This is a genomic window from Burkholderia lata (assembly GCF_000012945.1).
Taxonomy (GTDB): domain Bacteria; phylum Pseudomonadota; class Gammaproteobacteria; order Burkholderiales; family Burkholderiaceae; genus Burkholderia; species Burkholderia lata.
The window spans coordinates 798,674-1,024,667 of the sequence record NC_007511.1 but is presented as its reverse complement, the minus strand read 5'-3'; the positions used below and the strand labels follow the sequence as shown (position 1 = coordinate 1,024,667).

The 225,994-nt window shown below is 67.1% G+C and carries 211 protein-coding genes and 1 pseudogene (1 of these 212 only partly in view); 108 read left to right on the top strand and 104 right to left on the bottom strand.

Annotation, left to right across the window (positions count from 1 at the left end; genetic code table 11):
- The 4 genes from creC to BCEP18194_RS27315 form a co-directional block, all read right to left on the bottom strand.
- Positions 1-309 carry the start of a two-component system sensor histidine kinase CreC gene (gene creC / locus BCEP18194_RS27330; RefSeq protein ID WP_011354520.1) on the bottom strand. 1,143 nt of this gene lie to the left of the window's left edge, so the window shows 309 of its 1,452 coding nt (coding positions 1-309); the start codon lies at positions 307-309; its stop codon lies beyond the left edge, outside the window.
- 15 nt (positions 310-324) lie between these two features.
- Complete coding sequence (gene creB, locus BCEP18194_RS27325) at positions 325-1,035, bottom strand: two-component system response regulator CreB (RefSeq protein ID WP_011354519.1); 711 nt, start codon at positions 1,033-1,035, stop codon at positions 325-327.
- A gap of 85 nt (positions 1,036-1,120) precedes the next feature.
- Positions 1,121-1,834, bottom strand: coding sequence for an SDR family NAD(P)-dependent oxidoreductase (locus BCEP18194_RS27320; RefSeq protein WP_011354518.1), 714 nt, complete (start codon positions 1,832-1,834; stop codon positions 1,121-1,123).
- Positions 1,835-1,940: 106 nt separating this feature from the next.
- Positions 1,941-2,849, bottom strand: a complete 909-nt coding sequence (locus BCEP18194_RS27315; RefSeq protein ID WP_011354517.1) for a sterol desaturase family protein — start codon at positions 2,847-2,849, stop codon at positions 1,941-1,943.
- Positions 2,850-4,167: 1,318 nt separating this feature from the next.
- On the opposite strand from BCEP18194_RS27315, the gene BCEP18194_RS27310 reads away from it, so the two are divergent.
- The 8 genes from BCEP18194_RS27310 (at position 4,168) to BCEP18194_RS27280 (ending at position 10,747) form a co-directional block, all read left to right on the top strand.
- Positions 4,168-5,247, top strand: a complete 1,080-nt coding sequence (locus BCEP18194_RS27310; protein ID WP_011354516.1) for a hypothetical protein — start codon at positions 4,168-4,170, stop codon at positions 5,245-5,247.
- A gap of 99 nt (positions 5,248-5,346) precedes the next feature.
- Positions 5,347-5,652 carry an EF-hand domain-containing protein gene (locus BCEP18194_RS27305; RefSeq protein WP_095211908.1) on the top strand — a complete coding sequence of 102 codons (306 nt, stop codon included), beginning with the start codon at positions 5,347-5,349 and terminating at the stop codon, positions 5,650-5,652.
- Positions 5,653-5,696: 44 nt separating this feature from the next.
- Complete coding sequence (locus tag BCEP18194_RS27300; RefSeq protein WP_041493228.1) at positions 5,697-6,410, top strand: response regulator; 714 nt, start codon at positions 5,697-5,699, stop codon at positions 6,408-6,410.
- Positions 6,410-7,756 (top strand): ATP-binding protein, encoded by a 1,347-nt coding sequence (locus tag BCEP18194_RS27295; protein WP_011354514.1) that lies wholly within the window; start codon positions 6,410-6,412, stop codon positions 7,754-7,756. The genes BCEP18194_RS27300 and BCEP18194_RS27295 overlap by 1 nt, the downstream gene beginning before the upstream one ends.
- Before the next feature lie 4 nt (positions 7,757-7,760).
- On the top strand, positions 7,761-8,027 hold the full coding sequence (locus tag BCEP18194_RS40255) for a hypothetical protein (RefSeq protein ID WP_081436661.1): 267 nt from the start codon (positions 7,761-7,763) through the stop codon (positions 8,025-8,027).
- 259 nt (positions 8,028-8,286) lie between these two features.
- The gene (locus BCEP18194_RS27290) at positions 8,287-9,054 is read left to right on the top strand and encodes a DUF4410 domain-containing protein (protein ID WP_011354513.1); all 768 of its coding nucleotides are present in this window, start codon (positions 8,287-8,289) and stop codon (positions 9,052-9,054) included.
- Positions 9,055-9,217: 163 nt separating this feature from the next.
- The gene (locus BCEP18194_RS27285) at positions 9,218-9,910 is read left to right on the top strand and encodes a dihydrodipicolinate reductase (RefSeq protein WP_041493227.1); all 693 of its coding nucleotides are present in this window, start codon (positions 9,218-9,220) and stop codon (positions 9,908-9,910) included.
- 354 nt (positions 9,911-10,264) lie between these two features.
- Positions 10,265-10,747, top strand: a complete 483-nt coding sequence (locus BCEP18194_RS27280; RefSeq protein ID WP_011354511.1) for a cupin domain-containing protein — start codon at positions 10,265-10,267, stop codon at positions 10,745-10,747.
- Between the two features lie 104 nt (positions 10,748-10,851).
- Here the strand turns inward: BCEP18194_RS27280 and BCEP18194_RS27275 are convergent, their stop codons facing one another.
- Positions 10,852-11,661, bottom strand: a complete 810-nt coding sequence (locus BCEP18194_RS27275; RefSeq protein WP_011354510.1) for an SDR family oxidoreductase — start codon at positions 11,659-11,661, stop codon at positions 10,852-10,854.
- A complete protein-coding gene (locus BCEP18194_RS27270) occupies positions 11,658-12,491 on the bottom strand; it encodes a molybdenum cofactor biosynthesis F family protein (RefSeq protein ID WP_041493498.1) in 834 nt (277 codons plus the stop codon). The genes BCEP18194_RS27275 and BCEP18194_RS27270 overlap by 4 nt, the downstream gene beginning before the upstream one ends.
- A 170-nt stretch (positions 12,492-12,661) precedes the next feature.
- On the opposite strand from BCEP18194_RS27270, the gene BCEP18194_RS27265 reads away from it, so the two are divergent.
- From BCEP18194_RS27265 to BCEP18194_RS27255, 3 genes are all read left to right on the top strand, one after another.
- Entirely contained in the window at positions 12,662-13,456 is a 795-nt protein-coding gene (locus tag BCEP18194_RS27265) for an AraC family transcriptional regulator (RefSeq protein ID WP_011354508.1), read from the top strand.
- Positions 13,457-13,654: 198 nt separating this feature from the next.
- Positions 13,655-14,623 carry a DMT family transporter gene (locus BCEP18194_RS27260; protein ID WP_041493497.1) on the top strand — a complete coding sequence of 323 codons (969 nt, stop codon included), beginning with the start codon at positions 13,655-13,657 and terminating at the stop codon, positions 14,621-14,623.
- 200 nt (positions 14,624-14,823) lie between these two features.
- Positions 14,824-15,372, top strand: a complete 549-nt coding sequence (locus BCEP18194_RS27255) for a hypothetical protein (RefSeq protein ID WP_041493226.1) — start codon at positions 14,824-14,826, stop codon at positions 15,370-15,372.
- A gap of 96 nt (positions 15,373-15,468) precedes the next feature.
- Here BCEP18194_RS27255 and BCEP18194_RS27250 read toward each other — a convergent pair whose 3' ends face one another.
- Positions 15,469-15,603, bottom strand: a complete 135-nt coding sequence (locus BCEP18194_RS27250; protein ID WP_009688930.1) for an entericidin A/B family lipoprotein — start codon at positions 15,601-15,603, stop codon at positions 15,469-15,471.
- Positions 15,604-15,836: 233 nt separating this feature from the next.
- On the opposite strand from BCEP18194_RS27250, the gene BCEP18194_RS27245 reads away from it, so the two are divergent.
- Positions 15,837-17,132, top strand: a complete 1,296-nt coding sequence (locus tag BCEP18194_RS27245; protein ID WP_011354504.1) for an aspartate carbamoyltransferase — start codon at positions 15,837-15,839, stop codon at positions 17,130-17,132.
- Between the two features lie 111 nt (positions 17,133-17,243).
- Here BCEP18194_RS27245 and BCEP18194_RS27240 read toward each other — a convergent pair whose 3' ends face one another.
- The gene (locus BCEP18194_RS27240) at positions 17,244-17,663 is read right to left on the bottom strand and encodes a type II toxin-antitoxin system VapC family toxin (protein ID WP_011354503.1); all 420 of its coding nucleotides are present in this window, start codon (positions 17,661-17,663) and stop codon (positions 17,244-17,246) included.
- Positions 17,660-17,899: a FitA-like ribbon-helix-helix domain-containing protein gene (locus BCEP18194_RS27235; protein WP_041493225.1), complete on the bottom strand. Its 240-nt coding sequence runs from the start codon at positions 17,897-17,899 to the stop codon at positions 17,660-17,662. The genes BCEP18194_RS27240 and BCEP18194_RS27235 overlap by 4 nt, the downstream gene beginning before the upstream one ends.
- Positions 17,900-18,220: 321 nt before the next feature.
- Here BCEP18194_RS27235 and BCEP18194_RS27230 point away from each other — a divergent pair, with 321 nt between their 5' ends.
- From BCEP18194_RS27230 to BCEP18194_RS41760, 6 genes are all read left to right on the top strand, one after another.
- Positions 18,221-20,464 (top strand): TonB-dependent receptor, encoded by a 2,244-nt coding sequence (locus BCEP18194_RS27230; RefSeq protein ID WP_011354501.1) that lies wholly within the window; start codon positions 18,221-18,223, stop codon positions 20,462-20,464.
- A 3-nt stretch (positions 20,465-20,467) separates the two neighbouring features.
- Positions 20,468-21,241 (top strand): tetratricopeptide repeat protein, encoded by a 774-nt coding sequence (locus BCEP18194_RS27225; protein WP_011354500.1) that lies wholly within the window; start codon positions 20,468-20,470, stop codon positions 21,239-21,241.
- Positions 21,238-21,921, top strand: coding sequence for a Fe2+-dependent dioxygenase (locus BCEP18194_RS27220; protein WP_011354499.1), 684 nt, complete (start codon positions 21,238-21,240; stop codon positions 21,919-21,921). Before BCEP18194_RS27225 ends, BCEP18194_RS27220 begins: the two co-directional genes overlap by 4 nt.
- A 304-nt stretch (positions 21,922-22,225) precedes the next feature.
- Positions 22,226-22,906, top strand: a complete 681-nt coding sequence (locus tag BCEP18194_RS27215) for a M15 family metallopeptidase (RefSeq protein ID WP_063712431.1) — start codon at positions 22,226-22,228, stop codon at positions 22,904-22,906.
- A 103-nt stretch (positions 22,907-23,009) separates the two neighbouring features.
- On the top strand, positions 23,010-23,594 hold the full coding sequence (locus BCEP18194_RS27210) for a nucleotidyltransferase family protein (protein WP_011354497.1): 585 nt from the start codon (positions 23,010-23,012) through the stop codon (positions 23,592-23,594).
- A gap of 194 nt (positions 23,595-23,788) precedes the next feature.
- Positions 23,789-23,935, top strand: coding sequence for a hypothetical protein (locus tag BCEP18194_RS41760; protein ID WP_166896045.1), 147 nt, complete (start codon positions 23,789-23,791; stop codon positions 23,933-23,935).
- A gap of 67 nt (positions 23,936-24,002) precedes the next feature.
- Here BCEP18194_RS41760 and BCEP18194_RS27205 read toward each other — a convergent pair whose 3' ends face one another.
- The 8 genes from BCEP18194_RS27205 to panE all read right to left on the bottom strand — a co-directional run bounded on the left by BCEP18194_RS27205 (position 24,003) and on the right by panE (position 33,269).
- Positions 24,003-24,761, bottom strand: coding sequence for an SDR family oxidoreductase (locus BCEP18194_RS27205; protein WP_011354496.1), 759 nt, complete (start codon positions 24,759-24,761; stop codon positions 24,003-24,005).
- The gene (locus BCEP18194_RS27200) at positions 24,758-26,305 is read right to left on the bottom strand and encodes an FGGY-family carbohydrate kinase (RefSeq protein WP_011354495.1); all 1,548 of its coding nucleotides are present in this window, start codon (positions 26,303-26,305) and stop codon (positions 24,758-24,760) included. The genes BCEP18194_RS27205 and BCEP18194_RS27200 overlap by 4 nt, the downstream gene beginning before the upstream one ends.
- Positions 26,306-26,336: 31 nt before the next feature.
- On the bottom strand, positions 26,337-27,425 hold the full coding sequence (locus BCEP18194_RS27195; RefSeq protein ID WP_011354494.1) for an erythritol/L-threitol dehydrogenase: 1,089 nt from the start codon (positions 27,423-27,425) through the stop codon (positions 26,337-26,339).
- 46 nt (positions 27,426-27,471) lie between these two features.
- Positions 27,472-28,485, bottom strand: a complete 1,014-nt coding sequence (locus tag BCEP18194_RS27190) for an ABC transporter permease (RefSeq protein WP_011354493.1) — start codon at positions 28,483-28,485, stop codon at positions 27,472-27,474.
- A complete protein-coding gene (locus BCEP18194_RS27185) occupies positions 28,472-29,992 on the bottom strand; it encodes a sugar ABC transporter ATP-binding protein (protein ID WP_011354492.1) in 1,521 nt (506 codons plus the stop codon). The genes BCEP18194_RS27190 and BCEP18194_RS27185 overlap by 14 nt, the downstream gene beginning before the upstream one ends.
- A gap of 62 nt (positions 29,993-30,054) precedes the next feature.
- The gene (locus tag BCEP18194_RS27180) at positions 30,055-30,999 is read right to left on the bottom strand and encodes a substrate-binding domain-containing protein (RefSeq protein WP_011354491.1); all 945 of its coding nucleotides are present in this window, start codon (positions 30,997-30,999) and stop codon (positions 30,055-30,057) included.
- Between the two features lie 120 nt (positions 31,000-31,119).
- A complete protein-coding gene (locus tag BCEP18194_RS27175) occupies positions 31,120-32,088 on the bottom strand; it encodes an AraC family transcriptional regulator (protein WP_011354490.1) in 969 nt (322 codons plus the stop codon).
- Between the two features lie 233 nt (positions 32,089-32,321).
- Positions 32,322-33,269, bottom strand: a complete 948-nt coding sequence (gene panE / locus BCEP18194_RS27170; RefSeq protein WP_011354489.1) for a 2-dehydropantoate 2-reductase — start codon at positions 33,267-33,269, stop codon at positions 32,322-32,324.
- Between the two features lie 251 nt (positions 33,270-33,520).
- Here panE and BCEP18194_RS27165 point away from each other — a divergent pair, with 251 nt between their 5' ends.
- Complete coding sequence (locus BCEP18194_RS27165) at positions 33,521-35,074, top strand: methyl-accepting chemotaxis protein (RefSeq protein WP_011354488.1); 1,554 nt, start codon at positions 33,521-33,523, stop codon at positions 35,072-35,074.
- 25 nt (positions 35,075-35,099) lie between these two features.
- On the opposite strand, the gene BCEP18194_RS27160 is transcribed toward BCEP18194_RS27165, so the two are convergent.
- Positions 35,100-35,777 (bottom strand): response regulator transcription factor, encoded by a 678-nt coding sequence (locus BCEP18194_RS27160; RefSeq protein WP_041493495.1) that lies wholly within the window; start codon positions 35,775-35,777, stop codon positions 35,100-35,102.
- 387 nt (positions 35,778-36,164) lie between these two features.
- Between BCEP18194_RS27160 and BCEP18194_RS27155 the strand changes: the two genes are divergently transcribed.
- Positions 36,165-36,659 (top strand): hypothetical protein, encoded by a 495-nt coding sequence (locus tag BCEP18194_RS27155; RefSeq protein WP_011354486.1) that lies wholly within the window; start codon positions 36,165-36,167, stop codon positions 36,657-36,659.
- Between the two features lie 30 nt (positions 36,660-36,689).
- Here the strand turns inward: BCEP18194_RS27155 and BCEP18194_RS27150 are convergent, their stop codons facing one another.
- The 7 genes from BCEP18194_RS27150 to BCEP18194_RS27120 form a co-directional block, all read right to left on the bottom strand.
- Positions 36,690-37,196: a hypothetical protein gene (locus tag BCEP18194_RS27150; protein ID WP_041493224.1), complete on the bottom strand. Its 507-nt coding sequence runs from the start codon at positions 37,194-37,196 to the stop codon at positions 36,690-36,692.
- A 132-nt stretch (positions 37,197-37,328) separates the two neighbouring features.
- Entirely contained in the window at positions 37,329-38,750 is a 1,422-nt protein-coding gene (locus BCEP18194_RS27145; protein ID WP_011354484.1) for a sigma-54 dependent transcriptional regulator, read from the bottom strand.
- Positions 38,751-38,861: 111 nt separating this feature from the next.
- Positions 38,862-39,446 (bottom strand): hypothetical protein, encoded by a 585-nt coding sequence (locus BCEP18194_RS27140; protein ID WP_011354483.1) that lies wholly within the window; start codon positions 39,444-39,446, stop codon positions 38,862-38,864.
- Between the two features lie 156 nt (positions 39,447-39,602).
- Positions 39,603-41,303, bottom strand: coding sequence for a hypothetical protein (locus tag BCEP18194_RS27135; protein ID WP_041493223.1), 1,701 nt, complete (start codon positions 41,301-41,303; stop codon positions 39,603-39,605).
- A 44-nt stretch (positions 41,304-41,347) separates the two neighbouring features.
- Positions 41,348-41,629, bottom strand: coding sequence for a hypothetical protein (locus BCEP18194_RS27130; protein WP_011354481.1), 282 nt, complete (start codon positions 41,627-41,629; stop codon positions 41,348-41,350).
- Positions 41,630-41,703: 74 nt separating this feature from the next.
- Positions 41,704-42,294, bottom strand: a complete 591-nt coding sequence (locus BCEP18194_RS40245; protein WP_081436660.1) for a hypothetical protein — start codon at positions 42,292-42,294, stop codon at positions 41,704-41,706.
- 111 nt (positions 42,295-42,405) lie between these two features.
- Positions 42,406-42,729, bottom strand: coding sequence for a hypothetical protein (locus BCEP18194_RS27120; protein ID WP_041493221.1), 324 nt, complete (start codon positions 42,727-42,729; stop codon positions 42,406-42,408).
- Positions 42,730-44,424: 1,695 nt separating this feature from the next.
- On the opposite strand from BCEP18194_RS27120, the gene BCEP18194_RS27115 reads away from it, so the two are divergent.
- The 5 genes from BCEP18194_RS27115 to BCEP18194_RS27095 are packed head-to-tail and all read left to right on the top strand — an operon-like array spanning position 44,425 to position 50,941.
- On the top strand, positions 44,425-44,829 hold the full coding sequence (locus BCEP18194_RS27115) for a hypothetical protein (RefSeq protein WP_041493220.1): 405 nt from the start codon (positions 44,425-44,427) through the stop codon (positions 44,827-44,829).
- The gene (locus BCEP18194_RS27110) at positions 44,822-45,829 is read left to right on the top strand and encodes a UDP-glucuronic acid decarboxylase family protein (protein ID WP_011354475.1); all 1,008 of its coding nucleotides are present in this window, start codon (positions 44,822-44,824) and stop codon (positions 45,827-45,829) included. The genes BCEP18194_RS27115 and BCEP18194_RS27110 overlap by 8 nt, the downstream gene beginning before the upstream one ends.
- The gene (gene galE, locus BCEP18194_RS27105) at positions 45,826-46,815 is read left to right on the top strand and encodes a UDP-glucose 4-epimerase GalE (RefSeq protein WP_011354474.1); all 990 of its coding nucleotides are present in this window, start codon (positions 45,826-45,828) and stop codon (positions 46,813-46,815) included. Before BCEP18194_RS27110 ends, galE begins: the two co-directional genes overlap by 4 nt.
- A 35-nt stretch (positions 46,816-46,850) precedes the next feature.
- Entirely contained in the window at positions 46,851-48,254 is a 1,404-nt protein-coding gene (locus BCEP18194_RS27100; protein ID WP_011354473.1) for a UDP-glucose dehydrogenase family protein, read from the top strand.
- A gap of 26 nt (positions 48,255-48,280) precedes the next feature.
- Positions 48,281-50,941 carry a glycosyltransferase gene (locus BCEP18194_RS27095; protein WP_011354472.1) on the top strand — a complete coding sequence of 887 codons (2,661 nt, stop codon included), beginning with the start codon at positions 48,281-48,283 and terminating at the stop codon, positions 50,939-50,941.
- A gap of 37 nt (positions 50,942-50,978) precedes the next feature.
- Here BCEP18194_RS27095 and BCEP18194_RS27090 read toward each other — a convergent pair whose 3' ends face one another.
- Positions 50,979-51,902, bottom strand: a complete 924-nt coding sequence (locus tag BCEP18194_RS27090) for an AraC family transcriptional regulator (RefSeq protein WP_041493219.1) — start codon at positions 51,900-51,902, stop codon at positions 50,979-50,981.
- A 181-nt stretch (positions 51,903-52,083) separates the two neighbouring features.
- On the opposite strand from BCEP18194_RS27090, the gene BCEP18194_RS27085 reads away from it, so the two are divergent.
- The gene (locus BCEP18194_RS27085) at positions 52,084-52,545 is read left to right on the top strand and encodes a (2Fe-2S)-binding protein (RefSeq protein ID WP_011354470.1); all 462 of its coding nucleotides are present in this window, start codon (positions 52,084-52,086) and stop codon (positions 52,543-52,545) included.
- A gap of 2 nt (positions 52,546-52,547) precedes the next feature.
- On the top strand, positions 52,548-54,758 hold the full coding sequence (locus tag BCEP18194_RS27080) for a xanthine dehydrogenase family protein molybdopterin-binding subunit (protein WP_011354469.1): 2,211 nt from the start codon (positions 52,548-52,550) through the stop codon (positions 54,756-54,758).
- A 121-nt stretch (positions 54,759-54,879) separates the two neighbouring features.
- Here BCEP18194_RS27080 and BCEP18194_RS27075 read toward each other — a convergent pair whose 3' ends face one another.
- A complete protein-coding gene (locus BCEP18194_RS27075; protein ID WP_011354468.1) occupies positions 54,880-56,082 on the bottom strand; it encodes a Fic family protein in 1,203 nt (400 codons plus the stop codon).
- Between the two features lie 427 nt (positions 56,083-56,509).
- Between BCEP18194_RS27075 and BCEP18194_RS27070 the strand changes: the two genes are divergently transcribed.
- Together BCEP18194_RS27070 and BCEP18194_RS42475 are read left to right on the top strand one after the other, a co-directional pair.
- Positions 56,510-56,908: a winged helix-turn-helix domain-containing protein gene (locus BCEP18194_RS27070; protein ID WP_011354467.1), complete on the top strand. Its 399-nt coding sequence runs from the start codon at positions 56,510-56,512 to the stop codon at positions 56,906-56,908.
- Between the two features lie 365 nt (positions 56,909-57,273).
- Positions 57,274-57,615, top strand: a complete 342-nt coding sequence (locus BCEP18194_RS42475) for a hypothetical protein (RefSeq protein WP_425266339.1) — start codon at positions 57,274-57,276, stop codon at positions 57,613-57,615.
- Between the two features lie 19 nt (positions 57,616-57,634).
- Here BCEP18194_RS42475 and asnB read toward each other — a convergent pair whose 3' ends face one another.
- Both asnB and BCEP18194_RS27055 read right to left on the bottom strand, forming a co-directional pair.
- Positions 57,635-59,602 carry an asparagine synthase (glutamine-hydrolyzing) gene (gene asnB / locus BCEP18194_RS27060; RefSeq protein WP_011354465.1) on the bottom strand — a complete coding sequence of 656 codons (1,968 nt, stop codon included), beginning with the start codon at positions 59,600-59,602 and terminating at the stop codon, positions 57,635-57,637.
- Positions 59,603-59,866: 264 nt separating this feature from the next.
- Positions 59,867-60,700: a helix-turn-helix transcriptional regulator gene (locus BCEP18194_RS27055; RefSeq protein WP_011354464.1), complete on the bottom strand. Its 834-nt coding sequence runs from the start codon at positions 60,698-60,700 to the stop codon at positions 59,867-59,869.
- A 284-nt stretch (positions 60,701-60,984) separates the two neighbouring features.
- On the opposite strand from BCEP18194_RS27055, the gene BCEP18194_RS27050 reads away from it, so the two are divergent.
- Complete coding sequence (locus BCEP18194_RS27050) at positions 60,985-61,890, top strand: helix-turn-helix transcriptional regulator (protein WP_011354463.1); 906 nt, start codon at positions 60,985-60,987, stop codon at positions 61,888-61,890.
- A gap of 122 nt (positions 61,891-62,012) precedes the next feature.
- On the opposite strand, the gene BCEP18194_RS27045 is transcribed toward BCEP18194_RS27050, so the two are convergent.
- Positions 62,013-63,659 carry an Nramp family divalent metal transporter gene (locus BCEP18194_RS27045; RefSeq protein WP_011354462.1) on the bottom strand — a complete coding sequence of 549 codons (1,647 nt, stop codon included), beginning with the start codon at positions 63,657-63,659 and terminating at the stop codon, positions 62,013-62,015.
- Between the two features lie 116 nt (positions 63,660-63,775).
- A complete protein-coding gene (locus BCEP18194_RS41755) occupies positions 63,776-63,913 on the bottom strand; it encodes a hypothetical protein (RefSeq protein WP_167316036.1) in 138 nt (45 codons plus the stop codon).
- A 1,066-nt stretch (positions 63,914-64,979) separates the two neighbouring features.
- Here BCEP18194_RS41755 and BCEP18194_RS27040 point away from each other — a divergent pair.
- On the top strand, positions 64,980-65,249 hold the full coding sequence (locus tag BCEP18194_RS27040; RefSeq protein WP_011354460.1) for a hypothetical protein: 270 nt from the start codon (positions 64,980-64,982) through the stop codon (positions 65,247-65,249).
- 124 nt (positions 65,250-65,373) lie between these two features.
- A complete protein-coding gene (locus BCEP18194_RS27035) occupies positions 65,374-66,861 on the top strand; it encodes a carbohydrate porin (protein ID WP_011354459.1) in 1,488 nt (495 codons plus the stop codon).
- Between the two features lie 104 nt (positions 66,862-66,965).
- Here BCEP18194_RS27035 and treA read toward each other — a convergent pair whose 3' ends face one another.
- Entirely contained in the window at positions 66,966-68,702 is a 1,737-nt protein-coding gene (gene treA / locus BCEP18194_RS27030) for an alpha,alpha-trehalase TreA (protein WP_011354458.1), read from the bottom strand.
- Between the two features lie 136 nt (positions 68,703-68,838).
- Positions 68,839-69,468 (bottom strand): TetR/AcrR family transcriptional regulator, encoded by a 630-nt coding sequence (locus tag BCEP18194_RS27025; protein ID WP_011354457.1) that lies wholly within the window; start codon positions 69,466-69,468, stop codon positions 68,839-68,841.
- 78 nt (positions 69,469-69,546) lie between these two features.
- On the opposite strand from BCEP18194_RS27025, the gene BCEP18194_RS41365 reads away from it, so the two are divergent.
- The 4 genes and pseudogenes from BCEP18194_RS41365 (at position 69,547) to BCEP18194_RS27015 (ending at position 73,044) form a co-directional block, all read left to right on the top strand.
- Positions 69,547-69,702 carry a hypothetical protein gene (locus tag BCEP18194_RS41365; protein WP_157687248.1) on the top strand — a complete coding sequence of 52 codons (156 nt, stop codon included), beginning with the start codon at positions 69,547-69,549 and terminating at the stop codon, positions 69,700-69,702.
- A gap of 15 nt (positions 69,703-69,717) precedes the next feature.
- Positions 69,718-70,044 (top strand): annotated as a pseudogene (locus BCEP18194_RS40235) (darcynin family protein); the annotation flags it as partial.
- A 26-nt stretch (positions 70,045-70,070) separates the two neighbouring features.
- Complete coding sequence (locus BCEP18194_RS27020; protein ID WP_050781615.1) at positions 70,071-71,459, top strand: MFS transporter; 1,389 nt, start codon at positions 70,071-70,073, stop codon at positions 71,457-71,459.
- 373 nt (positions 71,460-71,832) lie between these two features.
- On the top strand, positions 71,833-73,044 hold the full coding sequence (locus BCEP18194_RS27015; RefSeq protein ID WP_011354454.1) for a winged helix-turn-helix domain-containing protein: 1,212 nt from the start codon (positions 71,833-71,835) through the stop codon (positions 73,042-73,044).
- Between the two features lie 51 nt (positions 73,045-73,095).
- On the opposite strand, the gene BCEP18194_RS27010 is transcribed toward BCEP18194_RS27015, so the two are convergent.
- Both BCEP18194_RS27010 and BCEP18194_RS27005 read right to left on the bottom strand, forming a co-directional pair.
- Positions 73,096-73,314, bottom strand: a complete 219-nt coding sequence (locus BCEP18194_RS27010) for a DUF1653 domain-containing protein (protein ID WP_006480837.1) — start codon at positions 73,312-73,314, stop codon at positions 73,096-73,098.
- Between the two features lie 57 nt (positions 73,315-73,371).
- Positions 73,372-73,815: a GNAT family N-acetyltransferase gene (locus BCEP18194_RS27005; RefSeq protein WP_011354453.1), complete on the bottom strand. Its 444-nt coding sequence runs from the start codon at positions 73,813-73,815 to the stop codon at positions 73,372-73,374.
- Positions 73,816-74,040: 225 nt separating this feature from the next.
- On the opposite strand from BCEP18194_RS27005, the gene BCEP18194_RS27000 reads away from it, so the two are divergent.
- From BCEP18194_RS27000 to BCEP18194_RS26980, 5 genes are all read left to right on the top strand, one after another.
- Entirely contained in the window at positions 74,041-74,301 is a 261-nt protein-coding gene (locus BCEP18194_RS27000) for a type II toxin-antitoxin system Phd/YefM family antitoxin (RefSeq protein WP_011354452.1), read from the top strand.
- The gene (locus BCEP18194_RS26995; RefSeq protein ID WP_011354451.1) at positions 74,298-74,564 is read left to right on the top strand and encodes a Txe/YoeB family addiction module toxin; all 267 of its coding nucleotides are present in this window, start codon (positions 74,298-74,300) and stop codon (positions 74,562-74,564) included. The genes BCEP18194_RS27000 and BCEP18194_RS26995 overlap by 4 nt, the downstream gene beginning before the upstream one ends.
- A 101-nt stretch (positions 74,565-74,665) precedes the next feature.
- The gene (locus BCEP18194_RS26990) at positions 74,666-75,496 is read left to right on the top strand and encodes a substrate-binding domain-containing protein (protein WP_011354450.1); all 831 of its coding nucleotides are present in this window, start codon (positions 74,666-74,668) and stop codon (positions 75,494-75,496) included.
- 17 nt (positions 75,497-75,513) lie between these two features.
- Positions 75,514-76,137, top strand: a complete 624-nt coding sequence (locus BCEP18194_RS26985; protein WP_011354449.1) for an HAD hydrolase-like protein — start codon at positions 75,514-75,516, stop codon at positions 76,135-76,137.
- Positions 76,138-76,538: 401 nt separating this feature from the next.
- Positions 76,539-77,117 (top strand): DUF4142 domain-containing protein, encoded by a 579-nt coding sequence (locus BCEP18194_RS26980; RefSeq protein WP_011354448.1) that lies wholly within the window; start codon positions 76,539-76,541, stop codon positions 77,115-77,117.
- A 113-nt stretch (positions 77,118-77,230) separates the two neighbouring features.
- Here the strand turns inward: BCEP18194_RS26980 and BCEP18194_RS26975 are convergent, their stop codons facing one another.
- Complete coding sequence (locus BCEP18194_RS26975) at positions 77,231-77,830, bottom strand: GNAT family N-acetyltransferase (RefSeq protein WP_011354447.1); 600 nt, start codon at positions 77,828-77,830, stop codon at positions 77,231-77,233.
- Between the two features lie 54 nt (positions 77,831-77,884).
- On the bottom strand, positions 77,885-78,799 hold the full coding sequence (locus tag BCEP18194_RS26970; protein WP_011354446.1) for a LysR family transcriptional regulator: 915 nt from the start codon (positions 78,797-78,799) through the stop codon (positions 77,885-77,887).
- 109 nt (positions 78,800-78,908) lie between these two features.
- Between BCEP18194_RS26970 and lysA the strand changes: the two genes are divergently transcribed.
- The 6 genes from lysA (at position 78,909) to BCEP18194_RS26940 (ending at position 84,695) form a co-directional block, all read left to right on the top strand.
- On the top strand, positions 78,909-80,147 hold the full coding sequence (gene lysA / locus BCEP18194_RS26965; RefSeq protein ID WP_011354445.1) for a diaminopimelate decarboxylase: 1,239 nt from the start codon (positions 78,909-78,911) through the stop codon (positions 80,145-80,147).
- A 590-nt stretch (positions 80,148-80,737) separates the two neighbouring features.
- Positions 80,738-81,538 carry a transporter substrate-binding domain-containing protein gene (locus BCEP18194_RS26960; protein WP_011354444.1) on the top strand — a complete coding sequence of 267 codons (801 nt, stop codon included), beginning with the start codon at positions 80,738-80,740 and terminating at the stop codon, positions 81,536-81,538.
- 75 nt (positions 81,539-81,613) lie between these two features.
- Positions 81,614-82,273 carry an amino acid ABC transporter permease gene (locus BCEP18194_RS26955; RefSeq protein ID WP_011354443.1) on the top strand — a complete coding sequence of 220 codons (660 nt, stop codon included), beginning with the start codon at positions 81,614-81,616 and terminating at the stop codon, positions 82,271-82,273.
- A gap of 43 nt (positions 82,274-82,316) precedes the next feature.
- A complete protein-coding gene (locus tag BCEP18194_RS26950; RefSeq protein ID WP_041493492.1) occupies positions 82,317-83,042 on the top strand; it encodes an amino acid ABC transporter ATP-binding protein in 726 nt (241 codons plus the stop codon).
- 50 nt (positions 83,043-83,092) lie between these two features.
- A complete protein-coding gene (gene metC / locus BCEP18194_RS26945; RefSeq protein WP_011354441.1) occupies positions 83,093-84,274 on the top strand; it encodes a cystathionine beta-lyase in 1,182 nt (393 codons plus the stop codon).
- 76 nt (positions 84,275-84,350) lie between these two features.
- Complete coding sequence (locus tag BCEP18194_RS26940; protein WP_011354440.1) at positions 84,351-84,695, top strand: DUF3088 domain-containing protein; 345 nt, start codon at positions 84,351-84,353, stop codon at positions 84,693-84,695.
- Positions 84,696-84,767: 72 nt separating this feature from the next.
- On the opposite strand, the gene BCEP18194_RS26935 is transcribed toward BCEP18194_RS26940, so the two are convergent.
- Positions 84,768-85,469, bottom strand: coding sequence for a helix-turn-helix transcriptional regulator (locus BCEP18194_RS26935; RefSeq protein ID WP_041493218.1), 702 nt, complete (start codon positions 85,467-85,469; stop codon positions 84,768-84,770).
- A 77-nt stretch (positions 85,470-85,546) separates the two neighbouring features.
- On the opposite strand from BCEP18194_RS26935, the gene BCEP18194_RS26930 reads away from it, so the two are divergent.
- Entirely contained in the window at positions 85,547-85,915 is a 369-nt protein-coding gene (locus BCEP18194_RS26930) for a VOC family protein (RefSeq protein ID WP_011354438.1), read from the top strand.
- 57 nt (positions 85,916-85,972) lie between these two features.
- On the opposite strand, the gene BCEP18194_RS26925 is transcribed toward BCEP18194_RS26930, so the two are convergent.
- Positions 85,973-86,860 (bottom strand): DMT family transporter, encoded by an 888-nt coding sequence (locus tag BCEP18194_RS26925; protein ID WP_011354437.1) that lies wholly within the window; start codon positions 86,858-86,860, stop codon positions 85,973-85,975.
- A gap of 127 nt (positions 86,861-86,987) precedes the next feature.
- On the opposite strand from BCEP18194_RS26925, the gene BCEP18194_RS26920 reads away from it, so the two are divergent.
- Together BCEP18194_RS26920 and BCEP18194_RS40230 are read left to right on the top strand one after the other, a co-directional pair.
- Positions 86,988-88,454 (top strand): PLP-dependent aminotransferase family protein, encoded by a 1,467-nt coding sequence (locus tag BCEP18194_RS26920; protein ID WP_011354436.1) that lies wholly within the window; start codon positions 86,988-86,990, stop codon positions 88,452-88,454.
- A 237-nt stretch (positions 88,455-88,691) separates the two neighbouring features.
- Complete coding sequence (locus BCEP18194_RS40230; protein WP_011354435.1) at positions 88,692-89,249, top strand: GNAT family N-acetyltransferase; 558 nt, start codon at positions 88,692-88,694, stop codon at positions 89,247-89,249.
- A gap of 72 nt (positions 89,250-89,321) precedes the next feature.
- Here BCEP18194_RS40230 and BCEP18194_RS26915 read toward each other — a convergent pair whose 3' ends face one another.
- Together BCEP18194_RS26915 and BCEP18194_RS26910 are read right to left on the bottom strand one after the other, a co-directional pair.
- Entirely contained in the window at positions 89,322-90,755 is a 1,434-nt protein-coding gene (locus BCEP18194_RS26915; protein ID WP_011354434.1) for a nicotinate phosphoribosyltransferase, read from the bottom strand.
- A gap of 73 nt (positions 90,756-90,828) precedes the next feature.
- Complete coding sequence (locus BCEP18194_RS26910; RefSeq protein WP_011354433.1) at positions 90,829-91,869, bottom strand: bifunctional nicotinamide-nucleotide adenylyltransferase/Nudix hydroxylase; 1,041 nt, start codon at positions 91,867-91,869, stop codon at positions 90,829-90,831.
- Positions 91,870-92,060: 191 nt separating this feature from the next.
- On the opposite strand from BCEP18194_RS26910, the gene BCEP18194_RS26905 reads away from it, so the two are divergent.
- From BCEP18194_RS26905 to BCEP18194_RS38835, 3 genes are all read left to right on the top strand, one after another.
- Positions 92,061-92,513 (top strand): type II toxin-antitoxin system RatA family toxin, encoded by a 453-nt coding sequence (locus BCEP18194_RS26905; RefSeq protein ID WP_011354432.1) that lies wholly within the window; start codon positions 92,061-92,063, stop codon positions 92,511-92,513.
- 224 nt (positions 92,514-92,737) lie between these two features.
- A complete protein-coding gene (locus tag BCEP18194_RS26900) occupies positions 92,738-93,625 on the top strand; it encodes a DUF4261 domain-containing protein (RefSeq protein ID WP_011354431.1) in 888 nt (295 codons plus the stop codon).
- 121 nt (positions 93,626-93,746) lie between these two features.
- Positions 93,747-94,535, top strand: a complete 789-nt coding sequence (locus BCEP18194_RS38835; RefSeq protein WP_011354430.1) for a lysozyme inhibitor LprI family protein — start codon at positions 93,747-93,749, stop codon at positions 94,533-94,535.
- A gap of 158 nt (positions 94,536-94,693) precedes the next feature.
- Here BCEP18194_RS38835 and BCEP18194_RS41920 read toward each other — a convergent pair whose 3' ends face one another.
- From BCEP18194_RS41920 to BCEP18194_RS26870, 6 genes are read right to left on the bottom strand one after another with little or no spacing between them, the layout of a single operon-like run.
- A complete protein-coding gene (locus BCEP18194_RS41920; RefSeq protein WP_208860726.1) occupies positions 94,694-95,110 on the bottom strand; it encodes a hypothetical protein in 417 nt (138 codons plus the stop codon).
- Positions 95,107-95,490, bottom strand: a complete 384-nt coding sequence (speD, locus tag BCEP18194_RS26885; protein WP_011354428.1) for an adenosylmethionine decarboxylase — start codon at positions 95,488-95,490, stop codon at positions 95,107-95,109. Before speD ends, BCEP18194_RS41920 begins: the two co-directional genes overlap by 4 nt.
- Positions 95,487-95,636, bottom strand: a complete 150-nt coding sequence (locus BCEP18194_RS41355) for a hypothetical protein (protein ID WP_157687246.1) — start codon at positions 95,634-95,636, stop codon at positions 95,487-95,489. The genes speD and BCEP18194_RS41355 overlap by 4 nt, the downstream gene beginning before the upstream one ends.
- Positions 95,633-97,150: a DUF4178 domain-containing protein gene (locus BCEP18194_RS26880; RefSeq protein WP_011354427.1), complete on the bottom strand. Its 1,518-nt coding sequence runs from the start codon at positions 97,148-97,150 to the stop codon at positions 95,633-95,635. The genes BCEP18194_RS41355 and BCEP18194_RS26880 overlap by 4 nt, the downstream gene beginning before the upstream one ends.
- A 9-nt stretch (positions 97,151-97,159) precedes the next feature.
- The gene (locus BCEP18194_RS26875) at positions 97,160-98,212 is read right to left on the bottom strand and encodes an SPFH domain-containing protein (protein ID WP_011354426.1); all 1,053 of its coding nucleotides are present in this window, start codon (positions 98,210-98,212) and stop codon (positions 97,160-97,162) included.
- A 27-nt stretch (positions 98,213-98,239) separates the two neighbouring features.
- A complete protein-coding gene (locus BCEP18194_RS26870; RefSeq protein ID WP_011354425.1) occupies positions 98,240-98,626 on the bottom strand; it encodes a DUF350 domain-containing protein in 387 nt (128 codons plus the stop codon).
- A gap of 121 nt (positions 98,627-98,747) precedes the next feature.
- Here BCEP18194_RS26870 and BCEP18194_RS26865 point away from each other — a divergent pair, with 121 nt between their 5' ends.
- From BCEP18194_RS26865 to BCEP18194_RS26840, 6 genes are all read left to right on the top strand, one after another.
- Entirely contained in the window at positions 98,748-100,262 is a 1,515-nt protein-coding gene (locus BCEP18194_RS26865) for a polyamine aminopropyltransferase (protein ID WP_011354424.1), read from the top strand.
- Positions 100,262-101,881, top strand: coding sequence for an NAD(P)-binding protein (locus tag BCEP18194_RS26860; RefSeq protein ID WP_011354423.1), 1,620 nt, complete (start codon positions 100,262-100,264; stop codon positions 101,879-101,881). The genes BCEP18194_RS26865 and BCEP18194_RS26860 overlap by 1 nt, the downstream gene beginning before the upstream one ends.
- Positions 101,882-102,005: 124 nt before the next feature.
- Positions 102,006-102,752 carry an N-acetylmuramoyl-L-alanine amidase family protein gene (locus BCEP18194_RS26855; RefSeq protein ID WP_041493217.1) on the top strand — a complete coding sequence of 249 codons (747 nt, stop codon included), beginning with the start codon at positions 102,006-102,008 and terminating at the stop codon, positions 102,750-102,752.
- Between the two features lie 54 nt (positions 102,753-102,806).
- Positions 102,807-103,196, top strand: a complete 390-nt coding sequence (locus BCEP18194_RS26850) for a lysozyme inhibitor LprI family protein (RefSeq protein ID WP_011354421.1) — start codon at positions 102,807-102,809, stop codon at positions 103,194-103,196.
- A 93-nt stretch (positions 103,197-103,289) separates the two neighbouring features.
- Complete coding sequence (locus BCEP18194_RS26845; RefSeq protein WP_011354420.1) at positions 103,290-103,868, top strand: hypothetical protein; 579 nt, start codon at positions 103,290-103,292, stop codon at positions 103,866-103,868.
- Positions 103,869-103,918: 50 nt separating this feature from the next.
- Positions 103,919-104,458, top strand: coding sequence for a GNAT family N-acetyltransferase (locus BCEP18194_RS26840; RefSeq protein ID WP_011354419.1), 540 nt, complete (start codon positions 103,919-103,921; stop codon positions 104,456-104,458).
- On the opposite strand, the gene BCEP18194_RS26835 is transcribed toward BCEP18194_RS26840, so the two are convergent.
- On the bottom strand, positions 104,453-105,373 hold the full coding sequence (locus BCEP18194_RS26835) for a LysR family transcriptional regulator (protein ID WP_011354418.1): 921 nt from the start codon (positions 105,371-105,373) through the stop codon (positions 104,453-104,455). The two genes, BCEP18194_RS26840 and BCEP18194_RS26835, sit on opposite strands and share 6 nt — an antisense overlap.
- A gap of 153 nt (positions 105,374-105,526) precedes the next feature.
- On the opposite strand from BCEP18194_RS26835, the gene BCEP18194_RS26830 reads away from it, so the two are divergent.
- Positions 105,527-106,717, top strand: coding sequence for an FAD-dependent oxidoreductase (locus BCEP18194_RS26830; protein ID WP_011354417.1), 1,191 nt, complete (start codon positions 105,527-105,529; stop codon positions 106,715-106,717).
- 128 nt (positions 106,718-106,845) lie between these two features.
- On the opposite strand, the gene BCEP18194_RS26825 is transcribed toward BCEP18194_RS26830, so the two are convergent.
- The 6 genes from BCEP18194_RS26825 to BCEP18194_RS26800 form a co-directional block, all read right to left on the bottom strand.
- A complete protein-coding gene (locus BCEP18194_RS26825) occupies positions 106,846-108,159 on the bottom strand; it encodes a c-type cytochrome (RefSeq protein ID WP_011354416.1) in 1,314 nt (437 codons plus the stop codon).
- A 39-nt stretch (positions 108,160-108,198) separates the two neighbouring features.
- A complete protein-coding gene (locus tag BCEP18194_RS26820; RefSeq protein WP_011354415.1) occupies positions 108,199-110,451 on the bottom strand; it encodes a xanthine dehydrogenase family protein molybdopterin-binding subunit in 2,253 nt (750 codons plus the stop codon).
- Entirely contained in the window at positions 110,448-110,909 is a 462-nt protein-coding gene (locus BCEP18194_RS26815; RefSeq protein WP_011354414.1) for a (2Fe-2S)-binding protein, read from the bottom strand. The genes BCEP18194_RS26820 and BCEP18194_RS26815 overlap by 4 nt, the downstream gene beginning before the upstream one ends.
- 500 nt (positions 110,910-111,409) lie before the next feature.
- Entirely contained in the window at positions 111,410-112,756 is a 1,347-nt protein-coding gene (locus BCEP18194_RS26810) for a glutamine synthetase family protein (RefSeq protein ID WP_011354412.1), read from the bottom strand.
- A gap of 152 nt (positions 112,757-112,908) precedes the next feature.
- Positions 112,909-113,466 carry a helix-turn-helix domain-containing protein gene (locus tag BCEP18194_RS26805; protein ID WP_011354411.1) on the bottom strand — a complete coding sequence of 186 codons (558 nt, stop codon included), beginning with the start codon at positions 113,464-113,466 and terminating at the stop codon, positions 112,909-112,911.
- A 17-nt stretch (positions 113,467-113,483) separates the two neighbouring features.
- On the bottom strand, positions 113,484-114,773 hold the full coding sequence (locus BCEP18194_RS26800; protein ID WP_011354410.1) for an NAD(P)/FAD-dependent oxidoreductase: 1,290 nt from the start codon (positions 114,771-114,773) through the stop codon (positions 113,484-113,486).
- Positions 114,774-115,055: 282 nt separating this feature from the next.
- On the opposite strand from BCEP18194_RS26800, the gene codB reads away from it, so the two are divergent.
- The 3 genes from codB to BCEP18194_RS26785 are packed head-to-tail and all read left to right on the top strand — an operon-like array spanning position 115,056 to position 118,366.
- On the top strand, positions 115,056-116,351 hold the full coding sequence (gene codB / locus BCEP18194_RS26795) for a cytosine permease (RefSeq protein ID WP_011354409.1): 1,296 nt from the start codon (positions 115,056-115,058) through the stop codon (positions 116,349-116,351).
- Between the two features lie 43 nt (positions 116,352-116,394).
- Positions 116,395-117,648, top strand: coding sequence for a cytosine deaminase (gene codA / locus BCEP18194_RS26790; RefSeq protein ID WP_011354408.1), 1,254 nt, complete (start codon positions 116,395-116,397; stop codon positions 117,646-117,648).
- Positions 117,649-117,688: 40 nt separating this feature from the next.
- Positions 117,689-118,366, top strand: coding sequence for a TetR/AcrR family transcriptional regulator (locus BCEP18194_RS26785; protein WP_011354407.1), 678 nt, complete (start codon positions 117,689-117,691; stop codon positions 118,364-118,366).
- A 71-nt stretch (positions 118,367-118,437) separates the two neighbouring features.
- Here the strand turns inward: BCEP18194_RS26785 and BCEP18194_RS26780 are convergent, their stop codons facing one another.
- Positions 118,438-118,866: a hypothetical protein gene (locus BCEP18194_RS26780; protein ID WP_011354406.1), complete on the bottom strand. Its 429-nt coding sequence runs from the start codon at positions 118,864-118,866 to the stop codon at positions 118,438-118,440.
- Positions 118,867-118,985: 119 nt separating this feature from the next.
- Positions 118,986-119,912 carry a LysR family transcriptional regulator gene (locus BCEP18194_RS26775; RefSeq protein WP_011354405.1) on the bottom strand — a complete coding sequence of 309 codons (927 nt, stop codon included), beginning with the start codon at positions 119,910-119,912 and terminating at the stop codon, positions 118,986-118,988.
- Positions 119,913-120,025: 113 nt separating this feature from the next.
- Here BCEP18194_RS26775 and BCEP18194_RS26770 point away from each other — a divergent pair, with 113 nt between their 5' ends.
- From BCEP18194_RS26770 to BCEP18194_RS26755, 4 genes are all read left to right on the top strand, one after another.
- The gene (locus BCEP18194_RS26770) at positions 120,026-120,691 is read left to right on the top strand and encodes a DsbA family oxidoreductase (protein ID WP_011354404.1); all 666 of its coding nucleotides are present in this window, start codon (positions 120,026-120,028) and stop codon (positions 120,689-120,691) included.
- 45 nt (positions 120,692-120,736) lie between these two features.
- On the top strand, positions 120,737-121,909 hold the full coding sequence (locus BCEP18194_RS26765; protein WP_011354403.1) for an FAD binding domain-containing protein: 1,173 nt from the start codon (positions 120,737-120,739) through the stop codon (positions 121,907-121,909).
- 286 nt (positions 121,910-122,195) lie between these two features.
- Complete coding sequence (locus tag BCEP18194_RS26760) at positions 122,196-122,423, top strand: DUF2945 domain-containing protein (RefSeq protein WP_011354402.1); 228 nt, start codon at positions 122,196-122,198, stop codon at positions 122,421-122,423.
- Entirely contained in the window at positions 122,420-123,016 is a 597-nt protein-coding gene (locus BCEP18194_RS26755; protein WP_011354401.1) for a DUF488 domain-containing protein, read from the top strand. Before BCEP18194_RS26760 ends, BCEP18194_RS26755 begins: the two co-directional genes overlap by 4 nt.
- A 48-nt stretch (positions 123,017-123,064) precedes the next feature.
- On the opposite strand, the gene BCEP18194_RS26750 is transcribed toward BCEP18194_RS26755, so the two are convergent.
- A complete protein-coding gene (locus BCEP18194_RS26750; protein WP_011354400.1) occupies positions 123,065-124,360 on the bottom strand; it encodes a right-handed parallel beta-helix repeat-containing protein in 1,296 nt (431 codons plus the stop codon).
- Between the two features lie 624 nt (positions 124,361-124,984).
- Here BCEP18194_RS26750 and BCEP18194_RS26745 point away from each other — a divergent pair.
- Positions 124,985-125,722 (top strand): sulfite exporter TauE/SafE family protein, encoded by a 738-nt coding sequence (locus BCEP18194_RS26745; protein ID WP_011354399.1) that lies wholly within the window; start codon positions 124,985-124,987, stop codon positions 125,720-125,722.
- A gap of 227 nt (positions 125,723-125,949) precedes the next feature.
- Positions 125,950-126,891: a LysR substrate-binding domain-containing protein gene (locus BCEP18194_RS26740; RefSeq protein ID WP_011354398.1), complete on the top strand. Its 942-nt coding sequence runs from the start codon at positions 125,950-125,952 to the stop codon at positions 126,889-126,891.
- A gap of 158 nt (positions 126,892-127,049) precedes the next feature.
- Here BCEP18194_RS26740 and BCEP18194_RS26735 read toward each other — a convergent pair whose 3' ends face one another.
- Genes BCEP18194_RS26735 through BCEP18194_RS26725 form a run of 3 tightly spaced genes read right to left on the bottom strand, consistent with a single transcriptional unit; the run spans position 127,050 to position 129,482 of the window.
- The gene (locus BCEP18194_RS26735) at positions 127,050-128,240 is read right to left on the bottom strand and encodes an NAD(P)/FAD-dependent oxidoreductase (protein WP_011354397.1); all 1,191 of its coding nucleotides are present in this window, start codon (positions 128,238-128,240) and stop codon (positions 127,050-127,052) included.
- The gene (locus BCEP18194_RS26730; protein WP_011354396.1) at positions 128,237-128,407 is read right to left on the bottom strand and encodes a rubredoxin; all 171 of its coding nucleotides are present in this window, start codon (positions 128,405-128,407) and stop codon (positions 128,237-128,239) included. The genes BCEP18194_RS26735 and BCEP18194_RS26730 overlap by 4 nt, the downstream gene beginning before the upstream one ends.
- Before the next feature lie 19 nt (positions 128,408-128,426).
- Positions 128,427-129,482 (bottom strand): aromatic ring-hydroxylating oxygenase subunit alpha, encoded by a 1,056-nt coding sequence (locus BCEP18194_RS26725; RefSeq protein WP_011354395.1) that lies wholly within the window; start codon positions 129,480-129,482, stop codon positions 128,427-128,429.
- A 420-nt stretch (positions 129,483-129,902) separates the two neighbouring features.
- Here BCEP18194_RS26725 and BCEP18194_RS26720 point away from each other — a divergent pair, with 420 nt between their 5' ends.
- Positions 129,903-131,282: an amino acid permease gene (locus tag BCEP18194_RS26720; protein WP_011354394.1), complete on the top strand. Its 1,380-nt coding sequence runs from the start codon at positions 129,903-129,905 to the stop codon at positions 131,280-131,282.
- Between the two features lie 131 nt (positions 131,283-131,413).
- Here the strand turns inward: BCEP18194_RS26720 and BCEP18194_RS26715 are convergent, their stop codons facing one another.
- From BCEP18194_RS26715 to BCEP18194_RS26690, 5 genes are all read right to left on the bottom strand, one after another.
- Positions 131,414-131,992, bottom strand: a complete 579-nt coding sequence (locus tag BCEP18194_RS26715) for an NnrU family protein (protein WP_011354393.1) — start codon at positions 131,990-131,992, stop codon at positions 131,414-131,416.
- A gap of 307 nt (positions 131,993-132,299) precedes the next feature.
- Positions 132,300-133,349: a TfoX/Sxy family protein gene (locus tag BCEP18194_RS42160; RefSeq protein ID WP_011354392.1), complete on the bottom strand. Its 1,050-nt coding sequence runs from the start codon at positions 133,347-133,349 to the stop codon at positions 132,300-132,302.
- Positions 133,346-134,455 carry a malate/lactate/ureidoglycolate dehydrogenase gene (locus tag BCEP18194_RS26700; RefSeq protein WP_011354391.1) on the bottom strand — a complete coding sequence of 370 codons (1,110 nt, stop codon included), beginning with the start codon at positions 134,453-134,455 and terminating at the stop codon, positions 133,346-133,348. Before BCEP18194_RS26700 ends, BCEP18194_RS42160 begins: the two co-directional genes overlap by 4 nt.
- Before the next feature lie 62 nt (positions 134,456-134,517).
- Positions 134,518-135,972: a M20 family metallopeptidase gene (locus tag BCEP18194_RS26695; RefSeq protein WP_011354390.1), complete on the bottom strand. Its 1,455-nt coding sequence runs from the start codon at positions 135,970-135,972 to the stop codon at positions 134,518-134,520.
- 80 nt (positions 135,973-136,052) lie between these two features.
- Entirely contained in the window at positions 136,053-137,123 is a 1,071-nt protein-coding gene (locus BCEP18194_RS26690) for an NAD(P)H-dependent flavin oxidoreductase (RefSeq protein ID WP_041493216.1), read from the bottom strand.
- Positions 137,124-137,561: 438 nt separating this feature from the next.
- On the opposite strand from BCEP18194_RS26690, the gene adiC reads away from it, so the two are divergent.
- On the top strand, positions 137,562-139,094 hold the full coding sequence (gene adiC, locus BCEP18194_RS26685; protein WP_011354388.1) for an arginine/agmatine antiporter: 1,533 nt from the start codon (positions 137,562-137,564) through the stop codon (positions 139,092-139,094).
- Between the two features lie 3 nt (positions 139,095-139,097).
- A complete protein-coding gene (locus BCEP18194_RS26680) occupies positions 139,098-141,437 on the top strand; it encodes an Orn/Lys/Arg decarboxylase N-terminal domain-containing protein (RefSeq protein WP_011354387.1) in 2,340 nt (779 codons plus the stop codon).
- A gap of 160 nt (positions 141,438-141,597) precedes the next feature.
- On the opposite strand, the gene ftrA is transcribed toward BCEP18194_RS26680, so the two are convergent.
- Complete coding sequence (gene ftrA / locus BCEP18194_RS26675) at positions 141,598-142,572, bottom strand: transcriptional regulator FtrA (protein WP_011354386.1); 975 nt, start codon at positions 142,570-142,572, stop codon at positions 141,598-141,600.
- 111 nt (positions 142,573-142,683) lie between these two features.
- Here ftrA and BCEP18194_RS26670 point away from each other — a divergent pair, with 111 nt between their 5' ends.
- Complete coding sequence (locus tag BCEP18194_RS26670) at positions 142,684-143,103, top strand: rhodanese-like domain-containing protein (protein ID WP_011354385.1); 420 nt, start codon at positions 142,684-142,686, stop codon at positions 143,101-143,103.
- Positions 143,104-143,204: 101 nt separating this feature from the next.
- On the top strand, positions 143,205-143,531 hold the full coding sequence (locus tag BCEP18194_RS26665; RefSeq protein ID WP_011354384.1) for a superinfection immunity protein: 327 nt from the start codon (positions 143,205-143,207) through the stop codon (positions 143,529-143,531).
- Positions 143,532-143,546: 15 nt separating this feature from the next.
- Here the strand turns inward: BCEP18194_RS26665 and BCEP18194_RS26660 are convergent, their stop codons facing one another.
- The 7 genes from BCEP18194_RS26660 to BCEP18194_RS26630 form a co-directional block, all read right to left on the bottom strand.
- Entirely contained in the window at positions 143,547-144,722 is a 1,176-nt protein-coding gene (locus BCEP18194_RS26660) for a cytochrome P450 (protein WP_011354383.1), read from the bottom strand.
- 101 nt (positions 144,723-144,823) lie between these two features.
- Positions 144,824-145,090, bottom strand: coding sequence for a YodC family protein (locus BCEP18194_RS26655; RefSeq protein ID WP_011354382.1), 267 nt, complete (start codon positions 145,088-145,090; stop codon positions 144,824-144,826).
- Between the two features lie 337 nt (positions 145,091-145,427).
- Entirely contained in the window at positions 145,428-146,288 is an 861-nt protein-coding gene (locus BCEP18194_RS26650) for an isocitrate lyase/PEP mutase family protein (RefSeq protein ID WP_011354381.1), read from the bottom strand.
- Between the two features lie 174 nt (positions 146,289-146,462).
- On the bottom strand, positions 146,463-148,130 hold the full coding sequence (locus tag BCEP18194_RS26645) for an ankyrin repeat domain-containing protein (protein WP_011354380.1): 1,668 nt from the start codon (positions 148,128-148,130) through the stop codon (positions 146,463-146,465).
- Positions 148,131-148,323: 193 nt separating this feature from the next.
- Positions 148,324-148,749, bottom strand: a complete 426-nt coding sequence (locus tag BCEP18194_RS26640) for a GNAT family N-acetyltransferase (protein ID WP_011354379.1) — start codon at positions 148,747-148,749, stop codon at positions 148,324-148,326.
- Positions 148,750-148,804: 55 nt separating this feature from the next.
- Positions 148,805-149,665 carry a MurR/RpiR family transcriptional regulator gene (locus BCEP18194_RS26635; protein WP_011354378.1) on the bottom strand — a complete coding sequence of 287 codons (861 nt, stop codon included), beginning with the start codon at positions 149,663-149,665 and terminating at the stop codon, positions 148,805-148,807.
- A gap of 55 nt (positions 149,666-149,720) precedes the next feature.
- The gene (locus BCEP18194_RS26630) at positions 149,721-150,074 is read right to left on the bottom strand and encodes a YgiW/YdeI family stress tolerance OB fold protein (protein WP_011354377.1); all 354 of its coding nucleotides are present in this window, start codon (positions 150,072-150,074) and stop codon (positions 149,721-149,723) included.
- Positions 150,075-150,306: 232 nt separating this feature from the next.
- On the opposite strand from BCEP18194_RS26630, the gene BCEP18194_RS26625 reads away from it, so the two are divergent.
- Positions 150,307-150,969 (top strand): response regulator, encoded by a 663-nt coding sequence (locus BCEP18194_RS26625; protein ID WP_011354376.1) that lies wholly within the window; start codon positions 150,307-150,309, stop codon positions 150,967-150,969.
- A 5-nt stretch (positions 150,970-150,974) separates the two neighbouring features.
- On the top strand, positions 150,975-152,351 hold the full coding sequence (locus BCEP18194_RS26620; RefSeq protein WP_041493482.1) for an ATP-binding protein: 1,377 nt from the start codon (positions 150,975-150,977) through the stop codon (positions 152,349-152,351).
- 149 nt (positions 152,352-152,500) lie between these two features.
- Here BCEP18194_RS26620 and BCEP18194_RS26615 read toward each other — a convergent pair whose 3' ends face one another.
- Positions 152,501-153,007, bottom strand: coding sequence for a hypothetical protein (locus BCEP18194_RS26615; protein WP_041493215.1), 507 nt, complete (start codon positions 153,005-153,007; stop codon positions 152,501-152,503).
- 176 nt (positions 153,008-153,183) lie between these two features.
- On the opposite strand from BCEP18194_RS26615, the gene BCEP18194_RS26610 reads away from it, so the two are divergent.
- The 3 genes from BCEP18194_RS26610 to BCEP18194_RS26595 all read left to right on the top strand — a co-directional run bounded on the left by BCEP18194_RS26610 (position 153,184) and on the right by BCEP18194_RS26595 (position 154,812).
- Positions 153,184-153,630, top strand: a complete 447-nt coding sequence (locus tag BCEP18194_RS26610) for a MarR family winged helix-turn-helix transcriptional regulator (RefSeq protein ID WP_041493214.1) — start codon at positions 153,184-153,186, stop codon at positions 153,628-153,630.
- A gap of 40 nt (positions 153,631-153,670) precedes the next feature.
- A complete protein-coding gene (locus BCEP18194_RS26605) occupies positions 153,671-154,039 on the top strand; it encodes an antibiotic biosynthesis monooxygenase family protein (RefSeq protein ID WP_011354372.1) in 369 nt (122 codons plus the stop codon).
- Positions 154,040-154,611: 572 nt separating this feature from the next.
- Positions 154,612-154,812: a membrane protein gene (locus BCEP18194_RS26595; RefSeq protein ID WP_041493212.1), complete on the top strand. Its 201-nt coding sequence runs from the start codon at positions 154,612-154,614 to the stop codon at positions 154,810-154,812.
- 480 nt (positions 154,813-155,292) lie between these two features.
- On the opposite strand, the gene blaPEN-bcc is transcribed toward BCEP18194_RS26595, so the two are convergent.
- Positions 155,293-156,240: a PEN family class A beta-lactamase, Bcc-type gene (blaPEN-bcc, locus tag BCEP18194_RS26590; protein WP_011354370.1), complete on the bottom strand. Its 948-nt coding sequence runs from the start codon at positions 156,238-156,240 to the stop codon at positions 155,293-155,295.
- Positions 156,241-156,368: 128 nt separating this feature from the next.
- Between blaPEN-bcc and penR the strand changes: the two genes are divergently transcribed.
- On the top strand, positions 156,369-157,259 hold the full coding sequence (penR, locus tag BCEP18194_RS26585; RefSeq protein ID WP_011354369.1) for a beta-lactamase transcriptional regulator PenR: 891 nt from the start codon (positions 156,369-156,371) through the stop codon (positions 157,257-157,259).
- Positions 157,260-157,755: 496 nt separating this feature from the next.
- Here penR and BCEP18194_RS26580 read toward each other — a convergent pair whose 3' ends face one another.
- The 5 genes from BCEP18194_RS26580 to BCEP18194_RS26560 form a co-directional block, all read right to left on the bottom strand.
- Complete coding sequence (locus BCEP18194_RS26580; protein WP_011354368.1) at positions 157,756-158,007, bottom strand: hypothetical protein; 252 nt, start codon at positions 158,005-158,007, stop codon at positions 157,756-157,758.
- A gap of 96 nt (positions 158,008-158,103) precedes the next feature.
- Positions 158,104-160,326 carry an amylo-alpha-1,6-glucosidase gene (locus BCEP18194_RS26575; protein WP_011354367.1) on the bottom strand — a complete coding sequence of 741 codons (2,223 nt, stop codon included), beginning with the start codon at positions 160,324-160,326 and terminating at the stop codon, positions 158,104-158,106.
- Between the two features lie 152 nt (positions 160,327-160,478).
- The gene (locus BCEP18194_RS26570; RefSeq protein ID WP_041493211.1) at positions 160,479-167,588 is read right to left on the bottom strand and encodes an autotransporter-associated beta strand repeat-containing protein; all 7,110 of its coding nucleotides are present in this window, start codon (positions 167,586-167,588) and stop codon (positions 160,479-160,481) included.
- A 593-nt stretch (positions 167,589-168,181) separates the two neighbouring features.
- The gene (locus tag BCEP18194_RS26565) at positions 168,182-168,841 is read right to left on the bottom strand and encodes a YdcF family protein (protein ID WP_041493210.1); all 660 of its coding nucleotides are present in this window, start codon (positions 168,839-168,841) and stop codon (positions 168,182-168,184) included.
- Positions 168,842-169,061: 220 nt separating this feature from the next.
- Complete coding sequence (locus BCEP18194_RS26560) at positions 169,062-170,102, bottom strand: rod shape-determining protein (protein ID WP_011354364.1); 1,041 nt, start codon at positions 170,100-170,102, stop codon at positions 169,062-169,064.
- 270 nt (positions 170,103-170,372) lie between these two features.
- Between BCEP18194_RS26560 and BCEP18194_RS26555 the strand changes: the two genes are divergently transcribed.
- The gene (locus BCEP18194_RS26555; RefSeq protein WP_011354363.1) at positions 170,373-172,787 is read left to right on the top strand and encodes a patatin-like phospholipase family protein; all 2,415 of its coding nucleotides are present in this window, start codon (positions 170,373-170,375) and stop codon (positions 172,785-172,787) included.
- A 57-nt stretch (positions 172,788-172,844) separates the two neighbouring features.
- On the opposite strand, the gene BCEP18194_RS26550 is transcribed toward BCEP18194_RS26555, so the two are convergent.
- The 3 genes from BCEP18194_RS26550 to BCEP18194_RS26540 all read right to left on the bottom strand — a co-directional run bounded on the left by BCEP18194_RS26550 (position 172,845) and on the right by BCEP18194_RS26540 (position 175,672).
- Entirely contained in the window at positions 172,845-173,468 is a 624-nt protein-coding gene (locus tag BCEP18194_RS26550; protein ID WP_011354362.1) for an FMN-dependent NADH-azoreductase, read from the bottom strand.
- Positions 173,469-173,766: 298 nt separating this feature from the next.
- Positions 173,767-174,897 carry an ATP-binding protein gene (locus tag BCEP18194_RS26545; RefSeq protein ID WP_011354361.1) on the bottom strand — a complete coding sequence of 377 codons (1,131 nt, stop codon included), beginning with the start codon at positions 174,895-174,897 and terminating at the stop codon, positions 173,767-173,769.
- A gap of 64 nt (positions 174,898-174,961) precedes the next feature.
- Positions 174,962-175,672 (bottom strand): response regulator, encoded by a 711-nt coding sequence (locus BCEP18194_RS26540; RefSeq protein WP_011354360.1) that lies wholly within the window; start codon positions 175,670-175,672, stop codon positions 174,962-174,964.
- A 219-nt stretch (positions 175,673-175,891) separates the two neighbouring features.
- Between BCEP18194_RS26540 and BCEP18194_RS26535 the strand changes: the two genes are divergently transcribed.
- Positions 175,892-176,806, top strand: coding sequence for a glutaminase (locus BCEP18194_RS26535; protein ID WP_011354359.1), 915 nt, complete (start codon positions 175,892-175,894; stop codon positions 176,804-176,806).
- 119 nt (positions 176,807-176,925) lie between these two features.
- On the opposite strand, the gene BCEP18194_RS40220 is transcribed toward BCEP18194_RS26535, so the two are convergent.
- Entirely contained in the window at positions 176,926-177,372 is a 447-nt protein-coding gene (locus BCEP18194_RS40220) for a GNAT family N-acetyltransferase (protein WP_157687242.1), read from the bottom strand.
- Between the two features lie 355 nt (positions 177,373-177,727).
- On the opposite strand from BCEP18194_RS40220, the gene BCEP18194_RS40215 reads away from it, so the two are divergent.
- The 3 genes from BCEP18194_RS40215 (at position 177,728) to BCEP18194_RS26520 (ending at position 179,958) form a co-directional block, all read left to right on the top strand.
- The gene (locus BCEP18194_RS40215) at positions 177,728-178,102 is read left to right on the top strand and encodes a cytochrome c (protein ID WP_081436658.1); all 375 of its coding nucleotides are present in this window, start codon (positions 177,728-177,730) and stop codon (positions 178,100-178,102) included.
- A gap of 323 nt (positions 178,103-178,425) precedes the next feature.
- Positions 178,426-179,265 carry a hypothetical protein gene (locus BCEP18194_RS26525; protein WP_011354356.1) on the top strand — a complete coding sequence of 280 codons (840 nt, stop codon included), beginning with the start codon at positions 178,426-178,428 and terminating at the stop codon, positions 179,263-179,265.
- Positions 179,266-179,442: 177 nt separating this feature from the next.
- Positions 179,443-179,958, top strand: coding sequence for a hypothetical protein (locus tag BCEP18194_RS26520; protein ID WP_208860725.1), 516 nt, complete (start codon positions 179,443-179,445; stop codon positions 179,956-179,958).
- 70 nt (positions 179,959-180,028) lie between these two features.
- On the opposite strand, the gene BCEP18194_RS42155 is transcribed toward BCEP18194_RS26520, so the two are convergent.
- The gene (locus tag BCEP18194_RS42155) at positions 180,029-180,130 is read right to left on the bottom strand and encodes an ATP-binding protein (protein ID WP_167316035.1); all 102 of its coding nucleotides are present in this window, start codon (positions 180,128-180,130) and stop codon (positions 180,029-180,031) included.
- Between the two features lie 66 nt (positions 180,131-180,196).
- Positions 180,197-180,583, bottom strand: coding sequence for a VOC family protein (locus tag BCEP18194_RS26515; protein WP_011354354.1), 387 nt, complete (start codon positions 180,581-180,583; stop codon positions 180,197-180,199).
- Positions 180,584-180,927: 344 nt separating this feature from the next.
- On the opposite strand from BCEP18194_RS26515, the gene BCEP18194_RS26510 reads away from it, so the two are divergent.
- The gene (locus tag BCEP18194_RS26510; protein WP_011354353.1) at positions 180,928-181,563 is read left to right on the top strand and encodes an isochorismatase family cysteine hydrolase; all 636 of its coding nucleotides are present in this window, start codon (positions 180,928-180,930) and stop codon (positions 181,561-181,563) included.
- Between the two features lie 63 nt (positions 181,564-181,626).
- Here the strand turns inward: BCEP18194_RS26510 and BCEP18194_RS26505 are convergent, their stop codons facing one another.
- Complete coding sequence (locus BCEP18194_RS26505) at positions 181,627-182,301, bottom strand: TetR/AcrR family transcriptional regulator (protein WP_011354352.1); 675 nt, start codon at positions 182,299-182,301, stop codon at positions 181,627-181,629.
- A 149-nt stretch (positions 182,302-182,450) separates the two neighbouring features.
- Between BCEP18194_RS26505 and BCEP18194_RS26500 the strand changes: the two genes are divergently transcribed.
- Positions 182,451-183,980 carry an FAD-dependent monooxygenase gene (locus BCEP18194_RS26500; RefSeq protein WP_011354351.1) on the top strand — a complete coding sequence of 510 codons (1,530 nt, stop codon included), beginning with the start codon at positions 182,451-182,453 and terminating at the stop codon, positions 183,978-183,980.
- Between the two features lie 91 nt (positions 183,981-184,071).
- Positions 184,072-185,025, top strand: a complete 954-nt coding sequence (locus tag BCEP18194_RS26495; RefSeq protein WP_011354350.1) for a fatty acid desaturase family protein — start codon at positions 184,072-184,074, stop codon at positions 185,023-185,025.
- Between the two features lie 21 nt (positions 185,026-185,046).
- Here BCEP18194_RS26495 and BCEP18194_RS26490 read toward each other — a convergent pair whose 3' ends face one another.
- The 3 genes from BCEP18194_RS26490 to BCEP18194_RS26480 are packed head-to-tail and all read right to left on the bottom strand — an operon-like array spanning position 185,047 to position 188,724.
- Positions 185,047-186,183, bottom strand: a complete 1,137-nt coding sequence (locus BCEP18194_RS26490; RefSeq protein ID WP_244273078.1) for an aromatic ring-hydroxylating oxygenase subunit alpha — start codon at positions 186,181-186,183, stop codon at positions 185,047-185,049.
- A gap of 4 nt (positions 186,184-186,187) precedes the next feature.
- Positions 186,188-187,786, bottom strand: coding sequence for a GH3 family domain-containing protein (locus tag BCEP18194_RS26485; protein ID WP_011354348.1), 1,599 nt, complete (start codon positions 187,784-187,786; stop codon positions 186,188-186,190).
- Positions 187,786-188,724, bottom strand: a complete 939-nt coding sequence (locus BCEP18194_RS26480) for a fatty acid desaturase (protein ID WP_011354347.1) — start codon at positions 188,722-188,724, stop codon at positions 187,786-187,788. Before BCEP18194_RS26480 ends, BCEP18194_RS26485 begins: the two co-directional genes overlap by 1 nt.
- A gap of 95 nt (positions 188,725-188,819) precedes the next feature.
- Between BCEP18194_RS26480 and BCEP18194_RS26475 the strand changes: the two genes are divergently transcribed.
- Together BCEP18194_RS26475 and BCEP18194_RS26470 are read left to right on the top strand one after the other, a co-directional pair.
- Positions 188,820-189,713 carry a metal-dependent hydrolase gene (locus BCEP18194_RS26475; protein ID WP_011354346.1) on the top strand — a complete coding sequence of 298 codons (894 nt, stop codon included), beginning with the start codon at positions 188,820-188,822 and terminating at the stop codon, positions 189,711-189,713.
- Positions 189,710-190,609: a hypothetical protein gene (locus BCEP18194_RS26470; protein ID WP_011354345.1), complete on the top strand. Its 900-nt coding sequence runs from the start codon at positions 189,710-189,712 to the stop codon at positions 190,607-190,609. Before BCEP18194_RS26475 ends, BCEP18194_RS26470 begins: the two co-directional genes overlap by 4 nt.
- Here the strand turns inward: BCEP18194_RS26470 and BCEP18194_RS26465 are convergent.
- Together BCEP18194_RS26465 and BCEP18194_RS26460 are read right to left on the bottom strand one after the other, a co-directional pair.
- A complete protein-coding gene (locus tag BCEP18194_RS26465) occupies positions 190,597-191,712 on the bottom strand; it encodes a hypothetical protein (protein WP_011354344.1) in 1,116 nt (371 codons plus the stop codon). The two genes, BCEP18194_RS26470 and BCEP18194_RS26465, sit on opposite strands and share 13 nt — an antisense overlap.
- Positions 191,713-191,721: 9 nt before the next feature.
- Positions 191,722-192,432, bottom strand: coding sequence for a hypothetical protein (locus tag BCEP18194_RS26460; RefSeq protein WP_011354343.1), 711 nt, complete (start codon positions 192,430-192,432; stop codon positions 191,722-191,724).
- Between the two features lie 61 nt (positions 192,433-192,493).
- On the opposite strand from BCEP18194_RS26460, the gene BCEP18194_RS26455 reads away from it, so the two are divergent.
- A complete protein-coding gene (locus BCEP18194_RS26455) occupies positions 192,494-193,954 on the top strand; it encodes a fatty acid desaturase family protein (protein ID WP_011354342.1) in 1,461 nt (486 codons plus the stop codon).
- 45 nt (positions 193,955-193,999) lie between these two features.
- Here BCEP18194_RS26455 and BCEP18194_RS26450 read toward each other — a convergent pair whose 3' ends face one another.
- From BCEP18194_RS26450 to BCEP18194_RS26440, 3 genes are all read right to left on the bottom strand, one after another.
- Entirely contained in the window at positions 194,000-194,731 is a 732-nt protein-coding gene (locus BCEP18194_RS26450; protein WP_041493208.1) for a ribonuclease T2, read from the bottom strand.
- A 202-nt stretch (positions 194,732-194,933) separates the two neighbouring features.
- A complete protein-coding gene (locus BCEP18194_RS26445; protein WP_011354340.1) occupies positions 194,934-195,512 on the bottom strand; it encodes a hypothetical protein in 579 nt (192 codons plus the stop codon).
- Between the two features lie 96 nt (positions 195,513-195,608).
- Complete coding sequence (locus BCEP18194_RS26440; protein WP_011354339.1) at positions 195,609-197,012, bottom strand: HdeD family acid-resistance protein; 1,404 nt, start codon at positions 197,010-197,012, stop codon at positions 195,609-195,611.
- Between the two features lie 343 nt (positions 197,013-197,355).
- On the opposite strand from BCEP18194_RS26440, the gene BCEP18194_RS26435 reads away from it, so the two are divergent.
- The 8 genes from BCEP18194_RS26435 (at position 197,356) to BCEP18194_RS26400 (ending at position 205,360) form a co-directional block, all read left to right on the top strand.
- Entirely contained in the window at positions 197,356-197,997 is a 642-nt protein-coding gene (locus BCEP18194_RS26435; RefSeq protein WP_011354338.1) for a hypothetical protein, read from the top strand.
- 53 nt (positions 197,998-198,050) lie between these two features.
- Positions 198,051-198,617, top strand: coding sequence for a helix-turn-helix domain-containing protein (locus BCEP18194_RS26430; protein WP_011354337.1), 567 nt, complete (start codon positions 198,051-198,053; stop codon positions 198,615-198,617).
- Between the two features lie 116 nt (positions 198,618-198,733).
- A complete protein-coding gene (locus BCEP18194_RS26425) occupies positions 198,734-198,943 on the top strand; it encodes a hypothetical protein (protein ID WP_041493207.1) in 210 nt (69 codons plus the stop codon).
- Between the two features lie 108 nt (positions 198,944-199,051).
- The gene (locus BCEP18194_RS26420; protein ID WP_011354335.1) at positions 199,052-199,633 is read left to right on the top strand and encodes an HD domain-containing protein; all 582 of its coding nucleotides are present in this window, start codon (positions 199,052-199,054) and stop codon (positions 199,631-199,633) included.
- A gap of 55 nt (positions 199,634-199,688) precedes the next feature.
- Entirely contained in the window at positions 199,689-200,417 is a 729-nt protein-coding gene (locus BCEP18194_RS26415; RefSeq protein ID WP_011354334.1) for a class I SAM-dependent methyltransferase, read from the top strand.
- 296 nt (positions 200,418-200,713) lie between these two features.
- Entirely contained in the window at positions 200,714-201,907 is a 1,194-nt protein-coding gene (locus tag BCEP18194_RS26410) for an efflux RND transporter periplasmic adaptor subunit (protein ID WP_011354333.1), read from the top strand.
- 2 nt (positions 201,908-201,909) lie between these two features.
- Positions 201,910-203,973 carry a MacB family efflux pump subunit gene (locus tag BCEP18194_RS26405; protein WP_011354332.1) on the top strand — a complete coding sequence of 688 codons (2,064 nt, stop codon included), beginning with the start codon at positions 201,910-201,912 and terminating at the stop codon, positions 203,971-203,973.
- Between the two features lie 13 nt (positions 203,974-203,986).
- Positions 203,987-205,360 (top strand): efflux transporter outer membrane subunit, encoded by a 1,374-nt coding sequence (locus BCEP18194_RS26400; RefSeq protein ID WP_041493206.1) that lies wholly within the window; start codon positions 203,987-203,989, stop codon positions 205,358-205,360.
- Positions 205,361-205,402: 42 nt separating this feature from the next.
- On the opposite strand, the gene BCEP18194_RS26395 is transcribed toward BCEP18194_RS26400, so the two are convergent.
- Entirely contained in the window at positions 205,403-206,941 is a 1,539-nt protein-coding gene (locus BCEP18194_RS26395) for an MFS transporter (RefSeq protein WP_011354330.1), read from the bottom strand.
- A 176-nt stretch (positions 206,942-207,117) separates the two neighbouring features.
- On the opposite strand from BCEP18194_RS26395, the gene BCEP18194_RS26390 reads away from it, so the two are divergent.
- Positions 207,118-208,023, top strand: a complete 906-nt coding sequence (locus BCEP18194_RS26390; protein ID WP_041493205.1) for a LysR family transcriptional regulator — start codon at positions 207,118-207,120, stop codon at positions 208,021-208,023.
- Between the two features lie 55 nt (positions 208,024-208,078).
- On the opposite strand, the gene BCEP18194_RS26385 is transcribed toward BCEP18194_RS26390, so the two are convergent.
- The 7 genes from BCEP18194_RS26385 to BCEP18194_RS26355 form a co-directional block, all read right to left on the bottom strand.
- Complete coding sequence (locus tag BCEP18194_RS26385) at positions 208,079-209,122, bottom strand: AbrB family transcriptional regulator (protein WP_011354328.1); 1,044 nt, start codon at positions 209,120-209,122, stop codon at positions 208,079-208,081.
- Positions 209,123-209,261: 139 nt separating this feature from the next.
- Entirely contained in the window at positions 209,262-210,401 is a 1,140-nt protein-coding gene (locus tag BCEP18194_RS26380; protein WP_011354327.1) for an enoyl-CoA hydratase/isomerase family protein, read from the bottom strand.
- Positions 210,398-211,189 (bottom strand): enoyl-CoA hydratase, encoded by a 792-nt coding sequence (locus BCEP18194_RS26375; protein ID WP_011354326.1) that lies wholly within the window; start codon positions 211,187-211,189, stop codon positions 210,398-210,400. Before BCEP18194_RS26375 ends, BCEP18194_RS26380 begins: the two co-directional genes overlap by 4 nt.
- The gene (mmsB, locus tag BCEP18194_RS26370; protein ID WP_011354325.1) at positions 211,189-212,088 is read right to left on the bottom strand and encodes a 3-hydroxyisobutyrate dehydrogenase; all 900 of its coding nucleotides are present in this window, start codon (positions 212,086-212,088) and stop codon (positions 211,189-211,191) included. The genes BCEP18194_RS26375 and mmsB overlap by 1 nt, the downstream gene beginning before the upstream one ends.
- 18 nt (positions 212,089-212,106) lie before the next feature.
- The gene (locus BCEP18194_RS26365) at positions 212,107-213,621 is read right to left on the bottom strand and encodes a CoA-acylating methylmalonate-semialdehyde dehydrogenase (protein ID WP_011354324.1); all 1,515 of its coding nucleotides are present in this window, start codon (positions 213,619-213,621) and stop codon (positions 212,107-212,109) included.
- A 110-nt stretch (positions 213,622-213,731) separates the two neighbouring features.
- The gene (locus BCEP18194_RS26360) at positions 213,732-215,438 is read right to left on the bottom strand and encodes an AMP-binding protein (RefSeq protein WP_041493204.1); all 1,707 of its coding nucleotides are present in this window, start codon (positions 215,436-215,438) and stop codon (positions 213,732-213,734) included.
- A gap of 227 nt (positions 215,439-215,665) precedes the next feature.
- A complete protein-coding gene (locus BCEP18194_RS26355) occupies positions 215,666-216,799 on the bottom strand; it encodes an acyl-CoA dehydrogenase family protein (RefSeq protein WP_011354322.1) in 1,134 nt (377 codons plus the stop codon).
- 137 nt (positions 216,800-216,936) lie between these two features.
- Between BCEP18194_RS26355 and BCEP18194_RS26350 the strand changes: the two genes are divergently transcribed.
- The 3 genes from BCEP18194_RS26350 (at position 216,937) to BCEP18194_RS26340 (ending at position 220,440) form a co-directional block, all read left to right on the top strand.
- The gene (locus BCEP18194_RS26350) at positions 216,937-217,971 is read left to right on the top strand and encodes an AraC family transcriptional regulator (protein WP_011354321.1); all 1,035 of its coding nucleotides are present in this window, start codon (positions 216,937-216,939) and stop codon (positions 217,969-217,971) included.
- Between the two features lie 121 nt (positions 217,972-218,092).
- Positions 218,093-219,670, top strand: coding sequence for an NfeD family protein (locus BCEP18194_RS26345; RefSeq protein ID WP_011354320.1), 1,578 nt, complete (start codon positions 218,093-218,095; stop codon positions 219,668-219,670).
- Entirely contained in the window at positions 219,667-220,440 is a 774-nt protein-coding gene (locus BCEP18194_RS26340; protein ID WP_011354319.1) for a slipin family protein, read from the top strand. Before BCEP18194_RS26345 ends, BCEP18194_RS26340 begins: the two co-directional genes overlap by 4 nt.
- A 30-nt stretch (positions 220,441-220,470) precedes the next feature.
- Here the strand turns inward: BCEP18194_RS26340 and BCEP18194_RS26335 are convergent, their stop codons facing one another.
- Positions 220,471-220,701, bottom strand: coding sequence for a hypothetical protein (locus tag BCEP18194_RS26335; protein WP_041493203.1), 231 nt, complete (start codon positions 220,699-220,701; stop codon positions 220,471-220,473).
- Positions 220,702-221,053: 352 nt separating this feature from the next.
- Between BCEP18194_RS26335 and BCEP18194_RS26330 the strand changes: the two genes are divergently transcribed.
- From BCEP18194_RS26330 to BCEP18194_RS26310, 5 genes are all read left to right on the top strand, one after another.
- Positions 221,054-221,953, top strand: coding sequence for a M24 family metallopeptidase (locus BCEP18194_RS26330; protein ID WP_011354318.1), 900 nt, complete (start codon positions 221,054-221,056; stop codon positions 221,951-221,953).
- A 45-nt stretch (positions 221,954-221,998) separates the two neighbouring features.
- Complete coding sequence (locus BCEP18194_RS26325; RefSeq protein WP_011354317.1) at positions 221,999-223,786, top strand: SDR family oxidoreductase; 1,788 nt, start codon at positions 221,999-222,001, stop codon at positions 223,784-223,786.
- 30 nt (positions 223,787-223,816) lie between these two features.
- Positions 223,817-224,722 (top strand): metal-dependent hydrolase, encoded by a 906-nt coding sequence (locus BCEP18194_RS26320; RefSeq protein WP_011354316.1) that lies wholly within the window; start codon positions 223,817-223,819, stop codon positions 224,720-224,722.
- A gap of 78 nt (positions 224,723-224,800) precedes the next feature.
- Positions 224,801-225,088: a hypothetical protein gene (locus tag BCEP18194_RS26315; protein WP_011354315.1), complete on the top strand. Its 288-nt coding sequence runs from the start codon at positions 224,801-224,803 to the stop codon at positions 225,086-225,088.
- Positions 225,089-225,339: 251 nt separating this feature from the next.
- The gene (locus BCEP18194_RS26310; RefSeq protein WP_011354314.1) at positions 225,340-225,729 is read left to right on the top strand and encodes a DUF2917 domain-containing protein; all 390 of its coding nucleotides are present in this window, start codon (positions 225,340-225,342) and stop codon (positions 225,727-225,729) included.
- Positions 225,730-225,994: the final 265 nt, after the last annotated feature.

The window sequence follows — 225,994 nt, the reverse complement described above, 5'->3', positions numbered from 1 at the left end:
GATGCCATGCGCGTCGGTGATGTAGAGACGGTAGCCGATCGTGTTCTTTTGCACACCCCACACGTTCGCGCTGATCGGGCGTTCGTGCAGATTCGAGAGCTGCCGCGCGAACACGCCGTCGGCGATATGGCCGTTCGCCATGTCGGCGGCGGCCAGCGTCGCGAGCACTTGCGCGGTATCGACGAGCGTGTCCTCCATCGCCTCGCGCACGCCCGGCTTCACCTCCTGCACGAACACGCGCAGCGTGATCAGCGCGGCCAGGCCGACGATCAGGAAAAAACCGAAGAAGATGCGCAGGCCGATATGCATGGACGGTGCCGGTCGTTACGGTTGCAGCGAATAACCCATCCCGCGATGCGTGCGGATCGGGTCGCGTTCGGGGTCGATCGCGCGCAGCTTCGCACGCAACGTCTTGATGTGCGTGTCGACCGTGCGGTCGGCCGAATCGAATGCCTCGTGCCACACGAGGTCCATCAACTGTTCGCGCGAATAGATGCGCCCCGGATGGCGCACCAACAGCGCCAGCAGTCCGAATTCGTAGCGCGTGAGGTCGAGTGCGTGGCCGAGCCACGACACGCGCGCGCCGTCGGTGTCGAGTGTGAAGCCCGGTGCGATGGTCGCGGCCGGGGCGGGTGCAGGCGCGAGGGGCGATTCGGGGGCGGCCGTCCGGTAGAAACGCCGCAGGATCACGCGCACCCGCGCCGCCAGCTCGCGCGGCGAAAACGGCTTGATCACGTAATCGTCGGCGCCGATTTCGAGCCCGACGATCCGGTCGATTTCATCGTGCCGCGCAGTGAGGAAGATCACCGGCACGTCGGAGAACGTGCGCAGCCGCCGGCACACTTCGAAGCCGCTGAGATCCGGCAGGCCGACGTCGAGCGCCACGAGATCGAAGCGCGTGTCGCGCAGATGATCGAGCGCCGCCTGCCCGAGCGTGCAGTGGACGGTCTGCATGCCGTCGGTGCCGAGGGCGTAGATGATCGTGTCCGCGATCGCCACTTCATCTTCGACGATCAGGATATTGGGTTGATGCATGGTCTCAGGCTGGGCTCGCGCAATCCGGTGCGACATTGTACGCACGGCCGGCCGCGGCGCGAGCCCCTGCCCTTGCCCCGCCGCGCTATGCCACGCGGCCGGTTACCGGAATCGACGCGCCGGTGATCGCCTGCGCGTCGGCCGACAGCAGGAAGGCGATCGTCGCCGCGATCTGCTCCGGCTTCACCCAGCGCGTGAAATCCGCGTCCGGCATGTCCGCGCGGTTCGGCGGCGTATCGATGATGCTCGGCAGGATCGCGTTCACCGTCACGCCACGGTCGAGCAGTTCGGCCGCCAGCGCCTCGGTGAGCCGCGCGACGCCGGCCTTCGCGGCCGCGTACGCGCCCATCCCCGTGCCGGCCTTGAACGCCGCGCCCGCGCCGATGTTGACGATGCGCCCGACCGGGTTCGCCAGCAGGTGCGGCAGCGCGGCCTTCGACGCGTTCAGCGCGGTCTTCACGTTCAGTTCGTACATGCGGTCCCACGTGGCGGCGTCGCCGTCGGCGATCGTCTGCCACACGAACGCACCCGCGATGTTCAGCAGCGCATCGACCCGGCCGAATTCGCGCTGCACGGTATCGAGCGCCTGCGCGGCGGCCTGCGGATCGACGAGATCGATGCCGCCGATGCGCAGCGCGTCGGCCGGCACGCCGGGCAGCGCCTGCGCCGCCGGGGCCGCGCCGCGGCCGATCAGCGCGACGCGTGCGCCCCGCTCGCCGAGCCACGCGGCCGTCGCGACGCCCAGATGGCCGAATCCGCCGGTGATCGCGACTGCCTTGCCTTTGAGATCGTGTTCCATCGATGTTTTCTCCTGGATCGAGGGTTGCTTGTTGATGCGTGTTGCATGAGTCATGCCGGCCGCGGCATGCGTGCGCGGCCGGCAATGCGCCACAGCGTAGCGCCGTTCACGCATCCGTGCGCACGGCGACGAGGCTGCGACGGCGCAATTCCTCCGTCGTTTCGCCCTGGTTGTCCGGGCGCCAGCCCGGCGGCAGCATCACGAAACGGATCGCGGTCCACACGTCGCGGGCCGTGGCGACGTCGCGGGCCAGGCTCGCCCAGTGCTCGAGCTCGACGACGAACGGATTGCGCGAGCGGGTCGGCGTGACGAGGCCGAAACGGCACGGCTCGTCGGCGCGTTCGGCGACATAGGTGCCGAACAGGCGATCGAACACGACCAGCACGCCGCCGTAGTTCGCATCGAGATAGTCGAGGTTCGATGCGTGGTGCACCCGGTGCGCAGACGGCGTGTTGAACACGTATTCGAACCAGCCGAGCTTCGGGATCCACGTGTTGTGCAGCCAGAACTGGTACATCAGGTTGAACGACAGGATCGCGAGCACGGCTTCCGGACGCACGCCGAGCCATACCAGCGGCGTGAAGAACATCGCGGCGCCGGCGATCTTGCCGGTCCAGCCGAGGCGAAACGCGGACGACAGCGTCAACTGGTTCGGCGAATGATGCACCGCATGGGTCGACCAGAAGAAGCGCACGCGGTGCGACGCGCGGTGATACCAGTAGTAGCAGAACTCCTGGCCGACGAACACGAGCAGCCCGAGCGCGACGCTGTGGAGCGGGATCGTGAAGAGCCGGTGCGCCCACGCGAGGTCGAACAGCGGCGTGGCGAGCGACAGCGGCACCAGCGCGAGCAGCTTGCGGCCCGCGAGATCGGCGAGCGACAGCCATACCTCGTTCCAGTCGAACGGTTCGGGACCGCGGGCGCGGCGCCAGGTGAGCACGACCGCCTCGACGAGCGAGACGGCGACGACGAAGAGCGTGACGTAGTACGCGAGCTTTCCTGTAGTGGTGAGCATGATGGGCCTTTCCTCCGGTTGAGTCGGACGCGTCATCGGCTGCACGGGCTGCCATCGCGTCGAATGGAACGCACTGTAGTGGGCGCGGAATGGAAAGACCACGCGGGAAATGTGTCGCGGTATGTCGCGGAGCGTGGCGGTCAGGTGGTGCGTGACAGGCGCAGGTGCTTGTGGGCTGGAGCTTGGGCGGTTTGTTGACGCGCGGATGTGTGTCCGGCGGTAAATGTGTCGCCGCATGTCGCGGGGGAAGGCGTTCAAGCGGTGCCTGCCGTGCGCGGGCGCTTGTGGACAGGAGCGTGGCCGGTTTGTTGACGCGCGGATGCGTGTCCGGCGGGAAATGTGTCGCCGCAAGTCGCGGGCAAAAGTGTTCAAGCGGTACCTGCCGTGCGCGGGCGCTTGTGGACCGGAGCGTGGCCGGTTTGTTGACGCGCGGATGTGTGTCCGGCGGGAAATGTGTCGCCGCATGTCGCGGGCGAACGCGTTCAAGCGGTGCCTGCCGTGCGCGGGCGCTGGTGGACTTGAGCGTGGCCGGTTTGTTGACGCGCGGATGTGAGTCCGGCGGGAAATGTGTCGCCGCAAGTCGCGGGCAAAGGTGTTCAAGCGGTGCCTGCCGTGCGCGGGCGCTGGTGGACTTGAGCGTGGCCGGTTTGGGGCTGTTCCTACGTGTGTCCGGCCGGAGATTTGTTTCAGCATGCCGAGGCGGAAGGCGTTCCGGTGGTGCATGGCGGGCACGGACACTTGCAGACAGGAGCGTGGCCGGTTCGTGGCTGCAGGTACGCAAGTCCGGCGGTAAATGTGTCGCCCGTGACGAATCCGGTCGACGGTGCACACAACATGACACGGGCCGACAGATAAGCCCTGCGCGACAGGTGAACACTGTCGTTACCAATCGGAAGGAAATCGATTCTTCGGATGGTTGGCGACGGCGGCTCACTGTTACGGAGTAGGCTGTTCCAATCGCATGTGGCGTACCGCATGCGTTCAATTCGCATGACGCGGCTCGACACAAAACACGCATGAATCGGCCGGCAAATATGTCGCCGCATGTCGCCGCGACACACATTCGCGCTGCGCACGACATGCTCCGCACTCGTGCCACGGCACCCCGCCGTCCCGCGACCGCATCGCCAACAGCCTTCCCTGGCGCGGCATGCCCGCGATCGGCGCGGCCGACGCACGCATTCGTCGTACCTCGAAACGGCAGGCCACGTGTAACACCGCGACATCTTTTATGACGCGACGGGCGCGTGTCATCGCCCTAAAGTTCGTCCCGTCGCCACGCCACTGCGTGCACCGAAACGAACCGCAAGGACACCCGATGAAAACCCGCTTCCTCGTCACCGCCGCCGCCCTCACCTTCGCCTGCGCACCGGCCTTCGCCGGCTGGGCCGGCCACGGCACCGCCTACACGCCGCGCGGCACCTACAACGGCGCGCATGCCGGCTCGTGCGGCGGCGGCAGCTGCTCGCATGCGGGTGGCGTGATCGGCCCCGCCGGCGGTATCGCGACCAACACGGGCACCGTCACGCGCACCGCGCCCGGCCAGTTCTCGAACAGCGGCACGGCCGTCGGCCCGAATGGGCGCTCGGTCGAACACAGCGGCGACACGAGCTGCGCGGGCGGCACCTGCTCGCACACCGGGTCGCTGACGGGCTCCGACGGCCACAGCGCAACGACGTCGGGCAGCGTGACGCGCAACGGCCCGGGCCAGTATTCGTCGAGCGGCACGATCACGGGCGCGAACGGCAACACGGCCAGCCACACGGCATCGACGAATTGTGCAGGCTCGACCTGCTCGCGCTCGGGCACCGTGACGGGCACCGACGGCGGAACCGTCACGCATTCCGGCAGCGCGACGCGCGTGGCGCCGGGTGTCGTGACGACGTCGGGCGGCTCGACGGTCGTCCACGGCGGCACGGTCTCGACCGGCGGCACGACCGTGATCCACGGCAGCACGACGGCAGGCGGCGCGGTCGTCGTGGCCGGCGGGACGGTGCCGGTTCCTGTCCCGGTGCCCGTCGTGGCGACCCCGCCTGCCGCAGTGTTCGTGACGGCCCCGCCGCCCGTCGCCACCGTCGCTGTCGCGGCACCGGCGCCCGCACCGGCCGCCGTCGTGGTCACGCCCCCGCCGCCTCCGCCCGCCGCAATCGTCGTCACGCCGCCGCCCCCGCCGAAGGTCGTGCGTGTTGCGCCGCCGAAGGCTGTCGTGGTCACGCCCGCACCGCGCGTCGTCTACGTTGCGCCCCCGCCGCCGAAGGTCCTGTACCTCGCGCCGCCGCTGCCGCGCTCGGTGTACGTCGCCCCGCGCGCCGTGTATGTCGCTCACCCGCCGCGCGCCGTCATCTGGGTGCCCGCCCACTGGGCCGGCCGCGTGTGGGTGCCGGCGCACTGGGCGTAACCCGGCGCCGCGGCGTTCCGCTTCGTTTCGTTTCGTTTTCCATCCGTTTCATCAACCACCCGGCCGGCGCAGACCGTCGGCCACGCAAGGAGAAACCCCATGAAGTCCATCAAGAAGATGATTGCCGTCGTCGTTTTGTGTATCGTCTCAGCAGCAGCGTCGGCCCAGCAGGTGCCGCCCGGCACGGCGAACGGCGGTGCACGCGTCGAACGCGCGCTGATGCAATTGCAGACCCGCTTCGCCAGCGCGAACACGACGCACGACGGCAAGCTCACCCGCGAGCAGGCCGCCGCGGGCATGCCGATGGTCGCGCAGCATTTCGACGAAATCGACACGCAGCACAACGGCTACGTCACGCTCGAGCAGCTCGCCGGTTTCATGCGCCAGCGCATGGCGGCCCGTTGAACCCGCACGACAATCCGGCCGCGCACGGCACCGGGAGGCAAGCGATGGAACAGTCCTGCAGGATCGTCGTGCTCGACGATGAAGCCGAGTTGCGCAACATGCTGCAGCGCTTCCTGACCGGCCATGGCTTCCAGGTGCGCGCGGTCGCCGACGGCAAGCGGCTCGACCGCCTGCTGCAGCGCGAACCGTACGATCTGCTGGTGCTCGACCTGATGATGGAGCCCGAGGACGGCCTGAGCGTGTGCCGGCGCCTGCGCGCCGAAGGCCAGACGCTGCCGATCCTGATGCTCACCGCGAAAGGCGACGCCGCGGACAAGGTCGTCGGCCTCGAGACGGGCGCCGACGATTACCTGGCGAAGCCGTTTCTCCCCGACGAACTCGTGGCCCGCGTGCGTGCGCTGCTGCGGCGGCAGAAGATGGCGGCCGGCGAGCCGACGGTCACGTCGCAGCGGTTGCGTTTCGGCGCATTCACGTTCGACGTTGGCCAGCAGACGCTGATGCGCGACGGCACGCCCGTAGAAATCCACTCAGCACAGATGCTGCTGTTGCATGCACTCGGCTCGTCGCCGAACCGCGCGGTGAGCCGCGAGAACCTGCTCGCCCGCGCGCGCGGCCGCGACCATGCCGCACTCGACCGCAGTGTCGACGTGCAGATCCTGCGGCTGCGCCAGATCGTCGAGGACGATCCCGGCAAGCCGCGCTTCATCAAGACCGTCTGGGGCATCGGCTACATGCTGGTGGCCGGCGTCGATTCGTGATGCGCATCCCGCTGCCGCGCTCGCTGCTTGCGCGCAACATCGCGCTGCTGGTGGCGCTCGTCGCGCTGTCGCTCGCCTGTTCGCTCACCGTGCTGCTGCACTACGTGCAGCGCCCGCGCATCGAGCGGGCCTCGATCGTCTTTTCCGACTATGTGAAGCTGCTCGACCGCACGCTCGCCAGCCTGCCGCCGGATGCTGGCGGCACGGTCATCGCGCAGTTCGGCGGCCAGGCCGCGCTGCCGCCCGCCACACCGCCGCAAGCGCCGAACCTGGCGGCCTTCTTCCGCACCTGGCAGCGCGACGTGTTCATGCAGGCGCTCGAACGCCACCTGCCGCCTGACCTTCCGGCGCGCTGGCAATCGGGCGACGACGAACGCCTGTGGATCCGGCTGCATGTGGCCGGCTCGCCGGTGTGGGTGCCGCTGCCGATGGCCGCCGACGCGCAGGCGAGCGGCATCACGACAGCGCTCGTGCTGTCGGTCGGGCTGGCGCTGCTCGCGGCGCTGACCGGCTACCTGATCCAGCTCCACCTGAACCGGCCGCTCGACGCGCTGGCGCGCGCGGCGCAGCGCGTCAGCGCGGGCGAACGCCCGCCGCCGCTGCCCACCGACGGCCCGACCGAAATCGCCGACGTGAGCCGCGCGTTCAACCAGATGGCCGACGCGCTGCAACAGGCGGAAGCGACCCGCTCGCTGATGCTGGCCGGCGTGTCGCACGACATCCGCACGCCGCTCACCAAGCTGCGCCTGGCGATCGCGATGGCGCTGCCGCGCGGCACGCACGACGCGCTCACCACGTCGACCGAACATTACCTGGACCAGATCGATACGATCCTGCAGCAATTCATGGACTACGCGGGCAGCGGTGAGCGAGAAACGCCGCAAACCGGCGACCTGAATGCGCTGATCGGCCAGCTCGTCGCGGATTTCGCGGGGCTCGGCCACGAATTCGACTTCGACGAAGGCGAGGTGCCCGCGTTCGCATTCCGTCCGATCAGCCTGATGCGGCTGCTGATGAACCTGATGCAGAACGCGGTCGTCTACGGCCGGACGGGCCTCGGCGTGCGCACTTGGACCGAACGCGGCATCGCGTATGCGGTGGTCAGCGATCGCGGCAACGGTATCGGCGCGGCTGAACTCGAACGGCTCAAGGCGCCGTTCAGCCGCGGGGCGAACGCGCGCAGCCATGCGGGCGGCACGGGCCTCGGACTCGCGATCGTCGAGCGGATCGCCCGCCTGCACGGCGGCTCGCTGACGTTCCGCGACCGCGATGGCGGCGGGCTGGAGGCCGTCGTCGCGTTGCCGCTCGATGCGTCGGGAGCGGTGCGGCGGTCGCTGTCGGCGTGATGGGTTGTTTGCCTTCGGGTTTCTGGTTTCTGGTTTCTGGTTTCTGGTTTCTGGTTTCTGGTTTCTGGTTTCTGGTTTCTGGCTTCTGGTTTCTGGCTTCTGGCTTCTGGCTTCTGGCTTCTGGCTTCTGGCTTCTGCCGCCTGCCGCCTGCCGCCTGCCGCCTGCCGCCTGCCGCCTGCCGCCTGCCGCCTGCCGCCTGTAGTGTGCCGTTTGGCCTTCTGGCCTTCTGGCCTTCTGGCCTTCTGGCCTTCTGACCGTCTGACCGTCTGACCGTCTGACCGTCTGACCGTCGATCGATTATCTGCCTCGCAGCCCCACGGCCGCACGTATCCGCGCGCAGCGGCATGTGACATGCGCCGACATAATTCCTGCGTGGCGTATCACGCCTGACCTCCGCATACTTGCGCCTGCGTGTTGCGCAACGGCATGAAACCTCTCCCCAGCCAGCGATCACGCCCCGCTTCCGATCGTTCGCGTTCCTGAATGCCGCGACAGTATCGGCAACTTCACCCAGGCCACGGAGATCGACATGTTTTCTTCCCTTCACGCACTTGCTGCCCACACCAAACGTCTGACCAGTGTCGCGCTGATCGCCGGCACCCTCGCGATGACCGGCTGCGCATCGACCGCGACCACGTCCATGACCGCCGCGCCGACCGCCCACACGCAGCCGCAGGTTCGTGCGGACGTCGTCTATGTGTCCCCGTTCGATGTGGACACGACTGACGTCAAGGTCGACGGCGGGATGATCAGCAAGATTGCGACCCTCGCGAAAGGCTCGTCCGCTGACGTACAGCGCCAGCAGAGCGCGCTGAAGACCCGCGAGCAGCTCGCCGACGCCCTCGTGCGCGAACTCCGGTCGCAAGGCATCCCCGCGCTACGCGGCCCGGTGCCCGACGGACGCGACGCGCTGGTCGTCGAAGGCCGGTTCGAGTCGATCGACGCCGGCAACCGCCGCCGCCGCACGCTGATCGGGCTCGGCGCGGGCAAGAGCGAAGTGAAGGCATCGGTCACCGTGCTGTTCCAGCCGGCGCATGGCGCGCCGCAGCCGCTTGGCACGTTCTCGTCCAGCGCGAACAGCGGCCATCTGCCCGGCATGGTGGAAACCGCCGGGGTCGGCGCGGCGGCCGGCCGCCTCGCGACGTCGGCGGCGGTTGGCGCCGGCCTGCATGGCGTGTCGGAAGTGAAGCACGACACGGTGGCATCCGATACGGACCGCCTCGCGCGCTCGATCGCGAAACAACTCGCGACGCAAAACGCGGCAAATGCGTGGCTGCCGACTGTGTCGGCAAGCTGACGCACCGGGCCGCCCGCCTGCGAGGCCCGGCGGGCACGCAGGCGGCCAGCCGGGCATAATGCGCGAGGCCGCTCCGGCGCCACGCGCCGCGACCGTGCCGAGGCACCCGACGACGGCCCGCGCCGCGCCCGTCCCGATTCCTGAACTTCAACCCGTCAATTCCATGCAAGTACTCGTCGTAGGAACCGGCAAGCTGGCCAGCGAGCTGCTCGACGCACACCGGCTCGACCCGGCCACCTGCCGCGTGATCCCCTGGTCGGACAGCGCGCGCAACGATGCGCAGCGTAGCGAGGCCCGAACGATCGTCGTGCACGCCGGTTCCGGCCGCGAACTCGCTGACGTCATCGCGTTCTGCGAGGCCACCGGATCGCCACTCGTCGAGCTGTCGACCGGCTCCGAGCTCGAAACCGGCTCGCACGCGTTCCCGGTCGTGCTGTGTCCGAACACGAACATCCTGATGCTCAAGTTCATGAGCATGCTGGAAACCAGCGGCCACCTGTTTCATGACTGCCGGATCAGCCTGACCGAGTCGCACCAGACCGGCAAGACGTCTGTCCCCGGCACGGCCGTCGGGATCGGCCAATCGCTCGGCGTGCGGCCGGAAGACATCCGCTCCGTGCGCGACCCGGACGTACAGCGCAGCGAATTCGCGGTCGCCGACGACCAGCTCGGCCGCCACGCGATTCACCGGATCCGCATCGACGACGGTGCGTGCAGCCTGCAGTTCGAATCGCGCGTGGCGGGCGCGACGCCTTACGCGGACGGTGTGTCGCGCATCGTCGACGCCGTTCGGCAGCATGATCTCGAGCACCGCCGCTATTCGATCGTCGAGTTCATCCGCAACGGCTGGCTGTAGTCGCGGCGATACGCGGCGGGCGGCACTTGTGCGCAGCGACGCCGACGTTTTTCGCGCAACGCAAGAAGAGGTGCGGTGCTGATCTCCGTAGATGTCGTCTACCGCCCGATCCGCAAGATCCGGGCAGCCATGAATCTCGCCGCCCGGCACCTGACTTCCCGCACGGCCGGCGGCCAAGATCACGCCTGCCGGCTTCGCTGCCACGATCGCTCGAGATATTCGGCGAGCAATCGTCCTGCCGCATTCGCTGGTAAGTTATCGGCCGAGGTCCATTCGCCGAGATGGGGCGCAAGTCACCGCTAACGTCGGCGCCTGAACCGCTACCCTCGACATCCCCCGAAAGGAGTGCAACCGATGACCCGCCCCGACTTCATCAAGCACTGGACCGAGCTCGAAGAACCGGAAGCGCATTGCTATCGCGGCGACACCGAGCCGATGGCGCTGGACGCACCGCTTTCCGCCGAACTCGGCATCACGCGTATCGGCATCCATCACGTGAGGCTTCTGCCGGGCCGGCGGACGTCCTATCCGCATGCCGAAAGCACCGAGCAGGAATTTGTGTACGTGCTCGAAGGCAAGCCCGACGTCTGGATCGACGGCGTGCTTTACCCCGTTGCCGAAGGCGATTCCGTCGCGTTTCCGGCGGGCACCGGCATCTGCCACACCTTCATCAACAACACGAAGGACGACGTCCGGCTGATGGTGATCGGTGAACGCCCGCGTGACGACAACCGCATCCGCTACCCGATGAACGAGGCGTACGAGCTGACCCGCGCGGACCGCTGGGTGGACTGGCCCGACAGGCCGCTCGGGGACCATGACGGGAAGCCGGACTGACACACGCGAAGAGGCGCTCCAACGGAACACGCTGAGCCCGCTGCGCGAACTCGCAGCGGACCGCCGGGACCACCTTGTTCCTCCGTTCATTACCCGCTCGACGGTCACTCACCGCCAAGCACCGCCCCGCTCTCGGGCAACGTCGCACCGCCGTCGACGACGATCGTCTGCCCCGTGATGTACGCGGCATCGGCCGACGCGAGGAACAGCATCGCGTTCGCGATATCTTCCGGCTCGCCCATCCGCGCGAGCGGAATGTCGCGCGCGATTTGCGCCGCGACCGACGCGCCGCCGAGATTGCCAGCCGCCGGCGTGCGGATCATGCCCGGCTCGACGCCGTTGACCGTCACGTTGCGGCGCGCGAGCTCCAGCGCCGCCGCACGAATGAAGCCGTTCACGCCCGCCTTCGACGCCGCGTAATGCGCCAGCCCCGGATACACGACGCGCGGCCCCGTCACCGACGACGTGACGAGCAGCCGCCCCGCTCCCGCGCGCTCGAACGCCGGCAGCGCGGCCTGCGCGAGCCAGAACAACGCCGACAGGTTGACCGACAGCGTCCGGTCGAGTGTCGGCTCGTCGATCTGCGTGAACGGCGTCAGCGGAAAATACGCGGCATTGTGGACGACGACATCGAGCCGGCCACCGTCACGCTCGACCGCCGCGACCAGCGCGCCCAGTTCGTCACGGCTGGCGGCATCCACCCGATAGGCGCGCGCCTCGCCCCCCGTGCTCGCGAGCGCATCGGCCTGCGCGGCGGCCGCCTCGCCGTTCAGGTCGGCAAGCGCGACGAACGCGTCGGATTCCGCGAAACGGCGTGCGATCGCCGCGCCGATCCCCTGCGCGGCGCCCGTGACGAGCACGACGCGCCCGCTGAAATCCGCACGCAAGCGGCCGCTGCCCGGCACGGCATTCATCGCTGCGCCTCGCCGCCGAGCGGATGCACGGTGTCGTTCAGCACCTGCGCGTGGGCACCGATCGGGAAGTTCGACAGCGTGCCGAAATCGCCGCCCTGGTAGCCGAAGATCTTGCCGTCGGTCTTGCGCTGCGCGAGGTCGATCAGCACGACGCCGAGCGTGGGCACTACCTTTTCGCGCCACACGAACAGATACAGCTCGTCTGCAATCCTGAAGTAATGGCAGCGATCGACATCGGCCAGGCCGCCTTCGACACCCTGCAGGCACTGCCAAGCGTAGAAGTTCTCGTTCAGGTAGATGTGCTCGTAGCATTCGGTCGGACTGTAGCGATACATCGTCCGCTTGCCGATCAGCTCACGCGTGGGCCCGTGCAGCCGTCCCGGCTGCGTGTGGCCGCCGAGCGTGCCGTGCCGGAACTCGGCCTCGACGCCGGTTAGCGGCAACCCGCGGGCAACTCGCGTAAATGCATCGATACGCGTGTCGGCTTCGGTCGGCAGCACACCGACCACCGACGTCCATACGCCGTTGTCGAGATCGATCACGAGACTGGCCGACGTCGCGCGCGCGGCCGAATCGATGTAGTCGACGAAGTACAGCCCGTCGCGCAGCCGCGTGACGCGGCACGGCTCGCGGCCGCCCGTGTCGGTCGCCGCGTCACGCCACTGCAGCGCGCCGGGCTCGAACGTATAGACGCGCCACGCACCCGCTGCGTCGCCGAGCGCAAGCGTCCGCCCGGCGAGCGCGTCGACGGATGCGAGGATGTTCGCTTCCGGCGCGAAGCCGTCCGCGAGCGCGCCAACCTGAATGAATACCGGATCCTGTCGTTCCACCTGCCGTCTCCCGCGCAGCTTCAGGCCCGGCGGGCCATGTACGCTGCTCATGTGCACATGGTGCGGGCTGCGCGCGCCGCGCGGTATCGGCCAAAAGGATGAAGGGCGCACGGCGCCGGAACGCGCTAAAGTGCACGAAATCCGCGCCGCGACCGGCGCGAGGAGCGCACATGCATCGCGTCACCCATTACCGACGGACCGGCGAAGGCATCGAGGCGATCAGCCTCGAATCCGACCGTGCATTTCCGCGCCATGCGCACGACGAATTCGGGGTCGGCGTGATCGTCAGCGGCGCGCACCGGTCGTGGAGCGGCCGCGGGCAGGTCGACGCACTGGCAGGCGACGCGATCATGGTCAACCCGGGCGAGATGCACGACGGCTCGCCGATCGAGGCCGGCACCGGCCGACGCTGGCGAATGCTGTACCTCGCGCCCGCGCTGGTCGCGGGCGTCGCGGCGGAAGAAGGCCTCGGCGGCGTCGAACTGGCGCATCCGGCGGTGCGCGATACGCGACTCGCCGCCTCGGTCGGCCGGCTGCATGCGCGCATCGTCGCCGGGGAATCCCAGCCGCTCGCCCGCGACGAGGCGCTCGTGATGCTCGTCGCCGGGCTGCTGGCCCGGCACGCGAACCGTACACTGCCGCCGGCGGGCGTCGCACCGGCGATCCGCATCGCCCGGGAGCGGCTCGACGCGGCGCCCGCCGCCCCCGTTTCGCTCGCCGAGCTGGCCGACCTGGGCGGCGTCAGCCGCTTCCAGCTGCTGCGCGGGTTTGCCCGCGAGCTCGGCATCACACCGCACGCGTACCTGATCCAGTCGCGCGCGCGGCTGGCGCGCGCGCTGCTCGCCAGCGGCCTGCCGATCGCCGATGCCGCGGCCGAAGCCGGCTTTGCCGATCAGAGCCACCTGACGCGTGCGTTCGCGCGCCAGTTCGGGATCACGCCGGGGCGGTTCACGCAGGCCGATTGACACTGCCGTCATCCCTCGCGACGGCTACCGGACACACAGCCCCGTCGCAAGCCGCGGCGACACCGCAGTGACCGCAGCCGCAGCCGCCAACGCCCGCGGCACAAGCACGCCGAGTCCCGCACGCCGCGCTCGACACGCCCGCACACGCTGCAATTTCGTTCAAGACGCGCACTGTCGCCGTACGCGACGATGCGGCGCATGAAGACACGACTGCTTGGCTATCTCTACCTCGCCGCCGCGATGGCGGGCGTCGGCAGCACCGTCATCGCGAGCCGTCTCGCGGCGGGCGGCCTGCCGCCGTTCGCGGCCACGGCGCTGCGCTTCCTGATCGCGACGCCGCTGCTGTTCGCGCTGATGCGCGCGCAGCGAATGCGCTGGCCGCGCATCTCCACGCGCGACGCCGTGCTGCTCGTCATCCAGGCGGCGGCGGGCGGTGTCGGTTATACGGTGCTGCTGATCTGCGGCACGAAGCTGTCGTCGCCGCTCGACGCGGGCGTGATGCTCGGCACGCTGCCCGCGATGTCGACGCTGATCGCGGCCGTCGTACTGCGCGAGCGTCAGACGTCGCGTGACTGGGTGGCTGCTGCACTCGCAACGGCCGGTGTGCTGTTCGTCACGTTCGCGCCCGGCCACGCGTTGCCGTCGCTTCGCACGCTGGCCGGCGATGCGCTGGTGCTGGCCGCTGTCGCGTGCGAAGCCGTGTTCATCCTGCTCAACCGGCGGCTTGCCGCACCGTGGCCGCCGCTGGCGCTGTCCACCGCGATGTCCGGCCTCGGCTTCGTGCTCGCACTCGTACCGGCCGCATTCGAATGGCACGCGGTGGCGACCGGCTGGACCGTGGGCGCCGTGTCGGCGATCGTCTACTACGCGCTCGTGCCGACCGTGCTCGGCTACCTGTGCTGGTATGCGGGTTCGGCCCGCACGAGCGGCACCGAGGCCGCCCTGTTCACGGCAGTCGCGCCGGTTTCGGCGGTGCTGTTCGCCGTCGCGCTGTTCGGCGAAACGCTCAACGGCACGCGTATCGCGGGCATCGCGCTCGTCGTCGCCGGCATGGTCGTCGGCGCGACGCGTCGGCGCGAACCACCTGCCGAAGCACGCGATACGCACCCGGCGAGTTCGGGTCGGCCAGCCAGCCCCGCGCCCGCCGCGCAGGCCGCCACCGACTGACTCGCGCTCATCGCGTCGTTGCGGAAGCGGCGGCGTCTCCGTGCCACCGCCCAGGTTGTCGATCCCCGCATTCCCGCCTTGCAGCCGGCGACTGTAGGAATGTGTCCGCGCACCGCAAAACCGTTGCGCACCACCCCGCAAGATGCAATATTCGCGTGGCCGGGACCTTTGACAACCATCGAACAACAATCCACCACGCAATGAACAGGAAGGAAGCCAAAACAAGAATCGCGGTGCTGCTGTCCGCGGGAACGAGGAAGGCCGACGCACTGGCCGAACTGTCCGGACAGGGGCTCAAGGATCGCGTGCTCGCACGCCTGATCGCGTCGCGCCCCGATCCCGAACGCTGCCGCAAGAACAAACTGCACATCCGGATCCTGATCGCGCTCGGCATCGCCCAGCTCGCGATCAGCCTCATGCTCGCGTACTACTTCTTCGCCACCGGTGCCGGCAACGGCCTCGTGCTGGTGTTCCTCGCGCTGACCGTACCGCTGTCGCTGCTGTTCATCTGGGGCTTTGCGACTAATCGTGTCGGCGCGTACCACGCGTTCATCCTGCTGTCGCTGCTGCAGCTGCCGAAGACCATCGCCGAACTCGGACGCGATCCGTCGACCGCGCTGCCGAGCCTCGCGATCACGGTCCTGCTGGTGGGCTATGTCTGGTTCGTCCGCAACCGCCTGTTCCCCGACTACGGCTGGCTTACGCCGCGCAAGGTCGAAGGCCGTTACGCGTTCGTCGAGCACGCCTGACACCACCGGCATCGAGCGTCGGCCACAAAAAAAGCGCCGGGCCGCCCCGCCATCGCGGAGCGGCCCGGCGCTTTCTGCATTCCGGAACCGGTCGGCTTACTTGGCCTTTTCAGCCGTATCGCTGATCGCCTGGCCACCCTTCGAAATGTCCTGTCCCATGCCGGCGACCGTGTTGCAACCCGCGAGCGCGGCGGTCACCACCAGCAGCATTGCAGCAATCGTACGCGTCATTCTCATTCTCCTTGGAATCAACAAGCCCGACGGGCGAATCGTATGCGGCGTGGCGCCCGGCGAGATCCTGGGCACGGGGCCTGACCTGATTATACGGAGACGGCCGCCGCGCGCCAGTACGAACCCGTCGCATGTCAGGCGGGCCACACAGGCGGTTCGCGCAGATTTTCCTTGACTTCGATGCGCCAGGAACTAATATACGCACCGCGTATATTTTTCGTCAGGAGCCGCCGATGACCGTTCCCCAGCAAGCCTTCCTCCGCGACGCCATGCGCCGCCTCAACATGACGCGCGAAGCGTTCGCCAGCCGCATCGGCGTGAGCCGGCGTGCGCTTGACACCTGGCTGCTGCCCGACGATTCGCAGGAATCGCGCGGGATGCCCGAGATCGTCGAGCGCTTCGTGTCGGAAATCGTCGAGCGTTCGGTACCGGAAGGCGGCGGATATACGCAAAGCGTAGATAATCAGGGGCTCGCCAAGCAGTTCTTTTTCGAAGGCAAGCCGCAACTGCTGTCGGTCGACCAGTTCTCGCGGGAATCGGTCGAGGCGCTGTTTCGCGTGGCCGACGTGATGCAACCGATCGCGCGCCGCCACAAGATTTCGCGCGTGCTGGAAGGCGCGGTGCTCGGCAACCTGTTCTTCGAGGCCAGCACGCGTACGCGCGTGTCGTTCGGCGCCGCCTTCTGCCGGCTCGGCGGCTCGGTGTGCGACACGACGGGCTTCACGTTCTCGTCGATGGCCAAGGGCGAATCGATCTACGACACGAGCCGTGTGATGGCCGGCTACGTCGACGCACTCGTGATCCGCCATCCGGAGAAAGGCTCGGTGGCCGAGTTCGCGCGTGCGACCAACCTGCCCGTGATCAACGGCGGCGACGGCCCCGGCGAGCACCCGAGCCAGGCGCTGCTCGATCTCTATACGATCCAGCGTGAATTCTCGCGGCTCGGCAAGATCGTCGACGGCGCGCACATCGCGCTGGTCGGCGACCTCAAGTACGGCCGCACCGTGCACTCGCTCGTCAAGCTGCTTGCGCTCTACCGCGGGCTCAAGTTCACGCTCGTGTCGCCGCCGACGCTCGAGATGCCGGCCTATATCGTCGACCAGATCGCGACGAACGGCCATGTCATCGAGCAGACGACCGACCTCGCGGCCGGGCTGCGCGGCGCGGACGTCGTCTATGCGACGCGGATCCAGAAGGAGCGCTTCACCGACGAGTCGTTCGAAGGCTACACGCCGGATTTCCAGATCAACCAGGCGCTCGTCGATACGGTGTGCAAACCGGACACGCTGATCATGCACCCGCTGCCGCGCGACAGCCGGCCCGGTGCGAACGACCTGTCGGTCGACCTGAACCGCGACCCGCGCCTCGCGATCTTCCGCCAGACCGACAACGGCATTCCGGTGCGGATGGCGATCTTCGCGGTGCTGCTTGGCGTGGAGAACCTCGTCCAGCATTCGATGCGCGACGCGACGTGGCGCCCGCCGGCGTATCTCGGGCCGGAGGACGCGGTGTTTCACGGGGTCGATTGAGAAGGAGCAGCGGGGCGCGGCCAGTCAGGCGCCCCTACGTTCAGCGGAAAGCGCGCCCGGCAGCCCGGCGCGCTTTTTTTTACGCGCGGTGGAAAGATGGGCAATCGGCGCCTAGGACGCCCATGGATCAATCACCCGCAGGCCGACCGCCTCGAATGGCGCGACGTCGCGCGTCGCAATGATCAATCCGTTCGCCTCGGCCGTCGCGGCGATAAAAACATCGGCAGGCGCGATCGCACTGCCTGAGGCACGCGCCCGCGCTCGAATGCTCGAATACGCTTTGCTCGCCGCATCGTCGAACGGCAGAATCCTGCCGCGAAACAGCGGCACGACGCGCTGCTCGATGCTTTGGTGAAGCCAGTCACGCCTGCGCCCTTCCGGCATTGCCGCCACGCCGAAGCGCATTTCGCCGAGACTGATCGCGGCAAGAAACAACGTTTCGACGTTCTGGGCATCGAGCCACTCGATCACGGCTGCGCTCGGCTCGCGCCTCAGCGGCTCGGACATCACGTTCGTATCAACAAGGATCATTCGAAGCTCATCGGGTCGGTTAGCGTCTTGTCGCGCTGAACGTCGAAATCGACGCCTCCCGCTTCCCGTCCGATTTCCGCCAGCAGTGTCCCAAGCTTCAGCCTGCCACCCGGCAGAACGGCCTGCTCGAGGATGTTACGCACCTCGGCTTCTGTGCTGCGCCCATGCTGGGCCGCGCGGATTCGGAGCGCACGGTGCACTTCGTCGGGCAGATTTCGAACGGTAATCACGGGCATGATGCACCTCACCACATTTGCTTTCAATGCTGTCATATTAGCACCTTGATGTCATGGCGGGTGATCCGCGACAGAACCACTCTACCCCGCCCGACAAGCCCGCCACACCTGGCCTTTCGGCCATCAACCACCACCCCGCACGCCCCGCAACCTCCCCGCCACATTCCTCAACAATTTCCCAACAAACGCGAACAAGAACGCTTCTCATTTAACTTGAAATTACATAGAATGCCGCCTGAAAACAAATCGTAATAATTCCCGGCGGCATGCACATTTCCGCAGCGCACCGCCCCGGGGCCACACCGCGAGGTCGAAGGCACCATGAAGTCACGTCCCGACGAGCTGAAGCTCGGCAAATTCACCACCCTGTGCAGCGTGCTCGCCGCAAGCCCGGCATTCGCGGCAGACGGCACGCCGCCGCCCGCCCCGGCCGGCACCGAAGGCCATCTCGCGCCGATCGAGGTCCAGGGCAAGGCCGAGCACAGCTACAAGGCCGACTTCTCCGCTTCCGCGAAATTCACCGCGCCGCTCGTCGACACGCCGAAATCCGTCACCGTGATCCCGCAGGAACTGATCCAGAACAGCGGCGCGTCAACGCTGACCGAAGCGCTGCGCACCGTGCCCGGCATCACGTTCGGCGCCGGCGAAGGCGGTAACCCGCTCGGCGATCGTCCGTTCATCCGCGGCTACGACACGCAGGGCAGCATGTTCGTCGACGGCATGCGCGACACCGGCGCGACGACGCGCGAGATCTTCAACACCGAGCGCATCGAGATCACCAAGGGTTCCGACGGCGCGTACGGCGGCCGCGGCGGCGCAGGCGGCAGCATCAACCTGATCACCAAGGCCCCGCACCTCGGCACCACCGCCGCCGCCAGCGCGGGCCTCGGCACCGACCGCTATCGCCGCTTCACGGCCGACGGCAACTGGCAGTTCGCCGATCACGCCGCGTTCCGGCTGAACCTGATGAGCCACAACAACGACGTCGCCGGCCGCGACGCGGTGAACAACGAACGCTGGGGCGTCGCGCCGTCGATCGCGTTCGGCCTCGGCACGTCGACGCGCGTCGTCGCGAGCTACTACCACCTGTCCACCGACGACTTGCCCGACGGCGGCATCCCGTACTACTACGGCTTCAATCTCCCGAAGGGCGTCGCCACCGACGGCCCGGCGCCCGTCGACCGCCACAACTTCTACGGCCTGACCAACCGCGATTTCCGCAAGACCACGTCGGACATCAGCACGCTCAAGATCGAGCACGACATCACGTCGTCGCTGACGATCCGCAACACCACGCGCTACACGGAATCGACGCAGGACTACATCTGGACGCAGCCCGACGACAGCCAGGGCAACGTGGTCAACGGCAAGGTCTGGCGACGCGCGAACACCCGCAACAGCTCGATCAACAGCATCGCGAACCAGACCGAGCTGTTCGGCGAATTCCGCACCGGCCCGTTCAAGCACAGCTTCACGACCGGCATCGAGCTGTCGCGCGAATGGGGCAAGCGCGACACGTACAACGTCGCCACCGCGAACGGCAAGATCTGCCAGAACGGCATCGGCGCGGCATCGGGCTACAACTGCACGAGCCTGTGGTCGCCGAATCCGAACGACCCGTGGGCCGGCTCGATCACGCGCAACAACGACTACTCGCATGCCCGCACCGTGACGAAATCGATCTACGGCTTCGACACGATCGAGATCACGCCGCGCTGGCAGGTGAACGGCGGCGTGCGCATCGACGACTACTCGACCCGCTTCACCGACACCAAAGCCAACGGCGGCAAGACCACCACGCGTGACGACACGCTCGTGAACTGGCAGGCCGGCCTCGTGTTCAAGCCCGCGCAGAACGGCAGCATCTACGCGTCGTACGCGACGTCGTCGACGCCGGCCGGCATGCTGCTCGGCGAAGGCAGCGAATCGCAGTCGCTCACGCCGGGCCGCGGCGGCGTCGGATCGAACGCCGATCAGCTGTCGCCGGAGAAGAACCGCAGCATCGAGCTCGGCACGAAGTGGAACGTGCTGAACGACAAGCTCGCGCTGACCGCCGCACTGTTCCAGATCGACACGACGAACGCGCGCGTGACGCTGCCGAACAACCAGTACGCGATGGTCGGCAACAAGCGCGTGCAGGGCCTCGAACTCGGCGTCGCAGGCCAGATCACGAAGCAGTGGCAACTGTTCGGCGGCTATACGTACATGAAGAGCGAACTGCGCGACAACGGCAAGGACACGGCGAGCAACGGCAACCAGTTCCCGAACACGCCGAAGCACAGCTTCACGATGTGGTCGAACTACGACGTGACGCCGAAGTTCACCGTCGGCGGCGGCGCGTTCTACATGTCGCAGGTGTTCGGCGATACCGCGAACCAGCACGCGGTGCCGTCGTACTGGCGCTTCGATGCCATGGCGCAGTACCGGATCAACAAGAAGCTCGACCTGCAGCTGAACGTGAACAACCTGTTCAACCGCACCTACTTCGACCAGGCGTATCCGGCGCACTACGCGTCGATCGCACCGGGCCGCTCGGCGTTCGTCACGCTGAACGCGCGCTACTGATCGATGGAGGCCGTGTCGCTGAAGGCGCTCGCGTCGGTGTCGCCGCGCGAGTTCGCCGACATCCTGGCCGGGCCGCCCGAGCGCGCCGCCGCGTGGGTCGCGGCGGCGGCCGACAACGGCATCGTCGACGCGCAGGCCGTCTACGGGCAGTACCTGCTCGACGGGCATGGCGTCGCGCGCGATCCGGCGGCCGCGTTCAACTGGTTCCGGCACGCGGCGCGCGCCGGCCACGCGATGGCGATGAACATGCTCGGCCGTTGCTACGAATTCGGCTGGGGCACGGCCGCGTGCGCGCCGGTCGCCGTGTACTGGTACCGGCTCGCCGCGCAGGCGGGGCTCGACTGGGGCATGTACAACTACGCGACGGCGCTCGCGCTCGGCAACGGCATCGACGAGAATCGCGCCGATGCGCTCGACTGGTTCCAGCGCGCGGCCGCACTCGGCCATGCGAAATCGATCAACCTGATCGGCGGCTTCCACGAGGACGGCTGGGTCGTACCGGTCGACCCCGACGCCGCGTTCGATCACTATCGCCGCGCCGCCGCTGCCGGCGATTTCCGCGGCCAGTTCAACCTTGCGCGGCTGCTCGCCGAGCGCGGGCGCATCGACGAAGCACTCGCGTGGCTCGCGCGCGTGCCGGCCACCGCTACCCCCGCGTTCGTCGCGAAGATGCGCGCGTATCTCGCGTCGTCGCCGATCGACGCGTTTCGTGCGGCAGCGCTGCAGTTGCCACCACAACCGCAGCCTCAGCCGCACTGCATGGAATCCGCATCATGATGCTTCACATCCCCGGTGTACTGACGAAAGCGCAGGTCGCGCAATGCCGCGAGCTGCTCGACGCAGCTGAATGGATCGACGGCAATGCGACGTCCGGCACGCAGTCGGCGCAGGCGAAACGCAACCGGCAATTGCCTGAAGGCGCGCCGGCCGCACGCGCAGTGGGCGACGCGATCCAGGACGCGCTCGCACGCCATCCGCTGTTCTTCTCGGCGGCGCTGCCGCTCAAGGTGTTTCCGCCGCTGTTCAATCGCTATGAAGGCGGCGAGACGTTCGGCACGCACGTCGACAATGCGATCCGGCTGCTGCGCGGTACGGATTTCCGCGTGCGCAGCGACCTGTCGGCAACGCTGTTTCTCGAAGAACCCGATGCGTACGACGGCGGCGAGCTGTGTGTCGAGGATACATACGGCACGCATCGGGCGAAGCTGCCGGCGGGCGACCTCGTGCTGTATCCGGCATCGAGCCTGCATCACGTCACGCCCGTGACGCGCGGCGAGCGCGTCGCGTCGTTCTTCTGGATCCAGAGCATGGTGCGCGACGACGGCGACCGCACGCTGCTGTTCCAGCTCGATACGCAGATTCAGGCGCTGTCCGCCGAGAAAGGCGCGAAGGATCCAATGGTCATTTCATTGACGGGGATTTATCACAACCTGTTGAGGAAGTGGGCGGATGCGTAGTCAACGGAACGCCATCCGGCCGCTGGATGTATTGCGCGGCTCGGTCGTGCGCTACGACGATGCCGTCGATCCAATCGCGGAAAGCGCCTGGGAAGCGCCGCAACGCGACACCCTAAACGAACGCGTCCACGCAGACACGTCCATCGAGACGCTCGGATAAGCACGCACGCCCCGCAGCGAAAGCCGCGACACATCCTCCGCCGGACTCTGGCATATTGGCGATTCGTCTGACAAAAACCACATCGGCCTGTCGCTCCGCCGGCTCGTGGCCCACAACCGTCATCGCGCCATTTCGTCCACTATCGTGATTTCGCTTTCCGATCCCGTTGTCCGGTCGATTGCCCTGCTGGAGTCGCCCGAGGAATTTGTCGATCTCGCAGGTTTCCATGACCGCATCGCGGTCGATCTCGGCCGCCGCGACATCGAGAGCAGGAGCCCGCATTTCCTGAAAGTACGTCGTGGCGTGGCGGACCGGCTGATTGCCGCTGCGCACGCGCTCCCCGCCGGCCTGCGCCTGTACGTCAAGGAGGGCTATCGCCCGCTGGCCCTGCAGCGGCACTACTTCACCGGACATCTCGCGCACCTGCGCCGCACGCTGAATCCGCTGCCGGACGAAGACGCGCTGATCGCACTCACGAGCCACTATGTCGCCCCGCCGGAAGTCGCCGCCCATCCGACGGGTGCAGCCGTCGACCTGACGCTGATCTCGGCGGAAGGCATCGAGCTCGACATGGGCTGCGTCATGAACGCCACCGACCAGGAGTCATCCGGCGCGTGCTACACGCACAACCCGTTCATCAGCCGCGCAGCCGCCCGCAACCGTCAGGTGCTGATCACCGCGCTGACGGGCGCCGGCTTCACCAATTACCCGTCGGAATGGTGGCATTGGTCGTTCGGCGACCGCTATTGGGCCGTGATGCACGATCAATCGCACGCGATCTACGGCCCCGTCGAGGAAAACATGCTCGACGAAGCCGCGCGCTGACATTCTTTCCGACGAAACGCGCCCGCCTCGGTAACATCCTCACTTGTCGATCCCAGCCCGCTCCCGCACAATCGCAGCACCTGCGTCACTCTCCCCCGCGCCGATGTCCTATGCGTCACTCGCCACCGGCGTCCTCCTCGCCGGCGGCCTCGGTCAACGCTTCGACCCGAGCGGCCTGCAAAGCAAGCTGCTCGCGCTGCTTCCCGACGGCACGCCGGTTGCGGTTGCGGCTGCCCGCCATCTCGCGGCGGCCACGGCCGACGTGATCGCCGTCGTGCGTCCCGGCGCCGAAAAACTCGCGATGCTGCTGAACGAAGCCGGCTGCCACGTCGTCTATGCGCCCGACGCCATGCGCGGCATGGGCGCGAGCCTCGCGGCCGGCGTGCGCGCAACGCCCGACGCGAACGGCTGGCTCGTCGCGCTCGGCGACATGCCGTGGATCGCCGCTTCCACCTACGAAACCGTCACGCGCGCGCTCGACGCCGACGACGCGTCGATCGTCGCGCCCGCGCATCGCGGCGTGCGCGGCCATCCGGTCGGGTTCGCCGCGCACCACTTCGATGCACTCGCCGCCCTCGACGGCGACACGGGCGCCCGCGCGCTGTTCGCCAGCGCACCGGTCAGGCTGCTCGACGTCGACGATTCCGGCATCGTGCGCGACGTCGATACACCGGCGGATTTGCGCTGACCGCAATCGCGCGGTGCAACGCATCGCCCGCTCCGCGTGCAGCAGGTGCCTGCACGAAAACCGCCCGGACACGGATGGCACCGACGACACACCACCCGCCGCCACAATCGCACTGCAAACGCACGCCCGATTGGCTATAACGGAGACGAGGCGCCCCGCCGCGCCACCGCCGTCACGCACTGCGCGAGTTCTCCATGACCGATCACACGACCCCGACGCCCGAGCCACCGGCCGACCCGAACCGCGACCCGGAAGACGATCCGTTATCGCCACCGTCGCCGGGCCATCATCACGACAATCCGCAGCAACCGGACGGCCCGCCGAGCAAGGATCCGGTTTAGCCGCAGGGCTGCCGCGCCGCACATTCACCGCGGGTTCCCGTCATGCGCCGTCGCCGCATGACGCTGCCTAGCGAGCCGTATACCCGCCGTCGATCGGCAGCGACACACCGCTGACCATCGACGCCGCATCGCTCAGCAGGAACAGGATCGGTTCGACGACCTCATCCGGCTCCGCAAATCGCCCGAGCGGAATCGCGGCGAGCATCGGCGCACGCTTTTCCGGTTCGCTCCACGCGAACTGCGCCATCGGCGTGAGCGTGACGGTCGGGTTCACACTGTTCACACGAATGCCGTGCGGCCCGAGTTCGATGCACAGCACGCGCGTGATCGCGTCCATCGCCGCCTTCGACGCGCAGTAGCTCAGATGCGCGGGCAAGCCGACGAGCGCGGCCTGGCTCGACACGTTGACGATGCTGCCTCGCGCCTGCGCAGCGCCGCGTCCGTCGCGCGCGATCATCTTCCGTGCAACGGCCCGTGCGACGAGCGCCGCGCCGCGCGCATTGACGGCCATCACGCGATCGAAATGCGCGGCACTCACCTCGAGCGCCGATTCGAGCGATGCGATCCCCGCGCAATTCACGAGGCCGTCGAACGCATCGTGCGTGGCGAGCGCCGCGTCGATCGAATGCTCGTCTCCACCGACATCGAGTCGCATCGTCTCGCACGCGGTCTCGCCGGCGAGCGCATCGAGCGCGGCCATGTCGCGCCCGGCCGCGACGACCTGCGCGCCCGCCTGCGCCAGCGCGACCGCGCACACGCGCCCGATCCCGCTCGACGCCCCTGTGACGAGCACCCGCGAACCGCCGAAATCGAATCGTGTCTTCATGATGGCGTGTGCAACCCGTGCATGATCGGTTTGAGCGCCGGATACAGCGCCGTGTAGAGCGTAAAGCGCGCCGCATATGTTTTCGCGCGTTCGGCATCGGGCCGCGCGCGCTCGACGAGCGTGACCCAGCCGCCTTGCGCATCGTCGTGCGACACGAGCCCTGCCCCGACGCCCGCGAGCAAGGCCGCCCCCATCGCGGCTTCGACGTCCTGCTCGATCGTCCACACCGGGAAGCCCGTCACGTCCGCGATGATCTGCATCCATAGCGCCGAATGCGCGGCCCCGCCCACGACGATCAGCCGGTCGTCGAGCGCAGCCGCGCCGCGCCGGCCGGCCTCGATGTTGTGCCGCAACGCGAACGCGACGCCTTCGAGCACCGCGCGATAGAGGTGCGCGCGCGTATGCGCGAGACTCAGCCCGACGAATGCACCGCTCGCCTTCGCGTCCCACACGGGGCTGCGCTCGCCCATCAGGTACGGCAGGAACAGCACGCCGTCGGCGCCCGGCGGCACGCTTTCGGCCGCTTCCTCGAGCAACACGTGCGGATCGCCGTGCGGCAGCAGGCGTGCCGCATCGATTTCCGCGTGACAGAACTGGTCGCGAAACCACGCGACCGACGCGCCGGCCGTGATCGCGCCGCCGAACACGTACAAGTCGCGCTGCCCGTTGAACACGTGCGGCATGCTGACGAGCCCGTGACGCGCATCGACGTGCCGGCTCACGTAACCCCAGCACATGCTGGTGCCGATCATCGCGACATGCTGGCCCGTGCGCGTCGCGCCGGCCGCGAAGGTCGCGACGGCCGCATCGACGCCGCCCGCGATAACGGGCATGCCGGCCGGCAGCCCGAGCTGTTCGGTCCATTGCGACAGCAGCCCGCCGACGATGTCCGTCGATTCGACGAGCCGCTCGGGCATCATCGTCGCGGGAATGCCGAGCATGTCGAGCGCATCGTCGGACCACTCGCGGCGCGCGACGTCGTACACGCCGCCGATATTGCCGGCCGAACTGTGATCGACCGCGACCTCGCCGGTCAGCAGGTAGATCACGTACGCATTCGGCGGCAGGAAATAGCGCACGTTCGCCCACACGTCCGGCCGCTGGTCGCGCAGCCACAGCATCTTCGTGAAGCCGTAATAGCTGTCGACGCCGTTGCCCGTGATCACGCGCAACCGCTCAACGTTCACGTTCTCGTTGACCCAGTCGACTTCCGCGGTCGCGCGTCGGTCCATCCAGATCAGGCACGGATGGAGCGGCCGCATGTCGATGTCCACCGGAATGCCCGAGCCGCCGTACAGGCTGCCCACGCACACCGCGCGGATCGCATCGGCCGGCACGCCCTGCGCGCGCGCATCGCTCACGCAGCCCGCGATGCACGTGAGCACGGCATCGAACCACACCTGCGGCCATTGCTCGGCCCACAGCGGGCGCGGCGTATCGGGCTGGTAGCCGGCCGAGCGCCGCGCGACGATCGTGCCGTGCCGGTCGACGAGCAGCGCCTTGGTGCTCTGCGTGCCGATATCGACGCCTATGACGTATTCCATGATGTCTCCGGAGAGGCGCACGCCTGCCGCGTCAGCGGGCCGGCTTCAGCAGCACCTTGATCGATTCGGGCGATTTCGCGACGCGGATCGCGTCGTCCCAGTCTTCGAGCGCGAAATCGTGCGTGACGATGCCTTTCGACGTAACGAGCCCGCGCGCGAGCAGGTCGATCGCGATCGGATAGCAGTATGGCCCCAGGTGCGCGCCGCGCACGTCGAGTTCCTTGCGATCGCCGATGATCGACCAGTCGACGGTCGCATCCTCGCCGAACACGCTGAATTCGACGAAGCGGCCGAGCTTGCGGATCAGGTCGAGCCCCTGGCTCACGCCGACCGGCGCGCCGGTCGTCTCGATGTAGACGTCGCAGCCGTAGCCGTCGGTGAGCGACCTGACGATCTCGCGCGCGTCGTCGCGCTTCGGGTTGATCGTGACGTCCGCACCGTACTCGCGCGCGAGTTCGAGCCGCTCGTCGATCAGGTCGATCACGACGAGCTTCTTCGGCGTCTTCAGATGCGCGACCTGCGTCATCATCAGCCCGAGCGGGCCCGCACCCGCGATCACGACCACATCGTCGAGCTGGACATCACCGCGGTTCACCGTATGGATCGCGCACGACAGCGGCTCGATGATCGCGGCGTCCTCGAGCGACACGCCGAGCGGAATCCTGTGGACGATCGCGGTCGGCGGAATGCGCATGTACTCGGCCATCCCGCCGTCGGCCACCTCGCGCTGGAAGCCGAAGATGTTGTGCACTTCGCACATCCAGTACTGGCCCGACTTGCAATAGCGGCACTTGCCGCACGGCACGATCTGCTCGGCGATCACGCGGTCGCCCACCGCCACGCCGAAGTGCTCGGCCGCGCCGTCGCCGAGCGCTTCGACGTAGCCGAAGAATTCGTGGCCGGGAATCACGGGCGCCTTCACCCACGGGCTCGGGCCGCCCCAGAACATCTTCGCGCCCGTGTAGCACTTGCAGTCGCTCGCGCAGATCCCGCATGCAGCGATGCGGATCACGAGCTCGTTCGCGCCGGGGCGCGGCTTCGCGACCTGTTCGACGCGGTAGTCCTCGGGGCCGTGGCAAACGACCGCGGTCATCCGCGGCGGGGCTTCGGGTGTCGTCATGGATTGTCTCTTTCGTTGATGATCTGGATGACTGATGAATCGATCGTTACCGCGACCGTTCGCGGCTGATGTAGATCGCGAGCAGGATGATTCCGCCCTTGATCACGTTCTGCACATACGGGTTCACGCCGATCATGTTCAGCCCGTTGTTGAGCACGCCGAGCAGCAGCGCGCCGACCAGCGTGCCGAGGATCGCGCCGCGCCCGCCGGAGATCGACGTGCCGCCCATCACGACGGCCGCGATCGCGTCGAGTTCGAAGCCCACGCCCGCGTTCGGCTGACCGCTCATCAGGCGCCCGGTCAGCACGATCGCGGCGAGCGCCGACGTGAGCCCGGCCAGCGTGTAGACGATCAGCTTCACGCGCGCGACGCGCACGCCGGTGAGCCGCGTCGCCTGCTCGTTGCCGCCGATCGCATACACGTAGCGGCCGAACGGCATCCGGTCGAGCAGCAGCCATGCGATCGCATAGACCACGAGCATGATCAGCACCGGCGCCTGGATGCCGAGCACCTTGCCGCTGCCGAAGAACGCGACCCAGTCGGGCAGGCCGTCGATCGGATAGCCGCCCGTGTAGATCAGTGCGAGGCCGCGCGCGATGCCCATCGTCGCAAGCGTGACGATGATCGGCGGCATCCCCGCGAACGCGACGAACACGCCGTTCAGGAAGCCGAAACCGAGACCGACCGCGATGCCGATCGCGAGCGCGGCAACCGCGTTCACGCCCGCGACCATCAGCCCGGCCGCGAGCGTGCCCGACAGCGCCATCACCGAGCCGACCGACAGGTCGATCCCGCCGGTCAGGATCACGCAGGTCATGCCGACCGCGATGATCGCGTTGATCGACACCTGGCGCAGCACGTTCTCGAGGTTCGCGGCGGACAGGAAGCTCGGGCTCGCGATCATCATCGCGATGCACACGACGATCAGGCCGACGAGCGGATAGAACAGCGTCGAGCGCCGCAGTTGCGCCCACATCGCGCGCGGCGGCGGTGCGTCGCCGTTTCCGGCGGTAGCCGCGAGCGTCGTGGAAGGCGTGGAAGAAGAATCAGGCAGGTTCATGGGTCGCTCCTCGCGTGCCGGCCGTGGCATAGGTCATGACCGTGTCGGGATCGATCTCGTCGCCTTCGAGCGTCGCCTCGATGCGGCCCTGCCGGAACACGGCGACGCGATCGCACATGCCGACGATTTCCGGCAATTCGGACGAGATCATGATGATGGCGTAGCCGCGCGCGGTGAGTTCGCGCATCAGCCCGTAGATTTCGGCTTTCGCGCCGACGTCGATGCCGCGCGTCGGCTCGTCGAAGATCAGCACCGACGTGTGATGGTTGAGCCAGCGCGCGATCACGACCTTCTGCTGGTTGCCGCCGGACAGCGTCGCGACCTCGGTGTGGATCGACGGCGCCTTCACGCCGACGCGCCGCATCACGTCGTGCGTCGTGCGCGCCTCGCCGCGGCGGTCGATCAGCCAGCGCATCGACCGGTACTTGCCGAGGTTGTTCAGCGAGATGTTGTCGCGGATCGAGAACGACGTGACGAGCCCTTCCGTCTTGCGGCTCTCCGGCAGGATGCCGATGCCCGCACGCAGCGCGTCGGCCGGATCGGCGAGCTTCACCGCCGCGCCACGAACCCGCACGTCCTTGCGATGCGCACGCGTCGCGCCGATCACCGCGAGCGCGGTTTCCGTGCGGCCCGAGCCGACCAGCCCGGCGAAGCCGAGGATCTCACCGGCATGCAGCGTGAAGCGGTTCACCGGGCCGCCGCGTTCGATCTGCAGTTCATTAACCTCCAGCACCCGCGGTGCATCGACCGCGCGCACCGGCTTCGGCGGGAAGCTGCTTTCGATCCGGCGGCCGACCATCATCCGCACGAGCTGCTCGACGTCCGTGCGCGCGACGTCGGTCGTCGCCACGTACTGGCCGTCGCGCAGCACCGTGATGCGGTCGCACACCGCGAAAATCTCGTCGAGGTGATGTGAGATGAAGATCATCGCGACGCCCTGCCGCTTCAGCTCGCGCATGATCGCGAACAGGTGCTCGGCCTCGGCCGGCGTGAGCGTGGCGGTCGGTTCGTCGAGGATCAGGATACGCGCGTCAAGCGACAGCGCCTTGCCGATCTCGACGAACTGCTGCTGCGCGACCGACAGCGCGCGGATCGGCGCATCGAGATCGATCGCCACGCCGAGCCGCGCGAAGATCGCGGCCGCCGCGTGACGCATCCGTTTGCGGTCGCGCGCCCCCCAGCGGTTGCGCAGCTCGCGGCCGAGGAACAGGTTGTCGACGGCGTCGAGGTGCGGGATCAGACTGAATTCCTGGAACACGATGCCGACACCTGCCGCGACCGCGTCGTGATAGTCCGAGAAATGGCGTGCAGTGCCGTCGATCTCGATCGTGCCGGTATCCGGCTGATGAATGCCGCACAGGATCTTCATCAGCGTCGACTTGCCCGCGCCGTTCTCGCCGAGCAGCGCGTGGATCTCGCCGCGCGCAATCTCCAGATCAATGTCGGCGAGCGCCTTCACGCCCGGAAAGCTTTTCGTGATGTGGCTGAGCCTGAGTATCGTGTCCATCGGCTTCTCAGTGCGAAGGGCGCCGGCCGCGCCGCCGCCCTTCGCGTCGTTTCGCACGTCGTTCACCAGCTGAAGCCCTTCGCGTTGCCGCGATCGACCACCTTCACGTCGACCGGGATCGCCTTCGGCACCGTCGCGCCCCACTTGCGGGCGATCGCAATGCCGAGCGCGATGCGCACCTGATCGGCCGGGAACTGCGCGGTCGTCTCGATGAACTTCGAATTCGGCTTCTGGATCGCGGCGATTGCCTCGGGCGCGCCGTCGACGCTCGTCAGCTTGATGTCCTTGCCCGAGCTCTCGATCGCGGCGAGCGAGCCCATCGCGCCGCCGTCGTTCACGCTGAAGATGCCCTTCAGGTTCGGATGCGCGGAGATCATGTTTTCGGTGACCGACAGCGCGGTCGCACGCTCCTGCTTGCCGTTCTGCGTATCGACCAGCTTCACGTTCGGGTATTTCGCGAGCCCGGCCTTGCAGCCGCGCACGCGTTCGAGAATCGGCACGACCGGGATGCCGTCGAGGATCGCGACTTCGCCGCTGCCACCGATCACCTTCGCGAGGTAGTCGCACGACATCACGCCCGCGTCGTAGTTCTTCGAGCCGACGAACGAATCGACCGGGCCGTTCGCGTTCGCATCGACGGCCACCACCACCGCGCCGGCCTTCTTCGCCTGCGTGATCGCCGACTGGATGCCGGTCGAATCGGTCGGGTTGACGAGCAGGATGTCGATCTTCTTCTGCAGCATGTCCTCGACGTCGCTCACCTGCTTGCTGACGTCGTGATGCGCGTCGGTGACGACGACCTGCGCGCCGATCGACGCAGCCGCGTCGTTCAACGCTTTCTGCATCGTCACGAAATACGGGTTGTTCAGCTCCTGGAACGTCATGCCGATGCGCAGCGGTGCGGCCTGCACGGCGGCAGCGGGCAGCCAGGCTGCAGCGGCGAGCGCGGCAACCACCGCCATGCGGGCGGCGCGACGGGGGGATGAAGCGGGCGATACATGCGTCATGACGGTGTCTCCGGTTAGTTGTGCTGCTTTTTCGTGGGTGAGCGCGCCCCTCGCGCCGGGGGTGACGCGATTGCGCTGGGTGAAACGGTGTGGAAAGTCAGGCGGGCAACGGCCCGGCGATCATCCGGCCTGCGGCGCGAGTTCGGGCACGCCGGGCACGCCGGGCGTGACGACGCGCGGCGGCAGCGGATTGCCGGTGGGCGCTGCATGCAGCGCAAGCTCGCGGCTACGCGCATTCAGGCGCTGCAGCGCGCGGAATTCGGACGGCGCCATCCCCTTCACCGCGCGGAACTGGCGGTTGAAGTTCGACACGTTGTTGAAGCCGGCCTGGAAGCAGATATCGGTGATGTTCGCGTCGTCGGCAAGCAGCATCTGGCACGCCGACTCAATCCGCAGACGATTCACGTACTGGACGAACGGCATGCCCGTCTGGCGGTGGAACGCCCGCGAGAACGCGCTGACGCTCTGCCCGGTCAGTTGCGCGAGATCGGATTCGCGCAGCTCGGACGCGAGGTTCTTGCCGATGTACGACAGCGCATGGCTGAGCCGCGTCGGCGTGACGTCGGCCTGGTCGTATGCGGGGCTCGCGAGCAGCGTGCGTTCGGCCGCCCCGCAAAGCCGTTCGAGGATCGTCATGAACAGCGCGATGCGGCGCATGCCGCGCGCGGCCAGCAGCTCGTCGAACAGCGGCGCGATCGCAGCGCTGGTTGCCGCGTCGAAGCCGACCCCGCGCCGCGCATCGTCGAGCAGCGCCTGCGCGTCGCGGCATTCGGGAAACGCGTCCATGCAACGGCGCACGAACGCCGGATCGAACTGGATCACGAGGTTGCGGCGCTCGACGGTTTCGCCTTCGGCCATGTCGCTGACCCAGTTGTGCGGCAGGTTCGGGCCGAGCAGCACGAGATGGCCGGGGCCGAACGAGCCGATGTGGTCGCCGACGAAATACTTGCCGCGCGTCGCGACGATCAGGTGCAGTTCGAATTCGGGATGGAAGTGCCAGCGGATCGTGCGATACGGATAGCCGTGCGACCAGACCTTGAACGACTCGTCGCGTCGCACTTCGACCACTTCCAGATCGGGGTGCATCATTGTTGGCGTCTCCATTCCCATGTCTCGCTGGCCGGTTCGTTGCGCGCGTGCGCCGCGTATCTCACGCGGCGACGCGACCGGTCGCATGGGAAGCAATGTAGGTCGATCGAGCGCGCGGCTCCACCAACTTTACGCCTGATTTCCGATACTTTTTTGCGCATTCCGGCCGCAAACGGCGCCGGACGGCAAATTTGTGCAGCGCGGAACGGCCGGACGGCCGCCCGCTCCGGTGCTTACGCGGCCGCGTGCTCGCGCGCCGTCCGCACTTCGTAGGCCTTCAAGTTGTTGTACGCGATCCGCAGCAGCGACAGCGCATCGGCCGCCTGCGGGTCGCGGCGCGCGAGCAGGTCGCCGATCACGTGATCGGCTTCGACGCGCGCATGGTTCTCGACATCGCGCAGCATCGACGCGGTCAGCGGCGACGGCGTCAGCACCATCCGCTGCATCCGCTCGATCGCGGCCGGGTCGGGCCGGTGGCCGTTGTGCTCGGCGATCGCACTGCATTCGGCGAGCATCGTCTCGAGCAGGCGGCGGCCGTCCGGCGCGGCGAGAATGTCGCCCACCGAGCCGCGGAACAGCGACGTGCTTGCGGCGAGCGTCGCGAGGAACACCCACTTTTCCCACATCCGCGCGGCCACGTTGTCGCTGAGCGTCGCATCGAAACCCGCGCCGCCGAGCACCTCGGCCACCGCGCGCACGCGCGGCGATTCGCCGCCCGCAAGTTCGCCGAAGGTGACGCCATGCGTATCGTTGAGGTGCACGATGCGCTGCTCGCGATCGAGCGTCGCCGCGATCACGCACAGCCCGCCGAGCACCTGCGCGGCGCCGAACCGGTCGCGCAGCACGTCGAGATGACGCATCCCGTTGAGCATCGGCAGGATCAGCGTCTGCGGGCCGACGAACGGCGCGAACGAAAGAATCGCGTCATCGAGGCTGTACGCCTTGCAGCTCAGCAGCACGAGGTCGAACGGCGCGACGCCGGCACCCGCATCGCCCGCGCGCACGGTCTGCACGTTCGCGAGCGTCAGGTCGCCATGCGGGCTGCGGATCAGCAACCCGTCGCGCGCCAGCGCGGCCGCACGGCCGTCACGCACCAGGAACGTCACGTCCCGCCCCGCCGCGGCCAGCCGGCCGCCGAAATATCCGCCGACCGCGCCGGCCCCTACCACCAGAATTCGCATCGTTGCCTCCTTTCGGTTTCATTCGCCGCCGCGCCGCCGAGCCGGGCCCGCGGCGCACACGCAATCGCCCCGTGAGTATAGCGATACCCGTTATGCATATGCATAGATACCCTTGTCGTCATTAGAGGCTTGCATCCACGGTACCGGTTCCTAGGGATAACCCGTCTACGGTGACGCCCGCCAGGCGCCGTCAAAACACTTATCCCGTCACGCCGTCACGGCGAGCTTCCACGACCGACCGACCACACACCATGCGCAACCTTTCCCTGAATCAGAAACTCGCCTCGATGATCGTCATCCTGTGGCTCGGCCTGCTCGTGATCGCCGGGCTCGGCGCCTGGCAGACACGTGCATCGATGATCACGGACCGCCGCGAGCAACTCGCGTCGCTGGTCGCACAAGCCGCGAGCGTGACCGACCACTTCTACAAGCTGTCGCAGCAGAACGCGTTGCCGGAAGCCGATGCGAAGCAGAAGGCGCTCGAGGCGATCGCCGCGATGCGCTACGGCGCCGACGGCTACATCTCGATCAACGACTCGAAGCCCGTGATCGTGATGCATCCGATCAAGTCCGATCTCAACGGCAAGGACGTGTCGAATTTCACCGATCCGAACGGCAAGCACCTGTTCGTCGAGATCGTGAAGGCCGGCAACCTGGAAGGCGGCAAGGGCTTCGTCGAGTATCTGTGGCCGAAGCCGGGCGCCGACAAGCCGCAGGAGAAAACCAGCGCGGTGCAGCGCTTCGCGCCGTGGGACTGGTATCTCGTGACCGGCATGTACATGAACGACGTGCGCTCGGCCGTGCTCGAAAGCGTCGGCCGCTGGCTCGCGATGACGGCCGTGCTCGGCGGGATCGCGACCGCCGTAATGGTGCTGGTGCTGAAAAGCGTGCGCGCGAACCTCGGCGGCGAACTGGAAGTGGCGCTCGACGCCGCGCAGCGCATCGCGCAGGGCGACCTGACCGCGCGCGTCACCGTGAAGCACGACGATCGCGGCAGCCTGCTGCACGCGCTGCATACCATGCAGGGCGGGCTGATCGACATGGTCTCGCGCGTGCGGATGGGCACCGAGAACATCAACGTCGGCGCGAGCGAGATCGCGTCCGGCAACACGGACCTGTCGCAGCGCACCGAGGAACAGGCCGCCGCGCTCGTGCAGACCGCGTCGAGCATGGATCAGATGACCGCGAACGTGAAGCAGAACGCGGACAGCGCCGCGCAGGCCGCGTCGCTCGCCGGCCAGGCCGCGCAGGTCGCGACGCGCGGCAGCGCGGTGGTCGACGACGTCGTGCGCACGATGAACGAGATCACCGACCGCTCGCACAAGATCGGCGACATCATCGGCGTGATCGACGGGATCGCGTTCCAGACCAACATCCTCGCGCTGAATGCGGCGGTTGAAGCCGCGCGTGCCGGCGAACAGGGCCGCGGCTTCGCGGTGGTCGCGGCCGAGGTGCGCTCGCTCGCGCAACGCTCGGCGACGGCCGCGAAGGAGATCAAGTCGCTGATCGTGTCGTCGAACGAGACCGTCGAGCAAGGCGCGGCGCTCGTCACGCACGCGGGCGAGACGATGGCCGAGATCGTGCAGTCGGTGCGGCGCGTGAACGAGATCCTCGACGAGATCAGCCATGCCTCGCGCGAACAGAGCGCCGGGATCGAACAGGTGAATCGCGCGGTGGGTGAGATGGACCAGGTGACGCAACAGAACGCGGCGCTCGTCGAAGAAGCCGCGGCGGCCGCGCATTCGCTGCGCGATCAGGCCGAGGCGCTGCGGGATGCGGTGACGCGGTTTGCGTTGCCGGCCTGACAGCGGCCGCACGGCGCACACATGCTCACGCGGCTCGGCCTGGTCGTGACACCGCCAGGCCGGTGCCGAGCCCCAGCCCCGCCGCCCGCTGGATCAACTCGACGTCATTACTCACGCCGAGCTTCTTCATCGCACTGATCTTCTGCGCGCTGACCGTCTGCTTGCCCTTGCTCAGACGCTGCGCGATCGTCTTGATCGGCACCCCCGACAGATACAGGCGAATGACCTCGATCTCGCGCGCCGACAGCTTCACGGGCGCCTCGCCGCGCTCGCCGAATGCGTCGACCGCGCGCCTGACGAGCGGCGACAGGTAGCGCCCGCCGCTGTAGCTCGAATGAATGGCCGTGACGATATGGCCGACCTCGTCGAACTTGCTGACGATGCTCACGCCGCCGATCGCGAGGATCGACCCGAAGATCAGCGGGTTCTCGTTCGCGACCAGCGCGACGATCCCGACGTTCGGACGCGTGCGGCGCAGCCAGTCGAACAGCGCAAGGCCGTCCATCTGCTCGTCTCCGCGGATCGCATAGTCGACCAGCACGACATCGCAGTCGACACCGCCGAGCGACGCGACCAGTTCGGCCACGCTCCGGTAGACCGCGACGATCTCGATCGCACAGCCGCTGCCCGCGACCTGCTCGATGCCGGCCAGCGTCAACGGCCAGTCGTACGCGAAAGCGACGCGAACATTGAATTTCCTCATGCGCAGTTCCAGGTGGTTCATCGGCCGCGCGACACGGATCGCGCACGGCCGGTTTGGCGTTGAAAGGACGTTCAGGCTACTTTTAGCCTGAACGTCGATTCTATGAAGCCGCGCGCAAGCGGGATATCGGACGGCATCGGGATCGGCCGCCGGAGACGTAATACGAGTTTGATATTTGCGCCAGTTCGAGCGCCCGACACATGGCGGCCGGTATCCGTAGACATCGGCCGGATGGCCAGCGTGGCGGGTCATCCGGGCCAAGCGACCGGCCAGCAGGTAAAATCGACGCCTTTGCATACCGCGCCGGGCCACCGGCGGCGAGCGACGCGCCGAAGCCGGCCGCGCGCCACCGCCCGTTTGCCGGCTGCCCGTACCCCCGCTTTCCTCATGACCGAATCCGACCTGCAACCCGACGACACCTCCATCCACGAAGACGGCCTCTGGCGCGACAACGGCTGGACGGCGCGCATCATCAAGAACGAAGACGACGACGGCTGGGCCGTCGAGATGATCAAGGACGGCGAGTCCGAGCCCGCGCTCGTCGGGCCGTGGACCATGGGCCGCGACAAGAAGAACCCGAAGCCGATGGACGCAAACGCGTTCCGCACGCTCGTGAAAACCGCGACCGAAGTGCTGATGCGGCACGAGCAGCAGCGGCGCGCGATGCTGCACAAGGAAGTGACGGTTCAGGGCGAGGACGACCAGGATGTGTCGGTGACGCTCGACATCGTGCCGGACGAGTTCGAGCCGTACGCGCAGCTCAAGGCATTCGATCCGTATGGCGAACTGCTGGCCGAAGCGAAGGTATCGGCCGGGTTCAAGCTCAACAAGGCCAGCGCCGAGCGCTGGGTCGCATCGGGCTTCGAGCGGCCGGCCTCCTGACAGCGCGCCGCGCGCCGCCGGGCCGCGCGCTCAGGCGCCGGCCCCCTGCCGTGCGCGCCGCAGCCGGCGTGCCGCGAGCTTGCGCCGCACGAGCTGCTCGAACTGCTGCGTCGCGACCGCCGGATCGCGCGCGGCCAGCCCGAGCGCGTTGCGCACCAACTGGATCGGCGTCAGCACGAGGCCCCACGGCAACCCCCACCAGCCGAACGCGGCCGACGCAAGCAGCGCGACCGCCTGCTTCCTGCGGCCGCAACGCCGGCAGCACACATGGCGCCGCGTCGCCCAGCGCGTGACGAACAGCAGCGACACGACGCGATGCGACGCATGGACGTCGACCGGCTGGTCGTCGCGACGGCAGATCGGGCACGGCCCGTAACGCCAGTCGTGCACGTACTCCCAGACTTTCGCGTCGGGCACCTGCTCTGCCTCGACGACGATCGGATGCGCTTGCGCGCACGCCTCACGGCAATAGCGGCGGCCGTCGATCGACTGCCCGCCGACCAGGAACGTCCTGCCGCAGTGACTGCACTCTGCCACGGTAACCTCGGATAAGCGTGATGCGCCACGTGCCGGCCGCGCGCGCATGGCTGCGCCGGCGGTCCGGACGGGCCGTTTCCTGTCTTAACGGCCGACGTCGCGCGGTCTTGAGCGGCGGTGTGCCGCGGCGCGTCAGCCGTGCAGCCCGTGCGCGGTCATCAGCCGATACAGCGTCGCGCGCGAGATGCCCAGCTCGGCCGCCACGTCCGCATGCTGGTGGCGGTGGCGCATCAGCGTTTCCTCGATCGCGTGCCGCTCGGCCTGCCGGCGCGCTTCCGCGAGCGTCGGCGGCCGCCGCGACGTGTACGGGTGCAGTTCGAGATCGGCGGCCGAGATCATCGGGCCGTTCGTCATCACCACCGCGAACCGGATCCGGTTGATCAGCTCGCGCACGTTGCCGGGCCACGGATAGTTGTGGATCGCCTCGATCGCGCACGGCATGAAGCCGCGAATCCGGTGCGAACTGTCACCGCGATAGCGCCGCAGCACGTAGTCGGCGAGCAGCATGATGTCGCGGCCGCGCACGCGCAGCGGCGGCTCGTCGATGCGCAGCACGCACAGGCGGTAGTACAGGTCGGCACGGAACCGCCCCGCCTGCATCGCGGCCTCGAGATCGACGTGGGTCGCCGACACGATCCGGACGTCCACCGGAATCGACGCGTGCCCGCCGAGCCGCTCGATCGTGCCTTCCTGCAGGAAGCGCAGCAGGCTCGCCTGGCTCTCGAACGGCATGTCGCCGATTTCATCGAGAAACAGCGTGCCGCCGTGCGCGGCCTCGATCCGGCCGATCTTGCGCTGGTGCGCGCCCGTGAATGCGCCGCGCTCGTGGCCGAACAGTTCGGCCTGCAGCAGCGTCGACGGAATGGCCGCGCAGTTCACGGCGACGAATGGCGCGTCGGCGCGCAACGACTGCTGGTGGATCGCCGCTGCCGTCAGCTCCTTGCCGGTGCCGGATTCACCGGCGATGAATACGGTGGCGTCCGTGTTGGCGACCTTGCGGATCGTCGCGAACAGGCGGCGCATTGCGTCGCATGAGCCGATCATCGTGCCGCCGGGGGGCGCCGCATCGGCGTCCGGGCTGCCGTCCGCGAGCTTCAGCATCCCGTAGGCGTGGCCGACCAGATAGCCGATCGTCGTATAGGCGGTCACATTGCGCACGTAGTCGAAGCAGCAGTGGCGAATCAGGCGCGCGATGGTGAGATCCCGCAGCCGCTCATTGTCGGCGAGCGCGACCCAGCCGACCCGCGGATCGCGCAGCAGCGTCTCGAACGACGTGACGTCGGGCGACGCGAAGCTGCCGAAATCGACGATGCCCGCATGCGGACGGTTCACCTTGACGAGATTCAGTGCGTCCGCAACGGTTTTCGCACGCCACACGTCCCAGCCGCGCGATTCGAGACAATCGACGAGCGCGGCATCGTGCTGCTGCGACAGGTAGACGAGTGGCCGCGACGGTACGACATGATTGCGCCGGACGGCAACGAACGGCGCCGTACCCGCATCGCGTTCGAGATCCTGCGGGCCCGACACCCTGATCTGGCAGCAATAGTTCACGATGGCCTCGTCGCTTGATTTGGTTGTCGAAACGGCCGTCGCCGGATCGCGCAGCGCGGGGCATCGTGGTCCCGCGGCGCAGCGCCGGGCCGTCCTCGGATTGACGTTTCGTTATCGGCAGAAAACGACGCGCTGCGTGTAGATCTGCGGCTCGACGACCGGTTTCGTGGAACGGTTGAGGTCGTCACGATAGGCGCGGTAGGTCTTGCCGTTCACCGTGACTTCCGTCGCAGGGGCCGTCTCGATCGAGTTGAGCCCGTTGCGCTGCCACCCGCTCACCCGGTCCGCCGCCGTCACGCTCGACTCGCCCGCGATCTTCTGCGTGATCGCGCTGCCGTCGCTCCACGGCTGCGTCTGCATGTCCTCGGCATGCTGCATCGCGCCGATCGTCTTGCCGGTCGGCGCCGGCCCGTTCTGCGCTTCGAACGGCGCGCCACGGCCGTACACCGGCGATTGCCACGACGGTGCGTGACCTTCCTCCGGCATCATGTAGATCATCTGCGGATCGCCGATCATCATCATCGGCGCGCATGCCGTGTTGTCGGCGCGACCGAGCGTCGTCAACGCCTGCTCGACGCTCACGGCGTTCGCGGCGGTCTGCTCGCCCAGGATCACGAAGACCGCCGGGTTCTGAAATACCGCTTGCGCTGCGGCTTGCGCGCTGTACAACAACAGAGCGACCAAAAAGATCCTCATGATTGAGGCCTCCTTGCATCCTCGTCGGGCAAAAAGAGGTGTTGACCTCGGGGATGGGATCAACACCCGTCAAACAGGAAACGACCGTCGGGCATCGGGTTCGAAAGGCTCCCGTGCGACCTGCGTTCCGGCCGCACGGGAGTCCGACCCGCGTGCTTACGACGACGTGCTCGTCGAGATCACGGCCGGAGCCGGCACGACCGGGGCAGCCGGGGCAGCCTGCTGGTCGACCGAAGCCGGCGGCAATCCTTGCGCCGGATCGGACAACACCGGCATGTCGGCGGCCTGCGCGGCGGCTTCCGGCACCTTCGCGTCGGCGGTCGGCATGTCGGCAGGCGCTGCGGCTACGGCAGGCTGCGCGGCTTCCGGCGCGGGCGCTTCGGCGGCGACCGGCGCCGGCTCGACGGCCTTCGCATCGGCTGCCGGTGCAGGCATCGCGGTCTCCACGGCTGGCACCGCGACGACGGCAGCGGCCGGCGTCGTGTCCGCAGCCGGCGCGGCAGCGGCTTGCGCTGCGTTGTCGGTCGCGGCCGGGATCGGCTCCGGCGCCTTGTCGGCGACTGCCGGTGCAGGCTCCGGCGCCTTGTCGGCAACCGCCGGTGCGGGCTCCGGTGCCTTGTCGGCGACTGCCGGTGCGGGCTCCGGTGCCTTGTCGGCCACGGCCGGTACGGGCTCAGGCGCCTTGTCGGCCACGGGCTGCACGGGCTCCGGTGCCTTCGTGTCGGCAACCGGCTCGGCAGGTGCGGGCGATGCCTTGTCCGCAACTGCCGGTGCGGCGATCACGGCGGCAGCCGGTACGGCTGCAATCGCAGCCGCCGGGACGACCGATGCTGCGGGTGCGGCGGCGACAGCAGGTACGGCAGCCGCTGCGGGCGCTGCTGCTGCGGCCGGTACCGCGGCGGCAACGGCGGGGGCTGCGACGGCCGGGGCGGCTGCGACAGCCGGCGCCGCCACTGCCGGTGCGGCAGCGGCAACAGCCGGTGCGGCGACGGCCGGTGCAGCGGCAATCGGCGCCATCGACGGCACGGGCACAGGTACCGGCACCGACACGGGTGCCGCCTGCACCGAGGTCGTCGCCACCGGGCGGGGTTGCGCCGGTGCCGGCGCGGCAGCGCCCAGCGGCGGCAAGCCCATGCGGTCGCGCACGATCGGATCGCGATACTTCACGTCGTCGGCAACCGTCGCTTCTACGCTCGGCGCCACGTTCGAACGGGCGAGCGGCGCGGTCGTGCCCGGGCACAGGTGCCCGGTCGCTTCAACTGCACGCCGGTTCGCGTCGCTCTGGCAGAGCAGCGCGAGCGCCACGTCGGTCAGGCCCATCGCGCGGAATTCACGTGCATCGAGACGTCGGACGCAGGCCTGGTCGACGAGTGTCGTACCACCCGTCGCGCCGAACCCCGGGAACGACACGCCGACGCTCACCGACCCCATACAGGTATCGGACAGCGTGGTCGTGAGGCCCGGCGCCTGGATCGCGGGGTTGGTCTTGATCGTCTGCGTACCCGAGTAATTGACGTTTTCCGCTGACTGGGTGTTGTACGGGTTGGTGCCTGGCGCGCCGGATGACTGCAGCGACTGCGGCGTCACGTTCGTGCCGCCGCTCGTGCTGGACGGCATCGTCACGTTCACGTTCACGCTCGAATTGCCGCTGCTGCGAACCCCGCTGGAGCTGGTAGCGTTACCGCCGCGCGAGCTCGTGGTGTTCGTGTTCATGCTCGAGCCGCCGCCCTGGCTGATCGACGAAGACGACGTCGAGGACTGTGCGCTCGAAGTCGAATCGGCGGTTTGCGCTTGGGCGCCGATCGTGGTCATCGCGAACATCGCTGCGCATGCCACCTTGATCCTGTTGCTGTTCATTTCACTCTCCGGACGAGGTTTGACCTCCCACCCAGGCAACCGTACTAATTCCCCTGATTCCCTTCAGCTTTGCCTGCTTCCCCGAACTGTTTCCAGCCGTTACCCAGCTGGGACCATGAGCCGGCCGACATGCCCTGCCACTGCTGGGCGTCTGGTCCGCCGATGGCACTGCCCGAAGAAAGCGTTTGTTGTTCTGACGGTTTGGTTGTCTGGTCAGGGTTGTTTGACGTCTGCAAATTCGATTGCACGTCGTTGGCAATACGGTCAGCGCCATACGCCGTCAGAGACGCGAGCATCAGAGCGGCGGCAATCAGTTTCTGCTTCATGCCAACTCCTTACGTGACAACAATGTGGGGAAAAGAGACCAGCGTCGCTGGGAAACTGGCCCCCCCACACCTGACTAATGACTGCTTCCGGTCGCACTTGCACTGCCCTGGCTCCCGCCCGATGCGGACGGCGACCCGGCCGGACCGGTACTCCAAACGGTCGACGAGTTGTAGTGATTCGAACCCGTGATCGCGCCTGACCCACCACTGCCGGTCAGCCCAGCGGCACCCGCGTTGGCAACGCCCTGGTCGTTCGCACTCGAAGCCGTGTAGTGATTGGCACCAAGGACGATCGTGGCGCTCACCCCGCCCGACAGCGCATTCGCGTTCTCGTTCGTGCTGCTGTTTCCACCGTACGAGCCTGCGGCACCGATACCGCCACCTGCCGCAAACGCGCCTCCGTTCGTGCCCGAACCGCTGGCCGTCGAAGTCGTGTTGTGGAAGGCGGATGCCGTGCCGGCGGAACCAGCGGGTGTCACCGTACTGCCCGCGTTCGCGCCCGCCGTCGAAGTCGAATTGCTGGTATAGCTGCCGGATCCGACCAGGACCGAACCGGAAACACCCGCCGCAACGGATTGTGTCTGGTTGGTCGTGGAGGAACCCGCTGCCAATGCAGCCGACGCTAAGACGGTGAGCGCTGTCGCGAAAATGACTTTGGCTTTCATAGCAATTCCTTGCTGTGAGTAAGTTCGGCGGTGGCGGAGCCGGGTCAACCCCCATCGAGCGGAACCCGGCATCCGTACCGCCAGCCAATGACGAACGCTACGCGTCGCGGCTTAGTGGTGATACGTCCAGCCGATCGAACCGGCATTTGCACCGCTGTTGCCACCGGCTTGCGAGCCGCCGAAGCCGAAGCCACCGACGGTCGACGTTTGGGTATGGTTCGTGTACGAGATCGAACCGCTGCCCGGGCCGCCTGCAACTGCGCCGGCTGCACCGAGTGCCGAGCCGGAATCGGTTGCGGAGAAATGGCCGAAGCCAGCAACCCCTGCCATCGTTTGGCCGCCGCTCGACGAGCTGCTGCTCGACACCGTGCCGCTGCCAGCGAACGCTGCACCCGAAACCGCCAGAACTGCTGCTGCAATCAGAAGCTTCTTCATGGTCGACTCCAAAACGGCGTGGACGGAGTGAGTCAGGAAGATCGCACGCCATCAACCTTCCCGACTTGAGCAATCCTCGAAATTAAGGATCACTATCTAATTAAAAAAATCCCGATGCCTTTTCAATTCAATTTTTTGTGATTTTGGCCAGACGAAGCTTAGCTTCGCGATTTTTAGTTATCCAAACTTTTTTTGTAGGTGTTTTCTATTATTTTTATGAACATTGGACTTACACCGAAAACACCATTGCCTGATAAACCGGAACGATGCGCACACCTTTCCGGCTTGCGATATTCGACACCCCGCCGGACGGCATGCCATTAATAGACATCCCATTTCCGGAATCGAAAATTCGCGAATACATTAACCACCGCAAAATGCAGCGCCGTTGAAAATACACCCTTTATCCGGGCGACAACGGGCCTGCATTGCAGCCAGGTGGCCTGTCTTCTCCCTGAGCTATCGAAGAAAGTCTTCCGGATAATCCGGCCGACGGGCGTTCGATCTAATCCGGCCGGCGCCGGCATGGGCCAGGCGCGATCGAAGCGACCCTGCACGTCCGAAGACGAATCGGCATCACGCTGTCCGGCACGAACAGCCTGATCCATCCGGGTGAACTGTATGAAAGCGAGTACCGCTGTCGCCCGACTGCCGTACGGCGCGACAACCGCGCCAGCACGCGAAGCGCGCGGCGGGCAAGAAACCGGGACAGAGCAACCCGCGAAGCTGGCACAGCGTCGCGAGCGTCACCCCGGTCTTTCCGACTACCCCATTGGTGCGTAATAAAGTACGCGCCGATCAAGCTACTGCTTATGGTCTTCATCGCCGTTTCCCCGACTGCTTATTGACGAGTTGGCCGCCCCACCTCTTCGTTACTTCGTGTCGACCGCCCGCCGGTGCGTCCAATACCGCAAGCAGCGTGCCACGTGATATTCCACCGCATATTGCGCTCGGCAAACGGCCGCCGCGACGGCACGCAGCGCCCGAAACGACATTTTTTGTTTCAGGAATGTATCGCAACAACAGTTTGACACCCCCGGCGATCGTTGAGCGCCGCGACGCAATTGCCGGATTAGACGGACGAATCCGGCCTGCAGGCCCGTGCCGGACGGCCAGATGAACGAGTGTTTCAAACTTGAGAAGCGCACGGCCGTGCAAGGCAGGCGGCGCGGGCATTTCCGCCTGGAAACCGGAGATCGCACCGTGTGCGGCCCCCTCCCGCGCCATCACAAACGAGAATCGATACGCGCGACGCCGGGCACCGGGAGCCCGATCCCGTAGCCTTCGGCGAGGCTTCGACACACGTTTCCTCCGACGACCCGGACGAATTTGATTCATCCGTGAAAATACCGACAGGATCACACCCCGCTCGAGCGTCGAAATGGGCCGTAAAAATGAAAACTTCCGTTCCAACGTAATAATTAAAACAAATGAAAACTCGCGCCCTCCGGACGGCACACATCATTTTTTCACTTTCATTCGCCCCGCCTTTCACGCACCGAATTGCCGGATTCGCAGTACACGAGGGAAACGTTTTTAACCCGTTATCTGCGCATTTCTCATCGATGAAACATTCCCGCTCAACACCTGTTTGACGAAGCCACTCCCGCAAAAGCCTGATTTATCGTGCATTTCGTCGTATCGAATCGTATCGACCCGGCAATTGGCCCTCGCGCTTTTCTGTCCCCACGATACATGCATGAAACAGAAGCGCGCATATCGCGCGGCAATTTCGGCGCCACGCCCGTGCGCATCGTGACGGCATCGTTCATGGCATGCCGATTGCCTGATCTCCGGCTCTCACCGAGCGGCACGCCGAGGCACAAGATCACGAACGGCGGCCTGCTCGTCAATCAGCGTCTCGGGGAAAAGGCGATGAAGATCACCACCGATCGATCGACGCGTGCGTCGTTCAAGCATCAACGGGGTAGTCAGCGAAACCGGAGCGCCTGTCGCGGCGCTTCGTCGACATCAGCACGAGCGAACCGGCGCTTGCCGAAACGCTACCCATGCAGCGGGATGGAACGCGTGCGCGCCGCCGTCGAACTGCTCGACGTGTGGTTCCCGGAGCTGAACGACGAAGGAGAAAGCCATGAATGACAGGGTCGCGCTCGAGACGCGCGCTGGGCAGCGCGTCCTGGTGACGGGCGGCGCCGGCTTTCTCGGCAGCTACGTGTGCGAACGCCTCGTCATGGAAGGCGCGTCCGTCACGTGCATCGACAGCCTGCTGACGGGGCGCAAGCTCAACGTCGCCGACCTGAAAGCGTCCGGCCGCTTCGAGTTCGTGAAGGGCGACGTATCGCTCGGCCTGCCGCAACTGCAGGTGGACGAGATCTGGAATCTCGCGTGCGCGGCATCGCCGCCCACCTACCAGATCGATCCCGTCCATACGATGATGACCAACGTGCTCGGCATGAACCATTGCCTCGCACTCGCGCGCAAGACGGGCGCACGCGTGTTCCAGGCGTCGACCAGCGAGATCTACGGCGACCCGGACGTGCACCCGCAGACGGAAACCTATCGCGGCAACGTGAACACGATCGGCCCGCGCGCGTGCTACGACGAAGGCAAGCGCGCGGCCGAGGCGCTGTGCTACGACTACTACCGCACGCACGGCATCGACGTGCGTGTCGCGCGCATCTTCAACACCTATGGCCCGCGGATGTCGCCGCGCGACGGCCGCGTCGTGTCGAACTTCATCGTCGGCGCACTCAACGGCGCGCCGCTCGAGATCTACGGCGACGGCAAGCAGACGCGCTCGTTCTGCTTCGCCAGCGACCTGATCGACGGCTTCTTCTGCCTGATGAGCGCCGAGCGCAACGTCGGCACGCCGGTCAACATCGGCAACCCCGGCGAATTCACGATGATCGAGCTCGCGGAGAAAGTGCTCGCGATGACGGGCTCGAAATCGGAGATCGTGTTCCGGCCGCTGCCGATCGACGATCCGCACCAGCGCAAGCCCGACATCTCGGTCGCGTCGACCGAGTTCGGTTGGCGGCCGGGCATCGATCTCGACGAAGGGCTGCGCCGGACCGTCGACTATTTCAGTCGTGAACTGTGGCTCGCGCCGGTGCTGCGCCTGACCGGGGCCACGGCATGAAAGTGCTCGTGACAGGCGGAGCGGGCTATATCGGCAGCCATACCTGCAAGGCGCTCGCGGCAGCGGGACACGAACCGGTCGCCTACGACAATCTGTCGACCGGCCATCGCGATGCGGTGCGATGGGGACCGCTCGTCACCGCCGACATTCTCGACCGCGACGCGCTGTCGAAGGCGTTCGCCGCGCACCGGCCCGACGTCGTGATCCATTTCGCCGCGCTCGCGTACGTCGGCGATTCGGTGCTCGCGCCCGACCGCTATTACACGGTCAACGTCACGGGCACCTGCATGCTGCTGAGCGCGATGCACGCGGCGGGCGTCGGCCGGATCGTGATGTCGTCGTCGTGCGCGACGTACGGCATTCCGGACGGCCTGCCGATCTCGGAGCGCACGCCGCAGCGGCCGATCAATCCGTACGGCTTCACGAAGTACGCGATGGAACGGATGGCGGCCGATTTCGAGCGTGCATACGGATTGAAGTGGGTCGCGCTGCGCTACTTCAACGCGGCCGGTGCGGACCCTGACGGCGAGATCGGCGAATGCCACGAACCGGAAACGCACGCGCTGCCGCTCGCGATTCGCGCGGCATTCGGCACCGGCCATGCGTTCCAGGTAATGGGCGCCGACTACCCGACGCCCGACGGCTCGGCGATTCGCGATTACGTGCATGTCAGCGACCTCGCCGACGCGCACCTGAAAGCGACCGCCTATCTGTGCGGCGGCGGCCACAGCGTCGCACTGAATCTCGGCACCGGCAAAGGAACGTCGGTACTCGACGCACTGCGCGCCGTCGAAGCCGTGACGGGCCGCCGCGTGCCGACGGTAACGGCCGCGCGCCGCCCGGGCGACCCGCCCGAGCTGTACGCCGACGCCACGAAAGCCGCGCTCGTGCTCGGCTGGCGGCCGAGTTTCACCGCGATCGAACCGATGGTCGAACACGCCGCGGCGTGGTTTCAGAAAGCACTGCAATTCGAATCCGGCAAGTAAGCAAGTTTCCTTGAACGCCACGCAGGGGAATCACCATGAAGGTACGGATCGCCATCGTCGGCACGGGCTACGTCGGGCTGGTCAGCGGCGCGTGCTTTGCGGATCTCGGGCATGACGTCGTCTGCATCGACAACAATCGCGGCAAGATCGACGCGCTGAACGAAGGACGCATGCCGATCTACGAACCGGGCCTCGACGCCGTCGTCGCACGCAACGTCGAACGCGGCACGCTGCGCTTCAGCAGCGACCTCGCGGCGAGCGTGTGCGATCGCGACGCGGTATTCATCGCGGTCGGCACGCCGACGCTGCCGGGCACCGACCAGGCAGACCTGCAGTACGTCGAGGCGGCCGCGCGCGAGATCGCGTCGAACCTGACCGGTTTCGCGGTCGTCGTCACGAAGTCGACCGTGCCGGTCGGCACCAACCGGATCGTCAAGCAGATCGTCGAACGCTGCGCGCCGGACGGCATCGACACGGCGATCGCATCGAATCCGGAGTTCCTGCGCGAAGGGTCGGCGATCGACGATTTCATGCACCCGGACCGCGTCGTGTTCGGCGCCGAGCATCCGCGTGCGATCGAGATCATGAAGGCCATCTATGCGCCGCTGGAAGCGATGGGCCATCTCGTGCTTGCAACCGAGATCGAAACGGCCGAACTCGTGAAATACGCGGCGAATGCATTCCTCGCGGTGAAGATCAGCTACATCAACGAGATCTCGGACCTGTGCGAAGCCGTCGGCGCCGATGTCGAACTGGTCGCGAACGGCATGGGCCTCGACCGCCGCATCGGCGCATCGTTCCTGAAGGCCGGCCCCGGCTGGGGCGGCTCGTGCTTTCCGAAGGACACGCGCGCACTGAAGGCGACGGCTTCCGAACATGCGGTGCCGCTGCGCATCGTCAGCGCGGCGATCGAATCGAATGCGCTGCGCAAGGAGCAGATCCTGCGCCGCATCGAGAAGGCCTGCGGCGGCTCGATCAAGGACAAGCGCATCGCGGTGCTCGGCCTCACGTTCAAAGGCCAGACCGACGACGTGCGCGAAAGCCCGAGCATCGACGTGATCCAGCTGCTCGTCGGCGCGGGCGCGCATATCCGCGCATACGACCCGGCGCGTCCGCACGAAGCGTCGCGGCTGCTGCCGCAGGTATTCATGGAGGGCTCCGCGATCGATGCGGTGCGCAGCGCGGACGCCGTCGTCGTGATGACCGAATGGAAGGCGTTCGAGGCACTCGATCTCGCCGACCTCGCGGATCACATGGCCGATCCCGTGATGCTCGACATGCGCAACCTGTTCAGCGAACGGCTCGCTGTCGACAGCGGCTTTCGCCGCTACGAACGCGTGGGCCGCTCGTGCGGCGAACGCACGCCGGCCGACCCGGCACCGGAACAACAGCACGCGAACGAGGACACCCGGCCGCAGCGCGGCCTGCTTCAAGACTGATGATCTGACCTTGACGGGAGAACACCATGAAGAAGCTGGTTGCGTCGCTTGCCGGCGGCCCTGCGCCGGATACCGCCGACACCACCGAGACCACCGACGCTGAAGCGGATCGCACCGCCTCGATGAACGCGGACGTCCCGCTCCTCGTCCCGTTGATGGACAGCGGGAGCAAGATCGTCTTCCACATCCTCGCGCTGTGCTGGTTCGTCGCGCTGGGCATCTTCTGGCGCTGGTGGTTGCGCGACGAGCACTACGTCGACGCGTTCCGCTTCGGCGTCAACTGCTTCGTGCTGTTCTGGACCACCTTCATTCCCGGCTACTTCATCTTCATCATCCGCTCGGCGGTCGTGCCGAATCCCGCGCTGCCGGTGCCGCGCGACTGGCGCGTCGCGATGGTCGTCACCAAGGCGCCGTCCGAGCCGTTCGACATCGTGCGCACGACGCTGCTCGCGATGCTCGACCAGACCTACCCGCACGATACGTGGCTCGCCGATGAAGACCCGTCGCCCGAGACGCTCGACTGGTGCCGCGAGCACGGCGTGTTCGTGTCGACGCGGCGCGGCATTGCCGCGTACCACCGGACGAGCTGGCCGCGCCGCACCAAGTGCAAGGAAGGCAATCTCGCGTACTTCTACGACATGTACGGGTACGACAACTACGATTTCGTGTCGCAGCTCGATGCCGACCACGTGCCGACCCGCACCTATCTCGAGGAGATGCTGCGGCCGTTCGTCGATCCGGCAGTCGGCTACGTGTCGGCGCCGAGCATCTGCGACAGCAACGCGGCCGGGAGCTGGAGCGCACGCGGGCGCGTGAACGTCGAGGGGCCGCTGCACGGCACGATGCAGGCCGGCTACGCGAGCGGCCTCGCGCCGCTGTGCATCGGCTCGCACTATGCGGTGCGCTGCCGCGCGCTGCGCGAGATCGGCGGGCTCGGGCCCGAGCTCGCCGAGGATCACTCGACCACGATGATCTTCAATTCGAAGGGCTGGCGCGGCATGCATGCGCTGAACGCGATCGCGAACGGCGAAGGGCCGCGCACGTTCGGCGACCTGGCCACGCAGGAATTCCAGTGGTCCAAGAGCGTGATGATCATCATGCTGCGCTACACGCGCCACTATTTCATGGGGCTGCCGCTGAGGCTGAAGGCGCAGTTCCTGTTCTGCCAGCTGTGGTACCCGCTATGCGCGCTCGCGATGGCCGGCAGCGTCGTGATTCCGGTCGTCGCGCTGCTTACCGGCCGCGTGTGGGCACACGTCGACTACCTCACGTATCTCACCTACGCGCTGCCGCTGACCGTGCTGATCCTGTGCGTCGTGACCTGGGCCACGCATTCGACCCAGTCGTGCCGGCCGCTGAATACGAAACTGCTGTCGTGGGAAGGGCTGTCGTTCGTGTTCGCGCGCTGGCCGTGGGTCGTGCTCGGCTGCGCATCGGCGGTGTTCGACTGCGTGCGCGGGAAGGAATTTCCGTTCAAGGTCACGCCGAAAGGCGGCACGATCGAACAGGACGCGCCGCTGCGCGTGGTTGCCCCGTATCTGCTGATCTCGCTGTTCTGCAGCCTGCCCGTGGTCACGGTCGAGAATCCGCGCAACGCGGCCGGCTTCTATCTGTTCTCGACGCTGACGAGCATCCTGTATCTCGTGATCGCGGCCGTCGTCACCGTGAATCACGGCAGGGAGCAAGGGCTCGAGTGGTCGGCATTCAGGCAGATGTTCTTCAGCCGCCTGCCCGTGCGCAACGCGCTGTTCGTGTTCGCGCTCGCGATACTGTTGTCGGGTATCGGGCTGCGCGCGCCGAAAGGCTGGCAGGCGATGATGTGGCGCTCGGGTTTGCCGGCCGTGGTCGCGCCCGTGCCGGGCGAACCGGTGAAGCAGCCCGAACTCGGCGCCTACGATCCCGAGCAGACGCTCGCGGCCGATCGGGATCTCGCGTTCGACCATGTGTTCGTGTCGTGGAACGCGCCCGACGTCCGCGCGGAAATCGACGATGCGTACCGGAGCGCGCAGGCGCGCAACCGCTCACTGATGCTGACCATCGAGCCCTGGGCGGCCGGCGACACGCGGCAAGGCGCACTGCTCGAGGATATCGCGCACGGGCGCTACGACGCGCGGATCGCGGCCGCCTGCTCGGCGCTCGCCGCGTTGAAGGGCCCCGTGTTCGTGCGCTGGGGCCACGAGATGGAGGCCGACACCGGACGCTACCCGTGGGCCATCGGCGATGCGTCGGCCTACGTGGATGCGTACCGGCGGGTCGTGACCACCTGCCGCACGATGACCAACCAGATCCGCTTCGTGTGGTCGCCGGCCGGCAACCGGAACCTCGACGACTATTTCCCGGGCCGCAGCTATGTGGACGATGTCGGCCTGTCCGTGTTCGACTGCCCGCGCTGCGCGATCTGGCCGGCCGGCGGCCACGCGTCCGCCGCGAGCATCCTGCGGACCAAGTACGAGCGGGTGACCGACTACGGGCTGCCGGTGATGGTCACCGAGTTGGGCATCGACGGATCGAATTCGCGCAAGCGCGAGGAACTCGACGAATTCCAGCGGTCGCTGTGGCGCTATCCGCTGCTGAAGGCCGTGGTGTATTTCAACGCGGTCGATACGCCCGGCGCGTGGCCGGCGCATTACGTGCCAGACTGGCGGATCGCGCCGGCGTTCCTGCAGACGACGGTGGTCGCCAGGTGAAATGCGCGGTGAACGACGGCGCGTCGGCGGTGCGCCGTCAGCCGAGCAGTTCCTTCTTCCGCAACTGCACGACGTCGCGCATCGGCGGCGCGCCGAACAGCCGGCTGTATTCGCGGCTGAACTGCGACGCGCTTTCATAGCCGACGACGGCGGCCACCGACCCGACATCGCCGCCCTGCCGCAGCAGCAACCGCCGCGCCTCGTGCAGCCGCAGCTGCTTCTGGTACTGCAGCGGGCTCAGCGTCGTCACGTGCTTGAAATGATGGTGCAGCGACGACACGCTCATGTTGACCGCCTGCGCGAGCGACTCGACGCGCATCGGCTCCGCGAAGTGGTCGCGAATCCATTCGATCGCGCGTGCGATCCGGTGCGTCTGGCTGCCCGCGATCGCCATGTGCCGCAGCCGCGTGCCCTGCCCGCTCGTCATCAGCCGGTACAGCAGTTCCTTTTCGATCAGCGGCGCGACGACCGCAATGTCGGCCGGCGTATCGAGCAGCCGCATCAGCCGCAGCGCAGCATCGAGCAGCGGCGGCGTCAGTTCGGCGAGCGCGATCCCCTCGCCTTCGGGGCCCGCATCGGGTTCGGGCAACCGCATCTCGGCCGCGAGCTCGACGATGCGCTGCGGATCGAGCGTCAGCGACAGGCACAGGTACGGCGCGTCCGGCGACGCGCGCGTCACGCGCGACAGGATTGGCAAGTCGATCGATGTAATCAGGCAATTCTGCGCGTCGTACTCGTAAGCCTGGCCGGCCACGATCACGCGCTTCGCGCCCTGTGCGGCAATCACGAGTGCGGCCCGCGACACGCCGCAGCCCATATCGACCGGGCGCGTGTGCCGGTGCAGCATCAAACCCGGCACGGCCGTCGAATGCGAGCCGTCCGCCGGTGCGAAGCGGCTGATCAGCATCGCCAGCTCGCGCCGCCCGGATTCGCGCGACGTCACGATATCGGTCATGTCCATGACGCGTCCTCGATAGATTTCCTCATGTCGCGGGAGCATAGCGAAACCACCCGCGACCTGCCGGGGATTTGCAGGATTGTTCAATAAATTTGCAGGATTGGGTAGACGCAAAAATCGGCTGCTCGCGCACACTGCCCGCTAACCGGGCGCATGCCGGGTTTTCCCCACGGAGACAATCAAAATGCCTACCTCGTTTGTCCTGAACGGCAAGAACGTCACGCTCGATGCCGATCCGTCGATGCCCGTCCTCTGGGCGATTCGCGAACACGCGGGACTGACCGGCACGAAGTTCGGCTGCGGCATGGCGCAGTGCGGCGCGTGCACCGTGCATCTCGAAGGCCAGGCCGTCCGCTCGTGCGTGCTGCCGCTCGCCGGCATCGCGGGCAAGCACATCACGACGATCGAAGGCCTGCAGAGCAAGCCCGCGCACGCCGTGCAGGCCGCCTGGGTCAAGCTGCAGGTGCCGCAGTGCGGCTACTGCCAGTCCGGCCAGATCATGTCGGCCACCGCGCTGCTCGAACAGAACCCGAAGCCGACCGACGCGGACATCGACGCCGCGATGAACGGCAACCTGTGCCGCTGTGCGACCTACGCCCGCATTCGGGCGGCGATCCACGACGCGGCCGCGACGCTGGGAGCCTGACCATGACGATCGAACTCGACAACACCGGTTCGGTGCGTCCATCGCGCCGCACGTTCCTGAAAGCCGCCGGCGCCGCGGCCGCCGTCAGCCTGACCATCGGCTTCGAATGGGCCGGCCTCGGCCGTCGCGCGCTGGCGGCGACCCCACCCGCCGCCGACTTCGCGCCGAACGCATTCCTGCGCATCACGCCCGACGGCGCCGTCACGGTCATCGCGAAGCACGTCGAGCTGGGCCAGGGCGCGTATACAGGCATCGCGACGATCGTCGCCGAGGAGCTCGACGCCGACTGGTCGCACGTACGCGTCGAAAGCGCGCCCGCCGATGCGAAACGCTACGCGAACCTCGCGTTCGGCACGATGCAGGGTACGGGCGGCAGCTCGGCCATGTCGAACTCGTGGCAGCAACTGCGCGAGGCGGGCGGCAAGGCTCGCGCGATGCTGGTCTCGGCCGCGGCGGCCCGCTGGAAAGTGCCGGCGAGCGAGCTGACGACGGCCAATGGCGTCGTCACGCATGCGAAGAGCGGCAAGACGGCCGCGTACGGCACGCTCGTCGCCGATGCATCGAAGCTGCCGGTGCCCGACAAGGTCGCGTTGAAGCAGCCGGCCGATTTCAAGCTGATCGGTCACCGGATTCCGCGCGTCGACGCGTCGGCCAAATCGAACGGTACCGCGCATTTCACGCTCGACACGACCTTCCCCGGCATGCGCGTCGCGCTGCTGCAGCGCCCGCCGCGCTTCGGCGCGAAGGTGAAGTCGTTCGACGCGACGGACGCCAAGGCCGTGCCGGGTGTCGTGTCGGTCGTGCAGGTGCCCGGTGGCGTCGCGGTCGTCGGGACCGGCTTCTGGGCCGCAAAACAGGGCCGTGACGCGTTGAAGGTCGAATGGGACGAAACGAACGCCGAAAAGCGCGGCTCGGACGAGATCATGCACGAATACCGGCAGCTCGCCGACAAGCCGGGCACGTCGGCACGCAAGGACGGCGATGCCGATGCGGCGATCACGGGCGCCGCACGCAAGATCAGCGCGACGTACGAATTCCCGTATCTGGCGCACGCGCCGATGGAACCGCTCGACGCGGTCGTCAAGCTGACGGCGAACAGCTGCGAGATCTGGGCCGGCGACCAGTTCCAGACGGTCGACCAGGCCAACGCGGCCAGGACGGCCGGCCTGAAGCCCGAGCAGGTGCAGATCCACACGCTATACGCGGGCGGCAGCTTCGGCCGGCGCGCGAACGCGTGGTCGGACTACGTGGTCGAGGCCGTGTCGATCGCGAAGGCGCTCGGCGCGGACGGCAAGCCCGTCAAGCTGCAGTGGACGCGCGAGGACGACATCCAGGGCGGCTTCTACCGGCCGATGTACTTCCACAAGCTCGACGCGGGGCTGACGGCGGACGGCAAGCTGGTCGGCTGGCGCCACCGGATCGTCGGCCAGTCGATCCTCGCCGGCACGCCGTTCGAGGCGTTCATGGTAAAGAACGGCGTGGACGCCACCTCGGTCGAGGGGGCGGCGAACCTGCCGTACGCGGTGCCGAACGTGTCGGTCGAGCTCACCACCACCAAGGTCGGCCTGCCCGTGCTGTGGTGGCGCGTGGTCGGCAGCTCGCACACGGCGTACGCGGTCGAGGCGTTCATCGACGAAGCCGCGCACACCGCCGGCAAGGATCCGTACGCGTTCCGCCGCGACCTGCTCGCGAAGGAGCCGCGCATGCGCGCGGTGCTGGACCTGGCCGCGCAGAAGGCCGGCTGGGATCCGGCCAAGCCGCTGCCGAAAGGCCGCGGGCGCGGGATCGCGGTCGCCGAGGCGTTCAAGAGCTATGTCGCGCAAGTGGCCGAGGTGTCGGTCGACGCGGACGGCAAGGTGAAGGTCGAGCGCGTGGTGTGCGCGGTCGATTGCGGGATCGCGATCAATCCCGACATCGTCGCCGCGCAGATGGAGGGCGGCATCGGCTTCGGGCTCGGCGCGGTGATGCACAGCGCGATCACGCTGAAGGACGGCCAGGTCGAGCAGCGCAACTTCGACGGCTACCACGTGCTGCGGATGGCCGAGATGCCGAAGGTCGAGGTGCATATCGTGCCGTCGGCCGAAGCCCCGACCGGGGTCGGCGAGCCGGGCGTCGCGCCGGTCGGGCCGGCGGTCGCGAACGCGATCTTCGCGGCGACGGGCAAGCGGCATTACGTGCTGCCGTTCGATTCGGCGGACAGCGCGAAGGCTTGACGAAGGTGCGGAACGCCGGCCGCGGCGCGGAGACGTCTTGCGGCCGGCGATTGTCGGCCCCTCGCAGAAAGCGCAACGCTGACGAAAACCAACGCCCAATGGCGCGCTCGACCGGCAACGCTCACTCCAGGTCGACTTCGGGCCAGAGCCTCGGAAAAAGAAAACGGAGGCCGCTCAGCGGCAATCCAAAGGACAGTTCACCGCGATGCGACGGCGAAGTCAGCAGTCCACAATCCAGCAGCGAACGGACGATCCGGCGCGCCAGTACGTCGCTCACACCGAGCATCTGGGAAAATTCCGCTCGCGTGACCGTTCGGCGTAGCGCCACGAACTCCATGGCCAGCGCCGCAGCTTCCGGTTTGATGACCGATTTTTCCGAACTGATGGTCCACGGATTGGCCTCCAGGTATCGCAGCAGATCCAGTAATCGCCCGGTCACCCCCTCGAACTCCGTCATACTCACCATGAAACCGACCTGGTCCAGACAGCAGTCGAGAAAGAAGCGGGCAAATTTGACCAGCCCTTCCTGGGACAGATTGCCCCGGCCGTCCAGATCGTTGCGTCTCGTCTGGTCGGCCTCGCTCAGCCTCGCGTAATACTGTTCGTGTTCCCGCGCCAGCCCCCGGAGCGGCGACCAAAGACCATGGGTCAGGTCCGCTGCGCGTAGTGCGAGATGCGAATGCAGACGCGCCACCCGGCCGTTGCCATCCATGAACGGGTGCACCCAGGTCAGGCGATGATGCGAACAGGCAATGCCGATCAGTTGATACTCTTTGGCTCGAATGCGGGCATAACGTGTCGCCCAGGCCTGAAGCAATGGCTCGACCATCTCGGGCTCCGGGGCGAGATGACGCCCCACTGTCACATCCAAGCGGCGAAATTCGCCAGGGGCGATGGCTTTTCCTTCACCGGTCAGTCGTTCATCGACCGGCAAACCGGAGAAGAAGCGATCGTGAATGGCCGAAATTCGTGTCGGCTCGAAGAGCGCGGCAACGGGAAGCGTTTGCCATTCCTCCTCGAGCGCCGCTTCCGTCGCGATATGCGCGACCGCGAAGCGTTGTTTCTTACGCTCGACAATATCGGTCGAATAATCCCGATGCAGCGCAGCCTCGATCTTGGCGGGCGTCGTATGCTGCCCTTCGATCTTGTTCGTGTAGTACGAATTCATGGCGCGCAACTGCGGCACGAGCGCGGTGGCCAGCGGAGTATCGCGTACGGCAAGCAGCCGATGCGATGAATCGACGAGTTCCGCAGCCTGCTCAAGGAGCGGATCGAGTACGCGATCCTCGGGAAATAGCGGTTCGAAGGTAGCGACGGTGGTCATACTTCGCTGTCGGGTTCAATGTAGGGTTCGTTGTCGGCAATTATATTCACTTATGTTGATGATTTATATAAACTTTCCCATTGAATGAGTAGGGTTGAATGTAGGGTTCCATGTAGGGTTTCATTTACCCGACTTCCTACTCGCGCTGCGAGTGTGTAACCCATGCAGTTCCCGCCTACCCCCGCACGTTACGTCGGACGTAACGCCCGTAACGTCGCCCGCCGATGCTACGTAACAATCCTTCACCGTTGCCCCGGCCCCTTTTTTGTCCGCCGCGCGCCTCCCGTTAAAAATTCTTTTAAATTCAAGGCTGCCGCGCCGCCTGCGGCGGTGCCGTCGGCTTTCGATTACTGACGATCCTGTCCCTGGCCCGGAAGTTGCAACATAGGTCCCGCAAACACTCCTTTATGGACATGCGAGGGCCACCATGGATTGCAAATACCTGTACATCGACAACATAAAAATCAACTTCGTGCGCCGCACGATCGAAATCGACAACAAGATCATTGATGTCACGCCGCGTGAATTCGACGTCGTCGAATTCCTGCTCGACAACATGAACAAGATCGTGCCGCGGCAGGCAATCCAGGAAGCCGTGTGGGGCCGTGAACTCGGCGTGTCGTCGCGCACGCTCGACACCCATATCTCGCGTATCCGTTCGAAGCTGCAGCTCGATCACGACAAGAACCTGCGCATCATCCCGATCTACGCGGTCGGCTATCGCCTGGTGCTGTTCGGTGCGGCGATGACGCACGTCGAGCGCCACGACGCGGCGCCGATCCTGCGCGTGGCACCGCAGGCCGTGATGGCCGCCGACTACGCCTGACGATTCGCCCGCGCGCCGCTCGCTCGCGGCGCACCGGCTACGCTCCCCCCACCGCGCTGCGCCAATCCGCAGCGCGTCGCGGCCCGCCCGTCGGGCGCGGCCTGCACGCCGCCCGGCCCGCCAGCCAGTCGCGACCCGACCGCCGCCTCCGGGCGGCGGTCGCTTTTGGGCTTTTGAGCTTTTGAGCGTCGGCGGCCGCGCATCCTCGTACACCACGCTTCGTCGCTTCCGCTCCGGCCACCGCCGCCGATGTTCGAGACTACGGATTGCGGCGTGACACACGGCCATTGCCGTCCCTACAATCGACGCAGCAGCCGCGCGCGCTCCGCGCCGCCGGCACCGAAACGTATGGAACGGATATGAACATGCGCGCTTCGCGAACCGTCGCCGCCTGCCTGACCGCGCTGGCCGCGCTCGCGTGTGCGGCGTCGCCCGTTGCTCGTGCAACGAATGACAACACGCTGCACGTCGCGTCGATGACGTCGGGCAATCCTGACGAAGGCAGCGCCGGGCGCGACGCGCCGCCTGCACGCCAGCGACGCATGGATGCCGCCGCGACCACGCCGCCCGATCGCGCGCGCCGGATGGCGTCGCCGGCAGCCTCCGCCGATCCGCCGTCGTGCCATGCACGGCCCGTGATGACGATGTGCCGCGGCCTGCCATCGAGCGACGCGAAGCGGCGCTGCATGCGCTGCCTCGATCAGTGACGCCGCGCAGCGCGCCCGCTTACGTGGCGCGCTGTGCCTCCAGCCAGGCCTGGAACATCAGCACCGTCCACAACTGGTGCTGCCAGTTCATCCGGCCGGTTACGTGCTGTCGCCACAGGCGCTCGACCGCAGCCGCATCGAAGAAGCCTTCCTCGCGCAACCGCGACGGCCGCAGCAACGCCTCGGCCCAGTCACGCAACGAGCCGCGCAACCAGTGATCGACGGGGGCGCAGAAGCCCTGCTTCGGCCGGTCGATCAGCGCGGACGGCACGTACCGGTCGAGCAGCCGACGCAGCAGCGCCTTCGACTGTCCTTCCGGCAAACGCAGGTCCGCCGGCATGCGCCACGCAAATTCGACGACATGATGGTCGAGGAACGGCATGCGCGTTTCGAGGCTCACCGCCATCGCCGCGCGATCGACTTTCGCGAGGATGTCGGTCGGCAGGTACGTGAGCGTATCGATCGCCATCGCCTGCTCGGCGAAGCTCAGGTGCGCGGGCCACGCGGATACGGTGTCGAGCGGCGTCGCCGGCTCCTGCCCCGACAGCGCGAGGCGCTCGGGATGATGCACCGACGACATCAGCAGACGATACAGCCCGATGCGGCTCTCGGCCGTCATCACGTGGCCGAGCTTGTGCAGGCGATCGCCGATGCGCGTTGCCGATTCGCGCGCCTCCACGCCGCCCCACGCACCCTGCGCGACGGCCGCGAGCTGGTCCGCATGATCGGGCCGCAACGCATGCAGCGCGGCGGCGATCCGCGCCCGCACGGCGCCGGGTACGCGATGCAGCTTGCGCCACAGGCGCGGCGTCAGGAAGTAGCGGGTATAGCCGCCGAACAGCTCGTCGCCGCCGTCGCCGGACAGGCTCACCTTCACATGCCGGCGCGTCATCTCCGAGACGAGAAAGGTCGGGATCTGCGACGCATCGGAGAACGGCTCGTCGTAGATCGACGGCAGCTTCGGCACGACGCCGAGCGCATGGTCGGCCGTGACGTAGAGCTCGGTATGGCGCGTGCCGAGATGACGCGCGACGGCCTTCGCATAACCGGCTTCGTCGTAGCCCGCTTCATGGAAACCGATCGTGAACGTGTCGACCGGCGTCGACGATTGCGCCTGCATCAGCGCGACGATCGTCGACGAATCGACGCCGCCCGACAGGAACGCGCCGAGCGGCACGTCGGCCTCCATCTGCCGCGCGACGGCCTGGCGCAGAACCGCGTCGAGCTGGCTGACGGCCTCGTCGGCGTTGCCCTCGAACGGCTGCGCGCGACCGTCCTCGATCGCCTGCTCGAGCGTCCAGTACGCACGCAGGCGCGGCGTGTCGCGCGCATGCTCGAACTGGATATACGTGCCGGGCGGCAGCTTGTGGATGCCGCGATAGATCGTGTGCGGCGCGGGCACGCTCGACTGGCGCAGGTACAGGCACAGTGCGTCACGGTCGATCGCGCCATCGAAGCCCGGATAGCCGCGCAGCGCCTTCAGTTCGGACGCGAACACGAGCGCGTCGCCGATCCGGCCGTAGTAGAGCGGCTTCTCGCCGATCCGGTCGCGCGCGAGCGTCAGCACCCGCGATTCTCGATTCCACAGCGCGATCGAGAACATGCCGGTCGCGCGCCGCAGCGTCGCGTCGACACCCCACGCGACGATCGCCGCGATCAGCACCTCGCTGTCGGAGTGGCCACGCCACGCCGGTGCACGACCCGCGCGCTCGAGCTCCGCGCGCAGTTCGCGATGGTTGTAGATTTCGCCATTGAAGACCATGACGTAGCGGCCGCACGCGGATGCCATCGGCTGTCGGCCGTGTACCGACAGGTCGACGATCGCGAGCCGCCGGTGGCCGAGCGCAATGCCGGCTTCCGGGTCGACCCAGATCCCCTGCCCGTCCGGCCCGCGATGCGCGAGGCTTGCCGTCATGCGCGCGAGCGTGCCGCGCGCTGTCTCCTCATCGAAGGCGACGCTATTCAGAAAGCCGTCGATTCCGCACATTGATTTGTCCGCCCCTGTTGACCAGTTCCGTCACGCGTGGCGCAACCTCGCGGCCCGCCGTCCAGCGTGACGGTCGAGCCATATTACGAAGAAATAATTCAGCAATAATTCACAGGTGAATGCGGCAATCACTCGAAAAAAGCGCTGTCAAGCAGCGTGTACGCATCGCGCCAGCGCGCGCAGCCGAAACGGCCCGCCGGGCCACCACGGAGGGCCGGCACGACGGTCATCGGGTCACGCGGAGAAAACCGGGGACGGACAGCGTCAGGACGGCAAGCGGCGCGCCGCCAGATACGCCAGCTGCGCGCGGTTCTGCACGTTGAAGAGTTTTTCGAGCGAGCGGATGTGGTGGCCGACCTTGTGCAGCGACGTGCGCAGCGCGCTCGCGATTTCCTGGTCGGACAACCCGTGCACGAGGCGGTCGAGCACCTGCAATTGCTCGTCGCCGAGCGCGAAACCGCGCATGCGTGCAATACGTGCTTCGAGGAACGGCAGCGCGACGCGATGTACTGCGAGGCTGACCGACAGCGCACCGCCGATCACGCGATCGTCGATCCATTCGGTGCCGTGCGTCTCCGACGTCACGTTCACCGCGACGCGCAGGTCGAGGCGCGGCGCCGACAGGCCAAACAGCACGCCGCTGTTCATCCCGTGCGCGCGCAGATGGCCGGCGAGCGCCAGCATCTTTCGATCGCCGCTGCCCTGTGCGGCCGCTTCGATCTCGTCGAGCCGCCACGCGACCGGAAAGCCGCTCTGCCGCACCTGCGCGAACCGCGGGTCGCTCTCGTAGAGCATGCCTTCGATAAACGGCTGCATGAAAGTCGCGGGGGCGAGGTCTCGCAGCAGATGCGCGCACAGGATGCGCCGCCCGATCATTTCGAACGCGCCATAACCGAGCGTACTGAAACCGATTTGCCGCAAGCGCGCATGGCATTGCGCGAAATCGAGCGAAGCCAGGTCGGTTTTACCGGGTTCGATTTGCGTGCCGGTAAAAACGTCGTGCCCGATTGCCTGATATTCATTCGAATACGTCGCAGCCGTTGCGATATCGGCTTGCGAGAACCACTCGACGCGTGGTGCGCCGTCAGCATATGTCATGAGGAGCCCGCCCTTTCCCAATATGTGAACCTGCGCCCCGTCACGATCTGGTCTTTGCTTTATGGATTTTTTGGTCGGCGTGATATGCGTGCGAATAGGAATCTTCCGCCGCCATTAGTATTACGGCATATTACGCATACACAGGCATTTTTGTACAATGCCCCCGCGTTTCGTCAGGGATGACGATCGGCGCATATCACACCGATGCTCGATCGCACCGCCGCGAATGCCGTACACGATACGGCCGCCGCCAGGCGATGCGTGTCGATTCCGAGGGATGGCACATGTCCGATATTGCATTGCATGAAGAAGCGGTCGCCCCAACCTTTTCCCGCACGTCGCACGGGCTGAACACGTGCCCGGACGTGCTGCGGGAACGCCCCGTGCAGGTCGTCTGGTGCGACGACGTGAAGCGCGGTGACATCACGCAGCCGCACGCACCGAAGCTCGGCGTCGCCGATACGCTCGCGCACGCGCAGAGCACGGCGGAGCGCAGCCGCATCGTCGCGAGCCTGCTGCATCTGACGGGCTTCTCGACGTTCGCGTACTTCGCGCTCGAATTCGCGCACGAGCGCGTCGAAAGTCTCTACCTGCACGAAGCGTTCACGCCGGCCACCTATCGCGGCGACTACGTGCGGCACAACCATCACGACATCGATCCGCGCACGCTCGGCGCGCGCGTGTGCAACATGCCGATCGTGTGGGACCTGCAGCAGTTGCGCCGCGAACATCGCGAGCGCGACGACGGCCCGCGCGTGACGCCGGCCGCGCTCGACGGCTTCCTGCAGAACATGCAGGACGACGGGATGTGCAGCGGCATCATGTACTCGATGGCCGTGCCCGGCACGCGGCTGCACGCGTTCATGAGCTTCACCGCGCCGCGCCGCACGCGCGAATGGATCACGCCGGCGACGATCGAGCAGGCGTTGTCGATCGGGCTGTCGGTGCACAAGTTCGCGTCGCCGCAGCTGATCTCGACGTCGCGCGAGCGCGCGGTGAACGGGCTCACGCCGTTCGAGCAGGAACTGCTGCTCGGCATCGCCGAAGGCGCCTCCGACAAGGAGATCGGCCGGCGCCTCGACACGAGCGCGCACAACGTCGACTATCACCTGCGCAAGCTGCGCAAGCGCTTCGGCGTCGCGAACCGGATCCAGCTCACGTACCTGACGTCGAAGCTCGAACTGATCTGACGTCGGCGCGCGCGGCGTGCCGCAAGCGGACGCGTAAACGCACATGCCGGCCACGGAGGCCGGCATGTGCGGGTTGCGGCGTGGTGCCGGGTCCGGCGCCGCTTCCTGGAAGACGACCTGCGTTACTTCAGCAGCGTCATCTGCACGACCTTGACGATCACGAGACCGACCGCGATCACGAGATAGCCGCGCAGCACGGCCATCCAGATCCGCGTCGCGACCGTCATGTTCTGCGGCTCGAGCGTGTCGAGCGGCGGCATGCGCCACGTGTCGCGCAACGAGCGATCGACGGCCGGTTCGACCACGCGCTTGTTGCGGCGGATCAATACCGTGGCGATATAGCCCGCGATCGCGAGCACGGTGCCGCCAACCAGCACGTCGACGATCGCTTCGCCGCTGATATCCGGATACATCACCGACGCCGTGAGAATGATCGACAGCAGCACCAGCACCCAGATCACCGCGCCCGTGAACACGTTGAGCTTCGTCGAGTTGATCCACGGGCCGAGCACCTGGCGGTCATTGCACAGCACCAGCAGGAACACCGTCGCGCTCGGCAACAGCACGCCCGCGAGCGTCTGCACGGCTTCGGTCAGCAGGCCGAGCGGGCTGCCCGGAATCAGCACGAGCGTGGCCGCGGCCGCGACGATGCCGAAATACACGAGATAGAAGCCCTTCGCATCGGACACGCCGCGGTGCAGCGAGTGGCGGATCTTGAACACGTCGCCGATGGCATAGGCCGTCGACAGCGACACGGCCGCCGCGCCGATGATGCACGCGTCGAGCAGTGCCACCGCGAACAGCGTCGCGCTCGTGCGGCCCGCATACTTCTCGAGGCCGGCGATGATGCCGCCCGCATCGGTAAAGTTGCCGGCTTCCGGATGCCCGTTGAACAGCGCGGCGCTGAAACCGATCATCGCGACCGCGCCGATCAGCACGAACACGATGCCGATCCACAGGTCGGCCTTTTCATACTTCATGAAGCGCGGCGTGATGCGCTTGTCGATCACGTAGCTCTGCTGGAAGAACAGCTGCCACGGTGCGACGGTCGTGCCGACGATGCCGATCACGAGCAGCATCACGTCCGACAGCTTCGCGTGCGCGGGCCAGTTCGGCACGAAGAAATCGCGCGACATCTGCGCGACGGGCGGATGGATCGACACGAGCACCGGCACGAGCAGCAGGCTCAGCACACACAGCCCGATCGCGAACCGCTCGAAGCGCCTGAAATCCCCGGTACTCACCGCGGCCATGGTCAGTGCCGCGGCCACGCACACGCCGGCCACCTTTGGCAGCCCGAAGAAATCCAGCACGAACGTGATGCCGATGAACTCGGTGACGATCGTGAGCGCATTGAGCAGGAACAGGTCGATCACGCTGAACGCGCCCCAGAACTTGCCGAAGCGTTCGAAGATCAGGCGTGCGTGGCCGACGCCCGTGACCGCGCCGAGGCGCAGCACCATTTCCTGGTTCACGTACAGCACGGGCACGAGCAGCAGCAGCGTCCACAGCAGCGTCGTCCCGTAGTTCTGGCCGGCCTGCGTGTAGGTGCCGAATGCGCCGGCGTCGTTGTCGCCGACCATCACGATGAGGCCCGGGCCGATGATCGCGAGCAGCGTGCGCAGGCGCGCCCACCACGTGCCGCGCGAGCCGGTGTCGTGATGCGCGATGGTACCGAGCGCACCGCGGATGTCGCCCAGGTGGGCTTCGTCGAGCACGGCGCTGCGTTCGACGGCGATCGGTGGAGAAACGTTGGATGGCGTGGACATGATGTGTTCCGTACGGCTAATGGTTATCTGGCGAGCAAGCGATCTTGGAATGCGCGCGGGGCGACCGCTCGATGGCGGTCGCGTGTGCGCATGCCGAGACGCACTCGGTGCATCTTTCAGCGGATCAACGATTTCAACTGGTTCAACAGGCGGGAGAACACCCGCGGACGGGCGTCGAGCATCAGCATCGCGTCGTAGTGGTTGCGCGATTCCGTGACGTGCGGGAGATTCGACAGCAGAAGGCCGAAGTTCATGATCTGGCTCCGTGCGGCGACGGCAGGCTGCCGGCCGCGTGTTGGGCGCGGGGCCAGTCCGGGGCCTGAACGACGTGTCAGGCTAGTCGGCCGGATTGTCCCTGCGACCCGGGTTCAAAAGGGTCTGTGCGTGCAACGGGCATAAGGGACAACTGTCACTGTCGTTCATGGCGGCTCCTGTGCGGTGTTCCGGAGAACACGGTTGACCGCCGTCAGGCATGGGGGCCGGCATTCGCACCCGGGAAAGGGATGCGCGAACGCGGCCGCCTGCCAGGCGGCGGCAAAACCGGACGGCGCATGCGAAAACGCATCACGCTAACCGGCGCGAATCAGGGTGCACGTAGGAATTTGCTGCGGAATACTGCTGCGCGCACCGTTTGCCTGGGAGACAAACGGCGGCTTCGATGAGGCGCGGACGTCGGTCGCTCAGGCGGAAATTTCGTTCGAAGATCGACTACTGCAGGCGTCCAAGGCGGCGGCCCCAAGAGTGAAGATGGCGGATTCTATGGACGGCCCGAAAGTGAAGTCAACCCCTACCAACCCCATTTCTCGAAATAAATTTCCTGCTTTGCGGCACTGAAAGATTTGCCCTTGAAACGACGTGCCGAAACCTTTCAGCGCATCACGCTGCGGTCACGCTCCGATGTGTGCGAACAACGGCGCGGCGCCCTGCCGCCCTCTCGTCGTTCCGCCCTCGTGCCGCAGCGATCCATGGCGACACGCGCGCCACACACGGCGCTTTTTGTGCGTTTTTTACTTGCGCTGCAGCAAACGACCCGAATACAATCCGCCGCAATTCATCACAGGAGTCCCTCCGTGGACACATGCTCTAGTTGCAGTTCGATGCCGGTCCAGGCCGGCCAAGCCATCGCGAGATAGCAGCCAGACGCATGTCATACGCCGCTAGCTCGCATTCGTCGGGTTAGCGCGCTTCCTCCCGAGCCGGCCATCGCCGGTTCGTCCGTTGCACGCTCCACCACGTTCCACCCTCCGACCGCAGGCCGCGTCACGCGCCCGCGCTCGATCACGTCGTCCGGCCCGAGCCGGACCGGACGGAGGCAGCGTCATGTTTCTTCAATCGTTCGCGGTCAGACTCAAGCGCATCGTGCATCTCGCATGCGACCGCTCATTCGTATCCGGCCTCTCGCCGCTCGCCCACGCATTCAGCAACTGGCGCGGCACCGCGCTCGCCCACGTGCCGGCAGCGCCCCGCCCGCTCGACTGCCTGCTGGTCGCCATGATGGCTGCCGCCGTCGCGCTCGTCGCGCTGCTGTGCTCGGCCGCGTCGCGCCTCGGCTTCGCGCAGGTGTGGCGCATCGGCGGCTGGCTGCCGTAAATCCCCCGTCGCGCAGCCGTGCCACGCGCCAGGCGCCGCCGTGCGACCGCCTCGTCTCGCCACGCTTCCCGCATCACGTTTTCGTTTCTTCAGCTTAACTAATCAAACCGACAACGGAACCCACATGAAGAACTACCTCGAACCCGTCCCGCGCAAGCTTCGCGTCAATGCGCTCGCCACGCTGCTGCTGTCGCTCGCCGCCACGCCCGCGTTCGCGCAAGCATCGTCGTCTGCCGCAACCGAACCGGCGGCCGGCGCCAGCGACGCCGCCGCTCCCGCACAACAGGCCGCCGATGCTGCCGCGCCCGCCCCCACCGGCTTCTGGGAGCGTTCGAACCTGCTCGGCAACATGGGCGGCCTGCGCGACGTGCTCGGCGATCACGGCATCACACTGAGCCTGCAGGAAACCAGCGAGTACCTGTACAACACGTCGGGCGGCACGAATCGCGGCGGCGCGTACCAGGGGCTCACGCAATTCGGTTTCAACGTCGACACGGGCAAGGCGGTCGGCCTGCCGGGCGGCACGTTCAACGTGTCGGCGCTGCAGATTCACGGCACCAACCTCACGCAGCGCTATCTGCAGACGCTGCAGACCGCGACCGGCATCGAAGCGAATTCGACCACGCGCCTGTGGGAACTCTGGTACCAGCAGTCGCTGCTCGACGGCAAGGTCGACGTGAAGGTCGGCCAGCAGAGTGTCGACCAGGAATTCATGGTGAGCCAGAACGCGGCGACGTTCATGAACGCGACGTTCGGCTGGCCCGTGCTGCCGTCGACCGACCTGCCGGCCGGCGGCCCCGCGTATCCGCTGTCGTCGCTCGGCGTGCGGCTGCGCGTGAAGCCGTCCGATGCATGGACCGCGATGATCGGCGTGTTCGACGGCAACCCGGCCGGCCGCAGCGACGGCGATGCGCAAGTGCTGAACGCGCACGGCACCAACTTCAACCTGCGGAGCGGCGCGTTCGTGATCGGCGAAGTGCAATACGCGCTGAACGCGCCGCCCGCCGATCCGAAGGCACCGCAGCCGGCCGGCCTGCCGGGCACGTACAAGCTCGGCTTCTGGTATCAGACGCAGCATGCGAACGACCCGCGCTACGGCACCGACGGTCTGTCGCTCGCGAATCCGGAGAGCAACGGCATTGCCGCCACCCATCGCGGCAACTACTCGTTCTACGCGGTCGCGGACCAGATGGTATGGCGGCCGTCGGCCGACAGCCCGCGCTCGGTCAACGTGTTCGCGCGCGTGATGGGTGCGCCGGGCGACCGCAATACCGTCGATTTCGCCGCCAACGCAGGCGTGACGCTGAAAGCGCCGTTCAAGGGTCGCGACAACGACGTCGCGGGCATCGCGGTCGGCTACGCGAAGATCGGCTCGCATGCGCGCGGCCTCGACGGCGACACCGGCGTCTACACGACGCCCGGCTATCCGGTGCGCCGTGCGGAAACGGTCGTCGAGGCGACCTACCAGTACCAGGTCACGCCGTGGTGGCAGATGCAGGCCGACCTGCAGCACTTCTTCCGTCCGGGCGGCGGCATCCCGAACCCGAACGCAGCCGGTGCACGCATCGGCGACGAAACGGTGGTCGGCGTGCGCACGACGATCACGTTCTAACGCCCTGAAGCCAGGCGGATGCAGACACGGGCCGGACGGCCGCTTGCGCGACAGTCCGGCCCGTGCGTTCTCGTGCGGTGCCAGCGCGCGGCCCGCGCCGCGTGTCACTCGCCGTACAGCCCCAGCAGTTTCAACGTGACGCCGTTGGTCCAGCCGAAACCGTCCTGCAGCGGATACTCCCCGCCTCCACCGCCACCCGTGCCGGCGCCTTCGACCACGTACTTCTCGACGAGCTTGCCTTCGGTCGCATACACATGTTTCACGTCGGACAGGAAGCGCGTGCCGATGTCCTTCGCAAGCGCCGGTTCGCCGTAGCGCCGCAGCCCGTCGATCGCGATCCACTGCAACGGCGCCCAGCCGTTCGGCGCATCCCACTGCTGCCCGGTGTTCTCGGTCGTCGTCGCGAGGCCGCCCGGCTGCAGCAATGTCTTGCGCACCTCGCGCGCGGTCGCCTTCGCGCGCTCGGGCCACGCAACGCCCGCGAACAACGGATACAGCGCGGCGGCCGTCACGGCGTCGCGCGGCTTGCGCTGCTGCCAGTCGTAGTCGCCGTAATAGCCGCGCCGGTTCCACAGATAACGGTTGATCGCGGCCGCACGCCGCGCCGCGCGCGCTGAGAAATCGGTCACGCATGCCACGTCGCGCGTGACCGTGCAGCCCTTCACGATCGTCGTCTCAAGATGGAACATCAGGCTGTTCAGGTCGACCGGCACGATCGACGTCGTGCGGATCGTCGCGAGCGTCTTGCCGTCGCCGAACCAGCGCGAGCTGTAGTCCCAGCCGCTTTCGGCGCCCGCGCGCAGGTCGCGGTAGACCTCGTTCGCCGGACGCGCCGGCACCGACTTCGCGGTCGTCACATCCTCGAGATACGACTCGTCGCGCGGCGTATCGCTCGCGTCCCAGTAGCGGTTCAGCACCGTGCCGTCGGGCATTGCGACCACATGGCGCGTGGCCTGCCCGCGCGGCGTCGTAGTTTCGCCCTGCATCCAGTACGCATGTTCCTTGCGCAGTTCCGGCAGGTATTTCTGATAGACCTTGTCGCCTTCGGCCTGCGCGGCGAGCGTGACCATGTACGCGAAGAACGGCGGCTGCGAGCGGCTCGCGTAGTAAGTGCGGTTGCCGTTCGGGATGTGCCCGATCGTGTCGATCAGATGGGCGAAGTTGTCGAGCATGTTGTCGACGAGATCCTCACGGCCCGACACCTGCAGCCCGAGCATCGTGAAATAGGTATCCCAGTAGTAGCCCTCGCGGAAGCGGCCACCCGGCACGACATACGGCTTCGGCAGCGGGATCAGCGAGCTGTACGGCGGCACCGTTGCACTCGTGCGCGTGAGCTGCGGCCACAGCCAGTCGATGTGCTGGCGCAGCGTCTGGTTCGGCGGCGGCGTCACGCCGCCTTCCGGTGGCGGCGTGAAATGCTGGCCGACGAACGCCTTCAGCGAGAAGCCCGGCTGCGATTTCTGTTGCTGATACAACTGCACGATCGTCGCGGGATCGCTGTCGGGCGTCGCGTCGACGAAGGTCTTCTGGTCGGGATAGATCTGCGCGGTCTGCACCGCGACGAACAGGTCGCCATAGAGCTGGCTCGGCGGCGGCAGCAGCGTGCCCGATGCGGGGGCGGCAATTGCGGCCGTGGCCGGCGGTGACGACTGGGCTGCTGCCTGCGCGGCCTGGTTCGCGTTGTCGGCCTGTGCGGCGCAGCCGGCAACGGCGAGATACGCAACGGCGAGTGCGGCGGCCCAGCGAAGACGCGGCGCGGGTGGGGCGAGAGGCGGTGAGAGACGGCTTGAGAAGCGCGATGAGAATCGAGATGCAATCGATGCGGCACGACGTGACGTCATGACGTGTCCCCTCCTTTCGATGGTGAGTGGGTCGGCACGAGGTCTCGTTCGCGCGCGCGCTCGTCTCGATGGCCCTCGATCGATACGCGTCGTTTTGTGGTGCGAGTGGGTCCGACTGTCGCACGAAACGTGCACATCAAGCAAGTTTCGATTCGCGCGACTCGCGCAGATAGCCGCGCATGGCCCGCCACGCACGGGCGTCGAGCGCATCCGCATCGGTCTCGCCGCGCGCGCCCGCTGCATCGACGATCCCTTTCACGATCGCGAGCAGGTCGTGTGCAACGACATCGGGCGCCGCGACACGCGGCGCATCGCGCAGCGCGAGCGCGTGCAGCAGCGTCGCGTGGATGCGATCCGCGACGCGTGCGGTGCGCGCGCCGAGCGGCAGCCGCGCCTCCTCGAAATCGATCAGCCGCGCGAGCACGGGGCGGCGCATCTGGTGCGCGACGGCCGCGCGCACCAGTGCGCGCAGTACGTCGTCGCATGACGACAGCGCGCCAGCCCGGTCGACATCGTCGAGCAGATGCGCACTCTCGCGCTCGACGAGCGCAGCCGTCAGCGCATCGCGATTCGGGAAGTATTGATAGAGCGAACCGATGCTCACGCCGGCCAGCGCCGCGACCGCGTTCGTCGTGTAACCGTCGAAGCCGTCGCGCTCCAGAATGCGAGCAGCGGCCTCGACGATCGCGTCGACGGTGGCCAGCGAGCGGCGCTGGCGCGGCGCCTTGCGGGGCGACAACGGAATCCGTGGAGACGATTCGGACATGGTCGGAATGCGAGTTTCGTATATGAGCAAACGCTCATATTCTAGAAATGCCCTTCCCCTCGGTCAAAAGGAATCAGCGTGACCCGGCAAACCGCGACCCTGCCCACCGTGTTCATCGTCGTGCAAACGCGCCCCGAATGGCCGGGCTTCCCCATGCTCGAACGCTTGCGGCCGCTGCGCGAATTCATCGCGCCGATCCGCGAAACTCAGGGCGAATGCGTATCGCGGCACTAATGCGACACCACGTACGACTCGGCTCGCGTGACCGATGGACGTATCGGATACGCGCAGGGCCACCACGCACGCGAACTCACGATAGAGGTGCTTCGCGAGACGCCGCCCCAAGATCGCTGCTTCGACATCGTCGAGATCCTGCCAGGTGTCGAGAGCGCAGATGCGGCCGACGACGACGAAGTCGCGCTGTCTGCCGTCCAGGCGCATGCGGGATCCGGACGCGATGCAAACGCCGCGTTTGCGCAGTCGTTCTTTCCGAACCACCCGCAAAAAGAGACGACTGTTGCAACATGCGGAACAACTGTTGTCGGACGTGACTCAACGGTCACATTGTGGGCATAATGGCGTCTTTACCGCGTGCCCAGCCCATGTCGCCCGTCTTTCTAGCACCGCTCATCGTTGCCTGTGCGTTGTTCATGGAAAGCGTCGACGCGAACATCATCGTCACCGCCCTCCCCGCGATGGCGAGGGACTTCGGGCACAGCCCCGTCACATTGAACATTGCGATCACGGCCTACGTGGTCGGGCTCGGCGTGTTCATCCCGATCTGCGGCTGGCTGGCCGACCGCTTCAGCGCACGCTCCGTATTCCGCACCGCGATCGGCATCTTCGTCGTCGGCTCGCTGATGTGCGCGGCCTCCAATTCCCTCGGCGTGCTCACGTTCGCGCGCTTCATCCAGGGTGTCGGCGGCGCGATGATGGTACCCGTCGGCCGCATCATCATCTTCCGCGCCGTGCCGCGCTCGGATCTCGTGCGCGCGATGAACTACCTCGCGATTCCCGCACTGTTCGGGCCCACGGTCGGGCCGCTCGTCGGCGGCTTCATCACGACCTACCTGCACTGGCGGATGATCTTCTTCATCAACGTGCCGATCGGCATCTACGGGATCTACCTCGCGAGCAAGCACATCGCGAACACGCGCGAGCCCGATCCCGGCCCGCTCGACTGGTTCGGCTTCCTGCTGTCGGCGAGCGGCGCCGCGCTGCTGCTGATGGGCCTCACGCTGATCGACGGCTCGCTCACGTCACGCTCGAACGCGCTCGTCATGTGCGTGACCGGCACCGTCCTGCTTGCGCTCTACGTGCCGTACGCGCGCCGCAAGGAGCGCCCGGTGCTCGACCTCAGTTTCCTCAAGATCCCCACGTATCACGCGAGCGTCGTCGGCGGGTCGCTGTTCCGTATCGGCCTCGGCGCGGTGCCGTTCCTGCTGCCGCTCGCGCTGCAGGAAGGGCTCGGCATGAGCGCGTTCCATTCGGGGCTCATCACGTGCGCGTCCGCGTTCGGCGGCGCCATGAGCCGCTCGACGGCCACGCATACGCTGCGCCGCTTCGGCTTCCGCACGGTGCTGATCTACAACGCGGCATTCGCGGGGCTCGCGATCGCCGCGTACGGCGTGTTCCATCCCGGCATGGCGACCTGGGCGATCTGGCTGATCGTGCTCGTCGGCGGCATCTTCCCCGCGCTGCAGTTCACGAGCCTGAACTCGATGATCTACGCGGACATCTCGCCGCGCGACGCCGGCCGCGCGACGAGCCTCGGCAGTGTCGTGCAGCAGATGTCGCTCGGCCTGGGCGTGACGGTGGCCGGCCTCGTGCTGCACATTTCGCACTGGCTGCAAGGGCATCAGAAGATGGTGTGGTCGGATTTCTGGCCCGCATTCGTCGTGGTCGGGCTGTGCTCGTTCGCGTCGATTCCGATCACGCGGAGGCTGCCGCCCGGCGCAGGCGACGAAGTCGCGCGCGGCAAGCGGTCCTAGACGACCTTCTGATAAACGGGATTCGGCGGAAGGGACAGAAGGAAACGCGGCTTGCGAAGCAAACCGGAAAAACAAAAAAATCAGCGGACATCCACACGGGGCCGGTGCACAGCCGCATGGATGTCCGCTCAGGGCTCCGGGTCTCCCGATGGGGGTTGAGAATCCCGGATTCACTTCCTGCGTGCCATTGACATATGTGCGTCGGAAGCAAAATCGTTGCGCGTCTTTATCGTTGCGCCATGAACTGCACTATAGGGAAACTTGCGCAACGCATCTGTCAACCATTGTCAGACACGGTGCATCGGCACGTCGCACGCGCGCGCCGCTTTCGCGCTAAAGTGGTTCCCGACCATCACTCCCGGCCGCCCTTCCGATGCTCACGCTCTCGACCGCCGCCGCCCGCGCGCTGCATCTCGCCGCGCAAGGCCTGCTGACGCCGCCCCGCCGCAAGGCAACCAAATCCGACGTGCTCGACACGATCCGCCGGATGGCGCAGTTGCAAATCGACACCATCCACGTCGTCGCGCGCAGTCCGTATCTCGTGCTGTTCAGCCGTCTCGGCGATTTCTCGCCGCAGTGGCTCGACGAACATCTCGCCGAGGCGCGCCTGTTCGAATACTGGTCACACGAAGCGTGCTTCCTGCCGGTCGAGCAGTTCGGCCTGATGCGCTACAAGATGCTCGATCCGTCCGGGATGGGCTGGAAGTACGCGGCCGAGTGGCATGAGCAGAATCGTCCCGAGATCGAGCGGCTGCTCGCGCGGATTCGCGCCGAGGGCCCCGTCCGGTCGGCCGATTTCGCCCGCGAGGATGGCGTGAAGGGCAACGGCTGGTGGGATCGCAAGCCCGAGAAGCAGCACCTGGAGGTGCTGTTCACGACGGGCGACCTGATGGTGTCGGAACGCCGCAATTTCCAGCGCGTGTACGACGTGCGCGAGCGCGTGCTGCCCGACTGGGACGACACGCGCGACCTGCCGCCGCGCAGCGCGGTGCTGCCCGCACTGCTCGACTACACGTGCCGGGCGCTCGGCGTCGTGCGCGCGGACTGGGTGGCCGACTACTATCGGCTGCCGCGCCGTTCATACCGCGCGGAGCTCGAGCAGCTCGCGGACGCGGGCGACCTGATCCCGGTGGCGATCGACGACTGGAAGGAGCCGGCTTACGTGCATCGCTCGCTCGAAGCATGGCTGCCGGCCGCCGAGGCCGACACGCTGCGCTCGACGGTCACGACGCTGCTGTCGCCGTTCGACCCGGTCGTATGGGACCGCCGGCGCGCGTCGACGCTATTCGGTTTCGATTACACGATCGAATGCTATACGCCCGGGCACAAGCGGCGTTACGGCTATTTCTGCCTGCCGGTGCTGCATCGCGGGCGGCTGGTCGGGCGCATCGACGCGAAGGCGCATCGCACGCTCGGCACGTTCGAACTGAAGGCCGTGCACGTCGAGCCGGGCGTGCGGTTCGGTACGGGGCTCGCAGCGGATGTCGCGAAGGCGGTGAAGAAGCTCGCGGCGTGGCACGGCACGCCGGAAGTCACGGCCGGGCACGCCCCGCCGGAGCTGGTGAAGGCGCTGGCCGGCGCGTAGACGTCCACGCAGCCGGCCGGCACGGCGGCGGCGCGCGCCGCCGGCCGTCAATCAGTCGCGCAGCTTGCGGAAACGCGGCGTGCCGTCTTCGAGGTTGCCGTTGAACATCGCTTCCGGCCGGACCCACAGCCCGCGCGCATGCGGCCACAGGTGTTCGTACACGACCACCGATTCCTCGGTTTCGGAATGGCGGGCAACGCCGATGTAGCGATACAGCCCGCCCTTGTAATGGCGATGCGTCGCGAGCTGTTCGGCTTCCTGTTCGGTCATGATGGGCTTCTCTTCGGCAAAAACGGAAAGCGCGTATTGTATGCGCTGCGCCGTGCGTCAGCGTTTCGCGTAGATGTCCGGGCGGCGGATTTCCATCATCCGCTCGGGATTCGCGGAGAGCTCGAAGCCGACCGGCCGGTACAGCTCGTGCGCATCCGACGTCACGAGCATGATGCGGCGCAGGCCCTGCACCATCTCCTGCGCGAACACGTGGTCGATCAGCGCGCGGCCGTAGCCGTTGCCGCGCTCGGCCGGCAGCACGAACACGTCGCACAGGTACGCGAACGTCGCGTGATCGGTCACGAGCCGCGCGAAGCCGACGAGCCGGTCGCCCACGTAGGCGCCGAAACACAGCGAGCCCTCGATCGCACGCTCGACCACGTCGCGCGGAATGCCCAGTGACCAGTACGCGTCGCGATGCAGGAAGTCGAAGATCGCGTCGACGTCGAGTTCGCGCTTGTCGGTGGAAAATCTCAGCGTGGCGGGGGTGGCAGCGGGCACGTCGGTCTCCTGTTGGTGGGGTGGAAGGCGAAACGCTGACGATACCGCGCGGCGCGAGGGGCTACAAGCGGTGCGGCTTATCGGCTACGGCCCAACGGATGCGCATGCGCTTTCTGGACGATTGTGGCGGGCAACCAGGCAGGAGTAGGTCAACTTGTACAGCAAACAGTACATATTTATCAAATATGCTAAACTTGTACGGTTATATGTACAAGTGAGGCAATCATGCGCACGATTCATTTTTCGGATGCTCGTGGCAATCTGAAGACGGTTATCGACCAGGTCGTCGACGATGCGGACGTAACGCTCATCACGCGCCGCGATGCACCGAACGCCGTCATCATGTCGCAGGACTACTACGACAGCCTGATGGAGACGGTGCACTTGCTGCGCTCGCCGGCCAACGTCGCCCATCTCGAGCGTTCGATCGCGCAACTGCGCAAGGGCAAGGCGAAAGAACACAAGCTCGCGGCGGATGAAGAATGAGCGTACGCCGCGTGCTCTTTACCTCCGACGCGTGGGACGACTATGTCTACTGGCAGGGGCAGGATCGCAAGACGCTCAAGCGCATCAACCAGCTCATTCGCGAAGCCCAGCGAACGCCGTTCGAAGGCATCGGCAAACCCGAACCGTTAAAGGCCAATCTCTCCGGCTTCTGGTCGCGCCGTATCGACGACACGAACCGTCTGGTCTACGAAGCTGACGACTTGCAGATCAGCATCGTGTCCTGCCGCTACCACTACGAATAGCATCACCCCATCGCTCACGGCGACCGTAACGCGCGATCTGCCTTGCAATGCGTCAATCGACCGCACACACCGACCACGACAGACTGGAAGGAGACACCCCGATGCGTGACCGAGCCGCCCTCACCGCCCCTGCCACCCGCCATCGCCTCGCGCGCCGCGCCACGTTCTGGCTCGTCGCCTCCGCGCTCGCGTCCGTCGCACTGCCGGCCGCGGCCACCGAATTGCGCGTGATGATCTCCGGCGGATTCACTGCTGCATACAAGCAACTCGGCCCCGGTTTCACGGCCGCGTCCGGCGACACGCTCGACACGATCTCCGGCCCGTCGATGGGCGAATCGAAGGAAGCGATTCCGAACCGCCTCGCGAACGGCGAAAAGGCCGACGTGCTGATCATGGTCGGCTACGCGCTCGACCGATTGATCAAGGAAGGCAAGGTGATTCCAGCATCGCGCGTCGAGCTCGCCGATTCGCGGATCGGGATGGTCGTGCGCGCGGGTGCGCCGAAACCCGACATCGGCACCGTCGAGCAGTTGAAGGACGTGCTGCTGCACGCGAAATCGGTCGCGTATTCGGACAGCGCGAGCGGCGTCTATATCGAGAAGGAAATGTTCCGGAAGCTCGGCGTCGAGGCCCAGGTGAAGCCGAAGGCGAAGATGGTGCCGCGCATTCCGGTTGCATCGGTCGTCGCGAACGGCGACTACGAGATCGGCTTCCAGCAGGTCAGCGAGCTGCTGCCGGTGCCGGGCGTCACATATGCGGGCAAGGTGCCCGAATCCGTGCAGTCGGTCACGCGTTTCGCGGGCGGCATTCCGGTCGCTGCCGATCATCCGGAAGACGCGAAGAAGCTGCTCGACTATCTCGCGTCGCCGCAGGCGCAACCGGCCGTGCGGGCGACCGGCCTCGATTCGGTGACAATGTCGCCTGCCCAATAAACCCGCCACGCCGCTTCATGCCCTATCGCCTCATCGCATTCGACTTCGACGGCACGCTCGCCGATTCGCTCGACAGCTTTCTCGCCGCGCTGTCGGAAGCGTCGCGCATGCACGGCTTTCGTGACGCCACACCCGAGTTGCGCCCGGCGCTGCGCGGCATGTCGGCGCGCGACATCATTCGTGCGCTCGACGTACCGATGTGGAAAGTGCCGCGCGTGACGATCGACATGCGTCGCCTGATGCAGCCGCGCGTCGCGCAAGTGGCGTTGTTCCCCGGCGTCGGCGAGACGTTCGACGCGCTCGCCGCGCGCGGCATCCGCATCGCGATCGCCACGTCGAATACCGAGGCGATCGTGCGCGACCGGCTCGGCCCGCACGCCAGCAGCCGTGTCGAGCACTTCGCGTGCGGCATTCCACTGTTCGGCAAGGCGCGTCGCCTGCGCGCGCTCGTTCATGAGGCCGGCGTGCGCAGCGACGAAGTGCTGTATGTCGGCGATGAAATCCGCGACGCCGACGCGGCACGACGCGCGCGCATCGCATTCCAGGGCGTTGCGTGGGGCTACACCGCGCCGGACGCGTTACAGGCGCATTGCGCGACACCGTTGCTGCCCAGTCTCGACGCATTGCTCGATCGCGTGTGAAGCATCCGCGCGCTTCACGCTCCGCGCATCCGGTTCGACCCATCGCTTGATGCGCACGTCATCGCACGACATAGCCGCACGACGATGAAAAGCAGATGACACCGACGTGCATCTCGCACGCCTCATGTGCGCAAAAATTGCCGCCGCCGCACACGCAACAGGTACGCAATACCTGTCGCCACGCTCGCTCATCGATTCGTCTTACCAACCGTTACACAAACCACAGCGCGGTTGCACCTGCTACCGGATCGCTCTCCTAGAATCAGTCGGGCCGGGAAACACTTCGACCGGCGCCGCGGCAGAGCGGCGGTCGAATCCGGCCCGGGCGCGCCCGGTCTCTCGCACAGCGACGGATCACGTGATCCGTTTTTCAACCAGAGCCCCGATCGAAAGGAGGTCCCATGAACCGCTTTCCCCACATCTCGCGCCTTGCACTGTCTGCCGCTGGCCTGCTTCTCGTCGCCGTAACGGCGACCGCGCAAACCGCACAACCGGCACCGGCCGCACCGAACGCACCGGCCGCCGCCGCGACGCGTATCCACGAAGCCGACCAGGCCTTCATCACGGACGGCACGAAGACCGTGTCGACGCAGCACGACGCGGCACGCATCGCCGATTCGCGCACGTCGGACAGCCAGGTCAAGGCGTTCGCGCAACGCGTGTCCACCGACGATGAAAAGATCATCCAGGCGATGCGCGCAGCGAGCCCGCGCGGCGTCGACGTGCCGGCCAACGACCCCGACACGGCTGTGCTGAGCAGCATCAAGAACCTGCGCGGCGCCGAGTTCGACAAGGCGTATATCGAGCAGGTCGCGCTCGCTGGCCAGCAGAAGGCCATCTCGGCGTTCCAGGCCGAAATCGCGTCGGGCCGCGACACGAAGCTGAAGGAAGTCGCACGCCAGTCGCTGCCGATCCTGCAGAAGCACTACGCCGACGCGCAGAAGCTCGCGGAACGCCACCACCTCGCATCGGCGCAGTAACGCGCCGCAGCGCCGCGCGTCTTGCGTGGCGCACTGCGTCCCCTGTCGTCGCGTCGCCGCTCCCCTTCCGGCGGCGCGACGCCCATCAAACGTCGCACTTCACGCGTCACACGTTACGTCGCGAGCTTCGCCAGCAGCCGCGCACGCACCTCCGGCCATTCGTCGTCGATGATGCTGAAGCGCACCGAATTGCGCTTGCGGCCATCCGGCATGATCCGTTCATGTCGCACGATACCTTCCTGCTTCGCACCGAGCCGCAGGATCGCCGCGCGCGATTTCTCGTTCAGCTCGTCGGTCGTGAACTGCACGCGCACGCATTGCAGCACGTCGAACGCATAGCCCAGCAACAACCATTTCGCTTCGGTATTCGCGCGCGTGCGCTGCGCCGATTCGCTCAGCCACGTATGCCCGATCTCGAGCTTGCGGTTCTTGCGATCGATCTTCCAGAAACGCGTGCTGCCGATCACGCGGCCCGATGCACGATCGACGATCGCGAATGGCATCACGGTGCCGGTGGCGCGGCCCTGCAATGCCGTATCGATATAAGCGTCGATCGTCTCAGGGCCCGGCACGACCGTGACCTTCAGGTTCCACATCTGGCCGTCCGCGGCAGCGTCCAGCAGCGCCTGCCGGTCGGATAAGTCGAGCGGCCGCAGTTCAACGCGTTCGCCGGTGAGGATCGGTGGTTCGAGGGAAGCAGAAGCATCGGTCATGAAGGGTTCCGGAAAGAGACGACGATGGCAGCGAAACGCCCATCATACGGCGCGTCAGCCGAGGACTGCGGCCAACCGGCGGCGAATCGCCTTCGCCTCGCCGCGCAGTGCGTCGGCAAACGCATCGACGAGCAGGCTCTTGGGCCGGTGCTCGGGCACGATCACGCTGACCCGGTACGGAAACGACCGCGTGAGCGGCCGCACGTGCAAGTCGCGCCCGACGAAATCGAGCGCGGTCAGCGGATTGACGATCGCGGCGCCGAGCCCCTGCCGCACGAACGCGCACACCGACACGGCCGACGGTGTTTCGACGACCGAGCGCGGTGCGACGCCGAGCTGCGCGAACGCCTCGTCGATCAGGATGCGGTACGGATCGTTCAGCGACAGGCTCACGAACGGACGATCGGCGAGATCCGCCAGATCGATCGCATCCTGCGCGAGCAGCGGGTGGCCGTCGGGCAGCACGCACACTTCGTCGACTTCGAGCAGCGGCGTGAGCACGGTGCCGGCCGGCGCGACATCGTGCTCGGTCAGCCCGAGGTCGTAACGCTGCGCGGTCAGCCACTCTTCGAGCACCGGCGATTCCTGCGTCGCCACCGACACGCTGACGCCCGCGTGCTTCTCGTGAAAACGCCGGCACGCACCAGGCAGGATCGCGTGCGAGAACGCCGGCAGCGCGATCACCGACAACTGACCGTCGCGAAACTCGCGCAGGCGCGCGGCGGTTGCCGCGACGCGTTCAAGCCCCACATACGCAAGCCGCACGTCGTCGAACAGCGTGAGCGCGGCCATCGTCGGCCTCAGCCGGCCGTGCGCGCGCTCGAACAGCGCGAAGCCGACGACCTGCTCCATGCGCGCGAGCTCGCGGCTGATCGTCGGCTGCGACGTATAGAGCATCTCGGCCGCGCGCGTCGTGCCGCCGGTGACCATCAGCGCGCGGAAGACCTCGATATGGCGGTGCGTGAGCATGATCGTCTATATCAAATATGAATCGAATGTCGATAAACAGGCATTTTACTGTATAGACAATCAGGTGCATCATTCACGCTATCCGTTCATTCGACTCGATTCATCTGCCATGTCCCTCGATTCCCGCCAGCTCGCGACGCTCGCGCAGCAATACGGCACCCCGCTGTGGGTGTACGACGCCGACGTCATCCGCGACCGCATCGCCCAACTGCGTCAGTTCGACGTGATCCGCTATGCGCAGAAGGCGAACTCGAACATCCATATCCTGAAGCTGATGCGCGAGGAAGGCGCATGCGTCGACGCCGTGTCGCTCGGCGAGATCGAGCGCAGCCTCGCGGCCGGGTTCAGCCCCGCCAGCGAGCCGGAAGGCGTCGTGTTCACGGCCGACCTGATCGACCGCCCGACGCTCGCCGCCGTGCTCAAGCACGGCGTGACCGTGAACGCCGGTTCGCTCGACATGCTCGCGCGCATCGGCGAGCACGCGCCCGGCCACCGCGTGTGGCTGCGTGTCAATCCCGGTTTCGGCCACGGCCACAGCAACAAGACCAATACCGGCGGCCCGCAGAGCAAGCACGGCATCTGGATCGACGACGTGCCGCGCGCGATCGAGATCGTGCGCCAGTACGGGCTGAAGCTGGTCGGCATCCACATGCATATCGGCTCGGGCGTCGACTACGGCCACCTGTCGCAGGTGTGCGACGCGATGGTCGCTCTCGTCACGTCGCTCGGCCATGACATCGACGCGATCTCGGCCGGCGGCGGCCTGTCGATCCCGTATCGCGACGGCGAGCCGCGCGTCGACGTCGGTCACTACTTCAGCCAGTGGGACGCAGCCCGCAAGCGGATCGAGCGACATCTCGGCCACCCGGTGCGCATCGAGATCGAACCGGGCCGCTTCCTCGTCGCCGAAGCCGGCACGCTCGTCACCGAAGTGCAGGCCGTCAACCGCCGGCCGAAGCACGATTTCGTGCTGATCGACGCGGGCTTCAACGACCTGATGCGCCCGTCGATGTACGGCAGCTACCACGAGGTGTCCGTACACACGCATGAAGGCGCGCTGCTGGCCGGGCGGCCGCTCGTCGATCTCGCGATCGCGGGGCCGCTGTGCGAATCGGGCGACGTGTTCACGCAGGACGCGGGCGGCGTGGTCACGCACCGCAAGCTGGCGCAGCCGCAGATCGGCGACCTGCTGTTCCTGCACGACGCGGGCGCCTACGGCGCGTCGATGTCATCGAACTACAACAGCCGGCCGCTCGCGCCGGAAGTGCTCGTCGATCGCAGCGCACCGCGGCTGATCCGCCGCCGGCAGACGATCGACGAATTGCTCGCGCTCGAAACGTTCGAATAACGCGACTCCCGCGTGACGAAGGCCAACGGCCAGGCTTGCCACTCACGGCAGCCTGGCCGTTTTGCTTTTCGGCGTACGGCCGGAACGCAGCCTGGAGCAACCCTTCGCCCGCACCGTAGCACCTGATCCTTCTCATCGCGCGCAACCGCAGCAGATCGCTTGCGCCACCTTTCTCACGCAGAGAAAAACATTCCACGTCGCGTGAAAAGTGCACGCATCTTTGGAAACACATTCCCTTTTGACAAAACTAAGATTGCCCTCAGTCGCACCGCATTCCTGTCGCCGGATACGCATCGACGATGCATCCGGTCCAACACACTCGCAATGCTGCACGGGCAATCATGACTCGCACGCTTGAACGCTTCGCCGCGCACGCCGGCCTCCACTGCCGCTCACGCGCCTGCCTCGTCCATCCGTACGCGCTCCGGTCCTTCATCGCCCCCGAACGCATGCCGTAACGCACGGCATCGCGCACGGCGGACAGCTACGCCCGCCGCCTCACGCTTCATCGACTTCCCGCTCACGGCGACGCCGCCCGTCGCCGCGGCGTCGCACACCCTGAATTTTCGACAACAACCACGGAGACAACCATGAAGCACTTCACCCCGACGTTCAAGCAAGGCATCGCGGCCGCCCTGCTCTGCATCGCGACCGCAACGTCGCATGCGGCTGACCTGCTCGACACCGTCAAGCAATCCGGTGTACTGAAGATTGCACTGGAAGGCACCTACCCGCCGTTCGACTATCGCAATGCCGACGGCCAGCTCGAAGGCTTCGACGTCGACGTCGCGAAGGCGGTCGCCGCCCGCCTCGGTGTGAAGCCGCAGTTCGTGACGACCGAATGGAGCGGGATTCTTGCCGGCCTGCAGGCCGGCAAGTTCGACGTGATCGTCAACCAGGTCGCGATCACACCGTCGCGCCAGCAGGCGCTCGACTTCAGCACGCCGTACGTGTATTCGTCCGCGCAGCTGCTGCAACGGCAAAACGATGCGCGCGCATTCAAGTCGCTCGACGAACTGAAGGGCAAGAAGATCGGCGTGACGATGGGCAGCAACTACGTCGATCTGGTCAAGACCGTGCCCGCGATCGACCTGCAGGTGTACCCCGGTACGCCGGAAAACCTGCGCGACCTCGCGGCCGGCCGGATCGACGCGGCCGTCAACGATCGCCTGATGCTCAGCTACCTGATCAAGAACTCACGCCTGCCGCTGCGCCCGGGCTCCGTGCTCGCGGGCGGCGAGGACCGGATGGGCATCCCGTTCCGCAAGGGCAATCCGAAATTCGCGAAGGCGATCGACGACGCCGTGGCATCGCTGCAGCAGGACGGCACGATGAAAAAGATCTCGATGCAGTGGTTCGGCGCGGACACGACCAAGCCGGTGACGCAATAACGCAGCCCGCCCCGTGCCCGTGCGTGCGCATGCATGCACGCGCGGGCCGTCCGGCACACAATCAGGAGACACGCAATGGAAGCACTCCAACTGGTCGTACATACGCTGCCCGTGATGGTCAAGGGCGCCATGCTCACGCTGAAGTTTGCCGTCGCGTCGATGGCGCTGGGTCTCGTCGTCGGGCTCGTGATCGCGATCATGCGCATCGGCAGCAACCGGCTTGCCGCCAGCCTCGCGCAAGGCTACGTCAGCCTGATGCGCGGCACCCCGCTGCTCGTGCAGATGTTCGTCGTCTACTACGGGCTGCCCGATCTCGGCATCACGCTCGATCCCACGACGGCCGGCATCTTCACGCTGACGCTCAACGCAGGCGCCTACCTGTCCGAGAGCATGCGCGGCGCGATTCTCGGCATCGGCCGCGGGCAATGGGCGGCCGCACACAGTCTCGGTCTCACGCACGTGCAGACGCTGCGCTACGTCGTCTGCCCGCAAGCGCTGCGCCTCGCGGTGCCGAGTCTCGGCAACACGCTGATCAGCCTGATCAAGGACACGTCGCTGGTCTCCGTAATCACCGTCACCGAATTGCTGCGCTCGACGCAGGAGGTGATCGCCGCGACGTTCCAGCCGCTGCCGCTCTATCTCGCTGCCGCCGCGATCTACTGGGTCCTCAGCACGCTGCTCACGCGGCTTCAGGGTCGCGTCGAGACGCGCCTCGCGCTGCCGTCCACGCATTGAACGCGCACCCGGCATTCACATGAACTCCATCGACGGACAGAACATGATTACGCTCGACAACGTATCGAAATGGTATGGCAAGCATCAGGTGCTCTCGGCATGCAGTGCGGCGGTCTCGAAGGGCGAGGTGGTCGTCGTGTGCGGGCCGTCCGGCTCCGGGAAATCGACGCTGATCAAGACGATCAACGGTCTCGAACCGTTCCAGAAAGGCAGCATCACCGTCGACGGCACGCGGCTCGGCGATCCCACTGCAAAGCTTGCGCAGTTGCGCGCCCGCGTCGGCATGGTGTTCCAGCATTTCGAGCTGTTTCCGCACCTGTCGATCACCGACAACCTGACGCTTGCGCAGGTCAAGGTACTCGGCCGCCGCAAGGACGAGGCCGTCGAGAACGCCATGAAGCTGCTCGACCGTGTCGGCCTGAAGGCGCATGCGCACAAGTATCCGGGGCAGTTGTCCGGCGGTCAGCAGCAGCGTGTCGCGATCGCGCGCGCCCTGTCGATGAACCCGGTCGCGATGCTGTTCGACGAGCCCACCTCCGCGCTCGATCCCGAGATGATCAACGAAGTGCTCGACGTGATGGTCGAGCTCGCGCGCGACGGCATGACGATGGTATGCGTGACGCATGAAATGGGCTTTGCGCGAAAGGTCGCGCATCGCGTGATCTTCATGGACCAGGGCACCGTGGTCGAGGACGCGGCCAGCGACCGGTTCTTCGCGTCGCCGCATTCCGAACGCGCGCGCGACTTCCTCGACAAGATCCTGCATTGACCGCACGACAGCTCCGCCACTTCGATTGATCGACACTCAAAGGAGACATCTTGAACCACCTGCATTCGATCGACACCGTTCTCGCCCATGAAGGCCGCTCGCACGGCCAGCCCGGTTCGCCGGTCAACCCGCCTGTTTATCGCCAGTCGACGCTGCTCTTTCACGGCACCGACGCGCTCGACGCCGTACGCGGCACGCCGCTCGCGTACGGGCGTCATGGCAGCCCGACCACGCGCGCGCTCGAGAAAGCGCTCGCGCGGCTCGAAGGTGCGCACGCCGCGTTGCTGACGCCGAGCGGCCTGAGTGCGATCACCACCGCACTGCTCGCGGTGCTGAATCCGGGCGACCATCTGCTGATGGCCGACTCGGTGTACGACCCGACCCGTTCGTTCTGCGACGAAACGCTGGCGCGCCTCGGCATCGAAACGACTTACTTCGATCCGACGATCGGCGCGGACATCGCGTCGCTGATGCGGCCGAACACGCGCGCGGTATTCGCCGAATCGCCGGGCTCACTGACCTTCGAGGTGCAGGATATTCCGGCCATCAGCCGCGTTGCGCACCAGCGCGGCGCGGTCGTGCTGCTCGACAACACCTGGGGCACGCCGCTGAATTTCCGCTCGTTTTCGCATGGCGTCGACGTGTCGATTCACGCCGCGACCAAATACATCGCGGGGCACTCGGACGTGCTGATGGGCGCGATTCTGACCACCGAGGCGCTCGCACCGAAAGTCACGCGCTTCTACCGGCAGCTCGGCATGACCGTCAGCGGCGACGACGCGTATCTCGCACTGCGCGGCCTGCGGACGCTGTCGGTCCGGCTCGAGCGGCATCAGCGCAACGCGCACGTGCTGACCGACTGGCTGTCGCAGCAGCCGGAAGTCGCGCGGATCCTGTATCCGGCACGCGCCGGCGACGCCGGTCATGCGCTGTGGCAGCGCGATTTCACGGGCGCGTGCGGGCTGTTCGGCGTGGTGCTGCATCCGCAGGGCGACGAAGCCGTGCGCGCCCTGCTCGACGGCATGACGTGCTTTGGCATGGGGTATAGCTGGGGCGGCTTCGAAAGCCTGATCATCCCGTCCAATCCGGCGCGTAACCGCACTGCCACCCAATGGGCGGCGACCGGCCCGCTGCTGAGGATTCATGCGGGGCTCGAGCATCCCGACGACATGATTGCCGACCTCGCCGCCGGCTTCGCGAGAATGCGCGCCGCCGCGCTCGCGGAAGCGTGACATCCGGCGACGTCACGCGTGCCACTCCACATCATGTTTTCTTCGACTTTATTCACTCTGTCATAGCGAGATCATCATGAAAGACACGCTGTTCATTCTCCGCCCGGGCTTCTTCAAGGACTCCGATGGTCCGTTCTACTGTGGCGATTCGGTTGCCGTCGAAGGGCTGCTGAGTTTCTATCCGCAGTTGCGCGACGCCGTCGACGTCGAATACATCGATGCACCACGTCCGCGCCAGCCGATCGTCATGCTGATCGGTGCGGACAACCAGTCAGCACCCGTGCTCGTGCTCGCCGCCGGACGCGCGCCGGATGACGACACCCTCGCGATTCGGGAGCACAACGGCCGGCGCTTCATCGATTCGCCCGCCGATATCCGGCGGTACCTGTCGGCGCAATACGGCGTGGCACACGTCGCATAAGCGCACCGGCGCGCGCGGTCGAGCGGCCGCACGGAACGGGGCGCGCGATGCGCGGCCCGTTCTCCGCCCCCTCTACCTCACCGTCACACGCACATCGGCGCCCGCCGCGCGCCACGCCTTCAGCAACGCCGCGCGCCGCCGCGGATAGCGTACGTCCATCGGTTCGAGCGCGACGATGCGATCCGTCCGGAAATGCCGAAAATCGTTTCGTCCTTCGCACCACGCCGCCAGGATCCTCACGTCATTGAAATAGCCGAGCGCGAACGGCCACACGATCCGTTCGTCGATCGCTTTCCGGCCCTCGCCCGCGTAACGGATCCGGAGCTTGCTTTCGGTACGGATCGCCGCGCGCACGACACCCATGTCGACGGTTTCCCGATCCACGATCGTGCGCGGACCGACGAGCAGCGTCGTGCATTCCATCTCGCGGCGCAGTTCGGCGGGCAGCACCGCGGAGATCTTCGCGAGTGCATCGGACGCCGCCGTCGTGAGCTGCGCGTCCGCGAACTTCCCGACCCAGCGAAAGCCGAGCATCAGCGCTTCCAGTTCCGTCTGCGAAAACATCAGCGGCGGCAGCATGAACCCGGCGCGCAGCACATAGCCGACGCCGGGCTCGCCGTCGATGTCCGCGCCCTGTGCCTGCAGCGACGCGATATCGCGATAGACCGTGCGGAGGCTGACGCCGAGCTCCCCGGCCAGCACGCGGCCGCTCACCGGGCGGCGGTAGCGCCGCAGCACCTGCAGCAGCGAGAGCAATCGTTCGGCACGCGTCATCGTTCCATGCTGCCATTTTCTGACAGCATCCATTCATAGAATGGAACGCATCTTAATCGAACCCAGGACGGCTCCGCATGACTTCCCCGAATCTCGTTCTTCTGTATGTCGAGGACCCGGCGCGCAGCGCGCAGTTCTACGAGCGCCTGTTCGGGCGACCTCCGGTCGCCGCGTTTCCTACCTATGCGGCATTTACGTTCGACAACGGGCTGCATCTGGGCCTGTGGTCGACCAGCGCGCGCGATTTCGTATCGGGCGGTGCCGGCCACCGGTCGGAGCTGGCATTCATGGTCGACGACGACCGCGAAGTCCGGCGTCTGTATGAAGCATGGAAGTCTCTCGGCGTAGCGTTCGAGCAAGCGCCGATGACGGCCGTGTTCGGCCTGACGTTCGTCGCGCTCGACCCGGACGGCCACCGCTTGCGCGTATGCACGCCGGACGACTGAGTGCGAGCGGGCCGACCTTCGACGGGTCGCGCCCGCGCACCGGTTCAGGCTCGCACGTCAGCCCGCGCGCCGCACGGGCGCCATTTTCGAGAAGTATTTCGCGCCCGCCACGCAGCCGACCACGACGACCGTCACGACGACCATCGACGGCGGCACCGTCTCGTGCAGCAGCCCCGCCGCCAGCAGCAGGCCGAAGAACGGCTGCAGCAGCTGCAACTGACCGACACCTGCGATCCCGCCGAGCGCAAGCCCGCGATACCAGAACACGAAACCGATCAGCATGCTGAACAGCGACACGTACGCGAGCCCCCACAGCGCGGCGGCATCGACGCCGTCGAACGACACGGGCCAGGTGAGCCACGTGAGCGGCAGCATCAGCGGCAGCGACAGCACGAGCGCCCACGAGATCACCTGCCACCCGCCGAGCTCGCGCGACAGGCGCGCACCCTCCGCATAGCCCAACCCGCATGCGACGATCGAGGCCAGCATCAGCGCATCGCCGACCACCGACGCCTGGCCGCCGTTGCGCAGCGCAAACGCGGCCACCGCGCAGCTCCCGATGATCGAGAAGATCCAGAACGGCAGCCGCGGCCGTTCGCCGCCGCGCCATACGCCGAACAGCGCGGTCGCGAGCGGCAGCAACCCGACGAACACGATCGCGTGCGCCGATGTCACGTGCTTCAGCGCGAGCGCCGTCAGCAACGGAAAGCCGATCACGACCCCGAGCGCGACGATGGCGAGCGACACGGCCTCGGCACGCGTCGGCCGCCGCTGCTTCAGCACGACGAGCAGCAGCAGGCCGAGCGCGCCGGCGATCGTCGCGCGCGCAAAGGTGAGGAACAGCGGGTCGAGCCCCTGCACCGCGATACGCGTCGCGGGCAGCGAGCCACTGAAGATGATCACGCCCAGCAGGCCGCTGAGCCATCCGTCGGTCGTCTTTTGCACGGGAAATCCTGAAATGGGGAAAGTGGATGACCGATGATCCGCCGCCCGCGAAAAGCGCGTAAGCTACAGCCCAATACAATTCGGACAAACTGTACTGGACAACCGGCCGTACAGTTCTTTCTTCGCCATGAGCCAGACCGCCCCGTTTCCCGTTCCGCCCACCCCGTCGCGCACGCGCGTGGAAACCGTGATGGATACGTTGCGCGCACGAATCGCGAGCCGCGCGCTGGTGCCCGGCGCGCGCGTGCCGTCGATCCGGATGATGGCGGACGCGCTCGGCGTGTCGAAATCGACCGTCGTCGATGCGTACGAGCGGCTCGCGAGCGAAGGCGTGCTGGTCGCGCGGCGCGGCTCGGGTTTCTATGTGTCGGGGCACGCGCCGCCGCTCGCGCTCGCCGATCTCGGCCCGCAGCTCGATCGCGGGCTCGATCCGCTGTGGCTGTCGCGCCAGTCGCTCGAGGCGGCACCGACGTCCGTGAAGCCCGGTTGCGGTTGGCTGCCGCCGTCGTGGCTGCCGGATGAGAGCCTGCGCCGCGCGCTGCGCGCCGCGTCGCGCGACGAATCCGACGCGCTGACCGACTACGCGACACCGCTCGGCCTGCCCGCGATGCGCCAGCAGCTCGCCTGGCGGCTCGCGCAGCACGGCGTCCAGGCCGAACCCACGCAGATCATGCTGACCGACGGCGGATCGCATGCGCTCGATCTCGTCTGCCGCCTGCTGCTGGAGCCGGGCGACACGGTCGTGCTCGACGATCCGTGCTACTTCAACTTCCAGGCGCTGCTGCGCGCGCACCGTGCGCGAATCGTCAGCGTCCCGTACACGCCGAACGGCCCCGATCTCGCGCGCTTCGAGCAGGTGCTCGCGGAACACCGGCCGCGCCTGTACATCACCAACTCGGCGCTGCACAACCCGACCGGCGCGACACTCTCGGCGCCCGTTGCGCACCGGCTGCTGACGCTCGCAGCCGAGCATGGGTTGCTGATCGTCGAGGACGACATCTTCGCGGATTTCGAGAGCACGCCCGCGCCGCGCCTCGCCGCGTTCGACGGGCTGTCGCGGGTCGTGTCGATCGGCAGCTTCTCGAAGACGCTGTCGGCCGCGATCCGCTGCGGTTACGTCGCCGCGCGCCCGGAATGGATCGAGGCGCTCGTCGACCTGAAGCTCGCGACGTCGTTCGGCCATGCGCAGATCGGCGCGAACGTCGTCCACCGGCTGCTCGTCGACGGCACGTACCGGCGCCACGTCGACAGCCTGCGCGCGCGCCTCGCGGACGCGATGGGCGAAACGCTCCGACGCGTCACGCGCGCCGGGCTCCGGATCTGGACGGAGCCGCGCGGCGGCCTGTTCGTGTGGGCGGAGTTGCCCGACGGGCTCGACGCCGCGCGCGTCGCGCGCCATGCGCTGGATCAGGATGTGGTGCTCGCGCCCGGCAACGTGTTCAGCGCGTCGCACAGCGCGACGTCGTACCTGCGCTTCAACGTGTCGCGCTGCAAGGGGCCGGCGGTGTTCGATGCGCTGGCCCGGGCGATGGAGGCGGTGCGGACAGTCACGCAGCCGGATGCAAGCGATCTCGCGCAAGTTGAACGCTTGTGATTGCTCGCAGAAGCACGGCCGATTGCGGACGGCATCGGTGATCCGTATCTGGCGGCCTCGATCAGGCGCCTCGATGCCGGGTCACGATGTCGAACAGCCAGACGCAGACGTGACGGCATCGTCGTCCGGGAAGGTGTAATGTCCGGAAAGTGACACAGCGTCGAAGGTCGAAGCTGCCGCGCGTGATCTGACTATCCGCAAGCGGGAGTACCGTCGCGACAAACAAGGAGATCGTTTTTGGACATTTCCGTAGAAGCGCTGACGCCGGACCGATGGCCCGATATCGAAGCCTTGCTGAGCGAGGGCGCAGTCACTCGACGCTGTTGGTGCACGTATTGGCGAATCGGCCCGCGATATCGTCAACAGGAGCCGTCTGCAAACAAGTCGGATTTGAAAAGGGTCGTCGCAGCAGGGCCGCCGCCCGGCATCCTCGCCTACGTCGAGGATCAGCCCGTCGGCTGGTGCCAGGTTGGCAGTCGCGAGCTTTTGCCTTATATGGAGCACGCGTGGCGCTTGCGTTCGCCGGACAACCTTGCCGTCTGGACGATTTCCTGTTTTTATATCCGCAAGGATTTCAGGCGTCGTGGAATATCGTCGCACCTGATCAACGCAGCAATCGATCTCGCCAAACGAAGCGGGGCACACGCGATCGAGGCGTATCCAATCGATCGATCTACATCCCCCAGTTCATCGAGCACCGGATTCGTGACGACCTTCGAACGATTCGGCTTCCTGCACATCCCATCACCATCGCGCGAGCGACCGATCATGCGGCTCTACTTGAACGGCGCATGAAGCATGCTCGGTCTACGCGCGAAGGCGGGCAACGCGAACTGCCGCCGCCCCCGTGCCCGCCCTCCCCTCGGCTTACACCTCCCCCGCGTGCGCCCTCGCCCGCACTTCCGCAAACGACGTATCGACGAGCAACCGCCCCGTATCGAACACCGTTTCCAGCGCTTCCTCCCACTCGCCTTCCAGCATCCGGTCGTCCCACGCGGCAGGCAGCGTCGTCGTCCGATACTCACCGGTGCGGAAACTGCGCAGCAGCGTGAGCCGGCCCTTCTTCGAGCGCTTGCCCTGATCGGTGACCGGATCCTTGCGGACGTCGTGCCACACGCCGCCGCGCCGGATCGCCGAGCACTTCATCGCGAAGCGCTGCGTATCGCGGTTCACCTGCTGCAGCAGCCCGCCGCCCATGCCGAACACGACGTTGCCGGCCGCATAGCCCGAGTCGTCGAGCGCGGACAGAATCGCTTCGATCGACAGCTCGTCGACACCGTCGCCCTGGATCACACGCACCCGATTCAGCACGCGCCGCCCCTTGCTGTTCACGGTCGAGCCGAACGATTCGTCGAGCGCGCGCACGGTCTGCAGCACGATCGCCACGGGGTCGCCCGAATCGGGCCGCACGACCAGCGTCGCGCCCGAATCGAGCACGGCCTGCCGAAGCTCGCCGCCCCACAGATCGAGCGCGGCGAACAGATCGTAGGAGTCCGACACGACCGATACGATTGCACCAGGCAGACCAAAGCGACGAATCATGTTCCGGTACGCATCGGCTTCGTGTTCGCGGCCCCACGACGTGATCGTGCTGTGCTCGGCCGCCGGCACCGAGTATGCGGCCATCGGCTCACGATAAAAACGATTCGCGGCCAGCACGCCGAGCACCGTGTCCGAGCCCATGAAGTTCACGAGGTGCGCGGCACCGCCGATCGCGGCCGACTCCGCACTCGATACGCCGCGTGCGCCGAAGTCGTGCAGCTTGAACGGCAGTTGCGCGAGATCGTCGTCGGTCTTTTCGAGGAAGCGGCGGATCGTCTGCCGCAGGTGCCAGCTGCGCGTCGCGACCGTCACCGGATACCACACGCGCAGCAGCATCGTCTCCAGATACGACGCGAGCCAGAACACCTGCGGGTCATCGCACTCGACCGTCATCAGCACGTTGTGCACCGGCACGACCGAGCCTTCTGGTACCGCGCGGATCTTCACCGGCAGGTAGCCGTCGTAGCGTTCGACGATGGTTCGCCACCCTGCTTCGTTGAACGGTTCGCCGTGCACCGTGAAGAAATCGCGCGCTTCGTCGATCATCGCGTGCGTGATCGGCTTGCACAGATATTCCTTCAGCAGCATCTGCAGGCCGAAGAACACCGTACGGTCGTAGCGGCCGCCGCGCGATTCGACGTACGAGAACATCGCCGATGCGTCGGGCGGATATTGCAGGAAGTGGGAAGCCTTGTACGAATCCGTGTTGAGGATCGGATTGGCGAGAACCGCGGCAAAGCCGCCGAGATCGTTTTGCATGGCTAGAGCTCCTCTAGGCCGTTGAAGTGCCGCCGCGTCTGTCGCGGCGGACGGAATGCGGGGAATCAGCGGATCACAGCTTCCCCAGGAAGTGATACGCGATGTCGAAGTGATCCTCGAACATCACGCCGCGCATCTGCGCGAATTCGTTCAGCGGCACCCAGCGTGCCTTGTCGGCATCGTCGCTGCCCTTCACGCGCGGCAGCTCGCCGGTCGGGAAATTGAACAGGCACGCATGCGTGATCGTGCGGCCACGCAGCGAACGCGTCGGGTGATCGAACACCTGGCGATCCTTGATCGAGCCGCGCAGCACGGGCTCCGGCAGCTTCAGGCCGGTTTCCTCGCGCAGTTCGCGGATACAGGCCGCGTCGAGCCGCTCGTCCTGGTTCACGAACCCGCCGGGCAGCGCCCACAGGCCGCGGCCCGGCTCGCTGCGGCGGCGCACGAGCAGGATATGGCCCGAGTGCACGACCACCGCGTCGACCGTCACGAACGTGACCGGATACGGCGCCGCCGCCCACGCCTTGTGATACCCGGCGATGAATTCGGCTTCCGACTTCAGCTGCGCGAATTCCGGCTGCGACCGGAAACGCTCGAGCCAGCCGAACACGGGTTCCGGCACGGCCCACTGTACGAAGCTGTTGGGGCGTTCAGCGAAATACTGGTCGCGGATCTCGGTGGCGGAAATGTCTTCCGTCGCGTCGACGTCGACGAGCTCCCATTGCGGGAACATCCGCAGGTAATACGACGTGGCGTCCTTCTCGTGGCCGATCAGCCCGACCTTGCGCTGCGCGATATCGCCGAGCGCGGACGCGACGGCGTCCTGCACCCAGCGCACCCAGTCGCCGTCGTTGTAGGTCGAATCCTGCAACGGCGCGATGGTGACGCGGTCGCGCTCGGACGCGTCGAGCAGCGAAGCCAGCATCTGGCGGCGCTCGTCGAACGAGAACGGATCTTTGATGGTGCGGGGCTTGTCGGTCGATCCGATCAGCACGCACACGCGCTCGGCCCGGCTCAGTGCCGACTTCAGCACATTCAGGTGACCGCGATGCGGAGGCTGGAAACGACCAATGAAAACGAGCGCGTCGAAGCGCCGGTTCTGTTGCGTACTCATGAGGCTCCCTCAAGAGATTGAAACGCTTCGGGTCTTTCCCGAAGGGTTGAAACGAATCCTAGGGGAAATCCCGGGGTGCGTCAATCGAGCCCGTTCGAGCCCCTCCTCGACTTGACGAAGTCTGAAGAAATGCGCGGCATTGGCGGGTTACACTCGATTTCATCCCAATCCGCGCCATCGCGCCCGCCATCATGAGGATCTCAGTCAGCCGGACCGTCGGCGTCGATCGCAGACGCCTCTTCACGTGGTCGCAGGATTACGCGCGGCGGCTCGTGTGGGACAGCTTCCTCACCGACGCCTATCTGCTCGACGGCATGACGGCCGACGTCGGCGTCGATGCGTTCTGCCGCAGCCAGTCGGGCGCGACGATGGTGTCGCGCTACATCTCGTACCGTCCGCCGCAGGTCGCCGCCGTCGAAATGGTCGACGGGCCGAAAGTGCTCGAACGCTTCAGCGGCAGCTGGAACTTCACCGAGCACACGCCCGGCACGACCGAGGTGAAATTCACGTACCACTTCCGCGTCCAGCCGGCCTGGCTGCGCTGGCTGCTCGAACCGCTGATCGGCGCGTTCTATCTCGTGCAGACGCGCCGGCGTCTCGATTCGTTCAAGCGCTGGGCCGAAGCCGAAGCGTTGCCGCACTGATCATCGCTGCCGCGGGCCACGCGCTCGCGCGGCCCGGCGCGCCCGCGCCACCTCATCCCGAACGTGTTCGAACGCGCCATTGCCGCGCCGTCGGGCATTCACCGCGCATTTGCCAGATTCGCCGAACCCGGGGAAACTACGGGCGGCCGTCACCCTGACGGCGAGCCCCGACCGAGAGAACGGGGCACTCCTCCCTGAAACGGCTACGACACGAACACAATCCGATGAGCCTGATATCCCGATTCTTTGGCCGCAAAGACGAACCCGAAAACCCCGTCGCGCTGGTCGCGGCACCCGACGTCGAGAATCCGCTGAGCGTGACGGTCGTCTTCGACGGCCCGCTGCAGGTCGACATCGCCGCACTGACGGCCGCGCTGCGCGCGTACCACCCGAGCATGAAGCAGGCGCGCGTCGAAACCGAGCCGACGCTGGAGCAGGTATTCGGGCTCGCCGGCTGGGGCAACCACGTCGTCCGGCTCGTCGGCTTCGATGCGCCCTATCCGTCCGAGGCACTGGAAACGTGTGTCGCACCGGCCCACTACGGGCAGGACCTGAAGCAGCAGGTGCGCGCGAGCAGCAGCCACGTGATCCTCTACTACGCCGGACACGAAGCGAATCCGCTCGACCAGTATGTCGCGCTGGTGGCCGTCGCCGGCGCGTTGGCCGAACAGAACGGACTCGCGGTGCTGAACGAGCACGCGCACACGTCGCTGCCGGCCGGCGTCTTCAATGCGAAGGAGCTCGGCGAGGAAAGCCTCGAAGTGCTGCGGGATATCCCGCTGAACCTGTTCTTCTGCGGCTTCGTGAAATACGAAGTCGAAGGCGTCAACGGTGTGTGGATGCGCACCTATGGCGCCGACGTGTTCGGCCTGCCCGATTTCGCCGCGCTCGCGGAAGGTCATCATGAAGGCGAACGCTACTCGGGCATCTTCAACAACGTGATGCATTACCTGCTGGAAAGCGGCGCGCGCATGCACGCTGGCGAAACGATGCAGATCGGCGCGGAAACGTTCATGAAGCTGCGCGAACCGCTCGAGCACGAGTACTACCTGCAGGGGCCGGCTCCGGTGCTGGTGGCCGAGCTGATTTCGGCGGACCAGATCAATCGCTGATTTCACCCCGTCGCATCTTGCTGAACGGCGCACGGGTTCAAAGCTTCGCGAACGGCGTGCGCCGCTGCGCCATCTGACGGCGGCGCGACAGCCGCCGTTCGAACCCGATGAGGAGCCGACCGTGTTCGGTATTCGCCTTGGTCTCACGCTGGCCGCCATCGGCCTCTCGCTGTCGGCCCACGCCGACAGCATCGACTGCTCGCGTGCAAAGACACGCACCGACCGCCTGATATGCAGCGACAAGGCCCTCGTGTCAGCGGACAGCGCATTGTCGAGCGCGTACTACGATGCAGTCGGCATCGCCGCCGACCAGCAAGCGGTCATCCAGTCGCAACGCACATGGCTCAAGCAGCGCGATGCGTGCGGCGACGCGGCGTGCGTCGCAACGGCCTATCGCGACAGGACTGCGGCGCTGAAGCAGGTCAAGCACGCCGGCTGGAAAACCTATCGCGACCCGGTGCTCGGCATCTCGTTCGAGTACCTCGCGAACCGGCAGGTGAAGAAGCCCTGCCCCGAAATCGGCGGCGACCGCTGCATCGCGATCGTCGGCCGCAACATGACCTACAGCAACTACTTCATCGCGTTCGAGATCGTCGACGGCGCGCTGGAGACAATCGCGAAACAGAAAGCGGGATTCGAGCAGCAGGACGACGGCAAGTGGACAACCACGTTTGGCCCCGGCATCGCACAGGAAGTTGAACGTTTTTCCGGTGCTGGCTGGCGCGGCATGCAAGCGACGGTCATATGTGGCATCAGCGATCCGGAAACCGGCTTCCACTCGTCGGCCGGCGAATGCTATTGGGCCGTGCTGGGCAACGGGAAGCGGGCGGCCGTCGCGAATACGCAGGGCATCGTCGGCACCGACGACGCGACGATGCACAGCGTTTCGACGTTCCGGTTCGACCGTTAGCGGGAGCGGCACGACTTGCGCCCCCCCGGGCATGAATCGACGTGCGATGCGTCATCGCAACGAAGCCCCGGCAGAGATCCGCAAGGGTAAACGCACACTGCCTGGCCCGATCCGCAATCGGTCACTTCATCAACCGCACCGTTCGAACCGAATCCGCACTAACGCGCACCGTCCCCGCGCAACGGGAACGTCTCCGCACCCGCATCGCGGCGCAACGTAACCGCCATACCGGTCAGCCATCCTGACGATTTCAGGATCGGGCGCGCCACCGCATATAACCGGTCGGCGCTGGCGCCATACAGGTACAGATAACCGTCGTTGCCGTCGCGATGCAGTTCGGTTTCACCCAGCTCGCCGGCCCCTGCCTGCTTAACCGCACGATCCAGCCTTTGCTCCAGCGCGTGAAGGCGTGCCTGGTCCTTCTCGTCGTAGTCGAAGTGAACCATCACGACCGGCCCGGGCGGCTTCGGCGGCACATCGGCGGCAGCGTTGCCGACGAGCAGCACCCAGCCGAGCAACGCGGCGAACCGGATTCTGTTACGCATATCGGTAAAGGAAGTGGATCGCCCGCTCACGTCGGCGCGCCGCCGCGCGCAACCTGCTGCCGGACTTGCGCCTGCGTGCCGAGCGCAATGGCGATCGCATCGACCGCATCGGCCGCACGAGCCGCGCCGCACATGAAGGCGTCGACGGCCGCAAAGCGATGCTCCGGCCACGTGTGAATCGTGATGTGCGATTCGGCGAGCAGCACGACACCCGTCACGCCATGCTCGCCGCCGAAATGATGGAAATGCGCGCCGATCACGCGTGCGCCCGCCTGCTGCGCCGCTTCGGTAAGGATCGACTCGAGCCGAGCGGCATCGCGCAGCAACGCCGCGTCGATACCGGCCAGGTCCGCCAGCACGTGCGAACCGAGCATCGCGCGCGGCGGTGCGATCTCGTCGCGCGCGGTCATTTGTGCGACCCGTACGACGAGTAGCCGCTGCGGGCCGATGAACTGCCCCAGCCGCTGCCGCCTGAACCGCCGCCGCCGATCGATGCGCAGCTGAACAGCGTGACGACGATCAGGCCGTAGATGCCGTAGAGGATGTACCGGATCACGCGTTACCCCCGTCCGACGCAAAGCTCTTCCACAGCCATTCAGGCAGCCACAGCACCAGCAGGCCGACCAGCACGTAGACGGAGCGGCCGCTGAACGAGAACAGCGAGCCCATGTTCAGGATCACGAGCAATGCGCTGAACACGAGCGGCAGCGGCGCGAAACTGTGCGGGCCTTTCCGGCCGAACAGGCCCGTCGACGCAGTGGCGCCCGTTGCCGCCGCAGCCGCGGCCGTCGCGAGCGCCGGCGTGCCGAAGCGTTCGGCAAGCGTGCTGCCCGACAGCGGCCGCGCGCGCGACCAGACGATCTCCGCGTCGCTGCGCTCGCGCGTCAGCTTGTCCTTCTGCCAGCCGTAGTCGATGATCGACGTGCGATCGCCGACCTGCACGCGCCAGTTGAACGCGCCGACCACGTAGACGACCTCCGAGTCGTATTCCTCGCGCAGGCGGTAAGTCTTGTCGCCGTCGGTCACGTTGGCATCGCTGCCGATCGTCGGCCATTGGTCGAGCACCTGTACGCGCTCCCAGCGCCCTTCGCTCTGCACGAGCCACAGGAAACCGCGCTTCGGGTTCAGCAGCAGGTATTCGTCCCACGTCTCCTCGTCGTCCGGTACGCGGCAACGCATCATCCCGATCACCGTGTACTTCACACCGTCGAACGTGCCGACCGCGCCGAGCTCCAGCGCCCCCTTCACCGCCTCGAGCTTGCGCTGCGCCGCGAACACGGTCTGCTGCTCGGCCGTGCACTGCACGCCCGCATGGCAACTGCCGCACACGACGTAGTCGGCCACGTTCGGCAGATACGACAGCGGCGCGCCGCAGCTCGGGCACGCGAACGGCACCATCTCCGCACCGCGCTTCTCGCGCGTATCGTTTTCGGTATCGCGCAGCCCGGTGAACGCGAGCGCATCGAACTCGAGCGCTTCGCCCGTATAGACGGCCGGGCTCCCGCCGTTCGAATCGGCGTCGGAATAGTCGTAGGTCGCGAACGCATTGCCGGTGCGCAGGTCGACGACGCGCGCCTCCCAGCCGGCATCGACGCGGAACGGCAGTTCGCCGTCGCCGCCCGTGCAGCGCGCGGTGCGCACGTCCGACACGAGAAACGCGCGGCCGCCGTGGTCGATCCGCATGCCCGGTTCGAGCGTGCCGAACGCGGGCCACGCGCCGCCGGACGCATCGTCGGGCTCGCGCACGGTGATTGCATACTGGCCCGACGCATCCGACAGCCAGCCGAACGTGCCGTCGTCGAACACGACATACCACTCGCTCCAAGCGCCGGCGTCGTAGGTCATCTGGATGCGCCCGAGCACCGTGAACGCACGCTTGTCGTAGCGTCCGGCCGTGCCAATCTGGATCGGCGACGCATCGTCGAGCACCGTGGCCAGTTCGCCGATCCGTTCGACGTCGGTGCCACGCTTGAGCAGCGTGCTGCGGCAGAACGCGCAGACGGCCATCACCGCCGCCGCCGAGCGAAACTCGACCGGCGCGCCGCACTGGGGGCACGAGGTACTGAACATGCGTGACGCTTACCGGGTGAGCTTCGCGAGGATCTCGGCCTTCGCGCGCGAATATTCGTCTTCGGTCACGAGGCCCTTGTCGAACAGCGCCTTCAACTGTTCGAGCCGTTGCACGTAATCGGTGCCTTCCGCCGGCGCGGCGGGCTGCGCGGCGGCCACCGGTGCCGCAGCGGGCGCGGGCGGTGCAGCCGGCGCCGGTTGCGCGGCGCCCGCCATCTGGCCAGCCATCGCCTGCCCGATCGCCGCCCCCGCGGCGAGCCCCGCGCCGATCCCGGCGATGCCGCCCGGGTTCTGCGCGGCGAGCGGAATCGCCTGCGCAGTCTGGTATTGCGTGGCGCGTGCAAGGTCGCCGGCCATCCCTGCGCCGATTCGCAGGTCGAGCGCCTTCTGCAACTCCGCCGGCAGCGACACGCTTTCCACCGCGAACGCGTCGAGCGCCAGGCCGTAGCGCGTGAACACCGGCGCCAGCGCGTCGGCGATGCGCTGCGACAGCAACGACTGGTTCGCGGCCATGTCGACGAACGGCACGTCGGCCGAGCCGAACGTGGTGCTCATCGCAGTGACGACCAGGTTGCGCAGTTGCTGCTCGAGATCGTCGACCGTGTACTGCGCGCGCGTGCCGCTGACCTCGCGATAGAACGCGCCCGCGTCGACGATCCGGTACGAGTAGATGCCGAACGCGCGCACCTGCACGAAGCCGAATTCGCGGTCGCGGATCGTCACCGGCTGCGCGGTGCCCCAGCGCCGGCCGAGCTGCAGCCGCGTGCTGAAGAAATAGACGTCCGACTTGAAAGGCGACTGAAAGAGTTTGTCCCAGTTCTTCAGGTACGTGAGCACCGGCAGCGTGTTCGTCTCCAGCGTGTACAACCCTGCCTGGAAGATGTCGGCGATCTTGCCTTCGTTGACGAAGATCGCGACCTGCGTCTCGCGCACGGTCAGCTTGCCGCCGTAGCGGATTTCCATGTCTTCCATCGGATAGCGCCAGGCCAGCACGCCATCGGTGTCTTCGGTCCATTGCAGGACGTCGACGAACTGCTTGCGGATAAACGATCCCAGACTCATGTCGGTCTCCTCGAAACGCGTGGCGCGTCAGGTCAGGCAGGCGGCATTGATGATGCCGACGACGAGCGACGCGGTGCCCATCAGGCCGCCCATCGCGACGTTGCGATCCTCGATCGCATGATTCATGCCGGGCATCAGGCGTGTGAGCGCCGCATAGGTGATCAGTTGCACGGCCATCGCGCCGACGGCCCAGATCACGACTTCGCCGAGCGTGGAATTGTGCGCGATGCTGGACGCGAGCGTCAGGCAGAAGCCGATCAGCGCGCCGCCGAACGACAGCGTCGCGGCCGCGTTGCCGTCGCGGATCAGTGCCAGTTCGTCGAACGGGGTGACCTTCAGGTACACTGCCGCGAACACAAGAAGCAGCACGAACGCCGACAGTAAATGAACCGCATAGAGATAGGCACTATTCATTCTTTCCCTCGGATTTTGTGCTCGGTTCGCCGCCCCGTCGCCGGCCGGCCCGCGCAGGGCCCGCAGACAAAATTCCGCGCCAGTATATCCACATTGCCGACCGCTGCACAACGGACGCACCATGCTGCATAGGCGCGCGCTCGTCCTGTCGATTCTCGTGCTCGCGTCGTGCGGGCTCGGCTACGAACTGATCAGCAGCGCGCTGTCCAGCTACCTGCTCGGCGATTCGATCCTGCAGTTCTCGTCGGTGATCGGCTGCTACCTGTTTGCGATGGGGATCGGCTCGTGGCTCGCGAAGTTCGTCGAGGACGACGACGTGCTCGACCGCTTCGTCGACATCGAGTTGCTCGTCGGCCTGCTCGGCGGCGTGTCGGCCGCGCTGCTGTTCGCGGTGTTCGCGTGGCTCGCCGCGCCGTTCCGCGCGGCGCTCTATGCGCTCGTGCTGGCGCTCGGCATGCTGATCGGGATGGAGATCCCGCTCGTGATGCGCGCGTTCCAGCAACGGCGCCAGGCGTTCCGCCATACCGTCAGCGAAGTGCTGACCTTCGACTATCTCGGCTCGCTCGCCGTGTCGCTGATCTTCCCGCTCGTGCTCGCACCGCGTCTCGGCCTGCTGCGCACCAGCTTCCTGTTCGGGCTCCTGAACGCGTTCGTCGCGCTCTGGACGACACACCTGTTCCGCGACGAGATCCGCAACGTGCGCGGCAAGCTGATGCGCGCGTCGCTCGTGATCGGGCTGCTCGTCGCCGGCTTCGCGCTGTCGGACCGCATCACGCACTGGGCCGAACACGGCGTGTACGGCGACGAGACGATCTATTCGGAAACGACGCCGTACCAGCGGATCGTGCTCACGCAGTGGCACGACGACATGCGCCTGTACCTGAACGGCAACCTGCAGTTCTCGTCGCGCGACGAGCATCGCTATCACGAGGCGCTGATCCACCCGACGATCGACGCGCTGCCGTGGGCGAAGCGCGTGCTCGTGCTCGGCGGCGGCGACGGCCTCGCGGTGCGCGAACTGCTGAAGCACCGCAACCTCGAACAGATCACGCTCGTCGATCTCGATCCCGCGATGACGAAGCTGTTCTCGACCTCCGCGCCGCTCGTCAAGCTGAACCAGGGCTCGCTGAAAGACCCGCGCGTGCACGTGATCAACGACGACGCGGTGCGCTGGCTCGAATCGAATGCCGACGTGTACGACGCAATCGTCGTCGACTTCCCCGACCCGACCAACTTCGGGCTCGGCCGGCTGTATTCGGTGCCCGTGTTCCGGCTGCTTGCGCGCCACCTGTCGGAGAACGGCTACGCGGTGATCCAGTCGACGTCGCCGTATTTCGCGCCGCACGCGTACTGGACCATCATCGCGACGCTGCACGAAGCCGGGCTCAACACCTGGCCGTACCACTGCTACGTACCGTCGTTCGGCGACTGGGGCTTCGTGATCGCCGGCAAGCGCCGCGACTTCACGGTGCCGACGCACTACTCGGTGCCCACGCGCTGGCTCGATGCGCAAACGGCCGCCGAGATGTTCCACTTCCCGGCCGACATGCCGGCGCTGCCGATGTCGCCGAACGAACTCAACGACCAGCCGCTCGTGCGCCGCTTCGACGACGACTGGAAACACGTGTTGCGCTGATGGACCGCCGCACGTTCCTCGTCGCGTCGGCGGCCGCGTCGCTCGCCGCCTGCGGGCGCACCGGCTGGATCGAGACGACGCCGCATGTCGGTTACCCGGGCATGCGCGAAGGCCATGCGCTGCGCGACCATGCGACGCTGCCGCCGCCGTCCGGCACGATCGAGACCGACATCGCGATCCTCGGCGCGGGCGCGGCCGGGCTGTCGTGCGCATGGCAGCTGGCGCGCGCGGGACACAAGCGCTTCACGGTGCTCGCCGGCCCCGAATTCGGCGGCAATGCGGCCGGCGGCCGCTTCGGCGATCTCGGCTATCCGAAAGGCGCGCACTACCTGCCGCTGCCGTCGCTCGAATCCACGCATCTGCGCGACATGCTCGCCGATCTCGGCGTGATCGAATCGGCGCCGTTCTCCGCGCGCCCCGTGTACGACGAGCGCGTGCTCGTCCATGCACCCGACGAACGGCTCTTCATCGCGGGACAGTGGCAGGACGGCATCGTGCCGACGGCCGGCCTCGGCGCCGACGAACTCGCACAACAGGCACGCTTCTTCGCGTACACGGACGGGCTGCGCACCGCACGCGGCGCCGATGGCCGCAAGGTGTTCTGCATCCCGATCGCGGAATCGTCACGCGACCCGCGCTGGCGCGCGCTGGACCGGCGCTCGTTCCGCCAATGGCTGCTCGACGAGGGCTACACCGCGAAGGCGCTGCACTGGTACCTGAATTACTGCTGCCGCGACGACTACGGCGCCGGGTACGAGCGCGTGTCCGCGTGGGCCGGCCTGCACTATTTCTCGTCGCGCGGCGGCCACGCGGGCGATGCGAGCGACGGCGCGGTGCTGACCTGGCCCGACGGGCTGCACACGATGGTGACGAAGCTCACCGATTCGATCACCACGCGCACCGGCTCGAACGCATGGTCGCGCGACGGCTTCGCGGTGCGTGCGACCGAACGCGCGGGCGGTGTCGACGTGCTGTGTGCGCGCATCGGCAACGACGGTGCGCTGTCGACGTTCATGCTGAAGGCGCGGCGCGTCGTGTGCGCGATGCCGCTGTTCGTCGCGGCGCGCGTGTTTCCGCAGCTTGCCGCGTACGGCTTCGATCCCGCGCGCGACCTGCCGCCGCGCGCGCCGTGGCTCGTGTCCAACTTCCTGCTCGACGGCATGCCAGCCGAAGAAGCCGGCGTGCCGCTCGCGTGGGACAACGTCGTCTACGACGGCGCGGGGCTCGGCTATGTCGTATCGACGCACCAGCTGATCCGCATGTCGCCACCGACGCGCTCGGTGTTCTCCGCGTACCAGGCGTTGAGCACGCAAGCACCGGACGACACGCGCCGCTGGCTCGCGCAGGCCCAACCCGACGCGTTGCGCGAGCAGGCGGCGATCGACTTGCAGGCCGTGTACGGGCGCAATCTGTGGAAACACGCGACGGCGCTCGAGATCACCGTGCGCGGCCACGCAATGGCGACGCCCGATGTCGGTTTCCTGAGCCGGCCGGGGCTGCTCGCACTGCGCGATGCCGACGGCCCGGTTGTGTTCGCGCACGCGGACCTGTCCGGGTTGTCGCTGTTCGAGGAAGCGTCGTACTGGGGCGTGCTCGCCGCCCGGCGCGTGCTGGCCTGACGGTCGTCATCCGTCATTGCGGCGCCACCGCCACCCGCTATAATCGCCCGACATTCCGACTGCATTGAGCAGGCCGACGGTGCCGCGCCGTCCGACGCGCCGTATGCCCTCCTCGACAACAACAATGACGAACCGAACCATCCGACGCCTTCGCCCGTTCGTGCGCGCCGCCGCGCGCGTGCTCGCCTGCGCCCCGCTGCTCGGCGCGCCGCTGGCGCTGCATGCGGCCGACACCGCACCCGCCTCCGGGCGCTACATCGTCGTCGACACCGGCCATACGCCGGCTCACCCGGGCTCCACCGGGGCGAGCGGCCGCGTCGAGTACCTGTACAACCTCGACCTGTCCGCGGCCGTCGCCGAAAAGCTCAGCGCGCATGGCGACCGCGTGCTGCGTACGTCCGCCGATGGCCGCGAGATCGCGCTCGACCAGCGCTCGACGCAGGCGCCCGACGCGAACCTGTTCGTGTCGATCCATCACGACTCGATGCAGCAGCAGTTCATCGACGCGGGCCGGCAGCGCGAATTCCGCGGCTTCTCGGTGTTCGTGTCGGAACGCAATCCGCACTACGCGGAAAGCCTGCGTTGCGCGAAGGCGATCGCCGAGCGGCTGGTCGCGTCCGGCGAGCGGCCGTCGCTGTATCACGCACAGCCGATCCGCGGCGAGAATCGCCCGCTGATCGACCCGCAGCTCGGCATCCACCGCTTCGACGATCTCGTCGTGCTGCGCACCGCACCGATTCCGGCCGTGCTCGTCGAAGCCGGCGTGATCGTCAATCCGGATGAGGAAGCCCGGCTTGCGCGACGCGAGACGATCCAGAAGCTGTCCACCGCGATCGCGGGCGGGATCGACGCGTGCACGGCACCGCAATAAGCAACGACAAGGCCCGTCGGGCCCAACGGTTTTCACCCAGTCAGGAGCATCACCATGAAAATGAAGAATCTGCTCGCATCCTGCGCGCTGCTCGCGCTTGCCGCTCCGTTCACCGCGCACGCAGCCGGCTGCGCGAAGCCGCACAGCGCGTTCGACCAGGTGTATTGCAGCAGCACCCAGTTCTCGCAGACCGACCGTGACCTCAACGACGAGTACGGCCGCCTGCGCAAGCAACTGAGCAGCGACCAGCAGGCGACGCTGAAGACCGGCCAGCTCGCGTGGCTGAAGCAACGCGATGCGCAGTGCAGCGAGACGCGCAACAACGGCTACCTCGTGGATCTCCAGTGCGCGACCGACATGACGCAGTCGCGCCTGTCGTTCCTGCGCGAGCGTGAACGCGAGTGCACGAGCACGGGTTGCGTGACGTCGAAGCTCGGCGACTAAGGGCGTCGCGCGTGCTGCGCCGCGAAGCGTTTCGCGGCGCAGCGCTTCATGCCTTTGCGAACTTTCCGCTTCGGCACTGTGCAAGGAATGGCGATGCGGCATGAATTCTCTGAAGTCCTCAACGATCTGGTCGACTATTTTCTCGTCGGCGATCTCCAGCTGCTGAAGCGCTTCAAGGAACAGCACGAGTTGCCGGACGACGTCGCGACAGCGTTCACGACGAGCGACAGCGGCGACCGCGCTGTGCTGGAAGGCGTCGTCATTCCGCTGGCCGGCATCGAGAACCATCCGTACACGGTCATCTTCACGCTGGACGACGCAACACCTGAACTGCTGAAAACAGGAAGCCGCCTGCAGCACCGGCGCGGCGGGTACGTGCTGCGCGTCGAACATCGTTCGGTCATGCTCTACACGTGGCGGATTCTCGAACGCTTTAACGACGCAACGGTCAACGCACTGCTCGCGCGTTACCGTGAGCCGGGCAGGCCCGTGATCGAGATCGACAACGGCTGGTACGACGTAGTGATCCTCGGTGGCGAAGTGCCGCGCAACGGCTGGTTCGAGCCTGCGTTCGAATTCGTGCTGAAGAAAACCGACGTGCCGGGCGATGCATCTCAGGTGGATATCAACTACTGCTTCGCGATAGAAGGCAGTCCGGATCCGGCGAATTGAATCCCGCGCGCGACGGCGCGGCACACGGCAACCGAAAAGGCGGAGGACACATGACACCGAACACGATCAACATCGACATCCGCCCTGCCACGCCCGCCGATGCCCCGGCCATCGCCGCCATCCACGTCGCATCCTGGCAGGCCACCTACCCGGGCATCATGCCGGCCGCGTTCCTCGCCGGCCTGTCGGTCGAAAAGCGCACCGCTTCGTGGCGCCATGCGCTCGACGCCGGACGGCCGCGTGTCGCGCTCGCGTTCACCGAAGGCGAACCGACAGGCTGGATCGCCTACGGTCCGACCCGCGACACCGACAAGGATCGCACCTGGGGCGAAATCGAAGCGATCTACCTGCATCCGACGAATTGCGGGCAAGGCGTCGGCGCGGCGTTGGTGGACCATGCATGCGGTGCGCTGCATGACATGGGCCACGCATGGGTGTCGCTCTGGGTGCTGTTCAAGAACCATCGTGCGCGGGCGTTCTATGAACGCGAGGGCTTCGTCGCCGAAGACGACATCAAGACGTTCGAGATCGAAGGCACGCCAATCGAAGAAGTACGTTACTGGCGCGCCTTGCCGAAACGATCGTCATGACGGCATCGCGCCGTCCGCCGCAAGACGCGCCTGCATCAACTGCAGCAACTCGCGAATTTTCGCGTTGACCGAATTGCGGCTCGAATAGGCGCCCAGCAGTTCGAGCGGCGCCGGCGTCATCTCGAGCGGCACGCGCACCAACCGCCCGGCGGCCAGCTCGGCCGCACACCCGCGTTCGACGAGAATCGCGAAGCCGATCCCGCTCACCGCGGCCAAGCCCGCCATCTCGCCGCTATTGACGCGATACCGGCTCGCGACCGGAATCTTGTGAATCCGCCCGTCGTCGTCGGCGAATTGCCACGGCTGCCCTTTCAGCGTGCTCAACGTCGTGATGCACGGCAATTGCCTGAGCTGCTCCGTCCGGGTCGGCATGCCCGTGCGTTCGATCAGCGACGGCGCGGCCACGACGACGCTCGTCAGGCTCACGAGCGGCCTGACGACGAACGCACTGTCGTCCAGCTTGCCGCGATTGACGATGATCGACAGGTCGATATCGTCGCGCAACGTCGAGACGCCCGCGAGACTGGTATCGCAATCGATTTCGACACGCGGATGGCGGCTCGCGAATTCCGCGATGATCGGCCCGAGCATGCGCGGCCCGATTTCGCCGGGCACGCAGAGCTTCAGCACGCCACGCAACTCGGTTTGCTGCGAGGTCAGTTCGAATTCGGCGAGCGTCAGCGCGTCGAGCATCGGCTTCGCGCGCTCATGTAACAGACGCCCGGCCTCCGTCATGCGAAGGTGCCGCGTGCTGCGCTCCAGCAAGCGCACACCCAGCCTCGATTCCAGTTGCGCCACATGGCGGCTCACATTGGAACCGGGTATCGACAGCACGCGCGCGGCGCCGGCAAAGCTGCCTTCGTCGACGACCGACACGAACACGCGAACCGCGTTCAGATCCAGCTTGCTGCGCATCATTATCCCGTTTCAGGTATCAAAGCTCGCCGATTTTCACGGCTTATCCCATTCGTGACCGTAATTTACGATGCGGATCCAGTCAAGGCGTGGCCGCCAACGCACGCACCTGCGACGACGCGAGCACGCGCCAACACCTACGGGAGCATCAACATGGATATCGCCATTCTCGGCGCCGGCGTAGCCGGCATGAGTACCGCGCTCGCGCTTGCCGGGCAAGGGCACCGGATCCGGCTCTACGAACGCAGGCCGTCCGAGACGACGATGGGCGCCGGCGTCGTGTTATGGCCGAATGCCGGCTTCGTGCTCGAGCAACTCGGCCTCCTGCCGGACATCGCCGAAGTCAGCGGCCACCTGCGCACAATGCGGTGCATGGATCGGGACGGCGCCCCGATCAAGCGCGTCGACATCGGCGAACTGGATCGCCATATGGGGTTCCCAACGCGCTCGATACTGCGGCGCGACCTGCAGGCCGTGCTGGCTCGACACGTTGCCGCGCACGACATCGAAGTCTGCTTCGGCCACTGCGCGACGGCGATCGACACCGGCATCGACGGCCGCGCCGTGGTTCATTTCGACAACGGCGCAACGATCGTCCCCGATCTCGTGATCGGCGCGGACGGCCGCATGAACTCCGTCGCGCGACGCCATGTGGTCGGCGACGCCACCCCCGTCTATCAGGGATTCGTCAACTGGATCGGCGTGGCGCAGAGCGATGCCCCGCTGGTCGACGATGTGTCGATATTCGACTACTGGGGCCAGCGCGAGCGATTCGGCATCGTCGCACTGGACCGGCATCGCATGTACTGGGCGGCGGCCCGGGCCGAGGCTGAAATCGACCATCACGACAACGACGATGCGGCGCCGGGTGATCACGGTCCGCTGCTGGAACGGCTCTTCGACGGGTGGCCCGCCCCCATCGCAGACGTGATGCGCGCAACGCCACCGGGCACGATCGCGAAGATCCACGTGCACGATCTCGATCCCGTCGATGTATGGCATCGCGGCAATGTGCTGCTGATCGGCGATGCCGCGCACGCACCACTCCCCACCTCCGGACAAGGCGCGTGCCAGGCGCTCGAGGACGCGTGGCATCTCGCCCGTTGCCTCGACGAGCATGGGAAGGGCAACGGTAGCGACCTCGACGCTGCGCTCGCGTCGTTCACGCAGCGGCGCACCCGGAAAACCGAGGCGATCACGCTGCGCGCACGTGAGTTCGCTCAGCGGCTATTCCGCAACGACACGCACGAAGCCGCCCGGCAGGTCGATCCGACAGCCGAAATCGAAGCACTCGCGAAGGCTTGGGGGGCGGGCCTGCCGATGCCGTTCCTTCGGGATCGATAGGCCTTGATGATGACGCGGTACGCCGGGAAGTCGCGTCGGTCGATGAACCGCACACGACTTCCCGGATCGTCCTGAGTCAACCGTTCAGGCCTGGTAAAACCGGGCCGCCTTTCGCGTGTACCCGACCGTCATTGCACACGCGCCTTGCCGACTTGCTCGACGGTGACCACGCCTTGCTTCGAGCCGAAGTGACTCAGCACGAAGTTCGCGACCGCCGCGATATCCGCATCGCTGTACGCGGCGCCGAAACCCGGCATCTGCTGCGTGCGGCCGCCGACGGTCAGGCTGGTGCCGTGCAGCAGCACCTGGACGAGCGCCGCGCCGGACGGGTCGTTGACCGCATGCGCGCCGACGAGCGACGCATATTCGCTCTGGCGACCGGCACCGTTCCACTGGTGACAACCCGCGCAGTCGCCGGCAAAGAGCCGCTGTCCGCGTTCGAGCGCCTGCGGCAGCGACGCCGCGCCCGGCAGTACCGCGTTCGACGCACGCGCGGCCGACGGATCGAGTTCGATCTTGCCCGTCTGCCCGCCCGTGACCGGACTCACGCTGCGCAGATACACGACCATCGACGCGATGTCGCTCTGCGTCAGGTACTGCAGGCTATGCTCGACCACGTCCGCCATCGGGCCGGCCGCCGAGCTGCGCCCCGGTGCATGGCCGCGCGACAGGTACTGCGCAATCTGTTCGTCGGTCCACGAGCCGAGGCCGTATGCCTGGTCGGACGTCGTGTTGTAAGCCTTCCAGCCTTCGATGTCGGCACCCGACAGATAGTCGCGCGACTTCATCGCGAAACCGACGTTGCGCGGCGTATGGCATTCGCCGCAATGGCCGAGCGCGCCGGCCAGATAGGCGCCGCGATTCCACTCCACGCTCTGCTTCGGATCCGGCGCGAAACGCTGCCCGCGGAAGAACACGGCGTTCCACGCGGCCAGGCCCCAGCGCTGGTTGAACGGGAACGACAGTGCGTTGTCGGGCGGGGCCTGATGCACCGGTTCGAGCGTCATCAGGTACTGCCGGATCGCCAGCACGTCGTCGCGACTCATTTCGGCATACGACGTGTACGGCATCGCCGGATACAGGTTGCCGTGCGAACCCACGCCTTCGCGCACCGCGCGAACGAACGCGTCGTCCGACCAGTTGCCGATGCCGGTTGCCTTGTCCGGCGTGATGTTGGTGGAATACAGCTGCCCGAACGGCAGCTTGAACGGCCTGCCGCCGGCGTAAGGCGTGCCGCCCACGGCCGTATGGCACGCGACGCAGTCGGCAGCCTTCGCCAGATACTCGCCGCGCGCGAGGGTCGCAGGCAGGTCGGCCGGCGTGCCGGCGACCGGCGGTTGGGGTTCGGTGCCGGCGGGGGTCAGCCACGCGCGGCCGGCCACACCGGCCGCGACCACGACGACGGCCGCAACGGCATAGCCGATGACTCGACGAAATTTCACGATGGATGCTTCTCTTGAATTCGATAGGAACGCGAACGGTCAGGCCGGACGCAGCGTGTCTCGCATCGGCAGCGACCGGAACGTGGTGCCGGTTGCGGCCGTCAGCGCGTTCGCGACGGCCGGCGCGGCCGGCGGCACGCCCGGTTCGCCGATACCGCTCGGCGGCTCCTGCGACGGCACGACGTGCACTTCGACGTGCGGCATGCCGTTCATGCGCAGGACCGGGTAGTCGTTGAAGTTGCCTTGCTGCACACGCCCGTTCTCCAGCGTGATCGCCGCGCGCAGGAACGTGAGGCCGAAGCCGATCCCGCCTTCCACCTGCGACGCGACCACGTCGGGATTCACGACGGTGCCGCAATCGACCGCACAGACGATGCGGTCGATCGTGAACCTGCCGTCCTGCAGCACCGTGACTTCCGCGACCTGCGCGACATACGTGCCGAACGCGAATTGCAGCGCGATGCCTCGCCCGCGCTTCGTGCCGGGCGCACCGGCACGCAGCGGGGCCGACCAGCCGGCCTTCTGCGCGACCAGGTCGAGTACGCCGCGATGGCGCGGCATCTTCGTGAGCAACGCACGGCGGAACGCGTACGGGTCCTTGCCTGCCGCATGCGCGGCCTCGTCCATCAGCGTCTCGCCGACGAACGCCGCATGCGTATGGCCGACCGAGCGCATCCATTGCGTCTTCACCGCGAGCGTCTGGATGTGCTGCGTCACCTTGAAGTTCGGGATCTCGTACGGAATATCGGCGGACCCTTCGACGAGCGTCGGATCGACGCCGGACGGCAGCGGCGCGAAGAAGCTCTGCCCCACCACGTCCTGGTTCCACGACACGAGGTTCCCGCCCTTGTCCACGGCGAGCCGGACCCGGTGCAGGGTCGCCGGCCGGTAGAAGCCGGCGCGCATGTCGTCCTCGCGCATCCACACTAGCTTGACCGGCGCATCGATCCCTTGCGCACGCGCAGCGCGGGCGATCCGCGCCGCCTCGCACACGTAGTCGCCGACCGGGTTCGCGCGGCGGCCAAAGCTGCCGCCCGCGTACAGCTGGTTGATCGTCACCTGCTCCGGCTTGAGGCCGACTTCCTTCGCGACGATGACCTGGTCGCCGGTATGCCACTGCTCGCCGTTCCAGATCTCGCAGCGATCCGCGTGCAACCACACGACGCAATTCAGCGGCTCCATCGGCGCGTGCGACAGATACGGCTGCTCGTAGGTCGCGTCGATGAATTTGCCGCCTGACGGCGCTTCGCTCACCACGTTGCCGCGCGTGACAGCGACCACGCCCGGCTTGCCGAGCGCGGCCCGGTACTGCTTCGAGATGTCGGCGGAACCGAGCGCCAGCGCGTGCGTATCGTCCCACGTGATCTTCAGTGCGTCGCGCCCCTGGCGCGCCACCCAGGTATTACGCGCCAGCACCGCGACGCCGCCCTGCACGTTGTCGTCGCCCGGCACCTGGACGACCGCGACCACGCCGGGGATCGCCTTCGCCTTGCTCGCGTCGACGTGACGGACCTTGCCCCACATGCGCGGCGGATGGGCGATCACCGCGACCAGCATGCCGGGCAGCTTCACGTCCTGCGTATAGATCGCCGAACCGTTGACCTTCGCGGGAATATCGACGCGCCGTGTGTCGCGTTTGCCGATCAGCTTGAAGTCGGTCCGCTGCTTGACGGCGACCTTCGACGGCACCGGCTCGCGCGCCGCATCGGCAGCGAACGTGCCGAAGCCTGCGCGGCGGCCCGATGCGGCGTGGACGATCACGCCGTCCTCGATGCGCAGCGACGCCGGATCGACCTTCCACTTCCGTGCGGCGGCCGACAGCAGCATCGCGCGCGCGGTGGCGGCCGCTTCGCGCATCACCGTCCACGAGCCGGCCATCGCGGTACTGCCGCCCGTCGCCTGGATCTTCCAGCCCATCTTCGCGAACATCGGGTTCACGTAACGCGTCGCATCGGCCTGGGCCGCCACGACCCGCACCTTGTCGAGACCGATGTCAAGTTCATCCGCCGCGAGCGTCGCGATGCCGGTGAACGTGCCCTGCCCCATTTCGAGGTACTCGGACACGACGCTGACGATGCCGTCGGCGCCGATGCGAATGAAGGCGTTCGGCTCGAACGACACGCCTGCGGTGGCCGGCGTGACCGATTTGGCGAGCGCGATCTCGCCGCTGAAACCGACCGCGAGCGTGAGCGCGGCCATGTTGCCGAGAAACTTGCGGCGCGAAGCCGATGCGATGCCGTCAGCGGATTCCGGCGTGCCGGCCGATTGCCGGGAGCGTGTGGACTGGCTCATGCCTTGAGGTTCTCCGCGGCTTTGTGGATCGCGACGCGGATCCGCTGATAGGTCGCACAGCGACAGATGTTCCCGCTCATCGCGGCATCGATGTCGCCATCCGTCGGATCGGGTTTCACGGTCAGCAGCGCGACCGCCGACATCACCTGCCCGGACTGGCAATAGCCGCACTGCGGCACCTGTTCGTCGATCCACGCTTTCTGCACGGCCTGGCCGACCTTCTTCTCGTGTGCGGCCTCGATCGTCGTGACGTTGCGGCCAGCGAGCGTACCGATCGGCGTCACGCACGCGCGCATCGGCTGACCTTCGACATGAACCGTGCATGCGCCGCACAGCGCCATGCCGCAGCCGAATTTCGTTCCCGTCAGCCCGAGCTCGTCGCGCAGGTACCAGAGCAGCGGCATGTCGGGATCGCCAGCGAACTGATGCCGCTGACCGTTGATGGTGATATCTGTCATTCTGTCTGACCTATTCTGTGGGGAACCGGGTTCGACAGCCGGCTGCAGCAGGCCGGACGACACATCCGGCTGGTCGCAGGCATGCCTCGCGGCACGAACGCACTGGACGAACCCGCGACGCTCGCGCGCGCGATGCATCGATGCGAAAGCTCGCATCGCCGAACGCGCGCGGTAAAGGACGGGGAAACCGGAAAACTATAGTCGGCACGTACCGCGCCGGTAAGACTCGAAATTGTGAGAATGTTGCCTATTCGTCCGAAAGTGAATGCGCCGCTGAAGGGGCGTGCATGGACGATGCGGGCCGCGGCGGTCGGCTGACCGACGCAGGGTCGAACGAAGCGCGAGCGCACGCGCCGAGCGCCGAGCGGCGTGCGATGCGCGTGCGCGCTGCGCGCCGGCCGTGCATGCGGTCGTGCATGCGGCCGGCGTGATGCCAGTTGTCGCGCCGGCTCGTCGTCCGGCGGCTTGCGCAGCGGGCGAGTGCCCGGTCGATCAGTCGATCACAAGAACCACCGATACTCCCGCGCCCCGATTTCATTGCGGAAATCCAGCTCTTCCTGCCGCTTGTTCTCGCAATACACCATCACGAACTCGCTGCCGAGCCCTTCGCGCACGGCCGCATGATCCTGCATCTCGGCGACCGCCGACAGCATCTCCTTCGGGAAATCGATCCCGCTGCCGCGATCCTCGTTGAGCGGTGCGATCGGCTCGAGCTTCGCGTCGAGCCCGTGCTCCATCCCGCTGAGAATCGCCGCGAGCACGAGATACGGGTTCGCGTCCGCACTCGCGAGCCGGTGCTCGATCCGCAGGTTGCGTGCATCCGATTCAGGAATCCGGATGCACGCATCGCGATCCTCGAAGCCCCAGCTCGCACGGCTCGCCGCGTTCACCATCGAACCGTAACGCCGGAACGCGTTGTGATTCGGCGCGAACACCGGCATGCAATGCGGCAGCAGGGCGAGGCATCCGGCCACCGCGTGCCGCAGCGGCCGCTGCCCGTCCGCCGCGAGCAGGTTGCGCCCCGCATCGTCGTAGAGGCTCACGTGCACGTGCATCCCGCTGCCCGGCGCATGCAGGTACGGCTTGCCCATGAAGCTCGCGCGATAGCCGTGCTGCAACGCGACGCCGCGCGTGCTGCGGCAGAACATCGCCGACCAGTCGGCCGCGCGCAGTCCGTCGTCGCAATGGCCGAAGTTGATTTCGAACTGCCCCGGCCCGAGCTCGGCGGTGATCACGGTCGCGTCGATTCCCTGCACGCACGCGACGTCGACCATTTCGTGCAGCACGTCGGAGAAGCGCGACAGCCGCTCGATATGCATGTTCGGCTGATCGTCGCGATCATCGGACAGGCGGTCGCGCGGATACTTCGGCATCCCGTCTTCGAGCTGCGCGGCGAACAGGTAGAACTCGAGCTCGAACGCGACGACCGGCCGGATGCCGCGCCGCGCGAGCCGCTTCAGCACGCGCGCGAGCACCTCGCGCGGCTCGAACTCGACCGGCGCGTCGGTGCCGTCCGTCGTGATCAGCATCTGGCCGAGCGGCTGCTTCTCCCAGGTCACCGGCTTCAGCGTGCCGGGGATCAGCCGGCGCACGGCGTCCGGGTCGCCGTCGTTGAAACAGTAGTCGCCGATCTTGTAGAGCCCGCCCTGCGTGCCGAGCAGGATGCAGTTCTGCGGCAGCTTCAGCAGCGAGCCGGCCGCCACCTTTTCGAGCGCATCGATCGGGTAGCGCTTGCCGTAGAAATGTCCGGGCAGGTCGAGGCAGATCAGGTCGACATAACGGATCTCGGGGTGCGCCTGCCGGAATGCGCGGACTTCATCGACCAGCGCGGGAACGACGTCAGCCATGTCTCATCCTTTCCATGTCTTGTATGGCGGTGCCGCAGCGCGGCGAACCGGATTCACGCGGCACGCCGGACCACGAGCGCCGCATTTCAATCAGTACTGCAAACAGGCTGCGTGGCGCGGCGGCCTGCGGCACCGCCCGCCCCGCCGACAACTCAGGTGAATACCCAGATCACGCGCGTCGGCGCGTCAGTCAGGTTGGCATAGCGAAAGCGCTTGTGCGCGGGAAGCTGGAATGCGTCGTTCGGGCCGAGCGTGACGGGCGTATCGTCGCCGTCGATCCACACCGTCAGCTCGCCTTCGAGCACGAAACCGCCCTGCTCGTCGCTGTCGTCGACGGGCCGCTCGCCGCTGCTCGCGCCCGGCGCGAGATGGCTTTCGAGGATCGAGAAGCGCGAGCGCATGTTCGGCGACACGAGGATGTCGGTAATGCCGGCCGCGTAATACACGGTGCGCCGCTCGTCGGGCCGCGTCACCCACGGCACGCTGCGCGGCTTGCTCAGGCTGTAGAAATAGGTGGTCGGCACGCCGAGCACCTCGCCGATCGCGGTGAGATCCGCCACCGTCGGGCGCGACAGCCCGCGTTCGACCTGCGACAGAAAGCCGACCGAGCGGCCGATCCGTTCCGCGAGATCGTTGAGCGTGACCTTGCGATGCTTGCGCAGGTCGCGGATCAGGATCGCCAGGCTTTCTATCTCTTCCTGTTCATTCATGGTGAGTTCCGGTGCAGTCAGACGGTATCGCGCAGACGGTACCAGGCCTTGCCGATCGCTTCCAGCGGCGCGGCGAGCCGGTCGCCGCCGGGGAAGCGCGGATTGCGGATGCGCTGGTACTGCGCGAGCAGGCGTTCGTCGCCGAGCACCGCGTCGGCCACCGCGCGCGCACCGGCGAGCGTCGGCAGCACGCCGTGCCCCGAGAACCCCTGCAGCCAGAAGCGCTGCCCGTGGCGGCCGATGTCGGGCGTGCGGCGCATGCTGATGTCGATGTGGCCGCCCCACGCGTAATCGAGCGGCACGCCGGCCAGTTGCGGGAACACGCGTTCGAGGTGCGGGCGCGTCGCCGCCGCGATATCGGCCGGAATGCCGCCGAGATACGTGCAGCCGCCGCCGAACAGCAGCCGGTTGTCGGGGCTCAGGCGGAAATAGTCGGGCACGAACTGGTTGTCGATCACGCAACTGTTCTGCGGCAGCAGCGAACGGGCGACGTCAGGCGCGAGCGGCGCGGTCGCGACCTGGTACGTACCGACCGGCAGCAGCCGGCGCGCGAGATCGCGATCGAGCCGGTCGACATACGCGTTGCAGGCCAGCACGAGCACGTCCGCGCGCACTTCGCCGCGCGCCGTGCGGGCAATGTGGCCGCCAGCCGTCTCGCGGCAGTCGAGCACGCGGCTCTGCTCGAAGATGCGGCCGCCCGTGCGCTCGATCGTCTGCGCAAGGCCGAGCGCGAGCTTCAGCGGATTCAGGTGGCCGGCCTCGGGATCGTGCAGCGCAGCAAGGTAACGCGTGCCGCCGATCCATTCGGGCATCTCGTCACGGCCGATCACGCGCAGCCGATCGTAGCCCCAGCGCTCGGCCGCCTCGTCGCGAGCCTGCTCGAGCAGCGCGACGCGCCGCGGCCGCACGGCCGCCCACAGGCTGCCGGGCCGGTAGTCGATGTCGAAACCGTGCGTGGCCGGCAGTTCGCGCACCTCGGCCGCGGCCCAGCGCATGCTGTCCCACAGCAGGCGCGCGCCGTCACGGCCGAGCGAATCCTCGAGCGGCTGCATGTCGCACGACCAGCCGAGCAGCGCCTGCCCGCCGTTGCGGCCCGATGCAGCCCACGCGACGCGGCTCGCTTCGAGCACGACGACGCGCTTGCCGGCGAGCGCCAGGCGCAACGCCGTATGCAGCCCGCTGAAACCCGCGCCGACGACGAGCACGTCGGCGTCGATGCGTTCGTCCAGTTCCGGACGATGCGGGATCGGCGCCGGGTAGGTGCCGGCGTAGTAGCTTGCGACGTGACGGTCGGACTGCACGAACATGCGGACTCCCGTGAAAATTGCACCGAGAAATTTCATGAAAAATTAGCACGGCAATTTCACGGAGGCAAGCGGGCAAAAAACGGCTCATCAGCCGATACACGAACGCGTTGCGCGTGAACCGGACAGGCCCGGTGAATGTTCCCGCCATCCATTCGGACGAAATTTTTACCCTTGTAAAAATTTTGGACTGCGAGAATGACGCGCTGAAACAGCGCGTCACCCATCCAAGCACGGCCCCCGTAACCCCTTTCAGACCCAACCCAATCGCTGACGGGAGACAAGATGCCCACGAACCGGGATGCAAGCCCGATGGACGAATCGGATCACGGAGAATTCTCGCTGAGCGAAGTCCCGCTCGAGAAACGCACCGGATTCCTGTCCATCACGATGGTGTTGTTGAGTTTCACGTTCTTCACGGGAACGATGTTTGCCGGCGGCAAGATCGGTGTCGCCTTCGACGTCGTCACCATGATCCAGATCGCCGTCATCGGAAACCTGTTGCTCGCCGCCTACGCGGCGTCGCTTGCGCTGATTGCCGCCCGCAGCGGCCTGAATGCGGTACTGATGGGGCGATTCTGCTTCGGGGAAGTGGGCAGCAAGCTGTCCGATTTCCTGCTCGGCTTCGCCGAACTCGGCTGGTACGCATGGGGAACCGCGACGGTGGCGATCGTGTTGGTCAAGCTGCTGGGTTGGCCGCACTCCGTTACCACGCCGCTGATGATCCTCTTCGGCTTCGGATTTTCCATCACGGCCATCATCGGCTATCGCGGCATGGATGTGCTGTCGCGCGTCTCCGTGCCGCTGATGTTCGTGCTTCTGATGACGTCGATGTGGATCGCGACCCGCGACATCGGCGGGTGGGCCGGCCTCACGCATATCGCGCCGTCTCATCCGATGCAGTTCTCGGCCGCGGTGACCATGGTCATCGGCACCTTTGCCAGCGGCGCGACCCAGGCAACCAACTGGACCCGCCTCGCACGCAGCGCGCGCAGCGCCGTCTCGGCCAGCCTGATCGGCTTCTTCGCGGGCAACGGCCTGATGATCATCGCGGGCGCATACTGCGCGATCGTCTATCAGCAAGCCGACATCGTCGAGGTGATGATGCTGCAGGGCCTGTCGATCGCGGCGGTCGTGATGCTGTGCCTCAATCTGTGGACCATCCAGGGGCCGACGATGTACAACGTGGCGGCCGCCGGATGCCATCTGCTGCGCACCGAACGGCGCCGCACGCTCGTACTCGTGGGCGCGGCGATCGGCATCGTGCTCGCGGTCGGCGGGATGTACGAGTTGCTGATACCGTTCCTGGTGCTGCTCGGCTCGATCATTCCGCCGGTCGGCGGCGTGATCATGGCGGATTACTGGTACCGCCATCGCGGGCAATACCCGTCGCTTGCCGCCGCCCGCCTTCCGCGCTTCAACCTGGTCGGCCTGGCCGCGTATGCAATCGGCGCCGGACTCGCCTATACATCGCCGTGGATCGCGCCGATCGTCGGCATCGCGGCATCCGCCGCCGCCTACATCGTGCTGCTGCAGATTGCCCGCGCGTTCACGCGCGAGCCGTCCGTTCAGGGTGAATGATTCCGCTGCGCGCCCTCCCTCCCACAAAACTACAGGAATCCTCATGAAAATCATCAACGCCAGATTGCGCGGCCGTAGCGGCCTCTTCACGATCGACATCGATGCGGGCACGATTCGCGACATCAGCCTCCAGCCGTCGCCGCTGACGTCTCAAGGGGACGACGTCATCGATGCGGGCAGCCATCTCGTCATCCCGCCGCTGGTCGAGCCGCATATCCACCTGGATGCGACGCTGACCGCGGGCGAACCCGAGTGGAACATGAGCGGCACGCTGTTCGAAGGGATCGAGCGGTGGGGCCAGCGCAAGGCCACCATTACCCATGAGGATACGAAAGCCCGCGCCCACACCACGATCGGGATGTTGCGCGACAACGGCATCCAGCACGTGCGCACGCACGTGGACGTCACCGATCACACGCTTGCCGCGTTGAAGGCGATGCTCGAGGTCAGGGACGAAGCACGCGATCTCATCGATCTGCAGATCGTCGCCTTCCCTCAGGAAGGCATCGAGTCGTTCGAGAACGGGCGTGCACTGATGGAGCGCGCGATCGACATGGGGGCCGACGTCGTGGGCGGCATTCCGCATTTCGAGAACACGCGCGACCAGGGCGTGAGCTCCATCAAGTTCCTGATGGAACTCGCGGAGCGCAAGGACTGCCTGGTCGACGTGCATTGCGACGAAACCGACGATCCGCACTCGCGCTTCCTGGAAGTGCTTGCCGAGGAAGCACGGGTTCGGGGGATGGGCACGCGCGTCACCGCCAGCCACACAACTGCGATGGGCTCCTACGACAACGCCTACTGCTCGAAGCTGTTCCGGTTGCTGAAGCGGTCGGAAATCCATTTTGTTTCGTGTCCGACCGAAAGCATCCACTTGCAGGGGCGTTTCGACACCTTCCCGAAACGACGCGGCATTACGCGTGTCGCGGAACTCGATCGCGCCGGCATCAACGTGTGCTTCGGACAGGATTCGATCAAGGATCCGTGGTATCCCATCGGCAACGGCAACATCCTGCGCATCCTCGACGTCGGCTTGCACGTGTGCCACATGCTCGGCTACGAAGACCTGCAGCGATGCCTCGACTTCGTGACGGAGCACAGCGCCCATGCGATGTCCCTGGGGGACCGCTATGGCATCGCTGTCGGGCGGCCGGCCAATCTGCTGATCCTCGACGCGGATTCCGACTATGAAGTGGTTCGCACGCAGGCCAAGGTGCGATTGTCGATCCGTGCCGGGAGGGTCATCATGCAGCGCGCGCCTGAACGCATCACCTATCCTGAAGCAGGCACGCGTTGAGCGGGCAACGCCGCGGGTCCGACATGCGGGAGGAAGCATCGTGAGGAACCCGTCCGAGCCGACTGCAGGAACGCCCGGCCGCCCTCACGGCCGGCGCGAAGCGCTGCGCGACAATCTCGAGGCAACCATTCTCGCCGCTGCCGAAGAATCGTTTGCCATTGACGGATTCGCGGGCAGTTCCGTTGCGACTATCGCAGCGGCCGCCGGGCTGTCGAAGCAGAACCTGATGTACTACTTCCCCACGAAGCTGGCGCTCTACCAGCGCGTGCTGGACGACGTACTGCGGGACTGGCTCGGCAGGATGCGGGAGTTTGCGGCGCCCGATCACGAGCCCGCGGAAGCCATGTCGGCCTATATCCGGGCCAAACTCGAATTCTCCCGAAATCGCCCGCATGGATCACGGGTGTTTGCGCTGGAGATCATCGGCGGGGCCAAGACCTACGGAAAGGAAATCCGCAAGCAACTGATTCCGGTGTTGCGCGACGACATCCGGGTGCTCGAACGCTGGATCGAGGAAGGCAAGGTCAGACAGGTCAATGCCGAGCACCTGTTCTTCCTGATCTGGGCAGCCACGCAGGCGTATGCGGATTTCGCTCCCCAGATGCTGCTGGTGCTCGGCAAGCGTGCGCTGGGAAACGATGATTTCGACGCGGCTTACCGCACGATCTCGGACCTGGTGCTCAACGCGCTGATCATCGGCGACGGAAAGACGGATTGACTGCTTGACCGCCTCCGTCGCCATTCATGCACGCCCCCCGGCGCCGTCAACACTCGCCGGGGAACCGCCGGTCAGTCGTGCTTGTAGCGCTTCTTGTGCTTGTTGCCGTGGTGATGATCGTTGGAACGCGAGTTGTTGCGCGACACGTGGCCGCCCAGCGCCGCGCCCGCGCCGCCGCCCACGGCAGCGCCGACGAGCCCGCCGGCCGTGCCGCCCATCGCGTTGCCCGCAGCAGTGCCTGCGCCGCCGCCCAGTGCGCCGCCGACAATCGCGCCCGTGCGTTCACGTTTGTTCGACGTCACCGCACCGCCCGCACCACCACCCACTGCCCCGCCGATCACGGCGCCCGTGCTGCCGCCAACCGCGTTGCCGACCGCCGCGCCCGCAACGCCACCCAGCGCGCCGCCCAGTGCGTTTTTCGTGTCGCCTGCCACGGCCGGCAGCGACACCACCGCCGCCGCACCGACCACCACGGCCATCCCTGCCCATTTCTTCAGCATGTGTCTACCCTCTCCGCCTTGCGAGATTTCGATGCGCAAATCTAGCACCTTTCCGGAAAGCCCATCGTAATGAAGGGTTAAATCGGGCAGTGCCCTGGCCGGAGCGCGCAGTACGCTACCTAGCTCGAAGCATCCGAGAACGCACCGGAGTTCGTGATGCGATGTCGAAGAAAATCCAGCAACGCATGCACTTTGCGTGAGTGGCGGCGATTCGGAAGATAGGCGGCATAAACGCAGACGGTCTGGTCGAGCGGGTTGACCGAGTAGTCTTCGAAAAGACGCGTGAGCCGCCCCGCCATCACATCCTCTTCGACGAGCCATTGTGGAAGCAGTGCAATACCCAACCCGCTGATCACGACCTCGCGCAGCACGTCCGAGTTGTTCACCGAAAGTCTGCCGTGGATCTCGACATGCTCGGTGCTGCCTGCGCGAGTGAACGACCAGCGCTGCAACGCTGCCTGGTACGCAAAACGCAGGCATTGATGGTTTCGCAGATCTTCCGGTGAAGTGGGAATCCCGTTGCTTTCCAGATAGTCACGACTCGCGACGACATAGCGATGATGTTCCGCCAGGCGATTGACGATCAGGTTTGGCTGGTTGGCAGGTGTGCCGATGCGTACCGCAACGTCAATTCGCTCGGCAGCCAGATCGAGGGTCGAATCCGAAAGCACCAGATCCAGGGATATGCGGGGATGCTGCTGCAGGAAGCTTGCGATGTGCGGCCCGAGGCACAGGCGCCCGAAAGTCACCGGCATCGAAACACGCAGCGGTCCAACTGCGTCAATGCCCGTGTCGGACACGCTCCCATCGGCTTCGTCGAGGTCCGACAGCACCCGCGTGATCTGCTCCAGATACGCGGAACCGGCATCCGTCAACGTCACGTGACGCGTCGTGCGCGTCAGCAACGCGCTGCCAAGAGACTTCTCCAGCGCGTCCATCAGACGCGTCACCGACGAAGTGGCAACCCCCAGGCGGCGAGCCGCCTTTGAAAAGCCCCCCGTTTCTGCGACGTCGATGAATGCCCGCAACGCAAGAATCTTGTCCACGCTACGCCCTTTACCTTTGCGCCCAACGCAACACCGGATTGCGATTGCTTCATATTAACTTACTCTGACGCAAAGCCTAAAGTACTTGTACCGTCAACGCAAGGAGCCTCCAAATGAAACCACTCGACATCCAGGTCACGTACGACTTCATCTGCCCGTGGTGCTGGATCGGCCATGAACATCTCAAAGCAGCGCTCCGGGCGGCCGACCTGGCCGTCGCACCGACCGTCAAATACCTTCCGTATGAACTCAATCCGACCATGCCCAAGGACGGAATCGATCGAAAGGCCTATCGCAGCGCCAAATTCGGCAGTTGGGCACGTTCGCAGGCGATGGATGCCGACGTCACGCTGGCGGGCAAACGCGCGGGTGTCGAATTCAACTACGACCGCGTGGCGGTGACGCCCAACACACGGCTTGCCCATCGCCTGATGTTCTTTGCTCAGTCCAAGGGAAATGCAGCCAGGACCGAAGCACTCCTGGAAGCGGTTTTCTCTGCCTATTTTTCCGACGGGCAGAACATCGGCATGGCCGAGGTTTTGGTCAGCCTCGCGGAAGGTACGGGTTTCGACGCTGATGAAGTGCGCAGTTTCCTGGCGACGAGCGACGGCGAGCGCGAAGTCGTTGCCGACGAACTGCGGGCCGGGGCCAGCGGCATCCGGTCGGTGCCGACCATTCATGTCGGCGGCGTTCCGGTGAGCGGTGCACAACCGGTTTCGGTACTCGCCCAGATGCTTCGCACTGCCACCGGCGACAACACGGCCAAAGACGCAGTCTGAATCGACACCTGCAGGTGAACGCAAGCTACTGGTCTGGAGAGATTCATGGTCACCCCCGCAAAAAACAGGCCTCGCGCACTGATCATCGGCGGCTCGCTCGGCGGGCTCTTTACTGCAACGACGCTGCAAGCCGCGGGTTGGGACGTCGACATCTTCGAGCGCTCCCCGAATGAACTGGACAGCCGCGGTGGCGGAATCGTGTTGCAGGCCGACGTCCTGTCGGCGTTTCATTTCGCCGGGATTCAGACCGGCGCCGCGCTCGGCGTGCCGTCGGGCGACCGCATCTACCTGGACCGCGCCGATCGTGTCATTCAGCGCAGTTTCATGCCGCAGACCCAAACGTCCTGGAACATGCTCTACGGCACGATGAAGGCGCACCTGCCCGCGCGGGTCTTTCATCCGGGCGAGCACTTCGTCCGCTTCGAACAGAACGGCGACCGGATTACCGCCTGGTTCGCCAGCGGCCGCGTTGAAACCGGCGATCTGCTCGTCGGCGCTGACGGCGCGCGCTCTGCAGTCCGGGAGCAGGTCGCTGCCGGCCTGTCACCCACCTACGCCGGATATGTCGCGTGGCGTGGCCTCGTTCCTGAAACGGCACTCCCGGCAAGCGCCGCGGCGGTTCTCGACGGAACCTTTGCCTTCCAGCAAGGCCCCGGCCACCTGATGCTCGAATATCTCGTCCCGGGCGAAGACCTGTCGACCCGGAAAGGTCAGCGGCGCTGGAACTGGGTGTGGTACCGGAAGGTTGCCCACGGCGAAGCGCTCACGTCGCTGTTGACCGACCGCTTGGGGATTCGCCATTCGTTCTCGCTGCCGCCGGGCGCACCGAAGGACGAAGACCTCGCTCGCATGACGCAGGCGTCGAAGGACCTTCTCGCGCCGACTTTCCAGACGTTGGTCGAAGCCACCCGGGAACCGTTCGTGCAGGCCATCCTGGATCTGCAGGTGAAGCAGATGGTGTACGGCCGCGCGATCCTGCTGGGCGACGCCGCCTTTGTGCCGCGCCCTCATACAGCGGGCAGCACCGCCAAGGCAGCCGCCAACGCATTGGCGTTGGCCCAGGCGCTGCATTCCACGGATTCAGGCATCGATGAGGCGCTGTCGCGGTGGCAGGCCGGACAATTGCACCAAGGCATCGGCATGACCGAATGGGGAATGAACATCGGCGACCGCATCATGGGCATCCCGCGCAGCAATGTCGTCCTGAACGGCGCTTGATCCAGCCACCGCGTCACCCGTCGACGACCCAGCCCGGCACGGCAGCGGGCTGCGTCGTCGATTCCGTCGATCCCGGTGTGCGACTTCACCGATCGGGCATTTCCCCGATTCGCGCAGCTCGAGTTCGTCAGACTCGTTGCGCAGGCATCACAGCGCCGCGCCGCCATCTGTGTCTTTTTCCGCGAGCGGCCGCGGCCGATAATGGACACGCCATACCTCCCGGCATGACGACACACGCGCCGCGAGGATCGACGCACACCGCACCCGCGCAAGGAGGGCCTCCTGCATGACGACGCCATTCAAGCTGGGCGATCACGTCCGGTGGAATTCCGAGGCCGGTTACGTGACCGGCACGATCATCGCGATCCACACCGCGGACTTCGACTACAAGGGCCACCGCCATCGCGCGTCGCCCGACGATCCGCAGTACGAGATCAAGAGCGACCGCACCGACCACATCGCCGCGCATCGCGGCCGCGTGCTCGAGCGCATCGCAAACAAGGACGACGCATGACGCTCCCGTTCTACACGATCGGCCACTCGAACCGCACGCTCGACGAGTTCGTCGGGATGCTCGACGCAGTCGATATCGCGCTGCTCGCGGATATCCGCAAGATGACGCGCTCGCGCACCAATCCCCAGTTCAACGAAGCGACGCTGCCGGACGCGCTGGCCGCCGCCGACATCGCGTACGAACACATCGCCGCACTCGGCGGGCTGCGCGGCAAGTCGCGCGGCGTGCCCGACGACGTCAACGACTTCTGGACCAACCAGAGCTTTCACCGCTATGCCGATTACGCGCTGTCACCCGAGTTTCGCGACGGTCTCGACCGGCTGATCGCACAGGGGCACGCGCAGCGCTGCGCGATCATGTGTTCGGAAGCGGTGTGGTGGCGGTGCCACCGGCGCATCGTGTCCGACTACCTGATCGCGCGCGGCGAAACGGTGCTGCACATCATGGGTCGCAACCGCGTGGAACCCGCGCACCTGACGGCCGGCGCGGTAATCCGGCCCGACGGCACGATTGTCTATCCGGACATCGGGGACGAAGGGGACGCCGGGGACGACGCCACGGCGCCGGGGGCAACCGCGCCCCCGAACGCATAGCGCAGCGCCCCGTTCGATCGCACGGCCGGCAGCGCATCGCGAACATCGTCAGTTCCGTGCCGGCGCGAGCGCGCCATTCGCCTGCATCAGGCTCGTGCGCACCGCCGGCATCCCCGACGTCACCGCGCCGCCGGCCGGAATCGTCCCGGACGGCGACGCGCCGACCGGCGGCGCCAGCGCGACGCCGCCCAGCGAATTACCGTAGGCGACGATGTCGGCGGCCGGGCAGTTGTTCGTCAGCAGCGACACCGGCGTGCCGGCGATCGACGCAAGTGTCGTGTCGGCCACCGCGAAATGGCAGACGTTCCCCAACGCCCGGAAGCCGGCATAGCCCGAGCCCGATACGCGGTTGCCCTTCACGACGACATACGACACCGTCCCCGACCAGGTATCGAGCTCGATCGCGGCCTGCTGGGTCGGCTGCAGGCCATTGTTCGCATTCGTGCCGTCCTGAATCGCGCTGACGACGTTGTTCTCGATCACCACGTCCGACACGCCGTAGGTGTTCCAGCCATCCTCCTGCGCGATCAGGATGCCGGCCGCCTTCTGAACGCCGCTGACGGTGTTGTTCGAAATCGTCACGGTCCGCCCGCCGACCACGGAGATGCCGCGCCCCCAGTAGTTGCCCGACACCGTATTCCCGTCGATCAGCACGTTGGCGTTGAGACGGCCGTCGCCCTGATAGCTGACGACGGCGATCATGTCGTCGCCGGTGTCCTTCACCGTGTTGCCGCGCACCAGCACGTTGGTCGAGCCATAGGTGGTGTGGATGCCGTCGGCCAGCGTCGCCTGCACGGTGTTGCCCACGATCGCCACGTTGCTGCCGCCGAATATGAAGATCCCTGCGCTGGCGCCCCCCTGGATCGTCACGCCGAGCACCTGGACGCCGGTGCCCGTCACCTCGACCTTCGTCGATGCGGGCGTCGTCAGCCGCGTCGTACCCGTGCCGACCAGCGTGACGCCGACGAGCGTCGAACCGCTGCCGCTCATCACGATGGTCTGATCGGTCGGGTTGGTCGCGACCAGCGTCGCGCCATAGCCCGAGATCACGACGTTCGTTCTGGACACCGTCAGCGACCGGCCGACGACGTAGCGTCCCGGCGCGAGCACGAGGTGCTGGCCCGGCTGCAATGCATCGAACGCGGCCTGCAGCGCGTCGGCCTGGTCGCCGCCGTTCGCCGTCGGCTGGACGGTCACGGTCGGAAGACCCTGCGCACTGCGCGACGGATGCGCATGACGCGTGCCGCCCGGCGTGTAGGCGGCCGCCGGCGATGCGGCAAAACATGCGGTGCAGATCAGGCAGACGGCCGTACTCGGACCGACCCCTCGAAACGATTTTTTCATGGTTGTTCTCTCACGCCCGTTCGCCCGCGACGACCAGCCAACGGCTGACGCTCGCAAGGCGTTCGAGCAACGGCGATCGTACGATCGCGTGGCACACGCACCGTACCATCCCGACTGCGACATTCATTTGCTCCGCCGATACGGCGGAGCAACGGCAACGAAGCGCCGTCGCGTGGCCGCGATCGACACCCGGTCGCCTGTTCGCCCGCCGGCGCCCATGCGTGTCCCCCGAGGAAAGGCGGCCCGATTCCGACGCGCCGGCACCGCGTGGCCGGAATCGAACCCGTCAACAGGAACTGCGTTCCCGAGCGCACCGGACGCCGGCTGACCCCCAACCCTGCCGGTTCTTTCCCGCCGCTCATCAACCAGTCTATTTCGCGCGCACCGTTCGACAATCCGACATTGGCCGCGCGACGTCGTAAGACCGCCCGTCCGGCTGCCCGGGCCGTCATCGACCTTGGTCGCGGGCAGTCCGGCACCGTCGCCTGCGCCGGCCGGGAAGGCCCGCCACGACACCGCAATCGCACCAGTTCACGCCGCCTGCCGTCCTGCATTACCATCGGGCGTTCGCCGCGCCTGCCCGCCTCCGGCAGGCAAACCCCGTCACCTTCCGCTCCCGCTCCGATGCTCGCTCTCGTCATCCTCGCCGGCCTCTGGGCCGGACTGCAGAACACCCTCGCCGGCGGCGGCTCGTTCGTCACGCTGCCCGCGCTGATCGTGTCGGGCATGTCGCCGCTCGCGGCGAACATCACGTCGACGGTCGCGCTGTTTCCCGCGCAGGTCACGACCGGCTGGGCGAGCCGCAACATGGTGCGCGGCGTCGGCAAGCTGTCGTTTCGCGCGATGTTCTTCATCAGCGTGGTCGGCGGTGCGCTCGGCGGGCTGCTGTTGCTGAAAACGCCTTCGTCGATCTTCTCGCGCCTCGTGCCGTGGCTCGTGCTGTTCGCGACGATCGTGTTCGCGTGGGGCAGTTTTTTCCGCAAGCCGAGCGAAGGCTCGGCCCACCTCGGCACCGTCCCCGCCGCGCTCTCGCAGTTCATGATCGCGATCTACGGCGGCTACTTCGGCGGCGGGCTCGGCTTCCTGATGATGGCCGTGCTGACGATGGCCGGCCTGTCGCCGCGCCACGCGATGTCGACGAAGAACGCGCTCGCGGGCGTGATGAACGCATCGGCCGTCGTGCTGTTCCTGACATCGCCGCACCTGCACTGGGGCAAGGCGCTCGCGCTCGGCGGCGGCGCAATCGTCGGCGGGCTGCTCGGCACGTGGGCGCTGCATCGCGTGAACGAACGCGTGCTGCGGATCGGGATCGTCTGCATCGGCGCGGTGCTGACCGTCGGGCTGTTCGTCAAGCCGATCTGACGCGAACGCGTCGCGCGTGCCATTCGTGCCATTCGTGCCACTGACGCCACTCGCGCCGCACCGGCAGCCATTCCGGGGCCATGACGGCACGGACATAGACGCGATATCCGATCGGTTATGAAGTCCGCCGCGCAAGGCCGCTCGCGCGGCTCCGGATATCCGCTCGATTGACGACCGAAATATCGCTACGTATACATCGGGTCACGATATCCCCACCGGCAGCCCGCATGTCCCGATACGTCATCGACGCGCATCTTCTGAAGATCCTTCACACGCTCATCACCGAATCGAGCGTCTCGCGAACCGCCGAGTTGCTCGGACAATCGCAACCAACCATCAGCGTCGCGTTGCGCCGGCTGCGCGCGATCACCGGCGATCCGCTGCTGGTGCGAAGCGGCAGCCGGATGGTGCCGACCAGTCACGCGATGACGCTCGTCGAGCCGCTCGACCAGGCGCTCGCCGGCATCGCCGCCGTGCTGAACCCGGCCAGCACGTTCGATCCCGCCACGACGCACCGCACCTTCCGGATCGGCTCCCCCGACTATCTCGACGTGTTCTTCCTGCCCGCGATCGTCGACGCGTTCAAGCACGAGGCGCCGGGCGCGCGTATCGAGTTCCAGCACCTGATGACCGTGGACGGCGGATACGAACACGCGCTGGAAAGCGGCTCGCTCGACCTGGCGGTCGGCAACTGGAGCACGCCACCGCAGCAACTGCATCTGCAGCCGCTGTGTCGCGACGATCTCGTGTGCGTGATGCGGGACGACCATCGAATCCGGCGCGGCCAGCTCACCGCGGACGTCTACCGCGAAGCCGACCATCTCGGCGTGACGACCCATCACGCGACCGGGCTCGGCACCATCGACCGGGAACTCGCGCGCGGCGGCCTGTCGAGAAACGTCACGACGACGATGCCCTATTTCGGCATGGCGCCTTACGTGCTGATGCGCTCGAACCTGTTGTTCACGACGACGCGCACGCTCGCGACGCACTTCTGCAGCCTGCTGCCGTTGCGCATCGAACCGATTCCGTGCGAGCCGCAGGCGTTGACCTACTACCAGCTCTGGCACGACCGCACGCATCGCAGCGCGGCCGCCGTCTGGTTGCGGCGCCTCGTGTCCGGCGTCGCGAAGAAACTGGTGCCGGAAATCGCGCGCCGCCCGCATTGAAACGCAAAAAAGCCGCGAGCCAAGGCTCGCGGCAATGAACGGACGGCCCCGCATGCAGCGTGCGGGTCGCGTCCGCGACAGGAGTCGGTCAGCAAGGAAGCTGCCTGTCGATGGCGCATCTGGAAAGGCGCCATGTCGGGATCGACGCGGGCCGCAGGCTATTTCGCTGCGTCACCGGCCATCGTCTTCAGCAGCGCGGCTTTTTCCGCCGTTGCCGCATCGAGCAGTGCGAAACCCGTGATGCGCCCGGAATCGGGATCGGCGCAGAGCGCACGCGTCGCGCGCGGCGCGTCACCCACGCCCACCTCCGTAGTCCAGCGGCCTCCACTGTCCGCCGCGACGACCACAGCGGGGATCGCCGGCGTCTTGACGACGATCGGCATCACCGGAAACGCCACGCGTGTCGGCGTGCCGTGCAGGCACTGCGCGAGTGCGCGTGCCGCGTGCATGATCGGCAACACATACGGCCGCACCCGCCCTTCGATCGCCGCGCAGTCGCCGAGCGCGAAGATGTCCGGTGCGCTCGTGCGGCACCACGCGTCGGTCACGATGCCGTCCGCGACGTCGAGCCCCGCGTCCCGCGCCAGTGCCACTCTCGGCACGAGCCCGATCGCCGATATCACGAGGTCGGCCTCGAGGTGCCCGCCGTCCGTCAGCGCGAGCCGGTACCCGCGTGCGAGACGCGCGATCGAGCGCACGCCCGTGCCGAGCCGCAGATGCACGCCCGCGTCGCTCAGCGCATGTCCGAACACGCGGCCGGCCTCCGTCGGCAGCAGTCGCGACAGCGGCGCGTCGGCGGGGTCGATCACGGTCACGGTCAGCCCCGCCGCGACCAGGTCGTTCGCGAACTCGCAACCGATCAGCCCCGCGCCGAGCAGCGCGACCGAGCGGCAGTCGCGCAGCCCGCCGCGAAACCGCGCATAGTCGGCCAGGTCGTTGATCGACAGCACGTCGGCCGCGCCGTCGCCTTCGCAGGGCACGCGCCGCGCGTCGGCACCGGTCGCCAGGACGAGCGCGCGATAACGCTGCGTACTCCCGTCGTCGAGCACGATCTCATGTTCGTCGGCGCAGATCCGCCGCACCGCGCAGTGTGTCCGGATGGTTGCGCGCAGCTGTTCCGCCATCGTCCGCGCATCGGACATCGCGAGCTGCTCGGGCGTCTTGCGTTGCGCGAGCGCGTTCGACAGCGCCGGCTTCGAATAGAAGCTGCCGTCGTCGCGGCTGATCATCACGAGCGGCGTGTCGCCGTCGAGCTTGCGCCATTCGCGTGCAACCGTATAACCCGCGAGGCCCGTGCCGACGATGACGACCGGATCGCCGCGGCTGCCAGACGTTTCGTTCGTGCTCATGCCACCACCACCTGCATGTCGAAATCGTGCTTGCCGGTCGCGCAGTCCGGACACATCCAGTCGTCCGGCACGTCTTCCCAGCGCGTGCCGGCCGCGATCCCGTGCTGCGGCAGGCCTTCGGCCTCGTCGTATCGAAACCCGCAGATCACGCATTCCCAGATCTTCATCATGGCTCCCGTGCGCCGCTCAGCGCGCATAAGACTGACCGAGCCCGATCTCGCCGAGCGCGCGCCGGTATGCACCGGACGAGCGATCGGCCAGGATCGGCGCTTCGTGCGAACGGTCGATCGGCAAGTCCTCCGGGCACTGCTGCTCGACGATCTCGCGATCTTCCTCGAATACCTGGCGATTGAATTCATAGACGTCGTCGAGCGGCAGGTCGTGATCGAAGTTGCGCGCGATCGGCACGAACAGGCGCGTCAGGCGGGCGGAAACCGGGCTGGCCGCGTTCAGGATCGCGAGCCGGCCGCCTTCCGGAAAATGCACGGTGAGGCGCGCGAAGAACGGCACGTCGACTTCGAACACGCGCCGCCACAGAAAGCCCTCGGGTGCGCGATGCTGCATCGACTTCGGGAAGTTGCTGACCGTGCTCACATATTCCGCATGCAGGCCGTTCTCGCGCCGCTCCACCGAGTATTGCGGCACGACCGGATTGCGGCGGTCGGCAAAGCTCTCGTGATGAATCCATGCGAAGTGCGCGACGTCGATGAAGCCTTCCGTCTGCCGGCCGGCCGACGCGCGAATGTCGATCGACGGCGGCAGGATCTGCTGGAAGCCTTCCGCATTCCACGCGGGGAAATCCGGCAGCGGCAGCTCGCCGCCGCCCAGCGACACCCATACGAGCCCGTAGGCCTGCTGCGCCGCATAGGTGGTCAGGCACAGGCGCTCCGGAATCGGGCCGTCGGGCTGCGACGGAATGCGCACGCACTTGCCGTCCGCCGCGTATTCGAGGCCGTGATACGGGCACACGAGCCGATCTTCGACCACCCAGCCGCGGCTCAGCGGCGCGCCGCGGTGCGGACATACGTCCCGTGCCGCGACGATGGCGCCGCCGGACCGGAACAGCACGATGCGTTCGTCGAGCAGCGTCACGGCAAGCGGACGATCGCCCACCTCGGTCGCGAACGCGACCGGATGCCAGTAGCGGCTCAGGATTTCCCAATCGCGCACGTCGAACGTGCAATGGCGGGGCGGAACCGGCGCGCGTGACCGAGTCAACGGCACGACCTGGGTATGCGTCATTCGTGTCTCCATGAAGCGTTGTCGTCGACGCGGCGATCGTCGAACTTGAAGACGTTGCCGCGTGGAAACAACGATATCGGGAGACCGGCGCCGCTCCCATCGCCGCGCCGTCATGTAGTTCATGCCGACGCGGGCATGGACGAACCGGCAATTGATGAGCAAACCGCAAGACATCTTTCGCATATCTCGTTTGCGGTGACGGCGGTGTCCGCCCACAATCCGGTGTTGCCGTCGTCATCGCCCTCTCGCGGGCACCGACCGGCACTTCGCAGCCGCCATTCCGATTCACCGCCGGCGGCCCGGCACATCGCGTCACACACGCTCCCTCGACATCGGCGCCCCTTGCGGCGGCAGAACGCCTGCCGCCGCGCTGCCCGATGCGTTCCCGGCCAACGGGCCAACAATAACTAGAGGTAGGAGATGCAGGACAACTCGTTGAGGCAAAGCCTCAAGCAACGGCACATCACGATGATCGCGCTTGGCGGCGTGATCGGCGCGGGCCTGTTCGTCGGCTCCGGCGCCATCATCGCGACCGCGGGCCCCGCTGCGATCCTGTCGTACCTGATCGGCGGCGTGATCGTCACGCTGGTCATGTTCATGCTCGGCGAAATGGCCTCCCGCAATCCCGACAGCGGATCGTTCTCCACCTACGCGAGCAGCTATCTCGGCGAATGGGCCGGCTTCGCGGTCGGCTGGCTGTACTGGTTCAAGTCGATGATGACGATCACCGTCGAGGCGATCCTGCTCGGCGCGATCCTCCACGATTTCCTGCCGTGGCTGCCCGTGTGGGGCGGCGCGCTGTTCATGCTCGTCACGCTGATCGCGAGCAACGCGTACTCGGTGCGCTCGTTCGGTGAAGCCGAATACTGGCTGTCGTTCGCGAAGGTGACGACGATCATCATCTTCATGGCGCTCGGCGCATCGATCCTGCTCGGCTTCCAGCCGCGCATTCCCGCACCGGGGCTCATCAACCTGACGGATCACGGCGGCTTCATGCCGAACGGCATTTCGCCGGTGCTCGCCGGCGTGATGGTCGTGATCTTCTCGCTCGGCGGCAGCGAAATCGCGGCCGTTGCGGCGGGCGAATCCGAGAACCCGAGCAAGAACGTAATCCGCGCGATCAAGAGCGTGATCGTGCGCGTGATGGTGTTCTACGTCGGCTCGGTGTCGATCCTGATCCTGTGCATGCCGTGGACCGACAAGGCCAACCTGAAATCGCCGTACGTGTCGCTGTTCAGCATGGCGGGCTTCACGAGCGCGGCCGTCGCGATGAAGCTCGTGCTGTTCGTGTCGTTCATGTCGGTGATGAACTCGTTCCTGTTCTCGAACTCGCGCATGCTGTTCTCGCTCAGCCAGCGCGGCCACGCGCCCGCGATGTTCGGCCGGACCAACGCGAAAGGCGTGCCGATGAACGCGCTCGTGCTGTGCCTGGCGATCTGCGTGTCGATCCTCGGCATTCACTTCGTGAGCGGCGGCGACCTGTTCCTGATGCTCGCGAAGAGCAGCGGCGCGTTCGTGATGATCGTGTGGATCTTCATCATCGTCGCGCACTTCGCGATGCGCCGGCAGGAGAAGCACGCACCACGCGATCCGCAGGCGTTCCGCGCGTGGTTTTATCCGGTGTCGAACTGGATCGCACTGCTGGCGCTGGTCGCCGTGCTCGGCTCGCAGGCGTTCAACCCGGATTCGCGCTTCCAGTTCTGGTTCACGGTATTGACCGCGCTTGCGATCGTCGCGGCATATTTCGTGCGCCGCAAGCCGGTGCAACTCGGCGATACGGCCGGCGCGAAGGTGCGCTGACCGTTGCCCCGGGCGGGCGAGCGGCGCGCCGGCAGGCCGCCGCTCAGTCGCTCAACTGCTCAGTCGCTCAACTGCTCGGTCGCTCAACTGCTCGGTCGTTCAACTGCTCGGTCGTTCAACTTCTCTGCCGTTCAGCCGAACGGCCGCACGCCGATCAGCCAGCCGTGCAGGAACAGCGCGAAGACGGCCCACACGACGAGCCCGGCCACGATCGCCACGACGTCGCCCGACAGCCTGCCCGCCGGATAGCGCACGCCATCGCGGCGGTCGCGCGCACGCCACACGACGAAATCGACGAGCGCCCACACGAAGAACGCGCCGAACAGCACGACTGCGTGCAGCGTGCCGTTCGCGAGCAGGTGCGCGATCGCCCATACCGCCACGCCGGCCACCATCGGATGGCCGACGAGCGTCTTGATGCGGTTGCCGGGCACGTAGGACGCGGCGATCAGCACGAATGCGATGGCGGTCAGCATGCCGGTGAGGTGGCGTACGCCGACGGGCGACACCCACAGCAGCGTCGCGCCCTGGCGCGCGATGCCGTAACCCCAGATGATCAGCACGAAGCCGATGATCGATGCGATCGCATAGGGGCCCTTCCAGCCTTTCTCGCCGATCCGCTCGATCATCGCTGACCGCCAGCCGTCCGCGACGATCCGGATCGAGTGCACACCGAGGAAGATCGCTAAACCGAGAATCAGGACGAGCATCGGCTATCTCCGTCTGGAATGATGAGTGGGGAAGCATCCCGCGCGACGTACGATGCGCCGTTCGCGGGGCCGGCGGCGAGGCCGGCTCGGGTCGCGCCAGGCACGGATGCAACCCGCGCCGATCATAAACGCCGAGGCCGCTGTTGTGAAGCATGGGGGATGTGCGGTGCGGCACGAGCTTGACGGATTCGTGACTGTGCGCCCCGGCCGCCCTTGCGCTAGCGGGCGCACGTCGAATGGATCGCCGGGCGACGGCGGGCCGACCCAAGCGGATAAATCGCGCGGCTTTCGCGTCGCGCGACCGGCACTATGGTTGCTTGCGCTTCGCCGGGGATTTCGCTGCCGGTTTCGACGTCGGATTGGTGGTTCGCTTCGATGCCGGCTTGGGTTCCTGCGCAGGCGCGGGCTTTGGCGACGCTTTCGATGCTGGTTTGGTGGCTCGCTTCGATGCCGGCTTGGGTTCCTGCGCAGGCGCTGCTTTAAGCGGCACTGCCGATACCGGCTTGGCGGTTCGCTTCGATGTCGACTTCGCTTCCTGCACGGGCGCAGGCTTTGGCGACGCTTTTGATGCCGGTTTGGTGGCTCGCTTCGACGCCGGCTTGGCGTCTTGAACCGGCGCCGCTTTCAGCGGCACTGTCGATGCCGGCTTGGCGATTCGCTTCGATGCCGGCTTGGCTTCCTGCGCGGGCGCAGGCTTTGGCGACGCTTTCGATGCCGGTTTGGTGGCTCGCTTCGACGCCGGCTTGCCGTCTTGAACCGGCGCCGCTTTCAGCGCCACTGTCGATGCCGGCTTGGCGGTTCGCCTCGATGTGGACTTCGCTTCCTGCGCGGGCGCAGGCTTTGGCGACGCTTTCGATGCCGGTTTGGTGGCTCGCTTCGACGCCGGCCTGGCGTATTGAACCGGCGCCGCTTTCAGCGGCACTGTCGACGCCGGCTTGGCGACTCGCTTCGATACCGGCTTGGGTTCCTGCGCAGGTACCGGCTTCGCTTTGCGTACCGCCCTCGCCTTCCGCTTCGGCGGCCCCGCCAGCAACGCCGCGCGATACGCGCTGCGGCACCAGTCGAACAGCGCGCCTGCGTCCTCGAGCACGTCGGCCGGCGCTTCGTAATAGCCGTCGAGCGAAACCGTGCGCGTGGGCCGCTCGTACGAGAATGGCCCCATCCCCGCCGCGACGAACGCCGGACGGTTCACGTCATCCACACGCAGGAACAGCGACCCGCGCGACATGAAGCCGAACATCACGCCGTCGAGCCGCATCGCCGCACCGCTGAAGAACCGCACGACCGTCACGTTGCCGAGCGGCGCGAGCTGATACGCGATCTCCTCGCCGTGCGCCTTTTCCGATTGCCAGCTCATGCGGATGCCGTGCAGCGCTGCGTCCACGCGTCAAGCTCGGCTTCGTCGAAGCCGACCGCCGCCGCGCTCTCGCGAATCTGCCGCCACGTCGCGCGATCGACCGGAATGCCGCCGGCACCGCGCGCCACGCGGCTCGCCTCTTCCGGCTCGCCCGGCACCTGCACCGGCGCGTCGCCGGCCTGCGGCGACGCCTTCGCCCATGCGACGAACGCATCGGCTTCGCGCTCCGCGTCGGCCGCCTCGAATGCGTTCGGATCGATCAGCACCGACAGCATCCCGTTGACGATCGCGCTCGTCTTCTGCAGCGTGTCGCCGTAGGTCGTATGCCCGCCGACGAGCGCGCCGCCGAAAATCTCGCACATCGCCGCCAGCGCGTACCCCTTGTGCAGCCCGAACGGCAGCAGCGCACCGAACGGCTGCTCGTGCATCACGGCCGGATCGTCGGTCGGCTGGCCGCGATGGTCGATCAGCGACCCGGCCGGCACGCGCTTGCCCTGGTTGTACGCGACGCGCGTCTTGCCGTACGCGATTGCGCTCGTCGCGAAATCGAGCAGCAGCGGCGGCTGGCCCGCACGCGGATACGCGGCGCAGAACGGGTTCGTGCCGAAGCGCGGATCGGTGCCGTGCAGCGGCGCGACCAGCAGGTCGCCCGGCACGTTGACGAAATGGAACGACACGAGCCCCGAGCGCGCGCATTGCTCGGCCCAGTGCCCGATACGGCCGAGATGATGCACGTCGCGCAGCCCGATCGCACAGATGCCCATGCGCCGCGCTCGGTCGATCCCTTCGACCATCGCCTCGAACGCGATCACCTGGCCGAAGCCGCGCCCGCCGTCGATCGTCAGCACCGCACCGCCATCGCGGACGATCGACGCGTGCCCGTTCAACTGCAACTGCCCTTCCCGCCACGACGCGACGTAGTTCGGGATCATCCCGATCCCGTGCGAATCGTGGCCCGCGAGATTCGCGCCGACCAGGTGATCGGCGACGAGCGTTGCCTCGCGCTCGCTGCTGCCGGCCCGTTCCCAGAGTGCCGCGACGAATGCATGCAGCGGTTCGGCGCGCATGCGCAGCGGTTCGGTATCGGGCGTCGGCAGTGCGGTCATCGGCAAGGTTCCGTCAGGTCGGGTCGGACAGTTGTCAGCGCCAGGCGCCAAGCGCCAGGCGATCAGCGCGCGGTTGCGATCACGTCCGCGACCGCCGCCGTCAGCTTCTTCGCGTACGGCACGTGCAGGAACTCGTTCGGACCGTGCGCGTTCGACTTCGGCCCGAGCACGCCGCACACCATGAACTGCGCGGACGGGAAGCCTTCCTGCAGCACGTTCATCAGCGGGATCGTGCCGCCGAGGCCCATGTACGCGCAGTCGGCGCCGAAGTGGCGGCGCGACGCGGCATCGAGCGACGACGCGAGCCACGGCGCGAGATCCGGCGCGCTCCAGCCGGTCGCGGCACCCGCGTCCGGCTTGAACGTGACCTTCGCGTTGTACGGCGGATCGAGTTCGAGCAATGCCTTCAGCTGCTGCACGGCCTGCGCGGCGTCGACAAGCGGCGGCAGGCGCAGCGACAGCTTGAACGCGGTGCGCGGACGCAGCACGTTGCCCGCATCGGCGAGCGCCGGCAGGCCGGCCGCGCCGGTGACCGACAGCGACGGACGCCACGTCGAATTCAGCAGTGCCTCGCGCGGATCGGCCGTGGTCGGCAGCACCGGCTTGCCGTCCGCGCCGCAGGCCCACGGGAGCCCCTTCCACACGGCGTCGCCGAGAATCGACGCGGCCGCGTCGGCTTCGCGCACGCGGCTGTCGGGAATCTCGCAATGGAACACGCCCGGCAGCAGGTTGCCGTTCTTCGCATCTTCGAGGCGCTCGAACAGCTGGCGCATCACGCGGAAGCTCGACGGCGCGATGCCGCCGAACACGCCCGAGTGCACGCCTTCCTCGAGCACCTCGACCTGCAGGTCGCCGGACACGAGCCCGCGCAGCGACGTGGTGAGCCACATCTGGTCGTAGTTGCCGGCGCCCGAATCGAGACACACGACGAGCGACACCTGGCCGAGCCGGTCGCGCAGCGCGTCGACGTACGGCAGCAGGTCGTAGCTGCCCGATTCCTCGCAGGTTTCGATCAGGCCGACGCAGCGCGGCCGCTCGATACCCTGCTCGTCGAGCGCGCCGAGCGCCGCGAGGCTCGCGTAGATCGCATAGCCGTCGTCCGCGCCGCCGCGGCCGTACAGCTTGCCATTCTCGTACTTCGGCGTCCACGGGCCGAGGTCCGCGCGCCAGCCGTCGAATTCGGGCTGCTTGTCGAGGTGGCCGTACAGCAGGATCGTGTCGGTGCTGCCCGAACGCGTGGCGGGCGATTCGAAGAAGATCACCGGCGTGCGGCCGGGCAGGCGCACGATTTCGAGCTTCAGGCCCTTCACGGGCTGGCGCTCGGCCCACTGCGCGGCATCGGTGACGACGCGCTCGAGATAGCCGCGTTTCGCCCAGTCGGGGTCGAATGCGGGGCTCTTCGCGGGAATCGCGATGTAGTCGGTCAGGGCGTGGAGGATTTCATCGTTCCACTTGCGCTCGATGAAGGTAACGAGCTTGTCATGGTCGAGGACGGGGGTAGTGTCGACGGAGGTCATGGTGGGGGTGCCTGGATCGGGCTGACGAAAACCCAGATGATACGCCGATGCTCCCGCGCCGGCGCCCCCTTCCCGGTGGTTCAGACCGCCTGCGGGAACGCATCGCGCAGCCCCGCCGCGCACGCCAGCGCGTCGCGCCACAGGCGTTGCGTCAGTTCGCCCGCATCCTCTTCGCGCGCCAGCGCCGCCGCCTCGCCCGACCACAGCAGCGAGAAGTCGTCGCGGCCCTGCCGCTCGAACGCGCCGCGCAGCGGATCGACCGCGGCCGTCGCGAGCGGGAACGCCGGCGCGAGCGCGCTCATCGGCCCCTGCTCGCGCATGAAGCGCGTCAGCAGCCCGCGCGCGGGGCGGCCCGTGTACAGGTTGGTCATGCGCGTGCCGTCGTCGCGCGCGGCGCGCACCGCCGCGCGATGCTGCGCCGAGCGGCCGGCTTGCGGCGTCAGCAGGTAGCCCGTGCCGATCTGCACGGCGCGCGCGCCGAGCGCGAACGCTGCCGCGATGCCGCGCCCGTCGGCGATCGCGCCGGCCGCGATCACCGGGGCGCGCACCGCGTCGACGATCTGCGGCAGTAATGCAAACAGGCCCGGTTGCGCATGGATGTCGTCGGTCAGGAACATCCCGCGATGGCCGCCGGCCTCCGCGCCCTGCGCAACGATCGCGTCGACGCCGCGCGCATCGAGCCAGCGCGCTTCCTCGACGGTCGTCGCGGACGACACCACCCGCGCGCCCGTGCGCCGCACGCGGTCGAGCAGCCTGTCGTCCGGCAGCCCGAAATGAAAGCTGACGACGGCCGGCCGCAGCTCCTCGACGACCGCGCACATCGCATCGTCGAACGGCGCGCGGCCGGGGCCGCCCTTCACGCCGGCCGGATCGAGCCCGGCTTCCGCGTAGTAGCCGGCGAGTGCCGCGCGCCAGCGTGCATCGACCTCGGCGTCGGGCGCCGGCGGCGTATGGCAGAAGAAGTTCACGTTGAACGGTGCGGGCGTACGCGCGCGGATCGCCGCGATCTCGTCGCGCAATTGCTGCGGGCCGAGCGCCGCGCATGCGAGCGAGCCGAGCCCGCCGGCTTCGCACACCGCGATCGCGAGCGGGCTCAGCGAACCGACCATCGGGGCCTGGATCAGCGGCAATCGGGAAGGCAGCGTCGTCATCGGAATCGTCCTCGGGGAAGCAGCGGTGGTCGCGCGCGCCGGCGGCGCGCATTTAATGCGCTCGATATTAACCGACAAACTCGAACCCCGATTGCGGCGCGATTTACATCACGAATTGATTTAACCGATTCGGGAAAAGAGATTATCCCCGGAAGCTTCAGCGGCGCGACCTAAGACCTAACCACCCATGACCGAGACCCGAAAAGCTCCCTCAGCCTTACTGCGCGGCCCATTCACTCCCGAATTCAAACACCGATTCACCGGTTTCAATGACATTCATCAATATTAAAGTTATTAAATACCGGCGTTTACCCTTATTAAAAACCACCAAGGCGATAACATGAAAACGTTAAATAAAACGACGATTCATGCCGGAATCGTCAACCGGCGCCACGCCGCGCCACCTCAACCGCAACACGTCTCGTCAAGGAGCGTCGCATGTCCGATGCCAGCTCGTCCTCCTCCCGCTCCGCCGCCCCATCGGCCGCGGCTTCCGCGCCGAAAATCGGCGTCATCCCCGCCACGCTGATGGTCGCGGGCAACATGATGGGCTCCGGCGTCTTCATGCTGCCCGCGAACCTCGCCGCCACCGGCGGCATCGCAATCTTCGGCTGGCTGATCACCGTCGTCGGCGCCGTGTCGCTCGCGCTCGTGTTCGCGAAGCTCGCGGCAATCGACCCGGCCGCCGGCGGCCCGTACGCGTATGCGCGCAAGTCGTTCGGCCCGTACATGGGCTACCAGACCAACCTGATCTACTGGCTCGCGAACGTGCTCGGCAACGTCGGCCTCGCGGTCGCCGGCCTCGGCTACCTCACGCATTTCTTCCCGGTCCTGAAGGACCCGCTCGTGTTCGCGCTCGCGCAGATCTTCGTGATCTGGCTGTTCACGTACGCGAACATCCTCGGGCCGAACGTCGTCGGTCGCGTGCAGTCGGTCACGACGATCTTCGCGCTCGTGCCGATCCTCGGGATGGCCGTGTTCGGCTGGTTCTGGTTCAGCAAGGACGTGTATTTCGCCGGCTGGAACGTGTCGGGCGCGAGCAGCTTCAGCGCGATCGGCGCGACGCTGAACTTCACGCTGTGGGCGTTCATCGGCGTCGAGAGTGCGTCGGTATCGGCCGGCGTCGTCGAGAACCCGTCGCGCAACGTGCCGATCGCGACCGTCGGTGGCGTCGTGCTTGCGGCAGTCTGCTACGTGCTCAGCTCGACCGTGATCATGGGGATGATCCCGAACAAGGCGCTGCTCGCATCGAGCGCGCCGTTCGCGGACGCCGCGCGCCTCGCGCTCGGCAATACTGCCGCGAACGCGGTCGCGATCTGCGCGGCGCTCGGCTGCCTCGGCTCGCTCGCGGGCTGGACGCTGCTGGTCGGCCAGACCGCGAAGGCGGCCGCCGACGACGGGCTGTTCGCCGGCGTGTTCGCCCGCGTGAACTCGAAGAACGTGCCGTCGGCCGGCCTTGCGATCGTCGCACTGATCATGTCGGTGCAGGTGCTCGCGACGATGTCGCCGAGCGCCAGCGAGCAGTTCGGCAAGATCGCGTCGATCGCCGTGATCATGACGCTGCTGCCGTACATCTACTCGTGCATCGCGATCAAGGTGCTCGGCTACGGCAAGATGCCGTCGCACCAGTTCACGTTCTACACGATCGTCGGCCTGGTCGGCGCCGTCTACGCGCTGTGGGCGATGGTCGGCTCCGATGGCCAGCAAACGCGCTGGTCGCTGATCTTCGTCGTCGCGACGATCGTCTTCTACGAACTGTCGATCAACCGCCAGCGCGAGATCGAGGAAACCCATATCCATCCGGGCGGCCGCTCGCCGCGCTGGGTGCGCTATCTCGCGCTCGGCGTGACCATCGCCGCGCTCGCCGCCACTTTCTGGATCTCCGTGGGCCGTCACCAGGCCGACACCCTTCACGCGCGCTCGCCGGCCGTTGCCGCGAGCGTCCAGGCAACCCAGCAAACAGGGGAATAACACATGACCGCTTCCTTGACCCAACCGGCCTTCCGCCGCCTCGGCATGAAGGCGCTGCTCGTGCAGCACGACATCGATGAACGTACCGCCACCGGGCGCGCCGCGACAGCGCTTGCCGAGGAGCTGCGCACGCGGCTCGTCGACGTCGTGATCGCGACATCCGCCGACGATGCCTGCGCGGTGGTCGCCGCCGATCCGGCGATCCAGTGCCTGCTGCTCAACTGGGAACTCGGCAACGATGCCGACCACGCACCCGCGCAGGCCGTGCTCGACGCGATGCGCGCACGCAATGCGACCGTGCCCGTGTTCCTGCTCGCGAGCCGCGCGAGCGCGTCCGCGATTCCGGTCGACGCGATGCGCAAGGCCGACGACTTCATCTGGATGCTGGAGGACACCACCGCGTTCATCGGCGGCCGGATCGTCGCCGCGATCGAACGCTACCGCGAAACCGTGCTGCCGCCGATGTTCCGCGCGCTCGCGAAGTTCTCGCGCGTGTACGAATACTCGTGGCACACGCCCGGCCACACGGGCGGCACCGCGTTCCTGAAATCGCCGGTCGGCCGTGCGTACTTCGAATTCTTCGGCGAATCGCTGTTCCGTTCGGACCTGTCGATCTCGGTCGGCGAACTCGGCTCGCTGCTCGATCACTCGGGCCCGATCGGCGAAAGCGAACGCTATGCGGCGCGCGTGTTCGGCGCGCATCGCACGTATCACGTGACGAACGGCTCGTCGATGTCGAACCGCGTGATCCTGATGGCGAGCGTCACGCGCAACCAGGTCGCGCTGTGCGACCGCAACTGCCACAAGTCGGCCGAGCACGCGATGACAATGTCCGGCGCGATTCCGACCTACCTGATTCCGTCGCGCAACCACTACGGGATCATCGGCCCGATCATGCCCGAGCGGCTGACGGCCGCCGCCGTACGCCTGGCAATCGACGCGAACCCGCTCGTGCGCGGTCGCGACGGCATCGACCCGACACCCGTGCATGCGCTGATCACGAACTCGACGTACGACGGCCTCTGCTACAACGTCGCGCGCGTCGAGGAACTGCTCGGCCAGAGCGTCGATCGATTGCATTTCGACGAGGCGTGGTACGGCTACGCGCGCTTCAACCCGATCTACCGCGACCGTCACGCGATGCACGGCGATCCGTCGCAACACGACGCGAGCAAGCCGACCGTGTTCGCGACGCAGTCGACGCACAAGCTGCTCGCCGCGCTGTCGCAGGCCTCGTTCATCCATGTCCGCGACGGCCGCAACCCGATCGAGCACGCGCGCTTCAACGAGGCGTACATGATGCATGCGTCGACGTCGCCGAACTACGCGATCATCGCGTCGAACGACGTGAGCGCCGCGATGATGGACGGCCCCGGCGGCGAGGCGCTGACGACGGACGCGATCCGCGAGGCCGTCGCGTTCCGCCAGATGCTGGCGCGCCTGCATACGGAATGTGCGGAGAACAACGACTGGTTCTTCAACGGCTGGCAGCCCGATAGCGTCGTCGATCGCAAGACGGGCCGCCGCGTGCGCTTCCACGAAGCGGACGAAACGCTGCTCGCCACCGACCCGTCGTGCTGGGTGCTGCATCCGGGCGACACGTGGCACGGCTTCGGCGATATCGAGGACGACTACTGCATGCTCGACCCGATCAAGGTGTCGATCGTCACGCCGGGTGTCGCCTCGCATGGCGGGCTGATGCCGGTCGGCATTCCGGCGTCGGTCGTCACCGCGTATCTCGACCGGCACGGGATCGTCGTCGAGAAGACGACCGACTTCACGATCCTGTTCCTGTTCTCGCTCGGCGTGACGAAGGGCAAGTGGGGCACGCTCGTCAACACGCTGCTCGACTTCAAGCGCGACTACGATGCGAACGCGCCGCTGGAACAGGCGCTGCCCGAACTCGTCGCGCGCTATCCGGAACGCTACGGCAAGATCGGCCTGCGCGACCTGTGCGACCTGATGTTCAGCTCAATGAGCGACCTGAAGACGACCGAGATGATGTCGCGCGGCTTCTCGACGCTGCCGAAGCCCGACTACAGCCCGGCCGAGGCGTTCGAGCATCTGGTGCACAACGACATCGAGATGCTGGAGCTGTCGGAGATGGAAGGCCGCACTGTCGCGACAGGCGTCGTGCCCTATCCGCCCGGCATTCCGCTGCTGATGCCCGGCGAGAACGCGGGGTCGGCCGACGGCCCGCTGCTCGGCTACCTGAAGGCGCTCGAGCAGTACGACCTGCGCTTCCCGGGCTTCACGCACGACACGCACGGTGTCGAAGTCGAGGATGGCGTGTACCGGATCGCGTGCATCAAGCAGAAGGCAAGCGATAACAACACGCGCTGAGTGCGCAACGCAACGCGATGCCGCGCCGCCAGTCAGCGGCGGGCGTCGCCACTCGCAGCCGGCGTCGGCCGCCCTGGCGGCCGGCCTCTCTCGGTGCTGCGCGATCTTGCGCCGCTGCGGTGTCACTCGAGGGAAACGTCGACAGGAATCGGTACCGCGCTCAAGCGTCCCGCGCGCTTTCGCCACGACTCATCCCGCGCCGGTACGCGGCCGGACTCGTCGCCGCGACACGCCGGAAATGCCGGCGCAGCGATTCCTCGGAACCGAACCCCGCGCGCGCCGCAACCTGCGCAAGCGACAGCGCGGGATGCGCTTCGAGCATGTCCTTCGCGACGTTCACGCGTTCGCGGATCAACCACGCGAGCGGCGACATTCCCGTCGCGTCCGCGAACTGACGCTGCAGCGTACGCGTGCTCATCGCGGCCTGCGCGGCAAGCGACGCGAGCGTGTGCGGCTCGGCCGCGTGCGCACGCATCCAGTCGATCAGCTTCGCGAGCCGGTCGGTGCCGCCCGGCGCGACCGGGCGCGGCACGAACTGCGCCTGCCCGCCGTCGCGATGCGGCGGCAGCACGAGGCGCTGCGCGACGCGGTTCGCGATCGCGCCGCCATGATCGCGACGCACGAGATGCAGCAGCATGTCGAGCCCCGCCGCCGACCCGGCCGATGTGATCACCTGCCCTTCGTCGACATAAAGCGCATCGGGATTCACGCGCAGCGCCGGATAGCGCGCCTGCAGTTTCTCCGCATAGCGCCAGTGGGTCGTCACCGTGAGGCCGTCGAGCACGCCGGCCGCGGCCAGCACGAACACGCCCGAGCAGATCGAGCAAAGCCGCGCGCCGCGGCGATGCGCGGCCCGCAGCTTCTTCAGCAACGGTTCCGGCGGCAGTTCGTCCGGATCGCGCCAGCCGGGAATCACGATGGTGTCCGCGCGATCGAGTGTCGCGAGCCGATACGGCGCGGCGACCGTGATGCCGCCCGCCGCACGCACGGGCCCCGGCTCGCTCGCGCAGACGGCGAAGCGATACCAGTCGACCCCGAGCTCGGGGCGTTCGAGGGCGAACAGTTCGACCACGCAGCCGAATTCGAACGTGCAGAGGCGATCGTAGGCGAGCGCGACGACGAGATGATTGTGCATGGCGCGATGTTACCGGAACTTGTCGATCGCGCCACTGCCGCGAAACGCGCCGAACCGCGATGCTGCCCCTCATTCCACCGCGTTCTGCACAACCTTCAGGAGAACTTGTCCATGTCCTACGTCACCGACGTGCCCGCCGCCGACAGCCCCGCCGCCCTTGCGCATTTCGAGGCGTCGCTGCGATTCGAGACCGATTGCTGGGACGTGCACGACGCGCTCGCATCGGGGGCGCCCGATTTTGTGCTGCTCGACGTGCGCGGCCCCGACTCGTTCGCCGTCGGCCACGTACCCGGCGCGCGCAACCTGCCGCGCCGCAAGATCATCGAGAGCAAGCTCGCCGGCTATCCGGCGAGCACGCTGTTCGTCGTCTATTGCGCGGGGCCGCACTGCAACGGCGCCGCGCGCGCGGCGATCCAGCTCGCGCGTCTCGGCCGGCCGGTCAAGCTGATGATCGGCGGCGTGACGGGCTGGCTCGACGAGGGCTTCACGTTGAGCAACGAAGTGCAGCCGGCGGATGCCGAAGCCGGCTGATCGTCATTAAAAACGCAACAATCAATTGCCTGTCCACGCCCTGCACGCAAACGAAAAAAGCGCGACAATCAGTCCCATTGCAGTTCGGATGGAGCAGCAACATGCAGAACGCAGTCCTGATTCAAGTGGCCGGTTCGGTGGCCGCGATCGCGATCTATTTTCTGCCGGCGGTCATTGCCGACCGGCGTGGCCGGCACGACAAGCTGACGGTCGCGATGTTCAACGCGCTGTTCGGGTGGACCGGCATCGGCTGGCTGATGACGCTGTACTGGGCCTGCCAGCCGAACCCGCGCACCGATGTCGCGCAGACGATCCTCGCGAAGCGCCGCGGTATCAGCATGCGGACCTTCTCGACCGGTCTCGTCGAACGCGTGCAACGCCGCGTCGCCGCCCAGGAGCAGTGGGCGGAGAAGCAAGGCTGCCGTTAAGTCCCTCTTTCCCCTTCACCGTGCCGCGTCGAACTTCGGCATCCTGACGTTGGTCGACGCGCGGTAGTCCCACGCCAGCCCGTCGTGCGGTGCCACACCGCCCGCACGCAGCCACGCCCCGAATGCCCCCGCCGTCACCGCCCGCGCGATCCGCTCGCCCGGGCAACCATGCGGCCCCGTGCCGAAGCCGAAATTCGGCCCGGCCGCGCGGCCAGGCATGAACCGGTGCGGATCGCGATGCACGGCCGGGTCGCGGTTCGCGGCGGCAAGCACGACGAGAATCGCGTCGCCGGCTTCGACGGTCACGCCTTCGATCGTCGTGCGCGATGCGACGAAGCGGCGCGTGTTCTGCACCGGCGAATCGAAGCGCCCGACTTCGGCAACGAATGCGTCGAGCGCAGCATCGTCCGGAACCACACGCGCAGCGCTCGCGCTCGCGTCCCCGCTCCACGCCACCAGCGTATTGCCGAGCCACGCGGCAGTCGCCTCGCAGGTCTGCGACAACAGCCCGACGAGATTCGCGACCAGCCCGCCGCTCGCCTGCCAGCCCGACACGCGGGCCGCCTGCTGCACCGCGGCGACGAGCGTGCCGTCGTGCGCATGCGACTGCGCGACGCGCGCCGTCATCCGGTCGAGCAGTTGCCGCGCGGCGTCGCTCGCGCGGGCCAGCGCCACGGCATCCGACAGCGGCGACAGCGCGGCGACGAAATCGACGACCAGGCCCGCAATATCGTCGAGCTGCGTGTCGTCGAAGCCGAGCAGATCGGCAACCGCGCAAACGGGCACCGTCATGCACCATGCGTTCAGCGCGCCGGCATCGCCCGGCGTCGGCAAGCGCCGCGCGGCAAGCTGCGTGACACGGTCACGCAACGCGACCGTGTCGATCGGCGCGAACGCCGTGCGCAGCGCCTGCTTCGGCACGTCGTGCCGCAGCGCGCCGTCGTTCATGCGCACCAGCTCGCCGAACAACGCGCCGGCCGTCGTGCCGCGCAACGCGGGCGGCACGGGTGCGTCCAGCGGGCGAACCCGGCAGGCCGGATGGCCGAGCACGGCCGTCACGGCGGCCGCGCGGCTCGCGACCCACAGGCCGAGCGTGGCGTCGAACGCGAGCGGCGGCCCGTCGACGAGCGCCGCATAGTAGGGATAGGGATCGCGGTGCGTGACCGCTGCGATGGGATCGGTCGGGTTCATGCAGACAGTATCGGTGCAGCGCACCGCCGCATGTTTCGGGCTGACGTGAAATGTCGCGGTGCGTGCGTTGCGCGTGGTTGCATCGCGACGACAGGTGATTGTCAGGCAGCCGAGCGGTAACGATGCGACTGCATGCGCATGCGTACGCGTCCGGCCGAAATCGCGCGCGGCTCGGGCACCACCGTGTCGTGAGGGAACATTTCCTGCCGGAATTCGCCGTTTTCGTCGAACCATTGGCAGATCAGCCAGTCGCCGTCGTCGAATACGACCGGCCCGGCATAAGTGACGGTCATGCGCGGCCCGCCCGTCTTCAGCGTCACGACATCGCCGACGCGAAACCTGACGCGTTGATTTTCTCGGTTCGTCATCGCTCTCTCAGCATTCTTATATATCGATATTCCCGGTGGTTTACCACCCGTTCATTCGAACGTGCCGCAGATTATCAATCAAAAAACCGGCCGGCAACTCCCGCGTTCAAAAACATACTGACCGGGGAAATGCAACAATGTGCGCCATCGACGCGCACGGCGAGCGCCCGATCGCCCAATCCGGCGCGTTTTGCGCGCCGGCGAAGGTCGAATGGGCGGAATGCGGAGAATAGACGATGTATTTTGCGTCGTCACCGACGTTTAATTCGGACACGAAATCGGTTGATTATTGTCAATCAACATTTCGGCTGGGAACGATCCCACCATTTATTTATGCTCATTCTCCGAACAAAACCGACGAATTATCCGGCGACGCAAACCAGCGGTTGATATCCCGCCCGGGCACGGCAGCTTGCGTAAATGTAAACGTGCCCTCCTGCGCCATCTCCTTCGCCGCGCGCAGAAAGGCGCCGAGCGCGGCCCGCGCCAGCGCGCCGCCGACGCTCACGCGCTTCACGCCGAGCGCCGCCAGCGCGTCGAGGCTCAGCAATCCGCCCTGCAGCCCCATCACGACGTTCACGGGCGCGCCGACTGCCTGCGTCACCGCCGCGATGTCGTCCGCATCGGTGATGCCCGGCGCGTACAGCACGTCGGCACCCGCGTCGCGATAGGCGACGAGCCGCGCGATCGTGTCGGCGAGGTCGTGGCGGCCATGCAGGTAGTTTTCGCAGCGCGCGGTCAGCGTGAACGGGAACGGCAGCGCGCGTGCCGCAGCGACGGCCGCCGCGATGCGCTCGATCGCCGCTTCGCGCGCGTAGATCGGCGCGTCGGCGCGGCCCGTCGCGTCCTCGATCGAGCCGCCGACCGCGCCGGCCTCGGCCGCGAGCCGGATCGTTTCGGCCACCGTGTCGGGTGCGTCGCCGAAGCCGTTCTCCAGATCGGCGCTGACGGGCAGGCCGCCCGCGGCGACGATCTCGCTAATGTGATCGAGCATCGCGTCGCGGTCGATCGCATTGTCGGGCTGCCCTTTCGAAAACGCGTAGCCGGCACTCGTGGTCGCGAGCGCCTCGAAGCCGGCCATCGCGAGCAGACGCGCGGTGCCGGCGTCCCACGGGTTCGGGATGATGAAGGCGCCGGGACGCGCATGCAGGGCGCGGAAAGCTTCGGCTTGGCGGGCTTGCAGGTCGGAACGGGGCATCGCGGACTCCGGAAGGAAAGTGACGACTGAGCTTACGCCGGTCGTGCACGCGACGTTTCAGCATTCGCCGAAATGTCGTCGTGCGACGGGAAAAACCGGCTCGCCGGCGGTACGCCAGCAGCCGGCAACGCGCGGGCCGGCGCCGCCCCCTACCCGGCGCCGGCCCACGGTCGTTCAGATCGATGCGGTTGGCCCGCCGTCGATGCCGAGCAACACGTCGGTGACGGCCTCGGAGAAGCGCATCGCGCGACCGTCGATCAGCACGCCGTCCGGATTCGACGGGTCCCGCGCGGCTTGCGGCACGCCGTGCGCGAGCAGCACCCGCGCGCAAGCCTCCCAGTCGGACGCGCCGACATGCTCCGGTTCGTTGACGGATGCCCAGGACAACGTGCCGAGCGCATCGCTCCCGAACCCGTGCATGTCGCGCCAGCTCGCACCGTGCGCGAGCAGGAACGCCAGCAAGTCCGCGTCGCCACGGAACACCGCGTGATTCAGCGCGCTCGCATCCCAGTCGCCGCCCCGCGCGGCGATCGGCCACCCCAGTTCGACCATGACCTTCACCGCATCGCCCGAACCCCACGCGGCGGCGTCCGGCAGTAACCGCAGCTGCTCGCCGGACAGCGCGCCGGGCAGTTCGGGATGGCGCGCCTGGATGCGCCGCGCGTCGTCGGCGTCGGCGCGCGCGCAGGCCGCCACGAACGCGTCCACCGCGTCGAGCGGCTCTTCCGCGCCGGCCGCGCGCAACAATGCCGCGACGTCGGACAGCCCGGCCTGCATCGCCAGCCGGTACGCACTAACGCCTGTCGGGGTCCGCGCGCCGGGATCGGCGCCGGCCGCCAGCAGCGCGGCGACGTGGCGCGCCGAGCAGCGCACGCCGATCGCCCGCAACAGCGGCGCGCCCCAAGTCTGCGCCAACCCCTCGCCGGGCGGCTCGTTCGGGTCGCCGCCATGCGCGAGCAGCAGTTCGAGCGCATCCGCGTCGCGCATGTCGAACGCGCGCCGCAACGCATTCGTCCCGCCCACCCGCGCGCCGTGTTCGAGCAGCACGCGCGTACAAGCCGGATTCTCCACCGAGTGATACAGCGATTCGCCGTCGTTCGGGTTGGCACCGGCTTCCAGCAGCATGGCGGTGAGAACCGGATCGCGATTGACGCCTGCCGCGCCGTACAGGGCCGACAGCGGCTCCGCTTCGTCGGGCTCGGCGAGCGAAGCCGGCGGAAAGCGGTTGCCGATCCGCTGGTTCGGATCGGCGCCGGCATCGAGCAGAAGACGCGCGCAAGCACGCAGCCGGGCGGCAAACTCCGGAAGCTGCCCGAGCCGCGAATGGGTGACGGCGACCAGCGGCGGCAGCTTCAGCACGCCGCCGGCGCGCGCGATCCAGCCGGAATCGGCGGCCAGCGCCGCCTTCACGGCATCGAGATCGCCGGCCGCGCAGGCGACGGTCGGATCGCCCGCAACGAGATCGGGATGGTCGAGCAGCAATTGCGCGGCGACGCGCGGCCGGGGTGCGTCGTAGCCGCCGGTCACGTCGCCGCCGTAGGCCAGGTCGAGCCAGCGCCGGGTCAGCTCCGACCGCTGTTGCCCCGCCAGCGCATGCGTTTCGACGAACGCGCCGAGATCGGCCCATGACGCAAAACCGTACTCGCGCGCGACGCAGGATTGCGCGTCGTGCAGCCGGAGCCCGAGCGCGAGCGCTTCGTCGTGCGTGCGGTTCGCGGCAGCGGGGAGAAACCGGACAAAGCGCGCGACGGCCTCGGCGTCGCCCTGCCGGTACAGGCGCAACAATGCCTTGGCCTGCTTTTTCAGATGATCGGGATTGGCCTTGGGAGGCAACTTTTTCATGCGAATCCTCGTGCAGTGAATGGCCGAAGGTCCGCAATACCGCCAGCACAAAGGACAGGGGGAAAGCTGAATTTGCTGCGACAGGTGGGTTCAACCCTTTCCGCGGACCCGGAAGCGACCTGCATCGCTGACCGGTATCCTAGGCGACGGCCGGCGACGTCGTCAACCGCGCCGCGCCATGCGGCCGCGATGCTCAGCCCGCGAGCGTCTTCGTCAGGAAAATGCGCGTATGCCCGACCGGATAATCCGGCAACTCGCCGAAGCGGACATAGCCGCGTTTCTCGTAGAACGGCCGCGCCTGGAAGTCGAACGTGTCGAGCCACGCGCTGTGGCAGCCGCGCGCGACGGCTTCCGCCTCGGCCAGATCCATGATGCGCGTGCCCGCGCCCTGGCCGCGCGCGGCCTCGGGCACCACGAGCAGGTCGACATGCAGCCAACCGTATGCCGTGCTGCCCCACAAGCCACCGACCACCGCGCCGTCGCCATCGGTCACGACCACGGCCAGCGGACGGGCGTCGTTCGGGCCCGCCTGGCTTTCGTTGAACCGGATGAGCGGCGCGACGATCTGCTTGCGAACGTCCGCGTCGCCCGCGTCCGTCACCTCGTATGTGAACGTCATCGGTTGAATCCGCTTGAATCGACAATAGGGAAGCGTTGAAGCCGGTCGATCGGCGTCAAACGACGTAAGCGCCCTTCGCGTGCAGTTCGGCTTCCGTGCGCTCGAGCGCGGCGATCGCATCGCTGCCTTCGAGCGCCAGCAACTGCGCGACCAGCGCTTCGGCCATCGCGTGCGCGGCCACCAGCGACGGGAAAAACGACGGGCTGTCGTGCGTGAAGATCAGTTGCGCATCCGCGTGCAGTGCAATCGGCGACACCGCGCTGTCGGTGATCGCGACGATCCGGCTGCCCTGCGCCTTCGCGGCCTGCGCGACGCGGGTCGCTTCCGCCGAATACGGCGCGAAGCTGACGACGACGGTCACGCTCTGCTTCGCGATCGTCCGCAGTTCCATTTCGAGCGAGCCGGCCACGCCGTTGAGCAGCGACACGGTCGGACGGAACAGCCGGTAGCCGTACACGAAGCCGAACGCGACCGGATAGCACGAGCGAAACCCCGCGACGTGCACGTGCGACGCCTTGCGGATCAGTTTCGCGGCATCGGCGAGCGCGTGCTCGTTCTGCGCGGCAGTGGCCGACAGGTTGTGTTGTTGCGCGGCGAGCAGATCGTGCGCGAGCGACGCCTTCGCGTCGGGCCGCACGAGCGAGCGCGCCCGCTGCGTAAGCGGCTCGGGGCGCGTGCGCACACGCGCGACGCACAGGTCGCGCAACTCGTTCCAGCCGGGGAAGCCGAATTGCTGCGCGAGCCGCACGAGCGACGCGGGCTGCACCTGCGCGCGCTGGGCGACCTTGCGCATCGACGAGGTGGCGACTTCGTCGGGATGATCGAGGAGGAAGGCAGCGCCCGCCTGGAATTGCGGGCTCAGCTCGGAAAATTGCGCCCGGATCCGGGACGCGAGTTCGTCGAAATTGGCGGCCATCTTGGTGGGAACGGGAACCGGTCGTCCATGGTATCACCGGCCCCGCGCGCACCGGTCAGCGCAGCACTTCCACGTGATCGGCGTCGACCTTCACGCTGCCCGACCATTTGCGCTCGAATTCGCCGGTCACTTTCACTTCACTCTTGTCGCTGACGGGCTGGCCGGCCGTCCACAGCTTGTGGTCGATCTCGACGCGGATCGTGCCGGTCGCATCGGCGAATTCGTAATCCTCGCCGCCGACATGCTTGACGATGCGGCCCTGCAACTGCACATGCTGGTCGTCCTTGCCGTTCGCGAGCAGTTCCTTCACTGTCGTCGTGGTCAGCGTGGACGGCCCCGTGTATTGCGCGTAGACGGCGGCGGGCAGCGTGGCGAGTGCAACCGTCAGGATTCTGGCCAGGTGTTTCATGATCGTGGTCCTCTTCTTCGATGTGACGCCGCGCCCCGTTGGACGCGACGGCGCCAGATTACGGACCGTAAGATTAAGCAAACCTGAAGGCCGCTCGGGAGCGACGCGGTGCCGCATCGGACGCCTGCGCAAGCCCGCCGCGCGCCGCCCGCATTTAAGGTCCGCCTAAGACACGGGCGCTTATCATGGGAACCCCGGGTGCCACGGCGCCCCGTTGAAGAGACACCAATTCATGCGCGTATTGCTCGTCGAGGACGATCCGCTGATCGGCAGCGGGCTCGAACAGGGCCTCAAACAGGAAGGCTTCGCGGTCGACTGGGTGAAGGACGGCGACGCCGCGTCCCTCGCGCTGCGCGCGACCGGCTACGGCCTGCTGCTGCTCGATCTCGGGCTGCCGAACCGCGACGGCCTGTCGGTGCTCGCCGCGCTGCGCCGCCGCGACGAGAACCTCCCCGCGATCATCATCACCGCGCGCGACGGCGTGCCCGACCGCATCGCGGGCCTCGACAGCGGCGCGGACGACTATCTCGTCAAGCCGTTCGAGCTCGACGAGCTGCTCGCCCGCATCCGCGCCGTGAACCGCCGCCATGCGGGCCGCGCGCAGACGACGCTCGTGATCGGCCCGCTGCGGCTCGACCCGGTCAAGCACCTCGTCTGGCTCAACGACGACGAAGTGCCGCTGTCGCCGAAGGAGTTCGTGCTGCTGCACGAGCTGATGCGCGATCCGGGCGCGGTGATTTCGCGCGAGCAGTTCGAGGAGCGGCTATACAGCTGGGGCGAGGAAATCGAGAGCAACGCCGTGCAGGTGCATATCCACAATCTGCGCAAGAAACTCGGCCACGACATGATCCGCACGGTGCGCGGTGTCGGCTACCGGATCGGTGACGGCGCATGACGCGCATGACACGCATGCAACAGGCGATCGCGCGCTGGCGCAACGCGTCGCTGCGGCGGCGCCTGCTGACGTGGCTGATGCCGGCCGCGTGCGTGATCGGCCTCGTCGCGAGTGCGGGCACCTACTGGGGCGCGCTGCGCGAGCTGGACGACCTGCTCGACGACCAGATGCGCAGCATGTCGAAGCAGATCGTCGTCGGCCCGAACGGCGAGCTGTCGTTCAGCAACCACGCCAACGGCAAGCACGGCTTCGAGGCGAGCGACCCCGACGCGGTGCTGCTGCAAGTCTGGCGCAACGGCACGCTCGTGTATTCGACCGACCGCGATTCGAATCTGCCGCCGCCCGAGCAGAAAGGCATCGCGAGCGTCGACGTCGACGGCCAGCCGTGGCGCACCTATGTCACCGAGCGCGGCGGCACGACGATCCGGCTCGCGCAGGCCCGCCATGCCCGATGGGAAGCGATCGCGGGCATCGCAGTGCACCTGCTGTGGCCGGTGTTTTCGATGCTGCCGCTGCTCGCAATCGGCCTGTGGTTCGGCATCGGCGCGGGGCTGCGGCCGCTGCGCTCGATTGCATCCGGCCTCAAGCGCAGGAATGCGAACAATCTGGAACCGGTCGACGTCGGCTCGATGCCGAACGAAGTCCGTCCGCTCGCCGAAGCGATCAACGACTTGCTCGCGCGCCTCGACCGCTCGTTCACGCTGCAGCGGCACTTCATCGCCGATGCCGCGCACGAATTGCGCACGCCGATCATGGGGCTGTCGATCCAGTCGCAGTTGCTGCGGCGCGCGTCGACCGCCGAGGAACGCGAGCACATCCTCGCGCAGATCCATGCAGGCACGACGCGCCTCGGCCACCTCGCCGAGCAGTTGCTGACGCTCGCGCGCCTCGAGCCCGATGCGCAGGCGGCCGCGTCCGCGTCGGCGCCCGTCGATCTCACCGCGCTGTGCCGGTCGGTGGTGTCGGATCGCACGCGCGTCGCCGACGCGCACCGGATCGATCTCGGCGCGATCGTGTCGACGCCCGTGATGACGTCGGGCAATGCGGACACGTTGCGCGTGCTGCTGAACAACCTCGTCGACAACGCGATCCGCTATGCGGGCGACGGCGCGCGTGTCGATGTGTCCGCACGCATCGACGGCACGACGCCCGTGCTCGAAGTCGCCGACGACGGCCCCGGGATCCCTGAAGCCGAGCGCACCGACGTGTGGGAACGCTTCTATCGCGGCGAAGGCGCGCAGGCCGTCACGTCGTCGGGCAGCGGGCTCGGGCTGTCGATCGTCAAGCGGATCGCCGAACAGCATCGCGCGACGGTCGCGCTCGGCACCACGCCCGGCGGACGCGGGCTGACCGTCACGGTGCGCTTTCCGCTGCCGGCCTGACGCGCGCGACGCACGACGCGCGGTTTTCCACAGATTGTGTTGGCAAGCTTGTGGACAACCTGCCGTTAACGGCACCAAGCCATTGATCGGAAAGGGTTTGCCAGTCGTGCGCGGCAAATGCGCCAGCCCGGATCGGCTACGCACGCGGTTCAGTTGTCGTCGACGATCCGCTCGATCCGCAGGCCGGTCGAGGTTTCGAGAATGCTGGCGTGCTGCTCGACGCGGCAATACAGACGCCCCTTCGGATAGTCGTCCGGCCTGGGGCGCGTGCGATCCTCGACATGAACGACGACGGTGCCGCCGCTCGGATACGCACCGACTTGTTCGCCCATGTAATAGAGCTGGCCGTTCAACTGGTAATAGCCGTGCCCCAGATACCAGAACGAGTCCTTCTCCGTCGCAATCGGCTGGTGCCCGAGGTAGATCGCGTTGCCCTTCCTGACGATCGGGTAGAACAGCAAGCCGATTTGCGGTTCGATGACGGTGTAGTGATGGGCACGGATATCGTCGAGCACCTTGTCGCGAAGTTCGTCGCTCAGGTAGGTGCTCCGGCCGAAATACTCGGTGTGATGGTACGCAGGCTGACAGGCATGCGCGCTCGTGCCGCACGCCGCCGCGATCAACGGTACGGCGATCGCTTTCCAGATCGTTCTCACTAATTTCTCTCCCGGTTCTTTATTGTCGGCCCGCCATCCGGCGCGGCAAATGTTACCGGTGCCGGATCGCGTCGCCAGTTTACCGGCCCGCTTTCGTTCAGGGATGTCCATTCGTCTAATTGACAACCAGTTGTCCAATGCGTAAAGTAGTTGTCAATTCATTCCGTATATCGAACATGACGAAATCCGCGAAGTTAACCGCCGTCGCGCTGTCCGTATTCCGCTTGAACGGCCTGCTGATCGAATGGGGCAACACCTTTGCGGGGCCGCACGGCCTGACCAGTGCGCGCTGGCAGGTGCTGGGCGCCATCTCGCTGGCGCCGGACGCCCCGAACATTCCGCAGATCGCCGACGCGATGGGCATCACGCGGCAGGCCGTGCTGAAACAGGTCAACGTGCTGACCGACGAAGGGCTGGTGCAGTCGCTGCCCAACCCGGCGCACAAGCGCTCGCCCCTGTACGCGCTGACGCCTCGCGGCGAGGCGGCCTACCAGGCCGTGGTCGAACAGTGGCAACAGCATGTCCGCGACATCGCCGGCGACTTCAGTTCGACTGACCTGGATGCGGCGATCCGCGTGCTGTCGGCGATGTCCCGCGCGCATGGTGCCGATGCACCGGCGTGAGCGCGCAATCGCCCCCTCCCCCTTACCCGAAGGAGTTCCCATGCCTCATTTCAAGCCGATGGATCCGGCCTTTCCGATCCAGCAACAGATCGCCATCGACGCGGAGCCGGTCGTCCTCGTCAACGTGTTCACGTTGGCCGCCGCCGACGAAGCGGACTTTCTCGCCGTGTGGAAGGACGACGCCGAATTCATGAAGCGGCAGCCGGGATTCATCTCGACCCAGTTGCATCGCGCGCTAGGCGACAGTCCGACTTACCTGAACTACGCGATCTGGGAATCGACCGACGCGTTTCGCGCGGCCTTCACGCATCCGGAGTTCGTCGCCAAGCTGTCGGCCTATCCGTCGTCCGCCGTCGCGAGCCCGCACCTGTTCCAGAAGGTCGGCGTGGCCGGTATCTGCACGGCGTGAGGGCGTGCGTGAATCGGGGCAACGCGTGGCATTCGCGGGTGGGTTGCGCTGCGCTCGCGCACCCCGACTTCTCCACAGAAAATGTTGGCAAGCTTGTGGATATCCTGCGCACCGCAACGCTAAGCCCTTGATCCGATGGACTTTGGCACGCGTGATGCAGACGAGGCCCCGGTGATGGCCAGCACCTGCACCGCATCGCCGCACTTCGCATCACGACGCCACGACGATGCGCGCCGCAGCCGGTTCAAACGTGCCCGCCATGCGCAGCGCCACTTACCCACAGATTTTGTTGGCAAGCTTGTGGATATCCTGCGCAAGCCTGCGCTAACTCGTTGATCGGGCTACGGTTCATGCGCGGCGTCACGGTTGCGGCAACGTGCTGCCCGAGCGTGCGCGCCGGCGGACGATCCCGCGCAACAGCAGCGCATCACCGCCGCCTTGACGCTCGCGCCTGCCACGCGTCAAGATCACGCGAGCCGCACGCAGGCGCGCATCGCCGGCTTCGCGTGACGGCTCAACGGCCCGGCCGTTCCGCCGGCGCCGCACCACGACACCTCACTCCGAGGAAGACCATGGAACACTTCACTGCGTGGCAGCTGGTCGTCTCAATCGTGCTGGTCGCCGTCGTCATCTATCCGTACGTCCGCATCGTCCGGCGCACCGGGCATTCGGGCTGGTGGATCCTGACGATGTTCGTCCCGGTCCTGAACTTCATCATGTTGTGGGTGTTCGCGTTCGCGCGCTGGCCGACCGTCGACGATCGGCAGCCCTGATCGTCGTTACCGCGACCGCCAGGCTTGTCCACAGATTTTGTTGGCAAGCATGTGGATAGCCTGCGCATACCGCGACCAAGCGCTTGATCCGAAAGACTTTGTCCGCGCCGCTTCAAATGCGGCACGCGGCCGGGAAAGTGCCGCTCACACGCCCATTCAGCATGTGGCGTGGTGCGTTCCGCGCGTGCGAACCGGCTTGTCCACAGATTGTGTTGGCAAGCATGTGGATAGCCTGCGCATACCGAGGCCAAGCGCTTGATCCGAAAGACTTTGTCCGCGCCGCCTCAAACGCGGCACGGCGGCCCGCACCACGCCGGATGCGGCCGCGCGCGAGCTTGTCCACAATTTTTGTTGGCAAGCATGTGGATATCCTGAGCATGCGTGACCTAAGTCGTTGATCGCACAACGTTTGATCGCGCCGGTCACGGCTGCGGCACGGCCTGCATGCGGGTTGCCTCACGCACGCCGCGCCGTCCCGCCTCAACCCAATGCCTGGACCACGATGCGCGCGACCGACGCGATCACGTCTTCCTTCGCGCGTGCATCGGCGCTCGCCTGCGTGTAGTACACGATCAGCGCGATCGGCGCACGCGACGGCGACCACACGACACCGGCGTCGTTGGTCGTCCCGTAATCGCCGGTGCCCGTCTTGTCGGCGACCGTCCACCCGGCCGGCACGCCGGCACGAATCCGCTTGTCGCCGACCTTGTTGCCGCGCATCCACGCGACGAGCTGCGCGCGCTGCGCGGCCGGCAGCGCACCGCCGAGCATCAGTGCGTTCAGGCTCGCGGCCATCGCGGCCGGCGTCGTCGTATCGCGCGGGTCGCCCGGCACCGCGTCATTCAATTCGGTCTCCCATCGATCGAGCCTGAACGTGTCGTCGCCGATCGAGCGCGCGTAGGCCGTCACCGCCGACGGGCCGCCGAGCAGCTTGATCAGCAGGTTCGCGGCCGAGTTGTCGCTGTACTGGATCGCGGCCTCGCACAGCGCGGCAACCGTCATGCCGTCGTCGACATGCTTCCCCGACACCGGCGAATAGTTGACGAGGTCGGCCTTGGTATACGTCACGCGCTGTTGCAGCAACGCCGGTCGATCGACGCTCTGCGCCAGCACCGCCGCGCTCAGCATCGCCTTGAACGTGCTGCAGAACGGGAAGCGCTCGTTCTGGCGATGCTCCACGCGCCGGCCGCTCGCGATGTCGATCGCGCACACGCCGAGGCGGCCGCCCGCGCTGCGTTCGAGCACCGCGAGCGCATCGAACGTCTCCGCGTCGCGCGAGGCCGCCGTAGCCGCTGCCACCGCGGCGGCGGCGTCGCTCGACGGGTCCGGTGCAGCAGTCTGCCGCGACGCGCACGCGGCGACGGTCAACGCGAGCGGCGCCGTCGCAGCGGCCAGCAACAGGGTTCGACGTTTCGATGAGTAGGTCATGTCGGTTGTCTCGTGGTGGAATGTGAGCGAAATGGTGTTGAACGCGCCCGGCCGGCGAGACAGCACTATCGGGACTTTACGGTTGCCTGACAAGCAACGATAATTGAGCGCTGACAAAAGAATTTCTTATGACTAAGCTCCGTCCTCATCTTCCGCTCAATGCGCTGCGCGCGTTCGAATCGTCGGCGCGTCACCTGAACTTCACGCGCGCCGGCCTCGAGCTGAGCGTGACCCAGGCCGCGGTCAGCCAGCAGGTGCGCTCGCTCGAGGAGCGGCTCGGCTGCACGCTGTTCACGCGGCTGCCGCGCGGCCTCGGGCTCACCGACGAGGGGCGCGCGCTGCTGCCCGTGCTGAGCGACGCGTTCAGCCGCATCGAGACGGTGCTCAAGCAGTTCGACGGCGGGCGCTTCCACGAGGTGCTGACGCTCGGCGTCGTCGGCACCTTTGCCATAGGCTGGCTAATGCCGCGCTTGAAGCAGTTCGGCGATACACACCCGTTCGTCGAGCTGCGGATGCGGACCAACAACAACGTCGTCGACCTCGCCGCCGAGGGCCTCGACTTCGCGATCCGCTTCGGGGAAGGCAACTGGCCGACCACGCGCAACGAGCGCCTGCTCGACGCCCCACTCACCGCGCTGTGCGCGCCGGACATCGCGCGGCGCCTCTCGCAGCCAGCCGATCTCGCGAACGAAACGCTGCTGCGCTCGTACCGCATCGACGAATGGCACGGCTGGTTCGATGCCGCGCAGCTTGCGCCGTGGGCGGTCAACGGGCCCGTATTCGATTCGTCGCGGTTGATGGTCGAGGCTGCGATGCAGGGCGCGGGCGTCGCGCTCGCGCCGGCGTGCATGTTCGCGCGCGAACTGCAGCTCGGCCTGCTCGCGCGGCCGCTCGACATCGACGTGCGTGCCGGCGGCTACTGGCTCACCTCGCTGAAGTCGAAGCCGCTCACGCCGGCAATGACGCTCTTTCGCGACTGGATCGTGGCCGAAGCGGCCGCGACGGCGCCGGCCGAATGACCCGGCCCGGTTTGTCCACAGAAAGTGTTGGCAAGGATGTGGATATCCTGGGTACCCGGGACCTAAGCCCTTGATCGCGCACGAATTAGCGTGCGGACACAGACATCGGGCAGCCTTGTATTCACGGGCTTCGCGAGCCGGCCTCAGGCGGCCCGATCCTCAACTGTCGCGACGCAATCGATTGCGAGTTGTCCACAGAATATGTTGGCAAGCCTGTGGATATCCTTCCGATGCGGCGCGTAACACCCTGATACAAAAGGGGATTCAATACATGGACCTTGCAAGGTCAACCCTGTGGCACCGCCGGCGCTTTCGTCCGGCCCGCGCCACCCCCGGCTCGGGGCCGGACGGTTCTCCACAGATTGTGTTGGCAAGCTTGTGGATATCCTGCGCACCGGCCACCTAACTCATTGAGCGCACGGGGTTTTGTGCTTCATCTACAGAATCGGGCAGCCCCGGCGCAGCCCGTGCGGCACGCGCCGGAGCCATCCAGCCATCAATGCCGGTCGAGCCCGCCGCGCAATTCGCTCGCCTTGTCGCGCAGCGCCTCGTAACCCGAGCGCGCATGCTCGGGCAGGTCGGGATCGCCGATCAGCGCGCCGAGCGTTTCGATCAGGCTGAACAGGATGCCCTTCGCCGCGCCGACCGCGATGCTCTGCGATTCGATCGACTTGTGCAGGTGGTCGACCGCCGCTTCCAGATTCTCGAGCTTGTGCTCGCTGTCGTCGGGCCGGTTGTCGGTCGTCATCGTCTACCTCCGCCATCGTTCAAGGGTCATGTCACGATTCTATGCCGCTGCGCGCGAACGTGGCGCGACATCGCGCAACGTTCGCGCAGCGCCGCGCTACAGCACCGCGACCACCTTCACGCGGCCCGGCTGCTCCGCCGACGCGACAACCTGGCCGTCGACACGGCGGAACGTGAGCGACACGGTTTCGTCACCGACGCGCAACGCATCGATCCGCAGCCAGTCGACGCCTTCCGGCAGCGCCGGGCGCTCGACGCGCACCTCGTGGCGCGACGCGTCGATGCTCACGCCGAGGCAGGCCTGCAGCATCATGAACGGCGCGCCGGCCGCCCACGCCTGCGGCAGGCAAGCCACTGGATACGCGGTCGGCGGTTCGCCGCGCCGGCGCGGGAACCCGCAGAACAGCTCGGGCAGGCGCATCTCGAAGCTCACCGCCGCCTCGAACAGCGCGCGCAGCAGGTTCACCGCGGCGGTCTTGTCGCCGTAGCGCGCGAGCCCGCGCGCGATCAGCGCATTGTCGTGCGGCCACACCGAGCCGTTGTGATACGCCATCGGGTTGAAGCGCGGCTGGCCGGCCGCGAGCGTGCGGATGCCCCAGCCCGTCTGGAACAGCGTCGAGCCGAGCACACCGGCGACCGCCGCGCCGCGCTCGGCGTCGGGCAGCCCGAACGCGAGCAGGTGCCCCGCGTTCGATGCGAACACGCGGCACAGATCGCCATGACCGTCGAGCGCGATGCCGTAGAAATCGCCTTCCGGCATCCAGAACAGCGCATCGACCTGCTCGCGCAGCGTCTTCGCGCGTAGTGCATAGCGTGTCGCGTCGGCCGCGTGGCCGCGCCGGTGCGAACACATCGACATCGCATCGAGCGCCGCGCACGCATACGCCTGCACTTCGACGAGCGCGATCGGGCCGTCCGGGAAGCGGCCGTCCGCGTGGAACACCGAATCGTGGCTGTCCTTCCAGCCCTGGTTCGCGAGGCCGCGCTCCGACGTGCGCTGGTAATCGAGCAGTCCGTAAGGATTGCGGTCGCACTTGTCGATCACCCATTGCGCGGCACGCTCGAGCGCGGGCCACAGCTCGTCGATCAGCGCATCGTCGCCGGTGCGTTCGACATACGCGCCCGCGAGCACGATGAACAGCGGCGTCGTATCGACCCCGCCGTAATACAGCGCGAACGGCACCTCGCCCGTCGCGGCCATCTCGCTGCGGCGGAACTCGTGCATGATCTTGCCGGGCTCCGCATCGCGGAACGCGGAGGTCTCGCGCGCCTGGTGCTCGGCCAGGAAGCGCAGCACGCCGCGCGCGAGCGACGGCTGCAGCCACAGCATCTGCAAGGACGTGATCACCGCGTCGCGGCCGAACGGCGTCGAGAACCACGGAATGCCCGCATACGGGTACGGCCCCGTGTCGAGCTGCGTCGTGAGCAACCCGAGATCCGCGAGCGAGCGGTCGAGCCACGCGTCGAACAGCGGATTGCCGGTGTTCACGCGCGCCATCGATTCGCGCCGCGCACGCATCTCGCGGTGCACGCCGACGAGCGCGGTGCGCAGCGCGACACGGCCGCATCCCGGCCCTTGCGCGTGCACCGGGCCGAGCGTCGCATCGACGGTCAGGTAGATCGACACGCAGGCCTGCGCGGCGATCGTCAGCGTGTAGTCGGCACGATCGACCGACAGCGCGTCGGGTGCCGGCGAAAAATGCACGGTCACGTTGCGCTCGACGCTGTCGAGGCCGTCGTAGCGCATCCGCACCGCGCCCGCGTCGACGCGCGGCGCCACCACGGTGCCACGCTTCGGGCGCTGCGTGCCGCGCACTTCGAACATGTCCTTGAAATCGGCCGCGAACGACAGCGACAGCGGCACCTCGGCTTCGCTCGCGCCGTAGTTCGTCAGCGTCAGCGCTTCGTAAAGCACGTCGCCCGCGAGCACGCGCATCCGCTCGATGTGGATCACGCCCTCGGGCGTTTCGTGGCCCCCGAGCGGCGGCAGCGGGCGGTTCGTCAGGTGTGCGGTGAACGATGCGTTGTCGGCGCTCGTCGCGCCCGACAGCAGCGACGGCGCGCGGCCGCCGAAGGTCAGGCGCCACTTCGACAGCACGCGCATGTCGTCGACGAACAGGCCGTCGTCATGGCCGCCGATGTCGCCGAGCGCGTCGCTGACCACGAACGCATCGCCGGATTTCAGCACGTACTGGTTGTTGCGCGCCAGGGCCTGCGGATCGGCTTCGGGGGCGATGAATGCAGGGCCCGACGTCGGGGTCGGGGCAGCAGGCGCGACTTGCGGCGCCTGGGTCGTCGTGGCTTCAGCGTGATTCGGCATCGATGCTCCTGTGTCGGGTCGCAACGCGCGGCGCGTCGCGTGTTTGCCACAGGATAGGACAGAACGGGGGACGTGCGCAGCGAGGAAAAAGACGCGATGCCAGGCGACGTTGTCGTCGCCGCATGGCATCGCGCGGGCACGTCAGGCGCTGGTCAGAACTTCCACAGGATGTTGCCGAGAATCGCGTTGTCGCGCACGCCGCTGCCGTACTGGCCGCTGTACGTGAGGCCGAGCGTCAGGCGCTTCGTGATGTTCGCGTCGATGCCGGCCTCGAGCACGGCGCTGTCGCGAGCAATCGGCACGCCCGATACCTGGAACGACGTGCCGCCATTCGCGAACGTGAACGACGACGACGGACTCACGTTGCCGAACGCATGCCGCCAGCCGACCGTCCCGCGCGCGGTGAACGTGCCGCTCGCGATCGAGCCGAGCTGCGACGCCGCGCGCAAGCCGAGCGTCGAGAAGCCGACGTGGGTCGTCTCGCCGCCGGCGCGCAGCGCGGCCGCGCCACCGGTTTCCGTGTAGCCGTCGGTATGCAGGTTCACATACGCGAGGCCCGCGAACGGTTCGATCGCCACGGGCCCGACCGGCAGCGCGTAGCCGACTTCGCCGAACACCTGCGCCGAATTCGCGTCGTAGCCGGCCGAATCGTGATCGGAGAAGCCCGCGAAGCCCGGCGAACGGTCGCTGTTGATCCGGTACCACGTGTACGACGCGCCGCCGCGCACGCCGAGTGCGCCGTACTGCGCGCCGCCGTACAGCGACAGGTAGTAGCTGTTCACCGACGCCGACGAACTCTGGTCGTTGTCGAGCGAGCTGTGCGTGACACCCGCGGCCAGGCCTGCGCGCCACTTGTCGTTGAGCGCCATGTCGGCACCGGCGATGAAGCCCGTCATGCTGCGGTTGATCGTCGACGCGTTGCCGTCGCCGGTGAGCCGGCTGCGGCCGCCGAACGCCTGCCCCCAGACGACCGGCTGGTAAGGCGTGCCGCCGTAGCAGCCGTCGCGCGAGCCGATCCGGCGTTCCGGCGGCAGCGTCGGGTCGGCCGCGCCGGCCGTGTTGTCGCCGCACAAGGCGGCGCCGCCCGACGACAGCGCGGCGAGCGGGCCCGATCCGGGCGCGAGGCCCTGGCGGACGCGATCCGTCACCGCGTCGCGCACATAGCGGCTGTCGAGCAGCAGCATGCTCTTCAGGCTCGCCTGAATTTCACCGTCGAGCAGCCCGTATGCACGGCGTGCGGTCGCCACGTCGGTCGTCAGTACTGCGTCGTACAGCGGATTGCCGGCGCCGAGCCCGCCGAGCGCGGCGGCGACCGCACGCTGGTTCGGCGTCGTCGCGACGTCGGGCAGCGACGTGCCGTTCTGGACCAGTCGCAGGTACACGTGATTCGGGTCGTAGCTGAGCGTCGGCATCAGGAACGCGTAATTCGCATTCACCTGGCTGAACGCGCCCTGCACGCCCGACGCCGCGGTCACGATCGTGTAGGTCGTGCCCGGCTGGTAGGCGCTCTGGTTCGCGAGCACCTGCACGGCGCCGCCGTTCAGCGTCGCCGTGCCGCTTGCCGCAAGGCTGCCGCTTTGCTGCGGCGACGCCGCGACCTGGAACGTCGAGCCCGGCTGGAACGTGACGTTGCCGCCCACGTTCAGCGCCGCGCCTGGCTGCAACGCGGCCGCCGTCGCGCCGCCCTGCACCACGAGGCCGCCGATCGTGCCGGTGCCCGTGACCGTCGCGCCGTTCTGCACGGTCACGGTCGACTGGCCGAGCGACCCGTTGACGGCGAGCGTGCCCGCGCTGACCGTGGTCGGGCCGCTCAGCGTGCTGGTACCCGTCAACGTCAGTTGCCCGCTGCCGGCCTGCGTGAGCGAACCCGCACCGGACAGCACGCTTGCAAGCGTCACGTTGCCGGATTGATTGACGATCAGCGCGCCGTTGTCGACGACATTGCCGGCGATGCTGCCCGACGTGCCGCCGTTGCCGAGTTGCAGCGCGCCGCCGGCCGCGATCGTGGTGCCGCCCGTGTACGTGTTCGCGCCCGTCAGCGTCTGGATACCGGTGCCGGCGATCGTCACGCCGCCTGCACCGCCGATCGTCCCGCCGAACGTGCCGTTGCCGCTTCCGTTCAACGTCAGCGCATTGGCGCCGAGATTGACGGTCGCGCCGGCCGCGCCGTTCAACGTGCCGATCGTCTGCGCGCCTGTCGCCCCGCTCGCGTCGAGCGTCGCACCCGCGCCCGCGAGATTCACCGCGCCCGTCGATGCGAGGCTGCCGCCCGCGCCGAGCGCCAGCGTGCTGCCGCCGTTGATCGTCGTGCCGCCCGTGTAGGTGTTCGCGCCCGTCAGCGTCTGCGTGCCGGTGCCGGCGAACGTCACGCCGCCCGCGCCACCGATCGCGCCGCCGAACGTGCCGTTGCCGCTGCCGTTCAGCGTGAGCGCATTCGTGCCGAGCGTCACGTTCGTGCCGGTGCTGCCGCTCAGCGCACCAATCGTCTGTGCGCCCGTCGCGCCGCTCAGGTTGAGCGTCGCCCCCGTGCCGGCGAGATTCACCGCGCTGCCCGACGCGAGGCTGCCGCCCGCGCCGAGCGCCAGCGTGCTGCCGCCGTTGATGGTCGTGCCGCCCGTGTAGGTGTTCGCACCCGTCAGCGTCTGCGTGCCGGTGCCCGCGAACGTCACGCCGCCCGTCCCGCCGATCGCGCCGCCGAACGTGTTATTGCCGCTACCGTTCAACGTGAGCGCATTCGCGCCGAGCGTCACGTTCGTGCCGGTGCCACCGGACAGCGTGCCGATCGTCTGCGGGCCCGATGCGCCGCTCAGGTTGAACGTCGCGCCCGTGCCCGCCAGATTCACCGCGCTGCCCGATGCGAGGCTGCCGCCCGCGCCGAGCGCCAGCGTGCTGCCGCCGTTGATGGTCGTGCCGCCCGTGTACGTATTTGCGCCCTTCAACGTCTGCGTGCCGGTACCCGCGAACGTCACGCTACCGGTGCCGCCGATCACGCCGCTGAACGTGCCGTTGGTGCTGCCGTTCAACGTCAGCGCATTCGCCCCCAGGTTCACGTTCGTGCCGCCGATGCCGTTCAACGCGCCGATCGTCCGCGGACCCGATGCGCCGCTCAGGTTGAACGTCGCGCCGGCGCCCGCGAGATCCACTGCACCCGTTGCGGCCAGGCTGCCGCCCGCGCCGAGCGCCAGCGTGCTGCCGCCGTTGATGGTCGTGCCGCCCGTGTACGTGTTCGCACCCGTCAGCGTTTGCGTGCCGGTGCCCGCGAACGTCATGCCGCCCGTGCCACCAATCGCACCGCCGAACGTGTTGTTGCCGCTGCCGTTCAGCGTCAGCGTATTCGCGCCGAGCGTCACGTTCGTGCCGGCGCCGCCGGACAGCGTGCCGAGCGTCTGCGGTCCCGATGCGCCGCTCAGGTTGAACGTTGCGCCCGTGCCGGCAAGCGTCACCGCACTGCCCGACGCGAGACTACCGCCCGCACCGAGCGCCAGCGTGCTGCCGCCGTTGATCGTCGTGCCGCCCGTGTACGTGTTCGTGCCGGACAGCGTTTGCGTGCCCGTGCCGGCGACGGTCAGGCCGCCGGTGCCGCCGATCGTGCCGCTGAAATTGCCGCTGGCGGTCCCGCCCAGCGTCAGGCCGTTCGCGCCGAGGTTCACGGCGGAGCCGGCGACACCGCTCAGCGCGCCGATCGTCTGCGCGCCCGACGCGCCGCTCAGGTCGAAGGTCGCGCCCGCACCGGCCACGTTCACAGCGCCCGTCGCCGACAGGCGGCCGCCGGCACCGAGCGCCAGCGTGCCGGCGTTGATCGTCGTGCCGCCCGTGTAGCTGGCCGCGCTCGTCAGCGTCGTCGTCGCCGCGCCGTTCTTCACGAGGGCACCCGCGCCGGTAATGCCGCCGTTCAACGTGAGCGCGTTACTGCCGCCAAGTGTCAGCGTCGCGCCGGTGCCGAGATTGACTGCGTTGTTGACCGACAGGCTCGCGCTCGTGTCGAGCGTCGCCGCGCCGCCGACGTTCAGCGCGCCGCCTCCGAGCGCACCGCTGTTGCCGAGCACCAGGCCGCCGCTGTTCAGGTTCGTGCCGCCCGTATAGACGTTCACGCCCGTCAGCGTCTGCGTGCCGGTGCCGGCCAGCGTCAGGCTGCCCGCCCCGCCGATCACGCCGCTGAAGGTGCTGCTGGCGGTCCCGCCCAGCGTCAGCCCGTTGCCGCCCATGTTGACGATCGTCCCCGCGACACCCGACAGCGCACCGATCGTCTGGGCAGTGGTCGCCGTGCTCAGGTCGAGCGCCGCGCCCGCGTTGGCGAGGTTCACCGCGCCGGTCGCCGCCAGGCTGCCGCCCGCGCCCACCGCCAGCGTGCCCGCGTTGATCGTCGTGCCGCCCGTGTAGGTGTTCGCGCCATTCAGCGTCGTGGTCGCCGGGCCATTCTTCACGAGTCCGCCCGCGCCGGAAATGCCGCCACTCAACGCGAGCGCATTGCTGCCGCCCAGCGTCAGCGTCGAGCCGTTCGCCAGATTGACCGCGTTGGCGACCGACACACTCGTGTTGGTGTCGAGCGTCGCGGTGCCTGCGACGTTCACCGTGCCACTGCCGAGCGCGCCGTTGTTGCCGAGCACGACGCTGCTGCCGCTGTTCAGGTTCGTGCCGCCCGAGTAGGTGCTCGCGCCATTCAGCGTCTGCGTGCCGGTGCCCGCCAGCGTGACGCTGCCGGTGCCGCCGATCACGCCGCTGAAGGTGCCGCTGGCGGTCCCGCCCAGCGTCAGCCCGTTGCCGCCGAGGTTCACCGCCGAGCCGGCGACGCCCGACAGCGCGCCGATCGACTGCGCATGGGTCGCGGCGCTCACGTCGAGCGTCGCACCCGCGCCGGCCAGGTTCACCGCGCCGGTCGCCGCGAGGCTGCCGCCCCCGCTGATCGCCACCGTGCCCGCGTTGATCGTCGTGCCGCCCGTGTAGGTGTTCGCGCCCGTCAACGTCGTGGTCGCCGCACCGTCCTTCACGAGACCGCCCGCGCCGGTGATGCCGCCATTCAGCGTGAGGGCGTTGCTGCCGCCCAGTGTCAGCGTCGAACCGGTGGCGAGATTGACTGCATTGTTGACCGACAGGTTCGTATTCGTATCGAGCGTCGCCGCGCCGCCGACGGTCAGCGCGCCCGTGCCGAGCGCCGCGTCGTTGCCGAGCACGAGGCCGCCGGCATTCAGCGTCGTGCCGCCGGTGTAGTTGTTTGCCCCCGACAGCGTCACGGTCGCCGCGCCGTTCTTCACGAGACCGCCGCCGCCCGAGACCGTGCCGCTCAACCCGAGATTGGTGCTGCCGGCAAGCGTCAGCGTCGTGCCGGTGGCGATGTTGACGCCGTTCGCGAGCGACACGTTGGTGGTCGCATCGAGCGTCGCCGGACCGTTGACGTTCACCGCGCCGCCGCCGAGCGCCGTATTGCTGCCGACGACGAGGTTGCCGCCGTTCAGGTTCGTGCCGCCCGTGTAGGTATTCGTGCCGGACAGCGTCTGCGTGCCGGTGCCCGCGAGCGTCACGCCGCCCGTGCCGCCGATCGAGCCGGCGTACGTCGCATTGCCGCTGCCGTCCAGCGTCAGCGAATTGCCGCCGAGGTTCACGTTCGTGCCGGCCGAACCCGCCAGCGCGCCGATCGTCTGCGTGCCCGACGCGCCGCTCATGTCGAACGTCGCGCCCGCGCCGGTCAGGTTCACCGTGCCGGTCGCCGCGAGGCTGCCGCCCGCGCTCAGCGCGAGCGTGCCGCTGTTGATCGTCGTGTCGCCGGTGTAGGTGTTCGCGCCGCTCAGCGTCAGCGTCGCCGCGCCGTTCTTCACGAGGCCGCCGTTGCCGTTGATGCTGCCGGCCAGCCCGAGATTGTTGCTGCCGCCGACCGTCAGCGTCGTGCCCGTGGCGAGATTGACCGTGTTGTTGAGCGTCGTGTTCGTACTCGAATCGAGCGTGCCCGAGCCGTTGACGTTCAGTGCGCCGCTGCCAAGCGACGCGTTGTTGCCGACGACGATGCCGCCCGCGTTCAGGTTCGTGCCGCCCGTGTAGTTGTTCGCGCCGGACAGCGTCAGCGTGCCGCTGTCGATCTTCGTCAACGCGCCGCCGCCCGATACCGTGCCCGACAGCGTGAGCCCGGTCGCGCCCTGCACTGTCAGCCCGCCCGCGTTGAGCGTCACGTTGTTGCTGACATTGAGCCCGGCGGTACCTGCCTGCAGCGCACCGCCGTTGCCCGTGATGGTGCCGGTGCCGAGCGACGCGTTGTTGTTGATGATCGCGGTGCCGCCGCTCAGCGTCGCGTCCTGCGCGGTCGACGCACCGTTGATCGTCCAGCTGCCGCTCTGGACGTTCAGGTGATTGAAGTTGATGTAGTTGTTGGCCGCGATCGTGCCGTTCGCACCGGCCCCCTGCTGCAGATTGAGCGTGTTGTCGCCGCCCGCGCCGCCATCGACCGTGCCCGTCGCCGCGACGCCGAGCGTGACCGGGCCGACCGTGATGTTCAGCGCGCCCCCGGTGCCGCCCGCCGTGTTGACCGACGAGCCCGTCACCGCGGTGAACGAGTTCGTGCTGTTCGCGCCCATCGACACGCTGCCGTTGATCGTGCCCGAGTTGACGAACGAGTTGCCCGCCCCGGGCGTGCCGTTCGAACCGAGCGACACGCGGCCGGTGATCGTCCCGCTGTTCGTCATGTTGACCGTGGCGCCGCCGTATGCGGCGACCACGGGCGCATCCGCGCCGGCGAGGGTCGCGCCGACCAGCGCATTCGAGCCGATCGTGCCGGTGTTGTTGATCGTCGACGTGCCGCCGGTGCCGTTCTGGACCGACAGCGCCATGCCCGTCACGCCGCTGATCGCCACGCCGGTCGAGCCGTTCATCGTGCCGTTGTTGATGACGGTGGTGCCGGCACTCGCCGCCGAGTTGCCGATCACCGCGCCGCTCGACAGCACACCGAGCCCGGTGCCGAGCGCCGACGGGTCGATCGTGCCGTTATTGGTCAGCTGGGTATTGTTGCCCGTCAGCGACATTGCGGTGCCACCGACGCCGAGCAGCACGCCAACGCTCGCGCCGGCGTTGACGGTCGCGTGAATATTGTTCGCGCTGTTCGAATAGCTCGGCGCCAGCGGGTTGGCGACCCCGGAACAGGTCACCGTGGTGCCCGCCGTGCTGCAGGTCGCATAGGCGGGCACGATACCGGCGCCGGACAGCGCCAGGAAAATGCCCGTCGGCAACAGCAATTTCGGAAACGGCTCGCCGGCTTTTTTCGAACGCGCAAGATTCATGCTTTTCCTCGTTATTGGCTCGTTATTGGAATGGGCATTACCGTGAAACGAAACGATCCGCCGCAGAAAATCTGCGGACAAAAGCGTGCACCCCGGCTGTCGCGATGCGACGTCGGTTAATTCATGGACGAATCTTTATTTGGCCCTGAAAGGCAGGCGTGAAACTAGTCGAACGACATGTCGGTGGCCCCTGTATTTCTGCAGCGATTTTCTGGTTGATTTGATTACCGCCCGGCTTTTTGTCAGACAAGGCTAGTTCAAAAAAACAGGCTTTTCCAGTCGATCTTTTCCCTTTTGGATCAGGGTGCAGCGAGTGCGCATTTTTTACTTATCGGAGCGCTTCAGACAGGTAATTCCGTATGCCGTTTGTCAGCCATTTCGATATTTATGAAAATCGAACGGGATCGATATCTCCGTAAAAACACTGATATCAGTGCGATTATCCCCGTCGCCTATTGCAACGCAATATCTGTACCGCGGGAAAATATCGAAACGAGATAATCCGCACGCGATCATTCATCAGACAAAACCATATCTGACATTTACTCGATCCTTTCGATTTCCATCGCACATCGATCGAAAGCCCGCATCCCTTACGAAAACAGGCTCATCAGATAAAGCATCGGCCGGAACGAAACGGGCCGTGCATCGGGATTCACCCACAGCCGCACCGCGTACACGGCGTACGCCGGCACTTCACGCCAGCTCGAATAGACATCGCGCAACTGGAAACGGCGCGGATACGCGGCGGAGATGTCCGCCCGCGCGATACCGACGCGCTCGAACGCGAGGCGCGCCCGTGCGAGGTGGTAATACTGGCTGACGATCAGCACGCGCGACTGGCGGTGCGCCTGCAGGTACGCGAGGGTGTGCTGCGCAGTCGCGAGCGTGTTGTCGCCCTGGTCGTCGACGGTGATCCGGTCCGCCGGCACGCCACGCGCCACCAGATAGTCGCGCATCGCGGTCGCCTCGTTCAGCCCGGGGCCGTCGATCGCGCCGCTGACGAGGAACGCCGGGCACTGCCCCGTGCGGTAGCAGCGCACGCCCACGTCGAGCCTGGCCGCGAGCACGGGCTTCGGCGCGCCGGCCTCGTCGAGCGCGTTGCCGAAGATCACGGCGACGTCGGCCGGCTCGCTCGGCATCCGCATCCCGTACGCGACGAGCGCAACGGCCGCGGCGATCCAGAGGCAAGCGATGACGGCCAGCAGGCGGCCCATGCGGGCAAACAAGCCCCGTTTGGTGTGGTTTTTCAAGGTTTCGGTCTCTCAGGTCGTCGGGCGTAGCGGCTTGCCCGGCCCCGGACGGGCGCGTAACGCTAGCATGGTGCGCGTTCGGGTGTCCACGCGCCGACCGATGCCGACAGGCGGACGGCAAATCAACCGGAGAAACGTGCCCGGCGAAGCGGGGACGCAATAGGGAGATCGAAGGAATGTGAATGGCCGCGCCGCGATGCACGGCCCGGCACGACGCGGATCAGTCGATCGGGCACATCGTGAGCCGCCCCATCGCCTCGCCCGCGCCGCGCACCGCGCAGGTGGCCGGCTCATCGGCGATCCGGGCGACGAGCCCCGTCTCGTCGTACAGCAGGCGTTCGAAATCCGCGAGCAGCGCGCCGCCGCCCGTCAGCACCACGCCGCGATTCGCGATGTCGGTCACGAGCTCGGCCGGCGCGTTCTCCAGCACCGACTTCACCGCGCCGATCACCTGCTTGAGCGGCGCGACCAGCGCGTCCGCCACATCGTGGTTGGACAGCTCGATCGAGCGCGGCAGGCCGTCGCCGACACCCCGCCCGACCGCGCGCGTCGACCGGCGCGGCACCGCGGTGGTGGCCGAACCGATCGTCTGCTTCACGTGCTCGGCCGTCTGTTCGCCGAGCAGCACGCCATACAGGTTGCGCACATGGTTGACGATCGCCGCGTCGAACTGGTTGCCGCCCACGCGAATCGCTTCACGGTAGACGATGCCGCCGAGCGCGATCACCGCGACTTCGGTCGTCCCGCCACCGATATCGACGACCATCGAGCCGACCGGCTCGGTCACCGGCAGGCCCGCGCCGAGCCCGGCCGCCAGCGATTCCTCGATCAGTTCGACCTCCGATACACCCGCGGCGAACGCCGCCTCGCGGAGCGCGCGGCGCTCGACGGCCGTCGCATCGGACGGCACGCACAACGTGACCTCGACGCGGCGGCCGAAGCGCGAACGCGTGCGCGACATGTCGATGAAGCTGCGGATCATCTGCTCGGCCGCGTGCGCGTCGGCGATCACGCCGTGCCGCATCGGCCGCACGGCTTCGAGATGCCCCGGTTCGCGGCCGAGCAGCGCCTTCGCGAGCTCGCCGACGGCCTCGAGCGTCGGCCGCGCGTCGGTCGCACCGGCACCGGCCTTGCGGAAGCAGACGACCGACGGCTGGTTCAGCACCACACCGCGCTCGTGCGTATAAATCCGCGTACTCGCCGTTCCAGGGTCGATCGCAACGGGTTGCGCAAACAACTTTCCGAACAGCGGTGTCGACATATCAAACCTTTGTAATCGAACGGACCAGGGCAGCCGCGCCACGTTTTCGCGGCGCGTCCATGCCGCCCCATCACGAACTTAGCGGCAAATCGTTCCGATACTTTAGGCAATTCCCATGATTTTTTCGCGACTGAATTGTCAAAAATGCCGGTCCGGACGCATCCGGCTACGCAACGGCCTCTCGCATCACGCCTGTAAAACACGGTAATCTCTCGGTCTTGCCTGCTCCCGGCAGGCCTCAGACGCCCGATCACGCCAGGTATTTCCACCATGACAGCGACCGTTTCCTTCCGCTGGGCGCGGGTGCGCCCGCTTTGCACGACGCTCGTCGCCTTCTGGTGCTGCACGGTCGCCGCGCAACCGCTGCCGGCCGCCGAATCCACCGCCGCGGCCGCGGTCACCGCCGCCGCCCCGGTCGCTGCCGCCAGCGCGCCGGCTGCCGCGCCCGCCGCGTCCGCGCACACCTGCGAAGCCGACGGCGGCCCGGCCGGCCGCCCGTCGATCGGTCTCGTGCTGTCCGGCGGCGGCGCGCGCGGCTACGCACACCTCGGGGTCCTGAAGGTACTGGAGGACAACCGCATCCCGATCGACTGCATCGCGGGCACCAGCATGGGCGCCGTGGTCGGCGGCCTGTACGCGAGCGGCATGGCCGCCGGCGAGATGCAGAAGCGGCTGTCGGAGGTCAACCTCGCGGATATCGCGTTCGACGTGACGGAGCGCGCGGACCTGCCGCAAACCAGCCGGGAGGACGAGCGCCTGTACATCAACGGGCTGACGCTCGGCTTCGGCAAGAAAGGCGTGAAGGCGCCGGTCGGCCTCGTGCAGGGCAACCGGCTGCAGGCGCTGCTCGCGAGCTGGACGGCCGCCGTGCCGACCAACCAGCCGTTCGACCGCCTGCCGATTCCGTACCGCGCGGTCGCAACCGACCTGCAGACGGGCCAGATGGTCGTGCTCGACCACGGCTCGCTGCCGCTCGCGATCCGCGCGAGCATGGCGATGCCGGGCCTGTTCGCGCCGGCCGAGATCAACGGGCGCGCGCTCGTGGACGGCGGGCTCGTCAGCAACCTGCCCGTCGATACCGCGCGGCAGATGGGCGCGAACGTCGTGGTCGCGGTCGACATCGGCTCGCAATTGCGCCCGCTCGACGCGCTCGCGTCGCCCGCCGACGTGATGCAGCAGATGGTCGGCATCCTGATCCGCCAGAACGTGACCGCGCAGCGCAAGCAGCTCGACGCGCAGGACGTGCTGCTCACGCCGGACCTCGGCTCGCTCGCGTTCACCGATTTCCAGAACGCGAAGCAGGCGATCGCCGCCGGCGCGGCCGCCGCGACCGCGGCGCTGCCGAAGCTGAAGCGCTTCGCGCTCACGCCGGAACAGTACGCAGCCTACCGGTCCGCGCATGCGCAGCCGCTGCCGCCGCCGATCCGGATCACGCGTATCGACATCAAGACCACCGGCGGCGTGCCGAAGCAGGTCGTCAGCAACGCGCTGCACGTGAAACCCGGCGACACCTACGACCCGGATACCGTCAGCCAGGATCTGCTCGGGCTCACGACGGGCGGCAACTTCGAGAGCGTCACGCAGCAGATCGTGAGCCACGGCGACGAGAACGTGCTCGAGATCGACGCGCGCGAGAAATACTGGGGGCCGAACTTCCTGCTGTTCGGGCTCGGCATGTCGAGCAGTTCGACCGACGAGGGCGGCTTCCGCCTGCACGTCGGCTACCGGCGGCCATGGCTCACGGAATCGGGGCTCGAGTTCCGCGCGGACACGACGATCGGCAGCGACCTGCAATCGGCGCGCATCGAGTTCCGCCAGCCGCTGTCGATGGCTTACGGCGTCTATCTGTCGCCCTACGCGGAATACCAGCGCCGCTACGCGAACCTGTACGATGACAGCGGCGACGTGAAGATCACGCAGTACCTGATGCAGACCGCGCGCGCCGGGCTCGATTTCGGCCTGCCGATCGGGCGACTCGGCGACTTCCGGATCGGCCTCGGTTACGTGACCGGGCACGGCTCGCCGACCTACAACGTGCCGTTCGACAACGGCAACGGCCAGTCGCTGCTGTGGCCCAGCTTCACGTCGCAGGCGCTGACCGCGCGCGCGCGGCTCGTCATCGACCAGCTCGACGATCCGCTGTTCCCGCGCAAGGGCTATTTCACCGAGCTGCGCGTCGAACGCTCGCTGGTGTCGCGCAACGGGGGCTCGGCGTCGGATTTCGACGACAGCATCAATAACGCGCCCTACACCGAGATCTACGGCAAGGCGATGGTGGCGCAGCAGTTCGGCCGGCACAGCGTCAGCGCGACGATCGAAGGCGGCAAGAGCATCGGCGGCACCAACCTGATCAACGCATTCAACTTCACGCTCGGCGGCTTCCAGCATCTGTCCGCGTATGCGGCCGACCAGTTGAACGGCAACGAGCTCGCGTATGCGCAGGTGACCTACATGAACCAGTTGATGACGTTCAACGCATCGCCGGTCAAGGCGCTGTCGGTGGGCGCCAGCGCGGAAGTCGGCAACGTCTGGTCGAGCGGCCAGCAGGTCGGCGGCGGCGCGCTCAAGCAGAGCTATACGTTCTTCACGAGCCTGTCGACCGCGTTCGGGCCCGTCTACATCGGCGTGGCGCTCGCGCCCGGCGGCCGTCGCAACTTCTACCTGCAGCTCGGCCGCACGTACTGAGCATGCGCGGATGCCGCTTCGGCGGCATCCGCGCCTCCATCGCGCCGCGCGCCCGGGTCAGAACTCCGCGGCCATCTCGACCGCGCGGGCTTGCGCCCGTTCGATGCTGTCGCTTGCGCGTGCCCCCCACGTGTGTTCGACGGTCAGGCTCCTGACCTCGCTCACGCCAATGAACCTCAGCCAGAATTCGATGTAGTCGGCCTGATGCCGGAACCCGGGGTTGTCGGCGCCCGCGCCGGGTTCCCGGCTTTGCCCGCGAACATGGATCACCAGCGCGCGCGGGATCTCCAGCAGCGGCGCGTACGCGTTGCCGTCGAACGTAAACAGCATGTTCCGCTGGCTGACGAGATCGATCAGTTGCTTGAGCTTGTACGGATAGCCGAAATTCCACATCGGCACGCCGACGACGATCCGGTCCGCGTCCTGAAAGCGCTTCACGAGTGACTGGATACGCCGCCAGATCGATTGTTCCGCCTCATCCATCGGCGCGTTTGCAACGCCCTTGTACTTGGCGCCGATCGCGCCACTGTCGAAGTCCGGCAAGTCCTCCTCCCAGACATTCAGCGTATCGACGTCGATCGTTGCGCCCGTCTGCCGGTACGCATCGACAAAGGCACGGGCGACCGCGATCGAAGCCGACCTGGCGCCGCGGGGAGAAGACACGATGTTCAAAAGCCGCATGATGTGTGACCCGGACAGGAATGCATGAACAAGGGGCGGCCATCGTGACGGCCCCGGCTTCGCTGCTGCATCGCGAGCCGCCCGCCTCCGCTGTCATGGATCGGCCGGCCCATTTAGTTGCAATTGCAATCGTAATGCAAAGCGCGCACGCGCGCCAAACGAATCGTTACGCGATTGCCGTGCAGGAAGGTGTCGAAACGGGAAAGGTGCGGCGGGAAAGGCCGGCGACGCGCTCGAATCCGGCGCGTGCGGCTGTGGTGCTGCTTCTGTCGAGGCCGAGGCCCCGCGCGGCGCAGCGCTAGACCGGCCAGCTGATCTCGAAGCGCGCGCCGCCAAGCTCGACCGGATCGACGACCGCGATCCGGCCGTTGTGCGCATGGAGCACCTGCCGCGTGATCGACAGGCCGAGGCCATAGCCGCCGGTGCGGCGGTCGAGGCGCACGAATGCGTCGAAGATTCGCTCGCGCTCGCTCTCCGGCACGCCGGGACCATCGTCCTCGACGAAGATCCCGATGTTGCCGTGCACGAGCGAGATCCCGACGACGATCTGCGATTTCGCGTACTTGCTCGCGTTGCGCAACAGGTTGCGCATCGCATACGACATCAGCCGCCGGTCCATCTTCACGCGTAGATCCGATGCGATCGCGATGCGCGACTCGATCGCGCGCTCCGGATACAGCAGTTGCGCATCGCTGACCTGATGCTCGAACCACGCGACGGGGGCCGTCATCTCGAGGTTCGACTGCAGCGAGCTGTATTCGAGCCGCGCATACGTGAGGCTCATGTCGATCAGCTCTTCGAGCTCGGTCACGTCCTGCGCAATGCTCTCGAGCGCGCCCTGGTATTCGGCCGCGGAACCCGGTTCGCGCAGCATTTCGAGCGCGAAACGCACGCGTGCGAGCGGCGTGCGCAGCTCGTGCGAGATGCCGTTCGTCAGATCGCGCTGCGCGGCGATCAGCCGTTCCATGCGCATCGCGAGCGCGTTCAGCGTCCGCGCGAGCGGACCGATGATCACGCTGTGCGATTCGCGCGCGCGCGTGTTGAAGCGCCCGCCCGTGAAATCGATCGCGCGCTCGCGCACCATCACGAGATCCGACCACACGGGCCGCATCCACCGGTATGCCGCGAGCGCGGGCGCGGCGAACACGAATACGAGCACGATCCAGATGTCGCCGGGCAGCGAGTCGAACGCATGCCACACGATCTGCGGCGACAATTCGACGCACAGCGCGAGCGCCGGCACGAGCGCGGTCAGCAGCACGAGGCCAAGCAGATGCAGGTACGTGCGAACGTAAAGACGCGACCAGCTCGGGATGCGGTCGGCGCGCGTATCGGTCCACGCGCGACGGAAATGCAGCCAGCGCCATTTGACGTAGCGCAGCGTCGGCAGCGGCGGTGCATCGGGGTGCGAACGGGTTCGTCGGATCATCTCGGCTCCCGGCCGGCGGATGGAAGGCCCGCGCGGAACGTGACGGCGTCGTACGAACGTCGCGTCATTCCCACGCGTGCTTGCTGAATTGATAGCCCTTGCTGCGGATCGTCTTGATCCGCTGCGGGTTGCTCGCGTCGTCGCGCAGCTTGCGGCGCAGCTTCGAGATGCGCCCGTCGATCGTGCGGTCCAGGCCGTCGAATTCGACGCCGCGCAACTGCAGCATCAGGTCGTCGCGGCTGACGACTTCGCCCGCGTGGCACACGAGCGCCCACAACAGGTCAAACTCGGCCGACGTCAGGTCGGGCGTGCTGCCGTCGGGCAGCACGACGGAGCGGTCGGTGCGGTCGATCGAGAACTTGCCGAACGCGTAGCGCTCCGGCTGCGGCGCGGTGCTCTCGACCGCGCGCGCGGGCGCGCGGCGCAGTTGGGCCTTGATCCGCGCGAGCAGGATGCGCGGCTCGACCGGCTTGTGCACGTAGTCGTCCGCGCCGAACTCGAGGCCGAGCAGTTCGTCGAACGGCTCGTCACGGGCCGTCACCATGATGATCACGCCGTCGTACTGCTTGCGTGCCTCGCGGCAGATTTCGAAGCCGTCCTTGCCCGGCAGGTTCACGTCGAGAATGACGAGATCGGGACGAATGGACAGGATCGCCGGCACCGCGGCGTCACCATGCAGCACAGTGTCGACTTCATAGTCGTTCTTGCGCAGGTAGCCGGCGATCAGCGTGGACAGGCGGGTGTCGTCTTCGACGAGCAGGATGCGAAAAGACATGGGCAGCGGTCGGATCATCGGGGAAGCCGCGGCGGCGCCGGCCGGTGCCGGACGCCGGCCATTGGCCGAAACGTACCGCATGATACTGCGCCCGCCGATTGCCTGTTTAGAGGTCTTGAAAATAAGGGCGCGATATCGTCCGCGCTTGACGAATCGGCGCCGGGACGGTTCCATACGGGCTCGCCTGAATCCGGGCCGCTCACCTACCCGCCTGACTTGATGAATTACCAGACGATCCTCGAACGCATCCACACCGAACTCGCCCCCTGGATTGGCCAGGGACGGGTTGCCGATTACATTCCCGAGCTCGCCAAAGTGCCGGCCGACAAGTTCGGGATGGCCGTCGTGACGCTCGACGGAAACGTTTGCACGGTCGGCGACGCGTACGAGCGCTTCTCGATCCAGAGCATCTCGAAGCTGTTCGCGTGCACGCTCGCGTTCCAGCTGCTGGGTGATGAACTGTGGGAACGGGTCGGCCGCGAGCCGTCCGGCAACGCGTTCAACTCGCTGGTCCAGCTCGAGAGCGAGCGCGGCAAGCCGCGCAATCCGTTCATCAACGCCGGTGCGCTGGTCGTCACCGACGTGCTGTGCCGCCGCTTCGTGAAGGCCGAGACGGCGCTCGTCGAATTCGTGCGGCGGCTGATCGGCGCGAACGACATCGACTACGATTCGCGCGTCGCGCAGTCCGAGCTGCAGCACGCGGAGCGCAACCGCGCGATGGCGCACTTCATGGCGAGCTTCGGCAACATGCAGATGCCGCCCGACACGGTGATCGATGCGTATTGCCGCCAGTGCGCGATCACGATGAACTGCGTCGAGCTCGCGCGCGCCGCGCTGTTCCTCGCGAACGGCGGTGTCGCGCCGGTGACCGGCGAGCGGATCGTCGATTCGAGTTCCGCGAAGCGGCTGTCGGCGCTGATGCTGACGTGTGGCACCTATGATGCAGCGGGGGATTTCGTGTATCGCGTCGGGCTGCCGGCGAAGAGCGGCGTGGGTGGCGGGATCGTCGCGGTGCTGCCCGGCGAGATGGCCGTGTGCGTGTGGGCGCCGGGGCTCGATGCGAACGGGAACTCACTGGCGGGGACGCTGGCGCTGGAGTGGTTGACGACTTATTCAGGAAGGTCGATTTTTTGAGGGGGCGGAATCCACGCGCAACTCATGCCCCACAATGGTTGCAGGTCGATTCGGTATGCGCCAGCACCCTGCGCGGGCAATTAACCCTTTGGCAGCGATCGATCCATAACCGATGCTCGTCACAGCATTTTCACGTGGGTGGCCGTTTCATCTTCAACTGCACGAAATCCCAGTCGGGAGTAGAAGGCAGCTGCAGATTCTGTATCCGTTGAAAGCCGGACTTGATGGAATTGCTGCTCTGCTCTCTGAAGCAGTGCAGCAACGAGGGCTTCACCTATACCGCGACGGCGGAAGGCATTCGCCACATAGAGGCGGCGCAGGCGGCCGGTCAACCCATCCGGGACATAGGGGTCGACGTTCAAGCCGCCAACCCCCAGAAGAGTTCCGTTGTCAGTGACCGCGAGCAGACATTCACCCGGCTTATCGAACCTGTTGCTTCCGTCTTGCCACTCGCGAATCAAACGGCCGACAAAGTTGAACCCTTGATCGACAGCTTCACGCTCAAAATCCAATAGCTGCGGAGGAAGGGTTGCTAACTGTTGAATTGAGATCATGTTGATGACCATCGCCCGGAGCACCGGGGAATGTTAGCGATTTGACGATCCGACAGCAACCCGCCCAAAGTTGCCGAATGACCAGTACTCGCGGCGGATTCAACCGATCGCCCAAGAGAGTGCGACGTTCGCCCGCTTGGTCGACATCGGGGCGTCGGTTTATATACACGTAGCGCAGGGACGCTGGCGCTGGAGTGGTTGACGACTTATTCGGGAAGGTCGATTTTTTGAGGGGGCGGGGTTGGGTGTGCCTGCTCTGGCGCAATGGCGACAGGTGAATATCGACGCGCTCAATGGGGAACTCGCCATTCGGCAACCACCGCCCCCACAGAGACATGTAGCGGTTCACACAACAAAAACACGAAAAATGAAAATATTCGCCGTCGCTTCATTGGGAATAGCATTGCTTGCTCAAACATCACCGGCCGTCGCGGATAGTGATAACGGGAAAAAGATCTTCCTGGCGAGATGTGCGATGTGCCACGGCGCAGATGCCCGAGGAACCGGACCATTGGCCAACAAAAGCAACCCGCCCACGCCCGACCTTACGACGCCCGCCTTCAAAAAGCGACTCAACGATTATCCGGGCGTGATTGTCTCGTCCGTCATACTTCGCCCGAACGGAGACCTGATTCCGAAAACGTTGCGGGAGAATGGTGTAAAACTGCCGCCTCACGCCTGGACAGTCAAAGATTTCCGCGACTTGAATCAATATATGAGCGGATTGATTTTCAAAAATTGAAGATTTCGACGCGGGTTTGGATTGCCGGAGTACCGGGACGCTGGTACTGGAGGGGTTGACGACTTGTTCGGGACGGTCGGTTCATTGAGGCGGCGGCATCGGATACGTCGGATTCGGCCGAAAAAGTGGCGCCATTGGCATACCAAGAAGGCCGTGGATAAGCAGACCACGCCTGGCGAACGGTCCGGATTAGAGTGTTTCCAATAGCAGCCCCGACGCATAAGCGATGCTCGCTGCACGTCTGCCCGACACCAGGATCCGGGCGGTATGGACAGCACTTCAACATGGATCGCGGCAGAAACTGATCAACCGGAGACTCGATCATGGCGTTGTACGGGATATCGGATTTGGCGATCCTGCTTTTTTTGACGCTTGCCGTCACCATACCGCTCACGCTGGTCGTCGCGGCCGTCGGATTGATCGGTCGCGTTCGCGCACATAAAGCCTGGAGACGCGGCGTCTTCTTTCTCTGCGCCCTGGTGGTCGTGCAGGTTGTCGCACTGTTCAACAATCGTGCCATTGCCGACGGCTATGGCCATGCAGTCAGCGCCTGGTACACCCACCACGTCACACGGACAACGGTATTCGACGGGATGACGTTCCCGCCGGGATCGACGGTTGTCCTGGACCAGGATGCGCCACACTCGGTCCATAGCGGCACCGTCCCGTCGAACACACCGCTTCTGGGGCTGACCGTGAGCGGAAACTTCCTCGTGTCCCGCATCGACGACAAGGCGAGCTACCTTGCCTGGGGAACGCTTGCGAAACCGGCATCGCTCAACGGAATCGAGTGTGCACCCGGCCCATTCACGCACCGTCGGGAGCACGCATCCTTCGACTTCAAAAAATTGGTGGACGAGGTGGACTGCACGCTTGCCTCCGGGTTTCGAAACCGCGAAGTCGATCTCCCCGCCGGAATCGACGTCAAGACAATCGCAATCGAGGGCATCGGTGCCCCGTCGATTTCGGGAGAGCTGCCTCATGCGCGGAAAAACTTCGGCATTGAATGTGACGCAGGGCCATTTGAATTCGACGGATCCGAACGATTCTCCTGCACCTTGGCCGTCGACCAACGTGTGGGTCGCCACGAACTACGCCGCGGGACAAGGGTTACGGTATCGAGGGAGCAGGACGGCAGTCTCTCGCTCTTCGGGAGTGATTGACGAGGCGGCGGGCAGCCCCCGTACTGCGGCTCAGCTTGCCCGCGTGTCGGTACCACGTACGATTGCCCCGTGGCAACGGCCGCGCCAGTCGATATCCGCACGCACCGCCACGCTGAATGAACGAATTACCCTGCAATGTCCGTCGCTTATGGCCCATTGCGACCACGGATACTCACGATGCAATCGAACCTGCTCAAGCTGACGCCCGGTGTTCACGCCGGCGTTCAGATCCGGCCGCGCTGGCCCGCGCGACACGTCCGCGTGGATACGCATGTCCTGGGCAAGTTGCAGACGATCCAGACCGAGTTGCCCGCGGAGATCACCCTGATCCTGACGCGCGGCTACGAGCCACGGGCGTCCAGGCTCGGTTTTGCCCGCCGTCAGTTTCGAGCACTGGGGATCGGCGCGTTCCGCCTGCTCTATCCCGCCCGCCTCGACGAACTGGCCGATATTTTCGGCAGCAACGGACACGATGTCGATGGAACGCATATCGACGTTTCATTCAGCTTGAACGGCCGGCGCGTGCGGATGTTGCCGCTGGGTGTATTCACGCCACCTGCCTGGCAGCAACGCCGTGTGCGGCGTTGCGCGTCTGCCCTCGCGCAGATCCGGGCCGCGCTGATGCGGCACGGGTTTCAGATTCACCGCAACGCAACGGAAAGCCTGCAGATGCATTGCGACCTGGCGCGTTAGCGCAGAAGATGGTCGGCATCACCGCAAAGGTGCCGCTACGCGATAGCGTCGTCGCCCCTCGGCGGATCGGTCACGCGTCGATCGAGAAACGCGTCGCACCGGACGCGGCGGCGAGCGTCCGCGCATAAGTCGACTTGCCGGCACCTTGCGGCCCGAAAACGATATGCACCACCGCGATGAAATCCCCTTCCTTCAGGTCGAGCGCCGAAGTGGCGTCGGGTCATTGTTATCAGCTCGCTCACTCGGCTTGCGCGAAATTCAACTCGACGCCATTGCCGGCCGGATCGCGGAAGAAAAACTGCACCTGTCCGGTGATCGGAACGTGCGCGCGCGTGAAGGCCACGTTGGCCGCAGTCAAATGACGCGCCATTTCGTCGGCGTCTGCACAGGCGAACGCAACATGATCGAACGTATTGGCAACATTCGAAGGACGCGACTCGCCCGGCCGCGCTTCCGACAGATGCAGCACGGCCTGCGTGCCGGCATACAACCAATAGCCGAAGCTTTTGAACGGCGGACGAAACCCTTCCTGCAAGCCGACGATGTCGACGTAGAAATCGCGAAGCGAATCGAGTGTCGGCCGATCCGCTCGCAGATTGTAGTGACTGAATCCGGTAACTGGCATGACGTGTAGCTCGTGTTGGCGCAACGTGACGTGACGTGAAATGGCATCGCGCCGGGCCTTGCCGCTTCGGGCGCGATCCGCGCGACAACGCAGACCGGCAGCGGCGAGCCGTTGCGGCCGGCTATCGGCATCGGCATCGGCGTCGCACTACCTCGACCAGCCGTGGGTCGATCAAGCGCACGCCAGTATATTGCGGCCGCGACGAAACGTTGCGCCGGGATGACGGGGGCCGCCGCGCGGCGCGGTAAAACACCCCTACGAAAATCGCATCGGCAAGCGCCCCGATTTTCCGGTACAAATCGGGGACGCTGAAATTCCCCGCGGGCTATCGGAGACTCTCGTTCATGACTCGGCAACACGCACCGGATATCGCAACGACACCCCGCACGAACCCCGGCGACAGCCCATCCGCGCCGATTCCCGCGATCGTGCCGTCGAGCACCGCACTGCTCGTCATGCATTACCAGACCGACATCCTTGGCCTCTTTCCGTCCGTCGCGCCCGCGCTGCTCGCCAATACACGCCGGTTATGCGACGCGGCGCGGGCCGGCGGCATCGGCGTCTGGTTCGCGAACCTCCGGTTCAGCCCCGGCTATCCGGAAGTCAGCCCACGCAACAAGAACGGCCAGGGCATCAAGCAGCTCGGCCTCTTCATCAACGACGGCCCGTGCCCGGAACTCGGCCGGCAGTCCGACGAGCCGCTGATCGTCGCGCACCGCGCCAGCGTGTTCTTCGGCACCGATCTGCAGGCGCGGCTCGTTGAGCAAGGCGTCGATTCGCTGATCATGGTCGGCATCGCGTCGACGGGCGTGATGCTGTCGTCGATCGCCCACGCAAGCGACGCGGACTTCCGCCTGTACACGGTCAAGGACTGCTGCTACGACCCGGATCCGGTGGTCCACGAGCACCTGTTCTCCACCGCCTTCGAATCGCGCACGACGGTGCTGTCGCTCGCGGACGCGTTGCACCTGCTCGAGTAATAAGGCAGTCGCGCGAGCGTGACGGGCCAACGGCTTCACCCGAATCGGCCCGCAGGATAACGACTACCGGACCGTTCCGATCCCCTTCAGAATCAGGTCGATGCCGGCCACGAACTGCTCGCGCTCGTCGTGCGCGGCCAGTTGCGCCGCCACCTTGCGCACGAACGGATACGTCGCGGGATCGAGTTGCGTCCACCGGTCGGCGACGGTCGCCACGATCTCCGGCTGCGCCGGATCGCGCGAATGCAGGCGGGCGCCGGCCGCGTATTGGCCGGCCAGCCCGAAGATGTAGTGCATCAGCGCCGATGCCGCGTTGAATTGCGCAGGCTCAGGCACGCCCAGCGCCTGCAGATGCCCGCCGACGCTTTCGAGAATCCGCAGCACCGCGTCCTGCCACGGCGCGCGGAACAGCTGCGCACCTACCCACGGATGCGCACTGAACGCATCGAACAGACGCAACGCGACGCGACGGATCGCGTCCGCCGCCTCGCCGTCAGGTGCCTTCGATTCATCTGCCATCGCGCCCGCGATCACCCGATCCGCGGCCAAAGTGAGCAGGTCGTGCTTGTCGGCGACATGCCAGTATATTGCCCCGCTTCCGGTCGCCAGGCGCGCGGCAAGCGCGCGAAACGTCAGCGCGCCCTCGCCTTCGTTGTCGAGGATTTCGATCGCGGCGTCGATGATCCGCTCTTTCGACAGCGCGTCGGCACGCCGCTCGGTTCGGTTTTTGGTTGCCATGCGCGGTAGCTTGACACATCTGGAACAACGTTCCAATATCCCGCACTGGAACGACGTTCCACAAGATGCCCATTCGTGGCGCACGACACCTGTCAGGTGCCGCCCTTCCTACCGCCGCCGGCCCGCCCCGGCCGGCAACCGAGCCCTCGATGACTCAGCCCGTCACCCATGATGTCGTGATTGCCGGAGCCGGCCCTGTCGGCCTGTTCCTCGCCTGCGAGTTGCGCCTTGCCGGCCTGTCGGTACTGGTGGTCGAGCAGGCCGGCGATCCGGCCTCCCCGCTCAAGCGGCTGCCGTTCGGCATGCGCGGCTTGTCGGCGCCCACTATCGAAGCGTTCTACCGTCGCGGCCTGCTCGACGACATCGCGATGCCGTCCGGCGCGTACGACACCGCGCACTGGATGAAGCAGTCGCGCCGTCCGGGCGGGCATTTCGCCGGCATCCCGTTCTTCCACGACCGCATCGATGCGTCCCGATGGCCGTACCGCCTGCCCGGCCCGGCCGGCACCCACATGGCGACCGATCTCGAACGCGTCGAAGCCGCGCTGGCCGCCCGTGCGAGCGCGACGGGCGCCGAGATCCGGCGCGGCATCCGTGTCGAGGGCTTCGATCAGTCCGACGAGGACGATGCGGTGACGCTGCACGCCCGCGGCAACACATGGCGCGGACGCTGGCTCGTCGGCTGCGACGGCGGGCGCAGCACGGTCCGCAAGGCGGGCGGCTTCACGTTCGCCGGCACCGATCCCGAATTCACCGGCTACTCGCTCGAGGTCGAGCTCGCCAACTCCGGCACGCTGCCGCCCGGCCGTCACTACACCGCGACCGGCATGTATACGTACACCCAGCCCGGAACGATCGCGATGGTCGAATTCGACGGCGGCGCGTTCCACCGGAGCGGGCCGGTCACGCTCGACCATGCGCAGGCGGTGTTGCGTCGCGTGTCCGGCACCGCCGTCACGCTGACGGCGCTACGGCTCGCCACCACGTGGACGGACCGCGCGTGCCAGGCGACCGCCTATCGCAACGGCCGCGTGCTGCTCGCGGGCGACGCCGCGCACATCCACTCGCCGCTCGGCGGCCAGGGGCTCAACCTCGGGCTCGGCGACGCGATGAATCTCGGCTGGAAGCTGGCCGCCACGATCCGCGGCGACGCGCCGGCGGGCCTGCTCGACAGCTATGCGGACGAGCGGCATCCGGTGGGTGCCCGCGTGCTCGACTGGTCGCGCGCACAGGTCGCGCTGATGCGGCCGGCCCGGAGTTCGCGCGCACTCGAGGCGATCGTTCGCGATCTGGTCGACACGCGCGACGGGGCGACGTACTTCGCCGAGCGCGTGTGGGGCGTATCCGTTGCGTACGATCTCGGCGGCGCACATCCGCTCGTGGGCCGCAGCGTGCCCGATTTTGAATTCGTCGACGGAACGCGGCTCGGCGAACACGTCAGGCACGGCAAAGGTGTGCTGCTGGACTTCGATGGAGGCAGGCCGTTGCAGGCGCTGGCCTCCCGCTGGCACGACCGGATCGCGTATCTCGCTAGCGATGCGAAAGACCGGTTGGGATTGCGTGCTGTGCTCGTGCGGCCCGACGGTGTCGTCGCGTGGGCCGGTGACGATGCGTTGACCGTCGACGAAGCCGCGCACGCGGCGATGCGATGGTTCGGCAAGCCATGCGCCGCGCGTTGAAGGCAGCGCCTCGTCGTCTGAAGAATCCGGTGTATATTCCCGACCGATACGCCTGCATGCGTGCCCTCGACGGCACGCCCGACCTCATCGAATGCTCACGCCATCCTCCCTGCCGACACCTGCCGAACTGAACCGCACGCTGCCGTTCGCAGCCGGCGCGCGGCCGTGGCGGCTCGTCCGCTATGCGTGCATCGACTGGCTCGGCATCCTGCTGTGCTGGGCCGCGATCCGCTTCGTGCCGAATCCGTTCGTCTATGTCGTGGCCGTGCTGCTGATCGCGGGCCGGCTGCAGGCATTCGGCGTGATCCTGCACGATGCCTGCCATCTCCCGATGCGGCGCATGACGCTGCCGCTCGCGCTCGTCGAAGCGCTCGCCGGCTGGACGATCGGTTCGTCGATCGCCGCGATGCGCTATCACCACCTGCGCCATCACCGTGCGGTCGGCACCGCCGAGGATCCGTACCTGCACCGGCTGGCCGCACGCGGCGGCTGGGTGCAGCGCATGATGATGCTGCGCGGCGCGCTGCTGCCGGTCTGGTGGCCGCTGCGCGCGCTGATGGCGCCGCTCGCGCTCGCGTGGCCCGCGTTCCGGCCGTGGTATGCGCGCGGCTTCATGCAGGACCGCTCGCGCCAGGATCTGCGCCGTCACCCTGAAGTCATCGCCTGCGCGCGTGCCGACCTGCCGCATTGCGCGGGCTATCTGCTCGCGATCGCGGCCGTCGTGCACTGGGATCTGCCGTTCTTCACGTACTACGGACTGCCGTGGATCGTCGGCGGCATCATGAACGCGAACCGTGTGCTGCTCGAACATCAGCACGTCGAGATCGACGAACGCGCGCCGGAATCGATCTGGCAGATGACGCGCACGATGACGTTCGGCTGGATCGGCAAGCTCGTGCTGTATCCGCGCAACATCGGCTTTCATCAGGTGCATCACGCGTATCCGGCACTTGCGCTCGAGCATCTGCCGGCCGTGCACCGCTACCTGACGGACGGCACCGCATTTGCGCCGCCCGCACCCGGCCAGGCCGGCTCCACGCACTGAACGCCCTGCGCGGCGCGGCGCCTATAGCTCGAAGCGCATCACCTTTTCGCCGCACTGCGCGGCCGGCAGCGGCTCGTCGCGCTTCACCGCATCGAGCAGCCGGTCGATCGCGACATGCACGATGTCGGCGCGCACGTTGTGCGGACGAAAACCCGGCGCGTTGTCGAGGCCCTGCCGGTGCGCGCGCATGATCCGCACGTCCTGCTGGATCACGAGGTGCGTGTACAGGTTCAGCAGCGGCCGCAGCGCGCGCAACATCCAGCGCGGCAGCCGGAAGCGATACGCGATGTACGTATAGACGCGCGAGCGACGTGCGTCGATCGGTGTGATCTGGCTGACGATCAGGAACCCGGAACGTTCGCCCCACAGATAGTCGCAGCGCGTCACGTTCGGCGCGATGAAGCGGTCGACGTGCGCGAGCGGTACTCGATCGGGGTTCGTGAGCCAGTCGAGACAGAAGCCGATCTTGTCGTCGCCGTCGTGATACGTGACGGCGACGCTGTCCTGGGTCGTCGCGACCGTCGCCTCCATCGCCTGGCCGCGGCTGCTGCGGAAGATCCCGTCGTGCACGAAAACCGTATGCGGCACGTCCATGAAGTTCTGCGCGAGCATCGCGATATCGCCGTCGAACGTGTTGACCATGAAATACGACTGCCACGGCGCGACGTCGCAAAACGGCATCCGGAAGATCGTGCGCGCCGACGGGTCGCCGGTGCCGAGATACACCCACACGAGACCGTCGAGCAGTTGCACGGGCAGCGTGCGCTGCCGGAACGGATAGCGGCCGGGCGTGCCGGTCGGCTGCGTGCCGTCGATGCTCGGCACGTGGACGACCTGCCCTTCGCCGTCGTAGCGCCAGCCGTGATACGGGCACACGAGCGTGTCGCGGTCGACCTTGCCGGCCGAGAGCCGCGTGCCGCGATGCACGCAATGGTCGATCAGCGCGGCGATCCGGCCGTCGCGCTGCCGGAACAGCACGATGCCCGTATCGAGGATCCGCACGCCGAGCGGCTTGTCGCGCGGGAGTTCGCGTTCGGTGCACGCGACGAACCATTGCTCGTGCAGGCCGTCGGCCGGTGCAGCATGTTCGTGTGCACCGGCCGCATCGCGCGACGGGCAGTCGTGCCCGCATCCGCGTGGTTCGATCATGTCGTTCATCGCGTCATTCATTCGTCATTGCAAGCAGCGCGTCGGCCACCGGCAACCGCGTCACGAGTGCGCACGGCTTCACGTCGCCCGCCCGGATGCCGGCCCGCTCGGCCGCCTGTTGCAGCAGGTCGCCGAGCCGTTCCGGCGATTGGCCCAGCCGTCGCACGCGCAGCGGGCCGAGTTGGCCGAGTCGTCGGGCGTGCGCGTAGTGGAACGCCTGCACCAGTTCGGCTTCCACGACGGCACACATCGTGTCGGCTGCGTCAGCGTCGAGATCGCCGGCAACGCACAGCACGTAATGCGGCAGCCTTTCTTTCGCGACACACGGCACGATGCACGCGCCGACTTCGCCGTACTGCCCACGTGCGCGATTCAGCGCGTCGGCCGCAATCTGTTCGTCGAGCTTCTCGCCGACGAGATCGACGCTCGCTGCCGCGCGCCCGACGAACGCAATGCGCGGCGTGCGCGCAGTCATGCCGACCACGCGGACGCGATCGCCGAGCGCATAGCGATACAGCCCGCCGCCGGTGGTCAGCAACACCTGGGCGTCGTCGCCGGGCCGCAGCCCTTCGACGTCGCACACGCTGCCGTCGTCACGCACGAATTCGAGGTAGTGGCTGCCGATCGCGAGCGGGCAACCCTCACCGGCGCCGAACGGAATGCTTGCAACGCCTTCCGTCGCGAACAGCCCCTTCGGCAACCATTGCACCTGCGGAAACCGCACGCGCAATGCGTCGGCGTAATGTTGGCTCGGGCCGTCCAGCCAGCAGCTCACAGCGGCCAGGCGCGGCCACAGCGCGCGGCAATCGCCCTCCTCGGTCGCACGGCGCAGCGCCGCGCGGCGGTCAGCCGGCAGCGACGCGTCGACCCATTCGAGATCGCGTGCGCCGTCGGCATCGTCGCGATCGAACAGCGGGCGCAGCACGCTCGTCAGGAAGGTCGGGCTCCATACGCTGATGAACGCGAGCGCTTCGTCCGCGACGAGCGCACGCAACGTCTCGCGCCGCCACGTCGCCGCGTTGCCGGTCAGCGGCGGCACGAGCAGCGTCGATGCGAGCGCGGCCGCGCTGCTATCGCCGAGGTAGTCGAGATCGCTCGCCGAGCCGACCGGAATCCCGTTGGGCGCGACACCGGGCGCCTGCAGCGGCGGCGACATCGACCAGTACGCACGCCCTTCGCCGAGCGCCGGACAGGCGCGATACATGTCGGCCAGCCATACGGTCATCGCGGCCTGCAGTTCGCGCAGGAACGCGGGCGTATAAGGAATCAGCTTCTGGCGCGCGGTGCTGCCGCTCGTCCGTTCGAGGAACACCGGGCGCTCGGCGGTCAGCACCGGTTCCGTTTCGTGCGACACGCGATCGAGCCACGGCAGGAAATCGGCGGCCGCATGCACGGGCACGCGTTCACGGAACTGCGCGGGGCTGTCGATCCGGTCGAAGCCGAACCGGCGCCCGAACGCCGTATCGCGGTTCGCGGCGAGCAGCGCCGTCAGCCGCCGCGCCTGCGCGTCGCCCGGCGCGTCGAGGCCGGCCTGCCAGCGATCGACGTCCGGCTGCGCGGCGCGCGCGAACGTGCGCCATGCGTCGGCAGGGCTGCGGGCGGAGGCGTCCATCAGAAATAGGTCTTGTCGAGTTGCGCGAGATCGTCGGGCAGCCGGCGCGGCGGCGCGAAGATCGTGAGCCAGCCGTACCACAGCGGCCGCGTCTCGCGCAGGTCCGACACCGCGTGCATGTCCTGCCAGCGCAGCGCGGGGCGGCGATGATGCGTGAGGTTGTAGTTGAAGTTCAGCAGCAGCCAACGCACCGGCGTCGGCGCGCGCATGTTGTACGTGCCTTCGACGACGTCGAGCGGTGTGCGCATGTGGTACACCCATTGCAGCGACGACCACGAAAACGCGAACGCGACATACGCGACCAGCACCGCCGACACCGACCAGTCGAGCAACCAGCCGGCCAGCAGCCATGCACCGACGGCAGCGAGCGTTTCGTAGCGGATGCGGCGGAAGTCGGACGTCGTGAATTCCTTGAAGGCGGCCGCGTAGGTGTTGTCGTCGCCGCGCGCGGCGAGCCGCTGCATCGTGCGGCCGGGCACCAGTGCGAGCACGAAGCTGCCGACGAAGCTGCCGAGCCAGATGCCGCCGAGGATCGCCGCGTAGTATTCGATGCGCTTGCGCAGCAGCGATTCGTCCGCGGTCGCAAAATCCGCACGCTCGGCGCGCGTGCGGTTGCGCACATGATGGCCGAGATGGTTCACGTGAATGAGCGTCGCGGCCGCGCCGAACATCGTGGACGCCCACCACATCATCATATAATTCGCGATCGGCCGGCGATGCCCGAACCCGTGGAAGGTTTCGTGCATCATCGAGAACACGCCCTGCATCACGAGGCAGAACGGCACGAGCACGAGCCACTTGATCGCGCCCACGCCGGTATGCGAAAGCCAGGTGAGCGTGCCGGCCCACACTACGCTCTGCAGCGCGAGCACGAGCAGGTTCGCCCGATCGTAACGTCGGGTCTGCGCGGCAGCGGCTTGCGCGCTCGGTCGGTTCATGGCTCGGAATGGCGGTTGTTTGCACGGGAGGATACAACAGATGCGTCAGCCGCCGGTAACGGCCCGCGCCCCGTCCCTGGCGGGGCGGAACTAGCATGCGGCCGTTTCGCCGTCCGCCCGCCGACCGCCCCGCGTCGCGCATGCCGACCCGCGACGTGCGCTTCGCGATCGACGAACGCGTTCCGCGCTTCTGGTATCGCGGCACGTGCCATGTCACGCGCTTCTTCGACGCGTTTTCCGTGATGTTCCCGCTCGGCGAGCGCTTCTTCATCGAAAGCGTGCGGCCGTTTCGCGACTACGTGGCCGGCGATGCATCGCTCGCGGCCGACGTCGACGCGTTCGTGCGACAGGAAGCGTCGCATATCCGCGTGCATCGGCTCTACAACGCGCGCCTCGCATCGCAGCGCGTGCCGGTCGACGCGCTCGAAGCGCTACTCGAAAAACGCCAGCGCAATGCCGCGCGGCAGGTCTCACCCGTCACGCGGCTCGCGCTGACCGCATGCCTCGAGCACTACACGACGATCCTCGCGCACCGCCTGCTAAGCGACCCGGCGATCCTCGACGGCGCCGACCCGACGATGGCGGCCGTGTGGCGCTGGCATGCGATCGAGGAAACCGAGCACAAGACCGTCGCGTTCGACGTGTTCGCGGCGGCCATGCCGAACGCGGCGCGGCGCTACGTCGTGCGCTGCGCGGCCATGCTCGGGATCTCCGTCTACTTCGTGATCGACCTGATCTACTTCGTGCACCGCCTCGTCGCCGTCGACGGGCAGACCTGGAACCTGCGCGGCTGGCTGCAACTGCTGCGCTGGCTGTTCGTCGCGCCGGGCATCTTCACGCGCGTGATGCCGATGTGGCTGTTCTGGTTCTCGCCGCGCTTCCATCCCGGCCGCCTCGACAGTGACGCGGCACTGCACGCGGCGCGCGCCGCGCTCGAACCGTACCTGGCCAGCGCCGAACCCGAACCGGAACCGGAGTCGCACGCATGACGCACGCGCCGTGGACGCCCGACGGGTTCGAAAACTGGCGCCGCCACTATCCGGCGACGCCGTTCGCGCGAGCCGCGGCGAACCTCGACCGGACCGATGCATTCATCGACGGCTGGACACGGCGTACCGCCCGCCTGCCGCTGACGACAACGGTCGTGCTCGTCGCCGGACTGTACTCGGAATGGTTGCCCGGCTGCAATCGCGGCGCACGGCAGACGCTCGGCGCGGCCGGCTATCGCGTGCTGACGGTGCCCGTGCGTTCCGCGCGCGGCGTGTTCGATCAGGGCGCGCATATCGGTGCGTACCTGCGCACGCATCTGCCGGCCAGCGGCGAATTCGTCGCGCTCGCGCACAGCAAGGGCGGCATCGACACACTCGCCGCGCTCGTCGGCGATCCGGCGCTGGCAGCGCGTTGCGTGGGCCTCGCACTCATGCAACCGCCGTGCGGCCCGTCCGCGATCGTCGACACGATCTTCCGCCACGGCATGCCGCCGCATGCGGCCGCGCCGTGGCCCGACCGCATCGCACGCCGCATGCTGCGCACGCGCTGGGCCGACGCCGGCACGCGCGACATCAGCAGCCGGCGCGATCCGCGTGTCGGCGCAATGCTTGCCGCGCTACCGCGCGACCTGCATCTCGTGCATGGCGTGAGCTGGTCCGTCGAGGCATCCACGCGCTTCGATTCGCATCACGGGCGGTTGAACGGGCATCGTCCAGGCTGCGCGCACGACGGGCAGTTCTATCTCGAACACCAGGTGATGGCCGGCATCCCGCAGGTCTGCGTGCCGCGGCTCGACCACGGCCAGCCCGTGCTCGGCGGGCTCGGCTTCGACGCCGGCCGCTTCTGGCTCGCGTTCGCCGACCTGCTGCACGTCACGCGCGCTCAGACCAGGTAGATCTCGAAGCCCGGCACGCGGCCGGCCAGCAGGCCGTCGATCGGTGCGGCCGGCTCGCCGGTCGACAGCGTATAGAGATCCATCGGCGTCCGCGCCGCGGAGTAGCGCGCGAGCGCCGGCCCGAGCGGATCGCCGTCGTACAGGCACAACTGCATCAGCGCATGGCTGTTGCGCACGCGCAGCCACGCAGCATCGAGCAGTGCCGCGAACACGGCCGGATCGCGGTCGCGCACCTGCAGGTGCGTCAGGTAGACGTCGCGCAGCGGCTCGCCGGGCGCGGCGATACGCGGGCGGCGCAATGCCGGCGCGAATACGTTGAATGCGACACGGACCGCCTGCAGCGGCAACGGCAGCCGTTCGAGCACGATCCGTTTGATATCGCCCGCATCCCACGGCGCGACGCAGCCGAGCAGGTTGTCGTGCGCGTCGAGCGCCAGCAGGAACGCGCCGAGGCCGAACGATGGCCACGTGTCGAGCCGCCGCGCGAATTCGTCCGCGGAGAACACGTCGCCGAACGGCTGGCGGCGCGATTCGGCATCGAGAAACGCGCGCAGTGCGTCCGCATGATGCGGCTGCGCATCGACGATCCGCACGCCCGGCACGCTGCGCGGCGCCGACGACAGCCCGCGCTGCGCATAGATCGACACGTTCTCGTAGCCGTGCCAGTGCGCGAAGCGCAGCCGGTTCTCGCGCCGCGATCGTGCCAGCGACTGCACCGCGAGCCGGTTGTCGCGGATCATGCAGCAATACGCATGCTGCACGCCGGCGTCGGCGCGCAGCGTCGCGAAGCGTTCGCGCACCGAGTCGGTCCACTCGCGCGACAGCCGCCGATCGGGCATCAGCCGCAGGTCGCCGAGATAGGCGACCGGCTGCGCGCGTTCGCCGAGATAGCCGTCGCGCACGACGAGGCTCGCAAGCCCCTTCAGCGCCGCGCACTCATCCTCCGCGAGCCAGACTTCGTGATGCGGCGCGTGGCAGCGATGCAGCGCGAAGTAGTCGGGCGCACGGTCGAAACGCAGCGGCAGGCTGCCCTGCATTGCATGGCGGGACTGGAAATCGAGGATGCGCGCGTTGTCGGCCGGTTGCGCGAGACGGATTCGCATGCGCGCCGCTCACGCGCCGTCGAACAGCCGGCGCGCGAGCGGCCGCAGGTTCGACGCCGACAGTTCGCACAGGCACACGAGTTCGTCGCCCTGTGCATAGCCGGGGTTGCGTGCGAGGAAGTAGTCGACGTCGGCCAGCCGCCGGTGCGCGGCCGGCACCTCCGCGAGCGCGGGCGTGAGCCGGCCCTGCGGCGTGTCGAACGACAGCAGGCCGGTGGCGGAATCGTACGCGTGCCCGTAGCGGCTCGCGGCCAGGTAATCCATCAGGTCCTGCGTGGACGGTGCGGTCAGGTTGTCGGCGCGCGGCGCGTAGTCGCGCGCGAACGCGCGCAGGTAGCGATAGGTGCGATGCCCCTTGCAGATCAGGAACCAGTACAGCGGCACGGCGGGCGCCTGCCGCCACACGTCGCCCGCGTGGCGGATCCACGCGAACGCGAGATGCTGCGTACCCCAATGCGCGGGATCGATGATCGTATCGCCGGAAAAGATCACGCGGATCGATGCGTCGCGCCAGCGTGTCTCGTACTGCTTGAGCGTCGAGAAGCCCTGGATCGCGCCGCCGCTGTCGCGCAGCACGATGCAGTGCGTCTTGTCGCCGAGGTCGTGGTCGAACTGCGCACGGACCGTGTCGCAATAGGACGCCGCGTACAACGAGAACATCCGGTCGATGTCGTCCGGGCCCAGGGCCGCACGTTCGACGGCGGTGGCACGCAACTCCATCGGCTACTCCTGCAAGACTGAACAGCTTGCTATGATAGCCCGTTACCCGCCCGCTCCCGCCATGTCCAACGCCGTTTCCCGCCAGGATGCGAACGACGCGCCGATCGCCCGGCCATGGCTGCTGCTCGTCACCTATCTCGTCGTGACCGGCGTGTTCTACGCGTTCGTCACGCACCTGCCGCTCGGGCCGGTCACGGTCATTCCGGCGGGCGCGTTCGATCGCGCGATTCCGCTGCTACCCGGCACCGTGCCGCTTTACCTCAGTTACCTGTTCGTCATGCCCGCGCTCGTCTGGCTCGGGCGCGGCCGTGCATGGCTGCTGCCGGCGTTCTTCGCTGGCGCGCTCGCTGCCGGCGTTTGCCTCGTGTGCCATCTGCTGCATCCGACCGCCGTCGCATGGCCGCCCGCTCATGACAGCTGGATCGCATGGCTGCAGCGAATCGATGCGCCGCTTGCCGCATCGCCGAGCGGGCACGTCGCGCTGCCGGTCGCAATCGCCATCGTGCTGCTGGCATTGCGGCGGCGGTCTGCGGCGCTGTTCATCGCGTGGAGCGCGCTGCTGACGGTGACGGTCCTGACCACCGGCCAGCATCGCGCCGCCGATGTTGCATGGGGCAGCGCGATCGGCCTCGCGGCCGGCACGTTCACGCTCGCGTTGCTGCGCGCCAGAGTCGACCTGCGCACGATCGCGGCCGCGCTGCTCGAATGGGCGTGCATCGTCGTGGCGATCCGCGTGGCCGTCGCGCTCGGCGCGTGGTACCTGTATGCGCTTGCGGTGCTCGTCATCGCGACGCGGCAGCATGCGCTGTTCATCCTGTATCACGACGCGGCCCACTATCACCTCACGCGCCGTCGCGGTTTCAACGACTTCCTGATCAACGTCGCGATCGGCGTGCCGGGGCTCGTACCCGTCGAGTTCTACCGCCCGCTGCATCTCGCGCATCACCGGCATCTCGGCACCGCGCAGGACCCGGAACGCCAGTTTCTCTATCACGACCAGCCGTGGCGGTTCCGGCCGCTCGACGCATGGCCGCTTGCGCGGCAGTTCCTCGGCGACCTGCTCGTGCTGAACATGGTGCGCAACATGGCGGCGTTCCGGCGCGCGGGCGGGCAGAACACGCGGCTCGGCCGGCCGTTCCAGGCAGCCGCGGCCGTATGGGGGGTCATCGTCGCGTTGCTCGTGTGGGCCTGTTCCGCGCGAACGATCCTGCTGGTCGCGGCGCTGTGGTTCGTGCCGCTGCTCACGCTGTCTGTCCTGCTGCAGAAGATCCGCAGCATGGCCGAGCACAGCGGCGGCCCGCATGCGACGCCGGGCTGGGCCGACTGGACGTATTCGTGGCGCACGGGCTGGATCGGCCGCGTGTTCGTGTGGCCGTATCACATCAACCTTCATCTGCAGCACCACCGGAATCCGGCGGTGCCGTGGCATGCGTTGCCCGACGCGATCGACGCACACGAGCCGCAACTCGACGCGCCGGAGCTGGCCCGGCTGCTGTGGTCGGGTATCCCGCCGAAGCCGTGACTGGCGACGGCATGCGCGATGTCGCGCGCCGTCGCCCCTTCCCCGTTACTTCGCGATGTACACGCCCGACGTCGGGCAGGTGCCCTGCGTATTGCCGTCCGTCACGAGCGATGCGGCGCTCGGGAACTGCGCGGTCGCATTGGTCTTCACCGCGATCCATGCTTCGGTGAAGTAGCTGACGCCGTTCGTCTTCGTGCACTTCAGCGACACCGCGCTGCGCGTGTTGCTGCCGAACGCGCCTTCGAACGCCGACAGCAACTGGTTACGCGTGACCGTCTTGCCCGCGTTCGCCTGCAGGAACGTGTTGAACGACGTGTTGCCGAGCCGGCTGATCATGCCGGACGCCTGGTTCCAGTACGCATCGGGCGTCGCCGAGTTCGAACAGGTGCCGTGCTTGAACCACTCGTGCTTGTCGAGGCACGACGCGACACCCGGCATGTACGTCGACAGCGTGTTGCGGGTCGCGCTGCTGATCGGGTACGCGTCCATGCTGCACCACTGGTGTGCGTTGTCGAGATCGATGTCGTTCTGCGGCACGCCGCAGTAGAACGGCTGGTTGCCGTCGTACTTGTTCGGCCACAGGCCATGCAGCGACAGGCTCGTCGCCGCATACGTGCCGGCGAGGTTCGTGCATTCGGGCGTGTCGTGCGACGCGCAGAAGCCGGGCTCCCACGACGCGGCAAGCAACAGGTAGTCGTAGCTGGTCTGCGCGGAGGCGTGCAGTGAAGCGGAAGCGACGGCGAGTGCGGCAACGGCGCGGGCGAGCGTCTTGAGCATGGCGTTTCCTCGGAAAAGGCTTGCGGTCGCGGGATGCGCCGCAAGATTGTCGAATGTCTGCCCGCGATTGTTGCCGACACAACGTGGCACGAATGTGAAGGTGGACGAATGATGTGCTTCGGTACGCGTGCGGGCACGTACCGTCGCGGTGCGCGACCTCACGCGGCTGAAGCGCGCCGCCCTCGCGGCGGCCCGCCGTCGCTCACGATCCGGCGCCCAGCTGCGTGCACGCGCGCGTGATCGATTCGGGACCTTCGAGCGCGAGGATCTGCCACACGCCGATGCTGACGCGCTGGCGCGCCGCCGTCGACGCATCGGCCAGCAACGCCTCGACGCGCGGTGCGGCGTCCGGCGCCTGCTGCTTCAGCGCCGCGTGATGCCGCGCGCGCGACGCCGGCTCCGATTCGTACACGTCGCACAGGCGCACCATGCCGGCGAGCCCGGCGAGGTCGTCGTCCTTGTCGATCGCGCCCGGCTCGACCGGCGCGAGCCCCTTGCGCTCCGCCGCCGGCAGCTTGCTGCGCGCGCCTTCGTCGATCGACGTGGCGGATGCCGGCGGCAGGCCGCCGATCGCCGCGACGATCCGGCTGCCCGCGGCGATCATGTCGCCCTGGCACTCGATCTTCTCGGCGGCCGCGACGTTCGAGCAGAACGACACCGACGTCCGGTACACGTCGTTGCTCATGCGCGGCACTTCGTCCGCGCTCGCCTGCGCGAAGCCGGCGCTCGTCAGCGCCAACGCAGCGGGAATCAGGATGCGGAATGCTCTCGTCTTGTTCATTGTTGTTTGCGTATGGGGGTTCTCGTGGCGGGCAACATCGCGCGGCCGCACGGTGGCGGCCGCCGTGACGCCGGGCCCGCGTCCGGCATCACGCGATCACTTCATCGACGCCGCCTCCGCTCCGCCGGGCGACAGCGCCGCGTTGTCCTGCTCGCGCCACGTGCGGCGCGACACCATGATCGCCTTCACGGCCGAGCGCGCGACCTTCCACCACGCGAACGGCCGCGGATCGGCGAGCATGCTGAGCGCGCGCGCATAGTCGAGCGTGAGCCCGGGCGTCCACGCCATCGTCACCGCGCGCTTGCGGATCTGCGCGGCAACCCACAGCTCGGGCGTGAGCAGCAACCGCACGAACGCGCCCCACCCGGCACGCGCGCCCTTCAGCCGCCACACCGCACCGTCGAGCGCGGCTTCGAGCGCGTTCGATACCGTGCTCGAGCAGTTGCGGTGTGTGAGGTTGTACGTCACGTTCTGCCGGTACGACGACCAGAATGCATCCAGCTTCGACGGATCGTAGTTGCGGATCCGCACCCGCACGGTCGACGGGCACCACGCCTTCGACTCGGTCGCATAGTCGGGCTGGAACAGGCCCGGCACGTCGTTTTCGCGTGTCGCGCGCAGGATGCGCGTGAATTCGTCCGGAGAACGATCGATTTCGACACCGGGATACAGGCTGATATAGACACCCTCGGGCGACTCCAGCGCCGCGTGCCCGGTCGAGATCACGCCGTTCACGTCTACGGCCGCGATATAGCGGTCGATCACCGGATAGCGCTGCGCTTCGGCCTTCGACGTGCCGGTCGGCGTCCACACGTGCACCGTGAGCGCATGCTCGCCGTCGGCCGGCGGGCCGTCCCATTCCGATTGAGCGAAATGCGGCAGGTCGCGCGCCTCGTCGAGATCCGGCGCAAGCGCCGGCACCGGCGAAATCGCGAACGCCGGATTGCGCGTCAGCCGCCGCACGCGTGCGGCGAGGCTCAGCATGTGCATCCCGCCGAATATCAGCAGCAGGCCGAGGCAGTACGGCACCGTGCCCACATAGTGCGTCGGGTACGGCTGATAGAAGAAGACGGCCAGCAGGATCTCGACGACGCCCCACGCGAAGGCGACGTTCCAGCGGCGATAGCGCACCATCCACGCGGCGGTGCACTGCAGCAGCCCGTCGACGAGGAACAGCGTGCCGAAGATCATCGACAGCAGGAAATGGCCGTGGTGATGCCCCGCGAACACGAGCCCGGCGGCGACCACGACCACGATCCCCTTCACGTAGCGCAGGATGCGCTGCCCGCCGACGCCGCTGCCGGCCACCGCAAGCGTCGCGAGCCCCTCGATCAGGAACAGCCAGGCAAAGATCTGGATCGGGAAGTGCAGCGCGCCGTCGAGCGCATCGACGAAAATTACGACGCCCGCGACGACCCACACCCAGCCGAGCACGGTCAGCCCGCGCCAGCGCGTGCGCAAGTATTCGATGCCCAGCAGCAGCAAGACCAGTCGTACCATCGCGCCCTCTCGTCATTTTTTCGGGATACGCGCTGGTCACGCGTTTCCTGTCGTTTCGACCGCGTGTCGTGCGACACACCGGCCGAAAGGCGGTAATTCGTACCGGCGCGTCATGCCTCGACATGACCGTTGGCGGCCGGTATCCCCCGCACTGGCCGAATAATAAGATATGGCGGAGACGGTTGAAAGCGTGACGAAAACGTTGTCGGTACGGCACGGAGAGCGGCCATCGACTGCTGCCGTGGCAGAGACCCCGTTCGACAACGCGCGGCGGATACGCGAGAATCCGGCTTCCGAGGGCGAAAGCCACTGAACCGAACCGCACCAGACGGGACAACAAGAAATGAGCACATCGATCACGCGCCGGCGCCTGCTGGCCGCCGGCATGGCCGCGAGCAGCCTCGCGCTGTCGGGCTGTTTCACGCCGGCGCTTTACGAAAACCACGACGAAACCTACGTCGAGCACGTTTCCGCTTTCATGATCACGAAAGACGGCAGGAAGCTGGTGGTACTGGGCGAACGCTATCACTACATCTTCGATCTGCCGGACAAGCTGCGCCCGGTGCTGACGGCCAGCTACCGCAAATCGCTGCACACGTCGTTCGGCAGCTTCCGCGTCGACGGCAGCGACGTGACCGGCCAGTACCGCACCGTTCTGTCGAAGGATGCGCCGGACGACGAGCGTCAGGCGGCAACCGCCGACGGCTTCAGAACCTCCCGCACCCAGATCTCACTCGACGGCAACGTCGTCGGCAAGCGCTATTCCACCGAGGGCTTCACGCTGAAACCGGACAGCACCGCGCAATCGTTCAACGAGCGCTATACGGTCGCCATCGACGAAGCACCGTCCGCCTTCGCGAAGGGGCTCCGGATCCTGGCCACGCCGGTCACCGTGGCGGCCGACGGCGTGCTCGTGCTGGGCGGGATCCTGCTGCTGCCGGTCGCCCTTATTTCGCTCAAGGACCGGCCAATCGCCGGGTTCTAGACCTACCCTGTCCGTCATGGCACCCGGCCGACACGAGAAAGAGGCGCATCGACATGCATGACCCGTCGCTTCATCCATCCGCGCTCGGCCCGCAACTCAAGCGCTGGCGGGCGCTGCACCGCGTCAAGCAGAGTCATGCGGCCGAGTTGTTCGGCGTCGCGCAATCGACGATCTCGCGCTGGGAAGCCGGCCTCCAGCAGATGTCGCCCGACGAGCGCGCGACCGCCGAGCGGCTGCTCGCCGCGCGCCTCGATTCGGCCGGCGATCACGCGCTCGCGCGGCTCGTCGCGGGCAGCGCGGGTCGCATGCATCTGGTGTGCGACCTCACACACCGCCTGCTCGCTTCTTCTCCGGCGCGCGCGGCCGAATTTTCGCAGCCGCTGTCGATGCTGCTCGGCACGTCGCTGTGGCGCTACGCGACGCCGGAGATCGTTCGCATGGAAGCCGCGCTCGATACGCTCGGCTGGCATGACCACGCGGGGCCGCCGAGTGTCGAATTCGATACCGGCACGAATGTGTCGCGTGTCGTGCCGATCCACGGCAGCATGTGTCGCTGGACACGGATGACGCTGTCGGACGGGTCTGCCGCGCGGCTCGTGGAGACGCTGCAGGATGCGTGATTGCCGGGTCACGATGAAGAACCGCGCACCGGCAACGGCGCGCATACTTCAACGTGTCCGGCACGCCACGCAAAAGATGCGAACGTAAATGGCAGCACGCCCAGGAGACATGCCACATGTCGACGTTTGTCATGCGAGAACTCGTAATCGTCGCGTTCATTCTCTATTCGGGCGCCGCCGTGCTGGTCGCGCTGCGCTCGGGGGTGGCCAACGCCGGCGGCAGGCGCGTGGCGCGCCGCAGCAGCCCCTACCTGTTCAGCCTGATCGTCGTCGTTCAAACGGGCTTCTTCGTCCTGTTCTGCTGGGCCGGTCTTTTCGCGCAGTAGCCGCGCGACGAAGCGCCCCCGATCCCGCCCCCACCACGCATATTTCATGCGTGGACGAACCGCACCCGCCCGCATTACGCTAGACGGCTCATCGCAAGGAAGCCGACCATGACCCCCGATACGATCCACGCGCGGCTCGCTTTCCTGCGCGAAGCCGAACACCTGAAGGATGTGCTGCGCAGCGGCTATACGTCGTCCGGGCGAGCGGAAAGCACGGCCGAACACAGCTGGCGGCTGTGCCTGATGGCGCTCGTGTTCGCGGACGCGCTGCCCGGCATCGACACGCTGAAGCTGCTGAAGCTGTGCGTCGTCCACGATCTCGGCGAGGCGCTGCACGGCGACATCCCCGCGATCGAACAGGCCGCGCACCCCGACAAAAGCGCGCAGGAACGCGACGACCTGCTGACGCTGACCGCACCGCTCGCCCCTGCACAGCGCGACGAAATCGTCGCGCTGTGGGATGAATACGAGGCGGCCGCAACGCCTGAAGCGCGCGCGGCGAAGGCGTTCGACAAACTCGAAACGATCCTGCAGCACAACCAGGGCAGCAATCCGCCCGATTTCGACTACGCGTTCAATCTCGGCTACGGCCGCCGCTATACCGACGCCACACCGCTGTTCAGCGCGATCCGCGAGATCGTCGACGCCGACACGCAACGCCGGATCGACGCGAGCGGGCCGCGCGCGTAAGCTCGCGGGATCGGGCGCGCGGCACCGCGCGCCCCGCCCGCAAGAGGCCCGACGCATGACGCAGAACATCTACGACGACCCGGCCTTCTTCGAAGGCTACAGCCGCCTGAACCGCTCGATTCAGGGCCTAGACGGCGCCCCCGAATGGCCCGCACTGCGCGCGCTGCTGCCCGACCTGCGTGGCCGCAACGTGCTCGACCTCGGCTGCGGCTACGGCTGGTTCAGCCGCTGGGCGGCCGACCAGGGCGCGGCAAGCGTGCTCGGCCTCGACGTCTCCGAGCGCATGCTCGAACGCGCGGCCTCGACTGCCGCGCACCCGGCGATCACGTACCGCCGCGCCGATCTCGAAACGCTCGCGCTGCCGGAGGCCGCATTCGATCTCGCGTACAGCTCGCTCGCGCTCCACTACGTCGCGCACCTCGACACGCTGCTGCGCACGATCCATCGCGCACTCGTGCCCGGCGGGCGGCTCGTGTTCTCGATCGAGCATCCCATTTATACGGCGCCGCGCCGGCCCGGCTTCGTCGTCGATGCGCAGGGCAACCGCTCCTGGCCGCTCGACGGCTACCAGCGCGAAGGCGAACGCGTGACCGACTGGCTCGCGCCCGGCGTCGTCAAGCAGCACCGCACGCTCGGCACGCTCGTGAACCTGCTGATCGGCAGCGACTTCACGCTCACGCACCTCGACGAATGGGGGCCGACGCAGGCGCAGGTCGATGCGCTGCCCGCGCTCGACGAGGAACGCGACCGGCCGATGATGGTGCTCGTCGCTGCGCAGCGATAACGCACGTCAACGCACGCCGCAACACGCCCAGGGGCCTTCGCCCGGCGCTTTCACAGATCGCAACAATGACGCCGAACGGCCCCCGCTCAGGTGCTGCCTTCGCACAATTCAGCACAATTTCCACACGATTTGGCGTGATTTCCTCGCTTACCATGAGCGGCTGATTCGACTCGGCACGCCCGCGCGATGCGTACGCGGATGCCGTCGCGGGCAACCTGCCCGACCTGCGACGCCGACCGGATCGTCCCGCCCGGCCGCACGCATCGCCGGCACCGCCTGATCCTCGCCGCACGCTCATGACTCAGAAGACCCATCGCCGCCGGCGCATCGTGCTGGCTTCCCTTGCCATCGTTGCGATCGCCACCGGCGTCACGCTGAAGGCGTGCGCGCCCGACAAGCATCCGCAATACCTGTCCGCGCCCGTCTCGCGCGGCGATCTCGAGAACGCGGTGCTGGCAACCGGCGCGCTGCAGGCCTTCCGGCAGGTCGACGTCGGTGCGCAGGTGTCGGGGCAGTTGAAGTCGCTGAAGGTCAAGCTCGGCGACAAGGTCACGAAGGGTCAGTGGCTCGCCGAGATCGATCCCGTGATCTCGGAAAACGCACTGCGCCAGGCGCGCGCCAGCGAAGAAAGCCTGCGCGCGCAACAACAATCGACCGCCGCGCAACTCACGCAGGCGGAACTCGCGTTCAAGCGCCAGCAGGCGATGCTGCCCGACGACGCAACCTCGCGCGAATCGTTCGAGGCCGCGCGCGCGGCGCTCGACGTGCAGCGCGCGACACTCTCGTCACTCGCTGCGCAGATTCGCTCGGCCCGCATCCAGATCGAGACCGCGCAGGCCAACCTCGGCTACACGCGCATCGTCGCGCCGATCGACGGCGAGGTCGTCGCGGTCGTCACGCAGGAAGGCCAGACCGTGATCGCGCAGCAGCAGGCACCGGTGATCCTGAAGCTCGCCGATCTCGACACGATGACCGTGAAGGCGCAGGTGTCGGAAGCCGACGTGATCCGCGTGAGTGCCGGCCAGACCGCGTATTTCACGATCCTCGGCGAACCGGACAAGCGCCACTACGGCAAGCTGCGCGCGATCGAGCCGGCGCCGCAGAACTACGCCGAAGCGCAGAGCCCGCTCGGCGGCGGCGCGGGCGGCGGCTCGAAGCCGAACTCGGCCGTGTTCTACAACGCGCTGTTCGAAGTGCCGAATCCCGAGCATCGGCTGCGCATCTCGATGACCGCGCAAGTCAACATCGTGCTCGGCAACGCCCGCAACGCGCTCAGCATTCCGGCCGCCGCGCTCGGCGAGAAGCGCAAGGACGGCACCTACGCGGTGCGCGTGCTGCGCGCCGACGGCAGCACGGAAACGCGCAACGTCCGCATCGGCATCAACAACAACGTGCGCGTCGAAGTGCTGGCCGGCCTGAAGGACGGCGAACGCGTCGTGATCGGCGAAGCGGCCGGTGACGACCACGCGCCGCTGGCGGACGTGGTGTGACGATGCGCCAGCCCCTGCTGAAACTCGCTGCCGTCACCCGGCGTTTTCCGGCCGGCGACAAGGATGTCGTTGTCCTGAACAACGTCAACCTGTCGATCCACGCGGGCGAGATCGTCGCGATCGTCGGCGCGTCGGGCTCCGGGAAGTCGACGCTGATGAACATCCTCGGCTGCCTCGATCACCCGAGCGAAGGCACCTACACGGTCGGCGGACGCGACACGCACATGCTCGACAGCGACGAGCTCGCGCAGTTGCGCCGCGAACACTTCGGCTTCGTGTTCCAGCGCTATCACCTGCTGCCGCACGTCGACGCGGTCGCGAACCTCGAAATGCCCGCGATCTACGCCGGCACGCCGCGCGCCGAGCGGCACGCACGCGCACGCGAACTGCTCGCGCGCCTCGGGCTCGCGGATCGTGCGCACCATCGCCCCGGGCAACTGTCCGGCGGCCAGCAGCAGCGCGTGAGCATCGCGCGTGCGCTGATGAACGGCGGCCAGGTGATCCTCGCCGACGAACCGACCGGTGCGCTCGACACGAAAAGCGGCCAGGACGTGATCCGCATCCTGCACGAGCTGAACGCACTCGGCCATACGATCGTCATCGTCACGCACGACAAGGCCGTCGCGCGCCATGCGAAGCGCATCATCGAGATCAGCGACGGCGAGATCGTCGCCGACCGGCCGAACCGGCACTATGCGGAAGCCCTCGCGGAAGCGGGCGTGGACGCAGCAGAAGCGGCAGAAGCGTCCGAAGCAGCAGTCGGCGAGTCTCCCACCCGCAATCGCCATGACACGCCGGCGCCGCCCGCAGCCGTCGACACCGATCCGCATGTCGATACCGGCACGCGCACGCGCCGCTTCGCGGCCGGCTCCGGCCGCTTCGCCGAGGCCTGCCGGATGGCGTGGATCGCGCTCGTGTCGCACCGGCTGCGCACGTTGCTGACGATGCTCGGCATCATCATCGGCATCACGTCGGTCGTGTCGATCGTCGCGATCGGCGAAGGCGCGAAGCGCTACATGCTCGACGAGATCGGCAGCATCGGCACGAACACGATCAACATCTATCCGGGCACCGACTGGGGCGACAGCCGCGCCGACGCGATCCAGACGCTCGTGCCCGCCGACGTCGCCGCGCTCACCGAGCAGCCGTACGTCGACAGCGCGACGCCCGAAACGTCGCGCACGCTGCTGCTGCGCTACCGCAACGTCGACGTGAACGCGCTCGTGAGCGGCGTCGGCGACCGCTTCTTCCAGGCGCGAGGAATGCGCTTCGCGCTGGGTGTCGCATTCGACGAGGACGCGGTGCGCCGCCAGGTGCAGGTGGCCGTGATCGACCAGAACACGCGCCGCAAGCTGTTCGGCGCGACGCGCAACCCGATCGGCGAAGTGATCCTGGTCGACAACGTGCCGTGCGTCGTGATCGGCGTGACGGCCGACAAGAAGAGCGCGTTCGGCAGCGTGAAGAGCCTGAACGTGTGGGTGCCGTACACCACGGCAAGCGGGCGCCTGTTCGGGCAGCGTTATCTCGACAGCATCACCGTGCGCGTGCGCGACGGGCAGCCGAGCGCCGCCGCCGAGAAAAGCCTCGAAAAGCTGATGACGCAGCGCCACGGCCGCAAGGACTTCTTCACGTACAACATGGACAGCGTGGTGAAGACCGTCGAAAAAACCGGCCAGTCGCTCACGTTGCTGCTGTCGCTGATCGCCGTGATCTCGCTCGTCGTCGGCGGGATCGGCGTGATGAACATCATGCTGGTGTCGGTCACCGAGCGCACGCGCGAAATCGGCATCCGGATGGCGGTCGGCGCACGCCAGTCCGACATCCTGCAGCAGTTTCTCGTCGAGGCCGTGCTCGTCTGCCTGCTCGGCGGCACGATCGGCATCGCGCTGTCGTTCGGACTCGGCGCGCTGTTCTCGATGTTCGTCGCGCAGTGGAAGATGGTGTTCTCGGCCGGCGCGATCGTGACCGCGTTCGTCTGCTCGACGCTCACCGGTGTGATATTCGGCTTCATGCCCGCGCGCAACGCGTCACGGCTCGATCCGATCGATGCGCTCGCGCGCGACTGACGCAAGGCCCGCCATGACGCATTCCTCACCGCTTCACCGCCTGGGCGCATTCGCGTGCGCGGCCGCGCTGCTCGCCGGCTGCGCGGGCGCACGCCATGAGCCGCTGCCCGCCGTCGCGATGCCCGCGAACTGGGCGGCACCGGCCGCGGCCAACGCGCCCGCCACCCCACGCGACTGGTGGCGCAGCTTCGGCGATCCGCAGCTCGACGCGCTGATCGACGATGCACTGCGCGCCAACAACGACCTCGCGATCGCGGCGATCCGCGTGTACCGCGCGCAACTGCAGGCCGGGCTCGCGGATACGAACCTGACGCCCAACGTGTCGCTCGGCGCGAACGGCGCCGTGTCGCGCACGCTCGATACGCACCAGATGAGCCGGACGAGCGGCGTGACCGGTTCGCTCAGCTATGAAATCGACCTGTGGGGCCGGCTGGCCGCGCTGCGCGACGCGGCGCGCTGGGAGGCCGATGCGACGGCGGCCGATCTCGAAGCCGCACGGCTGTCACTGATCGGCACGACCGCGTCGCTGTACTGGCAGATCGGCTATCTGAACCGGCAGATCGCGCTCGGCGACGCAAACATCGCGTATGCGGTCCGCACGCTCGCGGTCGTCCGGTCGCAGCACACGGCCGGTGCCGTGTCGGGGCTCGATCTTGCACAGGCCGAACAGAGCCTCGCCGCGCAACGCGCCGCGCAGACGCAACTGATCCAGCAGCGCACCGAGAACCGCCACGCACTCGCGATCCTGTTCGACCGGCCGCCTCAGCAACTCGCGGCCGAACCGGCGGCGCTGCCCGTCGCGGCACCGCCGGAAGTGGCGGCCGGCCTGCCCGCGAGCCTGCTCGGCCGGCGCCCCGACTTGCGCGCCGCGGAATTCCGGCTGCGCGAGTCACTCGCGCAGGTCGACGCGACGCGCACGAGCTTCTACCCGACCTTCACGCTGACCGGCCAGGCCGGCACGTCGAGCACGAGCCTCGAGCGCGTGCTGATGAATCCGGTCGGCACGCTCGGGCTCGGCCTGGCACTGCCGTTCATCCAGTGGAACACGATGCAGCTGCAGATCAAGGTGTCGAAGACGCAGTACGAGGAAGCGGTCGTCGGGTTCCGCCAGAAGCTCTACACGGCACTCGCGGAAGTCGAGAATGCGCTGTCGGCGCGCGTGCAGCTGGAGCGCGAAGCCGAACAGCGCGCGCTGTCGCTGGCCCAGGCGCAGCGCGCCGAGCGGCTGGCCGCCGCGCGCTTCGCGGCCGGCGCGACCGCCGTGCAGCCGTGGCTCGACCAGCAGCAGCGGCTGCGCGACGCGCAAAGCGCCGACGAACTGACGCGCCTGAACCGGCTCAACAACCAGATGACGCTGTACCGCGCGCTCGGCGGCGGGATGTCCTGACCGGCGCGCCCATCGAGCCGGCCGCGCCGGCCACGCTCCGCGTCATTCGCACACGGGCGCCCCGCGCCGCGCCGGTGCGAACGCCACCGCGCTCGCCGTCGCGAGCAGAGCCACGCCCGCCGCGCCGTACACCATCACCCAGCCGAACCCGTGCACGAGCGCAGCGTGCAGCGCCGCGCCGGTCGGGTCGGCCTGCGCGAGGGCCGGCGCGATCTCGTGCAGCCCGTCGGTACGACCGGACGCAATCTCCTGCGCGAGCCGGCGCAGTGCCCCGTCACCGATCGTGCCCGCGACCCCGCCCTTCAGACTCGCGACGATTCCCGCGACCAGCACGAAGCCCATCGCCGCGATATTCAGCGCGAGCGAGATCATCCGCGCGCTCATGTCGATGCCCGACGCCATGCCGGCCCGCGAGCTCGGCACCGCACCCGTCGTCGTGTTGGTCACCGGCGTGTTCGTGAGCCCGAGGCCGATGCCGGCGATCACGCAGCCGGGCAGCATCGTGATCCAGCTTGCATGGTCGGCCGCGCTGCCGATCCGCATCAGCGCGAAACCCGCCGCGATCGTGAACAGGCCGCCCGGGATCACGACACCCGGCCCGTAACGCAGCGCGAGCCGTTCGCCGAACGGCGGCGCGACCAGCGTCGGCAACGTGTACGCGAGCAATGCGAGGCCGGCCGTCACGCTGTCGTAGCCGAGCGCGACCTGGAACCAGATCGGCAGGTAGATCATGAACGGCCAGAAGCTGAAGTTCATCCCCATCGAACCGAAGATCGCGCCGGTGAACGCGCGGATCCGGAACACCGAGAAGTCGAACATCGGCCGCGCACTGGCGCGTTCCGCGATGACGAAGCCGGCCAGCGCCGCCACGGTCGCGCCGAGCACACCGAGGCCGGCAGCACTGGTCAGCCCGAGCTCCGCACTTTGCGTGATATAGAACGCCAGGCCGAGCACCGCGAGCGACAGCGTGACGATGCCCGCCACGTCGAGCTTGCCCGCGTGCGGATCGCGCGACTCCTGCACCGCGCCGCCGATCAGCACGAGCGAGATGGCCGCGAGCGGCGCATGGACGAGGAACACCCACGGCCAGCTTGCCAGCGCGACGATCGCGCCGCCGACGATCGGCCCGAACCCGAGCCCGATGCCGAACACGATCCCCCAGATCCCGAATGCGCGGCCACGCTCGCGGCCCTCGCGAAACTGGTGCGACAGCACCGCAATTTGGCAGATCAGCATCGCGCCGCCGCTGGCGCCCTGCAACAGCCGGCCGGCGACGAGCACCGGCACGTTCGGCGCGAGCCCGCACAGCAGCGACGTCGCACCGAACAGCACGGTGCCGATCACGTACACGCGCTTGCGGCCGAACCGGTCGGCAAGCGTGCCGGCCGCCATCAGCACGGTCGTGCATGCGATCGTGTACGCATTCATGATCCACTGCATGCCGTTGAAATCGCCGTGCAGCACGTGTTCGAGCGTCGGCAGGATGACCGGCACGCTCGAGATTTCGAGGCCGAACATCAGCGACGTGAGACAGACGGCCGCGAGTGCGACCGCATTCCTGCGGGAGTCGGATAGCGTCATGCGTATTGCGCCACGGCCCGGCAACGAGCCGCGCGCCTCCAGGTGAGAAGGATTCGCCGCGTGCGGCCGGCGACGCACGCTGGACGGGAATCGGTACTATAGTGAGAATTTCCATCCCCATTGACGCACGTACTTCTCCAGACTGGGGAACTGCAGGACTCAATTACCCCCCTCCCATGACCGACAGACTCGACGGCGTGACGACCTTCGTCCAGGTAGTGGAATCGGGCAGCTTCGCGCTCGCCGCGGAGCGGCTCGACATGACGCGTTCGGCCGTCGGCAAGGCGGTCGCGCGGCTCGAGAAGCGGCTCGGCGCGCGGCTGCTGCAGCGCACGACGCGCAGCCAGAGCCTGACCGACGACGGCCAGGCGTACTACGACCGCTGCGTGCGCGCGCTTGCGGAACTGGAAGCGGCCGAAGCCGATCTCGACTGCGGCCGCAACGAGCCGCGCGGCAAGCTGCGCCTGAGCGTGCCGCTCGCGTTCGGGCACCACTGCGTGACGCCCATCGTGCTCGATCTCGCGCGCACCTATCCGCATTTGCGGATCGACGTGTCGATCACCGACCGTTTCGTCGATCTCGTCGAGGAAGGCATCGACCTCGCGGTGCGGATCGGCACGCTCGCGGACAGCACGAGCCTCGCGGTGCGGCGGCTCGGCACGCAATACGGCAGCCTCGGCGCGGCGCCGTCGTATCTCGCCCGCTACGGGATGCCGAAGACGCTCGACGACCTGAAAGACCACCGGACGATCGCGTATTCACGCTCGGGCGTGATTCAACCGTGGGATTTGCGCGCGCCGGACGGCTCGACGGTACGGATCGACATGCCGCACCAGCTCAGCTTCGACGACGTGCAGGCGATCGCGGCTGCCGGCGCGTCGGGATTCGGGATCGCATGGCTGCCGAGCTGGCTGCTCGACCACTACGTGAAGCGCGGCGAGATGACGGTCGTGCTCGACCGCTGCTTCGTCTGCGAAGGCGACATCCACGCGATCTGGCCGAAGACGCGCTACCTGCCGCGCAAGACGCGCTGCGTGATCGACGCGTTCGCGCAGGCGATTCCGCCGATGATCGAACGATAGGCAGGACTGCGCACGGTGCCGCGCCCGTACGGGCGACATCTCCGCCCTGCCCGCGCTACGTCGCGTCGCCGCCGTCGATCGCCAGCATGCGCCGGCGGCGCGCGCGGGCGAGTGCCGCCGGCGCGAAGTGCAGCACGACCAGCCGCGTCAGATGATGAGACAGGACGAACACGACGTTCAACCCGCCGCCATAGGCGACGATCGTGATCGTCTCGATGGCCCCGGGTGCATACGAGAGCCACAGCGGCAGCACGCCGTAGCCGGACAGCCGCGCCATCCCCCACGCGAACGCACCGGCCACCGTCAGCATCAGCGCGATGCACGCAAGGCCGGTTCGGCCGTATCGCAACCCGTCCGCCAGCGTGATCTGCCGGAACTGCGCACCGATCAGCGCGCCCAGGATGACCGACGCCGCATCGACGCACCACGCCGGCACCTCGACGTCATGCAGCCATCCCGCGCGCACGAACACGCCGGTCAGCACGATGGCCGTGATCATGAACGGCGCCGGCACACCGAGCCCGAGCAACGCCCGCCCGGCCAGCACGCACAGCGCCACCAACGCGGCCAGCGCCAGCCACGTGTCGACCGGCAATGCAGCGACAGCCGCTTGCTGCGGCGCGCCCGCCTGCGCCGGAATGAAACAACTGACCAGGACCGTGATCGACAGGAGCCGCACGAGATGCACGACGATCACCTTGGCCGACGCGCGCTCGGATTCCAGCAGGTCGAATACCGCGGCGAGTGCGCCGGGATAGACGGCCAGCAGTGAATCGGCCCGGTTCCAGCCCGAGACGCGGGACAGCCAAAGACTGCCGACCACGATCTGCGTGGCCAGGCACACGAGCAGGACGCCCAGGCTCGGCACGATCGAGACGACCATCTGCGTGTCCCACGACCTGAACAGCAAGCCGGTGGCCGTGCCGAGCACGATCTGCACGAATTCGAGGCCGAAGCGCAGCCTGGGGGCGAAACCGAACCGGCTGGTTGCGATCGACGCGGCGAGAATCGCGCCGAGCAGCAGGCCATGCGGCACGCCCGCAACCCGCAGCACGAGCCCGACCGCGGTCAGGCAGGCAAGATACGCAAGAGTTTTCATCGGGAAGCGACCTGGCTCCGGAAAATCCGCATGGAAATGCAATTGGAAGCGGCTTGAATGAAATGTCGGACTCGAAACAGAAAAGCGGCACATGCCGAAACATGTGCCGCCTTGCACGCCGCCGGCCGATGCCGACAGATCAATCCGCGCCCAGCGCCGCCAGCGGATGCGCGAACAGCTTCCACGGCGACGTGAGGAAATGCCGCACGCGTTCGGCGCGCAGTTCGACGAGCGACGCGGGCGCCCAGCGCGGCTTGCGATCCTTGTCGACGAGATGGGCGCGCACGCCTTCGCAGAAGTCGCCTTCCTCGATCGCGCGCGCGACGATGCCGAGCTCCATCCGGAACGATTCGGCCAGCGTCATCTGCCGGCCGCGCAGAAGCGCCTCGCGGGTCACGTACAGCATCGTCGGCGAGTGGCCGGTGAGCGCATCGAGGGTCGTCTGCAGCCATTGACGGTGCTCGCGCGACAGGTCCTCACGCGCAAGATCCTGCGTCAGCGTCGCGACGATCCGCTCGACGGTCGAACGCTTGTCGAAGTGACGCACGATCCACGGCATCTGGCCGTCGAGCGCCGCGTGCGGCACGACGTTGCACGGCGGCTCGAACACCTTGCGCAGCAACGGCAGCGCATCGCCTTCCCACTTGACGCTTTCGATGCGCGTCTCGAACGTGTCGAGCCACGCGGACGGCACGCACAGATCCGCGAGCTTCGCGGTCAGCGCATCGGCGCCCGACAGCATCGCGCCGGTCAGCCCGACGTACAGCTCGAGTTCGACCGGCATGCGCGACAGGAAATGCGTCGCGCCGACGTCGGGCACGAGGCCGATGCGCGTCTCCGGCATCGCGATCTTGCTGCGCTCGGTCGCGACGCGCAGCGCCGCGCCCTGCGCGAGGCCCATGCCGCCGCCCATCGTCACGCCGTCCATCAGCGCGACCACCGGCTTCGGGAACGTATGGATCGCGTAGTCGAGCCGGTATTCGTCGACGAAGAACGGCAGCCAGGTTTCGCGCTGCGCGACCATCTTGTACAGCGCGCGCACGTCGCCGCCCGCGCAGAAGCCCTTCTCGCCCGCGCCGCGCAGCACGACCGCGACGATCTGGTCGTCATTGCGGCAGCGCTCGAGCAGCGCGGCCAGCTCGCCGATCATCGCGTACGACAGCGCATTGAGCGCGGCCGGCCGGTTCAGCGTGATCAGCGCCACGCGATTCACCACGCGGAACAGCACCTCGGGTGCGTGCTCCGCGAACGCGTCGTGATTCGTCACCGGCGTGCTCATCGTTGCGGCTCTCCGTCCGTATTCCACTGCGGCGCGCGCTTGCCGAGAAACGCGGCCACGCCTTCGCGCGGATCGTTCGTGTCGAACAGGTCGACGAAGCGTTCGCGCTCGACCGCGAGCGCCGCGCTGCGCGGCACGCCGCGGCGCGCGAGGCCGATCAGCTCCTTGCTGTACGCGACCGCGTGCGGGCTCTGCCGCGCGACGTTGCGCGCGAGCGCCAGCGCGGCATCGCGCGACGCGCCCGACTCCACGACGTCCTCGACGAGGCCGATCCGCAGCGCCGTGGCTGCGTCGACACGCGCACCGGTCAGGATGATCTTCTTCGCCCAGCCTTCGCCGACGAGCCAGGGCAGCGTCTGCGTGCCCAGCCCGCACGGCAGCAGGCCGACCGACGGCTCGGGCAGCGCCATCTGCGCATGCGTCTCCGCGATTCGCAGGTCGCACGCGAGCGCGCATTCGAGCCCGCCGCCCATCGCATAGCCGTTGATCGCCGCGATGGTCACGACGCGCGCGTCGTGCAGCGCCTCGAACGCCGCGCCGAAGCGCGACGCCATCGCGCGTGCCACCGCGCGGTCGCCTTCGGCGAACGTGTTGAGGTCGGCACCGGCACTGAAGAACTTCGGGCCGTCGCCGGTGATCACCAGCGCGCGCACGCGCGGGTTCGCATTCAGTTCGGCGACGGTTTCCTGCAGTTGCTGCAGCCCGTCGGCGGTAAAGGCGTTCGCGGGCGGACGCTTGAGCGTCGCGCACGCGATCGCGCCGTCGTCGACGTAGTCCAGTTCGATCATCACGCGTCCTTCTTCGTTGCCGGTTGGTACAGGCGGATCACCGCCGAGAAATCGAGCTGGCCGTCGCCACGGCTGCTCATCGTCTGGTACAGCTGCTGCGCGAGCGCGCCGAGATAAACAGGCTGGCGGGCCTGCTTCGCCGCATCGTTCGCGAGGCCGAGATCCTTCAGCATCAGGTCGGTGCCGAAGCCGCCCGAGTACCCGCGCGACGACGGCGCGGTATCGATCACGCCCGGATACGGGTTATAGGTATCCGAGCTCCAGCAGCGGCCCGTCGACGTGTTGACGATGCCGGCCAGCACCTTCGGGTCGATGCCGAGCGCGACGCCGAGTGACATCGCCTCCGACACGGCCGCCATCGAGATACCGAGCACGAGGTTGTTGCAGACCTTCGCGACCTGCCCCATCCCCGTCGCGCCGCAGTGGACGATGTTCTTGCCCATGCCCGCGAGCACCGGCTTCACGCGCTCGAAATCCGCGTCGCTGCCACCGACCATGAAGGTCAGCGTGCCGGCCGCCGCGCCGCCGGTGCCGCCCGACACGGGCGCATCGACGAACGCGCCGCCGTGCTCGCGCACGAGCGCGCCGAACGCCTGCGCGCTCGCCGGGTCGATCGTGCTCGAATCGATCACGGTCGCGCCCGCGCCGAGGCCGGCGAGCACGCCGTTCTCGCCGGACAGCACCGAGCGCACGTGCGGTGCGGCCGGCAGCATCGTGATGACGAACGTCGCGCCCGATGCCGCATCGCGCGGCGATGCAGCCACCTGTGCGCCGGCATCCTGCAGCGCGCGCAATGCATCGGCGCTCAGGTCGAATGCGTGCACTTCGTGGCCGGCTTTCAGCAGGTTCAGCGCCATCGGCGCACCCATGTGGCCGAGGCCGATAAATCCGATTTTCATGTTCGTGTCCTCCGTCGCTCAGTGCAGCCGGATCGTCGTATTCACCGGGCCGGCCGTCGTATCGTCGTCGAACCAGCGTGCGGTGACCGTCTTGGTCTGAGTGTAGAACTGCACGACCTGCTTGCCGTACGGGCCGAGATCGCCGAGCTTCGAGCCGCGCGAGCCCGTGAAGCTGAAGAACGGCACGGGCACCGGGATCGGGATGTTGATGCCGACCTGGCCGATGTCGATCTCGCTCTGGAACTTGCGTGCGGCCGCGCCGCTCTGCGTGAACAGGCCGACGCCGTTGCCGAACGGGTTCGCGTTGACGAGCGCGATCGCTTCGTCGAGCGTATCGGCTTCCATCACGACCAGCACCGGGCCGAAGATTTCATGCGTGTAGACCGACATGCCGGTCTTCACGCCCGAGAAGATCGTCGGGCCGACGAAGTTGCCGTGCTCATAGCCGGTCACCTTCACGTCGCGGCCGTCGAGTTCGAGCTTCGCGCCTTCCTTCACGCCCGCGTCGATCAGCGACAGGATGCGTTCCTTCGCGGCCTTCGACACGACCGGCCCGACATCCGTGCCGGCTTCCGCGCCCGCATTGACCTTCAGCGCCTTCGCCTTCGCGACGATGTCCGGCAGCCAGTCGCGCGCGTTGCCGACGAGCACCGCGACCGACGTTGCCATGCAGCGCTGGCCGGCCGCGCCGAAGCCCGCACCGACGAGCGCGTTGATCGCCTGCTCGCGGTTCGCGTCGGGCAACACGACGGCGTGGTTCTTCGCGCCCATCATCGACTGCACGCGCTTGCCGTTCGCGCTGCCGAGGTTGTACACGTGCGTGCCGACCGCCGTCGAGCCGACGAACGAGATCGCCTTCACGAGCGGATGCGTGCAGATCGCATCGACCACTTCCTTGCCGCCGTGCACGACGTTCAGCACCCCTTTCGGTACGCCGGCCTCGACCGCGAGCTCGACGAGCTCCATCGTCGACAGCGGGTCCTGTTCCGACGGTTTCAGCACGAACGTGTTGCCGCAGACGATCGCCATCGGGAACATCCACAGCGGAATCATCGCGGGGAAGTTGAACGGCGTGATGCCTGCGCACACGCCGAGCGGCTGGCGCAGCGTGTAGGTATCCACGCCACCCGCGACGTTCTCCGCGAATTCGCCGAGCTGCAGCGAACCGATCGAGCAGGCATGCTCGACCACTTCGAGGCCGCGGAAGATGTCGCCTTCGGCATCGGGAATCGTCTTGCCCTGCTCGGCCGTCAGCGTCTTCGCGATGCGCTGCTGGTTCGTGCGCACGAGATCCTGGAACTTCAGCATGATGCGCATGCGCGCGGCGATCGGCGTGTTCTTCCACGTCGCGTACGCGGTGTGCGCGGCCTGCACGGCCGCGTCGACTTCCGCGACGGTCGCGAACGGCACGCGCGCGAGCACCTGCTGCGTCGCCGGGTTGACGATGTCGCGCCACTCGTTCGTGGCGGACTCGACGAAGGCGCCGTCGATCAGCAGTTTGACCGTCGGCACGTCTTTCGAATTCGCGTTCATCGATCCAATCTCCTGGCAGAGGGCCGCGTAGCGCGATAGCGCCGCGCGGCCGGTTCAATTCGGCTGCGGGCGGCGGCCGCGGAATGCGGCGCGCGCGGCCCGCGGTCACGTCACTTCAATTCAGCGGCGAAATCTTCTTCCCAGTATTCGCCGGGCATCCGTTCACTTGCGTCGTCGCCACGCTCGATCTCGCGGCGGCGCAATTCGACGCGGCGGATCTTCCCCGAGATCGTCTTCGGCAGCTCCGCGAACTGGAGGCGGCGAATGCGCTTGTACGGCGCGAGCTTCTCGCGCGAGAAACGGAAGATTTCCAGCGCGAGTTCGGGGCTTTCCTCGTAGCCCTGGCGCAGCGTGATGAAGGTCTTCGGCACCGACAGCCGCACGGGGTCGGGGCTCGGCACGACAGCCGCCTCGGCGATCGCCGGATGCTCGATCAGCACGCTTTCGAGTTCGAACGGGCTGAGCCGGTAGTCGGACGACTTGAACACGTCGTCCGCGCGGCCGATGTACACGTAGTAACCGTCGTCGCCGCGCATCGCGATGTCCGACGTGCGGTAGTGGCCGTCGCGCATCGCGTAGGCCGTCGCGTCGGGGTTGTTCGCATAGCCGTTCATCAGCCCGACCGGGCGCGTGACGTCGGCGCCGATCGGCAGCGCGACCTCGCCTTCGGTCACGGGCATGCCGTCCGGGTCGAGCAGCGCAATGCGGTAACCGGGCAGCGGCCGGCCCATCGAACCCGCGACGACCGGCTGGCCCGGCGAGTTGCCGATCAGGCAGGTCGTTTCGGTCTGGCCGTAGCCGTCACGGATCGCGATGCCCCACGCCTTCTTCACGCGCTCGATGATCTCGGGATTCAGCGGCTCGCCCGCGCCGACGATCTCGCGCAGCTTCACATCGAACGACGCGAGCGGCTGCTGCACGAGCATGCGCCACACGGTCGGCGGCGCGCACAGCGTCGTCACCTGGTATTTGACGAGCGCATCGAGCACCACCTTCGGCTCGAAGCGCGCGTAGTTGAACGCGAACACGCACGCCTGCGCGTTCCACGGTGCAAAGAAGCAGCTCCACGCGTGCTTCGCCCAGCCCGGCGAGCTGATGTTCCAGTGGATGTCGCCCGGCTGCAGGCCGATCCAGTACATCGTCGACAGATGGCCGACCGGATAGGTGCGGTGCGTATGCTCGACGAGCTTCGGCTTCGACGTCGTGCCCGATGTGAAGTACAGCAGCATCGCTTCGTTCGACTGCGTGACGGCGTCCGGGTTGAATTCGGCGCTCGCCGCATAGCCGTCGTTCATCGCGAGCCAGCCCGCGCGTGGTGCGCCGGCGACGATCTTCTGCGCGAGGCCGAGATCCGGCTGTTCGAATTTGGCGGTTTCGTTCTCGTCGACGATCGCGTATTTCGCGCCGCCGATCTGCACGCGGTCGCGAACGTCGTCGGGAGACAGTTGGGTGGTAGCAGGCAGCACGATCGCGCCGAGCTTCATCGCGGCGAGCATCGCGTCCCACAGCTCGACACGGTTCGGCAGCATCAGCAGGATCCGGTCGCCGCGCACGACGCCGATCGAGCGCAGCCAGTTCGCGATCCGCGACGAACGCTCGGACATCTGCGCGAACGAATACGGATCGCCCGTGCCGGTCGCCGCGTCGACGATCCACAGCGCGGGCTGGTCGTTGCCGCGCGCCATCGGGTCGAAGTAGTCGAGCGCCCAGTTGAACGCGTCGAGCACCGGCCACTCGAACTCGCGGTAAGCGGTTTCGTAGTCGGTGCGATGGCGCAGCAGAAAGTCGCGTGCGTTCAGGAATGCCTGTACCGTCATCGTGTCCTCCAGTCTCCGTGCCTCGTGCGGTCGACCCGCGTGAGCGCCTTGTCGCTTACGTGGATCCCATGCGCTGGCAAGTCTCCATGCGTCGCGGTCAACCGGGTATGCGCTGCAGCCCATGCCCGGTTGCCTCTGTTGCGGCGCACGGTCACGTCATTGCGTGCCGCGTTCGCCGCGCTGCCCTCGTGCCCTGCTGACGTTGTCGCCGGGGCAACCGCCGCGGCTCAAAGCTGCCGTGCGATCACCATCCGTTGCACTTCGCTGGTGCCTTCGTAAATCTGCGTGATGCGCGCGTCGCGATAGTGACGCTCGACTTCGTAATCGACCAGGTAGCCGTAGCCGCCGTGGATCTGGATCGCGTCCGAACACACGCGCTCGGCCATCTCCGATGCGAACAGCTTCGCCTGCGACGCTTCCGACAGGCACGGCAGCCCGGCCGTGCGCAGCTTCGCCGCGTGATGCACGAGCAGGCGCGCGGCATTGATCTGCACGGCCATGTCGGCGAGCTTCTGCTGGATCGCCTGGTGCTCGGCGATCGGCTTGCCGAACTGCACGCGCTCGCCCGCATAGCGGCGCGCCTTGTCGAACGCGGCGCGCGCGATGCCGAGCGCCTGCGCGGCGATGCCGATACGGCCGCCTTCGAGGTTCGACAACGCGATCTTGAGCCCTTCGCCGCGATTGCCGAGCAGGTTTTCTTCCGGAATCGCGCAGTTCTCGAACGTGATCGGGCACGTATCCGACGCACGGATGCCCATCTTCTTCTCGGGTTTGCCGACGATGAAGCCCGGCGTGTCGGTCGGCACCAGGAACGCGGAAATGCCGCGCTTGCCGGCTTCCGGGTCGGTCATGGCAAAAACGATCGCGACGCCGGCGCGCTGGCCGTTGGTCACGAACTGCTTCGCGCCGTTCAGCACCCATTTACCGTCGCGCAGTTCCGCACGCGTGCGCAGGTTGTTCGCCTCGGAGCCTGCCTGCGGCTCGGTCAGGCAGAACGCGCCGATCACGCGGCCGGACGCCATTTCGGCCAGCCAGCGATCCTTCTGCGCCGGCGTGCCGAAACCGAGGATCGGCCCGCAGCCGACCGAGTTGTGCACGCTCATCATCGTCGCGCACGCGGCGTCGCCGGCGGCAACCTCCTCCATCGCCAGCGCATAGGCCACGTAGTCCGTATACGAGCCGCCCAGCTCCTGCGGCACGATCATCCCGAGCAGGCCGAGTTCGCCGAGCTGCGCGACGATCTCGTCGGGCAGGTGCGCATCGTGGTCCCATTGCGCCGAGCTCGGTGCCAGCATCTCGGTGGCAAACGCGCGCGCGGCATCGCGGATCATCCGCTGGTCTTCGGTGTAAAGCTCGTCCATGGTGCTGCTGTCTCCCGCGGCCGCCGGGCGCGACCGTCCTTGCGTTTCGATGCAACAAGTGTAGGCAAGCAGGCGCGACTGTTCGATGCTCGCGTCGCTCATTTACACTGAGCGTTTTTGCCACACCGGCGGCACGGATGAAGCAGGAAGACAAGGGAACCGTCGCGATCAGCCTCGTCGCTTACAGCGTCGCGCTCGCGACCCGGCGCGGCGTCGCCGCCGAGCCGCTGCTCGCGCAGGCCGGCATCGCGCCCGCGCTGCTCGGGCAGCCGCGCGCACGGGTCTCCGCGCAGCAATACGGCGCGCTGTGGAACGCGATCGCGCGCACGCTCGACGACGAGTTTTTCGGGCAGGATCGCCACCCGATGCGCAGCGGCAGCTTCATCGCGATGAGCCAGGCGGCGCTGTCCGCGCGGGACGGCCTGCACGCGATGGCGCGCGCGGTGAATTTCATGCACTGCGTGCTCGACGACCTGCACGCGGAGCTCGACGCGAACCCGCAGCGCGTGCGGCTGCGCTTCGTGCACCGCAACAACGGCGCGACGCCCGCGATGTTCACGTACGCGACCTATTTCATCATCGTCTACGGGCTCACCTGCTGGCTGATCGGGCGGCGCATCCCGCTGCTGCATGCGAGCTTCCGCTGCGACACGCCGCCCGCCGACCACGAATACCCGTCGATGTTCTGTGACGACATGCGATTCAACGAACCCGATTCGTATGTCGATTTCGATCCCGAATTCGCGACGCTGCCGGTCGTGCAGAACGCGAAGACGCTGAAGACGTTCCTGCGCAACGCGCCGGCTAGCTTCATCGTCAAGTACCGCAACCCGAACGCGCTCGCGCAGCGCGTGCGTGCGGTGCTCCGCGGAATGCCGCCGGCCGCCTGGCCCGGCGCCGGCGGGATGGCCGCGCGGCTGCACGTGGCCGAGGCCACGCTGCGCCGCAAGCTGCATCAGGAAGGCCACGCGTACCAGTCGATCAAGGACACGCTGCGGCGCGATCTCGCGTTTGAGGCGCTGGCCGACCCCGCGCGCACGATCGCCGACGTCGCGGCCGCGACCGGGTTCGCGGAACCGAGCGCGTTCTACCGCGCGTTCCGCAAATGGAGCGGGCGCAGCCCGGCCGACTATCGCGACGAAGTGCTCGCGCGGGGCGGCGGCGCGAGCTGAAGCGGGCCGGCACGGCCGTCGCTTCGCGCTTTGTGCCGAAACCGCCTAATCTTTAAGCATCGGGCCTACGCCCTTTCCGCCAGCCGGACGACACGCGGCCGCGCGCCGCCCGGACGCCGCGATGCACTTTCATCGTCATGGGCCGCCGCCGGCGCCTGCCACGCCCGGCGGCCACCCTCGTCACCCGCTGTCCGCGCGGGTCGCGCGCGCCGCGCTGTTCGCGGCGCTGCTCGTCGTGTGTGCGGCGGTCGCCGCGCCATCGCCAGCCGAGGCACCCGCCGCCGCCCGCCCGGTGGTCGTGATCCCGATCAACGGCGCGATCGGCCCGGCCAGTGCCGATTTCATTGTCCGCTCGCTCGACCGCGCGGCCCGCCAGCACGCGCCGCTCGCGATCCTGCAGCTCGACACGCCCGGCGGCCTCGACACGTCGATGCGGCAGATCATCAAGGCCATCCTCGGCTCGCCGGTGCCGGTCGCCGCGTTCGTCGCGCCGGGCGGCGCGCGGGCCGCGAGCGCGGGCACCTACATCGTCTATGCCAGCCACTTCGCGGCGATGGCGCCCGGCACCAATCTCGGCGCGGCGTCGCCCGTACAGTTCGGCATCGGCGGCGCCGCGCCGCCGGGCGGAAATCCCGCGGCGCCGCACGCGCCGGCCGGCACCTCGGGGGCGTCTGGGGCGTCCGATGCGGCCGCCACGCAGGCCGCGCTGCCGACCGATACGCAATCGACCGAGATCCGCAAGGCGATGCAGGATGCCTCCGCGTATATCCGCGGCCTCGCGCAGTTGCGCGGGCGCAATGCCGAATGGGGCGAGCGCGCGGTGCGCGAGGCCGTGAGTTTGTCGGCGAACGAGGCGCGTACGCAGCATGTGGTCGACCTGATCGCGCAGGACCCGGCCGACCTGGCTCGCCAGCTCGACGGCCACACCGTGACGACCACCGCCGGCACGGTACGGCTCGCGACCGCCCATGCGCCGCTCGTCGTGCTCGAGCCTGACTGGCGCAGCCGCTTCCTGGCGATCATCGCCGACCCGAACGTCGCGCTGATCCTGTTGACGATCGGCATCTACGGCCTGTTCTTCGAGTTCGCGAACCCCGGCTTCGTGCTGCCGGGCGTCGTCGGCACGATCTGCCTGCTGGTCGGGCTGTTCGCGATGCAGTTGCTGCCGATCAGCTATGCGGGCCTCGGCCTCGTGCTGCTCGGTCTCGGCTGCCTGGTCGCCGAGGCGTTCCTGCCGACCTTCGGCGTGCTCGGGTTCGGCGGAATCGTGTCGTTCACGATCGGCGCGCTGATGCTGATCGACACCGACGTGCCCGGCTACGGGATTCCGTGGCCCGTGATCGCGAGCCTCGCGCTCGGCGGCGGGCTGCTCGTCGCGGGCGTGTCGAGCGTCGCGCTGCGCGCGCGGCGCCGCCCGGTCGTGACGGGCGCCGAGGCAATGGTCGGCAGCATCGGCGAAGTGCTCGACGACGGCCTGCTGGCCGACCAGCCGCACGGTGCGGCCGGCACCGCGCCGTCCGCCGCCGGCTGGGCGCGCGTGCGCGGCGAGCGCTGGCGCGTGGCCAGCAGCGCGCCGCTTGCCGCCGGCTGCCGCGTGCGTGTCACCGGCCGCCACGGGCTGCTGCTCACGGTCGCCCCGCTCTACGACGTGCCGGGGCAGGAACACCATCAAGAACAACACCAGGGAGAACCTTCATGATCGGCTACACGTTCGGCTTCAGCAGCGTCCTGATCGTCTTCGTCGTCGTGCTCGTCGCGTCGTCGATCCGCATCTTCCGCGAGTACGAGCGCGGTGTCGTGTTCATGCTCGGCCGCTTCTGGAAGGTGAAGGGGCCGGGGCTCGTGCTGATCATCCCGATCGTCCAGCAGGTCGTGCGGATCGACCTGCGCACCGTCGTGTTCGACGTGCCCGCGCAGGACGTGATCACGCGCGACAACGTGTCGGTGAAGGTCAATGCGGTCGTGTATTTCCGCGTGGTCGATCCGGAGAAGGCCGTGATCCAGGTCGCGCGCTTCTTCGAGGCGACGAGCCAGCTCGCGCAGACGACGCTGCGCGCGGTGCTCGGCAAGCACGAACTCGATGCGCTGCTCGCCGAGCGCGAACAGCTGAACGCCGACATCCAGAAGACGCTCGACGCGCAGACCGATGCGTGGGGGATCAAGGTGTCGACGGTCGAGATCAAGCACGTCGACCTGAACGAGACGATGATCCGCGCGATCGCGCGGCAGGCCGAGGCCGAACGCGAGCGGCGCGCGAAGGTGATTCATGCGGAAGGCGAACTGCAGGCGTCGGAGAAACTGCTGCAGGCCGCGCAACGGCTCGCGCTGCAGCCGCAGGCGATGCAGCTGCGCTACCTGCAGACGCTGACGACGATCGCGGCGGACAAGAACTCGACGATCGTGTTTCCGCTGCCGGTCGATCTGCTGGGGGCGTTGCTGGAGCGGTTGGGGGGGAAGCGGGAGGGGTGAGCGCGCGGCCTCGCGTACGTCGATTGCCCCCTAGGCCACTGATGCAAGGATGGCGTCAATCAGTTCGGCACCGCCTTCGACATCCTCGTTACCCACGAATCGGGAAACTTCCATGTGTCCGTCATCGAACACGTCGATCTCGATACGCTGTCCCACGACTGTCACGGAAACGAGAATGGTGTCGGGACGATGGCGACTGAGCGCATAAGCCACATGTGCGCTATCCAGCTTCGTCAGCAGGTCAAAAATCGGATGAGTCATGCTGGATCCTATTTCTTGAATCGGTTGTCGTTGAGCAGTTTAAGTGTGTTGCAGCACGGATGCCGGCGGATCCTGAGTGCTTCTTGCGGTACTCCAGAACGATCAACAAGTGTCATCGGGGCATCGTGTGTCGCACCAGGCTGGCCACGATCATGCCCCCACCCAATCTAGAGCTTCCCCTCCATTTCCCCCTTCCATTAGGACAAATCCTCACCTCTGGGGGCTGGCGCGCGTCCCGGAACCGTCTATGATCATTACATTGCTCAATGACGCATTAAATGCTGACTGAATAACCCGCACTGGTGACGCCGGCGGGCGCATTCCGGATCAGCGCCCCAAACGGAGACGCATCATGGCCGATCACCATCCGCTGCCGGAAGTCCACCTCGACGAGCTGCCGCAATTCCGCGCGGTCCAGCAACTCGCGTACCGCTGCGTCGAAACCGTCGGCGCGATGCTCTACCCCGGCATCACCGAAAAGGAGGCCGCGCGCCTGCTGACCGAATGGCTGCAGGACAACGGCGTGCACGACTGGCTGCACAAGCCGTTCGCGTGGTTCGGCGACCGCACCGCGTTCGAAGGCTTTTCGGGCCTCAAGCACATGGGCGGCTTCAATCTCGCGTTCTTCCCGAGCAACCGCCAGCTCGAGACCGACATGCCGGTGATCCTCGACGTCGCGCCGGTACTCGACGGCATCGTGGCCGACGTCGGCTACGCGCACTGCCTCGGCCACAACCCGATCCTCGAACAGCTGCAGGACGACCTGATGGACCACCGCGACATGATCGTGCGGCTCGTGAAGGAGCGCCGGTCGATGGCCGAAGTCGCGCAGGAAGTCGACGCGCTGTGCCGCCGCCAGGGCGTCGAGCCGCGCCACAAGGCCTATCCGTTCAAGGTGCTCGCGCATCGCGTCGCGAAGATCCACAAGCTGTCGAAGCCGCGCTTCGTCGCGCGCTTCGGGCTGAACGCAACACGCAACCTGCTGCTCGACCAGGGCCGCGCGGCGAAACAGCAGGGCTGGTCGCCACTGTGGTCGATCGACCGCCGCTCCGAGCATGCGCCGGTGCCGGGCCTCTGGGCCGTCGAGCCGCATCTCGGCTTCGCCGGCGTCGGCGCGAAATTCGAAGAGCTGCTGGTCATCACCGAAGACGACGCGTACTGGCTCGACGAAGACCTGCCGCACGTGCGCCGCTGGCAGCGCCGCCAGGCCGAGCGCACGCAGGCCATTGCGACCGTGCCGGCCGCCGCCTGACGCGGACGCGCCCTTCCTCCCGAATCCCTGAACGACGGACTCACGATGCAGCCTCTTTCCGACGAAGCGCCGCTGGCCCTGTTCGAATCGGTTCATAGCGAAACGGCAGTCGCCTCCGGCGACCTGACGCTCGCGGTCAAGACCTGGGGTGACCCGGCCCGCTCGCCGGTCGTGCTGGTGCACGGTTATCCCGACGACAGCAGCGTCTGGCAGCACGTCGCGCCGCTGCTCGCGCGCAAGCACTACGTGATCGCGTACGACGTGCGCGGTGCGGGCCTGTCCGGCGTGCCGAAGCGCACGGCCGACTACCACCTCGCGAAGCTGACCGACGACTTCGTCGCGGTGATCGACGCCCTCTGCCCCGGCCGCGCCGTGCACCTGATCGCCCACGACTGGGGCTCGATCCAGGGCTGGGAATTCGTCACCGACCCGCGCCTCGCCGGCCGCATCGCGTCGTACACGTCGTGTTCCGGGCCGTGCCTCGACCACGTCGGCTTCTGGCTGCGCGAACGCGTGCTGCGCCCGACGCCCGCATCGCTCGCGAAGCTCGGCGGCCAGCTCGTGCGGTCGTGGTACGTGTACCTGTTCCACCTGCCGTTCATCCCCGAGCTCGGCTGGCGGCTGTGGCTCGGCCGCGCGTGGCCGCGCCTGCTGCGCCGGCTCGAGAAAACGCCCGCCACGCCGCGCCCGACCCAGGCCGACGACGGCGCGCGCGGCGTGCGCCTCTATCGCGCGAACTTCATCCGCTGCCTGTTCGCCCCGCGCGAACGCTACGCGCATGCGCCGGTGCAGACGATCGTGCCGCTCGGCGACAAATACGTGAGCCCCGCGCTGTCCGAGAACCTGTCGCGATGGGTGCCGCAGTACTACCGCCGCGAGGTCGCGGCCGGCCACTGGCTGCCGCTCGCCGATCCTGCGCGCTTCGCGGATCTCGCCGGGCAACTGATCGATGCGGTCGAATCGGGCAACGAACCGCCCGCGCTTGCAAACGCGCGCCGCCGCGCTACGAGCGGCCGTTTCAGCGGCAAGGTCGCGGTCGTGACCGGCGCGGGCAGCGGCATCGGCCGCTGCGCGGCGCTCGCGTTCGCCCGCGAAGGCGCGACGATCGTCGCGTGCGACATCGATCTCGCGAGCGCCGAACGCACCGCGCTGCTGATCGGATTGACCGGCGCTCAAGCGCACGCAAAGCGCGTTGACGTCGGGTCCGCCGATGAAATGGAAGCGCTGGCAACGTGGGTCGGCAGCGCACTCGGCGGCGCGGACGTCGTGATCAACAACGCGGGCATCGGCATGGCCGGCGGCATCCTCGACACGAGCACGCGGCACTGGGAGCGCATCCTGCACGTGAACCTGTGGGGCGTGATCCACGGCTCGCGGCTGTTCGCGCAGCAGATGGCCGCGCGCGGCACCGGCGGCCACATCGTCAACACCGCATCGGCCGCCGCGTTCGGGCCGTCGCGCGACCTGCCCGCGTATGCGACGACGAAGGCCGCCGTGCTGATGCTCAGCGAATGCATGCGCGCGGAACTCGCGGAGCAAGGCATCGGCGTGACGGCCGTGTGCCCCGGCTTCGCGGAGACCGGAATCATGGCGTCGACGCAATACGCGGGCGCCAATGCACAGGACGAAGCGCGGCTGCGCAAGCGCGCGACGAAGCTGTACCAGATGCGCGGCCTGAAACCCGAAACCGTCGCACAGGCGATGGTCGACGGCGTGCTGCGCAACCGCCCCGTCGTCGCGGTCGGCGGCGAGGCGCACGCGATGCGCTTCGTCGGCCGTTTCATGCCGTGGCTCGGCCGGATGATCGCCCGCGTCAGCATGGCATCGCATTGACGGCGCACGGCGCCGCACAGGGAGACACAAATGACCGATACCGTCGACTATCACAAGATCAAGGCCCGGCACGTGAAGTTCGACTTCAGCGACACGCCGATTACGTGGGTGCCGAACGACCCGGGCAGCACGCACATCATCAACACGCTGAACCTGCTGTTCCCGGAAGGCGAGCTGTGGTTCTGCCGCGTGTACAACAAGGCGCTACCGCTGATCACCGATGCGCGCCTGCGCGACGAAGCCGAAGGCTTCCTGCGCCAGGAAGCCGTGCATTCGCGTTCGCACGGCGGCGTGCTCAAGCACTACTACGACCGGCACGGGATCGACACGAAGCCGTTCACGCAGAAGCTCAACCGCCTCTTCACGCGCGTGCTCGGCGAGCAGCCGCTCGGGCTGAAGATCGGCCACACGCGTTTCTGGCTGCGCCAGCAGCTCGCGGTGATCGCGTCGCTCGAGCATTTCTTCGGCTATCTCGGCAACTGGGTGCTCAACGCGCACGGGCTCGACGAAGGAAAGGCCGACCCGACGATGGTCGACCTGCTGCGCTGGCACGGCGCGGAGGAAGTCGAGCACCGCACGGTCGCGTTCGACATCTACCGGCACCTGGGCGGCACCTATCCGGAACGCTGCGTGCACATGGCGTTCGTGATCCTGCTGCTGCTCTACTACATCACGACGGGCGCGAAGTTCATGTACCGGCGCGACCCGGCCGCCGGCCGCTACCCGGGTTTCGTGCTCGCGTGGTGGCAAGGCTCGCGGCGCGGGCACCTGCCGTCGTTCTGGAAGGTGATCGGCGCGGCGCTACGCTATTTCAAGCCGAGCTATACGCCGCACCACGAAGGCTCGACCGAACAGGCACTCGCCTACCTCGCCCGCTCGCCGGCCGCGCAGGCGGCCGCGCACGGCGGCAACTGGGGCACGACGAAGGGTGCCTGAACGGGCTTCCTGCCGGCTCGGCGGGCGCCGCCCGCCGAAATGCGTACAATCGCGGCTTCATTTCCCGGAGGTGCCGCGATGGCCATGAAGAAAACCGATCTCGAAAAGAACAAGGCGCTCAAGCTGACGCACGCGCTGAAGCAGTCAAGCTCCGCGCGTTTCGGCAAGGGTGCCGACGACGCAGCCAAGCTCGACCGCCGCGCGCAGCGCAAGCTCGACCAGGAACAGGGCCTCGTGCCGTTCGCCTGCAAGCTCAACGCCGACCTCGTCGAACAGCTCAAGGCCCGCGCAGCCACGCACCCGGAAGGGATGACGGGCCTGCTGTCCGAGCTGCTCGTGAACGGGCTCGCGCAACGCGACGCGTGACCGACACGTATCTCGAAAATTACGTTGACATTGCTGCGTCGGCGCGACACACTCGTTCGCATGCCTACGCTCAAGCCCGCCGCCATCGCGCATAAAACACCAGTGAACGCCAATACGTGGCGATCACCGGGGGCGCTTGTGCGTTAGCATCGAGATTCAGTTGCGCATGTCACAAGGCCTCGCCGGAAACGGATGAGGCCTTTTTGTTTTGGTGCGCGTCATCCCGCCCGGCTCAACGGATGGAGATGACGATGGACCAAGCAAGCCGGCTGGTTGTCTGCCCCGATCGGTGCCGCACCGATGCGATCGCATTGCCGCGGGTCGTGATGCAATTCACGGTCGCGCCGCGCAAAACGCTGACATGGTGCGCGCAAAACGACGCCGAGATCCGTGTGCACGACGCGACGCTGTGGGTCACGCGGCTGGGCAGCGTCGACGATTACTGGATACGAACCGGCGACGTGCTGCGCGTGCAGCGCGGCGATCGCATCTGGATGAGCACCGACGACGACCGTCCGGCCGAAGCATCGATCACGACCGCATACGCAATGAAACGCGGCGCGTGGCTGGAGCATGCGCTCGCGCGAATGCGCAGCTTGCTGCGCGGGCGATGTCGAAGTCGAAGCCGAAGTCGCACATGACGAAAGCGCCGCTGCGCACTCGCTACGGGGATGCAGCGGCGTCACGCAATGCCAGGTGCGCGCGTCGATGCATCGCGCTCGCCTATCCCGAAAATTATCGTTGACAACGCCGTTCCACGCAGACAAACTCGTTCGCATGCCTACGTACCTGTCCGTCGCCGCCGTGATTCATCGATCGATGAACATTCGAAAGAATGGTTCACGGGAGGCGCGTGTGCGTTAGCAGTCGAGCAGTACCGCATGTCACACAAGGCCTCACCGGAAA

Coding starts and splice junctions, on each gene's coding strand:
- creB (WP_011354519.1), bottom strand. CDS start 1,035: ATGCATCAACCCAATATCCTGATCGTCGAAGATGAAGTGGCGATCGCG.
- BCEP18194_RS27320 (WP_011354518.1), bottom strand. CDS start 1,834: ATGGAACACGATCTCAAAGGCAAGGCAGTCGCGATCACCGGCGGATTC.
- BCEP18194_RS27315 (WP_011354517.1), bottom strand. CDS start 2,849: ATGCTCACCACTACAGGAAAGCTCGCGTACTACGTCACGCTCTTCGTC.
- BCEP18194_RS27310 (WP_011354516.1), top strand. CDS start 4,168: ATGAAAACCCGCTTCCTCGTCACCGCCGCCGCCCTCACCTTCGCCTGC.
- BCEP18194_RS27305 (WP_095211908.1), top strand. CDS start 5,347: ATGAAGTCCATCAAGAAGATGATTGCCGTCGTCGTTTTGTGTATCGTC.
- BCEP18194_RS27300 (WP_041493228.1), top strand. CDS start 5,697: ATGGAACAGTCCTGCAGGATCGTCGTGCTCGACGATGAAGCCGAGTTG.
- BCEP18194_RS27295 (WP_011354514.1), top strand. CDS start 6,410: ATGCGCATCCCGCTGCCGCGCTCGCTGCTTGCGCGCAACATCGCGCTG.
- BCEP18194_RS27290 (WP_011354513.1), top strand. CDS start 8,287: ATGTTTTCTTCCCTTCACGCACTTGCTGCCCACACCAAACGTCTGACC.
- BCEP18194_RS27285 (WP_041493227.1), top strand. CDS start 9,218: ATGCAAGTACTCGTCGTAGGAACCGGCAAGCTGGCCAGCGAGCTGCTC.
- BCEP18194_RS27280 (WP_011354511.1), top strand. CDS start 10,265: ATGACCCGCCCCGACTTCATCAAGCACTGGACCGAGCTCGAAGAACCG.
- BCEP18194_RS27275 (WP_011354510.1), bottom strand. CDS start 11,661: ATGAATGCCGTGCCGGGCAGCGGCCGCTTGCGTGCGGATTTCAGCGGG.
- BCEP18194_RS27265 (WP_011354508.1), top strand. CDS start 12,662: ATGCATCGCGTCACCCATTACCGACGGACCGGCGAAGGCATCGAGGCG.
- BCEP18194_RS27260 (WP_041493497.1), top strand. CDS start 13,655: ATGAAGACACGACTGCTTGGCTATCTCTACCTCGCCGCCGCGATGGCG.
- BCEP18194_RS27255 (WP_041493226.1), top strand. CDS start 14,824: ATGAACAGGAAGGAAGCCAAAACAAGAATCGCGGTGCTGCTGTCCGCG.
- BCEP18194_RS27250 (WP_009688930.1), bottom strand. CDS start 15,603: ATGACGCGTACGATTGCTGCAATGCTGCTGGTGGTGACCGCCGCGCTC.
- BCEP18194_RS27245 (WP_011354504.1), top strand. CDS start 15,837: ATGACCGTTCCCCAGCAAGCCTTCCTCCGCGACGCCATGCGCCGCCTC.
- BCEP18194_RS27240 (WP_011354503.1), bottom strand. CDS start 17,663: ATGATCCTTGTTGATACGAACGTGATGTCCGAGCCGCTGAGGCGCGAG.
- BCEP18194_RS27235 (WP_041493225.1), bottom strand. CDS start 17,899: ATGCCCGTGATTACCGTTCGAAATCTGCCCGACGAAGTGCACCGTGCG.
- BCEP18194_RS27230 (WP_011354501.1), top strand. CDS start 18,221: ATGAAGTCACGTCCCGACGAGCTGAAGCTCGGCAAATTCACCACCCTG.
- BCEP18194_RS27225 (WP_011354500.1), top strand. CDS start 20,468: ATGGAGGCCGTGTCGCTGAAGGCGCTCGCGTCGGTGTCGCCGCGCGAG.
- BCEP18194_RS27220 (WP_011354499.1), top strand. CDS start 21,238: ATGATGCTTCACATCCCCGGTGTACTGACGAAAGCGCAGGTCGCGCAA.
- BCEP18194_RS27210 (WP_011354497.1), top strand. CDS start 23,010: ATGTCCTATGCGTCACTCGCCACCGGCGTCCTCCTCGCCGGCGGCCTC.
- BCEP18194_RS41760 (WP_166896045.1), top strand. CDS start 23,789: ATGACCGATCACACGACCCCGACGCCCGAGCCACCGGCCGACCCGAAC.
- BCEP18194_RS27205 (WP_011354496.1), bottom strand. CDS start 24,761: ATGAAGACACGATTCGATTTCGGCGGTTCGCGGGTGCTCGTCACAGGG.
- BCEP18194_RS27200 (WP_011354495.1), bottom strand. CDS start 26,305: ATGGAATACGTCATAGGCGTCGATATCGGCACGCAGAGCACCAAGGCG.
- BCEP18194_RS27195 (WP_011354494.1), bottom strand. CDS start 27,425: ATGACGACACCCGAAGCCCCGCCGCGGATGACCGCGGTCGTTTGCCAC.
- BCEP18194_RS27190 (WP_011354493.1), bottom strand. CDS start 28,485: ATGAACCTGCCTGATTCTTCTTCCACGCCTTCCACGACGCTCGCGGCT.
- BCEP18194_RS27185 (WP_011354492.1), bottom strand. CDS start 29,992: ATGGACACGATACTCAGGCTCAGCCACATCACGAAAAGCTTTCCGGGC.
- BCEP18194_RS27180 (WP_011354491.1), bottom strand. CDS start 30,999: ATGACGCATGTATCGCCCGCTTCATCCCCCCGTCGCGCCGCCCGCATG.
- BCEP18194_RS27175 (WP_011354490.1), bottom strand. CDS start 32,088: ATGATGCACCCCGATCTGGAAGTGGTCGAAGTGCGACGCGACGAGTCG.
- panE (WP_011354489.1), bottom strand. CDS start 33,269: ATGCGAATTCTGGTGGTAGGGGCCGGCGCGGTCGGCGGATATTTCGGC.
- BCEP18194_RS27165 (WP_011354488.1), top strand. CDS start 33,521: ATGCGCAACCTTTCCCTGAATCAGAAACTCGCCTCGATGATCGTCATC.
- BCEP18194_RS27160 (WP_041493495.1), bottom strand. CDS start 35,777: ATGAGGAAATTCAATGTTCGCGTCGCTTTCGCGTACGACTGGCCGTTG.
- BCEP18194_RS27155 (WP_011354486.1), top strand. CDS start 36,165: ATGACCGAATCCGACCTGCAACCCGACGACACCTCCATCCACGAAGAC.
- BCEP18194_RS27140 (WP_011354483.1), bottom strand. CDS start 39,446: ATGAGGATCTTTTTGGTCGCTCTGTTGTTGTACAGCGCGCAAGCCGCA.
- BCEP18194_RS27135 (WP_041493223.1), bottom strand. CDS start 41,303: ATGAACAGCAACAGGATCAAGGTGGCATGCGCAGCGATGTTCGCGATG.
- BCEP18194_RS27130 (WP_011354481.1), bottom strand. CDS start 41,629: ATGAAGCAGAAACTGATTGCCGCCGCTCTGATGCTCGCGTCTCTGACG.
- BCEP18194_RS40245 (WP_081436660.1), bottom strand. CDS start 42,294: ATGAAAGCCAAAGTCATTTTCGCGACAGCGCTCACCGTCTTAGCGTCG.
- BCEP18194_RS27120 (WP_041493221.1), bottom strand. CDS start 42,729: ATGAAGAAGCTTCTGATTGCAGCAGCAGTTCTGGCGGTTTCGGGTGCA.
- BCEP18194_RS27115 (WP_041493220.1), top strand. CDS start 44,425: ATGCATGAAACAGAAGCGCGCATATCGCGCGGCAATTTCGGCGCCACG.
- BCEP18194_RS27110 (WP_011354475.1), top strand. CDS start 44,822: ATGAATGACAGGGTCGCGCTCGAGACGCGCGCTGGGCAGCGCGTCCTG.
- galE (WP_011354474.1), top strand. CDS start 45,826: ATGAAAGTGCTCGTGACAGGCGGAGCGGGCTATATCGGCAGCCATACC.
- BCEP18194_RS27100 (WP_011354473.1), top strand. CDS start 46,851: ATGAAGGTACGGATCGCCATCGTCGGCACGGGCTACGTCGGGCTGGTC.
- BCEP18194_RS27095 (WP_011354472.1), top strand. CDS start 48,281: ATGAAGAAGCTGGTTGCGTCGCTTGCCGGCGGCCCTGCGCCGGATACC.
- BCEP18194_RS27090 (WP_041493219.1), bottom strand. CDS start 51,902: ATGGACATGACCGATATCGTGACGTCGCGCGAATCCGGGCGGCGCGAG.
- BCEP18194_RS27085 (WP_011354470.1), top strand. CDS start 52,084: ATGCCTACCTCGTTTGTCCTGAACGGCAAGAACGTCACGCTCGATGCC.
- BCEP18194_RS27080 (WP_011354469.1), top strand. CDS start 52,548: ATGACGATCGAACTCGACAACACCGGTTCGGTGCGTCCATCGCGCCGC.
- BCEP18194_RS27075 (WP_011354468.1), bottom strand. CDS start 56,082: ATGACCACCGTCGCTACCTTCGAACCGCTATTTCCCGAGGATCGCGTA.
- BCEP18194_RS27070 (WP_011354467.1), top strand. CDS start 56,510: ATGGATTGCAAATACCTGTACATCGACAACATAAAAATCAACTTCGTG.
- BCEP18194_RS42475 (WP_425266339.1), top strand. CDS start 57,274: ATGCGCGCTTCGCGAACCGTCGCCGCCTGCCTGACCGCGCTGGCCGCG.
- asnB (WP_011354465.1), bottom strand. CDS start 59,602: ATGTGCGGAATCGACGGCTTTCTGAATAGCGTCGCCTTCGATGAGGAG.
- BCEP18194_RS27055 (WP_011354464.1), bottom strand. CDS start 60,700: ATGACATATGCTGACGGCGCACCACGCGTCGAGTGGTTCTCGCAAGCC.
- BCEP18194_RS27050 (WP_011354463.1), top strand. CDS start 60,985: ATGTCCGATATTGCATTGCATGAAGAAGCGGTCGCCCCAACCTTTTCC.
- BCEP18194_RS27045 (WP_011354462.1), bottom strand. CDS start 63,659: ATGTCCACGCCATCCAACGTTTCTCCACCGATCGCCGTCGAACGCAGC.
- BCEP18194_RS41755 (WP_167316036.1), bottom strand. CDS start 63,913: ATGAACTTCGGCCTTCTGCTGTCGAATCTCCCGCACGTCACGGAATCG.
- BCEP18194_RS27040 (WP_011354460.1), top strand. CDS start 64,980: ATGTTTCTTCAATCGTTCGCGGTCAGACTCAAGCGCATCGTGCATCTC.
- BCEP18194_RS27035 (WP_011354459.1), top strand. CDS start 65,374: ATGAAGAACTACCTCGAACCCGTCCCGCGCAAGCTTCGCGTCAATGCG.
- treA (WP_011354458.1), bottom strand. CDS start 68,702: ATGACGTCACGTCGTGCCGCATCGATTGCATCTCGATTCTCATCGCGC.
- BCEP18194_RS27025 (WP_011354457.1), bottom strand. CDS start 69,468: ATGTCCGAATCGTCTCCACGGATTCCGTTGTCGCCCCGCAAGGCGCCG.
- BCEP18194_RS27020 (WP_050781615.1), top strand. CDS start 70,071: ATGTCGCCCGTCTTTCTAGCACCGCTCATCGTTGCCTGTGCGTTGTTC.
- BCEP18194_RS27015 (WP_011354454.1), top strand. CDS start 71,833: ATGCTCACGCTCTCGACCGCCGCCGCCCGCGCGCTGCATCTCGCCGCG.
- BCEP18194_RS27010 (WP_006480837.1), bottom strand. CDS start 73,314: ATGACCGAACAGGAAGCCGAACAGCTCGCGACGCATCGCCATTACAAG.
- BCEP18194_RS27000 (WP_011354452.1), top strand. CDS start 74,041: ATGCGCACGATTCATTTTTCGGATGCTCGTGGCAATCTGAAGACGGTT.
- BCEP18194_RS26995 (WP_011354451.1), top strand. CDS start 74,298: ATGAGCGTACGCCGCGTGCTCTTTACCTCCGACGCGTGGGACGACTAT.
- BCEP18194_RS26990 (WP_011354450.1), top strand. CDS start 74,666: ATGCGTGACCGAGCCGCCCTCACCGCCCCTGCCACCCGCCATCGCCTC.
- BCEP18194_RS26985 (WP_011354449.1), top strand. CDS start 75,514: ATGCCCTATCGCCTCATCGCATTCGACTTCGACGGCACGCTCGCCGAT.
- BCEP18194_RS26980 (WP_011354448.1), top strand. CDS start 76,539: ATGAACCGCTTTCCCCACATCTCGCGCCTTGCACTGTCTGCCGCTGGC.
- BCEP18194_RS26975 (WP_011354447.1), bottom strand. CDS start 77,830: ATGACCGATGCTTCTGCTTCCCTCGAACCACCGATCCTCACCGGCGAA.
- BCEP18194_RS26970 (WP_011354446.1), bottom strand. CDS start 78,799: ATGCTCACGCACCGCCATATCGAGGTCTTCCGCGCGCTGATGGTCACC.
- lysA (WP_011354445.1), top strand. CDS start 78,909: ATGTCCCTCGATTCCCGCCAGCTCGCGACGCTCGCGCAGCAATACGGC.
- BCEP18194_RS26960 (WP_011354444.1), top strand. CDS start 80,738: ATGAAGCACTTCACCCCGACGTTCAAGCAAGGCATCGCGGCCGCCCTG.
- BCEP18194_RS26955 (WP_011354443.1), top strand. CDS start 81,614: ATGGAAGCACTCCAACTGGTCGTACATACGCTGCCCGTGATGGTCAAG.
- BCEP18194_RS26950 (WP_041493492.1), top strand. CDS start 82,317: ATGATTACGCTCGACAACGTATCGAAATGGTATGGCAAGCATCAGGTG.
- BCEP18194_RS26940 (WP_011354440.1), top strand. CDS start 84,351: ATGAAAGACACGCTGTTCATTCTCCGCCCGGGCTTCTTCAAGGACTCC.
- BCEP18194_RS26935 (WP_041493218.1), bottom strand. CDS start 85,469: ATGACGCGTGCCGAACGATTGCTCTCGCTGCTGCAGGTGCTGCGGCGC.
- BCEP18194_RS26930 (WP_011354438.1), top strand. CDS start 85,547: ATGACTTCCCCGAATCTCGTTCTTCTGTATGTCGAGGACCCGGCGCGC.
- BCEP18194_RS26920 (WP_011354436.1), top strand. CDS start 86,988: ATGAGCCAGACCGCCCCGTTTCCCGTTCCGCCCACCCCGTCGCGCACG.
- BCEP18194_RS26915 (WP_011354434.1), bottom strand. CDS start 90,755: ATGCAAAACGATCTCGGCGGCTTTGCCGCGGTTCTCGCCAATCCGATC.
- BCEP18194_RS26910 (WP_011354433.1), bottom strand. CDS start 91,869: ATGAGTACGCAACAGAACCGGCGCTTCGACGCGCTCGTTTTCATTGGT.
- BCEP18194_RS26905 (WP_011354432.1), top strand. CDS start 92,061: ATGAGGATCTCAGTCAGCCGGACCGTCGGCGTCGATCGCAGACGCCTC.
- BCEP18194_RS26900 (WP_011354431.1), top strand. CDS start 92,738: ATGAGCCTGATATCCCGATTCTTTGGCCGCAAAGACGAACCCGAAAAC.
- speD (WP_011354428.1), bottom strand. CDS start 95,490: ATGACCGCGCGCGACGAGATCGCACCGCCGCGCGCGATGCTCGGTTCG.
- BCEP18194_RS26880 (WP_011354427.1), bottom strand. CDS start 97,150: ATGTTCAGTACCTCGTGCCCCCAGTGCGGCGCGCCGGTCGAGTTTCGC.
- BCEP18194_RS26875 (WP_011354426.1), bottom strand. CDS start 98,212: ATGAGTCTGGGATCGTTTATCCGCAAGCAGTTCGTCGACGTCCTGCAA.
- BCEP18194_RS26870 (WP_011354425.1), bottom strand. CDS start 98,626: ATGAATAGTGCCTATCTCTATGCGGTTCATTTACTGTCGGCGTTCGTG.
- BCEP18194_RS26865 (WP_011354424.1), top strand. CDS start 98,748: ATGCTGCATAGGCGCGCGCTCGTCCTGTCGATTCTCGTGCTCGCGTCG.
- BCEP18194_RS26860 (WP_011354423.1), top strand. CDS start 100,262: ATGGACCGCCGCACGTTCCTCGTCGCGTCGGCGGCCGCGTCGCTCGCC.
- BCEP18194_RS26855 (WP_041493217.1), top strand. CDS start 102,006: ATGACGAACCGAACCATCCGACGCCTTCGCCCGTTCGTGCGCGCCGCC.
- BCEP18194_RS26850 (WP_011354421.1), top strand. CDS start 102,807: ATGAAAATGAAGAATCTGCTCGCATCCTGCGCGCTGCTCGCGCTTGCC.
- BCEP18194_RS26845 (WP_011354420.1), top strand. CDS start 103,290: ATGCGGCATGAATTCTCTGAAGTCCTCAACGATCTGGTCGACTATTTT.
- BCEP18194_RS26840 (WP_011354419.1), top strand. CDS start 103,919: ATGACACCGAACACGATCAACATCGACATCCGCCCTGCCACGCCCGCC.
- BCEP18194_RS26835 (WP_011354418.1), bottom strand. CDS start 105,373: ATGCGCAGCAAGCTGGATCTGAACGCGGTTCGCGTGTTCGTGTCGGTC.
- BCEP18194_RS26830 (WP_011354417.1), top strand. CDS start 105,527: ATGGATATCGCCATTCTCGGCGCCGGCGTAGCCGGCATGAGTACCGCG.
- BCEP18194_RS26820 (WP_011354415.1), bottom strand. CDS start 110,451: ATGAGCCAGTCCACACGCTCCCGGCAATCGGCCGGCACGCCGGAATCC.
- BCEP18194_RS26815 (WP_011354414.1), bottom strand. CDS start 110,909: ATGACAGATATCACCATCAACGGTCAGCGGCATCAGTTCGCTGGCGAT.
- BCEP18194_RS26810 (WP_011354412.1), bottom strand. CDS start 112,756: ATGGCTGACGTCGTTCCCGCGCTGGTCGATGAAGTCCGCGCATTCCGG.
- BCEP18194_RS26805 (WP_011354411.1), bottom strand. CDS start 113,466: ATGAATGAACAGGAAGAGATAGAAAGCCTGGCGATCCTGATCCGCGAC.
- BCEP18194_RS26800 (WP_011354410.1), bottom strand. CDS start 114,773: ATGTTCGTGCAGTCCGACCGTCACGTCGCAAGCTACTACGCCGGCACC.
- codB (WP_011354409.1), top strand. CDS start 115,056: ATGCCCACGAACCGGGATGCAAGCCCGATGGACGAATCGGATCACGGA.
- codA (WP_011354408.1), top strand. CDS start 116,395: ATGAAAATCATCAACGCCAGATTGCGCGGCCGTAGCGGCCTCTTCACG.
- BCEP18194_RS26780 (WP_011354406.1), bottom strand. CDS start 118,866: ATGCTGAAGAAATGGGCAGGGATGGCCGTGGTGGTCGGTGCGGCGGCG.
- BCEP18194_RS26770 (WP_011354404.1), top strand. CDS start 120,026: ATGAAACCACTCGACATCCAGGTCACGTACGACTTCATCTGCCCGTGG.
- BCEP18194_RS26765 (WP_011354403.1), top strand. CDS start 120,737: ATGGTCACCCCCGCAAAAAACAGGCCTCGCGCACTGATCATCGGCGGC.
- BCEP18194_RS26760 (WP_011354402.1), top strand. CDS start 122,196: ATGACGACGCCATTCAAGCTGGGCGATCACGTCCGGTGGAATTCCGAG.
- BCEP18194_RS26755 (WP_011354401.1), top strand. CDS start 122,420: ATGACGCTCCCGTTCTACACGATCGGCCACTCGAACCGCACGCTCGAC.
- BCEP18194_RS26750 (WP_011354400.1), bottom strand. CDS start 124,360: ATGAAAAAATCGTTTCGAGGGGTCGGTCCGAGTACGGCCGTCTGCCTG.
- BCEP18194_RS26745 (WP_011354399.1), top strand. CDS start 124,985: ATGCTCGCTCTCGTCATCCTCGCCGGCCTCTGGGCCGGACTGCAGAAC.
- BCEP18194_RS26740 (WP_011354398.1), top strand. CDS start 125,950: ATGTCCCGATACGTCATCGACGCGCATCTTCTGAAGATCCTTCACACG.
- BCEP18194_RS26735 (WP_011354397.1), bottom strand. CDS start 128,240: ATGAGCACGAACGAAACGTCTGGCAGCCGCGGCGATCCGGTCGTCATC.
- BCEP18194_RS26730 (WP_011354396.1), bottom strand. CDS start 128,407: ATGAAGATCTGGGAATGCGTGATCTGCGGGTTTCGATACGACGAGGCC.
- BCEP18194_RS26725 (WP_011354395.1), bottom strand. CDS start 129,482: ATGACGCATACCCAGGTCGTGCCGTTGACTCGGTCACGCGCGCCGGTT.
- BCEP18194_RS26720 (WP_011354394.1), top strand. CDS start 129,903: ATGCAGGACAACTCGTTGAGGCAAAGCCTCAAGCAACGGCACATCACG.
- BCEP18194_RS26715 (WP_011354393.1), bottom strand. CDS start 131,992: ATGCTCGTCCTGATTCTCGGTTTAGCGATCTTCCTCGGTGTGCACTCG.
- BCEP18194_RS42160 (WP_011354392.1), bottom strand. CDS start 133,349: ATGAGCTGGCAATCGGAAAAGGCGCACGGCGAGGAGATCGCGTATCAG.
- BCEP18194_RS26700 (WP_011354391.1), bottom strand. CDS start 134,455: ATGACCGCACTGCCGACGCCCGATACCGAACCGCTGCGCATGCGCGCC.
- BCEP18194_RS26695 (WP_011354390.1), bottom strand. CDS start 135,972: ATGACCTCCGTCGACACTACCCCCGTCCTCGACCATGACAAGCTCGTT.
- BCEP18194_RS26690 (WP_041493216.1), bottom strand. CDS start 137,123: ATGACGACGCTGCCTTCCCGATTGCCGCTGATCCAGGCCCCGATGGTC.
- adiC (WP_011354388.1), top strand. CDS start 137,562: ATGTCCGATGCCAGCTCGTCCTCCTCCCGCTCCGCCGCCCCATCGGCC.
- BCEP18194_RS26680 (WP_011354387.1), top strand. CDS start 139,098: ATGACCGCTTCCTTGACCCAACCGGCCTTCCGCCGCCTCGGCATGAAG.
- ftrA (WP_011354386.1), bottom strand. CDS start 142,572: ATGCACAATCATCTCGTCGTCGCGCTCGCCTACGATCGCCTCTGCACG.
- BCEP18194_RS26670 (WP_011354385.1), top strand. CDS start 142,684: ATGTCCTACGTCACCGACGTGCCCGCCGCCGACAGCCCCGCCGCCCTT.
- BCEP18194_RS26665 (WP_011354384.1), top strand. CDS start 143,205: ATGCAGAACGCAGTCCTGATTCAAGTGGCCGGTTCGGTGGCCGCGATC.
- BCEP18194_RS26660 (WP_011354383.1), bottom strand. CDS start 144,722: ATGAACCCGACCGATCCCATCGCAGCGGTCACGCACCGCGATCCCTAT.
- BCEP18194_RS26655 (WP_011354382.1), bottom strand. CDS start 145,090: ATGACGAACCGAGAAAATCAACGCGTCAGGTTTCGCGTCGGCGATGTC.
- BCEP18194_RS26650 (WP_011354381.1), bottom strand. CDS start 146,288: ATGCCCCGTTCCGACCTGCAAGCCCGCCAAGCCGAAGCTTTCCGCGCC.
- BCEP18194_RS26645 (WP_011354380.1), bottom strand. CDS start 148,130: ATGAAAAAGTTGCCTCCCAAGGCCAATCCCGATCATCTGAAAAAGCAG.
- BCEP18194_RS26640 (WP_011354379.1), bottom strand. CDS start 148,749: ATGACGTTCACATACGAGGTGACGGACGCGGGCGACGCGGACGTTCGC.
- BCEP18194_RS26635 (WP_011354378.1), bottom strand. CDS start 149,665: ATGGCCGCCAATTTCGACGAACTCGCGTCCCGGATCCGGGCGCAATTT.
- BCEP18194_RS26630 (WP_011354377.1), bottom strand. CDS start 150,074: ATGAAACACCTGGCCAGAATCCTGACGGTTGCACTCGCCACGCTGCCC.
- BCEP18194_RS26625 (WP_011354376.1), top strand. CDS start 150,307: ATGCGCGTATTGCTCGTCGAGGACGATCCGCTGATCGGCAGCGGGCTC.
- BCEP18194_RS26620 (WP_041493482.1), top strand. CDS start 150,975: ATGACACGCATGCAACAGGCGATCGCGCGCTGGCGCAACGCGTCGCTG.
- BCEP18194_RS26610 (WP_041493214.1), top strand. CDS start 153,184: ATGACGAAATCCGCGAAGTTAACCGCCGTCGCGCTGTCCGTATTCCGC.
- BCEP18194_RS26605 (WP_011354372.1), top strand. CDS start 153,671: ATGCCTCATTTCAAGCCGATGGATCCGGCCTTTCCGATCCAGCAACAG.
- BCEP18194_RS26595 (WP_041493212.1), top strand. CDS start 154,612: ATGGAACACTTCACTGCGTGGCAGCTGGTCGTCTCAATCGTGCTGGTC.
- blaPEN-bcc (WP_011354370.1), bottom strand. CDS start 156,240: ATGACCTACTCATCGAAACGTCGAACCCTGTTGCTGGCCGCTGCGACG.
- penR (WP_011354369.1), top strand. CDS start 156,369: ATGACTAAGCTCCGTCCTCATCTTCCGCTCAATGCGCTGCGCGCGTTC.
- BCEP18194_RS26580 (WP_011354368.1), bottom strand. CDS start 158,007: ATGACGACCGACAACCGGCCCGACGACAGCGAGCACAAGCTCGAGAAT.
- BCEP18194_RS26575 (WP_011354367.1), bottom strand. CDS start 160,326: ATGCCGAATCACGCTGAAGCCACGACGACCCAGGCGCCGCAAGTCGCG.
- BCEP18194_RS26570 (WP_041493211.1), bottom strand. CDS start 167,588: ATGAATCTTGCGCGTTCGAAAAAAGCCGGCGAGCCGTTTCCGAAATTG.
- BCEP18194_RS26560 (WP_011354364.1), bottom strand. CDS start 170,102: ATGTCGACACCGCTGTTCGGAAAGTTGTTTGCGCAACCCGTTGCGATC.
- BCEP18194_RS26555 (WP_011354363.1), top strand. CDS start 170,373: ATGACAGCGACCGTTTCCTTCCGCTGGGCGCGGGTGCGCCCGCTTTGC.
- BCEP18194_RS26550 (WP_011354362.1), bottom strand. CDS start 173,468: ATGCGGCTTTTGAACATCGTGTCTTCTCCCCGCGGCGCCAGGTCGGCT.
- BCEP18194_RS26545 (WP_011354361.1), bottom strand. CDS start 174,897: ATGATCCGACGAACCCGTTCGCACCCCGATGCACCGCCGCTGCCGACG.
- BCEP18194_RS26540 (WP_011354360.1), bottom strand. CDS start 175,672: ATGTCTTTTCGCATCCTGCTCGTCGAAGACGACACCCGCCTGTCCACG.
- BCEP18194_RS26535 (WP_011354359.1), top strand. CDS start 175,892: ATGAATTACCAGACGATCCTCGAACGCATCCACACCGAACTCGCCCCC.
- BCEP18194_RS40220 (WP_157687242.1), bottom strand. CDS start 177,372: ATGGTCATCAACATGATCTCAATTCAACAGTTAGCAACCCTTCCTCCG.
- BCEP18194_RS40215 (WP_081436658.1), top strand. CDS start 177,728: ATGAAAATATTCGCCGTCGCTTCATTGGGAATAGCATTGCTTGCTCAA.
- BCEP18194_RS26525 (WP_011354356.1), top strand. CDS start 178,426: ATGGCGTTGTACGGGATATCGGATTTGGCGATCCTGCTTTTTTTGACG.
- BCEP18194_RS26520 (WP_208860725.1), top strand. CDS start 179,443: ATGCAATCGAACCTGCTCAAGCTGACGCCCGGTGTTCACGCCGGCGTT.
- BCEP18194_RS26515 (WP_011354354.1), bottom strand. CDS start 180,583: ATGCCAGTTACCGGATTCAGTCACTACAATCTGCGAGCGGATCGGCCG.
- BCEP18194_RS26510 (WP_011354353.1), top strand. CDS start 180,928: ATGACTCGGCAACACGCACCGGATATCGCAACGACACCCCGCACGAAC.
- BCEP18194_RS26505 (WP_011354352.1), bottom strand. CDS start 182,301: ATGGCAACCAAAAACCGAACCGAGCGGCGTGCCGACGCGCTGTCGAAA.
- BCEP18194_RS26500 (WP_011354351.1), top strand. CDS start 182,451: ATGACTCAGCCCGTCACCCATGATGTCGTGATTGCCGGAGCCGGCCCT.
- BCEP18194_RS26495 (WP_011354350.1), top strand. CDS start 184,072: ATGCTCACGCCATCCTCCCTGCCGACACCTGCCGAACTGAACCGCACG.
- BCEP18194_RS26490 (WP_244273078.1), bottom strand. CDS start 186,183: ATGAACGACATGATCGAACCACGCGGATGCGGGCACGACTGCCCGTCG.
- BCEP18194_RS26485 (WP_011354348.1), bottom strand. CDS start 187,786: ATGGACGCCTCCGCCCGCAGCCCTGCCGACGCATGGCGCACGTTCGCG.
- BCEP18194_RS26480 (WP_011354347.1), bottom strand. CDS start 188,724: ATGAACCGACCGAGCGCGCAAGCCGCTGCCGCGCAGACCCGACGTTAC.
- BCEP18194_RS26475 (WP_011354346.1), top strand. CDS start 188,820: ATGCGGCCGTTTCGCCGTCCGCCCGCCGACCGCCCCGCGTCGCGCATG.
- BCEP18194_RS26470 (WP_011354345.1), top strand. CDS start 189,710: ATGACGCACGCGCCGTGGACGCCCGACGGGTTCGAAAACTGGCGCCGC.
- BCEP18194_RS26465 (WP_011354344.1), bottom strand. CDS start 191,712: ATGCGAATCCGTCTCGCGCAACCGGCCGACAACGCGCGCATCCTCGAT.
- BCEP18194_RS26460 (WP_011354343.1), bottom strand. CDS start 192,432: ATGGAGTTGCGTGCCACCGCCGTCGAACGTGCGGCCCTGGGCCCGGAC.
- BCEP18194_RS26455 (WP_011354342.1), top strand. CDS start 192,494: ATGTCCAACGCCGTTTCCCGCCAGGATGCGAACGACGCGCCGATCGCC.
- BCEP18194_RS26450 (WP_041493208.1), bottom strand. CDS start 194,731: ATGCTCAAGACGCTCGCCCGCGCCGTTGCCGCACTCGCCGTCGCTTCC.
- BCEP18194_RS26445 (WP_011354340.1), bottom strand. CDS start 195,512: ATGAACAAGACGAGAGCATTCCGCATCCTGATTCCCGCTGCGTTGGCG.
- BCEP18194_RS26440 (WP_011354339.1), bottom strand. CDS start 197,012: ATGGTACGACTGGTCTTGCTGCTGCTGGGCATCGAATACTTGCGCACG.
- BCEP18194_RS26435 (WP_011354338.1), top strand. CDS start 197,356: ATGAGCACATCGATCACGCGCCGGCGCCTGCTGGCCGCCGGCATGGCC.
- BCEP18194_RS26430 (WP_011354337.1), top strand. CDS start 198,051: ATGCATGACCCGTCGCTTCATCCATCCGCGCTCGGCCCGCAACTCAAG.
- BCEP18194_RS26425 (WP_041493207.1), top strand. CDS start 198,734: ATGTCGACGTTTGTCATGCGAGAACTCGTAATCGTCGCGTTCATTCTC.
- BCEP18194_RS26420 (WP_011354335.1), top strand. CDS start 199,052: ATGACCCCCGATACGATCCACGCGCGGCTCGCTTTCCTGCGCGAAGCC.
- BCEP18194_RS26415 (WP_011354334.1), top strand. CDS start 199,689: ATGACGCAGAACATCTACGACGACCCGGCCTTCTTCGAAGGCTACAGC.
- BCEP18194_RS26410 (WP_011354333.1), top strand. CDS start 200,714: ATGACTCAGAAGACCCATCGCCGCCGGCGCATCGTGCTGGCTTCCCTT.
- BCEP18194_RS26405 (WP_011354332.1), top strand. CDS start 201,910: ATGCGCCAGCCCCTGCTGAAACTCGCTGCCGTCACCCGGCGTTTTCCG.
- BCEP18194_RS26400 (WP_041493206.1), top strand. CDS start 203,987: ATGACGCATTCCTCACCGCTTCACCGCCTGGGCGCATTCGCGTGCGCG.
- BCEP18194_RS26395 (WP_011354330.1), bottom strand. CDS start 206,941: ATGACGCTATCCGACTCCCGCAGGAATGCGGTCGCACTCGCGGCCGTC.
- BCEP18194_RS26390 (WP_041493205.1), top strand. CDS start 207,118: ATGACCGACAGACTCGACGGCGTGACGACCTTCGTCCAGGTAGTGGAA.
- BCEP18194_RS26385 (WP_011354328.1), bottom strand. CDS start 209,122: ATGAAAACTCTTGCGTATCTTGCCTGCCTGACCGCGGTCGGGCTCGTG.
- BCEP18194_RS26380 (WP_011354327.1), bottom strand. CDS start 210,401: ATGAGCACGCCGGTGACGAATCACGACGCGTTCGCGGAGCACGCACCC.
- BCEP18194_RS26375 (WP_011354326.1), bottom strand. CDS start 211,189: ATGATCGAACTGGACTACGTCGACGACGGCGCGATCGCGTGCGCGACG.
- mmsB (WP_011354325.1), bottom strand. CDS start 212,088: ATGAAAATCGGATTTATCGGCCTCGGCCACATGGGTGCGCCGATGGCG.
- BCEP18194_RS26365 (WP_011354324.1), bottom strand. CDS start 213,621: ATGAACGCGAATTCGAAAGACGTGCCGACGGTCAAACTGCTGATCGAC.
- BCEP18194_RS26360 (WP_041493204.1), bottom strand. CDS start 215,438: ATGACGGTACAGGCATTCCTGAACGCACGCGACTTTCTGCTGCGCCAT.
- BCEP18194_RS26355 (WP_011354322.1), bottom strand. CDS start 216,799: ATGGACGAGCTTTACACCGAAGACCAGCGGATGATCCGCGATGCCGCG.
- BCEP18194_RS26350 (WP_011354321.1), top strand. CDS start 216,937: ATGAAGCAGGAAGACAAGGGAACCGTCGCGATCAGCCTCGTCGCTTAC.
- BCEP18194_RS26345 (WP_011354320.1), top strand. CDS start 218,093: ATGCACTTTCATCGTCATGGGCCGCCGCCGGCGCCTGCCACGCCCGGC.
- BCEP18194_RS26340 (WP_011354319.1), top strand. CDS start 219,667: ATGATCGGCTACACGTTCGGCTTCAGCAGCGTCCTGATCGTCTTCGTC.
- BCEP18194_RS26335 (WP_041493203.1), bottom strand. CDS start 220,701: ATGACTCATCCGATTTTTGACCTGCTGACGAAGCTGGATAGCGCACAT.
- BCEP18194_RS26330 (WP_011354318.1), top strand. CDS start 221,054: ATGGCCGATCACCATCCGCTGCCGGAAGTCCACCTCGACGAGCTGCCG.
- BCEP18194_RS26325 (WP_011354317.1), top strand. CDS start 221,999: ATGCAGCCTCTTTCCGACGAAGCGCCGCTGGCCCTGTTCGAATCGGTT.
- BCEP18194_RS26320 (WP_011354316.1), top strand. CDS start 223,817: ATGACCGATACCGTCGACTATCACAAGATCAAGGCCCGGCACGTGAAG.
- BCEP18194_RS26315 (WP_011354315.1), top strand. CDS start 224,801: ATGGCCATGAAGAAAACCGATCTCGAAAAGAACAAGGCGCTCAAGCTG.
- BCEP18194_RS26310 (WP_011354314.1), top strand. CDS start 225,340: ATGGACCAAGCAAGCCGGCTGGTTGTCTGCCCCGATCGGTGCCGCACC.